Annotated in this window: 236 protein-coding genes, 11 tRNA genes, 1 other RNA gene, 1 pseudogene and 2 other annotated features (2 of these 251 cut by a window edge); of the genes and pseudogenes, 43 read left to right on the forward strand and 206 right to left on the reverse strand. The window is 41.4% G+C overall.

What is annotated here, in order from left to right; all coding sequences use genetic code 11:
* The 4 genes from pheT to femX form a co-directional block, all read right to left on the reverse strand.
* Window positions 1-951: the start of a phenylalanine--tRNA ligase subunit beta gene (gene pheT, locus WS08_RS05350; RefSeq protein WP_009496184.1), read on the reverse strand. It extends 1,464 nt beyond the left edge of the window; the window shows 951 of its 2,415 coding nt (coding positions 1-951); it begins with the start codon at window positions 949-951; its stop codon lies beyond the left edge, outside the window.
* A 6-nt stretch (window positions 952-957) separates the two neighbouring features.
* Entirely contained in the window at window positions 958-1,998 is a 1,041-nt protein-coding gene (gene pheS, locus WS08_RS05355; RefSeq protein ID WP_009496185.1) for a phenylalanine--tRNA ligase subunit alpha, read from the reverse strand.
* A gap of 303 nt (window positions 1,999-2,301) precedes the next feature.
* The gene (locus tag WS08_RS05360; protein WP_009496186.1) at window positions 2,302-2,649 is read right to left on the reverse strand and encodes a winged helix-turn-helix transcriptional regulator; all 348 of its coding nucleotides are present in this window, start codon (window positions 2,647-2,649) and stop codon (window positions 2,302-2,304) included.
* A 244-nt stretch (window positions 2,650-2,893) separates the two neighbouring features.
* Window positions 2,894-3,901 carry a UDP-N-acetylmuramoylpentapeptide-lysine N(6)-alanyltransferase gene (gene femX, locus WS08_RS05365; protein WP_009496187.1) on the reverse strand — a complete coding sequence of 336 codons (1,008 nt, stop codon included), beginning with the start codon at window positions 3,899-3,901 and terminating at the stop codon, window positions 2,894-2,896.
* Between the two features lie 92 nt (window positions 3,902-3,993).
* Here femX and WS08_RS05370 point away from each other — a divergent pair, with 92 nt between their 5' ends.
* Window positions 3,994-4,764, forward strand: coding sequence for a TrmH family RNA methyltransferase (locus tag WS08_RS05370; RefSeq protein ID WP_009496188.1), 771 nt, complete (start codon window positions 3,994-3,996; stop codon window positions 4,762-4,764).
* A gap of 36 nt (window positions 4,765-4,800) precedes the next feature.
* Window positions 4,801-5,289 carry an HD domain-containing protein gene (locus WS08_RS05375; RefSeq protein WP_009496189.1) on the forward strand — a complete coding sequence of 163 codons (489 nt, stop codon included), beginning with the start codon at window positions 4,801-4,803 and terminating at the stop codon, window positions 5,287-5,289.
* A gap of 110 nt (window positions 5,290-5,399) precedes the next feature.
* Here the strand turns inward: WS08_RS05375 and WS08_RS05380 are convergent.
* Window positions 5,400-5,472 (reverse strand) — tRNA-Lys (locus WS08_RS05380).
* Window positions 5,473-5,608: 136 nt separating this feature from the next.
* On the opposite strand from WS08_RS05380, the gene WS08_RS06935 reads away from it, so the two are divergent.
* Window positions 5,609-5,752 (forward strand): hypothetical protein, encoded by a 144-nt coding sequence (locus WS08_RS06935; RefSeq protein WP_157788565.1) that lies wholly within the window; start codon window positions 5,609-5,611, stop codon window positions 5,750-5,752.
* 58 nt (window positions 5,753-5,810) lie between these two features.
* Here the strand turns inward: WS08_RS06935 and prfB are convergent, their stop codons facing one another.
* From prfB to WS08_RS05430, 10 genes are all read right to left on the reverse strand, one after another.
* Entirely contained in the window at window positions 5,811-6,926 is a 1,116-nt protein-coding gene (gene prfB / locus WS08_RS05385; protein ID WP_038528538.1) for a peptide chain release factor 2, read from the reverse strand.
* Between the two features lie 140 nt (window positions 6,927-7,066).
* Window positions 7,067-9,433: a preprotein translocase subunit SecA gene (gene secA / locus WS08_RS05390; RefSeq protein WP_009496191.1), complete on the reverse strand. Its 2,367-nt coding sequence runs from the start codon at window positions 9,431-9,433 to the stop codon at window positions 7,067-7,069.
* A 447-nt stretch (window positions 9,434-9,880) separates the two neighbouring features.
* Window positions 9,881-11,374, reverse strand: coding sequence for a glutamate--tRNA ligase (gltX, locus tag WS08_RS05395; RefSeq protein WP_009496192.1), 1,494 nt, complete (start codon window positions 11,372-11,374; stop codon window positions 9,881-9,883).
* A gap of 65 nt (window positions 11,375-11,439) precedes the next feature.
* The gene (gene radA, locus WS08_RS05400; protein ID WP_009496193.1) at window positions 11,440-12,816 is read right to left on the reverse strand and encodes a DNA repair protein RadA; all 1,377 of its coding nucleotides are present in this window, start codon (window positions 12,814-12,816) and stop codon (window positions 11,440-11,442) included.
* A 15-nt stretch (window positions 12,817-12,831) separates the two neighbouring features.
* The gene (locus WS08_RS05405; RefSeq protein ID WP_009496194.1) at window positions 12,832-13,374 is read right to left on the reverse strand and encodes a dCTP deaminase/dUTPase family protein; all 543 of its coding nucleotides are present in this window, start codon (window positions 13,372-13,374) and stop codon (window positions 12,832-12,834) included.
* 92 nt (window positions 13,375-13,466) lie between these two features.
* Window positions 13,467-13,745, reverse strand: coding sequence for a GNAT family N-acetyltransferase (locus tag WS08_RS05410; RefSeq protein WP_009496195.1), 279 nt, complete (start codon window positions 13,743-13,745; stop codon window positions 13,467-13,469).
* A 1-nt stretch (window position 13,746) separates the two neighbouring features.
* Window positions 13,747-14,301 (reverse strand): NlpC/P60 family protein, encoded by a 555-nt coding sequence (locus WS08_RS05415; protein WP_009496196.1) that lies wholly within the window; start codon window positions 14,299-14,301, stop codon window positions 13,747-13,749.
* Window positions 14,302-14,378: 77 nt separating this feature from the next.
* Entirely contained in the window at window positions 14,379-15,149 is a 771-nt protein-coding gene (locus tag WS08_RS07005) for a COG3942 and LysM peptidoglycan-binding domain-containing protein (protein WP_051747850.1), read from the reverse strand.
* Between the two features lie 320 nt (window positions 15,150-15,469).
* On the reverse strand, window positions 15,470-17,623 hold the full coding sequence (locus tag WS08_RS05425; protein ID WP_009496198.1) for an ATP-dependent Clp protease ATP-binding subunit: 2,154 nt from the start codon (window positions 17,621-17,623) through the stop codon (window positions 15,470-15,472).
* Between the two features lie 244 nt (window positions 17,624-17,867).
* Complete coding sequence (locus WS08_RS05430) at window positions 17,868-18,860, reverse strand: alcohol dehydrogenase catalytic domain-containing protein (RefSeq protein WP_009496199.1); 993 nt, start codon at window positions 18,858-18,860, stop codon at window positions 17,868-17,870.
* A 228-nt stretch (window positions 18,861-19,088) separates the two neighbouring features.
* Here WS08_RS05430 and alsS point away from each other — a divergent pair, with 228 nt between their 5' ends.
* Window positions 19,089-20,774 (forward strand): acetolactate synthase AlsS, encoded by a 1,686-nt coding sequence (gene alsS / locus WS08_RS05435; protein ID WP_009496200.1) that lies wholly within the window; start codon window positions 19,089-19,091, stop codon window positions 20,772-20,774.
* A 47-nt stretch (window positions 20,775-20,821) separates the two neighbouring features.
* Window positions 20,822-21,532: an acetolactate decarboxylase gene (gene budA, locus WS08_RS05440; protein ID WP_009496201.1), complete on the forward strand. Its 711-nt coding sequence runs from the start codon at window positions 20,822-20,824 to the stop codon at window positions 21,530-21,532.
* A 146-nt stretch (window positions 21,533-21,678) separates the two neighbouring features.
* Here the strand turns inward: budA and WS08_RS05445 are convergent, their stop codons facing one another.
* From WS08_RS05445 to WS08_RS05465, 5 genes are all read right to left on the reverse strand, one after another.
* Window positions 21,679-22,158, reverse strand: a complete 480-nt coding sequence (locus WS08_RS05445) for a nucleoside 2-deoxyribosyltransferase (RefSeq protein ID WP_009496202.1) — start codon at window positions 22,156-22,158, stop codon at window positions 21,679-21,681.
* A gap of 40 nt (window positions 22,159-22,198) precedes the next feature.
* Window positions 22,199-22,738, reverse strand: coding sequence for a GNAT family N-acetyltransferase (locus WS08_RS05450; protein ID WP_158500890.1), 540 nt, complete (start codon window positions 22,736-22,738; stop codon window positions 22,199-22,201).
* A gap of 163 nt (window positions 22,739-22,901) precedes the next feature.
* A tRNA-Gln gene (locus tag WS08_RS05455) sits at window positions 22,902-22,973 on the reverse strand.
* A gap of 60 nt (window positions 22,974-23,033) precedes the next feature.
* A complete protein-coding gene (locus tag WS08_RS05460; RefSeq protein ID WP_009496204.1) occupies window positions 23,034-23,495 on the reverse strand; it encodes a MarR family winged helix-turn-helix transcriptional regulator in 462 nt (153 codons plus the stop codon).
* A 103-nt stretch (window positions 23,496-23,598) separates the two neighbouring features.
* On the reverse strand, window positions 23,599-24,039 hold the full coding sequence (locus WS08_RS05465) for a universal stress protein (protein WP_241761918.1): 441 nt from the start codon (window positions 24,037-24,039) through the stop codon (window positions 23,599-23,601).
* A 207-nt stretch (window positions 24,040-24,246) separates the two neighbouring features.
* On the opposite strand from WS08_RS05465, the gene rpmF reads away from it, so the two are divergent.
* The gene (rpmF, locus tag WS08_RS05470) at window positions 24,247-24,417 is read left to right on the forward strand and encodes a 50S ribosomal protein L32 (RefSeq protein ID WP_009496206.1); all 171 of its coding nucleotides are present in this window, start codon (window positions 24,247-24,249) and stop codon (window positions 24,415-24,417) included.
* 321 nt (window positions 24,418-24,738) lie between these two features.
* Here the strand turns inward: rpmF and WS08_RS05475 are convergent, their stop codons facing one another.
* From WS08_RS05475 to uvrA, 8 genes are all read right to left on the reverse strand, one after another.
* Window positions 24,739-25,881, reverse strand: coding sequence for a PTS sugar transporter subunit IIC (locus WS08_RS05475; RefSeq protein WP_009496207.1), 1,143 nt, complete (start codon window positions 25,879-25,881; stop codon window positions 24,739-24,741).
* Window positions 25,882-25,918: 37 nt separating this feature from the next.
* Complete coding sequence (locus WS08_RS05480) at window positions 25,919-26,914, reverse strand: D-2-hydroxyacid dehydrogenase (RefSeq protein ID WP_009496208.1); 996 nt, start codon at window positions 26,912-26,914, stop codon at window positions 25,919-25,921.
* Window positions 26,915-27,110: 196 nt separating this feature from the next.
* Window positions 27,111-27,716: an ATP-dependent Clp protease proteolytic subunit gene (locus tag WS08_RS05485; protein ID WP_009496210.1), complete on the reverse strand. Its 606-nt coding sequence runs from the start codon at window positions 27,714-27,716 to the stop codon at window positions 27,111-27,113.
* A gap of 40 nt (window positions 27,717-27,756) precedes the next feature.
* Complete coding sequence (locus WS08_RS05490; protein WP_009496211.1) at window positions 27,757-28,191, reverse strand: hypothetical protein; 435 nt, start codon at window positions 28,189-28,191, stop codon at window positions 27,757-27,759.
* An 84-nt stretch (window positions 28,192-28,275) separates the two neighbouring features.
* The gene (gene whiA / locus WS08_RS05495) at window positions 28,276-29,247 is read right to left on the reverse strand and encodes a DNA-binding protein WhiA (protein WP_009496212.1); all 972 of its coding nucleotides are present in this window, start codon (window positions 29,245-29,247) and stop codon (window positions 28,276-28,278) included.
* 14 nt (window positions 29,248-29,261) lie between these two features.
* Window positions 29,262-30,260, reverse strand: a complete 999-nt coding sequence (locus tag WS08_RS05500) for a gluconeogenesis factor YvcK family protein (RefSeq protein WP_009496213.1) — start codon at window positions 30,258-30,260, stop codon at window positions 29,262-29,264.
* 4 nt (window positions 30,261-30,264) lie between these two features.
* On the reverse strand, window positions 30,265-31,149 hold the full coding sequence (gene rapZ / locus WS08_RS05505) for an RNase adapter RapZ (protein WP_009764976.1): 885 nt from the start codon (window positions 31,147-31,149) through the stop codon (window positions 30,265-30,267).
* Window positions 31,150-32,654: 1,505 nt separating this feature from the next.
* Entirely contained in the window at window positions 32,655-35,498 is a 2,844-nt protein-coding gene (gene uvrA / locus WS08_RS05515) for an excinuclease ABC subunit UvrA (RefSeq protein WP_009764978.1), read from the reverse strand.
* Between the two features lie 177 nt (window positions 35,499-35,675).
* On the opposite strand from uvrA, the gene WS08_RS05520 reads away from it, so the two are divergent.
* Both WS08_RS05520 and WS08_RS05525 read left to right on the forward strand, forming a co-directional pair.
* On the forward strand, window positions 35,676-35,963 hold the full coding sequence (locus WS08_RS05520) for a hypothetical protein (RefSeq protein ID WP_009764979.1): 288 nt from the start codon (window positions 35,676-35,678) through the stop codon (window positions 35,961-35,963).
* A 211-nt stretch (window positions 35,964-36,174) separates the two neighbouring features.
* Window positions 36,175-37,554, forward strand: coding sequence for a gluconate:H+ symporter (locus tag WS08_RS05525; protein WP_009764980.1), 1,380 nt, complete (start codon window positions 36,175-36,177; stop codon window positions 37,552-37,554).
* Window positions 37,555-38,190: 636 nt separating this feature from the next.
* Here WS08_RS05525 and WS08_RS05530 read toward each other — a convergent pair.
* From WS08_RS05530 to WS08_RS05565, 8 genes are all read right to left on the reverse strand, one after another.
* Window positions 38,191-38,673, reverse strand: coding sequence for a hypothetical protein (locus WS08_RS05530; RefSeq protein ID WP_009764981.1), 483 nt, complete (start codon window positions 38,671-38,673; stop codon window positions 38,191-38,193).
* A gap of 69 nt (window positions 38,674-38,742) precedes the next feature.
* Window positions 38,743-42,396, reverse strand: a complete 3,654-nt coding sequence (locus WS08_RS05535; protein WP_038566694.1) for an ATP-binding protein — start codon at window positions 42,394-42,396, stop codon at window positions 38,743-38,745.
* Between the two features lie 146 nt (window positions 42,397-42,542).
* On the reverse strand, window positions 42,543-42,935 hold the full coding sequence (gene rpsI, locus WS08_RS05540; protein WP_009764983.1) for a 30S ribosomal protein S9: 393 nt from the start codon (window positions 42,933-42,935) through the stop codon (window positions 42,543-42,545).
* A gap of 25 nt (window positions 42,936-42,960) precedes the next feature.
* Window positions 42,961-43,404 (reverse strand): 50S ribosomal protein L13, encoded by a 444-nt coding sequence (gene rplM / locus WS08_RS05545; protein WP_009764984.1) that lies wholly within the window; start codon window positions 43,402-43,404, stop codon window positions 42,961-42,963.
* Between the two features lie 162 nt (window positions 43,405-43,566).
* Window positions 43,567-44,316: a tRNA pseudouridine(38-40) synthase TruA gene (truA, locus tag WS08_RS05550; protein WP_009764985.1), complete on the reverse strand. Its 750-nt coding sequence runs from the start codon at window positions 44,314-44,316 to the stop codon at window positions 43,567-43,569.
* 15 nt (window positions 44,317-44,331) lie between these two features.
* Window positions 44,332-45,129 (reverse strand): energy-coupling factor transporter transmembrane component T family protein, encoded by a 798-nt coding sequence (locus WS08_RS05555; RefSeq protein ID WP_009764986.1) that lies wholly within the window; start codon window positions 45,127-45,129, stop codon window positions 44,332-44,334.
* A complete protein-coding gene (locus WS08_RS05560) occupies window positions 45,122-45,985 on the reverse strand; it encodes an energy-coupling factor transporter ATPase (protein ID WP_009764987.1) in 864 nt (287 codons plus the stop codon). Before WS08_RS05560 ends, WS08_RS05555 begins: the two co-directional genes overlap by 8 nt.
* Complete coding sequence (locus WS08_RS05565; protein WP_009764988.1) at window positions 45,961-46,803, reverse strand: energy-coupling factor ABC transporter ATP-binding protein; 843 nt, start codon at window positions 46,801-46,803, stop codon at window positions 45,961-45,963. Before WS08_RS05565 ends, WS08_RS05560 begins: the two co-directional genes overlap by 25 nt.
* Before the next feature lie 138 nt (window positions 46,804-46,941).
* On the opposite strand from WS08_RS05565, the gene WS08_RS05570 reads away from it, so the two are divergent.
* Together WS08_RS05570 and WS08_RS05575 are read left to right on the forward strand one after the other, a co-directional pair.
* Complete coding sequence (locus WS08_RS05570; RefSeq protein ID WP_009764989.1) at window positions 46,942-47,961, forward strand: acyltransferase family protein; 1,020 nt, start codon at window positions 46,942-46,944, stop codon at window positions 47,959-47,961.
* Window positions 47,954-48,556 (forward strand): TrmH family RNA methyltransferase, encoded by a 603-nt coding sequence (locus WS08_RS05575; RefSeq protein WP_009764990.1) that lies wholly within the window; start codon window positions 47,954-47,956, stop codon window positions 48,554-48,556. Before WS08_RS05570 ends, WS08_RS05575 begins: the two co-directional genes overlap by 8 nt.
* A gap of 107 nt (window positions 48,557-48,663) precedes the next feature.
* Here the strand turns inward: WS08_RS05575 and WS08_RS05580 are convergent, their stop codons facing one another.
* From WS08_RS05580 to WS08_RS05595, 4 genes are all read right to left on the reverse strand, one after another.
* The gene (locus tag WS08_RS05580) at window positions 48,664-50,346 is read right to left on the reverse strand and encodes an NAD(P)/FAD-dependent oxidoreductase (protein WP_009764991.1); all 1,683 of its coding nucleotides are present in this window, start codon (window positions 50,344-50,346) and stop codon (window positions 48,664-48,666) included.
* Between the two features lie 235 nt (window positions 50,347-50,581).
* Window positions 50,582-51,532 carry a metal ABC transporter solute-binding protein, Zn/Mn family gene (locus WS08_RS05585; RefSeq protein WP_009764992.1) on the reverse strand — a complete coding sequence of 317 codons (951 nt, stop codon included), beginning with the start codon at window positions 51,530-51,532 and terminating at the stop codon, window positions 50,582-50,584.
* Window positions 51,525-52,379, reverse strand: coding sequence for a metal ABC transporter permease (locus tag WS08_RS05590; RefSeq protein ID WP_009764993.1), 855 nt, complete (start codon window positions 52,377-52,379; stop codon window positions 51,525-51,527). The genes WS08_RS05585 and WS08_RS05590 overlap by 8 nt, the downstream gene beginning before the upstream one ends.
* Window positions 52,379-53,116: a metal ABC transporter ATP-binding protein gene (locus tag WS08_RS05595; RefSeq protein WP_009764994.1), complete on the reverse strand. Its 738-nt coding sequence runs from the start codon at window positions 53,114-53,116 to the stop codon at window positions 52,379-52,381. The genes WS08_RS05590 and WS08_RS05595 overlap by 1 nt, the downstream gene beginning before the upstream one ends.
* A 361-nt stretch (window positions 53,117-53,477) precedes the next feature.
* Here WS08_RS05595 and WS08_RS05600 point away from each other — a divergent pair, with 361 nt between their 5' ends.
* Window positions 53,478-53,975 carry a cupin domain-containing protein gene (locus WS08_RS05600; RefSeq protein ID WP_009764995.1) on the forward strand — a complete coding sequence of 166 codons (498 nt, stop codon included), beginning with the start codon at window positions 53,478-53,480 and terminating at the stop codon, window positions 53,973-53,975.
* Window positions 53,976-54,072: 97 nt separating this feature from the next.
* Here the strand turns inward: WS08_RS05600 and msrB are convergent, their stop codons facing one another.
* The 15 genes from msrB to WS08_RS05670 form a co-directional block, all read right to left on the reverse strand.
* Entirely contained in the window at window positions 54,073-54,516 is a 444-nt protein-coding gene (msrB, locus tag WS08_RS05605; RefSeq protein WP_009764996.1) for a peptide-methionine (R)-S-oxide reductase MsrB, read from the reverse strand.
* Between the two features lie 130 nt (window positions 54,517-54,646).
* On the reverse strand, window positions 54,647-55,015 hold the full coding sequence (rplL, locus tag WS08_RS05610; RefSeq protein ID WP_009764997.1) for a 50S ribosomal protein L7/L12: 369 nt from the start codon (window positions 55,013-55,015) through the stop codon (window positions 54,647-54,649).
* An 86-nt stretch (window positions 55,016-55,101) separates the two neighbouring features.
* A complete protein-coding gene (gene rplJ, locus WS08_RS05615) occupies window positions 55,102-55,608 on the reverse strand; it encodes a 50S ribosomal protein L10 (protein ID WP_009764998.1) in 507 nt (168 codons plus the stop codon).
* A 28-nt stretch (window positions 55,609-55,636) separates the two neighbouring features.
* Window positions 55,637-55,764: a sequence feature (ribosomal protein L10 leader region), on the reverse strand.
* A gap of 57 nt (window positions 55,765-55,821) precedes the next feature.
* On the reverse strand, window positions 55,822-56,517 hold the full coding sequence (gene rplA / locus WS08_RS05620) for a 50S ribosomal protein L1 (protein ID WP_009764999.1): 696 nt from the start codon (window positions 56,515-56,517) through the stop codon (window positions 55,822-55,824).
* Between the two features lie 103 nt (window positions 56,518-56,620).
* Window positions 56,621-57,046 carry a 50S ribosomal protein L11 gene (gene rplK / locus WS08_RS05625; protein WP_009765000.1) on the reverse strand — a complete coding sequence of 142 codons (426 nt, stop codon included), beginning with the start codon at window positions 57,044-57,046 and terminating at the stop codon, window positions 56,621-56,623.
* A gap of 129 nt (window positions 57,047-57,175) precedes the next feature.
* On the reverse strand, window positions 57,176-57,742 hold the full coding sequence (nusG, locus tag WS08_RS05630; RefSeq protein ID WP_009765001.1) for a transcription termination/antitermination protein NusG: 567 nt from the start codon (window positions 57,740-57,742) through the stop codon (window positions 57,176-57,178).
* Window positions 57,743-57,857: 115 nt separating this feature from the next.
* Complete coding sequence (gene secE / locus WS08_RS05635; protein ID WP_418080420.1) at window positions 57,858-58,019, reverse strand: preprotein translocase subunit SecE; 162 nt, start codon at window positions 58,017-58,019, stop codon at window positions 57,858-57,860.
* Between the two features lie 26 nt (window positions 58,020-58,045).
* Window positions 58,046-58,195, reverse strand: coding sequence for a 50S ribosomal protein L33 (gene rpmG, locus WS08_RS06845; protein ID WP_009765003.1), 150 nt, complete (start codon window positions 58,193-58,195; stop codon window positions 58,046-58,048).
* A 66-nt stretch (window positions 58,196-58,261) separates the two neighbouring features.
* A complete protein-coding gene (locus tag WS08_RS05640) occupies window positions 58,262-58,795 on the reverse strand; it encodes an RNA polymerase sigma factor (RefSeq protein ID WP_009765004.1) in 534 nt (177 codons plus the stop codon).
* A 109-nt stretch (window positions 58,796-58,904) separates the two neighbouring features.
* Complete coding sequence (gene rlmB / locus WS08_RS05645; RefSeq protein WP_009765005.1) at window positions 58,905-59,792, reverse strand: 23S rRNA (guanosine(2251)-2'-O)-methyltransferase RlmB; 888 nt, start codon at window positions 59,790-59,792, stop codon at window positions 58,905-58,907.
* A complete protein-coding gene (locus WS08_RS05650; protein WP_009765006.1) occupies window positions 59,779-60,204 on the reverse strand; it encodes a Mini-ribonuclease 3 in 426 nt (141 codons plus the stop codon). Before WS08_RS05650 ends, rlmB begins: the two co-directional genes overlap by 14 nt.
* Window positions 60,205-60,213: 9 nt before the next feature.
* The gene (gene cysS, locus WS08_RS05655) at window positions 60,214-61,635 is read right to left on the reverse strand and encodes a cysteine--tRNA ligase (protein WP_009765007.1); all 1,422 of its coding nucleotides are present in this window, start codon (window positions 61,633-61,635) and stop codon (window positions 60,214-60,216) included.
* A gap of 150 nt (window positions 61,636-61,785) precedes the next feature.
* Entirely contained in the window at window positions 61,786-62,187 is a 402-nt protein-coding gene (locus tag WS08_RS05660; RefSeq protein WP_009765008.1) for a VOC family protein, read from the reverse strand.
* Between the two features lie 165 nt (window positions 62,188-62,352).
* Window positions 62,353-63,177 carry an ammonia-dependent NAD(+) synthetase gene (gene nadE, locus WS08_RS05665; protein WP_009765009.1) on the reverse strand — a complete coding sequence of 275 codons (825 nt, stop codon included), beginning with the start codon at window positions 63,175-63,177 and terminating at the stop codon, window positions 62,353-62,355.
* Between the two features lie 2 nt (window positions 63,178-63,179).
* The gene (locus WS08_RS05670; RefSeq protein WP_009765010.1) at window positions 63,180-64,685 is read right to left on the reverse strand and encodes a nicotinate phosphoribosyltransferase; all 1,506 of its coding nucleotides are present in this window, start codon (window positions 64,683-64,685) and stop codon (window positions 63,180-63,182) included.
* 166 nt (window positions 64,686-64,851) lie between these two features.
* Window positions 64,852-65,119, forward strand: a binding site (T-box leader).
* Window positions 65,120-65,189: 70 nt separating this feature from the next.
* Here WS08_RS05670 and WS08_RS05675 point away from each other — a divergent pair.
* Genes WS08_RS05675 through WS08_RS05685 form a run of 3 tightly spaced genes read left to right on the forward strand, consistent with a single transcriptional unit; the run spans window position 65,190 to window position 67,810 of the window.
* Window positions 65,190-66,050 (forward strand): MetQ/NlpA family ABC transporter substrate-binding protein, encoded by an 861-nt coding sequence (locus WS08_RS05675; protein ID WP_009765011.1) that lies wholly within the window; start codon window positions 65,190-65,192, stop codon window positions 66,048-66,050.
* Window positions 66,051-66,059: 9 nt separating this feature from the next.
* Window positions 66,060-67,112: a methionine ABC transporter ATP-binding protein gene (locus WS08_RS05680; protein WP_038528561.1), complete on the forward strand. Its 1,053-nt coding sequence runs from the start codon at window positions 66,060-66,062 to the stop codon at window positions 67,110-67,112.
* Window positions 67,112-67,810, forward strand: a complete 699-nt coding sequence (locus WS08_RS05685) for a methionine ABC transporter permease (RefSeq protein ID WP_009765013.1) — start codon at window positions 67,112-67,114, stop codon at window positions 67,808-67,810. Before WS08_RS05680 ends, WS08_RS05685 begins: the two co-directional genes overlap by 1 nt.
* A gap of 371 nt (window positions 67,811-68,181) precedes the next feature.
* Here the strand turns inward: WS08_RS05685 and rplQ are convergent, their stop codons facing one another.
* From rplQ to rpsJ, 28 genes are all read right to left on the reverse strand, one after another.
* Window positions 68,182-68,568, reverse strand: a complete 387-nt coding sequence (gene rplQ, locus WS08_RS05690; protein WP_009765014.1) for a 50S ribosomal protein L17 — start codon at window positions 68,566-68,568, stop codon at window positions 68,182-68,184.
* Window positions 68,569-68,608: 40 nt separating this feature from the next.
* Window positions 68,609-69,553, reverse strand: a complete 945-nt coding sequence (locus WS08_RS05695) for a DNA-directed RNA polymerase subunit alpha (RefSeq protein ID WP_009765015.1) — start codon at window positions 69,551-69,553, stop codon at window positions 68,609-68,611.
* 48 nt (window positions 69,554-69,601) lie between these two features.
* Complete coding sequence (rpsK, locus tag WS08_RS05700) at window positions 69,602-69,988, reverse strand: 30S ribosomal protein S11 (RefSeq protein WP_009765016.1); 387 nt, start codon at window positions 69,986-69,988, stop codon at window positions 69,602-69,604.
* Between the two features lie 31 nt (window positions 69,989-70,019).
* Window positions 70,020-70,385 carry a 30S ribosomal protein S13 gene (gene rpsM / locus WS08_RS05705; protein WP_009765017.1) on the reverse strand — a complete coding sequence of 122 codons (366 nt, stop codon included), beginning with the start codon at window positions 70,383-70,385 and terminating at the stop codon, window positions 70,020-70,022.
* A 41-nt stretch (window positions 70,386-70,426) separates the two neighbouring features.
* On the reverse strand, window positions 70,427-70,546 hold the full coding sequence (gene rpmJ / locus WS08_RS05710) for a 50S ribosomal protein L36 (protein WP_009765018.1): 120 nt from the start codon (window positions 70,544-70,546) through the stop codon (window positions 70,427-70,429).
* Between the two features lie 33 nt (window positions 70,547-70,579).
* Complete coding sequence (gene infA, locus WS08_RS05715) at window positions 70,580-70,798, reverse strand: translation initiation factor IF-1 (RefSeq protein ID WP_009765019.1); 219 nt, start codon at window positions 70,796-70,798, stop codon at window positions 70,580-70,582.
* A gap of 91 nt (window positions 70,799-70,889) precedes the next feature.
* The gene (locus WS08_RS05720) at window positions 70,890-71,456 is read right to left on the reverse strand and encodes an adenylate kinase (RefSeq protein ID WP_009765020.1); all 567 of its coding nucleotides are present in this window, start codon (window positions 71,454-71,456) and stop codon (window positions 70,890-70,892) included.
* Window positions 71,453-72,760: a preprotein translocase subunit SecY gene (gene secY / locus WS08_RS05725; protein WP_038528569.1), complete on the reverse strand. Its 1,308-nt coding sequence runs from the start codon at window positions 72,758-72,760 to the stop codon at window positions 71,453-71,455. Before secY ends, WS08_RS05720 begins: the two co-directional genes overlap by 4 nt.
* Window positions 72,760-73,194, reverse strand: coding sequence for a 50S ribosomal protein L15 (gene rplO / locus WS08_RS05730; RefSeq protein WP_009765022.1), 435 nt, complete (start codon window positions 73,192-73,194; stop codon window positions 72,760-72,762). Before rplO ends, secY begins: the two co-directional genes overlap by 1 nt.
* A gap of 34 nt (window positions 73,195-73,228) precedes the next feature.
* On the reverse strand, window positions 73,229-73,414 hold the full coding sequence (gene rpmD, locus WS08_RS05735; RefSeq protein WP_009765023.1) for a 50S ribosomal protein L30: 186 nt from the start codon (window positions 73,412-73,414) through the stop codon (window positions 73,229-73,231).
* Window positions 73,415-73,425: 11 nt separating this feature from the next.
* Entirely contained in the window at window positions 73,426-73,929 is a 504-nt protein-coding gene (gene rpsE, locus WS08_RS05740; RefSeq protein ID WP_009765024.1) for a 30S ribosomal protein S5, read from the reverse strand.
* 18 nt (window positions 73,930-73,947) lie between these two features.
* On the reverse strand, window positions 73,948-74,304 hold the full coding sequence (gene rplR, locus WS08_RS05745; protein ID WP_009765025.1) for a 50S ribosomal protein L18: 357 nt from the start codon (window positions 74,302-74,304) through the stop codon (window positions 73,948-73,950).
* A gap of 90 nt (window positions 74,305-74,394) precedes the next feature.
* On the reverse strand, window positions 74,395-74,931 hold the full coding sequence (gene rplF, locus WS08_RS05750) for a 50S ribosomal protein L6 (RefSeq protein WP_009765026.1): 537 nt from the start codon (window positions 74,929-74,931) through the stop codon (window positions 74,395-74,397).
* 30 nt (window positions 74,932-74,961) lie between these two features.
* The gene (gene rpsH / locus WS08_RS05755) at window positions 74,962-75,360 is read right to left on the reverse strand and encodes a 30S ribosomal protein S8 (RefSeq protein WP_009765027.1); all 399 of its coding nucleotides are present in this window, start codon (window positions 75,358-75,360) and stop codon (window positions 74,962-74,964) included.
* A gap of 42 nt (window positions 75,361-75,402) precedes the next feature.
* Window positions 75,403-75,945: a 50S ribosomal protein L5 gene (gene rplE, locus WS08_RS05760; RefSeq protein WP_009765028.1), complete on the reverse strand. Its 543-nt coding sequence runs from the start codon at window positions 75,943-75,945 to the stop codon at window positions 75,403-75,405.
* 29 nt (window positions 75,946-75,974) lie between these two features.
* Complete coding sequence (rplX, locus tag WS08_RS05765) at window positions 75,975-76,283, reverse strand: 50S ribosomal protein L24 (RefSeq protein ID WP_009765029.1); 309 nt, start codon at window positions 76,281-76,283, stop codon at window positions 75,975-75,977.
* Between the two features lie 33 nt (window positions 76,284-76,316).
* Complete coding sequence (gene rplN / locus WS08_RS05770) at window positions 76,317-76,685, reverse strand: 50S ribosomal protein L14 (protein WP_009765030.1); 369 nt, start codon at window positions 76,683-76,685, stop codon at window positions 76,317-76,319.
* 44 nt (window positions 76,686-76,729) lie between these two features.
* Entirely contained in the window at window positions 76,730-76,996 is a 267-nt protein-coding gene (gene rpsQ / locus WS08_RS05775) for a 30S ribosomal protein S17 (protein WP_009765031.1), read from the reverse strand.
* Window positions 76,997-77,015: 19 nt separating this feature from the next.
* The gene (gene rpmC / locus WS08_RS05780; RefSeq protein ID WP_009765032.1) at window positions 77,016-77,222 is read right to left on the reverse strand and encodes a 50S ribosomal protein L29; all 207 of its coding nucleotides are present in this window, start codon (window positions 77,220-77,222) and stop codon (window positions 77,016-77,018) included.
* Window positions 77,222-77,641 carry a 50S ribosomal protein L16 gene (gene rplP / locus WS08_RS05785; RefSeq protein ID WP_009765033.1) on the reverse strand — a complete coding sequence of 140 codons (420 nt, stop codon included), beginning with the start codon at window positions 77,639-77,641 and terminating at the stop codon, window positions 77,222-77,224. The genes rpmC and rplP overlap by 1 nt, the downstream gene beginning before the upstream one ends.
* Window position 77,642: 1 nt before the next feature.
* Window positions 77,643-78,311: a 30S ribosomal protein S3 gene (rpsC, locus tag WS08_RS05790; protein WP_009765034.1), complete on the reverse strand. Its 669-nt coding sequence runs from the start codon at window positions 78,309-78,311 to the stop codon at window positions 77,643-77,645.
* Window positions 78,312-78,324: 13 nt separating this feature from the next.
* The gene (gene rplV / locus WS08_RS05795; protein ID WP_009765035.1) at window positions 78,325-78,672 is read right to left on the reverse strand and encodes a 50S ribosomal protein L22; all 348 of its coding nucleotides are present in this window, start codon (window positions 78,670-78,672) and stop codon (window positions 78,325-78,327) included.
* Window positions 78,673-78,689: 17 nt separating this feature from the next.
* A complete protein-coding gene (gene rpsS / locus WS08_RS05800) occupies window positions 78,690-78,971 on the reverse strand; it encodes a 30S ribosomal protein S19 (RefSeq protein ID WP_009765036.1) in 282 nt (93 codons plus the stop codon).
* Between the two features lie 53 nt (window positions 78,972-79,024).
* The gene (gene rplB / locus WS08_RS05805; protein WP_009765037.1) at window positions 79,025-79,858 is read right to left on the reverse strand and encodes a 50S ribosomal protein L2; all 834 of its coding nucleotides are present in this window, start codon (window positions 79,856-79,858) and stop codon (window positions 79,025-79,027) included.
* Window positions 79,859-79,885: 27 nt separating this feature from the next.
* Window positions 79,886-80,173, reverse strand: coding sequence for a 50S ribosomal protein L23 (gene rplW / locus WS08_RS05810; protein WP_009765038.1), 288 nt, complete (start codon window positions 80,171-80,173; stop codon window positions 79,886-79,888).
* The gene (gene rplD, locus WS08_RS05815; RefSeq protein WP_009765039.1) at window positions 80,173-80,796 is read right to left on the reverse strand and encodes a 50S ribosomal protein L4; all 624 of its coding nucleotides are present in this window, start codon (window positions 80,794-80,796) and stop codon (window positions 80,173-80,175) included. The genes rplW and rplD overlap by 1 nt, the downstream gene beginning before the upstream one ends.
* A 24-nt stretch (window positions 80,797-80,820) precedes the next feature.
* Complete coding sequence (gene rplC / locus WS08_RS05820; protein ID WP_009765040.1) at window positions 80,821-81,447, reverse strand: 50S ribosomal protein L3; 627 nt, start codon at window positions 81,445-81,447, stop codon at window positions 80,821-80,823.
* A 92-nt stretch (window positions 81,448-81,539) separates the two neighbouring features.
* Complete coding sequence (rpsJ, locus tag WS08_RS05825) at window positions 81,540-81,848, reverse strand: 30S ribosomal protein S10 (protein WP_009765041.1); 309 nt, start codon at window positions 81,846-81,848, stop codon at window positions 81,540-81,542.
* Window positions 81,849-82,331: 483 nt separating this feature from the next.
* On the opposite strand from rpsJ, the gene WS08_RS05830 reads away from it, so the two are divergent.
* Window positions 82,332-83,273, forward strand: a complete 942-nt coding sequence (locus WS08_RS05830; RefSeq protein WP_009765042.1) for a polyprenyl synthetase family protein — start codon at window positions 82,332-82,334, stop codon at window positions 83,271-83,273.
* Window positions 83,274-83,340: 67 nt separating this feature from the next.
* Here the strand turns inward: WS08_RS05830 and tsaD are convergent, their stop codons facing one another.
* From tsaD to WS08_RS05915, 18 genes are all read right to left on the reverse strand, one after another.
* Window positions 83,341-84,375 (reverse strand): tRNA (adenosine(37)-N6)-threonylcarbamoyltransferase complex transferase subunit TsaD, encoded by a 1,035-nt coding sequence (gene tsaD / locus WS08_RS05835; protein ID WP_009765043.1) that lies wholly within the window; start codon window positions 84,373-84,375, stop codon window positions 83,341-83,343.
* On the reverse strand, window positions 84,365-84,817 hold the full coding sequence (gene rimI / locus WS08_RS05840) for a ribosomal protein S18-alanine N-acetyltransferase (RefSeq protein WP_038528584.1): 453 nt from the start codon (window positions 84,815-84,817) through the stop codon (window positions 84,365-84,367). The genes tsaD and rimI overlap by 11 nt, the downstream gene beginning before the upstream one ends.
* On the reverse strand, window positions 84,814-85,389 hold the full coding sequence (locus WS08_RS05845) for a GNAT family N-acetyltransferase (protein ID WP_009765045.1): 576 nt from the start codon (window positions 85,387-85,389) through the stop codon (window positions 84,814-84,816). Before WS08_RS05845 ends, rimI begins: the two co-directional genes overlap by 4 nt.
* On the reverse strand, window positions 85,373-86,098 hold the full coding sequence (gene tsaB / locus WS08_RS05850) for a tRNA (adenosine(37)-N6)-threonylcarbamoyltransferase complex dimerization subunit type 1 TsaB (RefSeq protein WP_009765046.1): 726 nt from the start codon (window positions 86,096-86,098) through the stop codon (window positions 85,373-85,375). The genes WS08_RS05845 and tsaB overlap by 17 nt, the downstream gene beginning before the upstream one ends.
* A gap of 156 nt (window positions 86,099-86,254) precedes the next feature.
* The gene (gene galE / locus WS08_RS05855) at window positions 86,255-87,244 is read right to left on the reverse strand and encodes a UDP-glucose 4-epimerase GalE (protein WP_009765047.1); all 990 of its coding nucleotides are present in this window, start codon (window positions 87,242-87,244) and stop codon (window positions 86,255-86,257) included.
* A gap of 13 nt (window positions 87,245-87,257) precedes the next feature.
* On the reverse strand, window positions 87,258-88,016 hold the full coding sequence (locus tag WS08_RS05860) for an acyl-[acyl-carrier-protein] thioesterase (protein ID WP_009765048.1): 759 nt from the start codon (window positions 88,014-88,016) through the stop codon (window positions 87,258-87,260).
* Window positions 88,009-88,881 (reverse strand): 16S rRNA (cytidine(1402)-2'-O)-methyltransferase, encoded by an 873-nt coding sequence (gene rsmI / locus WS08_RS05865; RefSeq protein WP_009765049.1) that lies wholly within the window; start codon window positions 88,879-88,881, stop codon window positions 88,009-88,011. Before rsmI ends, WS08_RS05860 begins: the two co-directional genes overlap by 8 nt.
* A gap of 13 nt (window positions 88,882-88,894) precedes the next feature.
* Window positions 88,895-89,893: a DNA polymerase III subunit delta' gene (gene holB / locus WS08_RS05870; RefSeq protein ID WP_009765050.1), complete on the reverse strand. Its 999-nt coding sequence runs from the start codon at window positions 89,891-89,893 to the stop codon at window positions 88,895-88,897.
* Between the two features lie 36 nt (window positions 89,894-89,929).
* On the reverse strand, window positions 89,930-90,259 hold the full coding sequence (locus WS08_RS05875) for a cyclic-di-AMP receptor (protein ID WP_009765051.1): 330 nt from the start codon (window positions 90,257-90,259) through the stop codon (window positions 89,930-89,932).
* Window positions 90,260-90,263: 4 nt separating this feature from the next.
* Window positions 90,264-90,914 (reverse strand): dTMP kinase, encoded by a 651-nt coding sequence (gene tmk / locus WS08_RS05880; RefSeq protein WP_009765052.1) that lies wholly within the window; start codon window positions 90,912-90,914, stop codon window positions 90,264-90,266.
* A 185-nt stretch (window positions 90,915-91,099) separates the two neighbouring features.
* Window positions 91,100-91,357 carry a YaaL family protein gene (locus WS08_RS05885; protein WP_009765053.1) on the reverse strand — a complete coding sequence of 86 codons (258 nt, stop codon included), beginning with the start codon at window positions 91,355-91,357 and terminating at the stop codon, window positions 91,100-91,102.
* A 4-nt stretch (window positions 91,358-91,361) separates the two neighbouring features.
* Window positions 91,362-91,961, reverse strand: coding sequence for a recombination mediator RecR (recR, locus tag WS08_RS05890; RefSeq protein ID WP_009765054.1), 600 nt, complete (start codon window positions 91,959-91,961; stop codon window positions 91,362-91,364).
* 31 nt (window positions 91,962-91,992) lie between these two features.
* Window positions 91,993-92,304: a YbaB/EbfC family nucleoid-associated protein gene (locus WS08_RS05895; protein WP_009765055.1), complete on the reverse strand. Its 312-nt coding sequence runs from the start codon at window positions 92,302-92,304 to the stop codon at window positions 91,993-91,995.
* Window positions 92,305-92,384: 80 nt separating this feature from the next.
* Window positions 92,385-94,118: a DNA polymerase III subunit gamma/tau gene (dnaX, locus tag WS08_RS05900; RefSeq protein ID WP_038566701.1), complete on the reverse strand. Its 1,734-nt coding sequence runs from the start codon at window positions 94,116-94,118 to the stop codon at window positions 92,385-92,387.
* Between the two features lie 118 nt (window positions 94,119-94,236).
* An RNA gene (ffs, locus tag WS08_RS06850) (signal recognition particle sRNA small type) lies at window positions 94,237-94,322 on the reverse strand.
* A gap of 5 nt (window positions 94,323-94,327) precedes the next feature.
* Window positions 94,328-94,855 carry a nucleoside deaminase gene (locus tag WS08_RS05905; RefSeq protein WP_009765057.1) on the reverse strand — a complete coding sequence of 176 codons (528 nt, stop codon included), beginning with the start codon at window positions 94,853-94,855 and terminating at the stop codon, window positions 94,328-94,330.
* Window positions 94,848-95,453, reverse strand: a complete 606-nt coding sequence (locus WS08_RS05910; RefSeq protein ID WP_009765058.1) for a class I SAM-dependent methyltransferase — start codon at window positions 95,451-95,453, stop codon at window positions 94,848-94,850. The genes WS08_RS05905 and WS08_RS05910 overlap by 8 nt, the downstream gene beginning before the upstream one ends.
* A 127-nt stretch (window positions 95,454-95,580) precedes the next feature.
* Window positions 95,581-96,501, reverse strand: a complete 921-nt coding sequence (locus WS08_RS05915) for an alpha/beta hydrolase (protein ID WP_009765059.1) — start codon at window positions 96,499-96,501, stop codon at window positions 95,581-95,583.
* A 181-nt stretch (window positions 96,502-96,682) separates the two neighbouring features.
* Here WS08_RS05915 and WS08_RS05920 point away from each other — a divergent pair, with 181 nt between their 5' ends.
* The gene (locus WS08_RS05920; protein ID WP_038528593.1) at window positions 96,683-98,476 is read left to right on the forward strand and encodes a M3 family oligoendopeptidase; all 1,794 of its coding nucleotides are present in this window, start codon (window positions 96,683-96,685) and stop codon (window positions 98,474-98,476) included.
* A 215-nt stretch (window positions 98,477-98,691) separates the two neighbouring features.
* Here WS08_RS05920 and WS08_RS05925 read toward each other — a convergent pair whose 3' ends face one another.
* The 38 genes and pseudogenes from WS08_RS05925 to rbsK all read right to left on the reverse strand — a co-directional run bounded on the left by WS08_RS05925 (window position 98,692) and on the right by rbsK (window position 138,887).
* A complete protein-coding gene (locus tag WS08_RS05925) occupies window positions 98,692-99,285 on the reverse strand; it encodes a hypothetical protein (protein WP_038566704.1) in 594 nt (197 codons plus the stop codon).
* Window positions 99,286-99,691: 406 nt separating this feature from the next.
* On the reverse strand, window positions 99,692-100,522 hold the full coding sequence (locus WS08_RS05930; RefSeq protein ID WP_009765062.1) for a hypothetical protein: 831 nt from the start codon (window positions 100,520-100,522) through the stop codon (window positions 99,692-99,694).
* 15 nt (window positions 100,523-100,537) lie between these two features.
* Window positions 100,538-100,939, reverse strand: coding sequence for a helix-turn-helix domain-containing protein (locus WS08_RS05935; protein WP_009765063.1), 402 nt, complete (start codon window positions 100,937-100,939; stop codon window positions 100,538-100,540).
* A gap of 111 nt (window positions 100,940-101,050) precedes the next feature.
* The gene (locus WS08_RS05940; RefSeq protein ID WP_009765064.1) at window positions 101,051-101,902 is read right to left on the reverse strand and encodes a methyltransferase domain-containing protein; all 852 of its coding nucleotides are present in this window, start codon (window positions 101,900-101,902) and stop codon (window positions 101,051-101,053) included.
* Window positions 101,903-101,988: 86 nt separating this feature from the next.
* Complete coding sequence (locus tag WS08_RS05945) at window positions 101,989-103,173, reverse strand: iron-containing alcohol dehydrogenase (protein ID WP_009765065.1); 1,185 nt, start codon at window positions 103,171-103,173, stop codon at window positions 101,989-101,991.
* Window positions 103,174-103,325: 152 nt separating this feature from the next.
* Window positions 103,326-106,988, reverse strand: a complete 3,663-nt coding sequence (gene rpoC, locus WS08_RS05950) for a DNA-directed RNA polymerase subunit beta' (protein WP_009765066.1) — start codon at window positions 106,986-106,988, stop codon at window positions 103,326-103,328.
* A 137-nt stretch (window positions 106,989-107,125) separates the two neighbouring features.
* A complete protein-coding gene (gene rpoB, locus WS08_RS05955) occupies window positions 107,126-110,734 on the reverse strand; it encodes a DNA-directed RNA polymerase subunit beta (RefSeq protein ID WP_009765067.1) in 3,609 nt (1,202 codons plus the stop codon).
* A 260-nt stretch (window positions 110,735-110,994) separates the two neighbouring features.
* Window positions 110,995-113,471: pseudogene (locus WS08_RS05960) on the reverse strand (ATP-dependent Clp protease ATP-binding subunit).
* Between the two features lie 2 nt (window positions 113,472-113,473).
* Window positions 113,474-113,947: a CtsR family transcriptional regulator gene (locus WS08_RS05965; RefSeq protein ID WP_009765069.1), complete on the reverse strand. Its 474-nt coding sequence runs from the start codon at window positions 113,945-113,947 to the stop codon at window positions 113,474-113,476.
* A 122-nt stretch (window positions 113,948-114,069) separates the two neighbouring features.
* A tRNA-Arg gene (locus tag WS08_RS05970) sits at window positions 114,070-114,143 on the reverse strand.
* A gap of 40 nt (window positions 114,144-114,183) precedes the next feature.
* A tRNA-Thr gene (locus WS08_RS05975) sits at window positions 114,184-114,256 on the reverse strand.
* Window positions 114,257-114,259: 3 nt separating this feature from the next.
* Window positions 114,260-114,341: transfer RNA gene (locus tag WS08_RS05980), tRNA-Leu, on the reverse strand.
* Window positions 114,342-114,568: 227 nt separating this feature from the next.
* Complete coding sequence (gene serS, locus WS08_RS05985) at window positions 114,569-115,852, reverse strand: serine--tRNA ligase (protein WP_009765070.1); 1,284 nt, start codon at window positions 115,850-115,852, stop codon at window positions 114,569-114,571.
* Window positions 115,853-115,864: 12 nt separating this feature from the next.
* Window positions 115,865-116,506, reverse strand: a complete 642-nt coding sequence (locus tag WS08_RS05990; protein WP_009765071.1) for a deoxynucleoside kinase — start codon at window positions 116,504-116,506, stop codon at window positions 115,865-115,867.
* An 80-nt stretch (window positions 116,507-116,586) separates the two neighbouring features.
* The gene (locus tag WS08_RS05995) at window positions 116,587-117,357 is read right to left on the reverse strand and encodes a M15 family metallopeptidase (RefSeq protein WP_009765072.1); all 771 of its coding nucleotides are present in this window, start codon (window positions 117,355-117,357) and stop codon (window positions 116,587-116,589) included.
* 11 nt (window positions 117,358-117,368) lie between these two features.
* Complete coding sequence (locus WS08_RS06000; RefSeq protein ID WP_009765073.1) at window positions 117,369-118,589, reverse strand: D-alanyl-D-alanine carboxypeptidase family protein; 1,221 nt, start codon at window positions 118,587-118,589, stop codon at window positions 117,369-117,371.
* 104 nt (window positions 118,590-118,693) lie between these two features.
* Window positions 118,694-119,113 carry a F0F1 ATP synthase subunit epsilon gene (locus WS08_RS06005; RefSeq protein WP_009765074.1) on the reverse strand — a complete coding sequence of 140 codons (420 nt, stop codon included), beginning with the start codon at window positions 119,111-119,113 and terminating at the stop codon, window positions 118,694-118,696.
* A 17-nt stretch (window positions 119,114-119,130) separates the two neighbouring features.
* Window positions 119,131-120,531: a F0F1 ATP synthase subunit beta gene (gene atpD / locus WS08_RS06010; protein WP_009765075.1), complete on the reverse strand. Its 1,401-nt coding sequence runs from the start codon at window positions 120,529-120,531 to the stop codon at window positions 119,131-119,133.
* A gap of 36 nt (window positions 120,532-120,567) precedes the next feature.
* Complete coding sequence (locus WS08_RS06015) at window positions 120,568-121,452, reverse strand: F0F1 ATP synthase subunit gamma (RefSeq protein ID WP_009765076.1); 885 nt, start codon at window positions 121,450-121,452, stop codon at window positions 120,568-120,570.
* Window positions 121,453-121,467: 15 nt separating this feature from the next.
* The gene (gene atpA, locus WS08_RS06020; RefSeq protein WP_009765077.1) at window positions 121,468-122,979 is read right to left on the reverse strand and encodes a F0F1 ATP synthase subunit alpha; all 1,512 of its coding nucleotides are present in this window, start codon (window positions 122,977-122,979) and stop codon (window positions 121,468-121,470) included.
* A gap of 43 nt (window positions 122,980-123,022) precedes the next feature.
* A complete protein-coding gene (atpH, locus tag WS08_RS06025; RefSeq protein ID WP_009765078.1) occupies window positions 123,023-123,568 on the reverse strand; it encodes an ATP synthase F1 subunit delta in 546 nt (181 codons plus the stop codon).
* On the reverse strand, window positions 123,555-124,085 hold the full coding sequence (atpF, locus tag WS08_RS06030) for a F0F1 ATP synthase subunit B (RefSeq protein ID WP_009765079.1): 531 nt from the start codon (window positions 124,083-124,085) through the stop codon (window positions 123,555-123,557). Before atpF ends, atpH begins: the two co-directional genes overlap by 14 nt.
* A gap of 22 nt (window positions 124,086-124,107) precedes the next feature.
* Entirely contained in the window at window positions 124,108-124,332 is a 225-nt protein-coding gene (atpE, locus tag WS08_RS06035; RefSeq protein WP_009765080.1) for a F0F1 ATP synthase subunit C, read from the reverse strand.
* A gap of 35 nt (window positions 124,333-124,367) precedes the next feature.
* Window positions 124,368-125,075 (reverse strand): F0F1 ATP synthase subunit A, encoded by a 708-nt coding sequence (gene atpB / locus WS08_RS06040; protein WP_009765081.1) that lies wholly within the window; start codon window positions 125,073-125,075, stop codon window positions 124,368-124,370.
* 323 nt (window positions 125,076-125,398) lie between these two features.
* On the reverse strand, window positions 125,399-126,697 hold the full coding sequence (locus tag WS08_RS06045; RefSeq protein WP_009765082.1) for a solute carrier family 23 protein: 1,299 nt from the start codon (window positions 126,695-126,697) through the stop codon (window positions 125,399-125,401).
* A gap of 204 nt (window positions 126,698-126,901) precedes the next feature.
* On the reverse strand, window positions 126,902-127,312 hold the full coding sequence (locus tag WS08_RS06050; RefSeq protein WP_009765083.1) for a pyridoxamine 5'-phosphate oxidase family protein: 411 nt from the start codon (window positions 127,310-127,312) through the stop codon (window positions 126,902-126,904).
* 184 nt (window positions 127,313-127,496) lie between these two features.
* Window positions 127,497-128,126, reverse strand: a complete 630-nt coding sequence (upp, locus tag WS08_RS06055; RefSeq protein ID WP_009765084.1) for a uracil phosphoribosyltransferase — start codon at window positions 128,124-128,126, stop codon at window positions 127,497-127,499.
* 26 nt (window positions 128,127-128,152) lie between these two features.
* Window positions 128,153-129,403, reverse strand: a complete 1,251-nt coding sequence (glyA, locus tag WS08_RS06060) for a serine hydroxymethyltransferase (protein ID WP_009765085.1) — start codon at window positions 129,401-129,403, stop codon at window positions 128,153-128,155.
* 70 nt (window positions 129,404-129,473) lie between these two features.
* The gene (locus tag WS08_RS06065; protein ID WP_009765086.1) at window positions 129,474-130,490 is read right to left on the reverse strand and encodes an L-threonylcarbamoyladenylate synthase; all 1,017 of its coding nucleotides are present in this window, start codon (window positions 130,488-130,490) and stop codon (window positions 129,474-129,476) included.
* A gap of 4 nt (window positions 130,491-130,494) precedes the next feature.
* Complete coding sequence (prmC, locus tag WS08_RS06070) at window positions 130,495-131,370, reverse strand: peptide chain release factor N(5)-glutamine methyltransferase (RefSeq protein WP_038528603.1); 876 nt, start codon at window positions 131,368-131,370, stop codon at window positions 130,495-130,497.
* A gap of 5 nt (window positions 131,371-131,375) precedes the next feature.
* Window positions 131,376-132,458 carry a peptide chain release factor 1 gene (prfA, locus tag WS08_RS06075; RefSeq protein WP_009765088.1) on the reverse strand — a complete coding sequence of 361 codons (1,083 nt, stop codon included), beginning with the start codon at window positions 132,456-132,458 and terminating at the stop codon, window positions 131,376-131,378.
* 37 nt (window positions 132,459-132,495) lie between these two features.
* The gene (locus WS08_RS06080; protein WP_009765089.1) at window positions 132,496-133,092 is read right to left on the reverse strand and encodes a thymidine kinase; all 597 of its coding nucleotides are present in this window, start codon (window positions 133,090-133,092) and stop codon (window positions 132,496-132,498) included.
* Between the two features lie 157 nt (window positions 133,093-133,249).
* Window positions 133,250-133,957 carry a type 1 glutamine amidotransferase gene (locus WS08_RS06085; RefSeq protein ID WP_009765090.1) on the reverse strand — a complete coding sequence of 236 codons (708 nt, stop codon included), beginning with the start codon at window positions 133,955-133,957 and terminating at the stop codon, window positions 133,250-133,252.
* A 4-nt stretch (window positions 133,958-133,961) separates the two neighbouring features.
* Complete coding sequence (locus tag WS08_RS06090; protein ID WP_009765091.1) at window positions 133,962-135,314, reverse strand: Mur ligase family protein; 1,353 nt, start codon at window positions 135,312-135,314, stop codon at window positions 133,962-133,964.
* Between the two features lie 104 nt (window positions 135,315-135,418).
* A complete protein-coding gene (manA, locus tag WS08_RS06095; protein ID WP_009765092.1) occupies window positions 135,419-136,384 on the reverse strand; it encodes a mannose-6-phosphate isomerase, class I in 966 nt (321 codons plus the stop codon).
* 28 nt (window positions 136,385-136,412) lie between these two features.
* Window positions 136,413-137,135, reverse strand: coding sequence for a MucBP domain-containing protein (locus WS08_RS06100; protein ID WP_009765093.1), 723 nt, complete (start codon window positions 137,133-137,135; stop codon window positions 136,413-136,415).
* A 130-nt stretch (window positions 137,136-137,265) separates the two neighbouring features.
* Complete coding sequence (gene rpiA / locus WS08_RS06105) at window positions 137,266-137,955, reverse strand: ribose-5-phosphate isomerase RpiA (protein WP_009765094.1); 690 nt, start codon at window positions 137,953-137,955, stop codon at window positions 137,266-137,268.
* Entirely contained in the window at window positions 137,955-138,887 is a 933-nt protein-coding gene (rbsK, locus tag WS08_RS06110; RefSeq protein WP_009765095.1) for a ribokinase, read from the reverse strand. The genes rpiA and rbsK overlap by 1 nt, the downstream gene beginning before the upstream one ends.
* 292 nt (window positions 138,888-139,179) lie before the next feature.
* Between rbsK and WS08_RS06115 the strand changes: the two genes are divergently transcribed.
* The 4 genes from WS08_RS06115 to WS08_RS06130 all read left to right on the forward strand — a co-directional run bounded on the left by WS08_RS06115 (window position 139,180) and on the right by WS08_RS06130 (window position 142,926).
* Window positions 139,180-140,406 carry a NupC/NupG family nucleoside CNT transporter gene (locus WS08_RS06115; RefSeq protein WP_009765096.1) on the forward strand — a complete coding sequence of 409 codons (1,227 nt, stop codon included), beginning with the start codon at window positions 139,180-139,182 and terminating at the stop codon, window positions 140,404-140,406.
* A gap of 30 nt (window positions 140,407-140,436) precedes the next feature.
* Window positions 140,437-141,351: a ribonucleoside hydrolase RihC gene (rihC, locus tag WS08_RS06120; RefSeq protein ID WP_009765097.1), complete on the forward strand. Its 915-nt coding sequence runs from the start codon at window positions 140,437-140,439 to the stop codon at window positions 141,349-141,351.
* An 18-nt stretch (window positions 141,352-141,369) separates the two neighbouring features.
* On the forward strand, window positions 141,370-142,314 hold the full coding sequence (locus WS08_RS06125) for a nucleoside hydrolase (protein ID WP_009765098.1): 945 nt from the start codon (window positions 141,370-141,372) through the stop codon (window positions 142,312-142,314).
* A 423-nt stretch (window positions 142,315-142,737) separates the two neighbouring features.
* Window positions 142,738-142,926: a hypothetical protein gene (locus WS08_RS06130; protein WP_009765100.1), complete on the forward strand. Its 189-nt coding sequence runs from the start codon at window positions 142,738-142,740 to the stop codon at window positions 142,924-142,926.
* 141 nt (window positions 142,927-143,067) lie between these two features.
* On the opposite strand, the gene WS08_RS06135 is transcribed toward WS08_RS06130, so the two are convergent.
* The 5 genes from WS08_RS06135 to WS08_RS06155 form a co-directional block, all read right to left on the reverse strand.
* A complete protein-coding gene (locus WS08_RS06135; protein ID WP_009765101.1) occupies window positions 143,068-144,252 on the reverse strand; it encodes an LPXTG cell wall anchor domain-containing protein in 1,185 nt (394 codons plus the stop codon).
* 148 nt (window positions 144,253-144,400) lie between these two features.
* The gene (locus tag WS08_RS06140; RefSeq protein ID WP_009765102.1) at window positions 144,401-146,182 is read right to left on the reverse strand and encodes an ABC transporter ATP-binding protein; all 1,782 of its coding nucleotides are present in this window, start codon (window positions 146,180-146,182) and stop codon (window positions 144,401-144,403) included.
* Entirely contained in the window at window positions 146,182-147,903 is a 1,722-nt protein-coding gene (locus WS08_RS06145) for an ABC transporter ATP-binding protein (RefSeq protein WP_038566708.1), read from the reverse strand. The genes WS08_RS06140 and WS08_RS06145 overlap by 1 nt, the downstream gene beginning before the upstream one ends.
* 107 nt (window positions 147,904-148,010) lie before the next feature.
* Entirely contained in the window at window positions 148,011-149,294 is a 1,284-nt protein-coding gene (gene hflX, locus WS08_RS06150; RefSeq protein WP_009765104.1) for a GTPase HflX, read from the reverse strand.
* 18 nt (window positions 149,295-149,312) lie between these two features.
* Window positions 149,313-149,987, reverse strand: a complete 675-nt coding sequence (locus tag WS08_RS06155; RefSeq protein WP_009765105.1) for a histidine phosphatase family protein — start codon at window positions 149,985-149,987, stop codon at window positions 149,313-149,315.
* Window positions 149,988-150,173: 186 nt separating this feature from the next.
* On the opposite strand from WS08_RS06155, the gene WS08_RS06160 reads away from it, so the two are divergent.
* Window positions 150,174-150,245 (forward strand) — tRNA-Glu (locus tag WS08_RS06160).
* Between the two features lie 24 nt (window positions 150,246-150,269).
* Window positions 150,270-150,341: transfer RNA gene (locus WS08_RS06165), tRNA-Glu, on the forward strand.
* Window positions 150,342-150,387: 46 nt separating this feature from the next.
* Here WS08_RS06165 and WS08_RS06170 read toward each other — a convergent pair.
* Both WS08_RS06170 and WS08_RS06175 read right to left on the reverse strand, forming a co-directional pair.
* Window positions 150,388-150,966, reverse strand: a complete 579-nt coding sequence (locus WS08_RS06170) for a uracil-DNA glycosylase family protein (protein ID WP_009765106.1) — start codon at window positions 150,964-150,966, stop codon at window positions 150,388-150,390.
* A gap of 95 nt (window positions 150,967-151,061) precedes the next feature.
* Window positions 151,062-152,417, reverse strand: coding sequence for a gluconate:H+ symporter (locus WS08_RS06175; protein ID WP_009765107.1), 1,356 nt, complete (start codon window positions 152,415-152,417; stop codon window positions 151,062-151,064).
* A 209-nt stretch (window positions 152,418-152,626) separates the two neighbouring features.
* Here WS08_RS06175 and WS08_RS06180 point away from each other — a divergent pair, with 209 nt between their 5' ends.
* Window positions 152,627-153,454, forward strand: a complete 828-nt coding sequence (locus tag WS08_RS06180; protein WP_038528617.1) for an exodeoxyribonuclease III — start codon at window positions 152,627-152,629, stop codon at window positions 153,452-153,454.
* A 130-nt stretch (window positions 153,455-153,584) separates the two neighbouring features.
* Here the strand turns inward: WS08_RS06180 and adhE are convergent, their stop codons facing one another.
* Complete coding sequence (gene adhE / locus WS08_RS06185) at window positions 153,585-156,263, reverse strand: bifunctional acetaldehyde-CoA/alcohol dehydrogenase (RefSeq protein WP_009765109.1); 2,679 nt, start codon at window positions 156,261-156,263, stop codon at window positions 153,585-153,587.
* Window positions 156,264-156,751: 488 nt separating this feature from the next.
* Between adhE and arcA the strand changes: the two genes are divergently transcribed.
* From arcA to arcC, 4 genes are all read left to right on the forward strand, one after another.
* Entirely contained in the window at window positions 156,752-157,987 is a 1,236-nt protein-coding gene (gene arcA / locus WS08_RS06190) for an arginine deiminase (RefSeq protein ID WP_009765110.1), read from the forward strand.
* A gap of 42 nt (window positions 157,988-158,029) precedes the next feature.
* Window positions 158,030-159,112 (forward strand): ornithine carbamoyltransferase, encoded by a 1,083-nt coding sequence (gene argF / locus WS08_RS06195; RefSeq protein WP_009765111.1) that lies wholly within the window; start codon window positions 158,030-158,032, stop codon window positions 159,110-159,112.
* Window positions 159,113-159,185: 73 nt separating this feature from the next.
* A complete protein-coding gene (locus WS08_RS06200) occupies window positions 159,186-160,634 on the forward strand; it encodes an APC family permease (protein ID WP_009765112.1) in 1,449 nt (482 codons plus the stop codon).
* Between the two features lie 17 nt (window positions 160,635-160,651).
* Window positions 160,652-161,587 carry a carbamate kinase gene (gene arcC, locus WS08_RS06205; protein ID WP_009765113.1) on the forward strand — a complete coding sequence of 312 codons (936 nt, stop codon included), beginning with the start codon at window positions 160,652-160,654 and terminating at the stop codon, window positions 161,585-161,587.
* A 164-nt stretch (window positions 161,588-161,751) separates the two neighbouring features.
* On the opposite strand, the gene WS08_RS06210 is transcribed toward arcC, so the two are convergent.
* The 8 genes from WS08_RS06210 to WS08_RS06245 all read right to left on the reverse strand — a co-directional run bounded on the left by WS08_RS06210 (window position 161,752) and on the right by WS08_RS06245 (window position 170,421).
* Window positions 161,752-163,644: a M13 family metallopeptidase gene (locus WS08_RS06210; RefSeq protein WP_009765114.1), complete on the reverse strand. Its 1,893-nt coding sequence runs from the start codon at window positions 163,642-163,644 to the stop codon at window positions 161,752-161,754.
* 99 nt (window positions 163,645-163,743) lie between these two features.
* Complete coding sequence (locus tag WS08_RS06215; protein ID WP_009765115.1) at window positions 163,744-164,460, reverse strand: DUF4811 domain-containing protein; 717 nt, start codon at window positions 164,458-164,460, stop codon at window positions 163,744-163,746.
* Between the two features lie 181 nt (window positions 164,461-164,641).
* Window positions 164,642-164,980: a hypothetical protein gene (locus WS08_RS06220; protein ID WP_009765116.1), complete on the reverse strand. Its 339-nt coding sequence runs from the start codon at window positions 164,978-164,980 to the stop codon at window positions 164,642-164,644.
* A 140-nt stretch (window positions 164,981-165,120) separates the two neighbouring features.
* Window positions 165,121-167,571 (reverse strand): phosphoketolase family protein, encoded by a 2,451-nt coding sequence (locus WS08_RS06225; RefSeq protein ID WP_009765117.1) that lies wholly within the window; start codon window positions 167,569-167,571, stop codon window positions 165,121-165,123.
* A 154-nt stretch (window positions 167,572-167,725) separates the two neighbouring features.
* A complete protein-coding gene (locus WS08_RS06230) occupies window positions 167,726-168,457 on the reverse strand; it encodes a GntR family transcriptional regulator (RefSeq protein WP_009765118.1) in 732 nt (243 codons plus the stop codon).
* A gap of 86 nt (window positions 168,458-168,543) precedes the next feature.
* The gene (locus tag WS08_RS06235) at window positions 168,544-169,200 is read right to left on the reverse strand and encodes an HD domain-containing protein (protein WP_009765119.1); all 657 of its coding nucleotides are present in this window, start codon (window positions 169,198-169,200) and stop codon (window positions 168,544-168,546) included.
* 10 nt (window positions 169,201-169,210) lie between these two features.
* Entirely contained in the window at window positions 169,211-169,924 is a 714-nt protein-coding gene (locus WS08_RS06795) for a hypothetical protein (protein ID WP_009765120.1), read from the reverse strand.
* Window positions 169,921-170,421 carry an aminoacyl-tRNA deacylase gene (locus WS08_RS06245; RefSeq protein WP_009765121.1) on the reverse strand — a complete coding sequence of 167 codons (501 nt, stop codon included), beginning with the start codon at window positions 170,419-170,421 and terminating at the stop codon, window positions 169,921-169,923. The genes WS08_RS06795 and WS08_RS06245 overlap by 4 nt, the downstream gene beginning before the upstream one ends.
* A gap of 214 nt (window positions 170,422-170,635) precedes the next feature.
* Between WS08_RS06245 and WS08_RS06250 the strand changes: the two genes are divergently transcribed.
* Window positions 170,636-171,271 (forward strand): hypothetical protein, encoded by a 636-nt coding sequence (locus WS08_RS06250; protein ID WP_009765122.1) that lies wholly within the window; start codon window positions 170,636-170,638, stop codon window positions 171,269-171,271.
* A 285-nt stretch (window positions 171,272-171,556) separates the two neighbouring features.
* Window positions 171,557-171,802: a hypothetical protein gene (locus WS08_RS06260; RefSeq protein ID WP_009765124.1), complete on the forward strand. Its 246-nt coding sequence runs from the start codon at window positions 171,557-171,559 to the stop codon at window positions 171,800-171,802.
* Between the two features lie 75 nt (window positions 171,803-171,877).
* Here WS08_RS06260 and WS08_RS06265 read toward each other — a convergent pair whose 3' ends face one another.
* From WS08_RS06265 to WS08_RS06305, 9 genes are all read right to left on the reverse strand, one after another.
* Window positions 171,878-173,509 carry an ABC-F family ATP-binding cassette domain-containing protein gene (locus tag WS08_RS06265; RefSeq protein ID WP_009765125.1) on the reverse strand — a complete coding sequence of 544 codons (1,632 nt, stop codon included), beginning with the start codon at window positions 173,507-173,509 and terminating at the stop codon, window positions 171,878-171,880.
* A gap of 132 nt (window positions 173,510-173,641) precedes the next feature.
* On the reverse strand, window positions 173,642-174,436 hold the full coding sequence (locus WS08_RS06270) for a metal ABC transporter permease (protein WP_009765126.1): 795 nt from the start codon (window positions 174,434-174,436) through the stop codon (window positions 173,642-173,644).
* On the reverse strand, window positions 174,429-175,118 hold the full coding sequence (locus WS08_RS06275) for a metal ABC transporter ATP-binding protein (RefSeq protein ID WP_009765127.1): 690 nt from the start codon (window positions 175,116-175,118) through the stop codon (window positions 174,429-174,431). The genes WS08_RS06270 and WS08_RS06275 overlap by 8 nt, the downstream gene beginning before the upstream one ends.
* 2 nt (window positions 175,119-175,120) lie before the next feature.
* Window positions 175,121-176,023 carry a metal ABC transporter solute-binding protein, Zn/Mn family gene (locus WS08_RS06280; protein ID WP_009765128.1) on the reverse strand — a complete coding sequence of 301 codons (903 nt, stop codon included), beginning with the start codon at window positions 176,021-176,023 and terminating at the stop codon, window positions 175,121-175,123.
* On the reverse strand, window positions 176,013-176,483 hold the full coding sequence (locus WS08_RS06285) for a MarR family winged helix-turn-helix transcriptional regulator (RefSeq protein ID WP_009765129.1): 471 nt from the start codon (window positions 176,481-176,483) through the stop codon (window positions 176,013-176,015). Before WS08_RS06285 ends, WS08_RS06280 begins: the two co-directional genes overlap by 11 nt.
* Before the next feature lie 50 nt (window positions 176,484-176,533).
* Window positions 176,534-176,983: a SprT family protein gene (locus tag WS08_RS06290; protein ID WP_009765130.1), complete on the reverse strand. Its 450-nt coding sequence runs from the start codon at window positions 176,981-176,983 to the stop codon at window positions 176,534-176,536.
* Window positions 176,970-177,692, reverse strand: a complete 723-nt coding sequence (locus WS08_RS06295; protein ID WP_009765131.1) for a DUF975 family protein — start codon at window positions 177,690-177,692, stop codon at window positions 176,970-176,972. The genes WS08_RS06290 and WS08_RS06295 overlap by 14 nt, the downstream gene beginning before the upstream one ends.
* Before the next feature lie 104 nt (window positions 177,693-177,796).
* A tRNA-Gln gene (locus WS08_RS06300) sits at window positions 177,797-177,868 on the reverse strand.
* 8 nt (window positions 177,869-177,876) lie between these two features.
* Window positions 177,877-177,959: transfer RNA gene (locus WS08_RS06305), tRNA-Tyr, on the reverse strand.
* A 323-nt stretch (window positions 177,960-178,282) separates the two neighbouring features.
* Between WS08_RS06305 and WS08_RS06310 the strand changes: the two genes are divergently transcribed.
* A complete protein-coding gene (locus WS08_RS06310) occupies window positions 178,283-178,498 on the forward strand; it encodes a hypothetical protein (RefSeq protein WP_009765132.1) in 216 nt (71 codons plus the stop codon).
* Window positions 178,499-178,630: 132 nt separating this feature from the next.
* Here WS08_RS06310 and WS08_RS06315 read toward each other — a convergent pair.
* From WS08_RS06315 to WS08_RS06325, 3 genes are all read right to left on the reverse strand, one after another.
* Window positions 178,631-178,702: transfer RNA gene (locus WS08_RS06315), tRNA-Gln, on the reverse strand.
* Window positions 178,703-178,706: 4 nt separating this feature from the next.
* A tRNA-Tyr gene (locus WS08_RS06320) sits at window positions 178,707-178,792 on the reverse strand.
* A 75-nt stretch (window positions 178,793-178,867) separates the two neighbouring features.
* Window positions 178,868-179,668: a metallophosphoesterase gene (locus tag WS08_RS06325; protein ID WP_009765133.1), complete on the reverse strand. Its 801-nt coding sequence runs from the start codon at window positions 179,666-179,668 to the stop codon at window positions 178,868-178,870.
* Window positions 179,669-179,841: 173 nt separating this feature from the next.
* Between WS08_RS06325 and WS08_RS06330 the strand changes: the two genes are divergently transcribed.
* Window positions 179,842-181,329: a peptide MFS transporter gene (locus WS08_RS06330; RefSeq protein WP_009765134.1), complete on the forward strand. Its 1,488-nt coding sequence runs from the start codon at window positions 179,842-179,844 to the stop codon at window positions 181,327-181,329.
* Between the two features lie 88 nt (window positions 181,330-181,417).
* On the opposite strand, the gene WS08_RS06335 is transcribed toward WS08_RS06330, so the two are convergent.
* The 15 genes from WS08_RS06335 to menB all read right to left on the reverse strand — a co-directional run bounded on the left by WS08_RS06335 (window position 181,418) and on the right by menB (window position 194,888).
* A complete protein-coding gene (locus tag WS08_RS06335; RefSeq protein WP_009765135.1) occupies window positions 181,418-182,281 on the reverse strand; it encodes a DUF975 family protein in 864 nt (287 codons plus the stop codon).
* Window positions 182,282-182,325: 44 nt separating this feature from the next.
* On the reverse strand, window positions 182,326-183,414 hold the full coding sequence (locus WS08_RS06340) for a sensor histidine kinase (RefSeq protein WP_009765136.1): 1,089 nt from the start codon (window positions 183,412-183,414) through the stop codon (window positions 182,326-182,328).
* A 39-nt stretch (window positions 183,415-183,453) separates the two neighbouring features.
* On the reverse strand, window positions 183,454-184,143 hold the full coding sequence (locus tag WS08_RS06345; protein WP_009765137.1) for a response regulator transcription factor: 690 nt from the start codon (window positions 184,141-184,143) through the stop codon (window positions 183,454-183,456).
* A 32-nt stretch (window positions 184,144-184,175) separates the two neighbouring features.
* A complete protein-coding gene (locus tag WS08_RS06350; protein ID WP_009765138.1) occupies window positions 184,176-184,898 on the reverse strand; it encodes a DUF1129 family protein in 723 nt (240 codons plus the stop codon).
* A 26-nt stretch (window positions 184,899-184,924) separates the two neighbouring features.
* Window positions 184,925-186,025 (reverse strand): redox-regulated ATPase YchF, encoded by a 1,101-nt coding sequence (gene ychF / locus WS08_RS06355; protein ID WP_009765139.1) that lies wholly within the window; start codon window positions 186,023-186,025, stop codon window positions 184,925-184,927.
* Between the two features lie 17 nt (window positions 186,026-186,042).
* The gene (locus WS08_RS06360; protein ID WP_009765140.1) at window positions 186,043-186,240 is read right to left on the reverse strand and encodes a DUF951 domain-containing protein; all 198 of its coding nucleotides are present in this window, start codon (window positions 186,238-186,240) and stop codon (window positions 186,043-186,045) included.
* Window positions 186,241-186,251: 11 nt separating this feature from the next.
* Window positions 186,252-187,172, reverse strand: coding sequence for a ParB/RepB/Spo0J family partition protein (locus WS08_RS06365; RefSeq protein WP_009765141.1), 921 nt, complete (start codon window positions 187,170-187,172; stop codon window positions 186,252-186,254).
* A complete protein-coding gene (locus WS08_RS06370; protein ID WP_009765142.1) occupies window positions 187,162-187,929 on the reverse strand; it encodes a ParA family protein in 768 nt (255 codons plus the stop codon). The genes WS08_RS06365 and WS08_RS06370 overlap by 11 nt, the downstream gene beginning before the upstream one ends.
* 13 nt (window positions 187,930-187,942) lie before the next feature.
* A complete protein-coding gene (rsmG, locus tag WS08_RS06375; RefSeq protein ID WP_009765143.1) occupies window positions 187,943-188,662 on the reverse strand; it encodes a 16S rRNA (guanine(527)-N(7))-methyltransferase RsmG in 720 nt (239 codons plus the stop codon).
* Between the two features lie 115 nt (window positions 188,663-188,777).
* Complete coding sequence (gene mutY / locus WS08_RS06380) at window positions 188,778-189,890, reverse strand: A/G-specific adenine glycosylase (RefSeq protein ID WP_009765144.1); 1,113 nt, start codon at window positions 189,888-189,890, stop codon at window positions 188,778-188,780.
* A 214-nt stretch (window positions 189,891-190,104) separates the two neighbouring features.
* Window positions 190,105-190,314: a hypothetical protein gene (locus WS08_RS06880; protein ID WP_144242038.1), complete on the reverse strand. Its 210-nt coding sequence runs from the start codon at window positions 190,312-190,314 to the stop codon at window positions 190,105-190,107.
* 207 nt (window positions 190,315-190,521) lie between these two features.
* A complete protein-coding gene (locus WS08_RS06385; protein ID WP_009765145.1) occupies window positions 190,522-191,763 on the reverse strand; it encodes a sensor histidine kinase in 1,242 nt (413 codons plus the stop codon).
* Window positions 191,764-191,765: 2 nt separating this feature from the next.
* Complete coding sequence (locus WS08_RS06390; protein ID WP_009765146.1) at window positions 191,766-192,458, reverse strand: response regulator transcription factor; 693 nt, start codon at window positions 192,456-192,458, stop codon at window positions 191,766-191,768.
* 102 nt (window positions 192,459-192,560) lie between these two features.
* A complete protein-coding gene (menE, locus tag WS08_RS06395; RefSeq protein ID WP_009765147.1) occupies window positions 192,561-193,994 on the reverse strand; it encodes an o-succinylbenzoate--CoA ligase in 1,434 nt (477 codons plus the stop codon).
* Between the two features lie 72 nt (window positions 193,995-194,066).
* Window positions 194,067-194,888, reverse strand: coding sequence for a 1,4-dihydroxy-2-naphthoyl-CoA synthase (menB, locus tag WS08_RS06400; RefSeq protein WP_009765148.1), 822 nt, complete (start codon window positions 194,886-194,888; stop codon window positions 194,067-194,069).
* 146 nt (window positions 194,889-195,034) lie between these two features.
* Here menB and WS08_RS06405 point away from each other — a divergent pair, with 146 nt between their 5' ends.
* A complete protein-coding gene (locus WS08_RS06405) occupies window positions 195,035-195,421 on the forward strand; it encodes a PaaI family thioesterase (protein ID WP_009765149.1) in 387 nt (128 codons plus the stop codon).
* Between the two features lie 14 nt (window positions 195,422-195,435).
* Window positions 195,436-195,993 (forward strand): cysteine hydrolase family protein, encoded by a 558-nt coding sequence (locus tag WS08_RS06410; protein ID WP_009765150.1) that lies wholly within the window; start codon window positions 195,436-195,438, stop codon window positions 195,991-195,993.
* Between the two features lie 71 nt (window positions 195,994-196,064).
* On the opposite strand, the gene WS08_RS06415 is transcribed toward WS08_RS06410, so the two are convergent.
* From WS08_RS06415 to WS08_RS06430, 4 genes are all read right to left on the reverse strand, one after another.
* The gene (locus WS08_RS06415) at window positions 196,065-196,739 is read right to left on the reverse strand and encodes a hypothetical protein (protein WP_144242039.1); all 675 of its coding nucleotides are present in this window, start codon (window positions 196,737-196,739) and stop codon (window positions 196,065-196,067) included.
* Between the two features lie 272 nt (window positions 196,740-197,011).
* Window positions 197,012-197,335, reverse strand: a complete 324-nt coding sequence (locus WS08_RS06420) for a YdbC family protein (RefSeq protein WP_009765152.1) — start codon at window positions 197,333-197,335, stop codon at window positions 197,012-197,014.
* A 17-nt stretch (window positions 197,336-197,352) separates the two neighbouring features.
* Window positions 197,353-198,342, reverse strand: coding sequence for an asparaginase (locus WS08_RS06425; RefSeq protein ID WP_009765153.1), 990 nt, complete (start codon window positions 198,340-198,342; stop codon window positions 197,353-197,355).
* Between the two features lie 128 nt (window positions 198,343-198,470).
* Window positions 198,471-199,892, reverse strand: coding sequence for an APC family permease (locus tag WS08_RS06430; protein WP_009765154.1), 1,422 nt, complete (start codon window positions 199,890-199,892; stop codon window positions 198,471-198,473).
* Between the two features lie 384 nt (window positions 199,893-200,276).
* On the opposite strand from WS08_RS06430, the gene WS08_RS06435 reads away from it, so the two are divergent.
* A complete protein-coding gene (locus WS08_RS06435) occupies window positions 200,277-201,842 on the forward strand; it encodes a glycosyltransferase family protein (protein WP_038528636.1) in 1,566 nt (521 codons plus the stop codon).
* Between the two features lie 2 nt (window positions 201,843-201,844).
* Window positions 201,845-202,738: an NADP-dependent oxidoreductase gene (locus WS08_RS06440; protein WP_038528639.1), complete on the forward strand. Its 894-nt coding sequence runs from the start codon at window positions 201,845-201,847 to the stop codon at window positions 202,736-202,738.
* 79 nt (window positions 202,739-202,817) lie between these two features.
* Here WS08_RS06440 and WS08_RS06445 read toward each other — a convergent pair whose 3' ends face one another.
* From WS08_RS06445 to WS08_RS06800, 4 genes are all read right to left on the reverse strand, one after another.
* Window positions 202,818-203,546 (reverse strand): hypothetical protein, encoded by a 729-nt coding sequence (locus WS08_RS06445; protein WP_009765157.1) that lies wholly within the window; start codon window positions 203,544-203,546, stop codon window positions 202,818-202,820.
* A 101-nt stretch (window positions 203,547-203,647) separates the two neighbouring features.
* Entirely contained in the window at window positions 203,648-204,358 is a 711-nt protein-coding gene (locus WS08_RS06450) for an MIP/aquaporin family protein (RefSeq protein WP_009765158.1), read from the reverse strand.
* Between the two features lie 81 nt (window positions 204,359-204,439).
* Window positions 204,440-204,778, reverse strand: coding sequence for a hypothetical protein (locus tag WS08_RS06455; protein WP_009765159.1), 339 nt, complete (start codon window positions 204,776-204,778; stop codon window positions 204,440-204,442).
* 102 nt (window positions 204,779-204,880) lie between these two features.
* Window positions 204,881-205,399, reverse strand: coding sequence for a helix-turn-helix domain-containing protein (locus tag WS08_RS06800; protein ID WP_009765160.1), 519 nt, complete (start codon window positions 205,397-205,399; stop codon window positions 204,881-204,883).
* 174 nt (window positions 205,400-205,573) lie between these two features.
* On the opposite strand from WS08_RS06800, the gene WS08_RS06465 reads away from it, so the two are divergent.
* The 6 genes from WS08_RS06465 to WS08_RS06490 all read left to right on the forward strand — a co-directional run bounded on the left by WS08_RS06465 (window position 205,574) and on the right by WS08_RS06490 (window position 209,874).
* Window positions 205,574-205,825, forward strand: coding sequence for a hypothetical protein (locus WS08_RS06465; protein ID WP_009765161.1), 252 nt, complete (start codon window positions 205,574-205,576; stop codon window positions 205,823-205,825).
* Between the two features lie 93 nt (window positions 205,826-205,918).
* Window positions 205,919-206,503, forward strand: coding sequence for a hypothetical protein (locus WS08_RS06470; RefSeq protein WP_009765162.1), 585 nt, complete (start codon window positions 205,919-205,921; stop codon window positions 206,501-206,503).
* A 34-nt stretch (window positions 206,504-206,537) separates the two neighbouring features.
* The gene (locus WS08_RS06475) at window positions 206,538-206,765 is read left to right on the forward strand and encodes a hypothetical protein (protein ID WP_038528646.1); all 228 of its coding nucleotides are present in this window, start codon (window positions 206,538-206,540) and stop codon (window positions 206,763-206,765) included.
* A gap of 20 nt (window positions 206,766-206,785) precedes the next feature.
* Complete coding sequence (locus tag WS08_RS06480) at window positions 206,786-207,004, forward strand: hypothetical protein (protein WP_009765163.1); 219 nt, start codon at window positions 206,786-206,788, stop codon at window positions 207,002-207,004.
* A gap of 384 nt (window positions 207,005-207,388) precedes the next feature.
* Window positions 207,389-208,048: an NAD(P)H-hydrate epimerase gene (locus WS08_RS06485; RefSeq protein WP_009765164.1), complete on the forward strand. Its 660-nt coding sequence runs from the start codon at window positions 207,389-207,391 to the stop codon at window positions 208,046-208,048.
* A gap of 8 nt (window positions 208,049-208,056) precedes the next feature.
* Complete coding sequence (locus tag WS08_RS06490; protein WP_009765165.1) at window positions 208,057-209,874, forward strand: FAD/NAD(P)-binding protein; 1,818 nt, start codon at window positions 208,057-208,059, stop codon at window positions 209,872-209,874.
* Window positions 209,875-209,931: 57 nt separating this feature from the next.
* Here the strand turns inward: WS08_RS06490 and WS08_RS06495 are convergent, their stop codons facing one another.
* The 6 genes from WS08_RS06495 to treR form a co-directional block, all read right to left on the reverse strand.
* On the reverse strand, window positions 209,932-210,330 hold the full coding sequence (locus tag WS08_RS06495) for a hypothetical protein (RefSeq protein ID WP_009765166.1): 399 nt from the start codon (window positions 210,328-210,330) through the stop codon (window positions 209,932-209,934).
* A gap of 137 nt (window positions 210,331-210,467) precedes the next feature.
* Window positions 210,468-211,139, reverse strand: coding sequence for a beta-phosphoglucomutase (gene pgmB / locus WS08_RS06500; protein ID WP_009765167.1), 672 nt, complete (start codon window positions 211,137-211,139; stop codon window positions 210,468-210,470).
* 5 nt (window positions 211,140-211,144) lie between these two features.
* Window positions 211,145-213,490: a glycoside hydrolase family 65 protein gene (locus WS08_RS06505; RefSeq protein WP_009765168.1), complete on the reverse strand. Its 2,346-nt coding sequence runs from the start codon at window positions 213,488-213,490 to the stop codon at window positions 211,145-211,147.
* A gap of 48 nt (window positions 213,491-213,538) precedes the next feature.
* The gene (locus tag WS08_RS06510) at window positions 213,539-215,041 is read right to left on the reverse strand and encodes a PTS transporter subunit EIIC (protein WP_009765169.1); all 1,503 of its coding nucleotides are present in this window, start codon (window positions 215,039-215,041) and stop codon (window positions 213,539-213,541) included.
* Between the two features lie 16 nt (window positions 215,042-215,057).
* The gene (locus tag WS08_RS06515; protein ID WP_009765170.1) at window positions 215,058-215,543 is read right to left on the reverse strand and encodes a PTS sugar transporter subunit IIA; all 486 of its coding nucleotides are present in this window, start codon (window positions 215,541-215,543) and stop codon (window positions 215,058-215,060) included.
* Window positions 215,544-215,556: 13 nt separating this feature from the next.
* Window positions 215,557-216,270, reverse strand: a complete 714-nt coding sequence (gene treR / locus WS08_RS06520; RefSeq protein ID WP_009765171.1) for a trehalose operon repressor — start codon at window positions 216,268-216,270, stop codon at window positions 215,557-215,559.
* 375 nt (window positions 216,271-216,645) lie between these two features.
* Here treR and WS08_RS07015 point away from each other — a divergent pair, with 375 nt between their 5' ends.
* On the forward strand, window positions 216,646-216,819 hold the full coding sequence (locus tag WS08_RS07015; protein WP_009765172.1) for a helix-turn-helix domain-containing protein: 174 nt from the start codon (window positions 216,646-216,648) through the stop codon (window positions 216,817-216,819).
* Between the two features lie 96 nt (window positions 216,820-216,915).
* On the opposite strand, the gene WS08_RS06530 is transcribed toward WS08_RS07015, so the two are convergent.
* The 3 genes from WS08_RS06530 to WS08_RS06540 all read right to left on the reverse strand — a co-directional run bounded on the left by WS08_RS06530 (window position 216,916) and on the right by WS08_RS06540 (window position 223,007).
* A complete protein-coding gene (locus WS08_RS06530; protein WP_009765173.1) occupies window positions 216,916-219,711 on the reverse strand; it encodes a YhgE/Pip domain-containing protein in 2,796 nt (931 codons plus the stop codon).
* Window positions 219,708-220,163: an RrF2 family transcriptional regulator gene (locus WS08_RS06535; protein WP_009765174.1), complete on the reverse strand. Its 456-nt coding sequence runs from the start codon at window positions 220,161-220,163 to the stop codon at window positions 219,708-219,710. The genes WS08_RS06530 and WS08_RS06535 overlap by 4 nt, the downstream gene beginning before the upstream one ends.
* Before the next feature lie 210 nt (window positions 220,164-220,373).
* Window positions 220,374-223,007, reverse strand: coding sequence for a cation-translocating P-type ATPase (locus WS08_RS06540; protein ID WP_009765175.1), 2,634 nt, complete (start codon window positions 223,005-223,007; stop codon window positions 220,374-220,376).
* A 260-nt stretch (window positions 223,008-223,267) separates the two neighbouring features.
* Between WS08_RS06540 and WS08_RS06545 the strand changes: the two genes are divergently transcribed.
* Complete coding sequence (locus WS08_RS06545; RefSeq protein ID WP_009765176.1) at window positions 223,268-224,329, forward strand: tRNA dihydrouridine synthase; 1,062 nt, start codon at window positions 223,268-223,270, stop codon at window positions 224,327-224,329.
* Window positions 224,330-224,404: 75 nt separating this feature from the next.
* Here the strand turns inward: WS08_RS06545 and WS08_RS06550 are convergent, their stop codons facing one another.
* From WS08_RS06550 to WS08_RS06580, 7 genes are all read right to left on the reverse strand, one after another.
* Window positions 224,405-225,370, reverse strand: coding sequence for a helix-turn-helix domain-containing protein (locus tag WS08_RS06550; protein ID WP_009765177.1), 966 nt, complete (start codon window positions 225,368-225,370; stop codon window positions 224,405-224,407).
* A 173-nt stretch (window positions 225,371-225,543) separates the two neighbouring features.
* The gene (locus WS08_RS06555; RefSeq protein WP_009765178.1) at window positions 225,544-225,888 is read right to left on the reverse strand and encodes a hypothetical protein; all 345 of its coding nucleotides are present in this window, start codon (window positions 225,886-225,888) and stop codon (window positions 225,544-225,546) included.
* Between the two features lie 27 nt (window positions 225,889-225,915).
* A complete protein-coding gene (locus WS08_RS06560; protein WP_009765179.1) occupies window positions 225,916-226,797 on the reverse strand; it encodes a YihY/virulence factor BrkB family protein in 882 nt (293 codons plus the stop codon).
* Complete coding sequence (locus WS08_RS06565) at window positions 226,790-227,002, reverse strand: hypothetical protein (RefSeq protein ID WP_009765180.1); 213 nt, start codon at window positions 227,000-227,002, stop codon at window positions 226,790-226,792. Before WS08_RS06565 ends, WS08_RS06560 begins: the two co-directional genes overlap by 8 nt.
* 12 nt (window positions 227,003-227,014) lie before the next feature.
* Window positions 227,015-227,917, reverse strand: coding sequence for an alpha/beta hydrolase (locus tag WS08_RS06570; protein ID WP_009765181.1), 903 nt, complete (start codon window positions 227,915-227,917; stop codon window positions 227,015-227,017).
* Between the two features lie 138 nt (window positions 227,918-228,055).
* The gene (locus WS08_RS06575; RefSeq protein WP_009765182.1) at window positions 228,056-229,402 is read right to left on the reverse strand and encodes an amino acid permease; all 1,347 of its coding nucleotides are present in this window, start codon (window positions 229,400-229,402) and stop codon (window positions 228,056-228,058) included.
* 167 nt (window positions 229,403-229,569) lie between these two features.
* Window positions 229,570-230,686: the 3' portion of an AI-2E family transporter gene (locus WS08_RS06580; RefSeq protein ID WP_009765183.1), read on the reverse strand. It continues 8 nt past the right edge of the window; 1,117 of the gene's 1,125 nt are visible here — the last part of the coding sequence; its start codon lies off the right edge, out of view; the stop codon is at window positions 229,570-229,572.

Here is a 230,686-nt window from a genome sequence, read left to right on the forward strand (position 1 = left end):
AGATGCGATCACTAGGTCTCCTGCCGCTGTTTCACGGTCTTGACCATCTAGTGTTGTAATCTTTTCTCCAGCAACGGCTTCACGAACATGAAGCGTTGGTTCTGGCAAGTTTTGGTAATCAAAGGCATGCAAAGGTTGTCCGTATGTAAGCAACATCAAGTTAGTCACGTCGACAACGTTAGAGATTGGGCGAATTCCCATCTTCCACAAACGTTGTTGCAACCAAAGTGGTGAATCACCAACTGTTACATTCTTAACCACACGCACACCATACTTAGGTGCCAATGCAGCGTCCGCTGATACCTTAATCATGTCGGCCGCTGCTTCAGTTGTTTCAGTCAAATCAAATGTTGGTAGTGTTAGTTCTTCATCTAGAATCGCTGCAACTTCCCAAGCAGTTCCGTTCATTGACAACATGTCGGCACGGTTTGGTGTAATTCCCAATTCGATCACATGATCATCAAATCCAAGCACTTCTAAGGCGTTATCTCCAGCATTCAACTTTGCTGAATCTTCGTCTGAAAAGACCCAAATTCCTGCATCAAATGCCTTTGGTGATACCTTTTCTTCCAATCCCAATTCTTGCAACGCTGTCAACATACCATTAGACGGAACGCCACGTAGCTTTCCCTTCTTGATCTTGACACCATCAGCAATCACTGACTTGTGCTTTGCCAAAATAACGGTTTGACCAGCTGCCACATTAGGTGCACCTGTTACAACTTGAACCGGTTCGTCTTCACCAGCATCTAATTGTGTCACAACCAAGTGGTCTGAATCTTCGTGCGGTGCTACAGAAAGAACCTTTGCAATCACGATATTCTTCATATCACCTTGCAAATCAATTTGTTCTTCCACTTCTACCGCAGTACGTGAAATCTTTTCTGCCAATTCATTTACTGGCAATGAAATAGGCAAGTATTCTTTTAGCCAATCAACTGAAATATTCATTGATAATTACCCCTTTTGGTCAAATTGCGTTAGGAAACGAACATCATTCAAGTAGAAGTTACGGATGTCTTCAACACCATACTTAAGCATCGCAAAACGATCTGGTCCCATTCCGAACGCAAATCCACCGTAAACTTCAGGATCTACACCAGCCATACGTAGCACGTTTGGATGTACCATACCGGCTCCTAGCACTTCAATCCATTCGATGTCTTCAGGCTTTGTATCTGGTGTCACAGGTCCCCATGACACGTCAACTTCAACTGATGGTTCTGTAAATGGGAAATATGATGGACGCAAACGAATGTCGTGATCCGCACCAAATAGTTGGTGCGCAACCGCTAGCAAAGTCCCCTTCAAATCACCCATTGTAATGTGCTTATCAATGACAAGACCTTCAAATTGGTGGAATTGGTGTGAATGCGTTGCATCGTCTGTATCACGACGGTATACACGTCCAGGTGAAACCATCTTTAATGGTCCCTTAGCAAAGTCATGTGTTTCAAGCGCACGCGCTTGCACTGGTGATGTTTGTGTACGCATCAACAAATTCTCTGTAATGTAGAAAGTGTCTTGCATGTCACGAGCAGGGTGATCCTTAGGTAGGTTCATCATTTCAAAGTTGTACTTATCTTGTTCAACTTCAGGCCCTTCCATAACTTGGTAACCCATCCCCATGAATTGGTCTTCCAATTCTTCGATGATTTGTTGCAACACGTGTGGTTGCCCTTGTACAACAGGCTTACCTGGCAATGTCACATCCAATGTTTCATTCGCTAGCTTAGCGTTCAACGCTGCCGCTTCTAATGTTGATTGTGCTTGTGAAATTGCTTCTGTAAGTGTGTCACGTACTTCGTTAGCTAGTGCCCCAACGACTGGACGTTCTTCCGCAGTTAGATCCTTCATACCACGCAACACTTCTGTTAGTGGCCCCTTCTTACCTAGCCACTTCACACGGACATCATTCAATGCCTTTGTAATGTCTGTCTCTTCAATTTCTGCCAAAGCTTGCGCTTTTAATGCTTGTAAGTCTTCTTGTAAACTCATGTTAGGACTCCTTCTTGTAAAATAAAAAAAGCGCCCCTTCGATGCGAACATCGAAGGGACGTTGATTAACGTGGTACCACCCAAAATTTAGTCTTAATCTGCATTAAGACCCTTTGAAGTCAGTTAACGGTGACTATCCGGATACCCCTTATCAAGGTATCAGCTCCTGACTGAATGACAATTTATCCTCTGCATTGGGCTTCCACTTCCCCCAACTCGCTGGCCACGGTGTTAAATTGTCCGGTCATTCCTAGCTGTTACCCTTAATATTACTAAATTTAATGGCTATGACGCAAGCCTTTTCTAGTCTTCTTCAGGTAGATCTTGCCATTCATTTGACCAGTCATGAATTGATGCCATCATGGCGCGCATCGCTTCACCCTTTTCAGTCAATGTGTATTCAATCAACGCTGAATCTTCATATGTTAGACGGTTAATAATACCAGCCGCCTCTAATTCCTTTAAGCGTTCAACCAAGACACGGTCAGAACACTTTTCGACCATCTTAGCTAAATCCTTAAAACGCATTGTCCCATTGTTTAACAATGATTCAATAATCAATCCATTCCATTTCCGACCCAATAGGTCAAATGTCGCAATAAACTTACAACACAACTTTTCATTTACAGCGGGCATTTTTGCATCGGCCATGTTACATCCTCCATTACTTTCAATCGTAATTATGTTTAATTTTGTTAATAACCTTTCACAATTTTAGACTCATTATGATTTAATTACTAGCAAAATATTTCATTCTCACTAAATTTTTATTTTTTCACTTATTTTAGTATAGCGCTTTTTAGACCAAATTGCATTTTTCTTTTCAAACAATATACAAATTGTCATAAAAAAAGCGAGTACATCGATTTTTACAACCGAGTACTCGCAAATTTATTTACTTTACCAATTCAGCATAAACCGCATCATCCAATACAACATCAATCTCTCCGATGTATTCTAATGGGTCTGCTTTCACAAATGTATGCTTGAAAACATACAACGGATCGTTGGTCGTTGCTTCTTCAATACCACCCATATCGTACAAGGCAATATTTTCATCTAATGCCCATTGAATCATGGCAGATTGTACCGCGTATGGTGCATAGTAAACATTGCCATCCATTGAACCTGCATACATGTACCAAATCTTGTTTCCGTACTTAAAGGCGATTCCAGTAGATAGTAATTCACCTTCACGCTTAGCCATAAAGATACGCATTGTGTCTTCAGAGAAAGCAGCTTGCATACGTACAAAGTAATCCTTTGGACGATATGAAATTTCATGACGCTTAGCCATAATCTCATATGTTGTATAGAAAGCATCCAATGCTTCTTCATCATTGCCCCATGACACTTCAACCCCATCACGGAAAGGACGCTTTAGCTTACTCTTTGTCTTTGAAGGATACAAATCTAATGTTTCATTTGCATCTGGGAAATCATTTAGATTAATCACCATGTTCAAACGTGGTTGAATCGTTGCGTGCATCCCTGCATCAGCCACATTACGATTACGCATTGTGTAACCTGCGGCAATTAGCTCAGCATTCAATTCATCTGAAAAATCAATTTCTGGGTCCATACGTAGGACGTACGCATCATCCAAGACAGTTTTTGCTTCTGCAACCAAGCTGTTCAAAACGGCTACGTCAAATCCACCAGCGATAACTGGTCCTTTTGACGCATACGCAAACTTCTTACCAGCTGGTGTATCAGTTAGCAACATTGTCATCGCCCCAATAATTTCACCTGCCGCATTTTCAACAAACACTTCACGTGATTCCCAGTTATTTTTCACTTGTCCCCAAGCCAAATCTTGCGTTACACGCCCTTCTGACGTTGATTGCATAAACGTCGTGTAGCGTGATACTTCCGCAACGTTTTGACGATCTAAAATTGGCATTTTGACATCCTCTTTCTTTAACAGTCTCTCGATTATCTCTTTAACGTATTATAGCATATGCAACATGCCGTTTTTGGCGTATAATGCAATTTATGGAAACTATTAAATCAGCTCAAAATAGCCGAGTGAAAACATGGCAAAAGTTACAAACAAAGAAGGGTCGTCAAACGACTCAAACTTACCTACTCGATGGTTGGCACTTAGTGCAAGAAGCAATCGAAAACAATGGGCGCCTACGCGCTCTAATTGGTACAGCCGAACAATTGTCAGCACACGCTGATGATATTCCTCACGGAGTACCTGTTTTTGAAATCACTGCTGATATCGCTAAGAAGTTGTCTGACCTAGTTACACCGCAAGGTATCTTCGCTGAAGTATCATTGCCTACAAGCAACCGCGAACCACAATACATCCACGAAGGGGCTTGGTTGTTCCTAGACGGAATCCAAGATCCTGGTAACGTTGGAACAATGGTTCGTACTGCAGACGCAGCCGGATTCACTGGTGTTGTCTTTGGAGAAGGTTCAGTAGATCCTTACTCTCCTAAGGCTGTTCGTGCCATGCAAGGTAGCCAATTCCACCTAGAACTTGCAAGTGGAGATTTGGTTAACTGGACACGTACATTCCAAGATAACGGTTTGAACGTCTACGGTACTAAGTTAGACACAGATGCTGCGGACCTATTTGGTATGACACCTGAACAAAACTTCGCCCTAATCATGGGAAATGAAGGACAAGGGATGCAAGATGCTGTTGCTGAAGCAACAACACAAAACTTGTACATTCCATTGTCAGGTCATGCTGAATCATTGAACGTCGGTGTTGCAGCCGGTGTTGCAATGTTCGCTTTAAAGTCTCGTTAATTTTTACATGCTATACTGATTGTATGGAGGTGTTTTATGCAAAATTGGCAAAACGATCAAGCTTATCGTGAAATCGTCGATGAATTGCTTGAAAAACCAGCTGTCCAACAACTGAGTGATTATGTTCAACATCACCACTCAGACCGTTTGACGCATTCAATCAGTGTGTCTTATCGTAGTTATCGCATTGCAAAGCGTTTAGATTTAAACGCCACTGCAGTTGCCCGCGCCGGTATTTTGCATGATTTATTCTACTATGACTGGCGTGATACAAAGTTTGAATCAGGTACACATGCCTATGTTCATCCCCGTATTGCGTTACGTAACGCCGAAAAATTAACAACCCTTTCACCGATGGAAAAAGATATTATTATCAAACACATGTGGGGCGCAACGGCGGCCTTTCCAAAATATCGTGAAAGTTTATTAGTTGATATTGTCGATGATTACCTAGCCATCGTTGAATTCTTCACACCTGCAAAAAAACGCGTCAAAAAATTTCTACGTATAGCAAATAGCTATTAAAAATACCCCCGCTAATGCTACTGCATTAACGGGGGTTTTCTTTATCAATAAAACTGAACATAACATAAATAAACAAAAAAGCAGCTAGCCTAAGCTAGCTGCTTTAAGTATGTCTCCTCAGGGGCTCGAACCCTGGACCCAAGGATTAAAAGTCCCTTGCTCTACCAACTGAGCTAAGGAGACATCCGAAGTTAGTAAATAACTTACTTGATATATTATACAGTGTTTGTAAGAAAAATAAAGCGTTTTTCTTTGAATTTGCTTTTTCCATCTAAAACCGATATGCTCTTTGTAAAAGGGAAAACATGGGGATTTTGGGATGGTTGAAAACAAGCAAACACAGACAGATGAAAATAGTTTAGAAAATGCACGTTACCCATTTTGGGTTCGCGCAATTTGTATCGGTATGATTGCAATTATCTTATTTGGGATGATGGCTGGTCTACTCTATGTCATGATGTAAAGATGTAAAAAAGAGGTAGGAACTTGTTTTCAAGTTCCTACCTCTTTTATTTATATCTTTATTCTGGATTTTCAGTTGCTAATTTCCAACGTAAGTAAGCATCAATAAATGGGTCTAATTCCCCATCCATAACAGCTTGTGGATTACCAAATTCAAAGTTATTACGATGATCTTTTACCATACGGTATGGTTGGAAAACATATGATCGGATTTGTGAACCCCATCCATTTTCCATTTGGTCACCGGCAATTTGTGCACGCTCAGCAGCCTTCTTATCCATCTCACGTTGATACAACTTAGCACGCAACATGTTGTAAGCCGTATCCTTGTTTTGGAATTGAGAACGTTGTTGTTGTGATGCAACCACAATTCCCGTTGGAATGTGTGTCAAACGCACAGCGGATGATGTCTTGTTAATGTGTTGTCCACCGGCTCCAGAAGCACGGTAAACGTCCATCTTAACGTCTGCAGGGTTAATATCAACTTCAACAGAATCATCCAATTCTGGCATCACATCAATTGAGACAAACGATGTATGACGACGTCCCGCTGAGTCAAAGGGTGAAATACGCACAAAACGGTGCACTCCACGCTCTGAACGTAGATATCCATATGCATTGTGCCCAATAATCTTAATCGTGGCAGAATCAATACCAGCGACGTCACCAGCATGGTAATCCATTAATTCAACTTTAAAACCATGACGTTCTGCCCAACGCGTATACATACGTTGTAAGTTAGCACCCCAATCCGCAGATTCTGTTCCACCAGACCCAGGATGAATTTCCACGATTGCATTACTTTTATCGTAAGGTTCATTCAAAAGTTGGCTTAAACGATAAGCATCTAGGTCACTTTGTAATTGCGCTAAGGCCTCTTCCATCTCAGCTTGCATATCATCATCAGGTAATTCACTCAATAGCTCTAAAGCAGTTGAAACTTCATCAACTCCTTCCGTCAACTTCAAGTAATTATCACGACGTTCTTTTAAACTATTATTATCATCAATCACTGCTTGGGCAGTTTCATGATTGTTCCAGAAATCAGGAAAGCTCATTTCATTTTCATTGGCAGCGATAGCATCATTTAATGCATCCAAATCTAATGTCTTCCCAAAATTTTCAACATCTGTTGTAATTTCTAGTAATTGATTGCGCGCTTCGGCAATTTCCATACTGACAACCTCACATTTCATCGGCTTACGCCTAGCTATATAATTCTAATCATAGGCGACTTTTTTATCCTTGTCAATTCAACACAAAGGCAGTAAAAAAGCACTGTTGCGCGCAACAGTGCTTTTTATTTTAACTTAAATTAGTTACGAATGTTTTGGCGAATCTCTGACTTCAACACCAAACGTGTTGCATCGTATTCGATTTGCGCAATCATTTCTTCAAACATACGGAATCCTTCGTTTTGGTATTCAATCAAAGGATTCAATTGTCCGTATCCACGTAGTTGGATAGAATCACGTAATTGATTCATGTTTTCCATGTGTTCAGTCCAGTAGTTATCAACGACACGTAGAATCACAACTTGTGTAAATTGTAGCAATTGGTCATCATCATCAAGCAATTCACGCTTAGAAAGGTAGTTTTCCTTTGAACGCTTGTACAATTCATCCTTGATTTCTTGCACTGACTTGTTACGCAAGTCAGCCACATTGATACTGTCTTCTGCGACCAAAACACTCTTCGCAAATTCAGTCAATGCAACCAAATCCCATTCGCTTTCTTGACCAATTGTGTTGTTATCAACAACACGGTCAATTGTACGTTCGATCATTGGCAAGATAACATTTTCAAGGCTACCTTCTGCATCAATCACCTTATTACGGTCATTGTAGAATGTTGTACGTTGTTGTGACATCACGTCGTCGTATTGTAGGACGTTCTTACGTGAGTCGTAGTTGTTACCTTCAACACGCTTTTGGGCTGATTCAACTGAACGTGTGATCAAACCGTTACGGATAACAGCATCATCGTCTTCAAGATTCAAAGAATCCATCATGTTCTTGATACGTTCTCCACCGAAACGAATCATCAAGTCATCTTGTAGTGACAAGAAGAATTGTGAGTATCCAGCGTCACCTTGACGACCGGCACGTCCACGCAATTGGTTGTCAATACGACGTGATTCGTGACGTTCAGTTCCGATAACAGCCAATCCACCAAGGTCAGTAACCCCAGGGCCAAGCTTAATATCGGTACCACGACCAGCCATGTTGGTTGCGATTGTCACCGCACCCTTTTGACCAGCGTTGGCAATGATTTCCGCTTCACGAGCGTGGTTCTTCGCGTTCAAAACATTGTGCGCGATACCACGTTGGTCCAACATGCGTGACAATAATTCTGAACTTTCAACCGCAACAGTACCAATCAAGATTGGTTGTCCTGTTGCATGCAAACGTTCAACTAATTCAACCACCGCGTTAAATTTTTGTTCCAATGAAGGGTACAACAAATCTGGTTCGTCAATACGCGCAACTGGTACGTTAGTTGGGATTGTAATAACTTCCATGTTGTAAATTTCACGGAATTCTTCCGCTTCAGTTTGCGCTGTACCAGTCATACCTGACAACTTCTTGTAACGACGGAACAAGTTTTGGTATGTGATTGAGGCCATTGAACGGTTGTCTTCTTGAATATCAACCTTTTCTTTAGCTTCCAAAGCTTGGTGCAATCCGTCTGAGAAACGACGACCTTCTTGAATACGTCCTGAGAACGCATCAACAAGGACAACTTCACCTTCACGCACAACATAGTCCTTGTTGTTTGCCATCGTAAAGTTAGCACGCAATGCTTGGTCAATGTGGTGTGTTAGTGCAGTATTGTCTTGGTCGTACAAGTTTTCAAGTGAGAAGTATTCTTCCCCACGCTTGATACCTTCTTCAGTCATCAAAACAGACTTAGATTCTTGATCCACGATGTAATCTGTTTCTTCAACTAATGTCTTAACAAAGCGGTCTGCACGTACGTACAATTGCATGTTAACTTGTGAAGGTGCACCAGAAATAATCAATGGTGTACGCGCTTCGTCAATCAAGATTGAGTCAGTTTCGTCGACCAAAGCAAAGTTCAATGGACGTTGTACACGGTCTTCCTTACGTGAAACCATGTTATCACGCAAGTAGTCAAATCCAATTTCTGAGTTTGTTGAGTACGTAATGTCTGATGCGTAAGCCGCACGCTTTTCATAAGCTGACATTTCTGATGTGTTAATTCCCACAGTCAACCCAAGCCACTTGTACAGTTCTCCCATTTCTTCCCCGTCACGACGTGACAAGTATTCGTTAACTGTAACAACGTGGACACCTTCTTCAGACAAGGCGTTTAGATAAACAGCCATAGTGGCTGTCAAAGTCTTACCTTCACCGGTACGCATTTCAGCGATGTTTCCACCGTGAAGCACGGTTGATCCCATAATTTGTACGCGGAATGGGTAAAGTCCCAATACACGACGTGCTGCTTCACGTACGACTGCAAATGCTTCTGGTAAGATATCATCCAAAGTCTTCCCATCAGCAAGCAATTCCTTAAAGTAAGGTGTCTTTGCTTGCAACTCTTCATCTGATAATGTTGCCATTTGATCTGCGTATGATTCTACTCGGTCTGCTGTTTTTCCCAAACGACGCAGTGTTCCACGATCGCTTTCAATAATCTTTCGTAATGGATTAGCCATTTTCCACTTCCTTCTTAAATCCCCGACTTGGGTTTAGTATAGATAATATTTATTCTACCACAATTTATTTTGTAGGGACACTTTCATAAATTTAACATGCGTTTAATTTTTATGAAATATGTATTTCATGCGCTTATTTTTTATAGGCTTTATGGCAAAATCATACATCAAAGCAATCATTTCGAGTATGATAAGCCTCCTCTTTTGACCCTATTCTCTTTCAAATAATACCTGTCACTTGCCTATACAATCGCCTTCAGTTACTCCGGCCTGTGTCTATTCATGCCAAACACCCCTGCTCAAAACAATCCATGTGCATCATCAATGAACCTTTGATACTGATCGACAAACGCACGAGTCAGATAAACGGCAAAAAATTCTTTAAGATAGACATATTTCAGTCAATTAAAAAAGCCCATACATTTCTGCATGGGCTTTTTTATTTAATTACATGAAGTCACGAACGTTCTTCAATGTTTGTTCACGTCCCAATAGTTCAAGTAGTTCACCTAGGTTAGGTCCTTGTTCTTGACGTGTTGATGCAATACGTAGTGGGTTCCACAATGCACGGGCACGGATACCTGTTTCATTTTGGATTTCACGAATGGCACCCATAATAGCGTGGGCTGTAAACAATGGCATTGCTTCTAGCTTGTCCACGAATGTTTGCAATAGCATTGGCACTTCTTCCGCAGCCATCCATTCCTTTTCAGATTCAGTAATTTCAAGTGCGCTTGGCATCTTGAAGAAGACTGGTTCAATCAATGGCACAATTTGTGATGTGTATGACACACCATCCATGTACACGTTCATTACTGAACGCAACCATTGCATTGATTCCGCAGTCAATTCCTTTGGATCTACCAATTCAGACTTAACCAATTGTTGCATCATCTTATCAAAGACCATGTTTTGATCAGCTGTCTTAATCCATTGGTTGTTAATCCATTCCAACTTCTTGTTATCAAACTTAGCTGGTGACTTTGATAGACGTGCTTCATCAAACAACTTAACCAATTGTGGCTTAGTGAAGATTTCCTTTTCACCAACTGGTGACCATCCCAATAGCACAATGAAGTTCAACATTGCTTCTGGTAGGTAACCCAATTCGCGGTATTGTTCGATAAATTGCAAGATTGTTTCATCACGCTTTGACAACTTCTTACCAGTATCAGCGTTAATGATCAAAGTCATGTGACCAAAGATTGGTGCTTCCCAGTCAAAGGCTTCATAAATCATCAATTGCTTAGGTGTGTTTGACACGTGGTCGTCTCCACGTAGTACGTGTGAGATTTCCATCATGTGGTCATCCACAACAACCGCAAAGTTGTATGTTGGCATACCATCTGCCTTTTGGATAACCCAGTCACCACCAACAGTGTTGGCGTTGATTTCAACGTTTCCCTTAACCATATCATCCCAAGCGTAAACCTTTTCAGGTACACGGAAACGGACAACATATGGCAATCCTGCTGCTTCAGCTTCGGCTTGCTTTGCTGCAATTTCTTCTTCAGACATTCCTTCGTATTCGTAAACGTAGTGAGGCGCTTCCTTGGCTTCAATTTGCGCTTCACGTTCCGCTTCCAATTCTTCTGAAGACTTGTATGACTTGTAGGCCAATCCACGTTCTAGCAAGTCTTGTACCAATGGTTGGTAGATTGATAGACGTTCTGATTGACGGTATGGTCCGTATTCACCTGGATTTGCTGGTGATTCGTCCCAGTCCAAGCCCAACCATGCCAAGTTATCCAATTGTGAACGTTCACCGTCCGCAATGTTACGAGTTTGGTCAGTGTCTTCAATACGGATGATAAATTCACCCTTGTGATGACGCGCAAATAGCCAGTTAAATAGGGCTGTACGAGCGTTACCAATGTGTAGATGTCCAGTTGGTGATGGTGCGTAACGGACACGAATCTTCTTTTCTGTTTGTTCAGTCATGATTGACCCTCTCTTTAAATAAATCTGTACCTTTAAATATACATGTGTCAGACGTTGGTTTCAAGTTATCCATCAAGTCCTAAGCGTAACGCATCAGATAATGTTTTAACCCCAATGATTTCAATGCCTTCGACCTTGTTTTTAGCGTCCAAACCTGAGTACGGTACGAACACTCGCTTGAAGCCAAGCGTTTGCGCTTCCGCAATACGATCATGCAAACGTGGAACACGCCTGATTTCACCTGTTAGACCAATTTCACCCACAAAAGCATCACCCGGTCGTGTTCCTTTATCGCGATAACTAGATGCAATTGCCATTGCAATCGCAAGGTCAATCGCAGGTTCATCTAAGCGAACACCACCAGCAGCTCGCACATAGGCATCTTGATTTTGCAGTAATAGATTGGCGCGTTTCTCTAAGACAGCCATCAAAACGGACACACGATTACGATCAATTCCAGCTGAGGTACGCTGCGCATTACCAAAGACAGTAGGCGTTACCAAGGCTTGTAGTTCAACTAGCACTGGTCGTGTCCCTTCTAACGCAACAACAACGGCCGACCCACTCGCATCTTCTAGCCGTTCTTCTAAGAACATTTGAGAAGGATTCGCTACTTCAGCTAGTCCTTCATGTTCCATTTCAAAAACACCCAATTCATTGGTTGATCCAAAACGATTCTTAACCGCACGCAACAATCGGAAGCTACGTTGATTATCACCTTCAAAATACAAAACGGTGTCCACCATGTGTTCCAAAATCTTTGGTCCTGCAATGTTACCTTCCTTAGTAACATGGCCGACAATGAAGATTGTAACGCCATTGGTTTTCGCAATTTGTAAGAGTTCGGCGGTCGTTTCACGAATTTGTGCAACTGACCCAACACTTGATTGCACATCCGGTTCTTGCATCGTTTGAATTGAATCAATCACAACTAAGTCAGGCTTCAATTCATCAATCGCTTTTCGAATTTGGCTCATATCTGTTTCCGGATATAAGTAGAAATCCGCATCGCCTTGCACGCCAAGACGTTCAGCTCGCAACTTGATTTGTGATGCACTTTCTTCACCAGAAACATACAGCACTTTTTGGCCTGAATTAGCTAATGAACCAGAAACTTGTAAGAGTAGTGTAGATTTTCCAATTCCGGGATCACCACCAATTAAGACAAGTGATCCTGGAACGATGCCACCCCCTAATACGCGGTCAAATTCATTTGAATTTGAGGTCACACGCAAAGTTTCTTCTATATTAATGTCATCCAACTTTTCAAACTTCGCCACTTCACCAGCTAGGTTAACACGTGACTTACGGTCTGCTTTTTCAGGTTGTTGGACTTCTTCAACAAGTGTTCCCCATGCGCCACAACTGGGACAACGTCCCATATAGCGTTGTGAAATCGCACCACAGTTAGAACACGCAAATTGTGTTTTTACTTTTGCCATGTTCCCCTCACTTTTTTAGGCTTGGCCAGAACTACCGAATCCACCGACACGTTCAGTCTTCTTATCGTTCATATCATCATCAGTTACCAAGAATGGCATGAAGATTCCTTGCGCAATACGTTCACCCTTCTTAACCTTAACGTCTAAGATACCGAAGTTAGTCATTTGAATAAAAATTTCACCTTCGTTCTTTGGGTTATCCACGTAGTCGGCATCAATCACACCAATACCATTCGGCACAAGCAAGCGACGCTTCAATGGGTTTGATGAACGGTTTGCAATCATCAAAAATTCATTTTCAGGCATGTAAGCCTTAATTCCTGTTGGAATCAATACTGGCTTTAACGCTGTTTGGGCTTCATTCGCTTCAGTATCAATCAATGTACGGTTTTGACGCACTAACTTCATAGCATGCATCAATGGTCGCTTCCAAATTGATGGCACGACGAAGTCTTCCGCAGCTTCAAAATCATAACCAGCGGCTTGTTGTGTAGCACGTACTGGTAAGTTCAGTCCTGCATCTTGATACTTTTCTACAATCGCAAATTTTCTTGTCATCTTATTACTCCGCTTCATAAAAACTTTATTATTACTACTATTATAACAGGAAAAAAACGCTCGGTTTATCCCCGAACGTTTCCTTTTTTAATTTATTCAGTCACTTGTAGCGCTTGGTACGCAGGTGTCCGGGCAAAAATCTTTTCCGCAAATACACATGTTGGCTTTAACTTTACATCTGCTTCAATTGCTAACTGTACCACTTCTTCTAAAAGTGCATTCGCAATCCCTTGTCCACGGAGTGAACTGTGGACTACTGTATGCGTAATATCCCAAACAGTGCCATCTTCATTGGCTGGAAAGACGATTTTAGCCATAACCTCACCATCAATCACATAAGTAATCAAGCCTGGTTCATACGTAAATGTCATATTATTTACCTCGTGGCATAATTGTTCCGACAAAATCAGGTTGCCAAGTATCCGCTAGTTCCTTGACAGTTACTTCACCTGCCAATAAATCAACTGTTAGATAGCGTGATCCCCCTACGTAAACTCCTGCATTAATCACCAAATCGCCAGACTTCCAATACAAAACGTCCTTAGGCATGATATCTTGAATTTCAATCAACGTTACTTCTTTTAATTGACCTTCTAAATCCGTTGGAAAACCACGTCCCATTGATTGATTGTAGATATATTGAATCAATCCAGCGACGTCAAAACCTGTTTCTGGACGATTTCCTTGCATTTTGTACGGACGTCCAACGACTTCCGACATCACTTCTAATAAATCACGGTTACTGCGTGCAATAATCAAGTGCATTAGCTCTTGTTCAATATACGCTGCATTCCCACCTGGTTGAATCTGTGTAGACAAAATTTGTAAATTACGATCCCCTTGCGGTTCAGTAAACATAATTCGACTATCAACATTCCCAAAATCATCCATATGAATTGCAACACCTGGTTCAATACTAAATGGCATACCTTACTCCTTAAAAATTCTAAAAAAAGAAGGGTCCGTACAAGACGGAACCCTTCATTTTATTTATAAACTTAAGATTAACGGATGAAGACAACACCTGCAGTTTGTGCTGAATCACGGTTACCTGCATAGTTACCTTCGATTAGACCAAATGATGTTCCATCAGGGCTAACACTAGTTACAACCGCAACGTGTCCCAAGCCACCAGCACCTTGTTGTCCTGGTGCGAATACAGCAACTGCACCTACTGTAGGTGTTGAGCTAACTGTACGACCTGCTGCAGCGGCTGAAGCTGCCCAGTCAGCAGCATTTCCCCAGTTGTTACCAACCCATGGAGCTGCGGCCTTTGCAAAATAAGTACATTGCCCTTGTGGGTAAGTATTAACAGCTGAGTAATTTTGCGGTGCATCGTACTTCTTTGCAAAATCAGTGTTTTGTGACTTGTTAGTCTTTGCAGATGTTGACACTTCAGTTTGAACTGGAGCTTCAACTTGTGCTGGGGCAGCAGCTGGAGCTTCAACAGCAGCTTGTTCAGCTTGCTTTACTTCAACTTCTTCCTTAACTTCAGCAACAACTTCCTTTTGTTCTGCAGTCAACTTCAAGTCCTTAACAGCCTTACCAGTAACAACCAACTTGTCTCCGGCCCAGATCTTGTTAGCATCCTTGATGTTGTTTGAAGAAACCAAGTCTTCAACTGTTGCATCGTAATCGATAGCAAGTTGTGACAAAGTGTCACCTGACATGATTGTGATCTTAGTTGTGTCAGCTGATCCCAAAGCAGTTGACCCAGCCATCAAAACGGCGGCTCCAGCGGTGGCTAACAACATGTTCTTAACAGTAGTATTCATAAGATTAATTTCTCCAATAGATTTTTGCTTTTTTTTATTTGTTTTAATTTCTAACTTAAATTACAAGACTTAGTATATGCAATGCGTTTTTCAAGAAGATACCATAAGCATGTACGTTTATTTACGCTTATGTTACAGGAATGTCTCAAAAATCAAAGACGATTTCTTTAAGAAAGCCTGAAAACGGCTACACAACAAGGTTTACAGCTATTATTCATATGATTTGCATTATTTTTTCTTCCTATTAGAATGTTTCGCTGTAACTTTATATTTCACAAGAACAATAAAAAAACTGCCAGTTACCTGACAGTTCTTCTATATTATTCAGCTAAATCATGCGCTTCTTTTGCAATATCTGCTAATTCTGCATCTTTCTCAGCTTCCTTCTTATCATGTTTCATTAACTTCTCATCAGCTTTTTCCTTGTTAGGATCTGTTTCTGCAACAATCACAATTTCGTCATCACGTACTTCAGCACGTAAATCCTTAACATTTGGATTGTCTAGATAGAAGTCGGCAATTTGATCTTCTAATTGATCTTGGATAACACGACGTAGTGGACGTGCTCCCATTGCAGGATCATAACCTAGGTCAACTAGCTTACGCTTTGTTTGGTCTGTGATATCAATGTGCAATCCCTTCAACGCAATCGCATGGTTCATATCATTCAACATCAAGTCCACGATGTGTAGTAGGTTATCTTTACTCAATGGACTGAATTCAACAATTGCATCAAAACGGTTTAAGAATTCTGGCTTAAAGTATGGTGCCAAACGTGTCATCAAATCTGGTTGATCTTCATCTTCTGGATCAAAACCAGCTTGTCCTGCATTTGATGTCATGATGATAATCGTGTCCTTAAAGGAAACAACATGCCCTTGGGCGTCTGTTAAACGACCGTCGTCCAAAATTTGTAGGAACATATTCATAACATCTGGATGTGCCTTTTCAACCTCATCCAATAGGACAAGTGAGTAAGGATGACGACGAACTGCTTCCGTCAATTGTCCAGCCTCTTCATAACCAACGTATCCTGCTGGCGCACCAATCAACTTAGAAACGGAATGCTTCTCCATGTACTCAGACATGTCAAAACGAATCATATTTTCATCAGTTCCAAATAATTCCTTGGCTAGTTGCTTTGCTGTTTCAGTCTTTCCAACCCCAGTTGGTCCAGCAAACAAGAAACTTCCAATTGGACGACCAGACTTATTAAATCCGACACGGTTACGACGGATAGCACGTGCTACACGTTCAGTCGCTTCATCTTGCCCAATAACATGTGCGGCTAAGTCCTTATCCAAATTCTTAAGTTGTGTTTGTTCTGATTCTGCTAATTCACCAACTGGAATACCAGTCTTTTGTTCCACAACCTTTTCAATATCACGCTTTGTGACAGTTGTTGCAGCTTCATTTTGTGGCTTTTGGCTCTTAATTGATTCTAATTGAAGTGTTAATTGGTTAACCTGGTCCTTCCAATAAGTAGCCTTTTCAAAGTCTTCCTCATTGGCGGCTTCCATCTTCTTATTATCTGCTTCTTGAATCTTCTTTTCGATTTCCTTTGGGTCACCAATCTTCACAGATAGGTTCTTTACAGATCCGGCTTCGTCCATCAAGTCAATCGCCTTGTCTGGCAAGTAACGATCTGTAATGTAACGATTTGATAGATCAACAGCAGCTTCCAAGGCACCATCAGAATAAGTTACCTTATGGTATTCCGCATAACGAGGTGCCAAGCCCTTCAAAATCAAATTGGCTTCTTCGGTTGTTGGTTCATCCACCATAACTGGTTGGAAACGACGTGCAATCGCACCGTCCTTTTCAATTTGACGGTATTCGTTCAATGTTGTGGCTCCCAATAGTTGGAAATCACCACGTGCTAATGCTGGCTTCAAAATATTACCAGCATCCATTGAACCTTCACCTGTGCCACCAGCACCCATAATTTCATGGATTTCATCAATGAATAGAATAACATCCTTTCGTTGTGAAACTTCGTCCATTAACTTTTGCATACGCTCTTCAAATTCTCCACGTACACCAGTTCCTTGAACAAGTGACACAACGTCCAAACGAATCACTTCTTTATCTTGTAATTTAGCTGGTACTTTCGCATTCACAATCGCTTGTGCCAAACCTTCAACCACAGCCGTCTTACCGACCCCAGGTTCACCGATTAATACGGGATTGTTCTTGCTACGACGATTCAAAATTTCAATCGTTCGTTGAATTTCATCATCACGACCAATCACGGGATCAAAATTACCTCGACGAGCCTCCTCAGTCATGTTGATTCCATATTGATCTAATAGTCCTTGTTCTTGTTGCGGAACCTGTTGTTGGCTTCGCATTTGTTGTTGTCGCATTTGTGGTTGAGGTTGTTGACGAGACATTCGTTGTTGACGTGCAATGTCATCATTCATCATCCGAAAAATATCGTCAAAATCTGAAAATCCAAAATTGTCTTGTGCCATAATAACACCCTCCATATTCATTTTTAGTATTGTACTTGTTTGTTTAAAGTAAATCTTACTGGAATTTATTTTATATCCAATTCCATATATCTATATTAGCACTCTAATTGTTAGAGTGCAAGTTTTTAAGAAATATTTTTAATCGTACTGTAACATAAACGTTACACAAGAAATCCAAAAACGTTAAACCTTTTTTGACCAAACAACTTTAACCGTCCAAATAACTCATAAAGTTCGCTTAAAACTAATCGACCCGACGAATTACAGCCTTGCCATACGTCTCACTATTGTCCATATAAATAAAAACCTCTTCAATACTATTAATATCAGAAATAGCAAACACGTCTCCAACATATGGCGTAATAATATCAGCACCACTTAATTCAGCAGCTAGCGCCAATGCAGCACCTTGTGTCTCCATTAATAGTTCATTCGATGCTTTGACAAACATAAATTCCCAATCTAATGAAACAGACTTATTTTTTACTAAGCCAATATCCACAGGCCCATCAGGCGCAACAATCATCCCAATATGACCAAAAGGTGCGATTAATTCCGCAACCTTGGCAAAATGTCGATTTGGTTCATGTAATAGTGCGATATACGGAATATCTGTCCAACCATTTTCTTTTAGTTCTTGTAAGTAGTCTTCATAATGATTCACAACATAATCCGCACCATTCGCACGAACCATATTCTGACTTTCCACTGTAGATGCAGTTGCAATGACTTGCATCCCCATCCATTTTGCGAGTTGTGTCATGACACGACCAACTGCACCAGCGCCATTAACAATAAATAGTGTCTGCCCAGTAGCCGCACCTTCACGTGCGACTAATCCGAATTTATCAACCAACAATTCATAGGCTGTTAAAAAGGTTAACGGAATCGTCGCTGCTTCAACGTCTGTTAGATTTTGTGGCGCTAGCGCCATAATCTCTTCACGAACAAGTTGATAATTTGCTAAACTTCCCGGTCGTGCAATGTCTCCACTATAAAAAACACGATCCCCAGGTTGAAAGGCTTGTACTGATGCGCCTACTTGCGCAACAATCCCGACTGCATCAAATCCCAAAACCTTAGGTTTCTCAATAACGGTACGTTGCTTCCCATCAATTGGATTCAAGCCAGTTGCCTTAACTTGCACTAAGACATCATGCTCACCCAAAAGTGGTATAGGTGTCACCACCCTTTTAAATCCACCTTCAGGTTGTGCTTCAATCATTTCCATATCCATTCAACCACCTCCTTATTTATAGTAACTACTTACATCTACTATTCTAACAAACTATCGCCTGTCACAATTTATAATTCTTCAAATACGCACTTTCGTCTTTTTAAATATGTTAAATAAACTCATTTATTTATTATTTTTTAAAAATAATACTTCATTTTGTGGCGTTTAGGTGTACAATGTGTTTATTCGCTATATTAGTTAGTTAAAGAAACAAAGGAGTATTTACACATGTCTGATTCACAACAATACGGTGCTGACCTAATCGTCGACAGTCTTAACAACCACGGTGTTGATTTGGTTTTTGGAATTCCAGGAGCCAAGATTGACCGCCTATTCGAACGATTGGAACACCCAGAAGAAGGAACTGTTTCACCTGAACTAGTCGTTGTTCGTCATGAACAAAACGCGGCTTTCATGGCCCAAGGTTTTGCACGTATTACACGTAAGCCGGGTGCAATGATTGCGACTTCTGGACCAGGAGTTGGTAACCTTGTGACTGGTTTGATGACAGCTACCGCTGAAGGAGATCCTGTTTTGGCCATCGGTGGACAAGTACCTCGTAAGGACTTGTACCGCTTGACACACCAAAGCACTGACTCAGTTGCGATTTTCAAGCCTGTGACAAACTACTCTGTTGAAGTTCAAGACCCTGAAAACATTTCAGAAATCTTGGCTAACGCCTTTGTTGCTGCAACTGGACCAAAGCCCGGAGCGGCTTTCGTATCAATTCCACAAGACGTTGATGATGCTGTGATTACAGCTAAGCCATTACAAGTATTTAACGCACCTAAGATGGGTGCTGCCCACACCAACGATATCGCTTGGTTAGCAGAACAAGTAAAGGCTGCTAAGTTGCCAGTTATCCTTGTTGGACAACGTGGTTCAGATGATGACACAGTTGCTTCATTGCGTAGCTTGCTAGAACAAACAAACCTACCCGTTGTAGAAACATTCCAAGGGGCTGGAGTTATCTCACGTGAACTAGAACCTTCAACATTCTTTGGTCGTATTGGTTTGTTCCACAACCAACCAGGTGACCAATTGTTGGCTGAATCTGACTTGGTTATTACAGTTGGTTACGATGCCATCGAATACGAACCACGTAACTGGAATGCTAACAACGATCTAAAGATCGTGACAATCGATACTGCCTTTGCACAAATCGATAACCACTACGTACCTGAACGTCAACTTGTTGGAACAATCGCTGATACATTAGATTCATTGAAGTCAGTTATTGCTGGTTACGTCTTGGGTGATGAAGCTAAGGCAACTTTGGCTAAGACAAAGCAACAATTGCACGATTCTGATAACGAAACATACACACCTGCTGAAGCACATCTAAACCACCCATTGAGCATCGTTAAGGCGCTACAAGAACGTGTTACAGATGATATGACTGTGGCTTCTGACATTGGATCACACTACATCTGGATGGCACGTCACTTCAAGTCATTCGTCCCACGTCACTTCTTGATTTCAAATGGTATGCAAACACTTGGTGTTGGATTACCATGGGCGATGGTTGCGGCGATGGTTCGTCCAAATGCTAAGGCAATTTCTGTTTCTGGTGACGGTGGATTCTTCTTCTCAGGTCAAGAATTGGCCACTGCTGTTGAAATGAAGTTGAACACAGTTAGTTTGGTTTGGAATGACAATCACCGTTACGACATGGTTAAGTTCCAAGAAGAAAAGAAGTATGACGGAAAGTCAGCCGGAATCCAATTGGCCCCAATCGACATCGTTAAGTTTGCCGAATCAATGGGTGCTAAGGGATTACGTGTTGAAACACCTGATCAACTAGACGCTGTCTTGGATGAAGCATTCGCAACAGAAGGACCCGTTGTTATCGACATCCCCGTTGACTACTCACACAACCACGAATTAGCACAACTTGTTGCACAAGAAGGCTAACCCATTCACTTAGCCGCCTTCGGGTGGCTTTTTTTGGAGGTAAATACATGACAACTCTATATCAACACAGTACGCTTGGTGCTTTGATGGCCCGTCAATTCGCGGGTACAACCACAGCCGATGAATTACTAACACATGGAGATACTGGTATCGGAACGTTAGATGGCGTCGACGGCGAAGTCATCATCCTAGATGGTCAAATGTATCAAGCTGAGTCTAACGGTACTGTCAATCACATCACAGCCCTTAACGACACTAGTTTGCCATTTGCGACGGTTCATTTCGCCGGTGAAAGCGAAGCAATTACATTGCCTCACACTGACTTTGCAGGCTTAGCATCGTTAGCTGATAGCCACCATTTCCACAACAACTTCGCTGCATTACGTCTACATGGTGACTTTAGTCACGTACTTGTGCGTATTGCACCTAAGTCAGAAGCACCTTACCCCAGCTTAGCAACAGTTGCTGAAAACCAACCGACATTCACTGCTGAGAATATCACTGGTACTATTATTGGATATTACTCACCAGAGTTATATCAAGGTGCCGTTGCGGCTGGCTGGCATTTGCATTTCCTAAGCGACGACCATACATTTGGTGGACATCTCTTAGCGTTAACAGGGGATAACTTAACTGGAACATTAGAAGAGTTTGCTGATTTCCAATTACATTTACCCATTGATAACGCCAGCTTTAAAAACCATACATTAGACCTGGATGGTTTAAATGAAGGTATCGCCGCGGCAGAAGGCCACTAATCACGTGATTCTGTCACAACAAAAAGGATCAAGACTCTACACTAAGAGCCTTGATCCTTTTTTGTATATCGGCATACCATCAGGCACCCCTATAAATGAACGCATTAAAAAAGCAAGCCATCCCCAGACAGCTTGCTTTCTTATTTTTATAACATACCACCTAGCCACTTGTTAGTAGGCAAAGCATTGAAGTCAAGTGTTGCCAATTCTTCCAAACCAAAGTGTTCAGAAGTTAGGCCCTTATCTTCATTCAAGTTAACATATAGACCAGCACCACGAGCTGGCATCAAGTTCAATGATGTTCCGTCATAGACAATAACCGCTGGCTTTTGTGCCGCAGTCATGTAACCCAATTCCCAGACAGTCCCTGAATCCAAATCACTTTCGTTCAAAGATGCCACAATCACATCTGCATTATTCATGGCTTGTACGTCACTACTGAACGTTAGGTCTGCCCAACGTTCTGTTCCGTACGTTTCGCTTCCTTGGTGCGCTTGGGGTTCGAATCCATACGCAACTGTTGGATTAGCTTTAATCGCTTCTGCCACACGGTTTAATTGTTCTGATTGCACATCTGAAAACCAACCACCTGCAACATAAACACGTACTGTTCCTTGACTCATCATACATACCATCCTCAAATTATTTTAGGTCTCTATCATACACCTATTCTTGAGGCTTTGGGATAAAGTTTACCGTGAAGGTTCCCTGTGTAAAGACGTCCATTGTGGTCTGATACTCATCCGCTGTAATGCTTTCACCAGTTGTCAGCACTTCATAATCAATACCTTCTTCTTCAAAAAACAAATTCGCTGATTGAAAATTATTTTTTAAATAAAAATCGCGTCGACGTGCACGTTGCGTCGCATTTTCTGCTTGGTCATCCAACACCTCTAAATCCAAAAACACTTTACGCGTTGGGAACGTCTCTGATAACCATTGCAAGACTTGGCTCCCAAGCCCCTGACTACGTAATTGTGGATTAACAGCTAAGTAAAGCACATACACCTTATCATGATCAAAAATCAAATAAATCAGCCCCACAAAGGCATCCCCATCATAAAAGGCATGCATTTGAATGTCACGTCGTTTGGCCATCATCAACAGAAAACCAAATGGTTCACCATATGGAAAAGCCGCTTGATATAAACGCTTCAATTGCGGTAAATCTTTCTGCGTTGCCACAACCCTTTGACTTCTCATCATATCCTCTTTCTTATATATCCTCATCCAGCTAACATATGCATTGCTGACCCTTATCAGTCTTTTATTATAACGTATCCATAACCAGATTAAGTACGCTACAACGCCCTACAAAAACGTTCAACTGTAACAAAAAAGACACCACATAAATGTGATGTCTCCATGACTGGGTATACTGGATTCGAACCAGTGAATAACGGCACCAGAAGCCGTCGCCTTACCGCTTGGCCAATACCCAAAAATCAACTTAATCATCATACTATAAAGCACATATGATACGCAAGTGATTCACGCGGAACTAGTAGTCCCCATCAAGTTGACGTGCACGACCACGCGTCTTTGAAACAACCTTCTCATCAAAATGACGAATAAAGTCCAAAATGGCTTGTGCCTTTTCTTCACCAAATACTTCTACCCAACCATCGAAACGGTTTGTCACACGTTCTGTCACAATTTGTTCGATTTCGATCCCTAAGTCGGTTAGATGTAATAGCATACGTCGACGATCATTTTTATCTGCCTCTTGGTAGACATACCCCTTCTTCAAGAGCATTTTAATCTGACGTGACACAGCGGCTCGTGTCACATGACGATCTTCCACGATATCCGTTAGTGTAATACCATCTTTTTCTGAAATACCATGCATAATTAGGTATTGTTCAAAAGACAAACCATACTCATCGGCTGGTTCTGAAATAACCTCATCTAAATATTTCAGTGTAGATAGATAAGCATCAATATACTCACTTAGTAATTCCATGATTTCCCCCTAAACATGATTCATCAATGCCTTTAATGTTACACGATTACATATCTATTGTCAGCCTAAAACTATAAAGCATCCCCGAAACACCTGATACAGTTTAGCGAACAATCATCACAGAAATTGGTGCATTGTTGGCCACATAGCTTGATTGTGACCCAAAGTATGGCGCGCGGCCAATATTAGAATGTGACCCAATAATGACAAAATCAACGTCATATTGTGGAATAATATTTTTTACGATCACTGGTCCTGGCTCTCCCTCAGCTAGAATCATTTGAACATCTTTTACGCCCGCTTCTTCTGCAATCTCTTTATAACGTGCCAATGCACGTTCCACATCCGCATACGCTGCATGGGTCTTCTCTTTAGACATCGCATCAAAGACACTCATATCATCCCGTTCAAACACAGAGACAATAGATAGCTTTGCTTCATCTTCTAACGCTTGATGAATTGCGTTCACTAATGCCATTTGTCCCAACTTAGAATCGTTCACCGCTACCAAAACATGCTTAAATTGCTTCCCTGTCTTCATCATTCTTTCCTCCACTCCATATGTGTTTACACTGGCATTATGACCCCAATTACACCAATTGTAAACCCTTTCATTTTATTTTAACGATTTACTTGCTCCAAAACTTGACAAAAATAGACTTATCAAGTAAATTAGAAGAGTTGAAAAAATAATCGATTATTAAACACTGCCTTTCTTATAACACGGCGGTGTGATAAGGAGGATAGATCTATGGCAGTTCCTGCACGTAAGACTTCAAAGATGAAGAAGCGTATGCGTCGTGGAGGTCAAGGTGGACTTAAGACACCTGTACTTCACAAGAACGAAAACGGTGTTTACGTACGTAACCACCACGTGGCCGCTGACGGTTCATACAAGGGTAAGCAAGTTGTTTCTAAGTAAATAACTTAAAAAAGCATTAGTCATCTGACTAGTGCTTTTTTTGTGCCTTAAAACAGATTCTCGCCCATCAAATACAGAGATAGACCATTTATATTCCCACCCACATATAAAGCCTCATATGCCCTTATACACGCCTTATATCCCATACAAAGACCAAACAATACTTTCTCCGTGCATATCAATCAATATAAGCCCATTATATTTCGCTTATACAATCAAATCTACATGTATTGCCCACCACCACACCTTCCTTATCGCTGTATCCTTAGACAGTAAAAAAGCAGGACACTCAACATGAGTGTCCTGCTTTTATTGTTTATATTACATGTCTTGCTTGAAGTCTTCTGGTGAGTATAGGTGGAATACCTTTGTGCATAGGTAGTCAACCAAGAATCCAGCAGCAACTGGAATTACAAACCAAACCATCAAACCAGGTAGAACACCGATAACGTTGTTGATGAACAATGAGTCAGATCCTTGTGCCAACATTGATTGAATAGGTGAAACCATTCCAATCCAACCGAATCCGGCTGATGTTGGTGTTCCTTGTACATTTAGCAATGCAACTGGAATAGCGGCCAAAGCGGCTGTTCCTAGGAAGGCAGTAATCATGATTGGCTTCTTGAAGACAGCTGGCATCATTCCCTTCATCGCTCCAAGGAAGATCGCAATTGTTGTTCCCTTCTTGTTAACCTTAGCTGAGTTCAACAACAAGATAACTGTTGTTGCGACAACCCCAACTCCGGCAGCACCGGCACCAAGTCCAGCCAATGAAATTGCCAACGCAATTCCAACTGTTGAAACAGGTGTGATGATAATGAAGGCAAACGCCATTGCAATCAAGATTGCCATTGGCAATGGTTGTAGGTCAGTGAACAAACGAACAACATCTCCAATTGCAGTTGTGATTGCTCCCACGTAAGGGGCAATCAAACGACCAAGGAAGGCAACCCCTCCACCAATTAGCAATGGGCTGAAGATAATGGCTACGGCACCAAATCCACCCAAGTACTTAGAAACCAACCAGATAACCAACACACCGATTGCGGCAACGATCATCGCGTTAATCACGTCACCCGCTCCAGATGCTAGGTAAACTGTGCTTGGCGCCTTTGTTGCAACACCGGTAATTGGGTTAACAAAACCAGCATCAACAGTGGCCCACTTAATTGAACCAGATGCTGCTCCTGTTGCAATCGCCATAACTCCCACGTCAAGCGAACGCATGTTGAATTGCAAAGCAACCGCAACCCCAATCAAAACAGGAATGAATGATCCAAACAATACCAAGATAGCGTTCAAATCCATTGCCCATGTTTGTGCCATGAATGGCATCAAAACATACTTCAATACGGCGGCTGGTAGCACACCAATCAAAATTCCTTGTGCAGATCCTGAAAGAACCTTAAAGAAGAAATCTTTCACATTAAACTCATACGTACCATCAAAAACTTTACTCGTCATGCCTCTATAACCCCTAGTTTTCGTTAATTATTGATTCTTAGTATTCAACTGCAATCGCTGGTGTTTCACCATTGATGAAGTCAAGTGATGCGTCCATTGATTGTGTCACCATTTCTTGAACAGCCTTAGTTGTGTAGAAAGCTGTGTGTGGTGTAACCAACACGTTTTCACGTGCAATCAAATCTGCAATCTTAGCATCTGGGAATTCAGTGTCTGACCAGTCAGCATTGAATAGTCCAACTTCATGTTCGTAAACGTCCATTGCGAAGTCAGAAATCTTTCCTGAGTCCAAACCAGCAATAACATCGTCCAAGTCCATCAAGTTTCCACGTGATGCGTTAACCAAGACTACGCCATCCTTCATCTTAGCGATTGATTCAGCGTTGATCATGTGGTGGTTTTCAGGAACACCTGGTACATACAATGAGATAGCATCTGATTGTGCGTACAATTCGTCTAGTGAGTCAACGTACAATCCTTGTTCTGCAATTTCAGCATTTGGGAACTTGTCGTAAGCAACAACCTTTGCTCCAAATCCTTGCAAAATCTTGATTGCAACACGTCCGATGTTACCAGTTCCGATAACCCCAACAGTTTGCATACGCATTTCACGACCGATAGCTGGTGCCCAACGCAAGTCATGCTTAGCAACCTTGTTATCCAATTGCTTAGCGCGACGTAGCAAACGTGACAATTGAATCATTGAGTGTTCTGCAATCGCGTTTGGTGAGTAAACTGGCACGTTTGAAATGCTGAAGTCGAATTCACGAGCAGCATCGAAGTCGATGTTGTCAGTTCCAACGTTACGCAATGACATCTTGTTGATTCCCAATTCGTGCAATGCAGCCAAAGTTTCGCGTGTGTAATCCAATTGTTGGTACACGTTAACAGCGTCTGCTCCCTCAGCATACTTAGCTGTTTCAGGTGTCAACAATTCACTTGTGAAAGCAACTTCAACACCAGGGTGTGCAGCTTCCCATGCCTTCAAATCTGCTTCTTCATCAGCGCGAATTCCAAATGCAAAAATCTTCATAATATATTCCTCCGAATTGAGTTTTAATAACTTTTCTTAACATGTATTATTGTAAATCATTGCTTGTGAAATTGTCAACAAACAAATACGTATTTTGTGAAGTTTTTATCAGACTTTTCGAAATGTGGCTCTTTTTGCTTGATATGACCCGATTTTGGTAAGAAAAAAAGCCGACCTAAAAAGTCGACTTTGTTCATTATTTATTTTCAGTTTCACGATCCGCTGCATTAACCATAATTTTATCGGCTAATCCATACGCAACAGATTCTTCTGCATCTAGCCAGTAATCACGTTCAGTATCTTGTTCCAAACGTTCATATGGTTGACCAGTGTTATCTGCCAAGATTTGGTTCAACTTCTTACGTGTCTTCATGATTTCTTCAGCCGCAATCGCGATATCAGATTGTTGCCCTTGCGCACCACCAGAAGGTTGGTGAATCATGAATTGTGAGTTAGGTAAGATGAATCGCTTACCCTTGGCACCAGAAGACGCCAAAACAGACCCCATTGAGGCAGCCATTCCAATAACAATTGTTTGGACGTCAGACTTAATAAATTGCATTGTGTCGTAGATGGCCATCCCCGCAATCACTTCTCCACCTGGAGAGTTGATGTACATGTAGATGTCCTTGTCTGGATCTTGCGCATCCAAGAATAGCAATTGCGCAATGATTGATGTAGACATTTGTGAATCAATTGGTCCTGTGACCATCACAATACGGTCAATCAATAGACGTGAAAAAATATCGTATGAACGTTCACCACGTGATGATTGTTCAATAACATAAGGAATTGGTAACATGTTGAAACTCCCTTCAAACTCTTTAATTTAGTTCATTATATCATACTCCAAAAGCAGTACTGATAAGACCTTTAACTTTATCTGCCACAACCTCATTCCAAGCCACAAGCGCATATGAAGTTGCCCACATATCAGTGTCATCTAATTGCGCTGCATCGTCAAAGCCCAAGGTACAATAACGAGACTCATACTTTTCTGCCTCTTTGAAAAACATAACAATCTTACCAGCATCATTCATATAGGCTGGCATACCATACCATGTTTTACATTTCGTACCAGGAACCAGTTCTTCAACTAAGGCATGTATCTTAGCCGCAATCAACGCGGATTCCGCTGGCATTGCAGCAATGGCTTCCAATACATCTGCTTCTGGATTCTTTTTACTACGCTTATTCTCTTGTTCTTTTCGTAATTCAAGCGCACGTTCTTTCATCGCTTGCTTTTCAAATTCAGAAAAACCACTCTGATTCGTCATAGTCACTATTCTCCTATCATTATTGTAGAAACGTCATCACCTATGTCATTGCAAAGTTATCTCTTCAAGAGAAGATAGCGATATTTAACGCGGTTGATTTGGTTGGATACCCTTAGGCATTTGCCCAGTCGTTCGCATATCTTCTGCCATTTTGGTTAACTTACGCAAACGGTGATTCACACCAGACTTAGAAATCGCACCACTCGGAACATAATCTCCTAATTCTGATAAAGGTGCTTCACGATGCTTCAAACGGACAAACGCAATTTCGCGTAGCTTTTCAGGTAAACGATGCAAGCCAACTTCAGCGTCCAGATATTCAATATCATCGATTTGCTTTTGACTCGCGTTCACGGTTTTATCCATATTGGCATTTTCGGCATTAACTAAACGATTAACGGAATTACGCATATCACGCACAATGCGGACATCTTCTAATTTCAGCATTGCGCTCGTTGACCCAATGACCATCAACATATCGGCAATTTTTTCGGCTTCTTTTAGATACACAATATAACCCGAACGACGATCAACGACTTTCGCATTCAAATCATAACGATTCATCAATCGTTCCAATTGTTGCGCTTGTTCTTCATATAGTGAGTAAATCTCTAAATGATATCGACTTGTTTCAGGATTATTAACTGATCCAGCCGCTAAAAACGCCCCACGCAAATATGAACGTGCCATCCCATCATCGGCTAACCATTCATCAGGTGGTGTTGGTACCATGGCACCATCTTCAAGGATGTGTAGATCATCTAGCAAGCCATTGACCCCTTGCATGATGCGTACCACGTATAGGTTATTCTTTTGTAACTTCATTTGACGGCGGACACTAATTTCCGATGGCAAATCATAAAATTTTTGTAATAGCTTTAGGACACGACGCGCAGTTGCTGCATTTTCAGTTTGTACATTCAGTGTAAACTGCATGTTTTGCAAACCTAGTGATCCATTCATTCGTAACAACGCCGCCAATTCGGCACGCGCATTGTCCGGATTGCTAATATCCAACATGGTTAATTCTTTTTTCACATCACTTGCAAATGACATGGACTACCTCATTTCTAATCGTTCATCGCCTTTGCAATTTCCATGATTAAGCACGCAACTTTATCTTCATTATGAAAAGCACCATTCTCACGTAATTCCAATAAATCTGCAATCACCGGATTAGCCCCCTCAGCGCGAACAGCATCTGGATCAAAATCAACTTGTGTTGAGATTTCACTCCAACGATGCCAGTCCACGTAATCTTCAGGTACTTTCGTTGCGTTCATAATACATGTATCTACGATACGTTGACCTACGTGTTCATTGATTACACGCACGTGATCCGCTTCTGTATAATGATCCGTTTCACCTTTTTGCGTCATAATATTCGCTACATAAGTGATTTTGGCATTAGTTGCCTTCAATGCTTCACGCACATTCGGGACCATCACATTGGGCAAGACACTCGTATACAGACTCCCTGGTCCCAATACAATTTCATCCGCACCCAAAATCGCATCAATCACTTCTTGTGGTGCATGCGCTTCTGTATTGGCAGAATCCGCTTGCGGTGTGACCCAAATATTATCAATCACACCATGCGCTGCCGTAATTTCTGCTTCACCAGATAGAATTGCGCCATCACTAAACTTGGCGTGTAAGACTAATGGTTCATTTGCTACTGGATACACATGTCCTTGGACATTCATAAATTCGGCTAATTGTTGGACACCCAAGAAAATGTCTTGTTCCTTTTCTGCCATGGCCGCAATAATCAAATTACCCAACGCATGACCCGCCAACATTTCATCTTCTTTTTTAAAGCGATATTGGAAGACATCAATAATATTTTCCGGTACATCAGCTAAGACAGCCATTACGTTACGAATATCACCAGGCGGAATGGTATTCAAATAATCCCGTAGGGTTCCTGAAGAACCACCATCATCGGCCACCGTAATAATCGCAGTTAAATCTGCATCTAATTTCTTGAGTCCCTTCAGAACAATCGGTTGTCCTGAACCCCCACCAATAACAACAATGCGAGGGCGCGTTGTGTGTGTACTGTCCATAACATTACTTCCTCTTTCGACGTTCAATGTCGCGGTGATACTCATTCACCGTATAGTCCCCAGCTTTTAATTGTTCTGCCAAACGGTGCGCAAAGGCAACCGAACGGTGTTGACCACCTGTACATCCAAACGCAATCGATACATTGGACTTCCCTTCGGCCTTGTATCGTGGCAATAGCCATTCAATGGTTTGTTGTACTTGTTGGTAGTAATTTTGTGCATCGTCAATTTCCCACACATAATTTGACACGGGTGCATCTAATCCTGTTTGTGGACGTAATTCTTCTAGATAGTATGGATTGTTCAAGAAACGGACATCCATCACGATGTCAGCGTCTGCAGGTAATCCATATTTAAAGCCAAAACTCATCACTTGGACAGTGAATGACGTACGCTTATCGTCTTCAGTCCCATAACGTTCCATAATCACATTACGTAATTCTTTAGATGAGTATTCATCAGTACTAATCGTATGTGATGCTAACTTTTCAATATCAGCCAACAAACGACGTTCTTTGGCGATTCCGGCTAACACACCTTTGCTGCCACCCAGGGGATGTAAGCGACGTGTTTCTTTATAACGGGCAACCAATTCGTGATCTGATGCATCCAAAAATAAGATTTTCAAATCATAATCGTTCTGGCTTGTTGCACGCATTTCTGCAATCTCTTCTTTCAATTCTGTGAAGAAATTCCCTGCACGAGCATCAATCATAATCGCAGCTCGTTCAACAGTTTCATCATTTGAAATTAAGTTCCAAACTTTGGGCAACATCGCTGCAGGAATGTTTTGCGCTGTAAAGTATCCCATGTCTTCCAAAGCACCCATGGTGACAGTCTTTCCAGCTCCACTCATTCCAGTTACAATCAATAATTCTTTTTTTGCCATTGGTCTCCCCTTCCAGTATTTCATGATAGTTTATTATATCATCTTTGGCTTTACCTATCATTAAGCCGGGCGTTTCATTCTAAGGATTATCAATGATTGACTATGTTTTATTTTAACCATTACACGAAACCATAATTAATGTGAAAAACGCCTAATACATAGTTTACAAACCATGTATTAGGCGTTTAAATTACATTTTTTCTTCACGCTTTCTTTTTTCCTTCAGAACTCGATTCCGTCCACACTTTGTATATCTCAAAAACAATAAATCAATGATAAACAACAAAACGCTTGCGCCAATCAAAACTATCGCGAGATATATTGCACCATAAAACGAAATAACTATCGACACTGGAATACATGTAATTAAATTCGGGACAACGTCTCTTAGAGCGATTTGTGTATCTGTGTTTAGATTCTTAATCATGATAGTCCCCACCCATTGTTAACGTCCTCCTAAACTAGTGCCCCAGCATTCTCAAAAAACAGCCATATACAACTTCTATCGTCGCCTTCTTTAGGGTATACCAAAACATTCTCCAGATTGATGCTTCTGAGTCGCATCAGCAAAGATATTTCCTGAAATATTTAAGATTGTATCCCCAATTTTTTGTAACATAATTACCCTATTTGTTGTAACCACAAATAGCGTCTCATAGCGTTTTTAAAAAACAAAAAACACACCTTAATTTGTATATTACAACAAACTACTTAAAATTAAAACGCTTCAAATAATCTAGGCTTAATTTAAATCGTTTCATTGTCACATCATAAAAACATCTCCCAAAACCAAAGTGTACCAATTAATCCATCAAAAAATTACGCCATTGACAGTTCTTATTTTTTAGATTTATACTTAAGCCAATCAATAAAGCGTTAGGTAAGTTTTGGCCTTACCTAACGCGGATTAGTCTCTAGAAGAATCGGGCGCTATCACTTATCGTGATGGCGTTTTTCTTTTGCCCTAATGTTATAACGCTTATACACAGCGTAAAAACGTGTTACCTCCGGTAATGATAGCTGGCAATTCATGACACAATTGCGCTAACACTCGGATTAACATAGGCAAAGATAAAACACTTAAGAACCACAAGCATGCTGGTAAACTACGTACCAGCATGCTGCATATCTGACGGCCCACCCAATTCTCCTTTGAGTATTCTTAGAAACCATGCTTTTCCCTCCCCGTCTCTAGATAAATAGTTGGTGGAGATAAAGTTCATGATCTTCTAAACACTAATCATGCTTTGTTATTTGAGATACCAAAGCACGAAACTTAAAATACTGCCCATGCATTATTTTGAAAAGACATTAAATGTCTTTTCATGCCCAAAAATAAGTCAATATGCGTAACCCGCATAAAACTCAAAACATTCGCCACTTCTCTAATTAATTCGTTCCATATTCACAATGAATGAAGCGTATTCGTACAAAATGTAATCAGTGAATTAAAAAAGCAACAAGCTCTCGCTTGTTGCTTTTTGTGTTAATTCAGTTTTCAATGTTTATTGCGCTGAACGTGCTTGATCACGCGCCATGATTTCTTTTAGATATCGACCAGTGTAAGACTCTGGTGTTGCCGCAACCTTTTCAGGTGTTCCAGTCACCAAAACTTCTCCACCACCAGCACCACCTTCAGGTCCCATATCGATAATCCAATCAGATGTCTTAATCACATCTAGATTGTGTTCAATAACCAAGACCGTATTTCCACCATCTACCAGACGTTGTAGTACTTCTAGTAAACGTGCAATATCATCTGTGTGTAATCCTGTTGTTGGTTCATCTAAGATGTAGAAAGTCTTACCGGTTGAACGACGTTGTAATTCAGCGGCTAACTTCATACGTTGCGCTTCACCACCAGACAAAGTCGTAGCTGATTGACCAAGCTTAACGTATCCCAATCCCACATCATTAATCGTTTGTAGCTTACGACGAATCTTTGGAATAGACGCAAAGAATTCAACCGCTTCTTCCGCAGTCATATCCAAAACATCAGAAATATTCTTACCGCGGTACTTCACTTCTAGCGTTTCTGAATTGTAACGTGTCCCATGACATACTTCACAGTTCACATAGACATCAGGCAAGAAGTTCATTTCAATCTTTAGGACACCATCACCCTTACAGGCTTCACAACGTCCCCCCTTAGTATTGAAAGAAAAACGTCCCTTTGCATATCCACGTAATTTAGCTTCATTGGTATTCGCAAACAGTTCACGCATATCATCAAATACACCTGTATAAGTAGCTGGGTTAGAACGTGGTGTTCGCCCAATTGGACTTTGATTGATATCCACAATCTTATCAATGTGTTCAACCCCTGTTAAGGACTTGTACTTACCTGGCTTTTCAGAATTATTATTCAACTGTTGTTTCAATGCACGCTTCAAAATCGTGTTAACTAACGTTGACTTACCTGATCCAGATACACCTGTCACAGAAACGAATTCACCTAATGGGAAGTTCACATTAACCTTCTTCAGATTATTTTCTGCGGCCCCCTTCAACACAAGTTTCTCACCCTTCCCCTTACGACGTGTTTCTGGTACGGGAATTAGCTTAACGCCAGACATATATTGTCCTGTTAGTGAATCTGGATTCGCTTCAATTTCTTGTGGTGTTCCAACGGCCATGATTTGACCACCGTGCGCTCCTGCACCAGGTCCCACATCAATGATATAGTCCGCGGCTTGCATTGTATCTTCATCGTGTTCAACCACAATCAATGTATTGCCTAAATCACGCATTGCTTTCAATGATCCAATTAAACGGTCATTATCACGTTGATGCAATCCAATTGACGGCTCGTCCAAAACATACATCACACCAGACAAGTTTGACCCAATTTGTGTCGCTAAACGAATACGTTGTGATTCACCACCAGACAATGTACGCGCTGAACGTGACAAGGTTAGATAATCCAACCCCACATTCTTCAAGAACTTCAGACGATCTGTGATCTCTTTAATAATCGGACGCGCAATTGCTTCGTCTTGTTCACTGAATGTCAAAGCCTCCATAAAGATCAATTCTTCATCAACCGGCCATGATACCAATTCACCGATGTTACTTGTCCCCACCTTAACAGACAGTGCTGCTTTGTTTAGACGGTAACCATGACATGTTGAACAAGGTAATTCATCCATATATGCACGCATTTGTTCACGGGTAACATCTGATGTTGATTCACGGAAACGACGGTTGATGTTGGTAATGATTCCTTCAAACGTTGTTTCAACATCACGTACACCACCAAAATCATTTTCATAGTGGAAATGGAATTCCTTATCTGACCCATGTAGAATTTGATGCTTTTGGTCATCATTCAAATCTTCATAAGGTACATCCATAGGAATATCATTTTGTTCTGCAAATTGACGTAACAGCTCAGGATAATAGTTTGATGAAATTGGATTCCAAGGCGCAATCGCCCCTTGCGCCAATGTCTTGGTCGTATCTGGCACAATACGGTCCACATCAACTTCCATTGTTTCCCCTAAACCATCACAGATTTCACAGGCACCAATTGGTGAGTTAAATGAAAACAATTGTGGCTCTAGTTTTCCAACTGCGTAGTTTTTTAACGGTCCCACATAGTGATCGGTAAACGTCAAAGAGTCCCCACCCTTTAGTACATCTACCGTTACAATACCTTCGGCCATACGTAATGCTGATTCAAAGGCTTCAAACAAACGGGCACGTGAACTTTCTTTTAAGACAATACGATCCACGACCACCGCGATATCATGATACTTATTCTTATCAAGTTTAATGTCTTCAGATACTTCCAACATCTCACCATCAACCATGACACGAACAAACCCTTCTTGCTTGATACGGTCTAATGTTGTTGCATGTGACCCACGCTTATGTTGAATAATTGGCGCCAAGATTTGCATCCGAGCACCTTCTTCTAATTTTTCATAAACTGTGTTAATCATTTGATCAATTGTTGGCTTAACAATTGTCCCGTCAGCCGGCGCATCCGGCTTTCCCACACGAGCAAATAACAAACGGTAATAGTCATTAATTTCTGTAACTGTCCCTACTGTTGAACGTGGATTTTTTGAAGTCGTCTTTTGATCAATAGAAATTGCTGGACTCAGCCCTTCAATTGAATCAACATCCGGCTTTTCCATTTGTCCCAAAAATTGGCGTGCATATGCTGATAGACTCTCAACATAACGACGTTGACCTTCTGCGTATAGTGTATCAAACGCCAACGAGCTTTTCCCTGAACCCGATAAACCAGTCACAACAACAAATTTATTTTTCGGAATATCAACCGATACATTCTTTAAATTGTGTGCTCTGGCACCATGTACCGAAATTAAATCATTTGACATGCCTGCCTCCTTCATGAACCTTTTTTATATGTACCTATTATAAACTAGTTTACGATATTATGTTAGGTTTTAACTAACCCCGCCTTAAAATCAGTGTAAATGGCGCTATTATCATGGACGATATGACAAAATAACGTATAATAGAAAACAATACCACTGAATTAAGGGAGCATATACATGCGCAATATCGATTCAAAACCATGGTCGTTTCGTTGGATTATGCAACGACTAGGTTCAGCTATCTTATTGATTGGTGCAGTTACCGCAGCCGCAGTTGCATTAACGACATTAATCATCGCAGTTGAAGAGTTAATCTCTCTGATTGTGTTACAACGCACAATCAATACCTATACAAATGTCTATGGAAATGCCTTTCAAACAGTCCTATGGCACTATCTAATTGTGTTTATTATCGTTGCATTCTGGGCTGCGCTAGACACTTTCGTGCCTGAGTCTAAGGATTAAGGCCTACTATTTTTATTTCATAAGAAAAACTTAAACTTTCAATATGATAAAGCATTCACAAAGTAAACCCACCGTTCACGCACCGTGAGTGCTTTTTTTCACAAAGTCACCCCCTACGTTTGACTCATCTGGTCTCCACCCCTTCAGAACCCCACCTTTTTCGTATCATTAGGAGTATACTGATGAGGTTAGTTTTTACTGGAGGAAATATATGGAGTTTTTAATGTTAGCCATTGCAATCGCCCTTCTTTTGGTGCTGATTGTTAAATGCAAGTTGAACACATTCGTGTCACTTATTATCACGGCCTTTGTTTTGGCCTTGCTACTTGGAATGGACCCAATGACTATTCCTGGCGCCGTCCTAGGGGACCAAGGTGTCGGAAACATTTTGGGATCAAACTCAGTTATCTTCATCTTTGGTGGAATGATTGGTCGTTTGGTTGCGGATGCTGGTGGTTCATACCGTATCGCTCGTACATTGATTAACTGGTTCGGTCTAAAGCGCCTACAATGGGCCGTTTTGATTGCATCATTCATCATCGGAATCTCAATGATTTTCGGTGTTGGAATGGTTCTTTTGATTCCTATTGTCTTCGCCGTTGCGATTGAAGCTAAGGTGCCATTGCTATACCTAGGTATCTCAATGACTGCTGCGCTATCATCAGCACAAGGATTCTTGCCACCACAACCAGCCCCAACTGCTGTTGCCACAGCCTTGGGTGCTAACATCGGTTTGATGTTGATGCTTGGTTTGGTTGTTGCCATTATCACTGCCATTGTTGGTGGACCTTTGTTCACTAAGTTGGCTCAAAAGTATGCACCTGAAGCTTTCGTTATGAAGGAAGAATTGCCTGCTATTGGCCCTGTTGAAGATTACGATCTAGAAAAGACACCTTCTTTCTGGTTGTCAGTTTTGACATCAATCTTCCCATTGATCTTTATGATTATCGCGACTGTCTACAAGATGATTTACACTGGTGGTGTTACACCAGCTAACCCAACTATGACAGACTCAATCATTGAATTCATGGCTAACCCTGCGGTTGCGATGACTGTATCATTGATTTTCGCTATCTTCTCAATGGGAATTTGGCAAAAGCGTGACATGACACAAGTTGGTGCTTCAATGAACGAAGCAATCAACGCCGTTGCCGGAATCTTGTTGATTGTCGGTGGTGGTGGTGCCTTGCGTGGTGTCTTGGTTACTTCTGGTTTCTCAGATACTGTTGCACAAATGTTCCAAACAAACGGTGACATGTCACCTGTTATGTTGATCTTGTTCGCTTGGGTTGTTACTGCTCTATTGCGTGTTTCTGTTGGATCAGCCACTGTTGCTGGTATGACAGCTGCTGGTATCTTGACTTCAGTTGTTGCCGCACAAGCAAACCCATTGATCGCTGTTTTGGTTGCCTTGTCTATCGGAGCTGGATCATTGGTTGCTTCTCACGTTAACGATGCTGGATTCTGGATCTTCAAAGAATTCTTCGACATCTCAATCAAGCAAACATTCCAAATCTGGACTGTACTAGAAACTGTTATCTCAGTTACTGGTTTGATTGTTATTATCGGATTAGCAATGTTGTTAGTATAAACATATAAAAACTACACCATACGAAAAGCCCCCGGCATTTGCCGAGGGCTTTTTTCATTATCTCATTATCATACAGATGGTTAACTGATTCATAATCCCATGCCATAATACTTCGTAAAAGCATTACAGGCTTATCATATCGAATCAATTGGAAACCACCCTATCACACCAAATTATCTATTTAGATTCGTATAAGCATTACTCCACATGGAGTATTATCTCCTATAGAAATAGATATAACGAATGCGGCGTAAGAATCTACTTACATCCACATATATCATCCAACATTGTCCTTTAGACAGGTATTGCTTACAAGATATACCAACTACCATAAAGTCCCTCACAAATTTCTAAAACACTTGTGTAGGGGTATTTCCACGAGCTAGTTTACTTGATACATTCTAATTTGTCGAGTCAATTTATCAAATAACTCTTCATAACTAGATAACATTTCTTTCACCTCAATAGATTTTTCATAAAATAAAAACCACAATAACTAAAGCTTTAACGCCTCGTTATTGTGGTGCTGAATATTAATTTCAACGTTAGGATAATACACTCCTAATCGCAAACAGTTTGGAAATCAGCCCCGATATAGAATCTGATTGGATACAGAGTGCAAGCATCCTCAGAGGCCTATTTATCATATTGTAATACCTTGAATTCTTCCTTTATGCGATCAAATTGTCGACGAGCAGTTGTCCGATGTATGTTAAGCAACTTACAGTAATCATTCATTAGATATCCCGGCGTAGTTAAATATAACTTCATCAACTGATATAAAACATCTTCTTTGTCCAACGTAGACATGTACGTTTCAAACATAGAACGTAAATTACATTGCTCCCATTCATCAGACACCATCACCGGTAATTCTTCTGACACGTCTACATACTCTTGATCTCGCGTATTTTTACGTAGACGATCGATTAAACGCCATTTCAGAAACTTAAATAATAGTTTATTCTCCGTTAGTGAAACCTCTGGATTTTCATTATAAGCGTTAAAAATCAAAATTAACAATTCTTGTTTATAATCCTGATAGTCTTGATGATGTCGTGATACGTGAACCACTGATAATACACCACCTGCTAACTTCATAGCCTTTTCAATATTCACAAATAGCCTCCTAAAAGTTACGAGGGCTGATTTCTGTCTATTATCATACTGTATGATTCCTATATTTGTCTACCATGGTTCCACATATTCTTTTATCAACGTTCGTTTTCGATAATCTACTTGGTCTTGTTTTCTTTCTTTCCACATTAATACCAAATCAAAATAATCATCATTCTTATCCAATACGGGTATTTTAAGTAATTCTGTAATAAACTCAATATCTTGATCTATTAACGGTATCTGGCTTCCAGACCATGCCCACGACATCGGTGTTAATGGTATTTCCAACAAATGTTCCACGTCAATATTTTGCTGTAATAAGAATTCCCAATAGTACAGTCTTTCTTCTAACGGTAATGTATTAACATAGTATCCAAAAAATCCTACAACAGATTTTTTATTATTTTTATGGGCTTTAATAAATGATTCTATTGCATATTTATAGTCCGCTGTTGATACATCATTATTTTGAGAAAACATACTTTTATATTCATCAAAAAACATGAACTCTGTTACTGCTAGGTTTAACACATCAGCTATTAATTTTTGACCATTTTTATGTTGCCATATACGTTCAAACATTATGCTCATGCGATCAGACAGACGAAAATGTTCATTTAAATACGAAATACATACAAGCGCGAAATTCTCATCTAGATTTAATATTTCCGAGAATAATTCACCTTGATAATCAAAATGATTACTACTTAACCCTTTAAGATACAACTCTTCCAAAACTTCCAAATTATCTTTAAATTTACTTACTAATAAATTTTCATTCATTCTAGAATCTAAAAATTGTCCCGCCATTTGATTTTCATATGTTGCGAATATATTGGCTATTTTAGTGCCTTCCAATAATATGTCTGGATTAATTTCATCAAATAATAACAATGTACTAATCCGAGGGACGTCATATTTTCCTTGTTTTACTAAATTTAAATGGTCGCTAAATTCATTCATCATATCATCAGTAATTTCTGTACTTTCACAAGTATTCCAAAAATGCTGTCGCCAAATATCCCCTTCTTGTGTTTTGTTATTATGAATTATTTCCCACATCATTTTACGTGTTTTTATATTGAACTCTTGCAAAACCGTACATACATACTGTGTGTACGGTGCACCCGACTTAAAATACTCATTCATAATTTCATCTAGACATTCTATATCGGAAAGTTGAATAGTGATTTTTAAAGTAGTCACTAAAAAATCTTGTTGTTTTATATACTCTAATTTTTCCAATGACTTCGCTAACCTAAACAAACGTCCTATATCTACCATGTTATAGTTATTTATTTTAGGTCTAATAAGGTCTATTCCTTTTTCATAATCCCATTCTTGTTTATCAGATAACAATTCTAATACTACTAAGTATTTCTCTATTCCAGATATTTCATTAATTTTAAAATAATTCTGTACAGTAACATTTTTCTCAATACCTAATTTATTTAACCTTCTAAAAGCCATGTACGTCGAAAAACTTATATCAACGTTTTGAATATCAATATATTTTTTAATGCATTCAAAATCGAACTTTAATATTTCAACATTAAAATCTTCTCGACCGTACCAAGAATAGCTATATAAAAACTTAGTTATAATATTTTTATATCTATCATCTTGGTAAAAAATAGATAGATTTTGCCAAATAAAATTTCTTAACTCTTTTACTCCATCTGTAAGAGTTATATCCCATGATATGAATCTTACTGATTTTGTATCATTAAATTCTGTTATTGAATATGATATATTTAAGAATTCTTGCATTATTTGTATTACAACACGGTCGTGATTTTCTGATTTTCCAAAAAAATGTTTCCAAAATTCTTTTAAAAATTTCAATTCAATCTCGTAATCATTTTGATAAGAATCTTTTGTGGGTAAATACTCTTTTACGCCCATATACACATCCAAAATATAATCCGGTCTCTTCAACAATATTTGTGACAATAATCTTATCGCGTTGGGCATATATTCTAATCGCTTAAATCCGGCTAAAATTTTTATTTCTGAAATTTTAATATTGTGATTCTTTTTATCTCTTTCGAATATATCTTCTGTAACTTCCCGTTTTTCGACAGTACTAGACCATAAGTTACTACGTTCTCTAATCATACTTAGAGCTTTCAACTCATCGAAAACATAAAATGTTTCTAATAAGTAATTAGACAATTTTTCATCACTAACACGCCAAAGTTCCTTTACTTCTTTTTGTAAATACGTGAAATATTCTGAATCATTGAACATAGATAATTGTGTGTTTAATATCGTAATCAATCTTTCTGAGTCCGATACATAAAACATTTTTATCAATTCTGAAATTTTTATTAATTTTTTATCCAATAAAACATACTCAATGATGTAATCTTTAAATATTTGATCCGTAACATTTGGGATTCCTAAATAAATGTCTATCAACTCAAAATTTGTCAAACGTTGAAGGCTTTCTTCATATTCAAATTTTGTAATAGATAGATATTCCACTAACATATTAGCATTTTTATTATTTTCAATATTCACTTTACCAAAATATGATAAAACAAATAATGTTTTAATATCTATGATTGTTAACTCATTTTTTTCTAGCAAAGGATTAAAATGTGCCTTAAAAAGATCTGTGATTGTTTCTATATTTTTCAATTCACGTTTAGCCAATTTTGCCGCTAATACCGCAATTCTAGGATTTCCTTTTGCGATTTTTAATATGTCTTTTCGTACTCCGTCATTTTTGATGTCCATCGAGCGTTCCAGAATTTCATCAATTTTTATGTCGCTCACACCAGTCATTGAAATTTCTGCTTGTTGATCAAATCTTTGAAACTTTTTTCTAATGTTGTTCACTTCATATAACCTAGCTGTTCCAACAATTTTTACTCGTGGTCGTTGTTCTTGAAAAAAAGAAAGGATAGCATCTAAATTTTTTGTTTGATTTACATCGTCAAAAATGACCAGATATTGTTTTCTTTCATCAATTTGTACTCTTATATCATTATATAAAGGCAAGCCATTATTTTTTATAACAATCACTTCGTAGCCTATGGTCTCAAAATATTTAGCAATTTCTAATACTGTACGTGTTTTACCCACCCCTGGAGCACCCATAATTAACGTTGCCTGTTTCTCCATGATAATCTCTTTAATCTCTTCTAAAACGCTGTCAATAGGTATATACATGAGCTCCAAGGGAGCCATCAAATGGTTTTTATCATAATGTTCAATAAAACTAGATTGTGAAAAAATTTGATTCGAATCTACTTGAATATCTAAGTAATCTTTTGCAAGTCGCGGATACTTTTGATTTATATCCATTGCAATATCTCGTAATGTTAAGATTTGTAATGGAATATTCTCCGCACTTTTTTTCAATTTTTGATTATCCTCTACACTAATTCTATCTGCAGTTGAAACCAAAATAATTTGTTTAATTAAATCATTATCAATATTAACTTTATTCTTATTTAAAACGTCTGCTAAATCTGATTTCATTTTTGTGACAGACTTAGCACTTGTTCCGTACATTATTAATGTATACGTACCATCTTCGTGTGCAATATAGGAATCTGGAACGCCAATAATAGGTTTATTTGTACCATATTGTACTCCATATGACTTTAATTCGCTAAAATATTTCAATCCAAGATAGTCATCCATCATTTTTTGGAATATTCCACCTTCTAATACTTTCAGTCTATTCTCAATTTCCGTTATTATTGCCATCATCCTATCACCTCAATACACTTTATTTTCTATACACGCCATGTATGTTTAATTATAAAACAAAAACACCCAACCGCCTAAGCGATTGGGTGTTTTCATATTTGATAGTTGAATAACGTCCAACTCTCGATAACGAATAATCGTAAAGATTAACGCTTTGAGAATTGTGATGCCTTACGGGCCTTCTTTAGACCAGGCTTCTTACGTTCCTTCATACGTGCGTCACGAGTCAACAATCCTGCTGACTTCAAAGCTGCACGGAAGTCTGGGTCAACTTGCAAAAGGGCACGTGAGATACCGTGACGGATTGCACCTGATTGACCAGAGAAACCTCCACCATCAACGTTAACCAATACGTCGTATTGACCAAGTGTTTCAGTAACGTTGAATGGTTGAACCATAACCTCACGCAAGTTAGCGAAAGGAATGTATTGTTCAGCTGAACGACCGTTGATTGTAATCGCACCGTTACCAGGTACCAAACGTACACGAGCAACAGAGTTCTTACGACGACCAGTTCCGTAGTATTGTACAGTAGCCATAATAAACTATTCTCCTTTCGTTAAATTAGATAAGGTTGTTGATGTCCAACAACACTGGTTGTTGCGCTTCGTGGTTGTGTTCTGAACCAGCGAAGACATGCAACTTCAAACCTTGTTGGCGACCAAGAGATCCCTTTGGCAACATTCCGTGAACTGAAAGTTCAAGCAAACGTTGTGGGTTCTTTTCACGCAAGTCACCGGCCTTACGTTGCTTCAATCCACCAGGGTGGTTTGAGTGGTGGTAGTAAATCTTGTCAGATGCCTTGTTACCAGTCAAAGCGACCTTTTCAGCATTGATAATGATTACGTTGTCACCAGTGTCAACGTGGGGTGTGAAAGTTGGCTTGTTCTTACCGCGCAAGATTGATGCTGCTACAGTTGAGATACGTCCCAAAGGAACATCAGTCGCGTCAAGAATGTACCACTTGCGATCAATTTCACCGGCTTTTGCCATATAAGTTGTACGCATGGAAATTTCCTCCAATAATTTGTTTGTTTACTTTACCAAAAAATATAAATAGTCGTACCAGGACAATTCCCAAATTGTGGTTGGTAAACAATACCAGCTTTAATCTTACCGCGTATGTTGCGTGTCGTCAATGTAAAATCTGGATAAATTACCTAATTCAATTTAGTATCGAACTTCAACGAGATACAACCCTTGTGCGGGTGCGGTAAAGCGTGCTTCTTGTCGATCTTTAACCTCAAATAAACGTTTGATATCGTCTACCGGTCGTGAACCATGACCAATTTCCAACAACACACCGACCATGATACGGATCTGATTATATAGGAAACCATTACCTGAGAATTCAAACCAAATTTCATTCTCTTCCGGCTTCAAAATCATTTCCGCTGAGTACACAGTACGAACAGTTGTCTTTTGTTGGAATCCTGCAGCGACAAAGCTCAACCAGTCATGTTCACCCACATAATCACCGATCGCTTGTTGCATCAGGTCTGTATCTAAACGACGATTCCAGTGTCCTGTATAGTTACGCTTAAATGGGTCACGGAATTCCGTTGTTGAGAAACGGTAACGGTATGTCTTATCATGTGCGGCATATTGCGCATGGAATTCATCATCCACAATTTCAACATCCTTGATACCAATATCATATGGCAACATCGTTGATAGTCCCTTACGAACTGCCTCAGCTGGAATATTAAATGGTAAATCAAAATGGGCCACTTGTCCAATTGCATGAACACGCGCATCGGTACGCCCAGATCCTTGGACACGAATAGGTTCCGCTGGATTTTTAGCCATCTTATTAACGGCCGCTTCTAATTCTAATTGGACTGTTCGCTTTCCGGGTTGGACTTGCCAACCAAAAAAATCAGTTCCATCATAAGCAATCGTTGCTTTATATCGTGGCATTTCTTACTCCTAAATCTAAATAAATCGGGTTGCAAACAAAGCAATTCCAAATATAAAAAAGCCGGCATATGCTACGACGTCTTTATAACTTGATTCCAAGACACGGTAACGACTGCGGTCTTCGCTATCACGATAACCACGTGCTTCCATAGCATCCCCTAATTCAATGGCACGCTTAATGGCATTCACGAACAACGGAATCATCAACGGTACATATGATTTTGCTCGTTGGAATAAATTACCTTCGTTGAACTTAACACCACGTGCACGTTGGGCATTCATAATGTTTTCAGCTTCATCCATCAATGTTGGCACAAAACGTAACGCAATTGAAACCATCAATGCTAATTCTGCAACAGGCACATGTAGCTTCTTCAATGGCGCTAATAATGACTCCATTGCATTCGCAACCAATAGTGGCGGTGTTGTTAACGTTAGAATCGTTGAGAACATAATAATCAACATGAAACGCACAAACACAATCAAACTATTAATCACACCATCTTGTGTAATACGTACCCCCCCTAAGTCCACCCACACTGGTCCAGTTTGAATAAAGAATAATTGTAGCACCGTTGTCAAAAGCATCAATAAGGCGATTGGCCTCAGACCCTTTAAAAAGACCCCAAAACCTAGCCCGGTTAACGCAATTGATAAAAAGGTAAAGACCGTAGCCACAAGATAGCCCCAAGCATTATCTGCCATAAAAATAATAAAGATAAAACTAAAGCTCAAGACAAATTTCGTTCGTGGATCTAATTGATGCACCCATGAATTACCTGGTAAATAACGCCCAATAATTAACTTACCCATGTGCGCCTCCTTGTAACTCTTTTACCAATTCATCTGCCAAGGCATCCATGTCTAACACTTGGTTCAATTGAATCCCCTTCATCGCTAATGCATCCGCAAATTGTTGCGCAGCAGGAACATCTAATTGATGTTGTTGTAGCCAGTCACTGTCCGCAAAGATATCACTTGTTGGTCCTTCTTTTAGGACAGTCCCACCTTCAAAGACAATCACATGACTGGCATATTCAGCAACGAACTCCATTTGATGCGTAATCAAGACAACTGTCAGATTACGCTCCGCTTGGAGCCGCCCAAACAAGGCCATTAATTCTGTTTGTCCCGCTGGATCAAGACCAGCCGTTGGTTCATCTAAAATTAACAAGTCTGGTTGCATGGCTAGGATACCAGCGATTGCCACACGACGCATTTGTCCACCTGATAAATCAAAAGGGGTGCGTTCATCAAAGCGTTCATCCATTCCTACCGTACGCAATGCTTTTTGCGCCGCAATCTTAGCATCTGCTTCTGAGACACCATAATTCATTGGACCAAACATAACGTCTTGCAAAACAGTTTGTTCAAATAATTGCGCTTCTGGGAATTGAAATACCATCCCAATATGTTCACGCATATCATTAAGTACTTTTTTCTTCGTAGTTGCGGTAATCACATGTTCCCCAACAGTGACAGTTCCAAGTGTTGGTTGTGTTAGTCCGTCCAACATCTGAACCATCGTTGATTTCCCTGACCCCGTATGACCAATAACAGCTGTAAAGGCTTGTTCTGGGATATTCAAATTAACATCATGTAATCCTGACGTCGCAAATGGCGTTCCAGCTTGATACGTAAAACTTACTTCTTCGAAATTGATTGCCATAACCAGTCCGCCATCCCTTCTGTCGTCATATACGCTTCAGGTACTGTGATGCCACGCGCAACTAACTTTTCTTTTAATTGTTCTGCGAATGGGACGCTCAGTCCCAACTCACGTAATTTATGTGCATTCACGAAAATATCAGCTGGTTGTCCGATTTCACGAATCTGACCATCACTTAGTACGACCACCTTGTCAGCGTGTGAAGCTTCATCAATGTCATGCGTAATAGACAAGACAGTTAATTCATCACCCATAGCTGCCTTTAGTTCACGAACCAAGGCAATCATTTCAGTACGCCCTTGTGGGTCTAACATCGCCGTTGCTTCATCAAGAATTAGAATCTTGGGTTCAACTGCTAAAACAGATGCAATGGCAACACGTTGCTTTTGTCCACCTGATAGTCGCGCTGGTTCACGATCAGCAAATTCGCTCATGTGCACACGATCTAATACAGATGCAACACGTGGTAGCATTTCTTCTCGTGGCATATTACGGTTTTCTAATCCAAAAGCAACATCATCTTCCACCGTGGCACCAACGAATTGGTTATCTGGATTTTGAAAGACCATCCCCACTAAATCACGAATTGTCCAAACATTGTCGGCATCTACTAACACACCGTCAATTTTAATCGTTCCCTCTGTTGGTACTAATAAGTAATTCAACAATTTAGCAAACGTTGACTTACCTGACCCATTACGACCAATGATCGCAACCCATTCCCCTTGTTGGATGGTCAAATTGATATGTTCTAATGCTGGTTGATCCGCATTTTGATATGTAAACGAAATATCATTAACTTCAATTATGTTCGCCATGATTCTATGCCCTTTCGTGTAAACTTATTCTTACTATCATACCAAATATCACTTAAATTGGCTTGAATTATTCTACCGAACCCTAATCTTGCAATGCTATACTAGACTATTATGTCATTCAAATTTTAGGAGGTAATCATGGGACAACGTGTTACTTGGATTGATTTAGCCAAGGGACTGACCATCTTATTAGTTGTTTTAGGTCATGTCATCATTGGGCTATTCGATTCACACGTCTATTCAGGGACTTTGCAGTCTCAATTACTCGTTTGGGTCCAAGCCATTTATCTCTTTCACATGCCAGTATTTTTTGCCTTATCTGGTTATTTCTTCACGGCATGCCAATCACCTGCCGATTTTCTAACGCGCATTAAGAAACGTAGTATCAGTATCGGTATCCCTTATGTTGCTTTTAGCCTTATCCTCCTTATTATGTTCCAAATTGGGGGTAATGCTGTTCGGCTCTCAACAGATTGGAAAGCCTTATTTAATATTTGGCAACAACCGATTGGACCACTATGGTTCCTATATGTCTTATTCGGTGTGATTGTCGCGAACAGCGCCTTGTCATTAGTCGTTAAAGATATTCGTATTCATCTAGGGATTGCCCTAACGCTCGCTGTTATTGCTAATTTTTGGATTATCCCTATTTACGCCATGCAACGTATTTTGGTTTGGTCTCCCTTCTTCTTATTAGGTGCTTATTTTCGTAAATATCCCATCAAAGGAAGTTGGCAGCACTTTGGTATCCTAGCTGGTATTTATCTGACTTATCTCGTGATTTGGCAATTTACAAATCCAACGACTCGCGTCAGTTATAATGCACCTGGCCTAACTGGCTTACTCATGATTATTGCAGTCGTTCTCGCTTTTATGCTTTTCCCACAACTATCACAAAAAACACAATTAGGTGATCGTTTCAATGCCATCGGGCAACAATCATTAGGTATTTACTTATTACATGTACCGCTAGTCAGCGTCACACGTATTGTCCTATTCCACTTCGGATACCAGAACGTTCTCATCCACGTGATTATCGGCTTCATTGTCGGGTGGTTTGGTAGCTTACTGATTTTGAAATACATGCCGCTCATTGATTACGTTCTTTATCCACTTAATTTTATTCCCAAAAAGAAAAAGGTATCTATCCATGACTAAGATTGATTTATCTCGTTCTGCTGATTATCGTAATGTCACAGACTATTTCAAAGGTAAGCCTGATGATCAAATTAAAGAAGAACTGGCGGAAACGCGCGGCGATATGATTTCAATTATGCAGAACCTAAGCCATGACTTTAATAAGTCTTCTGCTGTTCGTAACAGCAATGCCTTTGGTATGCGTAAGCTGATCTTTTTAAATCCTGAGAATCCAGCGCTCCCCGACGCTAAAGAAGGTATCAAGAAGTGGGATCGTCGTGGTGCCTTGGGTACACAAAATTATGAAACCATTGAACATTACCGTGTCACTGACTACCAAGATGTATTTGATCAATTACATGCGGAAGGTTATACAATCTTTGCTGTTGATAATACACCTGGTTACGACCCCCAATCATTGTACGAAGTATCATTACCACAAAAGTCAGCCTTCTTATTCGGAGAAGAACAATTAGGTCTTGCGGATGATTTGATTGAAGCCAGCGATGCCATGATTTACATTCCTCAATACGGGAGCATTCGTTCAATCAATGTTAGTGTTGCTAATGGTGTTATCGCTGCATTTTACGCCAGCCAACACATGCCAACACACTAATCGATATATTTATCATAAAACACAAAAAGGGCCCACAGCAGACGCTGTGAGCCCTTTTATTATGTTGTCTAATCAGATAGGTTTCTGATTAACCAAGCATTTTGTTATTACTTGTGGTCGTGGTATTGTGAAGCACGCTTACCGTGCAAGATACCATTCGCAAAACGTTCTAGTGCAGGGATCAACCAGAAGTCGACACCTAGCACACGTCCTGAACCGTTCATAATCGCAAATGAAACAGCTGGCAACAAGAACAACATGATGTCACCTGATACACCACCAGCGATGATGAAGTACAAGCTTAGCAAGATTCCAACGAATCCAGCCATTGATGTGAACATTCCAAGAACAATCAACCAACCAATAATCAATGAGATGATTCCTAGTGGTGAACCGAATGCTGACAAGCTTTGTCCGATTGACATCCAAACCATACCTGTGATGAAACGTAGTGGTAATGCGAACAAGACGTTTGCACGACGTGAAGTCCATCCGAAGAATGGGTTACGGCCATCTGGTGTTTCGAAGAATTCGTCACGTAGGTAGTGACCTAGGTAGTACCAGCTCTTGATTTGCAAGAACCAGTAAACGTTAATCATGTGCTTGAACATGTTAGCGAAGAATCCAGATAGGTTGATTCCGTTCTTACCCATCTTAACATCACCAAGTTGTAGCCAAACGGCAACAGCATAGCGAGCACCGATTGAAACGGCGTAACCTTGGTAACGACCCTTGAATTCCTTACGTTCACCCTTACCAGTCAAGTCAAAGACAATGTTTGGTACGGCAGTCTTAGCGGCTGATTCTCCACCTTCAACTGTTTGTGGTGTCCATCCGGCACGTGGGTTTTCTGGATCTGCCAATTCTGGGTCTTGGTACGCAGCAGCGTCACCAATAGCGTAGACATCTTCTTCGCCTTGGACACGTGAGTACGCATCAACCATGAATCGTTGACCAGGTCCAAGTTCAAGTCCCCATTGTTGACCTTGATCCTTAGCCTTAACACCGGCTGTCCAAATCAAAGTTTCTGTTGGGATTTCTGAACCGTCCTTAAGTACGGCAGCATTTTCCTTAACTTCCACAACACCAGTTGACTTCATCACTTCAACACCATGTGCTGTAAAGTGAGCTTCAGCCTTGTCAGCCAACTTACGGTCAAGCATGTTCAAGATTGTTGGTGCAGCTTCCACCATCTTGATCTTGATTTCGCTTTCGTCCAAGTTGTTAGCCAATGCCAATTCATGACGTTGTTCCATCAATTCACCAGTCAATTCTGAACCAGTAAATCCTGAACCAACAACCACGATTTGCAACTTAGCTGCACGAGCAACTGGATCTAGTTCCAATGCACCTTCGCGGATAACCTTTTCGATGTGCGCACGCAAACGAACGGCTTCTTCGTATGACCACAATGTGTAACCATATTCGTAGACACCAGGTGTTCCGAATGTGTTAGTTGTTCCACCAGTAGCCAAAACCAACTTTTCATAAGGAACAGTTCCGTCAGTTGTTTCCACAACCTTCTTGTCCTTATCAATTGACTTAACTTCCGCTGTCATCAATTCCACATTCTTGTATGGGTGGAACAAAGTACGCAAGTCGTTTTGAACGTGCTTAGGTTCAACACGACCTGTCGCTACTTCGTGCAATTCAGTCATGTATGTCATGAATGAGTGCTTGTCGATCAAAATGATCTTGTGATCCGTACCCTTAAGCTTCTTAGCTAGATTACGCGCCGCAACGACACCGGAAAAACCGGCCCCGACGACAACAACATTCTTAGTTGTCATGTAAATTCTCCTTGTCCTTGTAAAACACAATAAATACTCATCTTCAATTTTAGTCCTGTACTTATACTTTGTAAACCAAAATAGCCTAATTCAATAAGAAACATGCGTATTTTTTGCGATTTCATTCGTTTTTTTAAATTATGTTGCGGATTTTCAGACATTTCTATTTATAGAAAAATAAAAAAACGAGCCTATCACGAATGATAGACTCATTTTAATCTGAATTCAGAAATGATTACTTTGTCTTACCCATCATACCATCATGCATGTGGTCAATGTTCCACTTCATCATAGCGTAGTAAGTATCTCCGTTTTCACCTTCCTTGGCCAATGAATCTGTAAAGACTGTTGAGTAAATTGGCAAACCAGTTTCCTTAACAACCTTTTCCATTGACTTAGGTGATACTGAACTTTCAACGAACAATGACTTAACTTCTGAGTCATCAATCTTTGACAAGACTTGCTTCATTTGTTCAGGTGTTCCTTGAGATTCAGTGTTAATTTCCCAGATAAATACTGGTGTAATTCCGTATGCCTTTGAGAAGTACTTGAAGGCACCTTCTGATGTAACCAAGACACGTTGTGCTTCAGGCACGTCGTTAAACTTTGCCTTTGCTTCTGTGTCCAACTTGTTCAATTCTGCAATGTACTTGTCGGCACGTTCTTGGTACGCATCAGCGTTCTTAGCATCCTTCTTCTTCAAGACTGATGTAATTTGTTCAACGTACTTAATTCCATTTTGAATATCAAGCCAAGCGTGTGGGTCTTCTTCGTTTTCCTTACCTTCACTTGTCAAGTGCATAGGCTCAACGTGTTCAGATGCTGAGAAAACTTCTTCTCCATCGCGCTTGTTTGCTGTTTCCATCAACTTAGTAAACCAACCGTTACCACCTGTTTCTAGGTTCAATCCGTTGTGGAAGATAACATCGGCTCCAGTTGTGGCACGAATGTCTTCTGGCTTTGGTTCGTATTCGTGTGGATCAGTTCCACGCGGTACCATGCTGTAAACATCTACATCATCACCACCAACTTGTTCAACCATGTCTTGCAAGATTGAGTTTGTTGTGACAACGCTAAACTTTTCATTCTTATTTGATTGTTGAACATCACGTCCATTAATAAACCAAACAACTCCCCCAATAAGTACGGCTAGTGCCGCAAAGGTAATTCCTAACTTCTTAAGCATTTTTTCCCCCTAGCTTTTGAATGAATCCTTGTTTTGGTGCAATGAAGAATGACACCATGAAAATAATTGCGGCTACCAACACAATAGCAGGCCCCGATGCCCAGTTATATGTGTATGAAAGGTATAGTCCAACTGTTGAGGCAACGGTTCCGAATCCGGCTGCCAAGAACAACATAGTTGATAGACTGTTTGTCCACAAGAAGGCCGTAGCTGCTGGTGTAATCAACATCGCTACGATCAAAATAATTCCAACTGTTTGTAGGGCTGTCACTGTTACCAATGTCAACACAATCATCAAACCGTATTGGATAATGTATGTCTTCAAACCGTAAACACGCGCAAATGTTTCGTCGAATGATGTAATTTGCAATTCCTTAAAGAATACAACCACGAACAAGATAACAATTGCCATGATGATAACTGATGTAATCAAGTCAGCATCTGATACGGCCAAAACGTTACCAAACAAAATGTGGTGCAAGTTAGTTGAAGATTCGGCCATTGAAATCAAAATGAATCCCAAAGCAAAGAATGCTGAGAACACGATTCCAATCGCTGTATCGTTCTTCAACTTACTGTGTGAAGACACAAAACCGATTAGCAAGGCTGCAATCACACCGAAAGTCGCTGCTCCCCATAGCAGGTTAATTCCAAGCATGTAAGCAACCGCAACTCCAGGAAGCACTGAGTGAGAAATCGCATCTCCCATCAATGACATTCCACGAAGAATGATAAAGCTTCCGATAACCCCAGACATGATCCCCACCATGATTGAAGCCATCAAGGCACTTTGCAAAAAGTTATATTGTCCTAAAGCGACAATAAAGTCTTGAATACTAGCAAACATTAAGCTTCCTCCTTGTTATCAAACAACACAGCACCTAGGTCTGCAGAGAAGGCCTTTTGAATGTTTTGTTGCGTGTAAACATCTTCAACTGGTCCAGAAGCCACAACACCGTGGTTCATAATAACCAAGTTGTCAAAGTAGTTCGCAACCTTGTTCAAGTCGTGGTGCACAACGATAATCGTCTTACCTTCGTCACGCCACTTCTTCAAGATGTTCATAATTTCTGCTTCTGATGTCATATCGATTCCTACGAAAGGTTCATCCAAAATGACAACTTCAGCTTGTTGTACAATCGCACGTGCTACGAAGACACGTTGCAATTGTCCACCTGACAAACCACCAATTTGACGGTTCTTAAATTCTTCCAGCTTGACTTGCTTCAATGCATCCATTGCCAAGTCTTTTTCTGCCTGCGCAGGGCTTTTGAATAATCCTAACTTACCGTATGTACCGGTTAGAACCAACTCAAAAACACTGATCGGGAATGTTAAGTCCAAGTCTGCACGTTGTTCAACGTACGCAATCTTTTGGCGTTCCTTTGATACAGGTTGACCGTCTAACGCTACCGTTCCACCTTGCTTGCGAATCAACTCAAGAACAGCCTTGATCATTGTTGATTTTCCAGCTCCGTTGGGTCCAATAATACCCGTGATTTTAGCCGGTTCGAAGTCGACCGACAAGTTTTCAAATACAGGGGTCGCCGTGTAACCGACTGTTAAGTTCTTTACCTCTAACATTTGAGCCTCCATTACTATTTTTTTCGACACGAGAAAAATTCTTTTCATCTTCGCCTTAACCAGATTAACAGGTTTTACTTGGATAAACAACTATTTTCACCACATAATAAACTTTATTTATTTCAAGTATCATCAAAAAAAAGACAGACTTAAATTAAACTCTCACTACAATTTAATGTAAGCGCTTTTACTGGTATTAAGGCTTTTTATAAGCATGCATATATAATCGAAGGCTTTCATTGTATATATGTATCAGGCCAACTTCTCTTCCTATATAATATACAGTCCTTGCATACTTATACAAAAACACAATCATTTATCTCTGGTACAATATAAGAATAACTATTAAGGAGTCTATATTATGCATGAAGCAAGTCAATGGATTACTGATCTACAATTAGAACCTCATCCTGAAGGTGGGTATTACAAACGTACTGAATCTAATCCACAGATGGTAACGACGCCACAAGGCGAACGTCCTTTACATACATCAATCCTATTTTTATTGGATACAAAGAGTCCTTCACATTTCCATCGATTAAAATCAGATGAGATGTGGTTTTATCATGCTGGTGCACCATTAACTGTTCACTGCATCTTCCCAGACGGTCATTATGAAGCGATTCAAATCGGACCTGATATCCATAATGGACAACGCTTATCATTTTCAGTTCCTGCTGGGACTATTTTTGGTTCAACAGTGGAACATGATTATGCACTTGTCAGCTGTGTGGTGACACCCGGATTTGATTTTGCTGACTTTGAATTATTCACGCAAGCACAATTAAAGGCAGATTATCCAACTCATCATGATATCATCGAACGATTAGCGTACGAAAGTCTACCAACTGATATCTAATTTTCTATCACAAATTAAAAAGTCACTGATTATCTAACAATCAGTGACTTTTTTCTATTTCAATTTTGTCTATCTAGTAACAATTCATCTCATAACGTTAGTTAAATAGCGCTGCATACTTCCCATATCCTTCTGCTTCCAGTTCTGTAACAGGTACAAAACGTAATGCAGCTGAATTAATACAATAACGTAGTCCGCCACGATCAACTGGACCATCAGTAAATACATGTCCTAGATGTGAATCAGCTTGTTGTGAACGCACTTCCACACGTGGACGAAGTAATGTATGATCCGCAACTTCTTGAATTTCATGTGCATCAATAGGTTGTGTGAAGGCCGGCCATCCACATCCAGCATCATATTTATCTGTTGAACTAAACAATGGTGTCCCATCTACCACGTCAACATAAATACCTTCTTTGTAAAAATCATCGTAAACACCAGTAAATGGATGTTCTGTAGCACTTTCTTGTGTCACAGCATATTCCTCTGGTGTTAAACGTGCTCGTAATGCAGCTTGTTCTTCAGGTGTCTTTGTCATATTTAAATCCCCCCTTATGTGTTCATAATACTAACGCAAACAATCAAAAAGTTCAAGGCAACAAAAAAAGACCAACTCGAATGAGTCGGTCTTTTTTCTGAAAGATATTGAAATCTTCTAGAGGGCGAAATTACTTAACAGTAACAACGGCTCCAGCTTCTTCCAACTTAGCCTTCAATTCGTTAGCATCGTCTTCTGACAATCCTTCCTTAACCATTGATGGTGCACCATCAACAAGGTCCTTGGCATCCTTCAATCCCAAACCAGTTGCTTCACGAACTGCCTTGATAACCTTAACCTTAGCGGCTCCACCAGAAGTCAATTCAACATCGAATTCTGACTTAGCAGCTTCAGCAGCTCCACCAGCGGCACCAGCAGCTGCAACAGGAGCAGCGGCTGAAACACCAAATTCTTCTTCAATAGCTGAAACCAAGTCAGCCAAATCCATGATAGTTGCTTCCTTCAATGAAGCGATGATTGTATCCTTATCAAAAGCCATGATAATTCCTCCATAATTTTATGTCATTAGACATTGTTTTTATTTATATAGTTGGGACAAGTCCCGGGTAAGTCAGAACGTTGAGCTTACGCTTCAACAGTTTCTTCCTTAGCGTCCTTAACTGCGTTAACAGCGTAAGCAACGTTACGAACAGGTGCTTGCAATGTTGACAACAACATTGATAGCAATCCGTCGCGGTCTGGCAATGCAGCGTACTTGTTGATATCTTCAACAGACGCAACGTTACCATCGACAACACCACCCTTGATTTCCAAGGCTTCGATCTTGTCAGCAAACTTCTTCAAAATACGTGAAGGTGCGATTGCGTCTTCCTTAGAAAATGCAACGGCTGAAGGTCCAGCAAACACGTCATTCAATTCAGCCAAATCTGCAGCAGCAGCGGCACGAGTCAAAATCTTGTTCTTGATAACCTTAAGTTCAACGCCTTCTTCACGCAAAGCAGAACGCAATTCGTTTGATTGTTCAACAGTCAAACCACGTACGTCCACAACAACTGAAGATGCAGCTTCCTTAAACTTAGCAGCTACTTCTTCAACTTTTTGTGCTTTAACAGCAATACTTGCTTCACTCATGTGATTCATTCCTCCTGTTTAGAATTTTTGATTCTAACCAAAACCCCCGGTAGACAAAAGTCACCGGGGGTCAAAAGTCGCTTGCGCGTTTTTCACTTCCTCGGCGGGATTTATGTCTTACGACACCTGCGTCTTAGGTAGAATCGATATATTACAATTGATAATTATATCAGCTTCTCGAGGAAGCGTCAACCACCAAACAAGAACTGTCTATTACAACAATCCTGATGGGTCTAGGTTGATTGAAGGTCCGAATGTTGAGGCGATTGATACGTGTTGTACGTATGCACCCTTAACAGCGGCTGGACGAGCCTTAACAATAACATCGGCCAAAGCCTTGATGTTTCCTGCAAGCTTGTCTGATTCGAATGAAGCCTTACCAACTGGTACAGCAACGTTTCCGTCACGGTCAGTACGGTAAGTAACTTGACCTGACTTAGCATCGGCAACAGCCTTAGCAACGTCAAATGTAACTGTTCCAGTCTTAGGGTTAGGCATCAATCCCTTAGGTCCAAGTGCACGTCCAACACGTCCAACTTGAGCCATCATGTCAGGTGTTGCGATAGCAACGTCAAAGTCCAACCATCCATCAGAGATGCGTTGTACCAAATCAGCAGCACCAACTACGTCGGCACCAGCTGCTTCGGCTTCCTTTGCCTTATCACCTTGAGCGAACACAACAACAGTTTGATCCTTACCAGTTCCGTTTGGCAAAACTAGTGCCCCACGCAATTGTTGATCAGCTTGACGTGTGTCAACGTTCAAGTTGAATGCAATTTCAACTGTTGAGTCGAAGTTTGCAAATTCAATTTCTTTAACTAGTGTAGCAGCTTCTTCGATAGTGTATAGCTTGTCAGCATCTACCTTTTCAGCGGCTGCTAAATACTTCTTACCATATTTCTTAGCCATGGTTGCTATTCCTCCTTGCAAATGCGGTCAAACGGTCGTCCAGACCTTCCGCTTGATCATGCTTAGTTTCCTACGCGATCCGTACAAACACCGGTTTTATGAATTAACCTTCAACAGTGAATCCCATTGAACGTGCTGTACCTTCAATCATGCGCATAGCTGCTTCTACGTCAGCTGCGTTTAGATCTTGCATCTTAGTTTCTGCAATTTCGCGAACTTGAGCTGCAGTAACTGTTGCGACCTTCTTCGTGTTAGGTTCTCCTGAACCCTTTTCAACCTTAGCTGCCTTCTTTAGCAAAACTGCTGCTGGAGGCGTCTTAGTGATGAATTCGAATGAACGATCTTCATATACAGTAATAACTACAGGGATCAACATACCGTCTTGATCAGCAGTACGTGCGTTAAATTCCTTTGCGAACCCCATGATGTTAACACCAGCTTGACCCAATGCAGGTCCAACTGGAGGTGCAGGTGTAGCCTTACCGGCTGGAATCTGCAACTTAACAATACTTGAAACTTTCTTAGCCACGATTGTTTCCTCCTTCGTGTTTGTGGTATAAATGGCGAGTTTCGATTTCCGCCTCCCACATATGCTTGTCACCAAACATACTTGACAATAATAACAAAACCCCTGCCGTTTGGCAAGGGTTTAATTAAATTAATCGATTGTTTGTACTTCTGAGAATGGCATTTCAGTTGGTGTTTCACGTCCCAAGAAGTTAACCAAAACAGTTACTTCTTGCTTTTCAGTGTTGATGTTTGTAATTGCACCTTCCATACCAGCGAATGAACCAGAAACGATGTTCACGATGTCGCCAACTTCAGCGTTCAATTGTTCAACAACTTGACGTTCAGTCATGTTCATACGTGACAACATTTCGTCAACTTCTTCAGGCAACAATGAGTTAGGCTTTGAACCACCACCGTGTGATCCCAAGAATCCTGTAACTCCTGGTGTGTTACGGACAACATACCAAGCTTCATCAGTCATTACCATTTCAACAAGAACGTAACCAGGGAAGTCATTTTCCATAACAACCTTTGTTTCATCCCCTTCGCGAACAGTCACTTCTTGTTCAGGAACAACAACACGGAAGATAAAGTCTGTCATCCCCATTGTTTCAATACGTGATTCCAAGTTTGCCTTCACCTTGTTTTCGTAACCTGAGTAAGTGTGAATAACAAACCATTCATTTTGAAGTGTTTCTGCGCCTGATTGTGCCATGATATCAGTCTCCTTGTATCTATTAATTCTGCCTATTTTTTGGTAAATAAAAACCCTCACACTAACCGAGAGGGCTTTACTTGCTTTTCTATAATCTGATTATAACGTAACCAGCTTACTTCGACAAGAACATTAGTCCTTGTTCAAAGATCCAGTCAACTGTTCCCAACAAAATAGCGAAAAATCCACTTGTTACAAGAACAATTGCTGTGTTGCGAACATTTTGGTTAAATGTTGGCCAAGTCACACGCTTCATTTCTGCTACTACACTTGCCATAAATTTCATCCCGAAAATCTCCCTTTTTACACTGTCTCGCGATGTGTCGTATGCTTATCGCAAGTTCGGCAATACTTCTTTACTTCTAAGCGAACGGCGCGATCAAGCTTCTTTGCAACCGTATAGTTTCGTGAACCACATTCACTACAGGCCAAAGCCACTTTTTTTCCTGCCATTTCGATTACCTCTGTTTTTTAAATATAGTCACATTTTATCATGAATACAAAAAAAAAAATACCTTTTTATCCACGAGTCCATTTTTCACAGTAATAACGAATCTCTTTTAAGGTTAAATAACACCAAGATTTTGATTTACTTAGCTGGTCCGCACATTCTTTAACCGAATAACCTTTCGCTCGTAATACTAATAAACGATATTGGTCAGGTAATAATTGTGTGCCCATCTCTTCACAAAACAAATGCAGTTGTAAGTCTGGTTCACTTAAGACGGACATATCCGTATTTATTGTTCCTAATTCCAATGCTTCTTTGGTAATCATGGCTCGCTTTTCTTCCTGACGCCACAAAGTCGCCGGATGATGAAATAACGCCTGTTGATAATAACTCGTTAAGATACCCCAGTTTAAATACGATATCCGTTGTAAGCAATTAAATAAGACAATCCTTGCTTCATGTTGCCAATCAATCGTAGCCGTTCGCATAGATTGTTGCTTATAACCTCGCCAAATCAGCCCGGAATAACGCACCACGATTTCCTCAAAGGCCACTTCATCCCCTGCTTTTGCTGCTATCAATAATTCTGTATCCTTGTGCATAATCTTCGCCTCCTAAACTATGGGTACATAGTCATAGACGTTTCAAAATCGATTTATGTCACAAAAAAAGTACATCAATTTTCATGATGTACTTTTCTAAGCTTTTACTTTATAGCGGGTTACGTGAGTTAAACCCTTGGTAAATCAACAAACTAGCCGCAACAGAGGCATTCAAACTTTGCACATGCCCAACCATTGGGATTGTTAGCGTTTCATCCATCGCCTTCTTTAGCAATGGTGAAATTCCCTTACCTTCATTTCCGATAACCAAAGCAGTTGCGCCCTTAGCATCCCATTGACGGTAATCCTTACCATTCATATCTGTTCCGTAAACCCATAGGCCACGCTTCTTCAATTCAGTAACCGTTTGGACCAAGTTCGTTACACGTGTCACTGGCACGTGTTCGATTGCTCCCGTAGATGTCTTTGCCACAACAGATGTTAGTTGTACCGCACGGCGCTTTGGAATAATAATTCCGTGGACACCTGCTGCATCAGCTGTACGCAAAATTGAACCCAAGTTATGTGGATCTTCAATAGAATCCAAAATCAAGAAAAATGGTTCTTCATTCTTTTCAGCTGCCTTCGCAAACAAGTCATCCAATTCAGCGTATGCATATGCTGCAATAGACATCACAACACCTTGGTGATTAGCACCATTGGCTAATTCATCAAGCTTTCCTTTAGGCGCGTCTTGCACAATCAAGCCACGCTTTTTGGCTAGTGCAATAATTTCGTTACGTGTCTTGTCTGCCAACCCAGCTTGCAACCAAACCTTGTTGATTTGTGTTTCACCCTTTAGCGCTTCTGTTGACGCGTGAATTCCAAAAATAAATTCAGCATCATCTGGAATTTGCACTTCAGGACGTTCAGTCTCTGGACGTGCCTTTTTCGCCGGACGATCATCACGACGCTTAGCTGACTTATTAGGCTTGTCGCCCTTTACCGGCTTAGCTGACTTTGTCGGCTTCATTGCCTTTTTGTTATTTTGTACCATTTTCTCTTGTCCGTCCACTTTCTACTTGTTCAAAGACCCAAGTCACCACTTCATCTAATCGTTCAATTTGACGACTCGCATATAGATAACCGATTAATGCTTCAAATCCCGTTGAAATACGGTATGTGACCACATCAGTATTCTTAGCCTTTGTATGTGAATTTGCATTACGCCCACGCTTAAAGTAAGACTCTTCAGCGTCTGTTAACAAACTGTCTTCTTCCATTAAACGGTACAACGCTGCATGCGCTTTGGCTGACACATATTGCTTCGCTTCACGTTGCAATTTATGTGGCTTCTTAATACCTAATGCTAATAAGTGTTGACGTACATAAAATTCATACACAGCATCCCCAAAAAACGCCAGATCTAGTCCAGTCATTTGTTGGTAATCTACTTTTTCATCTAACATATTTATTCCTTAATCTTGCGTAGCTCGACGCCAGCGCGTTCCTTGTGGTGTATCTTCCAATAGAATATTTTGCGCTGCCAATTCTTCACGAATTTCGTCTGAACGGGCAAAGTCGCGTGCAGCACGAGCTGCATCACGTTCATCAATTAATGATTGAATCGCATCATCTTCTAATGCCTCTTGGGCCAAATCATCAACACCAAAGACATCCATTAATTTCGCCAATGTATCTAAGATCAATTGTACATCATTGTTCAATACGACATTTTCTTGTGCACTTGTATTAGCCAATTCAACTAGATCATACACAGCAGCCAATGCATTTTGAACATTGAAGTCATCATCCATAGCTTCATTAAAGGCAGCAACAATGGTTGCAACGGCAGCGACAGTTTCACCACTAATACCTTCTTGTGCGTCCGCTAGACGGAATTCCAAGTTACGGTATCCAGTACGGATACGGTTAAGGTTATTCGTTGCTTGTTCCAAGTTTGCCGTTGAAAAGGCAATTGGACGACGGTATTGTGTACTTGCCATAAAGAAACGCAATGCTAATGGATCATGCAATTCGGCTAGTAAGTCATGAACCGTTGTAAAGTTACCTAATGACTTAGACATCTTTTCTTGTTCATCCCCAACAGTCACAAAACCATTATGCAACCACTTGTGCACAAAAGTCTCACCTGAACGTGCTTCTGATTGTGCAATTTCATTTGTATGGTGTGGGAAAGCCAAGTCAATTCCACCACCATGAATATCAATGTTGTTACCAAGATACTTAGTAGCCATTACAGAACATTCAATGTGCCAACCTGGACGTCCAGCTCCCCATGGTGAATCCCATGAAATAGCATTGTCGTTAGCCGCTGATTTCCAAACTGCAAAGTCCATTGGATCTTCTTTACGCGCTTGTTCTTCATCATCTAAACGTCCAGCCGCATTATGCGCCATTTCATCTAGATTTTGATGTGCTAAGTGGGCGTAGTCTGGGAACTTACGGGCACGGAAGTAGACATCACCTTCAACTTCATAGGCATATTCTTTAGCCAACAAGTCTTCGACGAAGGTAATAATTTCTGGAATGTTGTCAGTCGCACGTGGTTGCACAGTCGCTGGCTTCACATTCAATGCAGCTGTATCTTCAAAATACGCTGCAATATAACGGTCGGCCAATTCAGGTACCGTGATACCTTCTTCAGCCGCTGCTTTAATCATCTTATCATCCACGTCAGTAAAGTTAGAAATATAGCGGACATCAAAGCCACGGTATTCTAAGTAACGACGGATTGTGTCAAAGGCAATAGCAGAACGGGCATTACCAATATGAATGTAGTTATACACTGTAGGACCACAGACATACATATTAATCACTCCTGGGGTCACAGGTTCAAACGTTTCTTTTTCTAACGATAATGTATTAAATACTTTCATAGTCGATAGTTCTCCTTACCTCTTATTCTCATACTTTTTGGTCTGTATAAGTCGATTAAATGTTTCCCTTCAAGCATACTTAAATACAGGGTTAACTGTCAATCAAAGCCATCAAAAAAACGACCTCAAAATGAGATCGTTTCGTCTTTTTTACGCCCAAACTAATTGCCAAGTTACACCAAATTTATCAACGATCCATGCCACCTTACGGAAATTAGCAACAGGTTCAGGACCCATCATCACATTTCCGTTTTCAGATAAGGCATCGAACGCTTGATCAAATTCTGTTTCAGTTTCAAAATCGACATAAAGGGATACGCCCCAACTCAATTCAGGCGCCTGCTCTGTGTCCATATCCATAAAGTAAATGATTTCACCCTGTAGTGATAATTCACCATTTAATACTTTTCCAGTCATATGTTCTGGTGTGTAAGGCATCCCCGCAGGAATACGCTCAATTCGGTTAATTTTAGTATCCGTAAATACCTCAGTGTAAAAATTCATGGCTGGTTCAGCTGTTTCTGGCATTGTTAAAAAAGCATGTAATGTCATGTATTTTCTCCGTTATCCCATATAGTAGTTACATATATATAATAACGTTTGAACCTTCAGAAACATTAAAAAACATATAATCAGGTGTATTTTATTCACATATTAAAAAAGACACATCGGATATATGTCCGGTGTGTCTTTTTTGTTTCATTAACGAAAGGCTTATTAGCGCCACCATTCATCAAAAACAGTAACCGGTCCTCGACGCTTGTGCATCGTTTTGGCATACCAGTTTTCTATTTTAGTAGCGATGTCTGATGCAACGACTTTCCCCTCAAGATAATCATCTAAATCATCATATGTGACACCCAAAGCCACTTCATCTGGCAAAGATGGACGATCTTCTTCAAGATCTGCGGTTGGGACCTTTTCATATAGATGAACAGGTGCGCCTAATAGTTCTAACATCTTACGTCCTTGACGCTTAGTTAGACGATACAATGGTGTGATATCAGCAGCACCATCCCCAAACTTCGTGTAAAAACCTGTAATCGCTTCTGCCGCATGATCTGTCCCAATTACAACACCACCAACTTCACCCGCAACCGCGAATTGTGAAATCATACGTTGGCGTGCTTTAATATTACCCTTATTAAAGTCAGAAACGGTCATACCTGCATCTGTCAATTGTTTAACAGATGCTTCTGTTGCGGCTTGGATATTCACATGAATAGTTTCATCCGCTCCTTGCCAAGCAATCGCATCTAGCGCATCTTGCTCGTCTGTTTGGGCATTATAAGGTAAACGCATCGCAATAAACTTGTATGTTTGATCACCTGTTTCTGCACGTAATTCTTCAACCGCTGTTTGCGCCATCTTACCAGCTAAAGTTGAATCTTGACCACCTGAAATACCTAAAACGTAAACTTTAAGCCCTGTTGCATTTAGGTAATCCTTTAACAAATCTACAGACCGACGGTACTCAACCAATGGATCAATATTGGCTTTTGCGCCTAAAGCTGCAATAATCTCTGCTTGTTTAGTTGTCATAGCTACTCTCCATCCACATCTTTTGGTAATGCTTCTTCTGTAACTGCAATACGCTTAACAAAGTCTTGGACTTCTTCAATCAAGTTCATCTTGTTTTGCCAAGCCTTCTTAGACAAATCCACAGGATATTCTTGTGGATTCAAATCACGACGGTATTCAGCCCACAATGCTTGTAAATTATCTTGTGAGTATTTACGAATTGTAGCTAGATCTGGTGATTCGTAAATCACTTCACCATCAACAATAACGTCATGCAATAAGGGACGAGCGGTGTAATCTTTAATCGTCTTATTCAAATAAGGATAATTTGGATTAAACATGTAGACACCGTCAGGATTGTCCTTTGGATTTTCATCCCAAAGGGCAATGTAGTCCCCTTCCGACTTTCCATCTGCATTAGATGTAATACGCCAGACTTGCTTTTTACCAGGCGTTGAAATCTTCGCAGCTGTTCCTGAAATTTTGATGGTATCAACCATCTTACCGCGTTCGTTCTCAATTGAAACAACCTTATATACGCCACCTAATGCTGGTTGGTCATAGGCCGTAATCAATTTTGTTCCAATTCCCCAAACATCAATCTTGGCATCTTGACGCTTTAGACTAGTAATTGTTTCTTCGTCTAAGTCATTTGATGCATAGATTTTAGCTTCTGGGAATCCTGCTTCATCAAGCATTTTGCGAACACCCTTTGATAGGTACGCCATATCTCCAGAATCAATTCGGACCCCTAAGAAGTTAATCTTATCACCAAATTCACGTGCAACCTTAATCGCTGCTGGGACCCCAGAACGTAATGTATCGTAGGTATCTACTAAGAAGACACAATCACGATGGCTTTCGGCGTATGCCTTAAATGCTTCATAATCACTACGGTAAATTTGTACCAAACTATGCGCATGAGTACCAGCAATCGGAATACCGAATAACTTACCAGCACGAACATTTGATGTGGCGTCAAATCCACCAATGTACGCAGCGCGTGTCCCCCACAAAGCAGCATCTAATTCTTGCGCACGTCGTGTTCCAAACTCCATTAGCGCTTGATCTCCAACCACACTACGAATACGTGAGGCCTTTGTAGCAATCAGTGTTTGGTAGTTAACAATATTCAATAAAGCTGTTTCAATTAATTGTGCATCAAAAACAGGCCCTTCTACTTGTAGAATGGGTTCGTTATTAAAAACGGGTTCTCCTTCACGCGGTGCACGTACTGTACCTCGGAAGCGCCATTCTGCTAGATAATCAATAAATGCTTCACTATAGTTTCCCGTTTCACGTAGATAAGCAATATCTGTATCTGAAAAATGTAGCCCACGTAAATATTCAATGATTCGTTCTAAACCAGCAAAAATAGCATATCCATTTTCAAATGGTAATTTACGGAAGTACATTTCATATACCGCGTGGCGATCATGAATACCTTGATCAAAATACGTTTGCATCATTGATAGTTGATAGGCATCCGTGTGTAATGCTAAGCTATCGTCCGCGAAATTTAATTCCATGACGTTTCTCCAATTTCCCTATGGTTACTTTGTTTTAATAAACCTATTTTACCATAATTCGCACGAGTTGCTTAGGCTGGCAAGTTTCAACCTGTGAAAAAATATTTTTCACTTACTATTTGACAATCAATTTCAAACCCGTTATTATTACTGACAAGCAATAAATAAAAACAAAGTGATCAGGAAAGTAATTAGTTACTATTCACCCCAGAGAGACAACGTTGGTGCGAGTTGTTGTGAAATAGCCTAATGAAAATGACCTGTGATTGGCGTTAATGAACAGCAAGTCTGTAAGTTAACGACGGATTGGTCTCCGTTATCCAGACACACGAATCGGCATAGCACCATTTCGCTCCCTGCCTGCTCGTTGCAAGATCTTTTTGGGTAACCAGAAGATGAACTAGAATGGTAACACGAGGTGACTCGTTTCTATTGTGTCTTTCGCAGCTGCGACACATAGAAACGGGTCTTTTTTTGTACCAAAAACACTTAAGGAGCGAGTATATGAACACTAAATTAAAAATTGCAGGAACTGCTTTAGCAACATTTGCCCTAACTGTTACAGGAATGGGCTTACTAACAACTGAACGTCCTAACAATGGGACAAGTAATCAAGCTGAAGGTCAAACCGTGACCGTTGGTTTAGTTGGAACGTCTGACAAAGAGCTTTGGGATTCAGTCGCTAAGACAGCCAAAGATAAGTACAACATCACTTTAAAGACCAAGACATTCACTGATTATAATCAACCAAATAAGGCTGTTGCCGATGGATCAATTGATTTGAACGCTTTCCAACACAATGATTTCTTGAAGAACTGGAATGAATCTAATGGTGATCAATTAGTTGGTATTGGGGATACTGCTATCTCACCTATTCGCCTATATTCAGATTCACTAAAAGACATTGCGGACATCTCTGATGGTGATACAATCGTTGTTCCAAATGACCCCACCAATGAAGCCCGTGCCTTACAATTGTTAGCTGGTGCAAAGTTAATTGAAATTAAAGACGTCGCTATGCCTACAGTCAAAGACATCACTAAGAATGATAAAAACTTGAAGGTTAAGGCGGTTGCGGCTGATCAAACAGCAACTAATTTGAAGTCAGGTAATGTCACGGCAGCCGTTATTAATTCTAACTATGCCGCAGAAGCCAACATTGATGAGAATACAGCAATCTTCGTTGAACCATTAACAAAGGCCTCAAAGCCATGGATTAATATTATCGCCGCTAAAAAAGATAAGCAAAATGATGAAACATACGCAAATGTTGTGAAAGCCTACCAAACAGAAGAAACAAAGCAATTCTTCAAGGATAACTGGGGTGACTCACAAATTACTGCTTGGGACCTAGATCTAAAATAAGGAGTCGCTATGCCGATTATTGAATTAAAAAATATTAACGTTACATTTAAACAAGCCGACAAGGATATCATTGCTGTTCGCGATGAAACACTAACTGTTGACGCTGGGGATATCTACGGTATCGTCGGTTACTCTGGAGCCGGGAAGTCTACTTTGGTTCGTAATATCAATCTCCTACAACGCCCCACCAGTGGTGAAGTGATTATTAATGGACAAGATCTAACGAGCCTGTCTGCGAAAGAATTACGTAATCAACGTAAAAAGATTGGTATGATTTTCCAACACTTTAATCTTCTAGATGAAATTACTGTCTTTGAAAACATTCTACAACCATTAAAGCATGCGTCTCTAACGACCGCCGAGAAGAAGGCCAAGGTAACCGAGTTACTAGAACTAGTCGGTCTAACAGACCGTGCAACTAACTACCCTTCAGAATTATCTGGTGGTCAAAAGCAACGTGTCGCAATTGCCCGTGCGCTTGTGAACGACCCAGATATTCTATTATCTGACGAAGCAACATCTGCACTAGACCCCCGTACAACGAATCAAATTCTAAAATTGTTGAAGAAGGTGAATCAAACCCTTGGGGTCACAATTATTTTGATTACCCATGAAATGCAAGTGGTTAAGGAAATTGCCAATAAAGTTGCCGTAATGGAAAATGGTCATATCATTGAACGTGGTTCACTATTAGAAATCTTTACTAATCCACAAAAGCCATTAACAAAGGACTTCATCAATACTGCTACAAACTTAGATGCAGCATTAGAAAATGTGCAAGCCTTGTTAGAAACAAAGCCGCTAACAGCTAACGAAAAGTTGATTCAAATCCAATACGTTGGAAACGATACGGCTCAACCATTGTTAGCAACAATCTACGCTGACTATGGCGTAACACCTAACATTCTATACTCAAACATGGAAATCTTGACGCAAACCCCTGTTGGGTTAGCCATTGCCGTCTTTAACGGCCCAGATGATACAGCCATCAACAATGCCTTACAACACTTCCGTGAACAAGGTGTTGGCATTAAAATCTTAACTGAAGGAGGACGTGCCTAATGCTTAATTGGATTCAAGTAAACTTACCTAATGTCTATAATCTGGGTTGGACCGGCGATGGTGCCTGGGGTACTTCCATTTTTGAAACACTATATATGACTTGTGGATCTGCTATTTTTGGTGGACTCCTAGGCCTAGCCTTTGGAATCGGCTTAGTCCTAACAGAACAAAATGGTATCTTACCTAATCAAGTCGCGTTCCAAATTCTTGATAAATTTGTTTCAATCGGCCGTGCAATTCCATTTATTATCATGGTGGTTATTTTCTCACCATTAACGCAATTTATTGTTGGTACAACGATTGGGCCGACTGCTGCATTAGTACCATTAGCCTTAGGTGTTTTCCCCTTCTTTGCACGACAAGTACAAGTCGCTTTGTTGGGCGTTTCAGCTGGTAAGGTTGAAGCTGCTCGCTCATACGGCGCAACGAATTGGGATATCATCACATCGGTTTACCTACGTGAAGGTTTGTCTGAATTGATTCGTGTTTCAACTGTTACCCTGATCAGTCTTGTTGGTCTAACAACAATGGCTGGTGCAATTGGGGCTGGTGGTCTAGGGACTACTGCTATCGTAACTGGATACCAACGTTTCCAACCCGATGTTATGTGGACAGCTACCATCATTGTTCTACTACTGATTCTATTGATTCAATTCACTGGTGATGCATTAGCTAAGCTAAGCCGTCACGGTCAATAATTAATTCCTGTAAATCAAAAAAGCGTCCAGAGTCTATTAGATTCTGGACGCTTTTAATATGCATGGGTATCTATTCTTAGTACATATACTACATCAGCAGGCCACCAATCACTTGTTGTATATTCTGCCCCATCATGTACCGCGTCATAAGTATTGTCGTTATACCCTGTGAATACAATTAAAAAAGGGACAAGATCTAATGACCTTGTCCCTTTTGTTATCGATATATCCAAGTATACAAAAAAACCTCACACGCTAAGAGATGCGACACAAGTGTCATTCAACCTAGACTTGGCAATGCCATCATCATAACGGTTTATACCTCAAAGCATGAGAGATTTGATTGTTAATGTAAAGTAGTTACTTTAGAATTAGTCAACCAATTGCAAAAGAACCATAGGAGCAGCGTCTCCACGACGTTGGTCCATCTTTAGAATACGAGTGTAACCACCCGCACGACCCTCAAAGCGTGGTGCAACTTCGTTAAACAAGTATTGCACAGCATTTTGAATCTTAACGTTTTCTTCATCAGAAACGTTTACGTCCGCAACTACGTTACGTAGGAAAGCAGCAGCCTTACGGCGTGAAGCCAAATCTCCATGCTTACCCAAAGTAATCATCTTATCAGCAGTACGGCGAACTTCCTTCGCACGTGCTTCTGTAGTTTGGATTGAACCATTGATCAACAATTGTGTTGTCAAGTCGCGCAACAAAGCCTTACGTTGTGCGCTAGAACGTCCTAACTTACGGTATCCCATGAGTGTATTCTCCTTTACTTGGATTTCTATCTATTTAGAATTAGTCTTCCTTACGGAAACCTAATCCAAGTGCTGTTAGCTTATCTTGAATTTCGTCTAATGACTTACGTCCAAGGTTACGCACATTCATCATTTGGTTTTCTGAGCGATCAGTCAACTCTTGAATCGTGTTAATTCCAGCACGCTTTAGACAATTGTATGAGCGAACTGAAAGATCCAATTCTTCAATTGGAACTTCCGCATGCTTGCTCGTTGTCGTTTCTTCCTTGTCTAACATAACTTGTGTTTCCACCGCACGTTCTGACAATTCAACAAATGGGTTCAAGTGGTCTGACAAGATACGTGCTGCCAATGAGATTGCCTCAGTAACAGTTAGTGATCCATCAGTCCATACGTCCATTGTCAACTTATCAAAGTCGTTACGTTGACCAACACGAGTTTCTTCGACTTGGTAGTTAACGCGTTCGATAGGGGTGTAGATTGAATCAATTGCAAGAACTCCGATTGGCATATTAGAATGCAATTCTTTGTTCTGATCTCCTGAAACATACCCACGTCCACGTTCCGCTGTAAGCGTCATGTGCAACGTTGCCCCTGCCGCAACAGTCGCGATGTGCAAATCCTTGTTCAAGATTTCAACATCAGCATCACCGATGATGTCACCGGCTGTAACCATTGCTGGACCATTTACGTTAACTTCGAGTGTTTTTGCATCATCACTATCAATACGCATTGCAACCTTTTTAAGGTTAAGGATGATTTGCGTCACATCTTCAACAACGCCTTCGACGGTTGAAAATTCGTGCAAAACTCCATCAATTTGTACTGAGTTGATTGCAGCCCCTGGTAATGAAGACAACAAAACACGGCGTAGGGAATTCCCTAGAGTAGTTCCATAACCACGTTCAAGCGGTTCAACCACAAACTTACCGTAGTTACCATCATCTTCAACCAAAGTGATCTTTGGGTTTTCGAATTCAAGCATACTGTTTGTCCCCTTTCAAAGCGTTTTGTGAACTAGTTGTAGTAACAATTAGACACGACGACGCTTTGGTGGGCGACATCCGTTGTGTGGTACTGGAGTAACGTCCTTAATTGAAGTTACTTCCAAACCAGCAGCGGCCAAGGCACGGATAGCTGCTTCACGTCCTGAACCAGGACCCTTAACAGTAACTGCCACAGTCTTCATTCCGTTTTCCATCGCTCCCTTAGTAGCGGCTTCGGCGGCCATTTGCGCAGCAAATGGAGTTGACTTACGGCTTCCCTTGAAACCAAGAGAACCAGCTGAAGACCAAGCAACAGCATTACCTTGAACGTCTGTGATCATAACGATCGTGTTGTTGAATGTTGCGTGGATGTGAACTACACCTGATTCAATATTCTTCTTTACACGACGCTTACGAGTATTACGACCTGCCATAATCAAGTAATCTCCTTTCTTTAAAAATTAATTACTTCTTCTTACCTGCAATTGCAACAGCTGGGCCCTTTCGAGTACGAGCATTGTTCTTCGTGTTTTGACCACGAACAGGCAAGCCCTTACGATGACGGATACCACGGTATGAAGCCATTTCTTGCAAGTTTTTAATGTTCATTGAGATTTCGCGACGCAAGTCACCTTCCACCTTAATTCCGTCTACGACGGCACGGATGGCGTCTTCTTGGTCGGGAGTCAAGTCTCGAACACGAACATCTTCTGAAACACCAACTTCACTCAAAATGTTTTGAGCAGTAGTGCTACCGATTCCATATACATATGTCAATGCGATCACGATACGCTTATCGCGAGGCAAATCAACACCAGCAATACGAGCCATTACGATTACCTCCTATAAATTTTATATATTCTTAGGAAAAATTACTTTCCTTGACGTTGCTTGTGCTTTGGGTTTGCTGAGCAAATCACCATAACACGACCGTTACGCTTGATAGTCTTACAACTATCGCACATAGGCTTAACAGATGGACGAACCTTCATGATATTTACCTCCCCTTGGGTTTTTTAACTTGACTATTTAATGTAGCGGTATGTGATACGGCCCTTAGTCAAGTCGTATGGCGACATTTCTACCGTTACGCGATCACCAGGCAAGATACGAATGAAATTCTTACGAATCTTTCCTGATACGTGAGCTAAAATTGTCGCTCCGTTTTCCAATTCAACGGTAAACATGGCATTTGGTAATGTTTCTTTAACAATACCAGAAATTTCAATAACATCTTTGGCCACGTTGTTGCCTCCTTAGTGTGACATTGGAGAACGTAACAAGTCATTATACCAGACAATAATTATTTAGACAACAATTATTGTAAGGGACTCATTACGCATCCAAATTATCAAGTACCTTTTCTACATCGGCAAACACTAGGCTAAGTTCACGTGTTCCGTCGATTTCATGCAAAACATTCTTGTCTGCATAGTAATCAGCGATAGGTTGTGTCAACTTTCCGTTAACATCCAAACGATTCTGAATTACTTCAGGTGTATCGTCTGCACGTCCACGGGCCATCATACGATCAACCAACACGTCGTTATCAGCTGTGAAATAAAGAACTCCATCAATTGAGCGGTCGTTCTTTGCCAACATAGTTTGCAGTGCCTCAGCTTGGTCAATGTTACGTGGGTACCCATCTAGAATAAATCCAGCTTGAGTATCAGGTTGAGCTAAACGCTCTTCCACAATACCATTCGTAACTGAATCGGGAACTAGGTTACCTGAGTCCATGTAAGACTTAGCTTCTAATCCCAATTCTGTTTCGTTTGCCATTGCTTCACGGAACATATCACCTGTACTGATGTGCGGCAAGTTGTATGCTTCCACAATCTTTGCAGCCTGAGTACCTTTTCCTACGCCTGGTAATCCCAGGAGAATGATATTCTTGCTCATTTTGCTTCGACTCCTTCTTGAATAAATCCAACATACTGTCGCTTCATCATCAATCCTTCAAGCTGGCGAATCAAGTCAATTGCGACACCAATAACGATCAAAATTGACGTTCCTGACATTGCAAGGTTACTGTCCAACCCGAAGAAATAAGCGGCTAGGATTGGGGCCAAAGCGACAAATCCTAGGAATAGTGATCCGACTGATGAAAGACGCAAAAGAAGGCTTGAAAGCCATTCTTCTGTTGCCTTACCCGGACGGACACCTACAATGTAACTACCTTGCTTTTGTAGATTCTCTGCAATCTTTTCAGGATTAATCTGAACGAATGCATAGAAGAACGTAAACATGATAATCAATGAGGTATACAATAACCCACCTTGCAAAGTTTGCATGTCTAGGAATTGCATCACTGTTGAATACCAACTAGCGTCACCAACACGTGGTGCAAACAATTGTAGAATTGTTTGCGGCGTCACAATAAGTGAAGACGCGAAGATAACGGGGATCACACCAGCAACGTTAACTTTCAAAGGTAAGTAAGACGTGCTTCCTGAACCCTTTGATTGTCGTGTATATTGCATTGGAATCTTGCGGATAGCTTGGTTAAACCAAGTAACAAAGCTAATCACAACAATAAAGACAATTGCCAATCCCAACATGAAGGCCCAACCACGCGCTTGGTCAGGGCTTGCAATAACATGTTCCTTAAATAGTCGGTAAACATCTGCAGGGAATCGAGAAATGATTCCTGCAAAAATTAGCATTGAGACCCCTTGACCAAGACCACGATCAGTAATCATATCACCCAACCAAACAGCAAACATAGTTCCTGCAGTTAGAATGAATCCGATTAAGATGTAAGTCTTGGCATCTGGTGTTGTCACCAGATTAACCTGACTCAATTGATTAAATCCTGCCGTGATACCAATAGATTGGACAAACGCCAGAATAATAGTCAAATAGCGGGTCACTTGGTTCAACTTACGTCGACCAACTTCACCTTGTTTTGACCATTCAACAAATCGTGGCACAATATCCATTTGTAGGAGCTGTACCACGATCTGTGCTGTAACGTATGGTGAAACACCCATTGCGAACAATGAGTAATTTGTTAATCCACCACCGCTAAACATATTCAAAATGCTGCCGAGCCCAGAATTTGCAACGTCGCTGAGTGCCATAGTGTTAATACCAGGAATGGTAATATGAGCACCTAGTCGGTAAACAATCAGTATCAATAAGGTAAAGAGCAACTTATTACGGATGTCTTTTTCCTTAAGTGAGTTGAGCACGGTTTTTAGCATTAGATCACCTCTGTCTTACCACCAGCAGCTTCGATAGCCGTAACTGCAGTAGCTGAGAACTTGTGTGCCTTAACAGTCAATGACTTAGTCAATTCACCGTTAGCCAAGATCTTAATGCCGCTCAATTCGTTCTTAACGATTCCAGCTTCTACCAACAATGCTGGTGTAACTTCTGAACCGTTATCGAATTGATTCAACACGTCAAGGTTTACTACAGCGTATTCCTTGCGGTTGATGTTAGTAAATCCACGCTTTGGGATACGACGGAACAAAGGCATTTGTCCCCCTTCAAATCCCATACGTACCTTACCACGAGCCTTTTGACCTTTTTGACCACGTCCAGCAGTCTTACCATTACCTGATGATTCACCACGTCCGACACGGTTGCGGACCTTACGTGAACCTTCAGCTACTTGGAGTTCATTAAGCTTCATTAGGTTGTACCTCCTTCAGAGCAATCTGTTCAGCTTATTTAACTACTTCAACAGTAATCAAATGAGCAATCTTAAATAGTGCACCACGCGTTGCAGCGTTATCAGGCAATACGGCTGATGAGTTCACTTTGTTCAAACCAAGTGACTTAACAATCGCACGTTGATTTGGCTTACGGTGAGCAGCACTCTTAACAAGTGTAACCTTTACTTGATCGGTCATTTTCTGCCTCCTTAATCTGCCAAGTGCTCAAGTGAGACTTGACGCAACTCAGCAACTTCTTCAGCACTCTTCAATGATTCGATTGCTTCAAAAGTTGCGCGTACAACGTTAATTGGTGTTGCTGAACCTAGTGACTTTGCAGTCACGTCGGCAACTCCAGCCAATTCCAATACGGCACGAGCAGCACCACCGGCTGCCACTCCAGAACCTTCAGCGGCTGGCTTCAATAGAATTCGGCCACCGTCGAAGACACCCAAAGTAGAGTGAGGAAGGGTCGTACCAACAGTTGGAACAGAGATAATGTTACGCTTTGCGTCTTCAATCGCCTTACGGATTGCTTCAGGCACTTCTTGCGCCTTACCAGTTCCGAAACCAACGTGTCCATTGCGGTCACCGACAACTACCAAAGCTGCGAAACGTAGACGACGTCCACCCTTAACAACTTTTGTAACACGGTTAATACCAACAACGTTTTCTTCTAGTTCGCCTAGCGTTTTTGGATCGATATAAGCCATTTTAATTTCCTCCTTCCCTTAGAACTTCAAACCAGCTTCACGAGCAGCTTCAGCCAAGGCTTGTACACGTCCGTGGTATAGGTAACCACCACGGTCAAATACTACAACTTCGATGTTTGCGGCCTTAGCGCGCTCTGCGATCAAAGCTCCAACCTTAGAAGCTTGCTCAGTCTTTGGAGCAGTCTCAACTGACTTGTCCAAAGTTGAGGCACTAGCAAGCGTCACACCCGCTACGTCATCAATTAATTGAGCGTAGATGTTCTTGTTAGAACGGTAAACGTTCAAGCGTGGGCGCTCTGCAGTACCAGAAATCTTACCACGAACTCGAGTGTGTCGGTGTTGACGCACTTTATTCTTGTCTGACTTCGTAATCATTGTTCGTAACCTCGTTTTCAAATAAATTGAAAGATATACGGATAAGTAAATCGGGAACGTTGCTTGTCCCGCCTAAACCAAAGGTTTAGATTACTTACCAGTCTTACCTTCCTTACGTGCAACGTGTTCGTTTTCGTAACGAATACCCTTACCCTTATAAGGTTCAGGTGGACGTACGGCGCGGATTTCAGCAGCCAAGTCTCCGACTAGTTGCTTGTTAATTCCTTCAACGACAACAGTCAATGTGTCAGGAACTTCCACTGTCAAGCCTTCACGGGCCTCAAAGTTAACTGGGTGTGAGTAACCAACACTCAATACAAGGTCTGAACCTTGCATTGCGGCACGGTAACCAACACCGACAAGCTTCAAAGTCTTCTTGAAACCTGTTGAGACACCCTCAACCATGTTTGCAACATTGGCGCGAGTTGTTCCGTGAAGTGCCTTAATACGACCTTCGTCTGATGGACGTGTGAAAGTAACTTCTGTACCTTCAACGTTAAATCCAATTTCAGGCGCGATTTCGCGTGAAAGAGTTCCCTTAGGACCCTTAACAGTAACTACGTTACCTTCACGTGAGATCTCAACGCCAGCTGGCAAAGTCAAAACTTTGTTACCAATACGACTCATGTGTAGACACCTCCTATATTAGTTTTTATATTACCAAACGTAAGCTAATACTTCGCCACCAATACCCTTGGCGCGAGCTTCTTTGTCGGTGATAACACCTTCTGAAGTTGAAATGATAGCAGTTCCCAATCCGTTCAATACCTTAGGCACAGCATCTGACTTTACGTATGAACGCAATCCTGGCTTTGAAATACGCTTCAAACCAGTGATAACACGTTCCTTGTCAGAACCGTACTTAAGGAAAACACGGATGACACCTTGCTTGTCATCTTCAATGTATTCAACGTCACGAACATAGCCTTCGTTCTTCAAAATTTCAGCGATGTCCATCTTGATCTTTGATGCAGGTACTAGAACTGAATCGTGACGAACCATGTTGGCGTTACGAATACGAGTCAAAAAGTCTGCAATTGGGTCAGTCATTGACATTGGTTTTCCTCCTATAATTAATTGCTTTTAATCAGTAAAAGATTACTTAGCGAAAGGCATACCCAATTGAGTAAGCAATTCACGACCTTCTTCGTCAGTGTTGGCAGTCGTCACAATGACGATGTCCAAACCACGAACACGGTTAACGTTATCGTAATCGATTTCTGGGAAAATTAGTTGTTCACGGATTCCTAACGTGTAGTTTCCACGACCATCAAAGGCCTTTGGTGAAACTCCACGGAAGTCACGAACACGTGGCAATGAAATGTTAACCAACTTGTCTAAGAAGTCGTACATACGTTCACCACGCAAAGTAACCTTAGTACCGATTGCCATACCTTCACGCAAACGGAAGCCAGCGATTGACTTCTTAGCGCGAGTGATAACTGGCTTTTGACCAGCAATCAATTCAAGTTCAGCAACAGCTTCATCCAAGTTCTTTGAGTTAGAAACAGCGTCACCAACACCCATGTTCAAAACGATCTTTTCGATCTTAGGTGCTTGCATGATTGATGAGTAGTTAAACTTTTCAATCAACGCAGGTGTCACTTCGCTAACGTATTGTTCCTTTAAGCGATTTGCCATGATAATGATTTCCTCCTTTCACCTAAAAATTATGCCAAAGTCTTTCCAGACTTCTTTGCGTAACGTACCTTCTTACCATCTTCAACCTTGTAACCAATCTTTGTTGGTTCGTTAGTAGAAGGGTCAAGCAATTGTACGTTTGAAACGTGGATAGGAGCTTCTAGCTCAATAATTCCACCTTGTGGGTATTGGTTATTTGGCTTTTGGTGCTTCTTAATCTTGTTCACACCTTCCACTACAACACGGTCTTGAGTCTTCAACGTCTTTGTTACAACGCCTTCCTTACCCTTGTCCTTGCCGGCGATAACCATTACCTTGTCACCAGTCTTCACAAACATGCGAGGCTTCCTCCTTGATTTAATGATGGTAGATTACAATACTTCAGGTGCCAATGACACAATACGCATGTAATCACTGTCACGCAATTCACGCGCAACAGGTCCGAAAATACGAGTACCAACAGGGCTCTTGTCATCTTTAACGATAACTGCAGCGTTTTCGTCAAACTTGATGTATGAACCGTCAGTACGGTGAACTCCTGAAACAGTACGAACGATAACGGCCTTAACGACGTCACCCTTCTTTACAGTACCACCAGGGATAGCTTGCTTAACAGTTGCGACGATCATGTCACCGATTCCGGCGAACTTACGTCCTGATCCACCCAAAACCTTAATAGTTAAGATTTCACGTGCACCTGAATTGTCAGCAACCTTTAAACGACTCTCTTGTTGAATCACGATTTTGTCCTCCTTCCGTTATTGGTAAGATTCGAGATTAACGATTAGATAATAACAGCCTTCTCGACGATTTCTACCAAACGGAAGCGCTTTGTAGCTGATGTTGGACGCGTCTCCATGATGCGTACAATATCACCTTGCTTAGCTTCGTTGTTCTCGTCGTGAGCCTTAAACTTCTTCGTGTACTTAACACGCTTACCATATACAGGGTGGTTCTTGTAAGTTTCGATGGCAACAGTGATTGTCTTTTCCATCTTATCTGACACTACGCGCCCTTGGTAAACTTTACGTGCGTTACGATTTTCAGTCATATCGGTCTCCTCTCCTAGTCTACTTGTTTAGTTCGTCTTGACGAATAGCAGTCTTAATACGTGCGATTTGCTTACGTACTTCAGCCAATCGTGCAGTGTTTTCAAGTTGACCAGTTGCTAGTTGGAAGCGTAGGTTAAACAATTCTTCCTTGTAGCTCTTTTCCTTGGCAACCAATTCAGCAGTACTTAGACCCTTGATTTCGTTTTTTAGATCCTTGATCTTCATTATTCACCCTCCATTTGGCGAGTCACGATTTTAGTTCGGACTGGCAACTTGTTAGATGCAAGACGCAAGGCTTCGCGGGCGACTTCTTCTGAAACTCCACCAACTTCGAACATAACAGTTCCACGCTTGACAGGTGCAACCCATCCTTCTGGAGAACCCTTACCGTTACCCATACGTACACCAACACCCTTAGAAGTGTATGACAAGTGTGGGTAAATCTTAATCCAAACTTGACCACCACGCTTCATGTGACGTGTCATGGCAATACGAGCAGCTTCGATTTGACGATTAGTAATCCAGTGTGAACTCGTGGCTTGTAGTCCGAATTCACCGAAAGATACCTCGCGTCCACCCTTCGCTTCGCCGCGCATGCGACCACGATGTGGACGACGGTACTTTACACGCTTTGGTACTAGCATGTTACTCGCCTCCTTGCTTCTTAACTGACTTCTTTTCTGGCAAAACATCACCACGGTAAATCCAAGTTTTAACACCTAGTTGACCGAAAGTAGTTGTTGCTTCGTCCCATGAATAGTCGATGTCTGCACGCAATGTGTGCAAAGGCACCGTTCCTTCAGTATATTGTTCAATACGAGCAATATCTGCACCATTCAAACGACCAGAAACTTGAACCTTGATACCCTTGGCACCTGAACGCATTGCACGTTGCATTGCACCACGCATAGCGCGACGGAAAGCAACACGGCGTTCAAGATCACCAGCGATTTGTGAACCAACTAGCTTGGCTTCCAAATCAGGCTTCTTAATCTCAATGATGTTGATGTGAACACGTTCACCCTTGGCAACCATCTTTGAAAGTTGGTTACGCAATGCATCAACTTCTGATCCACCCTTACCAATAACCATACCTGGCTTTGCAGTGTGGATTGAGATGTTTACACGGTTAGCAGTACGTTCAATTTCAATACGTGAAACTGATGCATCTGCCAACTTAGTCTCGATATACTTACGCAACTTTGTATCTTCTAAAAGATTAGCTGCGAAGTCCTTCTTGTCTGCGTACCACTTGGCATCCCAGTCGCGGATGACACCGACACGAAAACCGGTTGGGTTAATCTTTTGACCCATGACTCAATCCTCCTTACTTTTCTGTTACCACAATAGTAATGTGGCTTGTACGCTTGTTGATTGCTGAAGCTGATCCCTTCGCACGAGGACGGAAACGCTTTAGCGTTGGTCCTTCGTTAGCAAAAGCTTCTGCAATTACTAGATCTTCACGATCTAGTGAGAAGTTGTTCTCAGCGTTAGCAACAGCTGAGTTCAACACCTTATATACATCTACTGAAGAGTGGTTTGGCAAGAATTCTAAAATTGCAAATGCCTCTGCCACTGACTTCCCACGAACTTGGTCAAGCACAAGGCGGACCTTACGTGGTGCGACACGAACAGTGTTTGCTGTGGCGCGTGCTGACGTGATTTGTTCAGCCATTGTATTGTCCTCCTCTATTACTTACGCTTTGTCTTCTTATCGTCTGCTGCGTGTCCACGGAATGTACGCGTAGGAACGAATTCACCCAACTTGTGTCCAACCATATCTTCTTGGACCAAAACTGGAACGTGCTTACGTCCATCATAAACAGCAAAAGTCAATCCGATAAAGCTAGGAAAAATTGTTGAACGACGTGACCATGTCTTGATAACGGCTTGCTTTTCTGAAGCGTTAGCGGCTTCAACCTTCTTCAACAAGCTAGCGTCAGCAAAAGGTCCCTTTTTCAAGCTACGACTCATGATTGAGTCCTCCTCTCGATTGCTATACTATACTAAGTCGATTTCGACTTAGATTACTTACCCTTACGACCACGAACGATAAACTTGCTTGAGCGAGCATTAACGTTACGAGTCTTCTTACCGGCAGTCTTCTTACCCCATGGTGACAATGGTGAAGGACGTCCGATAGGAGCCTTACCTTCTCCACCACCGTGTGGGTGATCGTTAGGGTTCATTACTGATCCACGAACTGTTGGACGCTTACCACGCCAACGGTTACGACCAGCCTTACCCCAGTTGATCAATGAGTGTTGTTCGTTTCCGACAACACCAATAGTTGCACGGCAAGTTGCCAAGATCATACGTACTTCACCAGATTGTAGGCGAACAAGTACGTACTTTCCTTCCTTACCCAAAACTTGGGCTGACGCTCCAGCTGAACGTACCAATTGTCCACCCTTACCAGGCTTCAATTCGATGTTGTGGATTTGCGTTCCGTCAGGAATGTTTGACAAAGGCATTGCGTTTCCGACCTTGATGTCGGCTTCAGGACCTGATTCGATAACAGTGTTAACTTCTAGTCCCTTAGGCGCCAAGATGTAAGCCTTAACTCCGTCAGTGTAGTGAAGAAGCGCAATGTTAGCAGTACGGTTTGGATCGTATTCGATCGCGATAACCTTAGCTGTAACATCATCCTTGTTACGCTTAAAGTCGATAACACGGTATTGGCGCTTGTGTCCACCACCACGGTGACGAACAGTCATGTGACCGTAGGCGTTACGTCCACCAGTACTTGACTTTGAATCTAGCAAAGTCTTTTCTGGGGTTGTCTTTGTGATTTCAGAAAAATCTGAACCAGTCATATTACGACGACCGTTTGTGGTTGGTTTGAATTTCTTGATAGCCACGCTAATTTCCTCCTAATTTATTTTTTATTATTGTTCGTTGAATAGTTGGATATCCTTTGAAGCAGCTGACAACTTAACAATTGCCTTCTTACGCTTCTTAGTGTATCCTGCGTAGCGTCCTTGACGCTTTAGCTTACCACGTACGTTTGCAGTATTGATCTTTTCGATTTTAACTTCGAAAATTTCTTCAATAGCGCGCTTGATTTGTGGCTTAGTAGCGCGAACATCAACTTCAAACGTGTAAGTCTTGCTGTCCAAGACTGACATTGTTTGTTCAGTGATGATCGGGCGCAAAATGATATCGCGTGCGTCCATTATGCCAAGACCTCCTCAACCTGTGCCAAAGCTGATTGTACAACAACCAACTTATCGTTGTTGATTACGTCAAGAACGTTAACACCCTTAGCAGTCATTACAGTCACGTTGTTCAAGTTACGTGCTGCCAAAGCTGCGTTTGTGTTGTTATCGTCCAAGACAACCAACGTCTTTTCGTTTACGTTCAAGTTGTCCAAAACCTTGATGAATTCCTTAGTCTTAGGTGCGTCGAATGTCAATGCATCAACAACAACCAAAGCTGAATCCAAAACCTTTTGTGACAATACTGACTTCAAAGCCAAACGGTAAGCCTTCTTAGGCATCTTGTAGGCATATGAACGTGGAGTAGGTCCAAAGACAATTCCACCACCACGCCATTGTGGAGAACGGATTGATCCTTGACGAGCACGTCCAGTACCCTTTTGACGCCATGGCTTACGCCCACCACCACGAACAGCTGAGCGGTTCTTAACGGCGTGTGTACCTTGACGCATTGATGCACGTTGCATCAAAACTGCGTCTGTAATGACATCGTTGTTTGGTTCGATTGCGAAAATTGCGTCATTCAACTCAATTTCACCAGCATTTGAACCATCTTGCTTAAACATAGCAATCTTAGTCATGTTTAATTCCTCCTTTCGACCTTATTACTTAGCTTTTACTGAATTCTTAACAGTAACTAGTGACTTGTTGGCTCCAGGAACGTTTCCCTTAACCAAGATCACGTTGTTTTCAACATCAACGCGAACAACTTGCAAGTTTTGAACAGTACGCTTGTGGTTTCCCATACGTCCTGGCAACTTCTTACCCTTGAACACGCGGTTGATAACAGCACCCATTGAACCAGGTCGACGGTGGTAACGTGATCCGTGAGACATAGGCCCACGTGATTGTCCGTCCTTCTTGATGTTTCCTTGGAAACCATGACCCTTTGTGATTCCAGTAACGTCAACAGCTTCACCAGCGGCGAAGATATCAACCTTAACTTCATCCCCAACGTTAAATTCACCTTCAGCGTTACGAATCTCACGAATGTAGCGCTTAGGGGTCGTGTTTGCCTTAGCGGCGTGACCTTGCTCAGGCTTGTTGCTCAAAACAGCACGCTTATCGTCGAAACCTAGTTGAATTGCTTCGTAACCATCGTTTTCCATAGACTTAACTTGGAAAACAACGTTTGGCGTAGCTTCAATTACAGTAACTGGAATAAGTTCACCGTTCTCAGTAAATACCTGAGTCATGCCGACTTTGCGGCCTAAGATACCCTTAGTTGTCATGACTAATCTCCTTTAAATTATAGATATAACATCTTTATCTTTTGGTCAGTTAAATGCGTAACCAGGCAAGTTGTTAATATTTAAAGTTCAAATTACAACTTGATTTCGATATTAACACCACTTGGTAGTTCAAGCTTTGACAAAGCATCAACTGTCTTAGCAGTAGGGTTCAAAATGTCGATCAAACGCTTGTGTGTGCGCATTTCGAATTGTTCACGTGAATCCTTGTGCTTGTGTGGTGAACGCAAAATCGTGTACAAAGTACGTTCCGTTGGCAACGGAATAGGTCCTGAGATTTCAGCACCTGTACGCTTTGCCGTTTCAACAATCTTTTCTGCTGATGCGTCCAAGATTTCGTGCTCGTAAGCCTTCAAACGGATACGAATCTTCTTACTTGCCATGATAATTCTCCCTTCGTCCATATTGGAATATGCAACTAACTCCGTGAAAGTTACCGACGCACCGTTCGAGGCACCATGCTGGGACCCCGTGGCAATGCTGCCGGGTGTGTCGCAACCTCTCACATCAAAGCTTTTCATTATTACGCTCTTTAACGAGGCTTTTCGCCCCCTGAAATAACGTACTTGACTATAATACTAGATAAAACTATCAATAACAAGGGTTTTTGCATTATTTTTTCATTTATTTTTTTGGCGCCGCTTTCATAGATTTCCCCGAAAAGAACAGCAATATTACCTACCCCTTTTATATAGTAGAAAGTTGTTAAAAAATGGTTCATTTCGTAAATTTAACCTGACTTTTAGTACGGAATAGTTTACACTAAGTATCATAAAATACCTTGTTTAAAAGTAAACAAAGAAGGGAATCGCGCCATGGCGACGACAAGTCATAAACTACATTCAATATGGGACGACCTTCCCACAATGCAAAAGGACTTAACTTCCGTTAGTCAAGTAATCGAAGAAAACCTAGAGGTTAGTAACGCAGATGTACAAGCTGCACTGATTAACATGATGACAGGGAGCGGTAAATTCTTGCGCCCTGCCTTAACCTTGTTAGCAGGTCAATTCGCACCACATAACCATAAAAACTTAATCGCCTTAGCGGCTAGTGTTGAAATCCTACACTCTGCATCATTAATTCATGATGACATTATCGATGATTCTCCACTACGTCGACACCAAGCATCTATGCAAGCACAATTTGGTAAAGACATTGCCGTTTATGCCGGAGATGTTCTATTCGCTAAAACTTTCAACTTATTAGCTTGGCATATTCAAGATATCAGCACGAGCCGTATGGCAACTGGTTATCTAACTGATCTACTAGAAGGTGAATTAGAACAACGCTCTAACTACTATCGATTAGATATGTCTTTAGATGACTACCTATCACAAATCGCTGGTAAGACTGCTAGCTTGTTTGAACTAGCAATTCGCCTTGGTACATCTACTTGGGAAGAAACGCCTGCCAATGTTGAACAACATCTAACAACATTTGCGTACAATTTAGGCATGGCCTTCCAAATCGCGGATGATATCTTAGATTACGAAAACGACAGTAATACACTTGGTAAGCCAACATTAAATGACTTGCGTGAAGGAATCTATTCTGCCCCCCTACTATTGGCCTTGCAAAAGAATCCTGAACTAGCTAACATCTTAAACAAGCGTTTTGATATGACAGATGATGAAGCACAAAGCATCGCTGATTACGTTCTATCATCAGGCGCTTTAGATGAAGCGAAAGAGTTAGCACTTGATTACGCTAATCGAGCAGATGATATGATCGACTTATTACCTGATTGCGAAAGCAAAGATATCTTGATGGACTTACAAACAAAATTAATTGCGCGTCAGGACTAATAGTCACGACGAACAAAATAAAAAGCCTACTCAGTACTGAGTAGGCTTTTTTGTATCATCATAATTGTTAAAATTCTTCTTCATCTAAGTAAGGGAATTCTAATCCAGGATTTGCATTCAAGCGCCAATCACCACGTACATCATGACGATAGGCAATATCTCCAGCTGCACCAATCATTGCTGCATTATCTCCAGCTAATGATAAAGGCACGGGAATATACGTTGTTTCCGGGAATTCTACCATCATATCTGATAATTCAGCACGCAAACCTTTGTTAGCGGCTACTCCACCAGCAACAATAAAACTCTTCACCGGATATTCTTGCAAGGCACGACGTGTCTTAGTCACTAGCACTTCAACTACGGCTGCTTGGAAACTCGTTGCAAGATTAACTTCATCCACTTCTTCGCCACGTTGTTCTGCATTATGCAGTAAGTTGATAACTGCACTCTTCAGACCTGAAAATGAGAAGTCAAAATTATCTTCCTTCACCATAGCACGGGGTAGATTGTACGTATCTTGCCCTTGATGCGCCATTTCATCCAAGATTTTTCCTGATGGGTATGGTAAGCCCATTACACGACCAACCTTATCGTACGCTTCACCAGCGGCATCGTCACGTGTATCACCAATTACGACGTAATCAAATTCTTCACGCATTAAGACCAATTCTGTATGTCCACCTGAAACCATCAAAGCTAAGGCTGGATACACAATCGGCTCAACGAAGTTAGCTGCACTGATGTGCCCAGCTAAATGAATCACTGGCACCAATGGTAACCTATGTGCCCAAGCAATTGTTTTTGCTGCGGTAACACCAATTAACAACGCCCCAACCAAACCAGGTCCCTGCGTCACTGCAATCGCTGTTAAATCATCATATGTTAATCCAGCGTCACTTAAGGCCGCATCTGCCAAGATAGTCACTTGTTCAATATGGTGACGACTTGCCACTTCCGGAACAATACCACCAAAACGTTGATGACTCTTAATTTGTGTCGCTGTTGCTAAACTCACAATTTCGACACCATTTTTAATGATCGCAACACTTGTTTCATCCGCACTTGATTCAAATGCCATGATTAATCGTTCAGTTGTCATGTAATTCCTTTCCTGTCGTCCGATATTCCATCATCACCGCATCTTCTACTGGGTGATTGTAATATCCTTTACGGACATAATAGCTTGTAAAGCCAATTTTTTCATATAATTTTTGTGCTGCTACATTACTAGAACGCACTTCTAACAAAGCACGTGTGTCCAGCGGGAATCGCGTTAACCACGTCATCAACAGTTGACTACCATATCCTTGCCCTTGTCGCTCTTTAACAATGGCTACGTGACTGATCGACAACTCATCCCCAATCAAAGTACCACTCGCAAACCCCATTGGTTCATCATCAATCAACATGATGAGATAATCGGTCCACTTATTCGCTAAATCCGTTTCAAAGGCTGGTACTGTCCAAGGACTAGGGTCAAAAGATGCATCTGCGATTTGATAAACTTCTTCAACACTAATTGGTCGTCGGTAAGTAATCATACATAATCACCTTGGTATTGGTTGGATACATACACCATTTGATGTGCATCATCGTTTTCACCATAGTAATCCGGTAATTCATTTACCTTTTCAAATCCCAATCGACGGTAAAAGCGTTGTGCATCTTCATCGGCTGCACGCACTTCCAAGTAAATTTGTTCAAAACCTTCTTGTTGGGCCCACATCATCATGTAAGTCATCAAGAAAGTTCCAACCGCACGACCTTGCCAATGCGGCGCAATCGTTATACTTGTGACGTGTACTTGATTATCCTGAGTAGACAACGCAATACCTAAATATCCAACTAATGAATTCGTTTCAGGTTGTCGTAAAATCATGTATTGACGATCAAGGTTATTTTGCAAATCATCACGGAAAACGTCCGCAGTCCAAGCTAACGGTTCTCCATAAACAATTTGTTCTAATGCCGCTAAATCATCTACGTCTTCAAAATCGGCTGACATCATCAAAAAAGAAAAGCCATTCACTTCAATTTCTTGTGTTGTATCGATTTCTTCATACACAACACTTTGACGGCGGGCATCTAACCAGCGCTTAAACGCGTTCCACATAACCCACCTCTTCTTCTGGATGAGCACGCGCCCAATCCGCTTCTGCCTGTGATAGACGATGATAATTTGGCACGAATTGATGAATGTCATCCATTTCAGTGATTACAGTCGCTTGTTGGGCCAGCACCAAACTATTCGCCGCATGTGGCAAAGTATCTTCCGCCACTTTAGCATCAGGATAAGCCACTAAGATACGGTCATTAAAGCGCTCTAAGTCACCTACAAACATTAATTGACGACCATTAAACGCCGCAAGCTTTTCTAATAACGCCGTAATATTCGTGTGTTGGTCTGCTAGATGGGCAACCAATTGTCCATCTACCCATTCATACGCAGCTGCATATAGATTATCATTGCGTGCATCCATCACTGGCACAATAATCGTGTCTTCGTTTTTCACATTCGCAGCCAACAAGCCCAAACTAGAAATACCGACTAACTCTAATCCTAATGTATAGGCCAATGTTTTCGCAGTCGTTACCCCAATACGCAATCCAGTATATGATCCTGGCCCTGCGCTAACGACAACACGTTCAAGGTCACCAGCTACCCAACCAGCGTCACTTACCAATTGGTCAATGGCTGGTAGTAATTGTTCTGATTGATTCCGACTAATATTTGTTTCGATTTGCGCGATTACGTGATCCGCATCAAACAACGCAACACTCAAAGGTTGGTTACTTGTATCAAATGCAATTGTTTTGGTCATTGGTCGGCACTCCTTATGAATTTCTTATCTTTCTATTTTAATGCTTTTACCTGCAGAAAAAAAGGGACATCCCCATTTTCACGCACTTATCTGCTTATTTTTAGGCCATCTGTACCAAATTAAAAAAACCGAAAGCAAAATGCTTTCGGTTTCTAATTATCCTTCGTAGCCATGCGGGTGCTTTTGCATCCAAGTCCAAGCTGTTTGAATAATATCTTCGACGTTTTCGTATTGTGGTTGCCAATGCAACAACTCACGCGCTTTATCTGATGACGCAACTAATGAATCAGGATCTCCTGCACGACGCGGTCCCACTTCAGCTGGAATTTCAACCCCTGTTGCGACACGAGCTGCTTCAACCATTTCCTTAACTGAGTAACCAGAAGCAGATCCCAAATTGAAAGCTTCAGATGGCTTACCTTCAGCCAAGTAGTCCAATGCTTTAATATGCGCATCTGCCAAATCCATTACATGCACATAGTCACGTACATTGAAGCCATCTGGTGTCTTGTAATCATCACCAAACATCATAATTTTTTCGCGTTGACCTAAGGCTGCTTCCAAAATAATTGGTACTAAGTGCGTTTCAACTGGATGATCTTCACCAATTGAACCATCGGCTTTCGCACCCGCAACATTGAAGTAACGCAATGCTACCCACTTCATACCGTAAGCTTTTTCTGCCCATTGAATCATGTGTTCCATTTGTAACTTTGATTCCCCATATGGGTTAATTGGCTTTTGTGGTGTTGTTTCTGTAATCAATGCATCTTCAGGTTCCCCGTAAGTTGCCGCTGTTGAAGAAAAGACAATGTCTTTTACGTCATGTTCAATCATGACTTCTAGCAATGCAATCATACCACCAGTATTATTATCAAAATACTTCAATGGATCAGTCATTGATTCAGGCACAATTGAAGACGCTGCAAAATGTACAACTTGATCAATATCTTCACGATCAAAAACTTCAGATAACGCTGCCTTATCACGAATATCAACTTCATAAAACGGTACATCTGCTGGTACTGATTCACGGTGCCCAGTCAACAGGTTATCCACAACGACAACCTTACGACCTGCGTCCAACATAGCGTCAACCATGTGCGAACCAATATATCCTGCACCACCTAGAATTAATGTTGTCATTATCAGCTCTCCTTTACATCTTAAATGAGGGTACGTCAGTTTCCTTTTGCCACACGATATTAGCCTGTGCACCAACCGTATCCCCTGTACAAATTTGATGTTTCGTTACCAACTCATCTTTTTGGTAGCGAGACACAACAGTATCACGAACACCAATCTCGTGTTCAAAACGAACAACCATAGACACTGGACGATGGTTCGCCAAGAAATCGACACCTAATGCATCTGTCGTCCATTCATAATAGTGTGAATTATTAACATGTAAGTTTGTATCAATGTCGTTATAACGCACTGCATATTCAGTAACGTGATCCCAATCATCACCTTCAGCCCACATATCATTATTCGCTAAGCGTTTTACACGTTTAACCGCCTTAGGCTCTAAGACCTCAATGAAATCATCTGGAATTCGCGTTAATTTACGGCTAACCATATCTAATAAGGCAAATAACATTTTGATTTCAACCATAACATCATCATCTTTAATCACTTGGAAATGACGAATACTGAAAAAGCTATTTGCTTCTTCAACCCAAGTTTTAACCGTAACCGTATCGTGGACACGAGGCATTTCATGAATGTCGAGTGAACTTTCTAAAATGATCCACCCTAATCCTCGACTGTGCACCTCTTCCTCACCAATATGTAAGCTCGCTGCTTGTTGTGTTGATGCTTCTAGTGAGATATTAATCAACATTGGTAATGTCACGTGTTGTTTAACGTCTGCTTCATAATATTGAATTGTATGCTCTGTCGTAAATGTTTTAGCCATTATTAAACTCCGTATATAGACGTTGTCGGTCCAGATCACGTGCTTTAGCTACTTGCTTAACCGCTGCAGTTGTCTTCATCCCCTCATCAACCAATGCTTGTACCGCTTCCAATGGAGACAATTCGGCTAACGGGTCGTCATTTTGGGCTGAGACCACTTCACTGTTACCCGCTGTCATCACAACAAATTCACCACGAACTTCTTGTGTTTGTGCCCATTCCGCAACTTCAGCAGCCGTTCCACGGATAAATTCTTCATAACGTTTCGTTAATTCACGCGCTAAGACAACTTGGCGATCCGGTCCAAATACTTTCACGATATTTTGTAATGTTTTAACCAAACGGTGTGGCGCTTCGTAAAACAACATCGTTTCTTGATGCGTTAGCAATGTTGTTAACGCTTCTTGTTGTTCAGAATTCTTACGGGGTAAGAAACCATAGAAAGTAAATGGTTGTGGCACTAATCCACTTGCTACCAATGCCGTAATTCCGGCAGAGGCACCTGGCAATGGCACAACTGGTACATCCGCAGCTAAAGCGGCAGCCACTAATTCTTGACCAGGATCAGAAATCGAAGGCATCCCCGCATCTGATACTTGCGCGACGTTAATTCCTTGTGTCAATCGTTCAACTAATTCTGGAATTCGGACTTCTTTATTATGTTCATGAAATGAAATTTGACGCGTTTCAATTTCAAATTGGTTTAATAATTGTTGTGTGTGGCGTGTATCTTCCGCTGCAATCAAATCAACATCTTTCAATGTATCAATCGCACGAACGGTCATATCACCCAAATTACCAATCGGTGTTGGAACCAAGAACAAGGTTCCAACTTCATGTTTGGCATAACTCTTTTGTTGTTGCATGTATTCTCACCTACTATTTCGTCAAGATAAATTGCGCTTCTAAGACAAGTGCTTCCATCACGGTCTGAAAATTAACGTTCAATTGGCGACGTTGTCTTGCCGTTGTCATTTTATCCAAGATTGCCATCACAGCTGTCATTGGTGCCGTTTGTGTAATGTCTACAAAGTTCACGTCATAGTTAGACATCAATTGACGCATCATCTGATCACGCCACGCTTGCGCAAACATATCTAACAGCGTGCTTTGTTGATCTGGTGTTTTCGCCAAAGCCATCAAACGCATTTGAATAACACTAATGGCACTCGTTTTCTGTTGCAATAATTCCATCACCAATTCTGTGACGGCGCCTTGTGCCTCAGAGAACCAGTTATCCACCATCCATTCTTCTGCTTCTTGAATACTATCCGTCAATTGGCAGACAAGCTTGATTTGTTCTGGCTTGTAACCTAAGGCTAACAAACTTTTCTCAAAATGAGCTGTATCACCAGAATTAAATTCAATCACTTGTGTACGTGAAATGATGGTTGGTAACATCTGACTACGATGTTCTGCCAACAAAATGGCCGTTTGTGGGCCAGCTGGTTCTTCCATGAATTTCAGCAAACCGTTCGCCGCACTGGTTGTCATCGTATCAGCACCCACAATAATGAATACCTTTTGATTACTTTCAACGGCTTTCTTTGAAAACTCATCTTTTAATGCACGAATTTGGTCAATCTTTAAAGACTTACCTTCGGGTCGCACGATTAGGACGTCAGGATGTTCACCATTCGCAATCCGCACACAATTAATGCATGTCCCGTCAGGGTCACCATCTGTCGTCGGATGTTCACACAGTAGACGCATAGCCAACCAAGTTGCGACTTCTAATTGTCCACGTCCCGCTGGGCCAGCAAACAAAAAGGCGTGCGCTAACTGGTTATGCGTAATTGCATTCTTAAACTGCGCGACTAACTGTGGTTGTTGCGCACGCGCAGTGTTCATCACTACCGAACTTGCATTTTCTGCCATTTAGCTACCTCCTTATATCTGACCTAAATTACAGGGTTAGAAACGATGGAATTGTTCAACGTCTTGTACAAAGACCGTTGCACCACCAATTTGTACATTCAACGGTTCAGTTCCAACTGATTCCATCACAGTCCCTGGATTCATCGCTGGTGTCATCATTTGTGTACGTGTCTTCGCAGTTGTATCAATCAACGCTAATGCATCGTCTAATTGTTCATCTTCCACACCCATGATAAATGTTGTGTTTCCAGCACGTAAAAAACTTCCTGTTGAAGCAAGGCGTGTTGCTCGAAAACCTGCCTTAACAAGGGCTTTTGTTAATACATTGGCATCTTGATCTTGCACAATCGCTGTAATCATCTTCATCGTATTAATCCTCCTGTGTGGCTAAAATATTTTGCATGGCAACCCATGTCGCTTCAATAACATCGTCTAAAGGTTGCGATGCATCGACAACATGGAAACGTTGTGGGTTAGCTGCAACCAATTCACGGTATGCAGCTGTGACACGTTCATGGAATGTAATCGTTTCAACATCCAAACGATTTACTTCATCTTGACGAGTACTTTGAATACGCGCCAAACCAACTGCCGGATCTAAATCTAGATAAATTGTCGCAGCAGGCATTAAACCATTAATCGCGTAGTCATTAATATCTTCGACCGTTTTAACACCTAACTCACGCCCACCACCTTGGTAAGCGATTGAACTATCCACATAACGATCAGTTAAAACAACTTTATTGTCAGCCAAAGCTGGCTTAATTGTTTCTATTACGTGTTGACGGCGTGCCGCCGCAATTAATAGTGTTTCAGTCATTGGGTCCATCGTTGGTAATTCAGGACTCAAAACTAAATCACGAATTGCTTCCGCAACTTGATTGTCCTTACCACCTGGTTCACGCGTCACTAATAGTCGCTCCCCCAGTAGTGTTTCCATACGATTAACTAGTGCTTTAAGCACTGATGTCTTTCCAGCACCATCGGGTCCTTCAAGTGAAATAAATAATCCCGCTGTCATGTCTGTACTCCCTATCTTCGTTCTAATTAACCTTTATTATACCAAATTATAGACCCGATATTCGGTCCTTTCTTAAATCATAAGGTGTTCAATCCCCTATTTAATACGATATCGCCTCTCCAAATTGAATACATAATATAAAAAAAGAGACACTTGAATTAGATTCAAGTGTCTCTTTTCAATTATTACTTTTCTGGTCGTTCAAACGCTGTTGCCCAACGGCCTCGCATATTACGACCACGAGCAGCACGTAACAAAAAGAAATATGTTTGTTTAGCTCGCGCTGTTTCTGCCAATACCTTACGGGTATCCACATTACTTTCAAACATAGCATCTTGTGTTAAACGCGCTTTTTCGTAATCATATTTCGCATCATGAATAATATCTACTAATTGTTCATCATACGCCTTTGAATCTAACTTATGTCGACGAAATAATCCCATATATCTACAACTCCGTTCTTCCCTCAACTGCCTTAATTAATGTAATCTCATCTGCGTAGTCGATATCACTTCCAACTGATAGTCCTGTCGCTAGACGTGAAACCTTAATCCCTGCTGGCTTCAACAATCGTGACAAATACATTGCGGTTGCTTCCCCTTCAGCATTTGCATTTGTCGCAACAATCACTTCTTGAATTTCTTCGTGTCGTTGCAAACGCGTCACTAATGAATCAATGTTGATGTCATCCGGTCCAATACCGGCCAATGGTGACAAAACACCATGTAGCACATGGTACAGACCTCGATATTCACCCGCATTTTCAATAGCCATCAAGTCTTTCACATCCGCAATGACTAATACAGTTGTTTGGTCTCGCGTTGTATCAGTACAAATCAAACATGGATCCGCTTCTGTTAAGTTCCCACAGATAGAACAGAAACGAAGATCACGCTTCGCTGAAATCAACGCTTGCGCAAAACCAGTCACATCCTCTTCTGGCATGTTAATGACATGAAAAGCAAGCCGAGTGGCTGTCTTAATCCCAATTCCAGGCAATTTAGTAAAACTATCAATCAACTTCGCAATCGGTTCTGGATATTGCATGTCATTCCTGCTTTCTTAAATCAAATCGAGCTTAGAAGCCCATTCCTTGTGGTGCAAACTTTCCCATACGCTTTTGTGTATCAGCTTCAACTTGCGCCAATGCATCGTTCACAGCCATCACAACCATGTCTGACAATTCTTCTGGATCGTTAGGATCAATAACGTCAGCCTTGATTTGTAGGTCCAACAATTGACGGTCACCATTAAACTTTGCGATAACCATGTCTTCTGGTGCCTTACCAACGTATTCTGATTCTGCAATCGCTGATTGTTCATCTTGCATTTGTGATTGCATCTTCTTCATTTGCTTCATCATTTGTTGCATGTTTTGTCCACCGAACATAATAGGGCCTCTTTTCTTTTTCTCTGTTTTTATTAGTTTATAGCTTATTCGTTAAATTGAACCAAAATAACATCGTTATCTTAGTCTTCTTGTGTTTCAACCATCTCTGATCCAAACAAGTTGATTGCTTCATCAACAGCTGGATGCGCCTGATTTTCAGTAGGTTCTTCGGGCATCCCCGCATCTACTACTTCATTCAATTGCACTTGTTCATTTTGGTCAGCTGCTTGTGGTGCTGATGCAGCCGGGGCAGCTTGACGTTGTGCTAGGAATTCCGCACGTAACGTTGGCCAATTATCAGCTGTAATGAAGATTAATTGACGTTCTGTATCTGACTCCGTCAAAATACGTAATTGTTGCGTCACCGTATTCACTAGTTCTGCATTCTTCATCGCATTCATTCGAATGACGTCAAAATCAAACGCAACTACCAATCCATTTGGTGATGCAGCAATTGGTTTAGCAACATTCAGCATCGCTTGTTGTGACACTGGCAACATGTTTGTCACGTCACCCCAAATAGAAATGACACGATTTAAATCACCACGAGTTGCAGATTGAAGCACCTTAAACACTGATTGCTTATCATCAGATACTGCTGCTTTCGCCACCGGTTGTGCCGGTTGTGCCGGTTGTGCCGGTTGTGCCGGTTGTGCCGGTTGTGCCGGTTGTGCCGGTTGTGCCGGTTGTGCCACCACATTCTGAACGGGTTCTGCTGCAACGTCAACTGTTTGAACAACCTGTTTTGGTTGGCTCAATTTAACAGTCAACACTTCTAAGTAGATACTTGGACGATTTGTATAACGCAATTGTTGTTGCGTATCGTTCAACACATCAATCATGTTGTACCAAACTTGCGGCTTTTCTGACTTGGCCATTTCCTGGAAGTTTTCATCCGGAACCAGCGTAATCAAATCTGGCGCTTCTGTATACAACAAGAGGTCACGTGCATAACTAATCAAATCTTCAATAAAGCGTTGTGCATCTTTCCCCGCAGCCAGAACATCACTTAGCTTACCTAACGCTGCTTGTGTATCATGTGCGACAACTGCTTGTAGGTATTCACCTAACAATGTTTGCGTAACTGATCCAGTAACCAACAAAGCATTGTCCAATGTAATTGAACCATCCCCGAATGATAAGACTTGATCTAGAATACTCAATGCGTCACGCATTCCACCATCAGCTGCATTCGCAATGACACGTAGGGCACTTTCATCATACGCATTACCACGCGCATTTAGAATATGAACCATACGGTCGTAAGATGCCTTTGCATCAATACGCTTAAAGTCAAAACGTTGCGTACGAGAAATGATTGTGGCAGGAATCTTTTGTGGTTCCGTCGTTGCCAAAATAAAGATTACATTTGCTGGTGGTTCTTCCAATGTTTTCAATAAGGCATTAAAGGCCCCTGTTGATAACATGTGAACCTCATCAATAATGTAAACCTTATACTTTGCTTGTGTAGGTGCGTAATTCACATCCTCACGAATTTCACGAATTTCATCAACCCCGTTGTTTGAGGCCGCATCCAATTCAACTACATCACCTAATGTACCAGCATCAGCTGCTAAACAAATTTCACATGTACCATCCGGTTCACCATGATCCGGATGCAAACAATTAACTGCTTTAGCAAAAATTTTGGCTGCTGATGTTTTCCCAGTTCCACGCGGTCCATTAAAGAGATATGCGTGGGTAATTTGTCCACTCTCAATGGTGTTTTTTAATGTCTTCGTGACGACTTCTTGTCCAATTAAATCACTGAACTTTTGTGGTCGCCATGTCCGATATAATGCTTGATACGCCATTGCACCATCGTCCCCTTTCATCTGCTCATGTTGTTATGCTCTTTGTCTATCATACCAGATTTTCGCGAAAAAAAGTCGCCCAGATTAATAAAAATCGGGCGACTCCATTAAATATCAATAAGGTGTGAAGCACAATATACGGTCTCCTTAGTGCTGCTGCCTTCCGACCCTGACACGGTTCGAAGTGCATACTTGCCTCACAAAAGATATTATACCATGTTTTCCATTTCTTTGTCAGCATCTTTTCGCGCTTGCTTTTCAAGTTTCTTGCGCGCACGAATCGCTTTGAAGAATGTTTTTAGTTGCTCGCTAGCACGTTCTTCTTGTACGCCAGCATGTACTTCCACTTGATGATTCAATCGTTCGTCTTCAAGCAGATGATACATTGAACACACACCACCAGCCTTTGGATCAACTGCACCAAAGTAGACATCTGTAATACGAGTTTGTTGAATCAAACCAGCACACATAATACAAGGTTCCAACGTGACAAACAATTGTGCGTCTGGTAGACGCCATGAGCCTAATGATTGGTTTGCTTCTTGAATCGCAATAAATTCCGCATGTAGCGTCGCATCTTGCTGGGTTTCACGAAGATTATGACCACGGCCAACAATAACCCCTTCATTCACAACTACTGCACCAATAGGGACTTCACCTAACGCTTCTGCTTTTTCGGCTTCAGCAAAGGCAGCGTCCATAAAGGTCGCAATTTGTTCATCTGTCAGCTTAGGCATGACGAACACTTTCTAGAATGTAGTATCCCTTATCCTTAGCAATCGTTTGAGCATTACCGAAAGTTTCATCCATCAAGGCCTTAGCAGACGGTGCTCCTTGCTTCTTTTGTAGCACAACCGTTAGTGTTCCCATTGGTTCTAAATGATCGTATGCTTCACTAATCATACGTGTCACAACATCCTTACCGGCACGTACTGGTGGGTTTACTAAAATAGCCGCAAATGTACCTTCGACATTACTGTATACATCTGATTGTACAACTGTAATGCGGTCAGCGACTTTATTAGCCTTAGCATTCTTTTCAATCAAAGCTGCGGCACGTTCGTTAATTTCAGCGGCTACAAATTCACGGTCTGGCAATGTCTTTGCCAAACTAATTGCAACAGGACCATAACCAGCCCCAAGATCCAAAATCTTTCCTGCTGGTAATTCAGTATCAAATGCTTCTAGCATTGCACGTGTTCCGTAATCCACCGTATGCTTTGAAAACACACCCGCATCAGTTGTGAATCCTAGGTCATGTCCTAATAATGTAAAGCGCCAGCTCTTTTCATCATGCGCACCAGTTGGCGCTTGTGTGTAATAATGTTCAGTCATATATTTGCCTCTTTATCCGTATAATCGTTACCTATTATTTTAGGCTATTTGTGGACATTTTGAAAGGCATAGAAAAAACAGCTAACGACGATGTATCCCGTGGTTAGCTGTTAATTTGATATTTTAATTAAACGTACTTGGCCAAGAAGTCAGAAACGGTCTTCACATATGTTTCTTCGTCCTTCTCGTAGGCTTCCATATGATCGGCACCTGGTACAACTAGTTTTTCTTTTGGTCCTTTAGTTGCATCATAGACTTTATGGACCATACTTGTTGGTACGAACAAATCTTCTGCGCCATGAATGAACAACATTGGACGCGTATTATTTTCTAGTGACTTTTCTGGACGTACATCATTGTATGAATACCCGGCCAACAGTTGTGAGTAAATTGATAGAACACTTGAGAAAGGTTCTAAGATCCAAGATGGCAACTTATACATTTGACCACCCTTCCAACTCAATTCCTCACGTAAATCATTGTAACCACAGTCTTCAATAAATGCCTTAACTTGTGATGGTGGATTCATCCCCGCCAACAACATCGTCGTTGCTGCACCTAATGATGTTCCGTACACCACAATTTCCGTATCTTCACCATGTTCTGCAATTAATTGATTAATCCAAGCAAGATAGTCTTTCGCTTCAAGGTAACCATAACCGATGTATGTACCCTCTGATTTCCCGGCCGCACGATTATCGGCAGACAAGACATTATATCCTTGGCTATGCATCAATTCTGAATAAGGAACTACTGTCCGACGATCAACAGAAAAACCGTGAATGACAATCGCAATTTTCTTTGAAGGCTTCTCAGCTTTGACATACTCCCCTTTTAAAGTTAGTCCGTCTGCTGTTTCAAGCGTTACGTCTTCTTTAGGAAGTGCTTGCCAACGTGTTTGTTGCTCATATAATGCTTCACCAGGTTCTCGAACACCAGTATCAACAAAGTCCTTTTCTGAGCGAACTTGCGCAACATAAAACAAATAACCACTAATCACTGTGGTCAGTACAAATAATACGATGGCAAAGCCAATCAAAATCTTCATGAGTCATCTTCTTTCTACATTAAACCAAGATTTCATTTTATCAAAAATGTTATATCTTATATTATTTACTATATTTCAAATTAAAGCAACATTTTTGTATACGCCCTATACTATTATTGTGACGTTATTTTCAAATGTATGATACACTGTTACACAATAACTTAGATTGGAGACTTATCAAATGGCTTATTCTCAAAACTGGAATCTTGAAACCATTTACGCCGGCGGCGTTGAAGGACAAGCATTTCAAACAACACTTAATACGGTTGAAGCTGATTTAAACACTTTTGCGCACGATTTCAAACCAACAACTGATATCACAACATTGGTTGATTACTCACTTCGCCTACAAGCACTAGATAGTACTCTTCGTACGTTGAACGTCTTTTTAAACGCATTAACTTCAGCGGATTACACAAATCCTAAGTTCCGACCATTTCAAAGTCGTTTAGATAATCTAGCCGTTAGCTATCAAAACAGCTTAGATGCCTACAGCCGTGTATTGGCTGAGCTAGACGACCAAACGTTTATCCAATTCCAAACACACGCGGATATTGCGCCCATTGCTTTCTATGTCGCTGAATTGCGTCAAAGCGCTGGTCGTATGTTGGCACCAGAAACTGAACAATTAGTTAACCAATTACAATTAGACGGTCTGACTGCTTGGTCAAGTCACTACGATACCATTTCTGCGACCTTGGAAATGCCATTCACAAACGAAACCGGTGACACTCAAAATATTTCTGCAGGACAAGCATTAAATCTGCTTGATAGCTACCCTGATAATGCTGGTCGTGCTGCATTAATGGATGGTTATGAATCAATGTGGGGAAAGGCTGATAGTTTAACCGCTGATACGTTGAATCATTTAGCTGGTTCACGTCTAACAAGCCAAGAAGCCCATGGTTACACTGACTTCTTAGAAGAACCCTTAGAATTAAACCGTATGTCACGTCAAACACTAGATACCATGTGGCAAGTCGTTGATGACAACAAAGCTATGTTCACGGACTTTTTTACCCGTAAAGCACAACTACTTGGTTTAGATGGGATTGGTTGGCAAGATCAAGTCGCCCCACTAACAAAGGTTGGTAACTTTGAACCAACAACACAAAGCTATGATGAAGTCGCTAACTTCATTGTCAAAAACTTTGGTCAATACTCACCTAAGATGGCAACCTTTGCCCAATCTGCCTTTGATCAAAACTGGATTGAAGCCGAAGACCGTCCTGGTAAACAACCCGGTGGTTGGATGGATTCATTGCCTGATAATGCCGAATCACGTATTTTCATGACCTTTACCGGATCTGTTAATGATGCCTCAACATTAGCCCATGAATTAGGTCACGCCTTTCACTCTAGTGTCTTAACTGATTTACCAGTTTGGCGTGATGCTTATGCCATGAACATCGCTGAAACAGCATCAACTTTCGCCGAGTTATTAATTGCGGATGCGAATATCGCAGCGGCACAAAGCGACGCGGAAAAGGTTGTCTTACTAGATGCCAAAATGACGAACCCTGTCTCAATGTTTATGAATATCCGTGCACGTTACCTGTTTGAAAAAGCGTTTTACACTGAACGTGCCGAAGGTTATGTACCTGCTGCTCGCCTAAATGAATTGATGGCCGCCGCACAAGCTGAAGCATTCAATGGTCTCTTAACGAAAGACCATCCCCACTTCTGGTCATCAAAGCTTCATTTCTACATTGATAGCGTTCCATTCTACAACTTCCCCTACACATTCGGTTACCTATTTAGTGCCGGGGTATACGCATGGGTTCAAACACAAGACAATTTTGAAGATGCCTACATCGCCCTATTACGTGACTCAGCCCACATGACAATTGAAGACCTTGCGCAAAAGCACCTAGGTGTTGATTTAACACAGCCTGACTTTTGGCAAGCCGGTGCTGATTTGATTAAAACGGATATTCAGGACTTCATCCGTCTTTCAGACCAATTTGTCGATTAATCCGACAAAACAAGTAATCCTAAACAGCCCATGTAAATGAGGTAGCGTAAATATTTGGCTAGTTCAGGCTGATGTAATAAATTAGCTATAAGCGTCAGCAGAAGCAACATCAGTAGTGCCTGCCGAATTCGCCGTTCTAATTTTGAACGTTGTTTCATGATTTATCCTTTCTAATATAAAAAAGCCCTGCACAAAAAGTGCAGGGCTTTTCTATTCTATTGCCAAGCAACATTAGCGATAGAAACCTTTGATCCAACATTTAGATAAGTTAAGTCAAAACGAATCCCACTTTTAATGTGGTGAATATTCGCTCCTAGTGCCACACATGCAGCACCAATTAAACGTCCAGGAATAAAGTAGCCACTTAAGCCAATGCCTGTATCAACCAAAGATTGCACATGGTCTTGGTTAAGCCAGACACGAACTCCCCACCAGTAAAATTTGACTTGTGTCTTCCCAAAACGACGAACAAAACGATTACTTTGCATGGTCATTCCACCATCATCAGCCACAAGTAGGCGACTACCTGTTGTGGTTAGCTGATTCAATTGCTTGTTCATGTTCGTCACACTGTCATTTACTCGTGCGGCTTCAAAAGTAGAACACTTCTGAAGTAGCAGTTTTTGATTCACACAAAAGCGATTATCTTGAATACTAATCGCCTCCTCAACACGGTCTTCTAGGGTGATCCCAGATGTACTTTGTTGCGTGATATTCGTGTGATCTCCCACTTGATTGGCACTTACTCCTACCCCGCTTAACGTTAAACCGACTAATCCTACCAAAACCATACGTTGCATCATTTGCATCACGTATCCCCCTTTTAATCTATTGTCGAATCTTCTCGACATGATAAGGGCGCATTGTCATATCACTTTGTCCAAAATTAAAAATTACAATGTGAAAAAATAGTGTGTTATCAATGTCTAATTACTAATCAAAATAATGACTCGATCAATTTGAGCGAAAATGGGACAAAATAATAGACATCTGCACGATAGGTGATGATTTGCCAAAATTTCCTGCTATTGCTAATTTGGCTCGTTAGTGACTATATCAAGGAAATATCTCAATGCCCATAACAGCTATATAACAAAAAACGGGCTAAATATCAGATTTATGACCCCTTCATTATTTACGGTACCCTGTTAACTGATAGCAATGCACGCAACACTGGATTACAAAAAAACAGCCTTTACCAATAAGCAAAGACTGTTAACGGGCAAGATAAATTTTTTCATCAATCAAATCAAACGATGTTAAAGCATCATTTAGTTCAGTCAAATCAGTTAATTGCGCTTCCTGCCAAAACTCACGTGAATTTGTTGCACCGTGTTTTTCACCAATGACTAATAGTTTTGCTTTAGGTGCGTTCACCCGAACCCAATTTAAAACCTGCATATCGATATCATCTGTATCCGGTGCCCATGACATTAAAATCACATCACTTGCTTGACCATATTTGTTTAACGCGTCTAACGCATCCATGTTTAATACGTCAGTTACTGGCATAATATGGTCGCCTGGTTGTTTCTCCCAAGATTGGTCATCAGTTGCAACCAACTCACGCGCTGGGTTAAGCGCACGTAATCCAGCACTTAGATAACCTTGCCCCGCCATAATTTCTAAAACGGATGCCTGGCCAATGTATGCATCTAATTGGTGCATGAACACCTCATTTGGATAATGATACATGTCAAAGGTTGTCATTAAGACATCACGTAATTCACTGAGCGTTTCATCTAACATCTCAAGTGGCTCGATTAATTCTTGCCAGTATTGATTACCGGCTGCCATATCAGTTGGAAACTGTTGCAAGACATGTTGTTGTAACAGTTCGATATCATTTTCTGTAATGGTTAAATCGTCAATTTTGGGCGGCAAAAAACCTGCATTAATCTGACTAATAACCGCTTGCGCTGTTTTGATTTTTATCTGAATATGAGGGACTTGCGAATAATGCGAAAAAAAATCAGCCAACGTCTGCACGTAGGCAAGATTCGTTAGCTGACGTCCAGTCCCAAATTGAATTGGTTTAACTGTCATAATATTCCTTTTAAGTTAGAAAAGATTTTCTTGATGATTAATCTTCACGTCTTCGTCCGGAACCTTGTTAACAGGGTTCAAGTAGGCGTTAACGTGTTGGAAAATATCAAAACGTTGTTGGTCCGTTAGTGGCTTTCCATTAAAGTCGATTTCTTTTCCTGACAAAAACAACAATGATAAGTCTGTTTTTTCAGAGCTGGCGCGTCCAACCAAGAAGTCCATTGACACACTAAAAAAATCAGCTAACTTGCAAACTTCAATATAAGAAGGTGAGCGATCCCCACGTTCCCAATTTCCGATTTGTGCTGCTGTGTTTGGTTTCTGCCCGGGATCTAATTGCTTGTTCATTTCATCCGCGAGATTTTCTAATGTGATACTTCGGCCTTTACGCAATTCACGTAATCGATCTGGAAACATATCTTCTACCTGCTCACTATCTGGACAATACTAAAAATAGATACTTACAGACTATTTTACCCAATCTACCACGATAATACTAGACTTAAAGCACTAAAAACTATCAAATCGTTACTTTTGTGTCGCAATAAGTACCACTACGTCAACTGTAATGGCTGTTAAGGGTTGTGTTTCAGCGGCTGCTTGCGCTTCAGGACGAGCACCCCAATGCAAAGGCGTCATGTGCAACAATGATTGATAATCATCTGCCGGAATCTGCCATGTGTACGTTACAGGGACCATTTCGGCATCTGGATAGTATTCATAAAAACGATCTACGACTTGTTGGTTATCGTATGTGTGCTTACTTGAGCCAACTGGATACAACATTTCACGTAATTCACGTAAATATCCCGCTGCAGGGACAACCTTAACGATCTTTCCACCAGGCTTTACGACACGCTTGAATTCTTCATACGCACTTGGTGAGAAGAATTCAACCACTGCATCAAAGGCACCCGCATTAAACGGTAAATGTGCCAAATCAGCAACCATAAACAACGCATCTGTTTCTAATTGCGTTGCTAGGTTAACCCCTGCCTTTGAAATATCAAAGCCAATCCCAACATCATTGTATTGGCGTTGATGCAACAATTTCGCAAAAGGCGTTCCTTCACCAGTTCCAACGTCTAACATTGTTTGTGCTTCAGCTGGTAATGCTGCTGCAACTGCATCAACAATGCCATCAAACAAACCATCTTGTAAGACACGACGACGATCCGTCAACATATCATCATCGTATTCTGTATTTACAGCGTGATTCAGAACATTTAGGCTTCCCTTTTTATTCACATCAATACTGTGGTTATTTTCACACACCAAACTATGCCCATCCACGGCCGTAAAAGGTTCATGACAAGTTGGACATTGAAACATATGTAGATTATCCGTTACGAATTGTGTGCCACGTTCAATTTTTTTCATATTCATCTCACTTTAATTTCGCCATTAAAAAAACCTTCTCATGACAAGAAGGCTTTAGTTATCTTTAATTATAAGGTTTGTACGTATTAAGTCAAATGAACAGGTTCCATGGCGGCACGATACAAATTTTCAACCATTTGGGCATCCATTGGTACATACGCTGCACTCAGATTTCCATTTTCAACCGCAGCCTGAGCCATTTCTTTGAAGTGTACATCAGATGTAATCCCAACTTCAGGTAAAGTTGCTGGAATATTCATTTGCTTAATCCATTCCGCTGTCTTCGCAATTCCTTGCAAGGCGACATCGTGTTCATCTGCTCCAACAACGCCCCATACTTGCTCAGCATAGCGGGCAAATTTAGCCTGTGTCGTTGTATTTAACGCCATCTTCATCCAATGCGGTGTTAAGATTCCTAATCCGACCGCATGTGTGATGTCATAATAAGCAGATACTTCGTGTTCGATTGGATGTACCGTCCATTCGTCATCCTTACCAGTACCGACAAGTCCATTCAATGCTTGCGTTGAGCCCCACATCAAATTGGCACGGGCATCATAATTCTTTGGTTCCGCAACCGCGATTGGTCCCCACTTAATCACTGATCGTAACATACCTTCAATCATGCCATCTTGAACATCAGTTGCTCGGGCATTATCAAAATATTGTTCCAACAGATGAGACATAATATCCATCGCTCCAGCGGACGTTTGGTACGCTGATACAGAATAGGTCAAGCTTGGGTCTTCAAACGACACAGCAGGCGTATTTGGCCCAAATGTCGCGAGTTTTTGTTGCGTTTCTGGATTCGAAATCACAGAACCTTCATTCATTTCAGTACCAGTGGCTGCTAATGTCAAAATATCCACAACCGGTACTTGATCAATTTCAAAACGTAATTCTGAATCCAAGACCAAGTCCCATGCATCACCAACATAATATTTGGCTGATGCAATCACCTTACTTGCATCAATCACAGAACCACCACCCACAGCTAAAATGACGTCAACGTCTTCCGCTTGTGCCAAGGCTTGTCCCTTACGAACTGAGTCAATCTTGGGATTTGGTTCCACACCAGCTAATTCAGTCACATCAAAGTCTACCAATTGCGCCATAATTTGGTCATAGACGCCACTTGCCTTGATTGATGCTCCACCATAAACAAATAACACACGCTTTCCAAATGGCGCCAATGTTTCAGCTAATTCATGCCAAAAGCGTCCTTCACCAAAACGAATTTCGGTTTGATTCCCATACGTAAACTCATTCATGTCAGAGTTCTCCTTATTTCTATTTAATGTTTACAGTTTAAAACCGGAATATCAAAGCATACTTAAAATAAGTAATGTAACAACACTTTCTCATAAACAAAAAAAGAGCCACTCCCTAAATAGTGGCTCTTTCGTAATCTTTAAACCTAAGCTTAGTCGATTACTTCTTGTTCTAGGTTCATTGTGTTTTCGATATCAGCGATAGATGGTACCTTAGTCGCGTCTTCATTGTTCACAACTGGTGCCCCAACCACTTCAGGTTGTACGGCTTGGTATTGCTTCATACCAGTTCCAGCAGGGATCAACTTACCGATAATAACATTTTCCTTCAAACCTACCAATGGGTCGTTCTTTCCACGAATAGCGGCGTCTGTAAGAACACGCGTTGTTTCTTGGAAGGAAGCGGCAGACAAGAATGAGTTTGTTTCCAATGAGGCCTTAGTAATACCTAGCAAGACTGGACGAGCAGTCGCTGGCAACTTACCTTCAATCAAAGGCTTTTCGTTGGCAGTACGGAATTCCGCAATGTCCATCAAAGTACCTGGCAACAAGTCAGTCTCACCTGGATCCATGACACGAACCTTACGAATCATTTGACGAGCCATAACTTCGATGTGCTTGTCAGAGATTTCCACACCTTGCATACGGTAAACCATTTGCACTTGGTCAACCAAGTAGTTTTCAGTAGCAAGTGTGTCACGAACTTCGATCATTTCCTTAGGATCAGCTGAACCTTCGTTCAACGTTTCACCACGGTGGATCATGTCCCCTTCAGCAACACGCATACGTGCAGCCATAGGTAGTGTATAAGTACGTGTATCAGTTTCACCTTCGATGGTTACTTCCTTAGTACGTTCTGCTGGGTTTTCTTCGATAGACTTAACTTCACCGGTAACCTCAGTAATCATCGCACGACCCTTAGGGTTACGTGCTTCAAAGATTTCTTGGACACGAGGAAGACCTTGCGTGATGTCGTTTCCGGCAACTCCACCCGTGTGGAAAGTACGCATTGTCAATTGTGTTCCAGGTTCTCCGATTGATTGAGCAGCGATAGTTCCCGCAGCTTCACCAACTTCAACGATATCTCCCGTAGCCATGTTACGACCGTAGTCAAGTACACAGACTCCGTGTTCAGTGTTACAAGTGAAGGCTGAACGAATGTTCACTGATGTGATTCCAGCTTCAATGATTGCCTTAGCTTCTGCTTCTTCAATCATTTGGTTGTGGGCCACGATCACTTCACCAGTTTCAGGGTGAACAACAGTCTTTTGGGCGAAACGTCCCAAGATACGGTCGTAAAGTGGTTCAATCACTTCGTTACCGTTCATGATAGCCGCTACATCCAATCCACGATCAGTACCACAATCGTGTTCACGGATGATAACGTCTTGCGCAACGTCAACCAAACGACGAGTCATGTAACCTGAGTCGGCAGTCTTCAAGGCCGTGTCGGTCATACCCTTACGAGCCCCGTGGGTTGAGAAGAACATTTCCAAAACAGAAAGTCCTTCACGGAAGTTGGCGATGATTGGCAATTCCATGATTTGTCCGTTAGGAGCGGCCATCAATCCACGCATTCCCGCAAGTTGTGAGAAGTTAGAGATGTTACCACGAGCTCCTGAGTCTGACATCATGAAGATGTTGTTGTCCACTTCGAAGTGGGCAATAAGCTTTTCAGTAATGTCGTCCTTAGCACGGTTCCAGATTTCAATAACGCGTTCATAACGTTCGTCATCTGTAATCAAACCACGACGGAATTGCTTTGTCACTGTAGCAACCTTTTCATGGGCTGCTTCAATGATTGCTGGCTTTTCCTTCAATTCAGTAACGTCGGCAACCCCAACAGTCAAACCTGACTTAGTTGAGTCTGCATAACCAAGGTCCTTCATACGGTCCAATAGCAATGACGTTTCTGTAACCTTGTAGATCTTGTAGACTTCAGCAATGATGTCTGACAAGTAACCCTTCTTGAATGGTGGCAAGATAGTTGTATCTGCCAAGTATGCCTTCACGTCTGTTCCTGGTTCTAGGAAGAAACGGTCGTCAATACCCTTCAAGTTGGCTTCTGTAGGTTCGTTCAAGTATGGGAAGTCAGTAGGCAAGATGTCGTTAAACAACAACTTACCAACACTTGTTACCATGATGCGTGAACGTTGTTCATCGGTAAATGGCTTGTCTGCTGGGAATGATGATGTTTGAACCCCAACACGTGTGTGCCAGTGAACATAACCATTTTGCAAAGCAGTACGGGCTTCGTTGATGTCCTTAAAGATCATCCCTTCACCTTCACGTCCTGCTTCTTCAGTAGTCAAGTAGTAGTTACCGATAACCATGTCTTGTGATGGTGCCACGATAGGCTTACCATCCTTAGGTGCCAAGATGTGACCAGCGGCAAGCATTAGCAAACGAGCTTCAGCTTGGGCTTCATCTGACAAAGGCACGTGAATGGCCATTTGGTCTCCGTCGAAGTCGGCGTTGTACGCTTCAGTAACCAATGGGTGCAAACGCATTGCCTTACCTGAAACCAACACTGGTTCGAACGCTTGGATTCCAAGACGGTGCAAAGTTGGGGCACGGTTCAATAGAACTGGGTGTTCCTTGATTACGTCTTCCAACACGTCCATCACTTCATCATCACGACGGTCAATCTTACGCTTAGCGGCACGGATGTTTCCGGCCATTTCGCGTTCAACCAATTCCTTCATGATGAATGGACGGAACAATTCAACGGCCATTGGCACAGGCAATCCCATTTGGTTCATCTTCAAGAATGGACCAACGTCGATAACTGAACGTCCAGAGTAGTCAACACGCTTTCCAAGCAAGTTTTGACGGAAACGTCCTTGCTTACCCTTCAACATGTGTGACAATGACTTCAACGGACGGTTACCAGGACCAGTAACAGGACGTCCACGACGACCGTTATCGACCAAAGCATCGACCGCTTCTTGCAACATACGCTTTTCGTTTTGCACGATGATACCTGGGGCATTCAATTCTAGCAAACGCTTCAAACGGTTGTTACGGTTAATTACACGACGGTACAAGTCGTTCAAGTCAGAAGTGGCAAAACGTCCACCTTCAAGTTGTACCATCGGACGTAAGTCAGGTGGGATAACTGGAATAACATCCATAACCATCCATTCAGGCTTGTTACCTGACTTAACGAACGCTTCGATAATGTCCAAACGACGAACGGCACGAATACGCTTTTGACCAGTTGCTTCACGCAATTCAGCCTTCAATTGAGTAACTTCACCTTCAAGATCAACATTGGCTAGCAATGCCTTGATGGCTTCCGCACCCATACCAGCCTTGAAGCCAGTACCGTATTGTTGCTTGTGTTCGCGGTATTCACGTTCTGACAACAATTGCTTTTCAACAAGTGGTGTATCACCGGCATCAGTAACCACGTATGACGCGAAGTAGATAATCTCTTCTAGTGAACGTGGTGACATGTCCAAGACAAGACCCATACGTGATGGGATTCCCTTGAAGTACCAGATGTGTGAAACTGGAGCAGCCAATTCAATGTGCCCCATACGTTCGCGACGTACCTTTGCAGTTGTTACTTCAACACCACATCGGTCACAGACGATTCCCTTGTAACGAATACGCTTGTACTTTCCACAAGCACATTCGTAATCCTTGGTTGGTCCAAAGATTCGTTCATCAAACAATCCATCCTTTTCAGGCTTTAGTGTTCGATAATTGATGGTTTCGGGCTTCTTAACTTCACCATGTGACCAGCTGCGAATCTTGTTTGGACTTGCCAAACCGATTTGCATGCTTTCAAATTTATTGACATCAATCATTGGTTTACCCCTTTCATATGTTCATCGCACATCATCGACGTGTCTACTCGGGCTAAACCTGCAATGACTAAGTAACCGTAATTAATCAGTCATCACAGGTCTAGCCAAGAGCTAGACCGTACGATGCTTAAATTTTATTAATCTTCGCGGACATCGCTGATTTGGATAACGTCGTCGGCTACTTTTCCTTCGTCTTCACGATTGAACTTTTCGTCAACGGCCTTATCAACTGGGTTGGTAGCCTTATCTAGGTTAACAACTTCGTTTTCCATTTCATCGTCCATATCACGCAATTCGATTTCTTCAGAATTTGCGTCCAGAACCTTCATGTCCAAACCAAGAGCTTGCAATTCCTTAACCAAGACACGGAATGATTCCGGAACACCTGGCTTAGGAATTTGTTCACCCTTGATGATTGCTTCGTATGTCTTAACACGTCCAACAACGTCGTCGGACTTGTAAGTCAAGATTTCTTGCAATGTGTGAGCAGCCCCGTACGCTTCAAGGGCCCAAACTTCCATTTCCCCGAAACGCTGTCCACCGAATTGAGCTTTACCACCCAATGGTTGTTGCGTAACAAGTGAGTAAGGTCCGATTGAACGTGCGTGGATCTTGTCTTCCGCCATGTGGGCTAGCTTCATGTAGTGCATGATACCAACCGCAACACGCTTGTCAAAGGCTTCACCAGTACGACCGTCGTAAAGAACACTCTTACCGTCAGCTGGCAAACCAGCTTCCTTGATAGCATCCCAGATATCTGAGTCACGAGCCCCGTCAAAGACAGGAGAAGCAACGTGGATACCCAATTCGCGAGCAGCCATACCCAAGTGCAATTCAAGCACTTGTCCGATATTCATACGAGAAGGCACACCCATGGGTGAAAGCATGATATCAACAGGTGTTCCATCTGGCATGTACGGCATGTCTTCAGAAGGTACGATAACTGAAACCGTACCTTTGTTCCCGTGACGTCCCGCCATCTTATCACCAACTTGAATCTTACGACGTTGCGCGATGTATACACGCACCATCATGTTCACACCAGGTGCCAATTCATCACCGTTTTCACGAGTGAAGATACGAACGTCTTGTACGACACCACCACCACCGTGAGGTACCTTCAATGAAGTATCGCGAACTTCGCGAGCCTTTTCACCGAAGATGGCGTGCAACAAGCGTTCTTCAGCTGATAGTTCAGTAACTCCCTTAGGTGTTACCTTACCAACCAAAATGTCGCCATCATCAACTTCAGCACCAACGCGGATGATTCCACGGTCGTCCAAATTCTTCAATTGTTCTTCCCCAGTGTTAGGGATTTCACGTGTGAATTCTTCAGGGCCAAGCTTTGTGTCACGAGCTTCTGATTCGTATTCTTCAATGTGAATTGACGTGTACACGTCATCACGAATCAAACGTTCGTTAATGATGATGGCATCTTCAAAGTTATATCCTTGCCAAGTCATGAAGGCAATCAATGGGTTTTGTCCCAAGGCCAATTCACCTTGTTCCATTGATGGTCCGTCAGCCAAGACGTCATCGATATCAACAATGTCGCCAACCTTAACGATTGGACGTTGGTTGTAGTTCTTACCAGCGTTTGAACGACGGAACTTCATTAGCTTGTACTTGTCCAATGAACCATCGTCACGACGAACGCGGATTTCACGTCCATCAACGTATTCAACTGTTCCAGCAAACTTGGCGATGATAGCAACCCCAGCGTCGTGGGCGGCCTTGTATTCGATACCCGTACCAATCAATGGTGAGTGTGGGTCGATCAAAGGAACCGCTTGACGTTGCATGTTGGCTCCCATCAAAGCACGGTTTGAGTCGTCGTTTTCCAAGAAAGGAATAGCCGCAGTGGCTACGGCAACGATTTGCTTAGGTGAAACGTCCATGTAGTCAACTTGGTCGATAGGAACTTCGATGTTATCGTGTCCCTTACGAGCCAAAACAGTTTCTGTTGTAAATGATCCATCATCATCCAAGACAGAGTTACCTTGCGCTACGACAAAGTTATCTTCTTCGTCGGCCATCAAGTAGTCAGTCTTTTCTGTAACCTTGTGTGTGTCCCATGAGACACGACGGTAAGGTGTTTCGATGAATCCGTAACGGTTAACACGCGCGTATGTGGCCAATGAATTGATCAACCCGATGTTAGGTCCTTCAGGTGTTTCAATAGGGTCCATACGACCATAGTGAGTATAGTGCACGTCTCGGACTTCATATCCGGCACGGTCACGTGTCAAACCACCAGGTCCAAGCGCTGACAAACGACGCTTATTTGTCAATTCACCCAATGGGTTCGTTTGGTCCATGAATTGTGACAATTGTGATGATCCGAAGAATTCCTTCACAGCCGCAACAACTGGACGAATGTTAATCAATTGTTGTGGTGTAACAGTATCTGGATCTTGAATTGACATACGTTCGCGAACCACACGTTCCATACGGCTCAAACCAATACGGAATGTGTTTTGCAACAATTCACCAACACGACGAACACGACGGTTCCCCAAGTGGTCGATGTCATCAGTTTGACCGATGTTCAATTGTAGGTTCAAGAAGTAGTTCATTCCAGCAATAATGTCAGCTGTCTTGATTGTACGAACAGATTCGTCGAATTGTCCGTTACCAATCATAGGTACTACTGCTTCAGGATCTGATGGGTCTTGTACAAGAATACGTTGCAAAACAACAGGTTCTGTAACAATCGCATCTTCTGATGGCATGTGTGTTTCAGTCTTAAAGTCATCACGATCAAGGAATGGTGCCAAGACACTCATAACCTTCTTGTCGATCAATGTACCCTTTTCGAACAACACTTCTCCTGTTTCAGGATCAGCCAAAGTTTCACCCAAAGTCATACCCATCAAACGTGTCTTCAATGACAACTTCTTGTTGATCTTGTAACGACCAACTGGTGCCAAATCGTAACGACGTGGGTCGAAGAATCGAGCTGTCAACAATGAACGAGCTGATTCTGCTGTCTTAGGTTCTCCTGGACGCAAACGGTCGTAGATGTCCTTCAAGGCTTCTTCAACACGTGTGTCGTTGATGTCCTTGTGAACGTCCTTATCCAACGTCAACCCTAGTGAGTCGTAGTTTGATCCCAAGATTTCCAAGATTTCAGTGTCTGAACCGAAACCAAGGGCACGAACCAATTCAGTCATTGGCAACTTACGTGTACGGTCAATACGCACGTAGTCCAATCCCTTAGCATCTGTTTCAAATTCCATCCAAGCACCACGGCTAGGAATGAAAGTTGTTCCAAATACAGGACGTCCGTTCTTATCTGCTTCTTCGTTGTAGTACACACCAGGTGAACGTACAAGTTGTGAAACGATAACACGTTCCGCACCGTTGATGATGAACGTTCCTTGTTCTGTCATCAATGGGAAATCACCAAAGAAAACATCTTGAGACTTAATCTCACCAGTTTCCTTATTTGTTAGACGCAACGTAACGTGCAATGGTGCTGAATAATTCGCATCATGGTCACGTGCTTCTTCTACTGTGTACTTAGGCTCCATAAGCTTATAGTCCACAAATTCCAATGACAACTTATCTTGGAAATCTTCGATTGGCAAAATGTCTGTAAACATTTCACGCAATCCTTCATCCAAGAACCAGTTGTATGAATCCGTTTGGATTTCAATCAAGTTTGGCAAATCAAGGACTTCCTTAATTCGCGCGTAACTACGACGAACACGGTGTTTACCGTATTTAACTAGTGTTCCTACCAAGTCTTCCACCTCGCTTCATATTTGCCAATCGCACATTACAATTTCTTTACAATTTGGTTACATTTCATAAAAAAACTGGTTTTTAAGTACAAAAAAGACAAAAGCATCCCTTGTTGAAAAAATGCTTCTGTCTTTGATATATAGGTATTTAGGGACAATATTTCCTAGCAACCATTTTTTTGCACAATTAAACGTATACACAATTATACGCAAAAAGCATACAAATTTCAAGTCCCCACGGCCCCATTTACATAATGTACTTATACAGTAACTGGCACCTTTTTTACTTCTTTCGTGGTCAAAGTAATCTTACCTTGCTTCGCGCCAACGACCACTTGCTTATCGGGTGTTAGTTCACCTGATAATAACGCTTCAGCTAATTTATCTTCAACTTGCGTTTGTAGCGCACGACGAATTGGACGCGCACCATATTCTGGATCGAAGCCAGCTTCCGCAACAACGTCAATCGCTGCTGGTGTTAACTTCGCTTGAATATCACGTTCAGCCAAGCGATTAATGACATCTTGTGCCATCAACTTAACGATATCGTGCAATTCAACCTTAGTTAATGAACGGAAGACAACACTTTCGTCCAAACGATTAATAAATTCAGGACGGAATGATTCCTTCAACGTCTCTTGGACCAAGGCCTTCATCGCATTGTAATCATCTGCCTTAGACGTTGAACCAAATCCAACCTTCTTTTCATCACGCAAACGAGTTGCACCCAAATTAGACGTCATGATAATGATCGTGTTTCGGAAATCAACCTTACGTCCCTTTGCGTCCGTTAGGTAACCATCATCAAACACTTGCAACATCAAATTGTAGATATCAGGATGCGCTTTTTCAGCTTCATCCAACAATAGCACTGAATATGGTTGACGACGCACCTGTTCTGTCAATTGGCCACCTTCATCATAACCAACATAACCTGGCGCAGAACCAACCAAACGACTCGCTGTATGCGCTTCACGATATTCAGACATATCCACACGAATCATATTGTCTTCTGAACCAAAGACAGTCGCTGCCAAGCTTTCGCCAATTCAGTCTTACCTGTTCCTGTTGGGCCTAAGAACATAAATGTTCCAATCGGACGATTGGGATGCTTCAGTCCTGAACGGCTACGACGAATAGCACGAGCAACAGCAGAAACTGCCTCATCTTGACCAATCACGCGCTTATGCAAATCTTCTTCCAAGTTCAACAAACGCGTTTGTTCATCGGTTGCCATTTCAGCCAACGGAATACCTGTTTGCTCAGCTAGTAATGTCGTAATATCAGTATCATCAACGGTCATCGCATAGACCGGCTCTAGTTCCGCATGAACTTGTTCATATGCATCTAACGCTGCACGTTGTGCCATTTCAGCATGGCGTAACGTTGCCGCTGCTTCAAAGTCCAATGCCGCAATCGCGGTTTCTTTCTCAACTTGCAATTGTCGTAATGCATCTTGCAACTTGGCATGTTCAGTTGGTTCACCAACACCCGCAATACGCACCTTCGCCGCTGCTTCATCCATCAAATCAATTGCCTTATCTGGCAAGAAACGATCTGTAATGTAACGCGCAGACAACTTAACTGCAGATTCTACCGCTTGATCAGTAATCGCCACTTGGTGGAACAATTCATAACGCGGCTTTAGCCCCATCAAAATCTCCATCGCTTCATCTTGTGTTGGTTCTTCAACCATCACTTTAGCAAAACGACGTTCTAATGCCGCATCGGCTTCAATGTACTTTTGGTATTCATCTAAGGTCGTAGCCCCAATTGTTTGCAATTCTCCACGCGCCAAAGCTGGCTTCAAAATATTTGCTGCATCAATCGCACCTTCGGCACCACCTGCACCAATCAACGTGTGCAATTCATCAATAAACAAAATAACATCTTGTTCTTGTTGAATTTCATCAACAATCTTCTTCAAACGATCTTCAAATTCTCCACGGAATTTTGTCCCAGCAATCAAAGAACCCATATCCAACATCATCAAACGCTTATGCGCTAAATCATGTGGTACATTCCCAGCGACAATCCGTTGTGCTAGACCTTCCGCAATCGCAGTCTTACCAACACCAGGTTCACCCACTAGAACGGGGTTATTCTTTGAACGACGCGCCAAAATTTGAATCGCACGTTGCACTTCCGCATCACGTCCAATAACCGGATCCATCTTTTGATCCTTAGCTTGTTGCGTTAAGTCCTTCGCCAATGAATCTAATAAAGGCGTCCCTTCAACGGGTTCCTTGGCACGACGACGCTTATCTGATTTCTTGTTTCCTTTTGTTTGTGGATCAAAACCAGTCTTTTGGACAATCGCATGACGCAAATCGTTCAAATCCACTTCTAATGCAGCCAAAATACGTGATGCCAAAATTGTTTCATCACTAATCATTGCCAACAAAATATGTTCTGTTCCAATTTGCTTTTGGTCAGCCAATTGTGCTTGTTCTGCAGCTTGATCAAGAATCGTTTGGACCTTTGGTGAATAGGGTAAGTAAGTCCCATTCATCTCACGCGCTAAATTACCATAACCGGTAAATTGCTCAATTTCTTCACGTACAGCTGCTTCATTAACAAAGAATTGTGCTAAAACTTTCCCAGCAATCCCCATACGTTCCAATACCAATGCCAACAAGACGTGTTCTGTCCCGACCGCTTGATGTTGGAATCTTTTTGCTTGTTCTTGCGCTAAGGCTAATACATTTTTAGCGCTATCTGTGTATTGTTTTTCCATACTTAATCACGCTCACTTTCAAATTTCAATCGATGTAGTAATCGGTGTAACAGGCGCGCTCTCAGACGATTCTCGGCAGTGAATCCCGTCACCGCTAAGGCGTCTTTATCAAACATCGTACGCATCAATTCAGCTTCATGCTCTGTCAGAAGTTGATCCCGAACTAAACACGCCAAAATCGCTTCCGATTGTTGAATCGTTACAACAGGACCAATTTGATCAATCAAAGCATCTAATTGTTCAGCTTCTCGTCTTAGGTGTACACGTTCAATTCGCACAAACCCACGACCACCACGTTTTGACACAACAACATACCCATTTTCCAAAGAAAAACGACTGCGCATCACATAATTAATCTGTGATGGTACCACATCAAATCGTTCAGCCAAAGCTGAGCGATTCAATTCTATTTGATCACTTTCCGCTAACAAAGCCTTTAAATAGGCTTCGATTTGATCTGACATATTATTCGTCATATCGGTCCCTCCTACTTTAATTGTCAAAATTATACGTCATCGACTTCTTAAATGTCAACAATAGTCAAGGTTATAAAACGGGACAAAAAAACGACCAAGTAAACTTGATCGTTTTTTAAGAATGCACCTAGCAGGAGTCGAACCTGCAACCTTCTGATTCGTAGTCAGACACTCTATCCAATTGCGCTATAGGTGCATATTATTAATTTTTTTAATTTGAGAGATATACTCCCAAATGCCGACTACTGGATTCGAACCAGCGACCCCTTCATTACTAGTGAAGTGCTCTGCCAGCTGAGCTAAGTCGGCAAATGCGGATGACAGGAATCGAACCTGCACGCCCGAAGGCACTGGAACCTAAATCCAGCGCGTCTGCCAGTTCCGCCACATCCGCATACGCTTTTGTTTCAATCACTTGAAACAACTTTTATATCATATCAAGCTCAGCAACCTTTGTCAACGTTTCTTTCGAAAGTTTTTAAAAGTTTTTCGAACCGTCATCTCTTAGGTGTTACCCCTTGACGACTTAAACTATATTACATGATAGATTCGCATAACGCAACCCTTTTTCCATAAAAAAAAGCAATTATCTGAAATAATTGCTTTTTTGATCATATTTGATTAGATTTCGTCTTCTGGAACAATCTTTTCTGCCCCAAAGTACGGTACCAACGCTGTTGGAATCGTTACAGTACCATCTTCATTTTGGTAGTTTTCCAAAATAGCAGCAACTGTACGACCGACCGCAAGACCAGAACCGTTCAATGTGTGTGCAAATTGCAACTTACCTTCTTCGTCACGGTATTGAATACGTGCACGACGAGCTTGGAAGTTTTCTGTGTTTGAAACAGAAGAAATTTCACGATACAAACTTTGTTCTGGCATCCATACTTCTAAGTCATATGTCTTAGCGGCTGAGAATCCCATGTCCCCTGTTGACAATGTCAACACGTGGTATGGCAATTCAAGCTTTTGTAGAATGTTTTCCGCATCTGCAACCATTTGTTCCAAAGCATCGTATGATTCGTCTGCCTTCGCAAACTTAACCATTTCTACCTTATTGAATTGGTGCATACGAATCAAACCACGTGTATCACGTCCAGCTGAACCAGCTTCTTGACGGAATGATGGTGAAACAGCTGTCAAAGAGATTGGCAACTTAGCTGCATCAAGAATCTCTTCACGGTAATAGTTTGTCAATGGCACTTCCGCAGTAGGGATCAATGTCAAACCTTCATCACCCTTCAAACGGTAAGCATCATCTTCAAACTTAGGATATTGCCCAGTTCCGTACATAGCAGCGTCCTTAACCATGTATGGTGTGATAACTTCTTTATATCCTTCTTGTTGGTGTTGATCCAACATGAAGTTGTAAACGGCACGTTCTAGGCGAGCACCTTGTCCCATGTAGTAGACAAAACGTGCACCAGATACCTTTGCACCACGTTCCCAATCCAAAATACCAAGGTCTTCACCAATTTCATAGTGCGCCTTTGGTTGGAAGGCGAATTCACGAGGTTGTCCAACTTCACGTTCAACACGGTTCGCTTCTTCATCCGCCCCAACTGGAATACCTGGGTTTGGCAAGTTAGGCAAAAGCAACATGCGTCCTTCAATAGCTGATTCAAGTTCTGTCACTTGTTCATCTAATTCGCGAATCTCAGCTGATACAGCTTGCATTTCTGCAATTGTTTCAGTGGCATCTTCTTTATTACGCTTCTTTTGACCAATTTCGTCTGAAACAGTATTACGACGTGCCTTCAATTCTTCAACACGAACCAATAGATCACGACGCTTAGCATCGTCAGCCAAAATCGCATCAATCGTTGCGCCATCTACACCACGAGTTGCCAAACGTTCCTTAACTTCTTCGGCGTTACTACGCATCAACTTAATATCAATCATATGTGTACACTCCTAACGTAGGTTTAATTTTTCTAATTCAGTGTCAATAATTGCCAAGACAGCATCACGTGCTGCTGGGTCTTCAACGAAGTCGTAATCATCCCCATTGATTTGCAATTTAGGTGAACGATCATAAGCAGCAAACCAATCCGTGTAACGTTGGTTTAGTTCCTTATAGTATTCAAACAAACTCGCATCGTTATCCAATTGTTCAAAATCACGACCACGCTTTTTAATACGTTCTAACATCTTGTCAAAACTAACAGAAATATGAATCAACAAATCAGGATCTTTTTGTTCATCAGATGATTCAATCTTTTCCATCATGTTGTTCAAAAGATCAGCATAAATTTCTGCTTCTGTTTGCGTAGCACGTTCTAGGTCTGCATTTAATTGAAATAGCAAACGATCTTCATAAATTGAACGATCAATAATGTTCAATGGTTGTACACGCGCTTCTTTAATATTTTCCAAACGCTTATTCAAGAAGTAATTCTGCAACAAAAATCCATAGCGTTGTGGATCTTCATAAAATAATGGCAAAATCGGGTTATCATCTACCGATTCGTAAAAGGCATCACTTCCTAAATGTTCAGCCAACATCGTCGTTAGACTTGTTTTTCCTGCCCCAATCGTTCCAGACAACACTATCATCGATTATTCCTACTTTCCATAATTCTTATATCGCTTATTTTAGCAAAAAAAGCGGTACCTGTCAGATTTACACGTACTTATTACTTATTTTGATTCATTAAATCCCAATATTGTTCAAGTGTTAGGTTGTTCTTAGCCATATATTGCGCATTTTCAACACCAACATAACGGAAGTGCCAACTTTCATAAGCGATTCCTGTACTTTCACGACCCTCAGCAGTCTTAGGGTAACGCAAAACAAATCCATAATCCGGCGCATGTTTAATTAACCATTGTTGGGCTTTCGTTTCATCTGCTTCAGGATTCAAAGCATGGTGCACGTCCCAATATTCATTCGCCATGATATCTACACCTAAACCAGTATGATGTTCACTGGCGCCAGGTGTTTGAATATATTCTAACGTCTTTTCCATGGCCTCGTCTTCACTATCACCTTGCGCCAAGTATTGCGCCACTTGTGTATCAATCACGGTTTGTTGATACGCAATCGAACGATACGCCGACACAATCGTTACAGGGTATCCTGCTTCAGTCGCTGCATTTACAAAATCAGTTAGTGATTGTTTCATCAACGCATTATAAGTCACACCTTGCATCTCAGCCTTCTCAAAATCGATTTCCGCTTTTAACGGATGCTTCTTGTTGACCAAAACCAAAGCTGGATTGTCAGTTGTTGCATCTGCTGGCAATCCGTCTTTCGACTTACTTGCGTTATTTTTTGTTGTCACATTAGATTCGGCCTTATTCGTTTCCACTGGAACATTTTTAGGCGTTACTGCTTGTTGATAAAACCAGAATCCACCCAAAACAATTAACGCACTTCCAATTACAATACCGACATTTTTACGCATATCCTTCTCCTCTACCCGAAGATTGATCGCCACGTACGAACAAACCAGTTCGCCGGCTCAACATCTTCGTCTGTCATAACCTTCACTGTACCAACACCAGGTAGATAATTGTCAGATTTCGTACTAAATTGCCATTTAGCTGAACCAATTGTTTCTCCTGCTTTATAGGGCACTTCTGATGTTAACTTTACATCATCAAACTTAGGCATATCTTCTTGCACACCAAGCAAGAATGATTGTTTCTTAGCTAAACTAACTGACGCTTGCCCTGCAGCAGCTTGATTATCTTTCACATCCGACACAGTCGTCCCTCTATCTAGGGTTTCAGCTTTCAATTGCGCAGATGCTTGATGCCACATATTTTTAGATGTTGTAAATACTTCTGTTTCACTATCTGCTGGACGCGCATTCAAAACAACAGATAGCACAGGCACACCATGAATACTTGTTTTAGCAACTAAGTTTTTCCCATATTCTAAAATGGTCCCAGTCTTCATCCCCAAAACTTTAAATTCCTTGTCTTTCAACAATTCATTTGTATTCTCAAGTTTAACGTATCCGCCCTTCCCATCCGGGAATTGTTCCGTGATTTTACCATTGAACGTCAACATATGCGGATAATCCTGCATAATACGTCCCGCAATAATGGCTACTTCACGAGCAGATAATCGATTCATATCATCTTCATGATATGTATCAGTTTGAAAAGGACCTAGCGCACCAACTGGTAATCCACTAGCTGATGACCAGTTTGCATCCGGAATTCCCCAACTGGCTAATTTTTCATTTGCCATTTCATTAAACTTTTCTTGGTCACCGGCAATTAAGTCAGCCAAAACTAATGACGCACTATTACTTGAAGGTAGTAACGTTGCATTCATCAAATCTTCTAATGTGTATTCACCATCGACATACAATGGCACCGTCGCAACTGACATATCATGACTGTATTCAGCTAACTTTGGCTTAATTTTAATTTTTTGATCCCAAGACAATTTCCCTTCAGCGACCGCTTCTTCAATAAAGTAAGCAACCACTAATTTGGATACTGACCCTAACGGCAAACGCTCATCCCCGTTCTTTTCAGCAACAATGCGTCCTGTATTCAAATCCACTAACAACGCTGCTGTTGAACTCGTCTCAGGTGTAAACACTGCAGCTGACGCCGATGTTGACCCTAATACCATCACCATCGCCATTAACACCATCACAGCTTGTTTCAATCGTCTCATATTCGTTCTCCATTCGAAAATCTAGTCGCTTTTCATTATACGCCCTTACACCAGGTTACGCGACCGCAACAAAAAAAGCCGACCAAATAGTCGACTCAATTTGTTTATTTTCCAGTTGCAGCGTGGATACGGTTAACCGCACGCGATAGCGCTGCTTCGGCACGTTCAGATTCACGCTTGTTTTGTGCTTCGCGCAAGTGACGTTCAGCACGTTCACGAGCAGCAGTTGCACGAGCCACGTCAATCGTATCGGCACGTTCAGCGGCATCAGCCACAATGGTTAATAGATTGTTTGAGAACTCAGCAAAACCACCATTAACCGCAATCAATTTTTCGAAACCTTCAGTTTGGTTTTCAATCTTAACCTCACTGATACGAAGAGCTGAAATAAACGGTGTGTGATTGGCCATGACACCCGTTTCACCACTTACTGTGTGTAAAACGACCATCGTTGCATCTGCATGAGTAAAGACATCGCCATCAGGCGTTACGACATCAACCGCAAAGGTGTGCTTCTCTAACATCGGCGACCTCCTTTAGGTTAACCCATAAGCTTTTCAGCTTTTTGGGCCACTTGTTCAATCGCTCCAACATTTCGGAACGCTTCTTCAGGGTATTGGTCAAATTCACCATCAAGGATAGCCTTGAAACTGCGAACTGTTTCCGCAACTGGCACATATTCTCCTTGGACACCAGTAAAGGTTTCCGCAACAGAGAATGGTTGTGACAAGAAGAATTGGATACGACGGGCACGGTTAACAATTGTCTTTTCTTCATCAGACAATTCGTCCATACCAAGAATTGAAATAATGTCTTGCAATTCACGGTAACGTTGCAAAGTACGTTGTACTTCTGACGCTACATCGTAATGCATTTGACCAACAATTTCAGGCGTCAACGCTGTTGACGTAGAAGCCAATGGATCCACCGCTGGGTAGATTCCTTGTTGTGTCAAAGAACGTTCCAAGTTAGTTGTCGCATCCAAGTGCGCGAATGTTGTTGCAGGCGCTGGGTCAGTATAGTCATCGGCAGGCACGTAAACGGCTTGGATTGACGTAATTGATCCATTCTTAGTTGACGTAATACGTTCTTGCAATTGTCCCATTTCAGTAGCCAATGTTGGTTGGTATCCAACGGCTGATGGAATACGACCTAGCAAGGCTGACACTTCAGATCCAGCTTGTGTGAATCGGAAAATGTTGTCAATGAACAACAAAACGTCTTGATGGTTCACATCACGGAAGTATTCCGCAATTGTCAAACCAGTCAAAGCCACACGCATACGCGCTCCAGGAGGCTCATTCATTTGTCCGTAGACCATGGCAGTTTGCGCCAATACGCCTGAGTCCTTCATTTCGTGGTACATGTCGTTACCTTCACGTGTACGTTCTCCGACACCAGTGAAGACAGAAATACCATTGTGACCTTGTGCAATATTGTGGATCAATTCTTGGATCAAAACAGTCTTACCAACTCCGGCTCCACCGAACAATCCAATCTTTCCACCACGGATATAAGGTGCCAACAAGTCGATAACCTTAATCCCTGTTTCCAAAACTTCAACTGAAGTTGTTAATTCATCATATGCAGGTGCTGAACGGTGGATTGGCATACGCTTTGCATCAGCTGCAAAAGCTTCACCATTATCCACTGGATCACCCAAGACATTCAACACACGACCAAGTGTTGCTTCTCCAACAGGCACTTCAATCGGTGCCCCTGAATCAGTTACTTGCATCCCACGTTGTAGTCCGTCGGTAGAGTCCATCGCAATTGTACGTACAACTCCATCACCAAGTTCAATCGATACTTCGACCGTCAACTGTTGGCCATCACCAAGATCAACAAGCAAAGCATTGTTGATAGCTGGCATTGGTGTTCCAGTCGGAAAGGCCACATCGACAACCGGTCCAATGACTTGAACAATTTGTCCGTTACTCATTGTGCTTCCTTTCTCTGTCTCATGGGGGAAGCTGCACTACTTTTCAAGTGCAGCCATTCCACCCGTAATTTCTGTAATTTCAGTCGTGATCGCACTTTGACGTGCACGATTGAATTGCAATTCTAACTTATCAATAACTTCTTTGGCATTATCAGAAGCCGCAGACATTGAATTAACAGAAGCAGCGTGTTCCGCTGTCTTCGCGTCCAAGATTGCCCCGTAAATGAGACTTTGCGCATATTGCGGCAAAACCACATTCAAAATTTGTTCCGGTGAAGGTTCAAATTCATATTCTGGTTGAATCCCTGATTCAGGGTCTGTTGCTTCCATACCTTCTGTATTAACAGGTAAGAATTGTTCAATCGTTACTTCATTTGAAACACGTGATACGAAATGTTGGTAAGCAACTTGCAACTCGTCAAAGACTTCGTTGTTATACATTGCAGTTACCATCTTAACGATATCGCGTACTTCATTAAAGACGGGCACGTCCGGCACCTCACGATATTCATACGCCACATTAAAGCCACGCTTCTTAAAGAAGTCAGCGCCATTACCACCAACCGCTAAAATAACAATTTGATCACGGTTTAGGTTGCGAGCTTCGATGTCCGCCAAAACCGCCTTAAGGAGAGTAGAGTTATATCCACCCACCAAACCACGGTCAGACGTAATCACCAAATAACCAACTTCTTTAACTTCACGTTGTTCTAAAAGCGTATCTCCAACATTTGACAACTTAGCTTGCGCCAAATGCGCAACCACATTATGCAAATGTTGTGAGTAGGTTTTATACCCTTGCCCTGAACGTTGAATCTTACCCAATTTTGCCGTTGAGACCATTTGCATGGCACTCGTAATTTGGCGGGTATTTTTCGTTGAGCTGATACGGTGTTGAATTTCTTGTAAAGAAGCTCCCATGTTCGCCCTCCTACTTTAGACTTGGCTGCCTGTAAAAGTTGACTTAAATTCAGACATTGCATTGTCCATCAAGTCAGTATCTGGCAAGTCCTTTGTTTGCAAAATAGTTTGCAACAAGTCTGTGTGTGATGCATGCATGGCACTAATCAATTCATCTTGGAAACGTGCAATATCTTCAATTGCAACATCATCAATGAATCCGTGAGTTAGCGCGTACAATACCATAACTTGGTCTTCAACAGCCATTGGTGAATGCAATGGTTGCTTCAACAATTCAACTGTACGACGTCCACGAGCAAGCTTAGCTTGTGTGGCTTCGTCCAAGTCAGAACCGAATTGTGCAAATGATTCCAATTCACGGTATGAAGCCAAGTCTAGACGCAATGTTCCAGAAACCTTCTTCATCGCCTTAATTTGCGCGTCTCCACCAACACGAGAAACAGATGTTCCCGCATCAATGGCTGGACGAACACCAGCATAGAACATATCTGCATCTAAGAAGATTTGTCCGTCGGTAATTGAAATAACGTTTGTAGGGATATACGCTGAAACGTCACCCGCTTGTGTTTCAATAACAGGCAAAGCAGTCATTGATCCACCACCCAATTCGTCAGACAAACGCGCAGCGCGTTCCAACAAACGTGAGTGCAAGTAGAAGACGTCACCAGGGTAAGCTTCACGACCTGGCGGACGACGCAAGATCAATGACAGCTCACGATAAGCAGTTGCTTGCTTTGACAAGTCATCATAAACAACCAAAACATGCTTTCCGTTATACATGAATTCTTCACCCATGGCTGCCCCAACATATGGCGCTAGGTAAAGCAATGGTGCTGGTTCTGAAGGTCCAGCTGTAATAACGATCGTGTAATCCAACGCACCAAGTCGACGCAAAGTTTCAACTTGTGTACGAACTGTTGAGTCCTTTTGACCAATCGCAACGTAAATCGCGATAACATCTTGTCCCTTTTGGTTCAAGATTGTGTCAATAGCAACAGAAGTCTTACCTGTCTTACGGTCTCCGATAATCAATTCACGTTGACCTCGACCAATTGGAACCAAAGCGTCAATCGCCTTAAATCCAGTTTGTAGAGGTTCTGAAACTGACTTACGTTCCATAACACCAGGTGCCTTTGTTTCTACTGGACGAGTCTTCGTTGTGTTGATTGGTCCCAATCCATCGATTGGTTGTCCCAATGCGTTCACAACACGTCCAATCATTTCCTCACCAACAGGCACTTCCATGACACGTCCAGTACGCGTAACCGCGTCACCTTCATGAATATCATCATAACGACCAAGAATAATGATACCAACATCATTTGATTCAAGGTTTTGTGCCATTCCGTAAACACCACTTGCAAAAGTTACTAGTTCGCCAGAAAGAACATTTTCCAATCCGTCAACACGGGCAATACCGTCACCAACGTAAGTCACTGTTCCAGTTTCTTGAACGTCCAAGTCTTCTTTGTAGTTAGCTAATTGTTCTTTGATGAGAGAACTGATTTCTTCAGCTTTAATGCTCATATCAATCCTTCCTCGTACTTTCACTCTTTTAATATGTTACACATTAACCAACAATGTGTTGACGAACTTGTGCTAATTTCTTAGCAATTGAGCCGTCCATTGTCACGTTATTTGCTTGTACAATAACCCCACCAATAATGGCTGGGTCAATCTTTTCTACTAAGACAATTTCGTTTGCGTTAAATTGTTTTTTCAACTTTAAAGTTAGACGCTCACGTTGTGCATCGTCTAATGCAACGACAGTCGTCACTTCAGCAGTTACTCGCCCTTGATCAGCGTCAACAAGCTTACGATAAGCATCGACAATCAATGGCAAATCACCAATGCGACCATTCTCAAATACCAATGCCAACAAACGGGCTCCCAAAGGAGTCATATTTGCTGAAACAGTTGCCATAATTTCTTCTTTAACAGCAGCTGGTACTTGTGGTGATTGCAAAGCACGCATTGTCACTTCATCAGATGATAAAGCCGCGACACGCACTTGTAATTCCTCTAAAGTCACACTATCTGCGTTATCCGCGTGTGATAGCTCAAACAAAGCAACAGCATAGCGTTTTGCCGTTGTTACTTTATTATTGCTGACCATTTGCTTGCGCTCCTAACCCATCAATATATGCATCGATCAATGCTTTTTGTTCTTGAATATCAAGTTCTTTTTGCATCATCTTTTGCGCAATTGTGATAGAAAGTTCTGCGACATCATTCTTAGCAGCATTCAATGCCTCTTGGCGATCTTGCGCAATTTGCGTAGCTGCTTGTTCTTTAACATCTTGTGCCTTTGTTTGTGCATCGGCAACAATTTGTTCCATTTGTGCGGTTCCTGCTGCTTTAGCATCCGCGATGATGCGATTAGCATCATTACGCGCAGCAACCAAGGCTGCTTGGCGTTCTTGTTGCAAAGCTTGAGCTTCAATACGTGCTTCTTGCGCAGAATCCAAGTCGTGGGCGACACGCTTTGCACGTTCGTCCATCATCTTGGTAACTGGGCCCCAAGCATATTTCTTAACTAGTAGCATCAAAAATGCAAACGCTACTAATAGATACAACATGTTCCCCAAAGCCAACCCATCACCAGTACCTAACAGGCTAAATTGATTCCACATTTAGTTGGCCTCCATTATATGCTTACTTGTTCAACAACATGAACGCAATCGCAATCGTAATGATTGGCACGGCTTCAACCAAGGCAACCCCGATAAACATGTTTGAACGTAGCTTTCCTTCCAATTCAGGTTGGCGAGCCATTCCTTCCAACATCTTTGAGATAACGATTCCGTTACCGATTCCACCACCAATCGCAGCCCCCGCTGCGGCCAAACCTACACCGATCATTGCAATACTACCTGTCATGAGTATTCCTCCATTTTTTAATAACTAATTTCTATTTATGCTTCCATCTTTTCAGCGATATACACTGTTGTAAGTGTCACAAAGACATACGCTTGAATTGCACCAATAAACATTGAGAATCCGACCCAAATAATGGTCATGAACATCCCTGGCACAATTGTAAACAATCCTGCAGAACTGGCAAATTCCCAGAGTAACGCAAGTAACATTTCTCCGGCAAAAATATTACCAAACAAACGCAATCCCAGCGTCATAAAACTGGTAAACTGATCAATCAAATTGATTGGCAACAAAGCTGGATATGGACTTAGGTAGACATTTTTGATGTATCCCTTAAATCCGAGTGTGCGAACACTCAAGAAATGTGCCAATCCGATTGAAATCAAAGCCAGCGTAAACGCAACTAGTGGATCAGCTGTTGCACTCTTTAAATACGTAACGTCGTTATAACCGACGTGTAGGAACAAACCAATTTGGTTTGATACAAACACGAACATGAACAACATAAACGCATAAAACTTCAACTGGTTTCCCGTCTTGTTTGGTAACGATCCTTCAACAATACCATTTGTAAATTCAATGATCATTTCCAAAGCATTTTGTTTCTTTGTTGGCTGCATCGTCACCTTACGTGACATCCAGACAAGAACAAAGAAAATTACTGCCATGGCAAACGTAATTGAAATTACAGCTGGCCAATCAAAGATCAGTCCCGCAATACTAAATGATGCGGTCTCTTCCACAGAACTTCACCTCCTTAATTTTTTAAATCAGCGAGCGCGCATGAAATTAGCGTGTTCTTCTCGGCTAATACCCCCTTATATTAGCCCCTTTCTTTCGTAAATTCAACGCTTAAAATTATGATTTTTTTCTATCACGTTAAAAAACGCGATATATCAGCCTTTGAAAGCGCATGATTTCACAAAGTTTTTTGTATTTTTTTCACAAACTCATTTTAAAAACCGCTATAAAGCTTGCCATTGCTAATAATAAGTGAGTGTTTGCGCTTACACAATAACGAAAAAAAAGAGCTCACATTTTGTGAACTCTTTTATCATCTTTATTTTTAAAACGTTTCAGCTTTCAATTGCTTCTCTGAAACTGATTCTTGAGGCAAAATTAGATTCAATACAATCGCCATCACTGTCGCAATCGCAACCCCTGAGAATTGCACAACACTGTCTCCAGTACCGATTTGCAAGTAGGCGTTTCCGATTCCAATAACCATAACTGGTGAGGCAATCATCAAGTTACGCTTGTGGTCAAAATTAACCTTGTTTTCAATCAAAATACGTAATCCTGATACCGCGATAACCCCAAACAACAAGAATGAGATTCCACCAGACACAGCGCCAGGAATTGTTTGAATCAACGCTGATAGCTTACCAACAAATGAGAATCCAATCGCAAAGACCGCTGCTCCAATTAGCACGTAAACTGAGTGAACCTTCGTAATCGCCATAACACCAATGTTTTCACCGTATGATGTTACCGCAGGACCACCAACTAACCCAGCAAAGATTGAGGCCGCCCCGTCACCAGCAAGTGTACGTTGTAGTCCAGGATCACGGAAGTAATCACGCTTTGTTAAGTCATCCAAGACCATCAAATGTCCTAGGTGTTCTGTCATTGTTACCAAGGCCAATGGTGCCATAACAATGATGGCATTCCAATATAGCTTTGGTTGATAATCAACAAACGGAATTTCAAAATCAGGCAAGGCAAACCAAGAAGCATTCGCAACAGGTTGCAAGTCAACTAGACCAAATGCCATGGCAGCTAGGTAACCGACAACAATTCCAAGCAAAATCGGAATCAATCCTAGGAAACCACCCAAGAACATATTGAAGACAATCGCTGCTCCTAATGTAATCATCGCTACGGTGAAGACACGCCAGTCATATTGACCGTCCAATAATGTTGCAGATGAAGCCGCAGCACCTGACAATGACAATCCAATCACCAAGATGATTGGTCCCACCACGATTGGTGGCAAAATCTTATGAATCCATGCTGTTCCAATCAAGGCAACCAAGACCGCAACAATCATGTACACCAACCCAACCGAAATAACTCCGGCTGCAACCCCTGGGTATCCAGTTGTTTGCATCAAGGCCAGCATTGGGATAATAAAGGCAAAACTTGATCCCATGTATGCAGGAATCTTACCTTGTGTAATCCAAATATGTAATAGTGTTCCAACTCCTGAACTGAACAAAGCAATTCCAGGATTTAAACCAACTAGCAACGGTACCAAAACCGTTGCTCCAAACATTGAAAATAGGTGTTGCATTGAAAGTCCAACCCATTGGAATAGACCTGGCTTTTCATTTACATCCAAAACGACGTCGCGATGTTGTTCCATGATATATCTCCTTCATATTGGCGCGCATCTCTATCTTCAAAAAAAGACTGATGCAAATATTTGCATCAGTCTTTTACTTCAATAGCCCCACACCTAAAGTGTGCGGTATTAACGTTCAACTTTTCAATCTCACAGGATTGAATTAAAGATGCGTTTCGCTTGTTAAATTATATCGCTATCCGTTTTACTAATCAAGTAAAAAAATTAAAACGTTATAACTTCGGGTGCTTCAATGAATGATTCAAGTAAAATAGAATTTACTTTAATTTCTAAAATGACTTCATCTTCTGGATGCGGGTGTCCATGGTGCCAACCAGGATTGTCAGCAAATAATGGTGCAATCGCTGCCCATTCCTTTTCTGATACTTGCGCAGTTGCTTGATTGGTTGAGATTCGCTTACCACCAGTACCTGGGAACGTTGTAAACGCAACATGCTCGTTTTCCAAAATCTCAGCTTCTTTAACAGAATCTGGTTTTGTCACCACATAAAACATTTCTGGTTCTGCCGCATCATGTCCAAATCCAACGATTCTAACAGATGGATGCTCCCCAGCTACTGTTGCCAAACTCATTAATTGCTTTGCTTCTGAAACATATTCCAAATAATTAGCCATATCATACTACCTTCCTGTTACCGTATTTTGAGATTAGTTTAACACACTTGACGCTAAGTAAACCCATTATAATTTTACTAAAATCGTAAATAGATTCAAAAGAATACTAACACGGTTACAAGTTAGCCCGTTAAGCTCCTTTTTGAGGGTATAAAAAAAACACCCTAAGGTGCTTTTTTAAGGATTAGTGAGTTCCGTACAAACGGTCTCCAGCATCCCCTAGACCTGGAACGATGTAACCAGCTTCATTCAAGCCATCGTCCAAACCAGCCGTATAAATATCAACGTCTGGGTGAGCCTTTTGCACAGCGGCAACACCTTCAGGTGCAGCAACAACTGTGATCAACTTAATCTTCTTTGCGCCACGCTTCTTCAAAGCATCGATCGCCATGTCAGCTGATCCACCCGTTGCAAGCATTGGGTCAACCATCAACACTTCACGTTGGTCGATGTCTTCTGGCAACTTCAAGAAGTATTCTACAGGTTCTAGTGTTTCTTCATCACGGTACATACCGATGTGACCAATACGGGCCGCAGGGATAAGCTTCATGATTCCGTCCACCATTCCTAGACCGGCACGTAGAATTGGCACAATAGCCAACTTCTTTCCTGCCAAAGTCTTTTGTGTTGTCCAAGCAACCGGTGTTTCCACATCAATATCTGCCATTGGTAGGTCACGTGTTACTTCGTAGGCCATCAATGACGCGATTTCGTCAACGACTTCACGGAATTCTTTAGTTCCGACTTCCTTATTACGGATAATCGTTAACTTGTGTTGAATTAGTGGATGTTCAAATACTGTTAGTTTGCTCATAACGTAGCTCCAATCTAAATAATTAATTATTTGGCGTGCTCGATTTCACTCAATGGAAAACGATCCGTCAATGCACGGACTTTTTTAGCAACCCCTTGCAGAATGGCTTCATCTTCTGGATGCGCTAGAGCTTCCAAGACAAGTTCAGCGACTTGCGCTGATTCTGCTTCTTTAAAGCCACGGGTTGTAATGGCTGGTGTTCCGATACGGATACCTGATGTCACAAACGGACTACGTGGTTCCTTTGGAATCGCTTCTTTGTTGGTTGTGATTTGCACACTATCCAACAGATTTTGCGCTTCCTTTCCAGTCAAACCAGTTGGTGTTAAGTCCAAGTTGAACAAATGGTTATCTGTTCCACCTGAAATCACACGAACAAGGTCTGATTGTTGGAAAACATCGACCATTGCTTTCGCATTTGCCACGATTTGCGCACCATACTCTTTAAAGTCTGGTTGCATATCTTCATAGAAGGCAGCTGCTTTACCAGCAATGATGTGTTCCAAAGGACCACCTTGTGTACCAGGGAAGATAGCTGAATTTAACTTCTTACCTAATTCTTCCTTAGCCAAGATCATCCCACCACGTGGACCACGCAATGTTTTGTGTGTCGTCGTTGTCACAACGTCAGCATATGGTACTGGTGATGGATGCACACCTGCGGCAATCAAACCAGCAATGTGCGCCATATCAATCATCAAGTAGGCATCAACTGAATCCGCAATTTCACGCAAACGCGCGAAATCAATAAAACGTGAGTAGGCTGAAGCTCCCGCCACAATTAGCTTTGGCTTGAATTCATTTGCCAAAGATTGAATTTGATCATAATCTAACAATTCTTCGTCATTCAAACCATAATCATGGAAGTTATATAGCTTACCTGAAAAATTAACGGGTGAACCGTGAGTCAAGTGACCCCCGGCATTCAAATCCATCCCTAATACATCGTCCCCCGGTTCCAACAATGCTGCGTAAACCGCCGCATTGGCTTGTGAACCTGAATGAGGTTGAACGTTTGCATATTCTGCACCAAACAATTCCTTAGCACGATCAATTGCTAATTGTTCAATTTGATCAATAAACTCTGTTCCACCATAGTAACGCTTACCAGGGTATCCTTCCGCATACTTGTTCGTTAGGATACTTCCTTGTGCTGCACGTACACCGGCAGATGCAATGTTTTCTGAAGCAATCAACTCAATGTTGTGCTCTTGGCGATCGGCTTCGCGGTCAACCGCTTGCCATAGTTCTGGATCATATTCTCGATAATTTGTCATAGTGGTACACCTCCGTGAAATTTTATATCATACCCACTGTTTAAGCTTACTCAATTGTACTCAGATGAACCTAATCTGTCCATAGTTCTGTTGCACGATGTCCACCAGATGCTTTCAATAAACGGTTATTATACGCCGCATGAATGGAATCTCGGGGGAAATCAGCAACAAAAATTGTTTGAATTTCTGCGCGACCATCAAAATGACGTAATCCAGCAAACAATTGTGCCATCGCACTGTTCACGTCGTCACCTAATGACCATGCATCCGATACTGACAAATCAGTTATCACAGAAGAGGGCATCATCAATCCCACTTCACTTGGGTGCGTTGCAACCCAAGCCAAGACATCAGACCATTCATCTACCGCAACCATAAATACATCCTTATCAGGTGCATAATGACGGTATTTCATCCCCGGCGCCTTAGGTGCAGCTGATGCATCTTTCATCGTCACCTCTGAAATCACATCAACACCTAACACATCCGCCAATTCTTCTGGCGTAATTTTACCTGGACGCAAAACCGTTGGTTGTTCCGTTGAAAGATCAATAATCGTTGATTCAACCCCGATCATCGTTGCACCATCATCTACCACCCCTGCAATTTTTCCTTGCAAGTCATGGTACACGTGTGCAGCCAAAGTTGGTGATGGTCGACCAGAAGTATTGGCTGACGGCCCAACTAACGGTACACCTGCATCACGAATCAATTGACGCGTCACATCATTATCCGGCATACGAATCGCAACTGTATCTAGGCCACCCGTCACCGTTTCAGACAATGCATCCGGCTTAACAGGCAAAATCATCGTCAAAGGACCTGGCCAGAAAGTAGCCATCAAAGTATCTGCCCATGCATTTGTTAGTGCAAAGTCAGTGACTTGAGCAATATCCGCGACGTGCACAATCAGCGGGTTATCGGACGGGCGTCCTTTAGCCGCATATACTTGTTGCACTGCTTGCTCGTTAAAAGCATTTGCTCCTAATCCATAGACTGTTTCACTCGGAAATGACACCAGTTGACCGGCTTGAATAGCTGATACGGCTGCTGAAAGTTCTGATGATGTCCAAATCTGTGTTTCCATCATATTATGCCTCCCGTTGCACACGAATCATGCGATCATGGCCACTCATATCTTGCTTCAGAGTCACGGTCACATTTGGTAAGGTTTCAAACAAGGCAACCAATGCAGGTCCTTGTTGATAACCAATTTCAAAAAATGCTTGTCCTGTTGGTTTCAAATAACGCAACAAATCTTGCGCCATTTGCTTATATAAAGCTAATCCTTCATCATCTGCGAATAACGCTAAATGAGGTTCAAAACCAATGACTGACGTATCCATTTGTGCTTCTTCACTTTCAGCAATATAAGGTGGATTACTAACAATCACATCATATTGACCTTCAATAGAAGCAAACAAATCACTTTCAACAAAACGAACACCTGCATCAAACTTATCAGCATTGCTCTTCGCAACAGCTAATGCATCTGATGAGATATCGCTAGCAGTTACCTGCCAATCAGGACGTTCCACTGCTAATGTGGTCGCAATTGCACTTGATCCTGTTCCAATATCCAATACATCTAAGGTTGACTTAGCTTGTGTGCTTAAAATCCACTCCACTAACTCTTCTGTTTCTTGACGCGGAATTAGGACACGACTATCCACATTAAATTCACGACCATAAAAAGCCGCATGCCCCAAAGCGTATTGTACCGGACGGCCACCCTTGATAGCATTAATTGCCATCTTGAAGCGCAACAATAGTTCATCTTCTAAAATGGTATTCGCATTATTAGAAAGTTGACTATAATTCCAATCCAAAATACCCGTCAATAGGTAATCGATTTGGGCTAGGCGTTCTTCTTTATCATGAACATAAGGTTCTAATTGATAGTCACCCCAGTTACGAACAGATTCAATTGTTTCTTGCGGCTCTAGTCCACCATAAGAATCAAACATAAGCATTACCCTTGCTTCAAGGCTTCAAGCTTTGCTGTTTGATCGGCAATCACCAAAGCATCAATTACGTCGTTCAATTCACCGTTCATAACACGGTCCAACTTGTTCAAGGTCAAACCGATACGGTGATCAGTAACACGGTTTTGTGGGTAGTTGTAAGTACGGATACGTTCTGAACGATCCCCACTACCAACGGCCGTCTTACGTTGTTCCGCATATTCAGCTTCGTTTTGTGAGGCATAGTGATCATACACACGTGCCTTCATGATTTCCATCGCCTTCAAACGGTTTTGTTGTTGTGAACGTTGGTCTTGCATTGCCACAACAATACCAGTTGGCAAGTGAGTCATACGTACGGCTGATGACGTCTTGTTAACGTGTTGTCCCCCGGCCCCTGAGGCACGGTAAACATCGACACGCAAATCCTTGTCTTCAATTTCAATATCAACATCTTCGTATTCAGGCATAACCCCAACCGTCGCTGTTGACGTGTGAACACGTCCAGCTGATTCAGTTTCAGGCACACGTTGCACACGGTGAGCACCGTTTTCAAACTTCAACTTTGAATACACGTTATCTCCGGTAATCATCAAAACGATTTCCTTGTATCCACCAATTTCAGTCTTGTTTTCATCAATAACTTCAACGTTCCAGTTTTGACGTTCTGCAAAACGGGCGTACATGTCGTACAAGTTAGCAGCAAACAAAGCACCTTCGTCTCCACCAGCAGCTCCGTGGATTTCCATGATGATGTTCTTGTCATCGTTAGGGTCCTTAGGTAGCAATAGCACCTTTAGCTTTTCTTCCAAGGCGTCCTTAGTTGCACGTAGCTCCTTAAGTTCTTCCTTAGTCATTTCTTCCATTTCAGCATCCAAATCTTCGTTCAACAATTCCTTGTTGGCGTCGATTTCTTCGATGGTTGCTTGGTAGTTACGGAATGCTTCTACTGTTTCACGAAGTTGCCCTTCTTCTTTTGATAGGGCCATAAAGCGCTTTGTGTCCGCAATAATTGTTGGATCAGAAATCATTTCGCTGATTTCGTCATAACGATCCACCACGGCTTGCACACGTTCAAAAATTTCATTCATGGTGTTGTATCCTTCTTTATTTATAGTAGTTTGTTAATTATTTCTTGCCGAAACGTTCAGTCAATGCAGTCATGTCTGGTGCATTATAATGACGACGACAAACTGGTAAGTATGATTCATCCCCACCAATTTGGACTTGTGCCCCTTCATAGACAGGTTGTCCATCGGCGACACGCAAGTTCATTGTTGCCTTACGACCACAGAATGAACATAGCGTCTTCATTTCCTCAATCTTGTCAGCGTAAATCAACAACGCTTCTGACCCAGCAAATAGGTGGTTAAAGGCATCGTTCTTTAGTCCAAATGCCAAAACCGGAATGTTCAATTCATCCACAACTTTAGTTAATTGCAGCACTTGTTCTGGTGCCATAAATTGTGCTTCATCAATCAAAACAGCAGCAACATCATCTTCACTATTGATTAGTTCAAACAAGTTATCAGCGTCTGAAATCGCACGAGCTGGGCGGTTCAAACCAATACGTGATGCAATCGTACCAATTTCAGTACGGTCATCCAGCGCACTAGTTAGCAACAAAACATGACGACCCTGTGTTTCATAGTTATGGGCGACTTTTAGAATTTCAATACTCTTTCCACTGGCCATTGCCCCGTGTCTAAAAAATAGTTGTGCCATGTGATGTACCCCTCTCAATTCGGCTAAACGCCGTTTTAGTCCTGCTTACCAGTATAACGAAATTTAGGTCATAAAAAAAGCATCTAAGCAAATTGATTGCATAATAAAAAAGACAAGATAAGAACGACTCATTGCCGTTAATATCTCGTCCCATTTATTAATAAAATTCAGGTTCTACTTCAGCGATTTGGCTATGCCAATCAACATCTGGATAACGACGGTTCAACATCTTCTCCAAAACGCGCAAAGTTAGATTCCCATTACGAGCAAAGATTGGTCCGTGGAAATATGTTCCATAGACATTGCGGTAAACAAGTCCTTCACCACCATCTTCACCATTGTTTCCTTGGCCTTGCTTCAACTTCCCAAGTGGACGTTGCTTATCATCCAAGAAAGTACGCCCTTGATGATTTTCAAAACCATGATAGATATCACCATTAGTTGGGTCTTCAATAATCACATCCCCAATGAAACGGCTATCTGTTTGATTCAATGTGTAGTGACCCATGGCCTTAATTCCTTCAACACGTGTTCCATCTGCCAAAATAAAGTAATCACCTAGCAATTGGAATCCACCACAGACTCCCAACAAAGGTCCATCAGCTTCGATGTACGCCTTGATGTCTTCAGCCTTACTTGGCAAGTCTTCTGAAACGATTTGTTGTTCGTAATCTTGACCACCACCAAACAACACAAAGTCATATGCTTTCGCATCAAACTTGTCACCTAGTGAGATAATTTCGGTCTCCATTTCAACGCCTAATTGCTTTGCATAGTAAGCCAAAGAAACAGCATTTCCATAGTCACCATAGGTATTCATCAAGTCACCGTAAAGATGCGCAATATTTAACTTATATTCAGCCATTCGCTTACGCCTCCTCTTCTGACTTAATGTATCCTGCTTGCTTCATTTCTTCACGCAATTGTAGCATCGCTGTGTACGTAGCTGCCACATAAACGTGTTCTGTTGGCATTTCTTTAATAGCGCCAATCACATCTTTAATGTTTGGATAAATTGGTTGATCACCAAAACCAGCCATCTTTAGACGAACATACATGTCCTTGTATCGTTCACCACCAGTCGCCACAGCTTTAATACCTGTGTCATGTAGTGATTCAAAATCAGCGTCCCAAATCCAACTTGTATCAATTCCATCCGCATAATTAGCGTTCAAAAGCGCCATCAATGAGAAGTCCTGATCATCCGTCTTCATCATATCAATCACTTGATTTGCCCCAACCGGGTTCTTAATCAAAACAATTGTCACAATCTTATCAGCCACTTGGATTGTTTCTTGGCGACCAAAAATTTGTGCATTCGATGTAAAGGCATGTTGAATTTGTGGTACTTCAACACCCATAAAACGTCCAACCGCATAAGCAGCTAACGCATTATAGATGTTGTACATCCCACCAATTTCAATCTTAAATGGTTGGTTATCAATTTCAAAGGTTGAAGATTGTGGTGTCATTTCAATCAACTTTGTAACAGCGTAATCAAGTTCTGGACGCTTAAAGTCGTCCGTCTTACTAAAGTAGTATCCTTGGTTTCCGTATGTCATAAAGTGATAATGTAGCACTGAATGATCAGTCGGTGACAACACACCATCCGTGTTACTTGGCGCACGCATTTCACCCGTTGCAGGTTCATGGTTAAATCCATAGTAGACCTTTGGATTAGGTAGTTCTTCACGCAAAAAGACTGGTGAATCTGCATTAGCAATCACCGTTGCTTCTGGGAATAAACGAATTCCCTTTAGAATCTTTTCGTAAGTCGTGTAAATTTCACCATAACGGTCCATTTGGTCACGGAAGATATTTGTCAAAACAAAAGCCATCGGCTTCAATTGACGAGATACTTCTTCAATGTTTGCTTCGTCAACTTCCAACAAGGCAATTGGACGCGCATTCTTGTCCTTAGGCTTAGCCGTCAACATTGTTCCGGTAATCCCTTGCATCATGTTTGACCCAGATGGATTTGTAATCACGTCAGGATACATTTCACGCAAAACACGTGTCGTCAATGCTGTTGTAAGCGTCTTACCATTTGTTCCAGTAATTAGGATAACATCGTAGTTCTCTGCTAGATCCGTCATTACTTGTGGATCTACTTTCATCGCCAATTTCCCAGGCAATGAAGATCCCCCACGCTTCAATACATCATGTAACACAAAGTAGGCGCTTCGTCCTACAGCTGTTGCCAGCGAACTTCGTAAAGTCATATCTATCTCCTATTACGCCATGTCCGCCATGACTTTTTCAAAATACAATCCATTTAAACATACCACAATGGTCTGGATTATAACGCTTGTGGATTAACTTTATATTAAATTGATGCTTTCCCTGGTGTTGACGCAATCATTGTGACATCCCCAGTAAATCGCCAGTTTGAAACATCACTAGGCAAAATAAAGGTTATCCCACGTTTCAAATCATACGTTTGACCGTCTACCACCAGTTGACCCTCACCTTGAATCACCGTAACGATTGTATAAGGCGCAGCTTTCAACATCTCTGCATTTCCATGTACATGCCATTTTACGATATTAAAGGCTTCTGCTTCAACTAGATTCGTGACATCAATGTTCTCGGATGTCTTCGTTTCGATATCGGGGTGTTCAGCAACAAACGGAATCGTCATGACTGCTTGTGCGTCTTCACGATGTAATTCGCGTAATTCACCAGTTTTAGCATCACGACGATCAAAGTCGTAAACACGATATGTTGTGTCAGATGATTCTTGAACTTCCAATACCATAACACCGGCACCTAGGGCATGCAATGTTCCTGCAGGAACATAGAAAACATCCCCAGCCTTAACATCAATGGTGCGCAACAATTCATCCCAGCGACCTGCATCAACAAGGGCTGCAAATTCTTCAGGTGTTTGCGCATTGTGTCCAAAGAAAATATGGGCATTAGGTTCTGCATTCAATACATACCAAGCTTCGGTTTTACCCAGTTCATGGGCATGGATTGCTGCATATTCATCATCTGGATGAACTTGCACAGACAAGTTCTGTTGGGCATCTAAAATTTTAACTAACAACGGGAACGAACGGTTCACATCGTCATTTTCGAACAAAGTCGGTTGACTTTGCCAAAGTTGGGCGAGATTCTGTCCTTTGAAACGACCATTATTAACGACCGTCAGGCCATGATCATGACCTGACGCCACCCAGGCTTCACCTGTGTGGTCACTTGGTAATTCAAAATCAAATTGCTCATGTAGGCGTGTTCCACCCCACATCTTGTCTTGTAAAACAGCATCTAAAATCAACGGTTCCATCATCACGTCACCTCGCCTAAATATAATTGTTTTAATCCAACTTTAAATAAATTTTTGATACCCAACCTAAATCAACAATGTGATACCATTCAATCCCCCCAGAATCGTGGGCAATTTCATCGGTTGTCACGCGCAAACCATGCACTGCACGCCCGCTCTCACGACCGTACGGCGCATCATATACCGTTACATCTTTAGTTGGTACATAATCAATGGTTGCTTGTTGCTTAACATGCACTCGGTCCAACAACTCTAATTGCGTTGTCGGTCGTTGTGTCATGTCAGGTGCAGTAGTTGATTGTGGCTTGTGCCCCAATCGCATTGTCTCGAAATTAAATGGTACCCAACGCGTGTCCGCAATTTGATACCAGAAATGACCATCGCGAGTCGCAACTCGCTCGACTACTTTAACAACAGTGCCTTGCCAGATTGGCGTTGCTAAAGTTTCTTGGGTCAAGTCAGTATATGTTGGCACTTCATCCAAAAAGGTTAAGTACCTATCTTCCAACGTCTCAGTTTCCATATAACTATTACGTCGGTAATAAAATGTCACTACCCGGTCTTCCATACTAAAAATACCAGTTGGTGTCCCATCACCTTTCACAAATTGATAACCTTCAAGTTCTAAAGGTTCAATTGCAAAAGCGTCCCCGACGGCGCCTTCCACGATACGGTGTGGCGCAATTGATAGCTTGGTATTCACATCTTTGGCGTACACCCATATTGGTGTCCCTTGTAATCGCACATCTACCATAACGATATTTCCTTCCCCACATTGTTTTGTACTCTTATTGTACCAATTAACCTTAAGTTTAGCCCGTACCTTTATCAGCTTTTAAACATTAAAAAAACGACCTATCTAATGAAAGGTCGTTTTAATTTGATTAACGTTCGATGATTTCCATCTCTTCGCCACCAATAATTAACATGTCACAGATTTCTAAGAAGAGTCCGTGTTCAACGACACCAGTCATTGCCTTCAATTCAGTTCCCAAAGCCAAAACATCTGTTCCGGCTGGTAATTGTACATCAATAATGTAGTTTTCTGAATCTGTTGCCAACTTTTCGTTTGCTTCTGTCATACGGAATTGTGGTTGCAATCCCTTATCAGCTAAGAAGTTGAATACTTGTTGGCTACCAAACTTAACCACTTCAATTGGCAACAAGAATGAACCCAATTCAGTGTGGTACTTTGATGAATCAACGATCCAGATGTTCTTATCTGACATCATTGCGACAACCTTTTCAAACAACAAAGCGGCTCCACCACCCTTGATACCGTTCAAGGCTGGGTCAACTTCGTCAGCACCGTCAACAGTTACGTCAACATGCTTTACTTCATCAATATCAAGAACCTTAATTCCCAATGAAGTTGCCAAGTCTGCTGTACGGAATGAAGTTGAAACGGCTTCAATTTGAAGACCTTCGTTCTTCACACGTTCGGCCAAAGCACGAACGAAGTGTGCGGCTGTACTTCCTGTACCCAAACCAATAACAGCGTTGTTTGGCATCAATGAGGCTGCCTTTTGAGCTGCCTTTTGCTTTTGTGCATCTAATACTTCTAAGTTAGTCATTATGCTTGCTCCTTCAATCCATCTTCAATTTCTTGCTTGAACGGAATAGCTGGAATTGCACCCGGACGTGAAACAACTAAGCTACTTGCAAAGCTGGCACGACGGATAACATTTTCAACGTCTGAGAAGTCTGGTTGCAAGATAGTTGCAACACTACCAATAAATGTGTCCCCAGCAGCTGTTGTGTCCACAGCCTTAACCTTGAAACTAGGTACAACACCGTCAGCACCATTAATATGGTAGAAAGATCCATCTGAACCCAAAGTAACCATCAATTGCTTGATACCTAATTCGTTTTCAAAACGCTTCATGCTTTCTGCCAATTCAGCTGCATCAGTTGTTGCTTCTGCTTCTAACAAAGCAGCTGCTTCTGTTTCGTTAGGAATCAACAAATCAGTTTGTGCTAGCAATTCTGAATCAACGTGGTTTGTAACTGGTGCTGGGTTCAACAAAGTCATTGCCCCGTTTTCATGTGCAATCTTAAATCCTGCCAAGATTGCTTCTTGTGGTACTTCAAGTTGTGCCACAACGATATCAGCATCCAACAAAACATCACGAGCTGCTTCAACATCAGCAACAGTCAATGCTTGGTTAGCACCACCGTATACCAAGATAGTGTTGTGACCATCTTCTTCCAACATAATGTAGGCAGTTCCAGTCGCCATATCCTTCTTGATTGAAATATTGCGTGTGTCCACACCTTCTTCATTAAGTAGGTCGATGTAGCTTTGACCACGACCGTCGTCTCCAACAGATCCAACAAAGGCAACTTCAGCGCCTTGACGAGCAGCCGCAACGGCTTGGTTAGCACCCTTACCACCAAAGTTAGTGCTTTGGTCAATCATTCCTAGGGTTTCACCTTGACGAGGCAAACGCGCCATCTTTTGGATAACATCAATATTCAAACTTCCGATAACAACGACTTTATTCATAACTCACTCCTTAGTTAGTGGGGCACAATTTACTATATTTACTTTATATTCTACCAAATTTTCGGTCACACACCAGCTTTTATGTTAAAAAATGTAACCGTTTTTATTTTGGGTTCTTAAATAGTGTACCACTATTGTAAAACGTTTTACTTTAAATTAATTTTACAGTTATATTTCATTATTAAGTTTAATTTCAGAAAAGGGGTACACAAGCTCTAAATGTTTGTTATAATCGCAATGTAAACGTTTTAATTTTATAATTCTATTGAAAGTATTTGTGAGGTAATACTTGATGTTATTTATGATTGTTAATTTTTTGAGTATCTTTGTCTTCTTAGGCATTGCATATTTGTTCTCTGACAACCGCAAGGGAATTCACTGGCGTTCAGTGATTACTGTTGTGGCTATCCAACTTGCATTGGCTTGGTTCTTCATGCGTTTCAGCATTGGACAAGAAATCGTGCAAGGAGCCGCTGAAGGATTTAAGTGGTTGGTTGACGTTTCTAACGCTGGTATCGCATTCGCGTTGCCAGACTGGTTGCAACCAACAACTGGATTCCCGAACTTCGTTACTAGTGCCCTACTACCAATGTTGATGATTGTTCCATTCTTCGACTTGCTTAACTACTTTGGTATCCTACCATTCGTTATCAAGTGGATTGGACGTGGATTGTCAGCTGTTACTGGACAACCTAAGTTCGAAGCATTCTTCTCTGTTGAAATGATGTTCTTGGGAAACACTGAAGTTTTGGCTGTTTCTAAGACACAATTGAACGCGATGAGTGCTCGTCGTAACTACACACTAGCTTTGATGTCAATGAGCTGTGTGACTGCATCAGTTATCGGAGCCTACACAACAATGGTTCCTGGTAAGTACGTTATGGCTGCTATCCCATTGAACATTTTGGGTGCTATTGTTATTTCATCAATGCTTAACCCTGTCGATGTTCCTGAAGAAGAAGATACAATCGTATCAATTCACGGTGATGAAGATCACCGCGAACCTGTCTTCTCATTCATCGGTGACTCAATCTTGGGTGCCGGTCGTTTGATCTTGATCATCACTGCATCAGTTATTGGATTCGTTGCCTTGGCCGCTTTGGTTGACGCCCTATTCAGTTTGACTGGTTTGGAATGGTTGAAGCTACAAAACATCTTCGGAGTTGTTTTGTTCCCATTGACTTGGTTGCTTGGATTTAACGTTTCTGAAGCGTTCGAAATTGCGCAATTGATGGGAATGAAGTTGGTTACTAACGAATTCGTTGTTATGGGAGAAATCTCAAAGAACATCATGGCCGGTACTGGTTTGTTCGCTAACGAACACGCCAAGGCTGTTGTAACTGTATTCCTTACAAGTTTTGCCAACTTCAGTACAATCGGAATGATCCTTGGTGCCTTCAAGAGCTTGGTATCTAAGGAAAAGTCTGACTATATCGCTAACCGCGTTATGAACTTGCTAATCGCTGGTATCTTAGTTTCACTTCTATCTGCTGCGATTGCAGGATTGTTCGTTTGGTAAACAACGCTTAATTTAATTAGGAGATAACTCATGGTTAAAGCTGTAATTTTAGATATGGATCCTGGTGTTGATGACGCTGCTGCTATCGCGGTTGCCTTAAACAACCCTGCTCTAGATGTTCGTTTGATTACTACTGTCGCTGGAAATGTTAGTGTTGAAAAGACAACTAACAACGCGCTTAAGTTAGTAGATTTCTTTGGTAAAGACACACCTGTTGCTGCTGGTGCTAAAGCACCATTGAAGCGCGAATTTAAGGATGCGTCATATATTCACGGTGAATCTGGTATGCCTGGTTATGATTTCCCAGAAGCACACAGTCAACCATTACAGATTGATGCTGTTGAGGCTATCCACAACGAACTCCACGCTGCGGATGCCCCTATGACAATTATTGCAACTGGTGCATATACAAATATCGCACTATTACTACAAAAGTACCCTGAAGACGGTGCCCTAATTAAGGAACTTATCCTAATGGGTGGATCTATCTCTGGGGGAAACGTCAGTTCAGTCGCAGAATTTAATGTCTTCACTGACCCTGACGCTGCAAAGGTTGTCTTCGAAAGCGGTCTACCAATCGTTATGATTGGCCTAGATGTTACATTAAACGCTTTGATTACAACTGAAACAACAGAAGCACTTCGCACGCTTGGTCGAGCTGGTGAAATGCTTTACGGAATCATCACTGCTTACGGTGACGTGCACGAAGGTGGTAAGCCTATGCACGACGTTAACACAATCCTTTACGCAGTTAACCCTGACCTGATTACAACTCGCCCAGAAGCGATTGATGTTATCACTGAAGGACCTGCTATTGGGGCAACTGTTGCCGATACACAACACCGTTGGCACGAAGATGATTTCCACAATGCTGAAGTTGGTATCGATATCGATGCCGCCAACTTTAACACATGGTTCCTTGAGCAAGTTAGCTTGATGAATTAATTTTTCAGGAGAAACACTATGGCAAAGAAGAAAATGATTTTGGATTTGGACACAGGTATTGACGACGTATTGGCTATCGCCTATGCGCTTGCTACACCTGATGCTGATCTAATTGGTATTGTTAGTTCATACGGAAACACTTTGGTTGATATCTCAGCCGAAAACAGCTTGAAGATGCTTGAAAAGTTTGAAGCAACTGATGTTCCCGTATTCATCGGACACAGTCACTCATCAGATACTGAAGACTTTGAAACAATGGAAATCTCAAAGCAAATTCACGGACAACGTGGACTTGGTAAGGTAGAACTTCCTACTGCAAAGCGTCCTGTTGAATCACAACACGGTGTTGATTTCATTATCGAAGCTGCTCACAAGTACGCTGACGATTTGATTATCGTACCAACTGGTCCTCTTACTAACTTGGCTGACGCTATGCAAAAGGACCCAGAAATTGCTGACTTGATTGGTAACATCACAATCATGGGTGGTGCTTTGACAATTCCAGGAAATGTTACAGCCTACACTGAAGCAAACATCAACCAAGACCCTAAGGCAGCCGATTACGTATTCCGTAACGCTAAGATGATGGTCATGGTTGGTTTGGACGTAACAATGAAGACATTGTTGACTAAGAAGGAAACACAACAATGGCGTGACCTTGGTACAGATAAGGCTACTGTGATGGCAGATATCTTTGATTTCTACATCGACGCCTACCGCGACCTTGGTATCGACGAACGTGGAGCTGCTTTGCATGACCCACTAGCTGTTGGTGTGGCTGTTGACCCAGCTTTGGTGTCACTATTCCCAATCAACATGATGGTTTCACACGAAGACGGTCGTACGATCGGAGATCCAAAGCGTCTTCTAGATCCTGTTAAGAACAACTACGCCGCTATCGATGTAGATGAAGACTTCTACCTAGAACGCTTCATGAACTACATGGAAAACGTGCTTAAGTAATTCAGAAAAACACTAGTCATTTGGCTAGTGTTTTTCTTTTTGTCCAAAATGAGTAACGTGCTACAATGTTAGTAAGGACTCATTATGAAAGATACATTTATAAAACATTATTGGTATTATGCTTCTTTAATCGGTAGCACGTTATTATTGGCTCTCTACTTTAGTCCCATCCAGTCACAATGGATCGTTATCGTCTTAATGTTTCCCACGTGGCAGTCTGGCTATATTACATTGAGCGCCAAAGATATAATCAAATCAATCAGCTACAAACCCGTCTTAATACACTTTCTAAGCGTGAGTTGAACCACCTCGCAGTATTAATGCAGTTACCTGTCGTAACACTCACAGACCTTAAAAATACACGTTTAAGACATACACAAATCAAACACTTACAACAACTTTTACACATGGAGGATTAATACAATGTTCACTAAGATTATCTGGTTTTCTTTAATTACTGTCATCTTCCTAGGAACGATTTCAATGGCATTCATCTTCCCTGAAGCCTGGGCAAAATGGACATTCGGAGGTCTAGCCTTTGTAGAATTGATTGTCTTCTACTTACTAGACCTTTTACGTAAATCAAGCCCTTTAGAAGAACACGCTAAGTAGCAACACCCCCAACAAAAAACAACGTATCTAAAGCCAGAAAACGCCCTAGATACGTTGTTTTTTTGTGCCCTTCAAATCTCCAGATACTGATTTACGCGAATAAAAAAAGCCATCGGCTTTATGCCAATGACTTCCTAAATATTATCCACGCTTCTTAAATCCGAATCCCCAAACAGTCAATCCAGCCAATAGGGCTCCAATTACTGAAACAAATGACTTAGCATCTGAACCAGTTTCTGGCAAAGTTTCTGTTTGTGTACGTTGTTCAGTTGCCTTTGGCGCCACTACTCCAGCCTTTGGTGCAACTGCATTTGTGTCTTCCTTAGCTTCAGGCTTTGTGTCTTCCTTGGCTTCAGGCTTTGTGTCTTCCTTGGCTTCAGGCTTTGTGTCTTCCTTAGCTTCAGGCTTTGTATCTTCCTTAGCTTCAGGCTTTGTGTCTTCCTTAGCTTCAGGCTTTGTGTCTTCCTTAGCTTCAGGCTTTGTATCTTCCTTGGCTTCAGGCTTTGTGTCTTCCTTGGCTTCAGGCTTTGTGTCTTCCTTAGCTTCAGGCTTTGTGTCTTCCTTAGCTTCAGGCTTTGTGTCTTCCTTGGCTTCAGGCTTTGTATCTTCCTTATCTTCAGGCTTTGTATCTTCCTTATCTTCAGGCTTTGTATCTTCCTTATCTTCAGGCTTTGTATCTTCTTCAGTAACAAATCCTAATACTTCGAAAAACTTGTTATCAAATTCTTCGTCCGTAATATCACCGTTTTCTAACGCTTCCAACAAGGCTTGAATGTCTTCAACGGTTGGTTGAACTTCTTCCAAGTACGCAGTTAATTGATCCAATAGTTCAGCTGCTTCTTCAGATTCTCCATTTTCTTCAATGAATTCTAGCAATTCTGCTTGTAGATCTACTACATCATTAAAATATGCATCCAAAAATTCTTGAACATCTACTTCATCTTCTTCTAGCAATGAATCTGCCAACTCTTGCAACGCTTCAAATCGAGAATTCATTTCATCGATTTCTGCATCGTAAGCTTCGTCAAACTCTTCTTCATCTTCTACTTCTTCTTCGTTGTCGACTTCTTCTTCATCTTCTACTTCTTCTTCGTCGTCGATTTCTTCTTCATCTTCTACTTCTTCGTCGTCGTCGATTTCTTCTTCGTCCATATCTGCTTCAGCTGGTGCCGCAAATACAAGTGTATTCTTAGCTTCAACTTCTTCAATGGCAGCAACTACGGCAGCCTTGTTATCAACTGACTTAGTTTCATCTGCATTTACTGTATCAACAGCTCCCAATCCCATCAACGCGGCTGAGGCCAACAAAACGTTCTTCATAATCATTACGCATATTCTCCCAATTTTTCACTATATAATATTGATAATTTCAGTATAGCTAAAAATTAAGGAATTCTCAACATTTAAATCAATTAAAAGTGCGTTTAATACAATAAAAAAACGGCCGAAGCCGTTTTTATATGATATTCATTTGTTATTCAAACACCATTTGATTGTGGTACAACTCTGCATAGAATCCGTCAAGTGCTAATAATTCAGCATGACTTCCTTCTTCAATGACATTACCATCACGCAAAACAACAATCTTGTCTGCGCCTAAGATCGTCTTCAAACGATGTGCGATAACGAAACTTGTTCGCCCACTAATCACATTATCCATCGCTTTTTGAATACGAGCTTCTGTCACAGTATCCACGTTAGATGTCGCTTCATCCAAAATCAACAAATCTGGATTCGTCAAAATTGTACGTGCAATTGACAATAACTGCTTTTGTCCAGTTGAAAATACTGAATTTTCATCACTTACTTCAGTGTTGTAACCATCGGGCAAAGTCATAATAAAGTCATGAATATTAGCTTGCTTCGCTGCATTTTCAACGGCTTCATCAGTCGCATCAAATTCACCAAAGGCAATATTTTCACGTACAGTTCCACTAAAGATTACTGATTCTTGGAGTACGATTCCAACATGATCACGCAAACTCTTCAAATCCATATCTCGAACATCCACACCATCGAATGTAACTGCCCCACTATCAACGTCATAGAAGCGGTTCAATAGATTCATAACGGTTGTTTTTCCAGATCCAGTTGGTCCAACCAAGGCAACCATTTGCCCCTTTTGAACGGTTACATCAATTCCATGTAAAATTTCATTACCTTCATTATAACTAAAGTGAACATCGTTCAATGAAACTTCACGTTCAATACCTGTCAATTGACGTCCATTTTCTGGATTAACTTCTTCGTCTTGATCCATAATTTCTTCAATACGCTTCGCACCAGTCACAGCTAATTGCAACATGTTGTATGTTGCCGTAATTTGCGTAATTGGTTGGTAGTATTGTTGTGAGAAATTAACGAACATCACGATTAATCCCAATGCTACGGCACGGTCCAAACGTCCGTCCAAGGCTAAGTATCCCCCAAAGAAGATAACAATCGCCGTATTCATCAAGCTCATCCCCATCATCAAAGGATATAGAATACCTGACCAAACTTGCCCCTTGAAAGTCGCATTTCGAACCTTTTCATTGTGTTCTTCAAATTGACCAACAGTCTTTTCTTGTAGTCCATTTGTGATAATAACTTGTTCTCCGTTAATTTGTTCATTAACGAATCCATTCAATTCTCCAACTTCAGCTTGTTGTAGGTTCACAAACTTTTCAGCCTTACGGATAATCAAAACAGCTAGTAACAAAGCAACTGGCGTAGATGCAATCGTGACCCAAGCCATTTCAGTACTTTGACTGAACATCATCCACAAGACACCAATCATCAAAGCAAGTTGTGAGAACAATTGGAAAATAGCTTCGTTCATTGCATTGTAGATGTTATCAATATCGGATGTAAAACGAGACAACACGTCTCCGTCACGATGTGAATCAAAGTACTTAATTGTCATGCGTTGTAACTTCCCAAACAAGCCCTTACGCATGTCACCAACAGCCTTAGAAGACACAATTGCTTGCGCAAATGATGTAATCAACAATCCCAATGCCATCAATACAACAAACATCACAAACATCCAGATTGCATGGTGCACCTTATCTGGCGATGCTTGTGCGGCCGTAGCTGGGTTTAAAGCTAACATCATGTAATCCGCAATTTCTTGAATTGCCTTACCCATGTAAACAGGTGCTTTAACTTGGAAGTATGTTGCTAATGCCATGAACACAAACATAACCAACATACCAAACTTATAACGCTTAAAATAATGCGCAAAGAACTTTGCGGCTTGCCATAAACTTGCCATTAGTCAACTACCTCCTGTGCTTTTTGTGTTGCATAAATTTCACGGTAGATTGGTGATGTCTCAAGCAATTCAGCATGAGTTCCTTCACCAACTAATTGCCCTTCATCCATAACAAAGATACGGTCTGCATTAATTACAGATGAAATCTTTTCGGCAATAACGAAGGTTGTTGTTTCTTTCAACTCTGTATCCAAGGCTTCTTGGACCTTCTTTTCAGACTTCGCATCCAAAGCAGATGTTGAATCGTCCAAAATCAAAATGGCAGGATTACCAATCACACCTCGTGTAATTGATAGACGTTGCTTTTGCCCACCAGAGAAGTTAGCTGAACGTTCTTCAACCGCATGTTCATACGTATCTTCGTACTTTTCTACGAATTCTGCTGCTTGTGCGATACGTGCTGCACGCTTCATGTCATCCGTTGTGGCATCAGCTTTCCCATGACGCAAATTATCTGAAATCTTTCCAGAGAACAATGTTGCACGTTGTAACACAAATGAGACTGCGCGACGTAATGATCCTTCATTAACATGCTTTAAGTTCTCATCCCCAACTTTAACCACCCCTTCAGTTGGATCGTACAAACGAGGAATTAGTTGTGCCAATGTTGATTTACCTGATCCAGTCGCACCAACAATTCCAACCATCTCTCCAGATTCAACCTTGAAAGAAACGTGCTTCAAAACTGGTGTTTCATCACCAGGATATGAAAAACTAACGTCATCAAATTTAACAACACCTGTTAGGTTCTCTTCTGGCGCGTCTGCATCGAATGTCAAATCAGGCTTTGTATCCATAACTTCCTTAACACGACCAGCAGATACAAGTCCACGTGCCGCGAATGTCATCATGAATCCACCCATTACGATAGACATCATAATTTGCATCAAGTAATTAACAAAGGAAGTTAATGCACCAAGCATCGTTGGATCTGATACCACATTAGATGCAACAAACCAAACTGAAACGGCAATTGCCAATTCCCCAACCAACATAAATGCTGGCATTAGAATCGCAAACAGGTACCCAATTTTAATATTGATATCTGTCAAATCGTCCGCAACTTCATTGAAGTTGTCTTCTTCACGTGATTCTTGATTAAATGACTTCACCACCCGGACACCTTGCAAGTTTTGCTTGGCCAATCCGTTTGTTTTATCAATGTATGTTTGAATTGATCCGAAGTACTTTCCCATTGGGGTAAATACCATCATTGAGATTCCTACAATCAAAACAATCATCACCAAAATTACCCACCACAATTGTGGCAATGTAATCAAGGCAAGAACAAGTGCCCCAACAAACAACATTGGAATACGTAGCACCGTCTGGAACAAAGACATAACCATTGTTTGAATTTGTTGCACGTCGTTTGTCATACGCACGACTAGGTTTCCAGCTGAGAATTGTTCAATGTTCCCAAATGAGAAACTTTGAATTTTCTTGTATTCATCTGAACGAATATCTGCCGCTACTCCCATCGCAATACGCGCAGAAAACACGGTACTAATCGCACCTGCTACCAAACCAACTAAGGCGATAGCAATTAATTGTCCACCCAAGGGATACATTTGGCTCATCTTATCTTCGGCAATTGCTTGAATCACTTGTTGCAATAGCTTTGGTTGCCATAGACTCGCAATAGCCGCAATTGTAACTGTTACAAAGGCCCAAAATGCATCAACTTTGTAATTTTTTACATATGAAAATATGAATTTCATGTTTTTCCTCCCATTTCTCCAATCTTGCTAGTATACCATTCAATCAAACCTGTTAGGTTAAATCGAACTTAAAAGCGTTTATGTTGCCATAAACGCTTTTTTGTCTACTATTCAATAATGTATTTTCCGTAACGCGCAACTTGAGTTGGCGTTAGCGTTACGCTTAATTTTGTACCTTCTTCAGTATATTCTGTTTCATGTACGGTAGCGTCATCATTCAACGCCGCAACGACTTGTCCATCCGCAAATGGAATCATCAATTCCTTTTGAACATGATCAGAAAAGATTTCAGCACGTACCATTTCAATCAAGGTATCCAATGATTCGTCAGACTTAGCAGACATAATCAATTCATCTTCTTGACGTTCCGGATAAGCTTGGTCTTCAATACGATCTGCCTTATTAAAAGCAATAACCATTGGCACATCACGTACCCCAATTTCTTGTAAGGTCTTCATAGTTGTTTCCATCATTGCTTTGTAGTCAGGATCTGAGTAATCAACAACTTGAATCAACAAGTCTGCTTGTGCTGCTTCTGCCAAAGTCGCCTTAAAGGCTGCAACTAGACCGTGCGGTAATTTAGACACGAAACCAACCGTGTCAGACAATAGGAAACTTTGCTTATCTGGTAAGTTAATCTTACGAACGGCTGTTTCCAAAGTCGCAAACAACATATCTGCTTGGAACACTGTCTTTTCTTGATTTTCTCCGAAGCGCTTCACTAGACCGTTCATGATTGTTGACTTACCCGCATTTGTATATCCAACTAATGCGACTGTCTTAATTTCTTCTTTTTCACGGTGAGCACGACGTGTTTGGTCATCAGCTTCAATGTTTGCTAATTCCTTACGTAATTCTGAAATTTGGTGTTCAATGTGACGACGATTCAATTCTAGTTTTGTTTCACCCGCACCACGACTGGTAAAGCTTCCGCCACCACCACCTGTTTGTTGGTCCATTCGAACATTCATTGATGTTCGTAGACGTGGTAGTTGATATTGCAATTGCGCAATCGCGACTTGCAACTTCGCAACCTTTGTCTTGGCACGTGTCGCAAAAATATCTAAGATTAATGCGGTACGGTCCATCATTGAGACACCTGTACCAGCCTCCAAGTTACGGATTTGTGATGGTGACAATTCATCGTTTGTCACAACCATTTCTGCATCAAGTGCCTTAACTAGTTCACCTAATTCTTCAACCTTACCTTTTCCGAAGTAAGTTCCACCATGGGGACGTTCCATTTTTTGTGTTAATGTACCGACCACTTCCATGTTGTTCGCATCTGCTAAGTTCGCCAATTCTTCCATTTGATAGGTAAAATCAACATCAACACGTTCTAGTCCAGCCAAAATTACTTTTCGACGTGGGTTTTGTTCATTTTCAATCATTCATTTCTCATTTCCGCCTTACCAAACGGTTGTTACATCGTTGTAGGCCTTTACTTTAATTTCTTCTTCACTAATTTCCCAAAGGGCAATTCCACCGTTATTCACAGCATCCTTGGCTAGGGCTTCATTTTCAAAACGGGCAGCCATGTTACGAATCAACGTCCCGTGGGCCACGACCAAAATATTGTCACCATCTTGATGATTTTCTGCAATGTACTTCAAACCATTATCGAAACGGTGCCAAAACATTTCTGCGTTTTCAGCATCATGATATGGATCTGTTTCGTGGAAAGCATCCATCATACCATTCATCCCCAGCGCTAAGGCAAGTTCACCATATGTTTCTGATGTTTCATCTAAGTTCAATTCACCAGAAATTTGCTTCGCAACTTCACTTCCCAACAATCCTTCGTAAATACCAAAGAATACTTCACGGAAGTTATCCAGCTTTTGTGGTTCCTTCAGGTCACCACTCGCAACATTACGAGATAGAATGCCTTTTGCTGTGTTGTTTGCACGTGTTAAATCAGATGAATATGCATGAGCAAATTTGACATTACGTAGACGTTCCCCTGCCGCAAACGCATCCGCAATTCCACTTTCAGTCAATGGCGCATCACTCCACCCTTGCATGCGTCCATACTTATTCAGATATGTTTGTCCGTGACGTACAATGTATAAATTAAATGCCATAATTTGCTCCCATTCTTTTATGCCAACATGTATTAAATTGCTTCTATACATTATAACATTCTCATTCTTTAAAGTCGCAGCCTTTACCTGCCTTATTTTCAACAAACCTGTTGACACAGCCCAGTTTAATAGATATAGTTAATATCGGTTGTTGCATAAATCAACAATTACCTCATGATGAAGTTTGGCCCAATGGTCAAGTGGTTAAGACGTCGCGTTCTCAGCGCGGAATCCAGGGTTCGATTCCCTGTTGGGCTATTGCTCAAAAGTTAAATTCATCATGGCCCAATGGTCAAGTGGTTAAGACGTCGCGTTCTCAGCGCGGAATCCAGGGTTCGATTCCCTGTTGGGCTATACTTATCAAAAAAGCTGATATCTTAATTGATATCAGCTTTTTTGTTTATTTATCCGTCTGCAATACCCGTTGTACCTCTGTCTGCAATGCTGGAATCACATCTGTTTCAAACCATGGATTTTGTGACAACCAAATATTATTACGTGGTGAGGGATGGACTAGCGGAAAGTAGGTTGGTAAAAAGTCCTTATATTGGCGAACATTGTCCGTAATTTTAACACTGGCCTTCTCATCTAAATAATAATGTTGTGCGTATGCACCAATTAAAATTGTCAGTTTAATATTTGGCATCATCTGTAACATCTTTGGATGCCATTTCTCAGCAACGATTTTACGTGGTGGTAAATCACCTGATTTCCCTTTGCCCGGAAAATAGAAATCCATTGGTAGTACCGCAATATCACCGGAATCGTAAAAGATAGCATCATCAATACCTAACCATGAACGTAGACGATCACCTGATGCATCTCGCCACATCACATTTTGTTCTTGTGTTTTTAGACCAGGTGCTTGTCCAATAATTAAAATCTTAGCCGTCTTTGGAATCGCAAACAGAGGTTTCCAGCCTTTTTCTGTAAATATCTGGTTTTCTGGAGCTGATGCAATTTCGTCTCTAATCGTCATTATTCTCTCCTATCCAAAACATCTGTATGATTGCCTTCAGTATACTAAAAAAGATGACCCTATGAAAATATATAGGGTCATCTTTTTAATTGTTATTAGACAAACATGCTCAAGATCAATACGATAATCAATCCAACAACAGAAATAACTGTTTCCAATACTGTCCAAATCTTCAAAGTTTGCTTCACATCCAAGTCAAAGTATTCCTTGAACATCCAGAATCCAGCATCGTTCACGTGTGAAGCAGCCAATGATCCGGCTCCAATGACAAGAACCATCAATGCTGGGTTAATTCCAGCTCCGGCCATCAATGGACCAACCAATCCGGCAGCGGTCAAAGCAGCAACTGTCGCTGATCCTAGCGCAACACGCAAGATAACTGTGATAATCCATGCTAGCAACAATGGTGAGATTGTTGATCCTTGGAACATCAAAGCAACTTGGTCAGCAATTCCACCATCAATCAAGATTTGCTTAAAGGCAGCACCACCACCAATAATCAATAGCAACATCGCGATTGAACGAACAGATTCTTCAACTGAAGTACTAATTTCAGCAGCTGACTTTTGTTGGTGCCATCCCATTGCCCACAATGCGAATAGCAATGAAATAATCATGGCTCCCACAGGGCTACCAATCATCGTTACAAATGAATCGAATCCTTGTGGATCAGTAAATGGCTTACCATTGTTGTTTACCATTGTGTAGATAGTTGTGACACCCATCAACAAAACAGGGAACAAACTTGTCAAAAGTGATAGCCCAAATGAAGGTGTCTTTGCTAGATCAAATTCCTTGATTTCACCAAATGAACTTAGTTCACGCTTAATCGTAAATGCTTCTGGCGCATACTTTTGAGCCAACTTAGTAAATAGTGGCCCCGCAACAATCGCTGCTGGAATCGCAACAATCAAACCGTAGAACAAAACTTCACCAGTGTTTGCACCCAACGCTGTTGCAATCGCTGTTGGCGCAGGATGAGGTGGCAAGAATCCGTGTGTTACAGACAATGCGGCAGCCATTGGAATTCCCAAGTATAGCAATGGCACACCGACTTCAAGCGCAATAACGAAGATAATTGGAATCAAGATAACCATTCCAACTTCGAAGAACAACGCAATTCCCAAGATGAAGGCAGCAACCATAACAGCTAGTTGAATACGCTTCTTCCCAAACTTTTCAATCAACGTGTGGGCAATACGGTATGCTCCACCGGCATCAGATACCAATCGTCCCAAGATGGCTCCAAAACCAAACACAATGGCCAACTCACCCAGTGAGCCCCCAATACCTTGTGAAATAGAATGTGGAATTTGTGCAAAATCCATTCCCAATCCTAGTCCTACCATCACGGCAGTAAAAATTAATGAGATAAATGTATTTAGCTTAACCTTCACAATAAGGAAAAGTAAAAACAAGATTCCCAAAAACAGTGTAATCATAGATTGCATGACTTTCTCTCCTATATATCTTTTTTGTATGTAAATTAGTGTAAAGGTTTTACTCACTTTTTGCAAGCGCTTTCAGTTTTTATTTTATGTTTTCTTTAATTATGGCGTATTTCACAAGCCGATACCCTCATTTCACAATCTATTTTTTTGCAATTACCGGTTAAAAACAGGTACAATACACTTACTACATGCGTCAGAAAGGATTCCTCATGCAATTTATTTCATGGAATATCGATAGTTTAAATGCTGCCATTCAACATAAGTCACCTCGTGGTGAAATGACTTGGTCTACCCTAGTCGAAATCGCCGCGATGGCACCAGATGTCTTGGCTATTCAAGAAACAAAGTCACCCATTACTGGTATGACTGGCCCACAAGAAAAAGTCATTAAAGAATTATTCCCTGACTACCACATCTACCAAAACACAAGTACTGAACGTAAGGGTTACTCAGGAACAATGATGTTATCAAAGACTGAACCACTTAACATCACAACACCTAGTATCGATGCACCAGAAGGCATGGATACTGAAGGTCGCATCCTAACACTAGAATTCGAAAACGCTTTTGTTTCGACTGTCTACACACCTAACTCTGGGCGTGAACTAGCACGTTTAGAAGATCGCCAAGGCTGGGATGCAAAATACCAAGCTTATATTGAAAGTTTAGATGCCATTAAGCCCGTTATTTTTTCTGGGGACATGAATGTCGCGCATGAAAGCATTGACTTGAAAAACCCTAAGGCAAATCGTCGCTCTGCTGGCTTTACAGATGAAGAACGTGCTGGCTTTACATCACTATTAAGTGCCGGCTTTGTGGATACATTCCGTTTCCAACACCCCGACACGATTGAAGCTTACTCATGGTGGGCACAAATGTCTAAAACATCAAAAATCAACAACACTGGTTGGCGTATTGACTACTATCTAGTATCACAACGCCTAGCTGATAATATTGATGAAACAAGCATTTTAAATACTGGTGATCGCCAAGATCATGCCCCTGTGACACTTTCATTGAAAGATTTCACACTGTAAAAAACATCTCATTCAAGCCACCTACATGTGTTTGTAGATGGCTTTTTTGTTGCATGCATCGCCCTATCTTTTGGATATATAAAAAAGCCACCCGTTTAAGGGTGGCTTTTCGTTTAACTTATTTTTAGCCTTAGAATTGGTTTTCTAACAAGCTACGGATGTCTGACAAGTATGGTTGACGTGGGTTCGCCGTTGTTGTTTGGTCATCGTAAACCAAGTCCAACAAACCATCTAGTTGTGCATCGAAGTCTTGCTTTGTGACACCATTACCTGACAATGTCACATCAATATCCAAGTTATCTGTTAATGTCTTAATCTTAGCTAACAATGCATCTACTAACGCAGCATCATCTTTACCAGTCAATCCAATGTAACGTGCGATATCAGCGTAATCCTTTTGTGCTGTGTATGTCTCGTAACGAGGGAATGGTGTACGCTTTACATTTCCACTCACAGCATTGAACTTAATCACTTCTGGCATGGCAATTGAAATTGATAGTCCGTGTGGCAAATCAAAAGCTCCACCAGTCTTGTGTGCCAAGGCATGGTTAATACCTAAGAAGGCATTCGCAAATGACATACCTGCCAATGTTGATGCATAGTGCATGTTGGCACGAGCTGATTGTCCTTCCTTAGAAGGATGGCTTGCATCGTACTTGTATGATGTCTCAAGGTTTTCAAAGATTAACTTAATAGCTTGCAAGGCCCATGGACGAGTGAAATCAGATGCCATTACTGAAACATATGATTCAAGCGCGTGAGACAAAGCATCCATTCCTGAGTAAGCAACTGTACGCTTAGGTACAGTCATCACGAATTCAGGGTCAACAATGGCTACATGTGGTGTCAATTCGTAGTCAGCCAATGGGTACTTAACATGTGTTGCGTCATCTGTAATAACCGCAAATGGTGTTACTTCTGATCCCGTTCCAGATGTTGTTGGAATGGCAACCATTTGCGTTAATGTTTGCGTTTCAAATGTCACAATACGCTTACGAATGTCGATAAACTTTTGTTGCAACTTACCAAACAATTCTGCCAATTGCGCTTCGTCATCCAATACACCTTCATGGTTTTGGGCGTATTCATATAGGTAACGTCCAATCTTACCAGCATCAAGTGCAGAACCTCCACCAAGCAAGATAACAGTGTCCGGTTGGAAATCACGCATTTGCTTAGCAATATCAACCGCTTGGCTAATCATTGGATCAGGTTGTACCGTTCCGTAGATGCTTGTCTTAACTGGGCTTTGACGCAAAGCTAATTGTTCGGCGACCTTTTCAACGAATCCAAATTGTACCATTCCTGGGTCAGCCACGATAAAGGCACGTTCTACACCAGGCATGTCTTGCAAGTATGAAATGGCGTTTGATTCGTAATAAATTTCCTTTGGCAAGCGAATCCATTGCGGACGGTTACGACGTTGGGCAACTGTCTTAACATTCAAAAGATCGTTTGTTGATAGATTGTGTGACAATGAATTCTTCCCCCATGATCCCGTTCCAAGCGTCAATGATGGACGCATGGCATCGTTATAGATATCTCCAACTCCACCTAGTGCATCGGGTTGGTTAACCAAAATACGTGAAGCACCAATAGCATCTGCATATTCCTTCACAAATGGGTCGTCTTGTGCCCCAATTTGAATTGCTGCATTGTGTCCTGCTCCTTGGTAATCCAACAAAGCTTGCACAATTTCAACACCTTCTTCACGTGAACCTGCCTTATATACTGACAAAAGCGGGCTCAACTTTTCTGAAGACAAAGCTTCACCGATGTTCTTCTTATCTAGTTCAAACAAGATAACATCCTTATCAGCTGGCATTTTAACATCTGCATTTTCAGCAATTGTACGTCCTGGCATTCCAGCAATCGGACCAGTTACACCAAAGCCTTCAGCATTTGCCTTAAACACATAGTCAGCCAACTTCTTGTGTTCCTTCTTTGGTAACAAGTAAGCACCTTGTGCTTGCATTTGCGCCATAAATTCATCGTAGACTTCTTCAGCGATAACAACTGAATTTTCAGTGGCACAAATCATACCATTATCAAAACGCTTAGATAGTAGTAAATCTTCAACCGCACGATTTACATTAGCTGTGGCATCAACGTATACCGCACCGTTTCCAGCTCCAACTCCCATTGATGGGTTTCCTGAACGAAGCGCTGCGTTAACCATTCCAGGACCACCAGTTGCTAAGATTGAGGCAATATCTTGGTTCGTAATCAAAGCATTTGTTGCTTCCATAGAAGGCTTTTCAATCCATTGAATGAAGTGCTTAGGTGCTCCAGCTGCAAGCGCTGCTTCGTAAACGATTTGCGCCGCATGTGCTGATGACTTTTGTGCTTGTGGGTGGAAAGCGAAGATAATCGCATTACGTGTCTTAGCTGTCATCATTGACTTAAAGATTGTCGTTGATGTTGGATTTGTCGTTGGCACGATTCCTGCCAAAATCCCAAGTGGTGCTGCTAATTGAACAGAACCAGTTACCTTGTCTTCTCCAATAACCCCAACTGTCTTATCATGCTTGATTGCGTTGTATACAGATTCAGATGCGAACTTGTTCTTTGTGTCCTTATCTTCAACCACACCACGACCAGTTTCATCGTGTGCTTCGTGTGCTAACAATAATGAATTTTCAGCTCCGGCCAATGCCATTGCTTCTACAATACGATCAACTTGTTCTTGTGTGTAATTTTGGAATTCAAGTAATGCTTCCTTTGCATTCGCAACCAACTTTTCTGTCATTGCAACTGCTGCAGCTGTCTTTTCTTCTTGTGTCATATCTTGCTTTTTATCTGTGCTCATGTTTTTAATCCCCTTTATTTAACGTTTCCCTTACTTCTCTACACACTTAGTATAACACTTCACAAAGTCGTGTCAACAGACTTTGAGAATAAAATCACATAATCATTCTTAACGCACTCTCATCAGCATGTAAGGTTATTTGTCACGTTTTGTGATTTAAATCACAACGTGTTTTTGTTAAAAAATTAGCAGAAAATATTTTCATTTGTTTTTTCGTATCCAATAATTTAAAACAAAAAACCGCTCAAACCCTTGATATAAAGGAATTCTTATTCATTATATGAATTTTAATGCATTTAAACTGATTTAAATTCTACTAATTAGCATTAAATCGATTTACCATTTTTAAAACAGCCCTTTTCTTTTTTTCGTCGTTGTATTATGATTTATGTGTACTCAGAAAGCGCTTTCAACGAGTAGTAACTTACGACATATTCATCGAGTTTGAATGTGTTTTCACAACTGTTTAGACGAATAGGAGATTTATGATGATTGATAATCCAGCAATTCAAGTGAATTCCGAAATTGGGAAGTTGAAGTCAGTTTTGTTACACCGTCCCGGAGCCGAAATCGAAAACATTACGCCTGATACAATGGAACGTCTATTGTTTGATGACATTCCATATCTAAAGATCGCGCAAGAGGAACACGATTTCTTCGCCAAGACATTGCAAGATAACGGTGTTGAAACCGTCTATATTGAACAATTGTTAGAAGACGTCTTACAAGACGAGGCAGTCCGTAACGAGTTCTTAACACGTTACCTAAATGAGCACTACTACACTGGTGCCGCTATGCGTGACATCCGCGACTACTTAAACTCATTAGATCTACACACAATGGTCGCAACTATTTACGCCGGTATCCGTCGTGAATTGGTTGACCTAAAAGAACCTAACTTGCATGACGTATCTGGTTCTGATGCACAAAACCCATTCTTGATTGACCCACTACCAAATGCGTACTTCACACGTGATCCACAAGCCATGATGGGAAATGGTTTGACGATTAACCGTATGACATTCGCCGCACGTCGTCCTGAGTCATTGATTACTGAATTCGTTATGAAGCATCACCCACGTTTCGCCGGCAAGGTCGATATTTGGTTGGACCGTAATACTGATTCACGTATTGAAGGTGGAGACGAATTGGTCTTGAACGACCACACATTGGCAATCGGTGTATCAGAGCGTACATCAAGTCGTGCCATTCAAGCGTTGGCTGAAGAAATGTTCAAGAATCCTGACAGCAAGTTCGATACTGTTGTGGCAATTGAAATTCCACACAACCACGCAATGATGCATTTGGACACAGTGTTCACGATGGTTAACCACGATCAATTCACAGTCTTCCCTGGAATTATGGATGAAGACGGAAAGATGAACATTCAAATCTTGCGTCCGGACAAGGACGGAAACGTCACTTTGCACCCACGTACAAACTTGAAGAAGACATTGATGGAAGTTCTTGATTTGCCAGAACTTGACCTTATTGAAACTGGTGGTGGTGACCCTATCGTTGCCCCACGTGAACAATGGAATGATGGATCAAACAATTTGGCAATCGCACCTGGTGAAATTGTCACATACGACCGTAACTACATCTCTATCAAGTTGATGGAAGAACACGGTATCAAGGTTCACCAAATCAAGTCTAGTGAACTAGCCCGCGGTCGTGGTGGTGGTCGTTGTATGAGTCAACCAATCTGGCGTGACAACATCTAACCCACTACAAACACTTATTACAGACATTAAAGGAGCATAACAATGGTTGAATTAGCACAATTACAAACAATGCAAGGTCGTTCATTCTTGAAGGAAATCGACTACACACCCGCAGAAATGCACGCATTAGTTGACCTTTCGATTGAATTGAAGGCCGAATTGGAAGCTCAAAAGTCTGGTGGGCCAGTTGTTACGAAGTACTTGCATGACAAGAGCATCATCTTGCTATTTGCCAAGACATCTACACGTACACGTTTGTCATTCGAAATTGGTGGTGATGAATTAGGAGCCAACACAGTTTACATTGACCCAACATCAAGTCAATTTGGTAAGAAAGAATCTGTTGCTGACTCTGCTCGCGTCTTCGCTGGTATGGCCGATGGTATTGAATACCGTGGATTCGCACAATCAGACATGGAATTAATGGCTAAGTATGCCGTTGATACTGAAGGTCGCCACAAGCCCGTTTGGAACGGTTTGACTGATGAATGGCACCCAACACAAATGATTGCCGACTTCATGACTGTAAAGGAAAACTTTGGTCACTTAGGAAATGATTTGACTTTGGCTTTCGTTGGAGATGGACGTAACAACGTCGCTAACTCATTGCTAGTTGCTGGATCAATGTTGGGTGTTAACGTACACATCGTTGCCCCTGCTGACCTACAACCAACAGAAGAAGTTCAAGCGATCGCCAACAAGTACGCTGCTGAAACTGGTGCAAAGCCAATGATTACAGCTGATTTGGACGCTGGTGTTGCTGACGCTAACGTTATCTACAATGACGTATTCGTAAGTATGGGAGAAGACAATTGGGAAGAACGTTTGAACCAATTGATGCCTTACCAAGTAAACATGGCATTGCTAAAGAAGTCTAAGCACTTTGACAACGGTTTGATTACAATGAACTGTTTGCCAGCGTTCCACGACTTGAACACAACAGTTGCGGAAGACGTACACGAAAAGTACCCTAACCTAGTTGGTACTGATGGTATTGAAATCACTAACGATGTTTTCGAAGGACCACAAGCACGTCACTTCCAAGAAGCGGAAAACCGCAAGCACTCAATTAAGGCCATCATGGTCGCAACTTTGGGTGACTTGTCTCTATATCCAAAGCAATAAGCCTTAAATTTGTTGCAAAAAATGAATTGTGACATTGTGTTGCAATTCATTTTTATTTTACGGAGAGAGTATTATGGAAAAAGCAGAGGTTAAGAAACTAGGCCTCGTGGCCTTAATTAGTGGAATTGTTACGAGTTCATTAGGGTCCGGAGTCTTCAACGTATCATCTACACTGGCACAAGGTAGTACCGTCGGTGTCTCAATTTTAGCTTGGTTATTCGTGATGGTGGGAATTGGATCCCTTGCGTGGGTCTTCGCAACACTATCAAACTTATTCCCAAAGCTTACCGGTGTCACTGACTATGCATTAGAAGGTAGCGGTAAAATCGCTGCCGTTGCATCCGGTTTTGCCTACTTTGTCAGTGGATTTTGTGGAAACCTAGCCTTCTTATTGATGTTAGGTCAAGCAATTAGTTATTTCTCAATTTACATTCCCGCGCTAGCGCCTTTAGCCGATGGAAGTAGCTTGGTTACAATTATATTTGTATCCGCTTTTTCATGGATTTTGACATGGTTCGTGATTAAGTACGGTGTTGAAAACATGGTGAATTTCAACACCATCATCACCTTCTTCAAAGTTGGTTCATTAGTTGCCTTCATGTTGTTTGGAATTATTTTCTTCCAAGCTGGTCTATTTACAGCCCACTTCTGGGAATCATTTACCAACAACATGGGAAATCTTTCATTCGGTCAAATGACTGGTGAAAGTTTCTACAATCAATTCAGTACCGGAATCCTATCAATGATTTTCTTGTTCGTTGGTATCGAAAGTGCGTCAATGATGGGAGATCGTGCGCAAAAGAAATCAGATGTTGCGAAGGCAACAATGATTGCGACATTTATCTTGTTCTTTATGTACTTCGTGATTACTTTGTTGCCATTTGGTATGTTGCCACAACAAGAATTAGCTAACATTCAAGAACCGGCCCTAGTTTTCGTCGTACAACAAACAGTTGGTCCAATTGGTGGAGCTTTGATGAGTTTGGCTTTGATTATCGCCCTAGTTGGTGCCTTGATTAGCTGGTTCCTACTACCAGTTGAACCATTGCAACGACTATCATCACAAAACATCTTCCCTAAGTGGATGGGTAAAACTAATGAAATTGGCGCCCCTGTCAATAGTTTGATTTTTACCCAAGTATTGATGCAGTTACTGATTTTCACTTTGTTCTTTACAGAGTCAGCCTACATTTTCGCTTTGAGCTTATGTACGGTCGCAATCGTTATCAGTTACTTCTTCGTCGGTTTGTTCCAACTTCAAGTTGGAATTAAGCGCAAGAGCACTGCTTTGATTATCCCAGGTTTGATTGTTGTCTTATTTGAAATCATTGCGGTGGCTGTTTCAGGTATTCAATACCTAGCACTATGTTCATTAATCTTGGTAATGGGATTCATCTTCTATGTACAACATCAAGGAATTCCTAACATCAAACGTGGTGAATGGATCACTATCGGTATCACAACTGTTGCTGCCATCTTCACAATTATTGCCCTAATCAACGGGACAATTACATTGAGTTAAATTGAAAGGATATTATTATGCAAAAACGTGTTATTTTCGCTCTTGGCGGTAACGCCATTCTAACTAACGATGCCTCAGCAGCAGCCCAACAAGCTGCTTTGAAAGCAACGGCTAAGAAGCTTGCTAATTATGTCCAAACACATGATGGTACACAGCTTGTTATCACGCATGGAAATGGTCCACAAGTTGGAAACTTGATGTTACAACAAACGGCTAACCCATCTGAAAAGAACCCAGCAATGCCACTTGATACAGTTGGGGCAATGACGCAAGGTGAAATTGGTTACTGGCTTGCTAATGCTTTAAACGACGAACTTCCCAACAATAACGTCGCTGCATTGTTCACGCGAACACTAGTAGACAAGAACAACCCTGCATTCCAACACCCAACTAAGCCTATCGGTCAATTCTACAACCAAGAAGAAGTCGCAGCCCTACAAGCTGAACATCCTGAATGGCAATTCGTAGAAGATGCTGGACGTGGTTTCCGTCGCGTTGTCCCATCACCAGAACCAATCGGTATCGTAGAAGCATCTGCAGTGGAAGCATTAGCTAACGCTGGTGAAATTCTAATTGCCGGTGGTGGTGGTGGTGTCCCAGTTATCCGCGAAAACAACCAATATGTTGGTGTTGAAGCGGTTATCGATAAGGACTTTACGTCTGCTAAACTTGCTGAAGTTGTTGAGGCTGACGAATTGATTATCTTAACAGCGATTGATCAAGCCATGATTAACTTCGGTAAAGAGGACCAACAAGCGCTTGGTACTGTTTCAGTAAACGAAATGAAGCGTCACGTGGACGACAATCAATTCGCTGCTGGTTCAATGAAGCCAAAGATTCTTGCCTTACTATCATTCGTTGAACGTACAGGTAAGCCCGCTATCATGACTAGTCTTGATAACGTCGGTGATTACGAAGATAATGGCCGTGCAACCATTATCGTTCCCGATTAATATTGATTTAACTTCCCAATCTACATTCTAAACTCCAGAAAAATAGAATAGATATGAAACATGCCATGCAGTCCCCTAGCTGTATGGCATGTTTTTTGTCAAAAATAATGTAGTAACCAAAAAAGCGTACCGAAATTAATCGGTACGCTTTTTCTATTATCTGATTACCAAATCATAACGCGATCTTCAGGTGCTCGATACATACCATCTGATGGTTGTACATCATATGTTGTGTAGAATTCACCAAAGTTAGACATTGTGACATTGGTACGTAACTTAGCAGGCGCGTGCACATCTGAAGCAACCAATAGTTGCATGTATTCAGGACGTGCCTTCATACGCCAAATCTTAGCCCAGTTGTCAAAGAACGCCACTAAATCAGCATCTGCTTCACGTTCTGTGGCTTCAAGCGCGGCTGCAACACCACCCAAATCAGCGACATTTTCGGAAACAGTTAACTTACCATTTACTTTTGCGCTATAGGCATCAAGACCATCAAATTGGGCCACAACTTGATCAGTCTTCGTCTTAAATGCAGCATAGTCTTCGTCTGTCCACCAATTGTTCAAACTTCCGTATTCATCAAATGATGCACCGTTCGTATCAAAGGCATGAGAAATCTCGTGTGCGATAACTGTTCCAATTCCACCATAATTCGCTGATGCTGATTGCTCTAAGCTATAAAATGGTGCTTGTAGAATGGCAGCTGGGAACACAATTTGATTTTGTTGTGGATTGTAATACGCGTTCACTTGATGCGCAGACATATGCCATTCTGTGCGATCAACCGGTTGATGCCATTTTGACCAGTGATACGCAATGTCTTGTTGACGGAAACGATTAGCAACACTAAACAATGTGTCGTCATCTTGAATCACTTTATCATAATAACGAACAGGTAATTTATCAGGGTATCCGATATGTGCTGAAATCACACCAAGCTTCACTTGTGCTTTTTCACGTGTTTCCGGTGCCAACCAGTCAATATTATCTAAACGATTCTTATACACATCAATCATCACAGCGACTTGTTTTTCAACATCTGCCTTAGCTTCTGGTGAGAAATATTTATCAGCATACCAAAGCCCTAACGCTTGATTATAAGGTCCTGAGGCTAAGTAATAGGCTGCTTTCTCTTGGCTAATAGCTTCTGGTGTTCCTGACAAATGGCGTCCGTACGCACCACTTAACACGCGAATTTCGTTTGATAGATATGATGTAAAGCTGTTAACCACACCTAAAATCAATGTGGCTTTTAACAATGGCCATGCTTCTTCAGAATAAAACTCAGCTGCATGTTGCCAAAAACGTTCTTCTGGTACCACAACCATATCGGGCTTTTCACCAATTAATTGCATCATAATAGCATCTAATGGCATACCAGGTACAAGTTTTGTAAAGTCATCCCATGCATATGGATGGTACAACTTGGCATATTCAGCCCCTTCTTCATTACTTAACACGTACTTTGCAATGCGTGCATCATAGGCCAATACCTTATCTAAGATATCTTTAATTTCTGCATCTGCAAATCCAAATGCCATCAACAACGCCTCTTGCGATTCACGCCACTTCGCTAACAAATCAGCGGCTTGTGGGTGATCTGGCTCATAGTATGTTGTATCTGGCAAGATTGTTCCCAATGCATCAGCCCACAACACATTTAATTGTGCATTTTTAAAGTCAGGCGCAACACCAAATGGTAATGCATTTGGTAATCCAGCTTCTTCTAAATCAGCCATTTGATTCGCAAAATCTTCCCATGATGCCATTGCCTTATACTTCTCAATCAATGGCAAAATAGGCGCAACGCCAGTTTTATCACGTTGGTCCCAATCGCTTGTTAAATGGTGGTATTTCACAAAATTGTTCAATAATGTTTCTGTCGGTACGTCCTGGCCAGCTTGCCAATCCGCCGTCGTATTTAACATCAACTCTTCAATTTCATCAGCTAAATCACTAAAGCCACCCGTACGTGGCTTGTCAGATGGAATCACAGCTGTTTCAGCCCATTCTGCATTGATTGCATCATAAAAATCATCTTGTTTACGTATCATAGCGTCCCCCATTTATACATTTATTAGCTACTAGTTTACCATGTTGAACTCAAACCAATCAAAAAAGCGTAGCTATTAAATAACTACGCTTTTTAAAGACTACTTATCCCATTCAGCTAATTGCTTCTTAATATCATCATTCAAGCGTTCTTTAGCCTTCTTTGATTCACTGTCAGCAATTTTATTCTTCAACGTTTCTTGTGCCTTCTTATCGTCTGCAAACTTCTTGTCCTTCTTAGTTGCTGATTCGAATGCATCCTTCATTTCTTTTTCTAGCGACTTCTTATTCTTGTCTTCACTTTCAGTCGCTGTCTTTAGAAGTTGATCATATTGATCAGTTGTGATTACTTTCCATTCTTTAGGAAGCGTCATCACATAATCTGTACCCTTAGCAATTTCGTGTGGTTCACCCCAACGCATAAATTGCTCAAATACATTCGTAACTTGATAATTGTTAACACTTGTCTTCAACGTCGCAGGTGTTCCCTCTTTCAAAGTCATCGTTGTGTTTCCAACTAATGTTTGGAATGTCTTACCGTCTGTCATGTATGTGTAACGAACACCACCATCAACCTTTTTAGTTGTGATGAAATCGTAGTCTCCTACATGCCCTGCTGGTTGAATTTTATCTGTCTTTGTTGCTTGTACTTCTTGCATAAACAAATGCTTTGATTGCGCATTTGCTAGACCGTATCCATTTCCAATTACTAGAACAATTCCAATAACAAATGGTACCCAAGAAATTTTGCGGTGATGCACAAATTGCATCAAGGTATATAGTAATAGGGCGAATCCTAATACAAGTAAAATAATCATGAGTTTTTCCTCAACTTTCTATTCCGTTATTATACCATATCGCTTTTTTGCCTCGTCACAGTTGATATTCATCATCAAGCCGCGTCATGCAAAACACTGTCTATTTCATTTAGATATGGTGGATATAACCAGGTCGGATTCGCACCGACACACCTCTTATATCAGGCTGATTATTAGTTCTTTAGTTTCCTAGTGACGCCACTGTCAAACCACCAAAGATGATCGCCAATACAGTGAACAACACACTTACAAGCATCACAATAAACATAAACAAACCAGCACGGTTCCAAGTTTCTTGCACGGCCTTAAATGTCGCAACGTCTGTGTAGTTACCATTCTTCCAGGCCCATTCGTTTCCCTTAGCTCCAATAACAAACATCCACACGATGTTGAAAATAGGAATTAGCATCAAGAAAACCAAATATGACTTATTTCCAATTCCCCAAAGGATACTGTACATAAAGGCTCCCCAGTTCCAACCCTTAACTTCTTCTGGTACAACATTCATTTCATTTTGCATCATAATCTCCCATCTACTCAATACATACAATTTAAGTTACTTATATATCATAACACATGACATTTTCACATAAAAACAAAAAAACGACCTACTCTAATGAGTAAGTCGTTCTTTTTATCACACTTTATTTAATCAAAAGATTAAACAAGTGGTGACCACTTCCAGTCAGTGAATTCTTCAATGTCACGACCTTCGTTACGAGTAACGTCGAAGTGCTTAGCCAAGATGTCATCCATCTCCTTCAAGAAGACAGCAGCCTTAGCTTCGTCAACTGTTCCGTTCGCAACAAGCGTAGAAACGGCGTCCTTAGCTTGGTTGAAACGATCCAATTCTGAGTATACACGCATGTCGTAAGTAGTTGTGATGTCACCATCTTCACGGTATCCGTGAGGGCGCAATCCCAAGTGTCCACGTTGGTAGAAGAATGATTCGATCAAACCTTCGTAACCGTGGAATCCGAAGACAACAGGTGTTCCTGATTCACCGAAGTAAGCAGCGAATTCTTCGTCTGACAACTTACGGTCATCGTTCATTGGTCCGTTCTTAGCTTGCAAACGCATCAATTCAACAACGTTCACGTAACGCATTGCAACTTCAGGGAAGGCAGCGTTAACCAAGTGCAAAGCAGCCAAAGTTTCGATTGTTGGTTCTACACCAGCAGATGCGAAGACGATGTCAGCCTTACCTTGTGGAGCAGTAGATGCCCATTCGATTGTTGCCAATCCTTCTTCTGCCAAGACAGCAGCTTCATCAGCTGAGAACCATTGTTGACGTGGTTGCTTTGAGGCAACAACGTGGTTAACAACGTTACGTTCTGAGAAGGCACGGTTGAATACAGCCAACAATGAGTTTCCATCGGCTGGCAAGTATTGGCGGATGAAGTCAGACTTCTTTTCAGCCAAGTGTGTCAACATACCTGGGTCTTGGTGAGTGTAACCGTTGTGGTCTTGTTGGAATACAGTTGAAGTTGAGATCAAGTTCAACGCTGGGTAATCGTTACGCCATGATTGTTCTGAGGCGTGACGCAACCACTTGAAGTGTTGAGTGATCATTGAGTCAACTACACGTAGGAATGATTCGTATGATGCGAATACACCAACACGACCAGTCAATGTGTAAGCTTCCAACCAACCTTCAGCTTGGTGTTCTGAAAGTTGTGAATCAATGATACGACCTTCAGGTCCAACCTTTTGGTCGTTAGGGAACTTAGTTTCTTCCATCCATTGACGAGTAGTTACATCAAACATGTCCCATAGACGGTTTGACATAGTTTCGTCAGGTCCGAAGATACGGAATGAAGTAGGGTTCATCTTTGCAACTTCAGCAAAGAATCCTGACAATACGTTCATGTCCATGTTGCGCTTTGAGTCAGCTAATTCAGTACCACGGTTTTCCGCAGTAATTTCGTTAGTGTATTGACGCCAGTCTGGCAAGTCCAAGTTCTTTGATGATTGACCCTTAGGTGCTCCACCGTTAGCAATTGGGTTTGCTGCCATACGCTTGTCACCCTTAGGTGCAAGTTCTGCAAGTTCTGCCTTCAATGAACCATCAGCATTGAACAATTCTTCAGGCTTGTATGAAGCCATCCATTCTTCGAATTGTGGCAATGTTGACATGTCACCTTGTGACAATGACAAAGGAACTTGGTGCGCACGGAATGAGTCTTCGATTGGGTTTCCGGCTGCGTCGAAACGAGGTCCACCCCAACCCTTTGGCAAACGTGCAATCACAACAGGCCATGCAGCGATTTCACCATCTTCGTAACGACCGTTTTCACGGGCGTCCTTTTGGATGGCCTTAATGTCTTCGATAGCTTGGTCAAAGACTTGTGCTGACATTTCGTGGTAAGCCATGTAGTCGTGGATGTCATCGTTTTCGATGAAACGAGGTGACCATCCCAAACCTTCGAAGAACTTTGAGATTTCTTCGTCTGACATACGTGAGAAGATAGTTGGGTTTGAAATCTTGAATCCGTTCAAGTCCAAGATTGGCAAAACGGCACCATCGTTCTTAGGGTTCAAGAACTTGTTTGAGTTCCAAGCAGTCATTGATGGACCAGTTTCGTTTTCACCGTCACCAACGACAGCAAAAGCGATTTGTTCTGGGTTATCCAACACAGCACCGATGGCGTGTGATAGTGAGTAACCCAATTCTCCACCTTCGTGCAATGAACCAGGAGTTTGTGCAGTCATGTGTGATCCGATTCCACCAGGGAATGAGAAACGCTTGAACAACAATGACATACCCTTAACGTCTTGTGTGATTTCAGGGTAGTTGTCAGTGTAAGTTCCGTCAAGGTATGAGTTCGTAACCATAACTTGTCCACCGTGACCAGGTCCACCGATGTAGAACATGTCTAGATCGTACTTGTTGATCAAACGGTTAGCGTGAGCGTATAGGAAAGTTTGTCCTGAGATAGTTCCCCAGTGACCGATAGGCTTAACCTTAACGTCTTCTTCAGTGATTGGTGTGTTAGTCACTGAGTACAATGGGTTGCTCTTCAAAAAGATCATACCTGCTGAAAGGTAGTTGGTTGCACGCCACCAGGCGTCAACTTTTTCAAGGTATTCCTTTGAATCAAAATTAGTCATTTTGATGAATCTCCTTTGTATAAGAAAGTGATAGTGAATTAAACACTGGGGCAGACGAGAGAGTCTCCCCAGCTAACAAGTCAATCATAACAGATAATGAAAATGTGTTCAAGAAAAAGACTCGAATTGGAGCGGTCCAATTCTTAAAGAGGCCTTAATCCCCGTCCAGACTATCAAAACTATTAAACTCCATGTACTTATAGTGAACACGCATTTGAGCCATTTCAAACGGCGTCCCGTCGTCTAGGAAATAGATACCTGCCATAACTCCAACCGGTTCAACCGGCTTTAACGCTAGCAATTCTTGGTCTGCCGCATCTGATGGTTCTGCGGTAACTGTTAGGAATGATTTCGTAACTGATTTTTTTGTCGCATTTTGTGTGTATTGGAACAAAGAATGCTTCACGTCATCAGCTGTCAAATCTGGCAATAATTTAACTGGGATAATCGCATGCTCAATCATAAATGCCGTCCCTTGCAAGACACGCAGACGTTTCATCCGATAAACGCGCTCCCCTTTTTCTAAGAAAAGATCCTGACAAATTTCGTCATCGGCGGTCATCGTCTCAAATTCCAACACTTTAATCGCTGGCGCTTCGCCATTATGACGATAGGCATCTGAAACCCCTAGATTCTGTCCAGCTGATTGGAACATCGGTTGTTTCTTCAGATACAACGGATTAACGAATGTACCAGAACCACGTTTCTTAAAAATAATGCCTTGTTGCGCTAAAACATTTAAGGCGCGTTTGATTGAACTACGTGAAACATCGTAAGCAACAGCCAACGAACGTTCATCTGGTAGTTTTAATGTCGGAAATTCTTGTGCATGGATACGCTTCTTCAAATCTGCGACCACACGCATATAAATCACTTCAGTTTCCATTGATGTTGCTCCCGTGTTTTTGTATGGTCTTCATCATAGCACAAAAGTGGTCCAACCAAAACAACTGGTTGGACCACTTTTGAATTTTAATAATCTTTATTATGCCATTCAGCTAAATATTGCTCAATAAAAGCTCGCATTGCTGCATCCCTTTTCGCACCAATTCGCTTACCTTCAGCCGTGTTCAAACTTGCCGGCAACAGCAACAATTTCTCATAAAAATGATTAATAATCGTTTCACCTTCATCACTACGATAATCTGCTTTAGTCTTCAATTCACGTGGCGGCATCGCCGGATCATAAATCACATGTCCTCGTGGAATACCATATTGCATGGTCCGGACGACACCAGTTAGTCCCATCGCCTCTAGTCGATCTGCATCTTGAACGATATGCCCTTCGAGAGGTAATGGTTCTGGGTTCCCAAAGCGTTCTTTACTCCAAGACATATTATCAATAATCAAGAAAATAGCTGCTTGATCCTCAGTAGAAATATCTAAATCTTGTAACTTATCGACAACAATTTGTTTCGCTGCCGCTTGATCATCTACTAATTTTTCATCATACGTATCATGCAAAATAATAGCCGCCAAAGTCACAAATTCATCTGCATCAGGCTCTGTTGCTAAAATGTGTTGCGCCAATTTGATTGCGCGATGAACATGATCATCCCCATGACCAGTTGCATCCGTTTCTTGCAAACCCTCCATAAACTGCATCAAGGCTACTAAACGTTCTTCCATGTCGCACTCCTTATCGTGTAATTCCCCAAACAATAATATACATCACCAGACTAATCGTTATCAGCCCTAGCATCCCCAACACTAATGGATAGCCAATTATTAGCCATACTGTCTCGGCCGAAATCTGAAATAACCACAAACCTAATGTCAAAATTGTCAACACAAGCACATATTGTGGCATACCATTCCAGACACCATGCCAATCAGATCGACTCAATTTCAATCCTAATATCAAATTGGTCAAAAGTACCAATAAAATGGGTAATTGCCACCAACTATCCCGCGTAAATAAGGTTGTTTCTTGATACATAAACACATTAGGCCACAACCACTTGGTTAGACCAAAACCAACAGCTGTAATCCCAAACATTGGCGCTAAGCCAATCATTAAATTACCCATCTGTTGGTAAAAACTATCTGGTCGCCATGCATGTGATACATACCCTCTTGTTCGATAACCGTCATCAGTCGTTTTTCCACGCTGAAATAACTGTATCTTATCGATATCATGTCGAAAAATAAAGGCCATGATGGCATGAGATAATTCATGAACTACCACGCCAGGCGCTGCCATATAATCCACAACACGTTCACCAAAACGCCGACCAATTAACGTATTAATTTGTTGTGTAATTGCTGAAATAACTAACGCAGCTAATAAAAATGCACCACCTAAGCTAAATAAGACCGTTAGCCATAAAGGCCACAACGTTTGCCATGTCATTGGATATCCTCTGATTGGATGTCTACAAATTCAGCTTCAACAAATGTTGCCAAGGCTTGCGCATCAATCTTAATTGAGCGTCCTAATTCTCCGGCAGAAACCACAATTGTCCCCGCTTCTTTAGCGGCATTATCAAAGTAAATCGGGAATTTTTTAGTTTGCCAAATCCCCACCGGATTATTCGCACCATGCACATAACCTGTTGTTGCCACTAACTCTTTCGCCGGCAACATATGTACCTTCTTGTTACCTGAGACAACGGCCAATTTCTTTTCAGATAAATGTCCTTCTACCGGCACAATGCCCACTAAAGGACCTGTAACATTTCCAGACAAGGCCAATGTTTTATAGATATCAGCTTCAGAAATCCCATGTTCAGCTAATTCTTCTTCACGTCTATCCATGCCACCAGAAAAAACAATTGATTCATACGGAATCTTAGCCTTATCTAAAATTTGTTCAACAAGTATTTTCTTTACTTTCACTTTTTTTGCCATGGATGGTTACCTCATTTCTCTAGTATTTATCATTTTACCTGAATATCCATCATTTTAAAAACACGGTCTCTTAAATTGATTTATCTAAAATGAAAACTTTCATTTTTTAAAATTTCGACAAAAATGAAGCATGTACCCTAAAATCTGATTTGCTATATTAGTGTCACTCCCGGGATGTTGCTGTTATTTCATTTGTTTGTTTAAAGGAGCATACATGCGTAAAAAAGGACTATATCTACTAACTATCCTGTCCGCTTCAACTCTTATACCGCTTACTGCACCCATTGCACTAGCGGATACACACACATCGACTCATGAATCTGCACAAAATGTACAACCAGTATGTTTAGCTCACTTTGACCATCTCGTCTCTGTTCACAATAATCAATACGTTTTAGCAACTAACAACGATGCACATATTTCACAAAATACTTATACACAATTAGAAAAGGCTGTGACGACAGCTAATCAAACGATTGCAGCACATCATTTCACTATTGATCCAGAAACCAAAGAAATGTACACAGAACATTTGCGTGTGCCACGTGCAGCCAACAGTCGTTACACGTACAAAAATTTTTGGTGGGGAACCCGTTACTATTTCCGTAGCAATCAAGCAGTTGACCAATTAGTACATGAACTTCAAAGCCACGGTAGCGATCTGAGTATCGGTGGTCTTGTTGGGAGTATTATAGCTTCTCGTGGCATCGCTGCTGTGGGAGCCCTCAGCAGTGTCTACTTCCAACGAGTTGCCAATAATCTAAATTATTACAATGCTCGTCATCGTAAAAATCAAATCTATATGGACTGGAATTATTCCGGTCAGTACTCAATGCACATTCTACGTTAAAGGAGCCACCACATGACAATCAACATTTTTATATTAATATTCCTAGCGGGATTGGTGTTTCTTTCTGCTAAAACCGACAATTCATTTAATAGACTATGTCGCCCTTTTCAAACTAAATTACTCATACTGATTGGTATCGGTGGATTCATGCTCGATCTTTTCCAAGGCACACCGTTCTGTGCCGTAATTGCACTGATTATAGTTCTTATAGATGTTGTCTACTCAATACATCAAAAACGTTCTATCTCTAAATAGTCATTACAGTGTTCAAACAGGAGGAAAGGTATGTTACTCGGATTTTTCCCAATTATTTGGTTAGTTCTATTACTCCCTTTACTAGGCCGCAGAAACTTCCCATTCAGCGGATTTCTTAACCGCTATAAAAATCAAACCTTCATCGTTATCGGTTTGTTAGCATTGATCAACGGACTAGCCTGCGATGTTCCTTTTAAGTATGCCTGGACATCATTAGCGGTTATATTAGTTGGTCTTGTGCATTGGACTCGCGAAAAAGGACGACTATCAAAATGAAGTCATAAAATTTATAGACACAAAAAAGACCAACTGAGGTTAGCCTCGGTTGGTCTTTTCGTTTGTATTTAATGATTACAAAACAATGCCTTGCTTTTCCATTGCTTCGATAACTCCTGGGTTAGCCATGAATTCTTCGAAGTTTGTGTCTGCACGTTCGATAACACCTTCGTTACCAAGAACCACAATGTGGTCCGCAATTGTTTGTGCGAATGTACGGTCGTGTGATGTAAAGGCGATTCCACCCTTGTAATCAATCAAACCATCATTCAAAGCAGTGATTGATTCCAAGTCCAAGTGGTTAGTTGGGTCATCCAATACCAACACGTTTGGCTTCGTCAACATCAACTTTGAGAACATAACACGGACCTTTTCTCCTCCAGACAACACGTCCAAAGTCTTTTCCGCATCTTCTCCCTTAAACAACATACGTCCCAACAATCCACGCAAGAATGTGTTGTCGTCTTCATCCTTACCGGCGAAGTCACGCAAGAAGTCCAAAATTGGCATTTCTGGCTTAGGGAAGTTTTGTCCCATGTCCTTGGCCAAGTAATCGTGTGAAGTTGTTACACCCCAAACAACTGACCCTTCATCTGGTTCAGTAACCCCAGCCAAAATATCCATCATTACCGTTGCGGCAACGTCGTTTTCGGCCATGATCAAAGTCTTTTCATTTGGTGCCAAAGTGAAGCTAACGTTATCTAGCAACTTCACACCATCAACTGTCTTAGAAACGTTTTCGACACGAACCATGTCGTTTCCAATTTCACGTGTAGTTGTGAAGTTGATGTATGGGTACTTACGTGTTGAAGGTTGGATGTCATCCAAAGTGATTTTTTCCAATTGCTTCTTACGTGCAGTCGCTTGCTTAGACTTTGAGGCGTTCGCTGAGAAACGAGCCACGAATTCTTGCAATTGCTTGATTTGTTCTTCCTTCTTGGCGTTTTGTTGCCCTTGCAAACGTGAAGCCAATTCTGAAGATTCCTTCCAGAAGTCGTAGTTTCCAACGAATTCTGTGATCTTTCCGTAGTCCACGTCCAAAGTCATTGTTGAAACGGCGTTCAAGAAGTGACGGTCGTGGGAAACAACAAGGACAATGTTTTCATAGTCAGCCAAGAAATCTTCCAACCATGCGATTGTCTTTGAATCCAAACCGTTAGTTGGTTCGTCCAAGATCAAGATGTCAGGGTTACCAAACAAAGCTTGTGCCAACAAGGCCTTAACCTTTGTTGTTTCAGGCAAATCACCCATCAATGCGCTTTGTTGTTCAGATGAGATTCCCAATCCTTGCAACAATTGTGCAGCATCAGCTTCAGCAGTCCAACCGTTCATGTCGTCAAACTTAGCTGACAATTCTCCGGCACGAACACCATCTTCGTCGTTAAAGTCTGGCTTAGCGTAAATCGCATCCATTTCAGCCTTAACATCGAACAATTCCTTGTATCCACGCATAACAGTTTCCATAACTGTCAAATCGTCGAAGGCAAAGTGATCTTGTACCAATGATGACATACGTTCGTTGGCACCCATTGAAATTGATCCAGTAGTTGGTTGAATCTTACCTTCCAAAACCTTCAAGAAAGTAGACTTTCCAGCTCCGTTGGCTCCGATGATTCCGTAAGTGTTACCAGGGGTAAACTTTAAATTAACGTCTTCGTACAACTTTTTTCCAGTAAATACGACTGACACATTTGACACAGTTAACATATTTTTAGTACTTCCTTTTAATTTTCTCTATATTCATTCCATTCTATCAGAAACAAGTAGGCTTGTCGCCTTATCCAGGGTAGATAAAAAGACCACCCAAGGGTGGTCTTTCAAATTTCAGTCTAAAACATCTTACTTTATTTGTTTTTGGGCAAAAGCCAAAGTCACAAAGTAGATTGCGGCTTCGATAATCGCAATGAAGAACGAAACGGGTAAGTTTGTCCAAAACGACAATACCAACGCAGACCAAACACCAATTAGCGCAAATAAAATAGCGTAAATTAACATTTGTGTCACAGTACGCCCAATGCGCATCGCTGAACTCGCTGGCAAAGTCATCAAAATAAAGATCAACAATGATCCGACAATTTGTGATGAAACAGCAACTGTCGTGGCCATCAAGACCAAAAAGATAACTTCAATGGCGACGATGTTTTTCAAACTAAAGCGTGCAGTTTGGTAATCAAAGGCAAAATGACGTAGTTGGCGGAAAAGCACTAAGCCCACAATCAATACACCACCCGCTAAGAGTACCACTTGAATAATATTTTGCTCACTGATACTAAAAATAGATCCAAACAAAATACTTGTCGCAGCACTCGCATTTTTCTGCGATAGTGCTAAGAAAGCAATCCCTAACCCAATCGCCACCGCACTCACTGCTGAAATCAATGATTCTGAGCGTTTTTCTTGCATCCCCAGTTCACCAATCGTCGTCGCCGCAAGAATGGTAAAAATCAACATTCCCCATAGTGGTGACCAACCCATAAATAAACCAAAAGCAGCTCCAGCAAAACCAATTTCACTCAATGTGTGCGCCAAGAATGATAAATGACGAGCAACTACAAACACACCAACAAAACCACTCACCACTGCAATTAGCGTTCCAACTAAGAAGGCATTCTGCATAAATGGATAACTAAACATCTGTTTGCCTCCCGATTTCTAACTTATGAACATCTAGTTGTGAAACAGGACCGAATTCACCACCATTTGGACCTAACAACAAATAATCATCTGCATATTGTTGGATAATGTCTAGATCATGACTGATCATCACAATACTCAAATCATGATGGTCACGATAATGACGAACCACATCCATCAATTCGAATTTAGCCACATTATCTAGATTAGCGGTTGCTTCATCTAGTACCAACACATCTGGATTAGCTAGCAGCGCTTGGGCCAAATAGGCGCGTTGACGTTCACCACCTGAGGCTAAATCAATCCGTTGCTTGCTCAAGGCTGTTAAATTGGTATCTTCTAAAATGTGGGCCAAATGATTGTTTTCAGCCTTCGTCATCCAAGGACGCCAACCACGATCGTTACTTAGCGCAACGAAGTCCGCAATTTGTAATGGAAAGTTTTGTGCATCGGGACGTTCTTGTGGCACATAACGAACAACATTGTCAGGGGTTCCCCACGTTAATGTTCCCGCTGTTAAGGATTGTTGCCCTAACAATGCACGAATTAAGGTTGTCTTTCCAGTTCCATTATCACCAATGATTGCCAAAACACGTTTGCTCTTCAATTCAAAATCAACATTTTGATACAGCCAACGGTCCCCAAAGGCAATCCCAACACCTTCTCCTTTTACAACACCCATTATTACTTCACCTCTTTTTGTAACGCTTCTAATTGTGCGTATTGCCAGTCAATATAGTTCATATCAGATGGCTTTGTTTCAGACACTTTCACGACTGGCACGTTAGCTTCTTTAGCAGTCTTCACAGCTTGGTCGACTAATTGACTCGTTGCTTGTGTATTTTGAATCACAACAACTGCCTTGTGTTGACGCGCAGCATCTTCCCAAGCCGTAATAGCGGCGGGAGTTGGATCTTGTCCTTCTTCAACTGCGTAGGCAAATTCCGGCACTAATACCTCAGCGCCCATCGACTTCAACCATGGGTCAAAGATTGGTTCTGTCGTTAAGACAGCCTTCCCCTTTAATGCATGGGCCAATTCATCACGTAAGGCATGCACACCCTTCATCTTGGCAACGTACTTTTCAGCATTCGCTTCAAATGTACGACGCTCGTCTGGTGCAATTTCACTATATGCCGCAACTAATTCTTTCGTTAGTTTTTCTACCAAATCTGGTTCATACCAAAAATGTTCATTATCTCCAGCTTTATAATGATACAAATCACTGACACTAATCGCGTTGGCTTTCGGGTTCGCCTTAGCAAACTTTTCACTCCAAGCATCTAGTCCACCACCGTTTGAAATAATGACATCTGCTGCATCGTATTGCTTCGCCGTATTCGGTGTTGGTTCAAAATCATGCGGATCGACATCTGGATTTGCAATCACACTTGTCACTGTCCCAGCATCACCTAAGACAGCTTCTGCGATGTCCCCATAACTATTCAAACTCGCAACCACGGTCAATTTATCATTTGTTTGGGTTGTTTTATTTTGTTGTAGGCCTTGGTAAATGACCAAGCCAATTAATCCAATAACCAAAATACCCGGTATCCATAATAGAAACTTTGAACGATTATTTTGCATGCGTTTCTCCCCCATTTAAACGATCCATCATTGCTGTCAAAAAGTCTGAGATAACTACTTGTTGCGCATCATCAAACTCTGCTAGAACAGCATCATATTCTGCTAAAGTATCCCGATGCTCTTGTGCATGAGCTGATGCTAAGCTAATTCCCCGAGTTGTTAAAGACCAACGGTTAACACGCAAATCATGTACATCTGGCACTTGCGCCACCATTGGCTCTTCATCATTTTGTAAGACCTTCATTGCCTTTGTAATAGCCGCTGCAGTTACCTGCAATGCTTGCGCTAATTCAGTATTTGTTTGTGGTCCTTTTTGTGCCAACAACATCAAGACATGGCCTTGTGTTGCCGTCACCCCGGCCTCCGAGCGATCACAGATAAGAATTTCACGTTGATTTTCCGCTAGTATGCGTACATAGTTTAGAAAATCATCAATTTGTTTTGCTGATTCTGTTGCCATACAAAAAACTCCTTTACCAGTTAATTAACCAGTAAAGGATATCACATTGTTTATTCTTTGACAAGCGCAACTTCACGTAAACGTCCTTTACATTTTCCACACACATACTTATGGATATTTACGCGGCGTTGCCGTTCCATTCGATGCCCATTTGGACATTCATACGTATGATTAACTCGCCGCTTAGATGTTGTTGGCGCATAACGTGCCCCTTCAACCTGGGCCAATAATGTTTTAAACGCTTGGTCTTTATGTTGGTAGGGTAAGCCATTCACATGTAAATGATAGTGAACCAATTCATGTCGGATAACCCCAATTAAATTCGTTTCATCAAATTCGGTTAACATCAACGGATTGATTTCAATATCATGTGTCCGCAATAAATATCGACCACCCGTTGTTCGTAATCGTGTATTAAAGCGCGCAACATGTTTGAATGGCTGATTAAATTCATCTGCCGAAATACGTTCAACTAATCTCTGAAGCTCAGTTGGCGTCATATTTCTTTTGTTCTGCCACACGCAAACCTAGATAGAATTCTGCCATCGCTGCTGTGTAGTATGGTCGAGAATACAAAGAAGAAATACGCATCGTTAGCATATCCAAAATAAACCAACCGATAAAACTTAATTGTAATAGGAACAATTCCATTTTATGTCCACGCATCATACGTGCAGATTCCTTTAGATATGCAGTCGCTGACTTAATGCCACGACCCGCTGCAACATCTTCAGCGTATAAATAAGTTGCCTGTGAATACGCATATTGCTTGATGATCCCCGGCACAATCAATAGCAATGTCCACAATGTAATAAAGAACATACGTACCGCAACCAAGACGACACTATCAATCAACACATCTTTACGCCAAAAACGTACACTAGCACGGTATTGCTTTTCAGGTGGCTTATTTGTGGCACGCCATTGCACAAATCCCCAGACTGATCCAATCATAAAGACACCCATAACAATATCAATCAAGAATTGCATACCTAACAATCCTAGTAACATTGATTGTACTTGTCCCATTGTCGCAGTAATTTGGCCAGAGGCCACTTCACGCGCCCACGTTGTACGACCATTATTGTTAACTAACATCCCTAGCACTAATTCTAAGATTAGCGCAATAAAGACTAAGTTAAACGCAATCGGAAAGGCCTTCCCACGTACAAATTCACGTGCCCTTTTTTTAATTTGATTCGTTTGCATTATTATCATACTCCCTCTAGTTATCGTACCTTTTATGGTATCAAACAATCATCTGAAAACAAAATAAAAAGCCGGCAAGCGTAATCGCTCACCGACTTTTTTAGCTGGGATAGCTGGATTCGAACCAGCGATGCACGGTACCAAAAACCGATGCCTTACCACTTGGCCATATCCCAATGTTAAATGGGGGCTATAGGATTCGAACCTATGAACCCGAAGGAATGGATTTACAGTCCACCGCGTTTAACCAGACTTCGCTAAACCCCCTCAAATCAACTTATTTATAATACCAAGCGTACAAATTGATTGCAACCCTTTTTGTCAAAAATTCTCTAAAAAAAGTAAATTACTTGTATTTTTATATTTTATTCGCCTTTATTCCCTAATCCGGTGCATATTTACATGTAAATCTAGCATGTAAAGTACTCGTTACGTCCATGTAAAGAGGTAGGTGCCCCGTGTAACCGACAAATTAAGTATAGTAATAAACATACTGATTGAAACAAGAAAAGCAATTTCACTAAAATTGTATCACGCTCAATGAATGCTCTAAAAAACATTCATGCCATTCAGATCATGGGGGATCGTTTATGTGGTTTCAAATTATCATCAAAACCTTTGTAAGTACGATCGTCTTAACGCGTGTCATTCAACACGTATTTCCACAAATGACATTACATTGTTATGAAGAAAAAATACTCTTTTCCCTGATTATTTTTGTGTTAGGTTGGTTCTTCTATTTGCTTAACGGGAAAAAACAAAACTTGTCTAAAACAGAAGAACTCCCCAATCGTAATCATGACTAAAATCCCATCTTAAAATCTTTATCTCGTCCATGAGATAAGGATTTTTATTTACCCTGTGACTGCCAAACAGCATCATCCATCTTTTTAAACAACAAAAAAGCCGATAGACAGATGTCTATCGACTTTCATTAGCTGGGATAGCTGGATTCGAACCAGCGATGCACGGTACCAAAAACCGATGCCTTACCACTTGGCCATATCCCAATTATGGTGGGGGCTATAGGATTCGAACCTATGAACCCGAAGGAATGGATTTACAGTCCACCGCGTTTGACCAGACTTCGCTAAACCCCCATAATTTAAGGCGTTGGGCACTTGATGCGCCTCAACAAAGTAATACTATACAGACTTTTAACCAAAGTGTCAACGTTATTTCGAAAAAATGTACATTTTTTCTTCAATTGCAGTCATTAAGTCGATATTTAGCCACTCTTGATGCCTTTTTTTAATCCCCAAAGCAACATTTACATACGGAACATCGTCATAATAACGAATCGGCGGGTTCACATGTTGGTGGCCAAAGACAACCGCACGCACATTCTTCTGGGCTTGTAACAATTCGCCAACGCGCTTTGATCCCATCATTGCATTCACTAATTGCAGTCTCAAATCCTCACTTACGTGTAAATCGTCTTTAATAGGTACAAAGTGCGTCGCAAAGATAACTTCTTTCTGATCTGCTTGGGCTTGTTGCAACAACTTCGCCATTTCATCTAAGCCTTTGTCTGTACGTGCTAAATCACTCTCGTTTTGTGGAATGACACGGTCAAAATAAAGCCCATTATGAAAAGCCCAGCCAGCCTCTTCAGAGACCGTAGGCGACAAACTATAATCATACCAACCATTATGACCAATAAGACGAATATTAGAATTTGGTAAGTCTACATATCGTTTGTGCAAATAATGTGGATACGTCTCTTCTAATTCAGCTGCACTAACATTGCGCCCCATATCATGATTACCTGCCACAAAAAAGACCTGCACATTGTCATGCCGATCACTAATCTCCTGAACAAGCTGTTGCGTTCGCGTGAAATCGTTGTAAGTATCCCCTACCAACACTAATACGTCTAAATCATGACGTTTAATGACTGATATCAGCACATTTACAGCTGTTTCATCATCAATTTTATTAATATCAAAATGTAAGTCGCTAATAAAACCTAACATCGTGTAGCCTTCTTTCTTATAAAATAGATGAAAAATGTCATATTTTCTATCAAATACACTTAAAATGAACTTGCCCTTTAAGAACGCGTGTTATAGAATTATTACTATTATCTAATCATAATATCATAAATCGCTAACGTACAATTAGCGTTGGAAATCGGGAGAACACAATTATGAGCACATCAACGAACCCGGCTGACAAAGAACCGCAGAAACAACGGTCATTTTTTGGTCAACCATACGGCCTAAAGACACTATTCCAAACAGAACTGTGGGAACGCTTCAGTTACTACGGAATGCGTGCCATCTTGCTTTACTACATTTGGGACCTAATCGCTAGCGGACAACTTGATATTGACCGCGCAACCGCAGCATCAATTATGGCGATTTACGCGTCATTAGTTTACCTATCAAGTGTTATCGGTGGATTTATCGCCGACCGTTTGTTAGGTGAATACAAGACTGTCTTCGGTGGTGGTTTGCTAATCATGGCCGGTCACATTTTCTTGGCATTGCCTGGTGGTGCATTTACACTATTTGCATCAATGGGACTAATCATCTTAGGAACTGGGCTATTGAAGCCGAACGTTTCTTCAATGGTTGGAACACTATACCAAGGAAATGACTTGCGTCGTGACTCTGGATTTTCAATTTTCGTTTTCGGAATTAACCTAGGTTCATTCATCGCCCCACTAACTGTTGGTTGGACACAACAAAACTTCGGGTTCCACGCTGCCTTCTCATTGGCCGCAGTTGGAATGTTGTTCGGATTGATCCAACTACACCGTGGTAAGAAGGATATTCCTGCTGAATCATACTACGCGCCAGACCCAATTCAACCTGAAGAAGTTCGTCCATTGGTATCTAAGTTAGTTATCGGTGCTGTCGTCTTCGTTCTTGTCTTGATCTTGATGTTCTTGATGGGTTGGACTTCTATTGAAGCTTTCATTAATCTACTTACGATTATTGCCTTGCTTCTACCTATCTCATACTTCGTTACAATGAGTACAAGCCCTAAGGTCACACCTGAAGAACGTTCACGTGTGTGGGCCTACATTCCACTCTTCATCGCTGCCATTCTTTTCTGGGCGATTGAAGAACAAGGATCAATCGTTTTGGCAACATTTGCAGCGGACCGTGTTAACTACGCTGGTATGCCTGGTTTCGTTTCACCTGCTATGTTCCAATCATTGAACCCATTGTTCATTATGTTGTACACACCATTCTTTGCTTGGATGTGGACAAAGTGGGGAAAGAACCAACCTTCTGCCCCACTTAAGTTCGCAGCTGGACTAATGTTTGCTGGAGCATCATTCCTATTGATGTCTCTACCTGGAACATTGTTTGGAACTGATGTTCAAGTATCACCATGGTGGCTAGTTGGTTCATGGGCCCTAGTTATTATTGGTGAAATGTTGATTTCACCTGTTGGATTGTCAATCACCTCACGTTTGGCACCTAAGGCCTTCATGTCACAAATGATGTCACTATGGTTCTTGGCTAGCGCCGCTGGTTCTGCCTTGAACGCACAATTAGTCCGTCTATACAATCCAGCCAACGAAGTTTCATACTTCTTCTACTTTGGAATGACATCAATCGCAATTGGTATCTTATTGGTATTCATGGTACCTCGTATCAAGCGTTTGATGGTTGGTTTGTAAGATTAACAATCACAATTAAAAACGCCTCTAGCGTATGCTAGAGGCGTTTTTTTGTCGCTTATAAATGATACATCTGTTTCCCCTAAGATTACTTAGGTTCTAGTACATCAACTTCTACTTCAGTAGTAATTGTAACGACTTCGATTTCTTCAGTTGTTCCGTACTTTTCACCAACAATTTGTTCGTAGAACGCAACATTTGCCATTGTCATGTATGGTGCAACAAATAAGAATCCAATTCCTAATGTCACAAGACCCAATAGTCCCCAACCAATGAATGTCAAAAATAGCCATACCCAACGCCAGAAGACATTCCATGTCATCAATGTCCAAGTTGTACGAATAATTGTCTTAAGACGTTCCCACATAGTCATACGTGAAAAATCAACATCATTAAATGCCGTTGTATCCATATCTCCAAAAATAGCATCAGAGAACACATAATCTACTAATCCTAATTTGATGCTAACCCAGATAACTAATACAAGCCAAGCAACGAACATCACACCTGCAATGATTAGTCCGGCAAAGGCAAATCCATCTAGCAATGCTCCCATCAAAATAGCTGGGATAAATAGCCCAAACAAAGAACCGAAACCTAACAATGTAAAGATTACCGCGAAGATTAGATAATCAACTCCCATCGCTAGACGATTACGCCAAACTGTAAACAAGGCAAACCATGACCAACTCTTCGCATATTCACGCGCTTGAAGTGGTTGACGTTCTTGTAATGACATCAATGTGCTGGCATATGGGAAAAATCCCAACATCAAGAACCCAGACACAACCGCACCAATACCCGCAACATATTCGTTACCAGTCATGTTTAATACAAACATAAGCACCGCTGGCAATGTCAAAATCTTCAAGATTGAGAAAAAATTACCAGTCAACGCTTCTAGCGCACGCGCTTTAACTTGACGATTAATTGCATATACATCTTTCTTCATTCCTTACTCCTCCATACTCCCTAAGTGTTAACGTTTTTATTTTACTACACATCTAAGATGTCGTCTTCAGTTAATAATGGCAAACGCACAATGAAACTCGTCATTTCATCTGTTGATTCAACATCCACTGTTCCATTATGTGCGTCAATAACACTCTGGACGATCGCTAAACCAAGTCCAGTTCCACCGGTTCCCAGATTTCGTGAACTTTCCACACGATAGAAACGGTCAAACAAACGGGCAACTGCTTCATCCGGAATTTTCACACCATTATTAGTGACACGCACTTCAACCATTCGCGCTACTTCATCTACTTTTGCAGATAAGCGGATAAAAGTTGCGCCATCCCCATACTTCAAGGCATTACTAATCAGATTCATAAATACACGCGCTAAACGATCAGAATCTCCCACCATTTCAATGCGATTAGGTCCTGTTAATGTAGAAATGACCATTCCACGTTCTTTAGCTTCCAATTCATAAGACGCCGCTAACTGTTGTAGCATGGCATCCAAATCCATTGGTGCCCAACGTAATTTAAAATCTACTTGTTGCACCTGCGTATAATCGAATAAATCTTCAACCAACGACTTCATTTGCTCAGCCTTTTGATAAGCTGTCTTAGCATATGTTTTCGCTTGTTTACTATCAATCATCATGTCATCAGGGACAATCAAACCCAAGTATCCCAAAATTGATGTTAAGGGCGTACGTAAATCATGCGACACATTGGTAATCATTTCATCCTTTGAACGTTCAATCTCACGTTGCTCTTGCATGGCTTGTTGCGCACGCACAAACAATCGTTCAACACTCCGTGCCATTGGATCTAAATCACGACCCCAACGCGCTGCAGGAATCACATGATGCCCATCAACGTCTGAGACATCGTGTTCTAATTGTTGTACCAATTGCGTCAAAAATGACAACATCATTTGATCATAGAAATGCAGCACCGTAAATACCCAGCCTACCAGTCCAATCAAACCGATGAGTACCCACAACCAGGCGGTCATCGTGATACCAACCGCACCTAATAGACTCGCAAGTCCATAACCGCTAAGCACAAAAAATAGGGCCGAAACCATACTTTTCATGCCAAACAACAGCCAACTCAAAGCTTTAGGTTTCATGCCCTACTCCTTATCTATCTTATACACTGTAATCATGAATTACAGAACTTCAATCTTGTAACCAACACCCCAAACCGTTTGCACGACTTGGTTACCGCCAGTTGCTTCTTCTAACTTATCACGCAAATGTGACACGTGAACCATGACTGTCTTAGCTGACACCACTGATTCTTGTTGCCAAACACGTTCAAAGATATCATCAGCACTAAACACACGGTTTGGATGCGAGGCCAACAAGTACAAAATACCAAATTCTAAGGCCGTTAAGTTAATGTCCACACCTTCTGATGTTTTCACTTCATGACTGTCCTTATTAATGGTGATTGGGCCTACGTCCAATACTTCTGGTGTATCTTGTTGAATCACATTTTGAGAACGACGTAGTAATGCTTTAATACGCGCCATCACTTCTAATGGATTGAAAGGCTTTGTAACGTAATCGTCCGCCCCAGTAATCAATCCTTGAATCTTATCCATTGCCCCAGACTTTGCTGACAACATCAAAATTGGCACTCCATTGTCTTTACGGATTTCTTTAACGACTTCCGTTCCATTCATTTCAGGCATCATAATGTCCAAAACAACTAACCCGACATCAGGATTTGTACGTAATTTCTTCAAAGCATCTTTCCCATCACCAGCAGTGATTGGGTCATAACCTTCATTCTTTACGTAAATTTCTAGTAATTCAGCAATCTCTTGGTCATCATCAACAATCAAAATTTTCATTGCGTTCTCCTCTCAACCTACTCGTGTGGCTTTTAGCGACGGCGTTGGCTTCCTCCCAAGAATCCACCTTGAATTCCTGTAGCTTGACGCCAGCGACGGAATCCAAAATATGTCAACGCAGCCAAAGCAAGGTAAATCCAACCATCTAGGATTGGGTTAAATGTACGTGGAATGAAAGCAAAACTCATGTAACAGATGAACCATGCTCCAAACAAAACAATTGTCGCTGCCAAGCGGAACCACATACTACGTTGTGAGCCATCTTGACGTGGCGCAACGATCATTGACCATGCTCCAAAGAACAAACCACCTGAAACGGCTGTTAGAACCAATGCAGTCAATCCAAATGATCCAACGTTTTGTTGATTTGATTCCAACATTTGTTGACCACTGAACAACAACATCAATCCAAACATTCCAGTGAACATTCCGAAGAATACCAAGGCATTATCAACAACGATTGGCCAGAAGCCATATGAGGCATAACCACGTTCAGGCGCGTTTTCTTGCGCTTTCTTTGTTTCCAAACCTAGGGCTTGTTGTGGTGTTCCAAAAATTTGACGGGCTGTTTGTCCAGTCTTTTGACCAGCCAACAATTCGCTTTGTACTTGTGCCACTAAACCACTGTTACGTTGCGCTTCAGTTGCTTGGCTTTGTACGTCCCACATAAATTCTTGGTTACGATTTGATAGACCCGCTGCCGCGAAATCTTCACGTGTTTGTAGCGGGTAACTTGCTTGTGTTGTTTCTTCCATGTTTTTTCCCCTTAAATCCTACTCGATTAAACGTTGAACAAGAACTCCATGATGTCCCCGTCTTGTACCACGTATTCCTTACCTTCTGAGCGGCGCTTTCCAGCTTCCTTAACAGCCTTCATTGAACCAAATTCGTCCAAATCAGCAAAGGCAACTGTTTCTGCACGGATGAATCCACGTTCAAAGTCAGAGTGAATAACTCCGGCTGTTTGTGGTGCCTTCATACCTGCACGGAAAGTCCATGCACGTGTTTCCTTACCACCAGCAGTGAAGTAAGTACGTAGATCCAACAAGTGGTAAGCTGAACGGATCAAACGGTTCAATCCAGGTTCAGTAATTCCTTGCAATTCCATGAATTCAGCCTTATCTTCATCATCCATTTCAGCAATTTCTTCTTCAGCACGTGCTGAGATACCAATTACTTGTGCGTTTTCAGCCGCAGCGTATTCCGCAATTTGTTGGTAGTATGAACCAGCTTCTGGGTCAGCCATGTCATCTTCTGCCACGTTAGCAACATACAAAACAGGCTTTGAAGTCAACAAGAACAATCCTTGCACAACGGCTTGGTCGTCTTCGTTAAATTCTAGTGAACGAACTGGCTTTCCAGCTTCAAGCGCAGGCTTGATTTCGCTCAAAACGGCAAATTCAGCAACAGATGCCTTATCACCCTTCTTAGCTAGCTTTTCAACCTTTGAAATACGCTTATCAACTGCTTCAAGGTCAGCCAAAATCAATTCTGTGTTAATTGTTTCGATGTCATCCAATGGATCAACAGTTCCTGAAACGTGTGTGATGTCATCGTCATCAAAAGCACGTACCACGTGCACAATAGCGTTTACTTGACGGATGTTTTCTAGGAACTTGTTTCCTAGTCCTTCACCCTTTGAAGCACCCTTAACGATTCCCGCGATATCTGTAAATTCAAATGTTGTTGGTACCAACTTCTCAGCAGGTACTAATTCTTGAATACGGGCCAAACGATCATCTGGCACTTCAACCATTCCAACGTTTGGTTCGATTGTTGCGAATGGGTAGTTAGCCATTTCGGCTCCAGCCTTAGTAATCGCGTTAAATAGTGTTGACTTACCAACGTTTGGTAATCCAACAATCCCAGCAGTCAATGCCATATTGTCGTCCTCTTTTTCTATTCATTTGCATCAGCGTTAGCTGCTTGCAAGACTTTTTTAAATCGCTTGTTAAAATCATGTCGCGTCATCATCAACGTGTGATGACAATTTTGACATTCAATTTTCATATCCGCCCCAATGCGTGTAATCAACCATGCATTTTCACCACATGGGTGCGGCTTCTTCATTTCTACAATATCACCTAAGTCATACATGGGGGTTCCTCTTACATGTTATCTAATGACAAATCCAAGACGTCAAAAATACGTGCCAAGTCATCATCTGACAAGTATGAAATTTCGATTTTTCCGGCCCCACGTTGGTTACGTGTGACGTTAACCTTAGTTCCAAACTTATCTTCCAACATGTTTTGCGTTGCAGTTAGGTAAGCTGATGGCACAGCCGTTGGCTTTGCTTCATCACCTTGTTCATTCAACTTATTAACTAATTGTTCCAATTGGCGAACAGTTAGCCCTTCGTCAATAACACGCTTTGCAACACCAGGAATACGACGCTTATTGCGTAGACCTAGTAATGTACGAGCTTGTCCCATTGACAAAGATCCATCATTGACCAAATCCTTCACGACGTCAGGCAATGTTAGCAAACGCAATAAGTTCGCAACAGCTGAACGTGCTTTCCCTAGACGCTTCGCAACTTCTGCTTGCGTTAAGTTCATCACATCCATCATGTCACGGTACGCTTGCGCTTCTTCCAACGGTGTTAAATCTTCACGTTGCAAGTTTTCCAAAATAGCGGCTTGCATCATTTGTTGATCATCAAGATCACGAATAATCGCAGGGACCACTGTTTGGTCAGCTAATTTAGACGCACGCCAACGACGTTCTCCAGCCAAAATTTCAAATTTCTTTGAATCTTCAGTAGGGCGAACGATAATCGGTTGTAGCACACCGTTTTCTGTAATTGATGCTGCCAAATCAGCCAAAGCTGTTTCGTCGAAAATACGACGTGGTTGGAATGGGTTTGTGACGATTTGTCCCAAACTCAATTCAATAACTGCTTCACCTTCAGCTGCAACAGGTGCGACTTCTTGGACTTCGATTGATGATGTATCAACATTTTGTTCACCAAACAATGCATCCAGTCCACCAACTGTACCTAAGCCAGACTTCTTCTTATTCACCATGGGCCGCTAAGACCTCCTTCGCCAAGTTCAAGTACACTTCTGCACCCTTTGACTTTGGATCGTAATCAATAATGGCCATTCCATGTGATGGTGCTTCAGACAGACGCACATTACGTGGAATAGTTGTCTTGTATACTTCACTCCCAAAGTAATCACGGACATTGTTAACAACTTCTGTTGATAGATTTGTACGTCCATCAACCATTGTTAGCAAAACACCTTCAACTTCCAAATCAGGGTTAAAGTGTTGCTTCACCAACTTCATGTTGTTCATCAATTGTCCCAAACCTTCAAGCGCATAGTATTCAGCTTGAACAGGGATCAAAATGGCATCCGCTGCTGAGAATGTGTTGATTGTCACCAAACCAAGTGAAGGTGGATTGTCAATCAAGATGTAGTCATATTCGCCATCAATCGCTGAGATTGCATTCTTCAAACGCAATTCACGAGCCATAACAGGCGCAAGTTCTAGTTCCGCACCGGCCAAACGAATTGTGGCTGGTACAATATCTAGTCCTTCGTGTGACGTTGGAATGATTGTGTTCTTGATTGGTTCATTTTGAACCAACACATCATAAACGTCCTTTTCGATTGATGACTTGTGCACACCAGATCCTGATGTCGCATTTCCTTGTGCATCAGTATCGATGATCAAGACTTTTTTACCTAGGCTCGCCAATGACGCTCCCAAATTAACAGTGGTTGTTGTCTTACCAACACCACCTTTTTGATTTGCTAATGCAATAACGTGTCCCATTTTATTCCCCTTCCTACAACGGCTTACGAACTGGATCGCCCGGCTTACGTGGATACTTCTTTGGTGTTGGCTTAACTTTGTTAATCACAATAACTGCACGTGGATCACCATTAGGTAGTGTCACGTCAATTTGTTCACCAATTTTTCCACCAAGCGTCGTAATCGCCTTATTCGCTTCTTGAAGTTCTTCGTCAGCTTGACTTCCCTTCATCGCTAACAATGCACCACCGACTTCAACAAGTGGCAATGTCAATTCACCCAAAATGTTCAAACGGGCTAAGGCACGAGCCGTCGCAACGTCAAACGTTTCACGGAACGCACTACTCTTTTGTCCAAATTCTTCGGCACGAGCGTGTGTCACTGTCACATTTTCCAATTCCAATTCACCAACTAAGTCAGCCAAGAACTTAATTCGCTTGTTCAACGCGTCGATAATCGTAATGTTTAGGTTTGGGAAAGCAATTTTCAATGGAATTGACGGGAATCCCGCTCCGGCTCCAACATCGACCATCTTCAATGGCTCTGTTTGTAATGCTGGGTAAGCGAAAGCAAGCGTCAATGAATCATAGAAATGCTTCAAATAGACATCATCGCGATCCGTGATAGCCGTCAAATTCATATGTTCATTAACCGCTACTAGACGTTCGTAATATTTTTCATATTGCATGATTTGTGTGTCTGTTAAAACGACACCATGTTCGCGTAATGCCGCCGCAAATTCTTGAGGATTCATATCATTTCTCCATACTGGTTCCAATAATAAAAGAATACCCTAAAATGCCTATAAATTCAACTCTTAGACCGATTGAATCGAGTGCACTTCACACGGGTTTATACGGCTTTCTGGCTTAGTTGTCCGTTAACATTTTTTGCCAAATTTTTTCTTGGATTTTTGGTTGCGGATCCGCCATCAAATCGTCCATTTTTCGCCAATCACCACGCAACAAATCCTGAGTCTCGTTTAAACGGCCTGTCAAAATAGTGACTGTCCACTTTTGATGCGTGTAAATATGCGTAACTGGCTTTCCTGCAACAGCTGTTAATGTCACTTCGACACCATAATCCTGCAAAATACGCTTTTGCGTTGCAGCAATCATTTCATCGACCGTCCATTTAGCATCTGTATCACCGATAAATTCATTCACGTTATACAATGGCATCGTCCAAAAATTCGCTAGTAAGCCTGTTTCTGGTCGTTGTTCCCACAAATAACCATCCGGCGTCTCAATTGATACAGCAAAATACGTAATCGGCTTCGCTTTTTTTGCCTTGGTCTTCACTGGATAAAAATCTTCTGTTCCATCCGCGTACGCCGCATTAAATGCTTTGACTGGTGACTTTTCAGAATCGTAATTTTTAGCTGACATGAAAGATGATCCTAAATCCATAATCGCTTGATTAAAATCACCTGGGCGAACTGGATCAATCAACTCATTCCCTAAATCAAAGAACAAATTTCGTGTCTTGGGTTGCGCAATATCTGCGTCAATTTTGAAAAGACGCGCATACACCCGAAAGGCATTTCCATCAATCGCGGCAACAGGTTCTTTAAAGGCAATACTTGCCACAGCTGCTGCAGTGTACGGCCCAATGCCTTTAAGATCTAACAAATCTTTCATGTTATCTGGCCAAATCCCAGCATGATCGTTCATAATCTGTTGCGCGGCTTTTTGCATATTACGAACACGTGAGTAATACCCCAATCCTTCCCATGCTTTTAGAATTGATTGTTCTGGGGCTTCAGCTAAATCTTTTACCGTCGGAAACATTGTCATAAATCGTTCGTAGTAAGGAATAACTGTATTAACTTGTGTTTGTTGCAACATAATTTCTGATACCCAAACATGGTATGGTTCTTGATCTTTGCGCCAAGGTAATTGGTCACGACCTTCTGTGTCGTACCACGCTAACAACGTTTCTCTAAACGCTTTAATTGTGTCTTCTGACCACATTTCAATCATCTTTTAAAACTCACTTTCATGTGTCACTATGTATTTTCATTTATTTTTTTAATGTCTCTATAAACATAACACTTCCAGCCATTCTATGCCCGTATTTGTCAATTTTCTTCTCCAACAAAAAACACTGTACACGGGACGGCAAATGCCCGTATACAGTGTCTCTCACTTTAGTTATGTGTCATGATTCCCATACCATGAATCGTCAAGATATTGCTTATCTAAAGAAATGTGTGACCTTCATCGATAACTCATGACACCAAGTTGATACATCAACATTAGATTGGTATAGAATCAACAACATCTCAAAAAACAAAATCCCAGTTAAGAATATTGCGATTCTCTTTAATCGTTCCACTTGATATCGCTCACGCCACTTTGGATCATGTCGCCGTGCACGTAAAAATTCGTACGTATGATATGCCATGTTTTACTCCCATATTCAAAAGTTCAATGACATTCTACCACTAGGAAACACCTCTATTTGTTCTCAAATTCTCATAAAAACCCGTCGTTTTTTAAATTAACCAAAGAAAAACGTATGAACCATTGTTCTTATCCTAAATTAAAAGACGACGGCGAAATCCATTATGGCGCCATCGTCTTTTCGGTCATGATTAATCTATGAAAATCATTATTTCACGGTACGTTTCTTTTGTGCGCGTGGCAACATAATCGTAAATGTCACCCCGTGCGGATCCGTATCACTAATTGCGATCGTCCCATGATGTCCTTGCACAACCCATTTTGCAATCGATAGTCCAAGTCCATGCCCACCTGTCGAGCGTGAACGTGCCTTATCAATACGATAGAACCGATCAAACAATCGCTTCTTTTGTTCATCTGTAACACCTTTACCAGTATCAGAAACCGTCAATTTAATCATATCCTTCTTCTGCTCACCAGTAACCGTCACAGCTGCCCCTTCACCGGCATATTTTTGCGCATTATCAATTAAGATCACGAATAACTGACGGATACGTTGCGCATCCCCCGTCAAAATCAATTCATCCGGCATGTCGATGGTTAGTGTCTGTTCTTTGCTATCTGCATTCAACTTGTACACATCCCCAACTTCACGCGCAACTTCGGTCACGTTAATATCATCAAATCGGAACATTGGTACACTTGCATCAGATTGCGCAAGTGTCAACAAATCAGACGTCAAATGGTTCAAATGACGTACCTCAGTCAAGGAATTAGCGATGTTTTCAACTTGATCCATCACCGTGTCGTTTGGATGTTCCAACATACGTTCCAAGTTGTTTTGAATAATCGTCATCGGGGTTTTGAATTCATGCGCTGCATCAGCGATAAATGTTTTTTGTTGCCTAGACGCGCGTAATACTGGACGCATATTAGCACGGGTTAACGCCATCGCCATCAGCAACAGTGCAATTTCAGATAATCCAAATATCCATAACAAACGGTACGAAATTTTTTCCAACAAATCGTATTGCGCCGTCACATTCAAATACGCTAATTGATTATCGTGGGCTTTAAAGAAATACCAATATCCTCGGTACTTCTTCATTTCCACAACATCTTCTTTTAACATCAACGTGCTTTTCAATTCATCGGTGTAATCCATCGTTTGCGCTGGCTCAAGATTATCATTTGATTGGCTTTCAACAAATGTTTTTTCAACTCGACGTTCAGCCGGCTTATACATCACTTGCTTAAATTGCGCGACCGCAAAAAAACTAATCAACGCAAACACCAACGTAAAACCAACAACCATTAAGATGGTCATCTTTTCACGTTGACTCAGTGACTCTCTTAGTTTTTGAAGTGGTCGTGGGAGACGTAAATTCTCATAATTTTGTGCGACATATGGCACATATTCTGGCGTTTGTGGCGCTTTACGTTCAGCCATCTTTAATCCGCCTGTGCAGTCAATGAATAACCAACATTACGCAATGTCTTGATGTTAATTTCTGCATCAGCGTTACGTAGGTTCTTACGTAGATTACTCATGTACACTTCCACAACAGTCAATGATGTATCAGAGTCAAATCCCCACAAACGATCAAAAATTTGGTCCTTCGTTACGATTTGGCCCATGTGTTGCATCAAGTAAACAAGCAAACCAAATTCACGACCTTGTAGATTTACCTCTTTACCATCAATCAATACTTTGTGTTGTTCAACATACACTTGTACGTTCCCAACTTCCAATGCACCAGCTTGCCCTAGTACACCTGTATGACGTAGCAATGTCTTTAGACGAGCAAGCAATTCTTCTTTATAGAAAGGCTTCGTGATGTATTCATCGGCCCCCATATCGAATCCTTGCATCTTATCGGCCAATTCACCCTTCGCCGTCAACATCAAAATAGGCAAATTAGGGAAGGCTTCCTTGGCTTTACGCAAAATTGTAAAACCATCTTGTCCTGGCAACATAACATCTAGGATAACGGCATCATAAACACCAGATTCAATTTCATACCAACCTTCGTCACCATCATGAACTTGTGTAATGCTTCCTAGTTCGTTGATTGTTTCACTGATTGTGTCGTTCAATGCAAAATCATCTTCCACAATTAACAACTTCACTGTCTCTTTTGCCATTTCCCTACCCCTTTACATGTTCATTTCATTTTCTATATTTATACAATAGCATAATTCCTGAACCTTAAAATCCGCTATTATTTCGACGTGAACCTTAAATATTTAAGGTTCAGACAATTCTTGTTGTAAGACAAAGCGTTGAATTTTACCGCTCGCTGTTCGTGGCCATGCTTGGTCATAAATTATAAACGCCTTTGGCACTTTGTAGTGAGCTAATCGTTCTCTACCGAATTTACGCAATGCTTCTGCATCAAATACCGCGTGGTCTGCGACATGCACAAACGCAACAGGCACAGCGCCCCAACGTTCATCACTTTGCCCAACGACGACCATATCCGTAATGTCAGGGTACCCTTGGTACGCATCTTCTATTTCAGAAGGAAAAACATTTTCCCCACCTGAAGAAATCATGTCACCTTCACGCCCAATAATCGTAATGAATCCTTCTGCATCAATTTTCGCTTGATCACCTGTATCAAACCAGCCATCCACAAACGATGCTGCATATTTCGCGTCATCATTTAAATACCCGACTGTTAATGTCGGTGACTTTATTTGGAGACGACCTATTCCTTGCATATCTTGTTCTTGTATCCGTACTTCAACTGGCTTTTCTGCACGACCAACTGTTCCTAATTTGTGTACCGCATCTTCAGCCGACAACATCAAAATCTGAGAAGCCGTTTCTGTCATCCCATATGTTTGGGTGATATGGGCATTTACCTCATCCCCGGCCAATAAATCTGCTTTGGTAACAGGTCCACCGCCTAAAATGAAATGTCTGAACTGATTTGGATAATGCCCTGTTTTAGCCCCTAACATCCCCTTCAACATCATAGGTACGACTGAGATGATTGTGCCAGTTCCGCGATCAATATCTGCATTCAATTCTTCCGGATCATAATGATCATAGAAACGAACCGCTAACCCCAATACTAATGAACGCATCACAATTGAAAACCCACTAATATGAAAGAGCGGCACCACTGTTAGCCAAGTATCCTCTGCAGTTAATGCAAAGTTTTTTGCCGTTGCTTGTGCTGATGCCCAATGATTACCGAACGTCTGTTCCACACCTTTTGGCCGGCCAGTTGTCCCTGAGGTAAACATAATACTTGTCACATCAGCCATCGCAAAATCTTCAACCGCTTGATATGCAACCGGCATGACATCTAGTACCTTTGCAAAGGTCAACTGTTGGACGTTTTGCAACACATGCCCAAAATCGTCATCTTGAATGACTTGCGAAATTTCCGCATGCATCACTTGATACTGTAATTCATCTGCAGATAAACGACGATTTAATAACACAATTTGTCGTCCTAATTGTTGTAACGCCAGCACCATCGTATAACCAGTCAAGGTATTAGGCGTAATCAATGCGACTCGTGGATTGTTGTCCAAAACATTGGCCAGTTTTCCCGCTAATGTATGGACACTTTCTGCCACTTCAGCAAATGTTAACGTTGTTGTGCCATCACTCACCGCGACATGATCCGGTCTTGTTTCTGCTTGATATGTTAACCAATTTTGCATGAGCATCTCCTTTCCACCAATTAAAAAATGGCGTTGAACCTAAGGTTCCCCGCCACTTAATTAATCATTTGCTTATGGGAACTTAGGGAATTGATCAAAATCAGGTTCCCGCTTTTCCAAAAAGGCGTTACGCCCTTCTTTACCTTCATCAGTTGTATAGAACAACATTGTCGCGTCTCCAGCCAATTGTTGTAGACCAGCCACACCATCAGTGTCCGCATTCATCGCAGCCTTGATGAAACGCAATGCCGTTGGTGACTTCTTCAACATTGTTTCAGCCCATTCTAGGGTTGCTGTTTCAACGTCAGCCAATGGTACAACACGGTTAATCCATCCCATATCCATTGCTTCTTCTGCTGTGTAGAATTCATTCAAGAACCAAACTTCCTTGGCACGCTTGTGTCCAACGACACGTGCTAGGTAAGCTGATCCATAACCAGCATCAAATGATCCAACCATTGGTCCTGTTTGACCGAACTTCGCGTTATCAGCCGCAACTGTTAGGTCACAGACCAATTGCAAGATGTTTCCACCACCAACTGACCATCCACGGACCATGGCAATAACTGGCTTTGGAATCACACGAATCAAACGTTGTAGATCCAACACGTTCAAACGTGCAATTTCGTCTGGCCCAACGTAACCACCGTTCCCACGAACTGATTGGTCACCACCTGATGAGAAAGCTTCGTCGCCGGCTCCAGTTAAGATAATCACACCAATTGAGGCGTCATCACGACTGTAGCTAAAGGCGTCAATCATTTCCGCAACCGTTACGGGTGTAAAAGCATTACGCTTTTCTGGTCGGTTCATTGTGATCTTGGCAATCTTACCTGTACGTTCAAATAAGATTTCTGAATATTCTTTAATCGATGTCCATTCAACTGTTTCCATGCGTTTATCTCCTTACATTCACAGCGCTAATTTCATGTTAGTGCTTTTATCTTAACATTTTCCATCCTTTTGTGCTTTTGTTCGCTAACTTTTTTAGGGTAAAATAGAGAAAATAACTAAAATCAGACTCAGAAAGAGAGAACTTTATGACTGTTGCTAAGTTTTTGCATCTTAATGCTGAAATTTTAACCGCTGAATTAGTCACGGTTACATTACCTATTACTGCACAAACCAAACAGCCATACGGCGTTGTCCATGGCGGAATTAACGCCCTTATTGCGGAAGAAGCTGCTAGCCTAGGGGCCAACGAAGCCTTAAAAGCAGCTGGCCGTTTAGACGAAGTTGCTGTTGGTGTGGATATTCAAACACATCATTTAGCCAGCGTAACACAAGGGGTCCTAGAAGGTCGTGCCACACCGATTAAAATTGGTGGGCGTATTCAAACCTGGCAAGTCACCATTCGTGAAATGATTACCGATACTGAAACTGCCTTCTCAACAGTGACACTTACAAGCATGTCACGTCCAAAATAAGGAGACAATCATCTATGGAAGCTCTACTGATTATTGACTACACGAACGATTTTGTCGCAACTGATGGCGCTTTGACTTGTGGTGAACCTGGCCAAGCCATTGCCAACCGCATCGTTGAACTGGCTAATGAACATTTAGCCGCTGGTAACGCGGTGATTCTTCCAACCGATTTACATGAAGAAAACGATCCACTTCATCCAGAAACGGCCCTTTTCCCACCACACAATTTGGCAGATACATGGGGCCGCGAATTTTACGGACCATTAGCGGATTGGGTACGTGACCATCAAGATGATGCCAACGTTTATGTCTACCCTAAGAATCGATACAGTAGTTTCGCTAATACAAATCTAGATAATTACCTACGTAGCCGTCGTATTACATCACTTCATTTGACTGGTGTATGTACCGATATTTGTGTCTTACACACAGCCACTGATGGTTACAATTTAGACTATGACCTAACCGTCCATGCCGATGCTGTCGCTAGTTTTTCACCTAGTGGTCATGATTGGGCCTTACAACATTTCCAAAACAGCATGGGAGCGACTGTCACCTCTCGTGACGTCTAATCCTTTTAAATTGATATCAGTAGTTGTTTCTTACGTAGAAACAACTACTTTTTTTATGCCCTTCATGGACCTTATTTAAAATCGATGATTAACCCTTCGCGCCCTTCAGGCAAACGGTATGTCTGCAAAACACCTACTTCATCCGCACAATCACACCATACTTCCCAATCCCATGCCTTAGTAAGTGTTTGTTGGGTGAATTCATGCCGTGCTAACCATCCCCAAGCTAATAGATCGTTCGCAAAAACAGGCGGTCCAAATAATAAGACTGGTTTAACCTGTGCTTTTAACAAATCATGCACACGTTGTAACATAGCTCGGCGTACAAGCCGGGTGTCCTTCACGACGATAATTCCTACGACATATTGTCCCATGTCCATCACTTGAATTTGAATATTCGCATTGATGATGCGACGCCATAATTTGATTGTTTCATGTTGGACTAATAGCCCGACGCCACGGTGTGCAGTCGGCGTCAACATTTGCGTTGCCCAGCCTAATTGCCATGTCTGGCTGGTATTACACAGTACTTGGTGGATTAATAAGGCAGGATTATCACGATACAAACGACTAATACCATCATCAGCTAAGACCACATTATAGACCGTGTCTGGTGTCCCCGACTGTACAGATTGTTCAGCCGATAAAATAAGAATAGCATCGACGGCCATTATTCTTGCCTGCTGCACAAATTCTGTTATATTTCGCATTTTCTGCACATGGTTCATCACAATCATTCGCATCATCTTGCCTCCCTTTACATAAGTTATGGGCTAATATTAGCGAATCGCCGACCGTTACACAAGTGCCTATATCAGTGGATTTTATGCAGGTTTCCATTACTTATTTCATCGTTAATCTACTTAACAAGTTCAAAGCTCGTGACACCAACATTCTTACCTCGCATCATCATTACGCCACCCTGTTAATCATCTACCCTACGTCCTAAAATAAAATATTTGAAAAATAAGCAAAATAAAAAACCCGATCCTAAAATCGAGTTTTTTAACGAACTTATTTACATATCACCAAGTTTAGACCAAGCAGGTGCTTCGTTTTCTGAAGGCATTTCTTCTTCAAAAACAGGCTCTGGTATGGCATTCATTTGCCCTGTTTGTTCTGCGTTTAAAACATCTTGCAGAACAGCTGACAGTTTCACAATTTCATCGTGATTTAGCGTTAGGCCTTTCCCCATCTTTTTGTGATCAGGTGACCAAGTGCGTAAATCAAATTTAGGTTGATTATCACCCCATTGGACAAAGTTCAATTGAAGTTCCCAACCACTTTTACTAGTTGAAAGCGTCCCAAACTCTTGTAGAATATCAAACTTCAAATCTGCCATAACGCTACCCCTTTCATTTACACAAAATTCAAATCGTGAGCGATTGGTGTTTGCATCAACACTCGAACCTTATCTAAGTCACGTGTGTCCGCTAAGACCCACATTAATTTAGCAACGGCCGCTTCTGTGTTCATGTCCCCAACAGTAATCCCACCAGCATCCGCGACTTTCTTACCAACTTCGTACAAGTTGATATCTTGTCCTTCTTCCAGAATCTGCGTTGTAATGATAACTGGAATACCACGTGCAGTTAACTTTTCAATGGCTGGAATTAGATTACGACGTTCAAATGGCAAACCACCATTTCCAAAACTTTCGATAATAACACCATGCGCTGTATCACCTAAGTAATCAAAGATTTCAACCGGCATCCCGGGGAATGCTTTCAAGACAAAGACATTCGTGTCGATGGCCAATTCGCTCATCACAATCTTATCATTTTCACGTGGTTCATATAACATCTTAAATTGTCCATCGGCGACGCTCGCAAGGTATGGATAATTGATACTCTCAAATGCACCGTAACTCTTACTCTTGGTCTTCACAGCACGTGTTCCTGCCATGACCAGACCATTAAATACTAAGTACACACCACGCAAGTCTGCTTGACTCGCAACAGTTAATGCATCGTGTAGATTGCGAATCGCATCTGTTTCAATCATTTCTAATGGCACTTGTGACCCAGTGATGACGATTGGCTTGCTGACATTGTTCAACAAGTAAGCCAAACCCGCTGCCGTGTAGGCCATGGTATCTGTTCCATGTGTGATAATAAAGGCATCATAATCATCAATATGATGTTGAATACGTTCAGCCATTGTTAACCAATCTTCTGGTTGCATGTTTGAAGAATCTTTATTCATCACCGTTTCAATTGACAAATTAATGCCTGGTCGTGGTTCAAAATACGTCATCAACTTTTCATCAGGCATACCTGGTGCTAAACCATTATCTGTTTCTTGTGAGGCAATCGTGCCCCCAGTCGTTAGAATTAGAATTTCTTGCATCGTCGTACTCCTCACCGTCCCCTATCAATTGTGTTTATTATCGCACATCCGGCCATGTTTGTGGTGTGAAATCTGAACAAAAAGAAAACACCAACAAAGAATGTTAGTGTTTTCGTTTATTTTATAGATTAATCTTTGTTTTGTGCGCTATGTTTCATCCCATAAGCGAAGTAGAAGATTGCTCCCAAGCTAATCCAACCTGCTGTCAACAACATTGACTTAGGGCTCAAGCTGACAAACAATCCCAAACAGCACAATACTGAAATCGCTGGCAAGATTGGGTATAGCGGCACCTTGTATCCTGAGTGATCAATATCCTTACGCTTACGTAAGAATAAGATACCCAATGATGCAGATCCAAAGGCAACCAATGTTCCCGCAGAAACCAAGTTAGCCAACAATTCAACTGGCATAGCAGAAGATAGCACAATCGCAATAACTGTCAAAACCAATGTTGCAGTTAGTGGCAATCCCTTACCATCCAAGTTGGCAATAAACTTTGGCAGTAGTCCATCACGTGCGAATGAGTACAACAAACGTGACCCACCAATCATGAAGGCAATAATTCCTGTAAACATTCCAACCAAGGCCACAACAGACAAGATGTTAGCTGTAAAGTAGTGACCAGCTTGACGCAAAGCCCATGCAGCAGGTTCGGCATTACCAGCGTAGTCTTGGTATGGGAACATTCCTGTCAAAACAGCCGCAACGGCAACGAACAACAATGTTGCCACTACCAAAGTTCCAATGATGGCCTTTGGCATTGTCTTTTGTGCATCAACGGTTTCAGCTGAGTTTGAGGCAATTGTGTCAAAACCAATGTAAGCAAAGAACACTTGTGAGGCACCATGGAAGATACCTTGCATTCCACCAAATTGCGTTCCAACTTCATGTGCCGGAATAAATGGTACCCAGTTAGATACTTGAATAGCAGTTGCTCCAACAACGATGAATAGTAAGATAACCCCAACCTTCATGATAACCAAGGCGTTTTCAACAATCGCAACACCCTTCATACCACGAACGATCAACATACATGTTCCAATCAACGCAATGGCACTTAGCAAGTCAACATATTGACCATTTGCTAAGTTAAATGAACCACTTAAGGCTGTTGGCATATCTACACCTAAACCACCAATAAATCCTTGGAAGTAAGCAGACCAACCTGATGCCAGCAAGGCTAGCGCGATAACATATTCTGATAGCACGATCCAACCGATCAACCAACCAACAAATTCACCAAAAATAACGTTAGACCATGAATAAATTGATCCAGCAAACGGCATTGCTGACGCAAATTCTGAGTATGCTAATGCTGATAACCCAGCTACCACAGCTGCGATAATAAATGAAATCACAACGGCTGGTCCAGCGTAATCGGCGGCTACAATTCCAGGAATCGTAAAGATTCCAGCCCCAACCACGGCCCCAACTCCCATTGCGATTAAATCTTTTGTGCGCAGCGTCGGAATCAATTGTTGATCCTTGTCCTCATAATTCGAAGGACTCGCTTGTCGGCGCATATTCTGCCAAACAGTTCCTGCCATAAATAAACTCCTATTCTATACCTAAATTTTTTTATTTAAATCGACCAATGCAGGCTTTCGCCATCATTCATTAGAGAATGATTAGAATTTTATCATTAAAACGGACCCGGCGCAAGGAAAGTTGCCCCATTCTCATCTATATAGGTAAAATATTTTCTTTTTAGGTTATATTCCGATAAACTTATAAGTAATAAGTTCACAGATGCAGGAGTTTTTCTATGTTACATTACGCTAAGTTACGTGCCGCATTATCAAGCGAATCGGCACGTGCTTTTTATATCATTGCATGCTTTGCTGGCGTACTATTATTACCGCAAATCATGATGCAAAGCCCCATTATCGGTAGATGCTTTATTCCACTTTAATCGTTTCTACGATACTGCGATGCAAATTGAACATGGGACATTCAATTATTTTCAAACCATGTATGGTTTTAACGGTAGTGGCCGCATTATCAACGCCGTCTATGGTCCAATTTTTGCCTATCTAGTAGGTGCACTTTTACTTATTTGCCAGAGTTGGTTCGTCTTCGAACTGGTATCTAGTTTCTTAGTTGTTTTTGTAGCTGGGATTGGGATTCGCTACTTAGCACGCGCCATGAATCTATCATTTACAGGGCAAATCGTCGCAGCGATGCTTTACATGACTATGCCGCTAACAAACCAATGGATGCTGAATCAATCTTTCACAGCAATTGGGGCTGCTGTCATTCCGTTCGTTCTAATCTATGGTGTTTACTTTTATACTCGCAAAGATAATTACCCTTGGATTAATTTGAGTATTGCCTTAGCCATACTGACGCAAATTCATTTCTTAAGTGCCTTAATCGCTTGTTTTGGTTTATTATGTTTCTTCATTGGTGCGCAAATCCGATCAACTGATACCTTGCGTACACTTTTTTGGCCCCTTATTCGGGCCATGGCGTTATTTGGTCTATTAATCAGTAATCTAGTCATTACTTTGATTGACGTTAATGCCTCTAACGAACTAAAGGCCCCTTTTATTCCAAGTAACATTATGGATAAAACGATGCACTTTAGTTGGGGCGCTTCTTCATTACGACAATACGGATTGGTTGGTATGGTCCTAATTGTGACTGTTCTAGTTGGACTGATTCTATACTATCGTCAATTCAAGGGATACCAACGAGACTTTGCCACCATTGGTTTAATCTTCTTGGTCTTGTCTTCTAGTCTAATTCCTTGGGATACACTACGTCATTTCTTCCCAACAATTGTGAACACACTACAGTTCCCATCGCGTTTAGCCGTGATTAGTAACATTATTTTAGCTATCTTAGCCGGATATTTCTTAACACAACTATTAGATAATATCCCTAATCAACGTCTAACACATCTGTTCATCATCAGCGGTATTGTATGCTTTAATCTTGCGTCAGTGTATGTGTCTGAAGTTCATTCAGCTTACTATTTCAAACAAGATCGTGTTATGAAACATCGTTCATATATGGTTGATCGCGGACAATTGTCGCCACAAGAAGAACGTGTTGCATGGACTGGTCAAGATTTGACTAGCGCAATGAATATGATTCAAAAGCAAACGCCTGATTATCTACCGGTCTCTAACTTGAGCCCCACAGATGATGCCTATCTACTATATCGTCAGGATATATTATTGAACGACCTGCATCCACAGATGAAAACATCACCCGAATTAACCCTCACTTGGAACTCAGATAAAGCAAAACAAAATGTCTTGGTGCCAACTATCGTGTATTCTCATTCTAAAGTCACACATAATGGGCAAGTGATTGAAAATCCTACAACGTCAAAGGTGGGGGCACTAATTATTGATGCACCGGCTGGAAAGAATACGATTACCAACCACTACGAACCAAACCGTGTCTTTTGGCCTGTTATTTATTTGAACATCTTTACTTGGATTGGCGCACTTATCGCGCTTGGTTGGCCTCGTCACCAGAAAGGATAAATATGTTAGCTATTCAATTGTCCGCATTCGGCACACCTGATGTGTTAAAAACAGCCGAAGTACCTGTCCCTGAATTAACACCCTCGCAAGTTTTAGTGCAAAATCACGCTGTCGCAATCGATCCTTATGACGTCAAATTTGTTGCCGGACTAATGGGTGATAAGCCATTACCACTCATTCCCGGTTCAAGTGTCGTTGGTGAAATTGTCGCTGTTGGTGACAAAGTTACTGACTTTGAAATTGGCGACCGTGTCGCGGCGACACGTTACTTAAAAGGTTATGCATCATTTGTACCCGTGCATCAAAAGAACTTAGCTAAAGTACCTGACAATCTATCTGATGAAGTAGCTGTGGCCGCTGTTTTAGGCGCAGCCACTGGTTTTGAAATGATAACAAGCGTTCTAGATGTACAAGCAAATCAAAACATTCTAATCACTGGTGCAGCTGGAGCCGTTGGAACCACTGCAGCTCAAATCGCTAAATTACGTGGCGCCAATGTTTATGCCTTAGTTCGTCCAAACCAAATGGAGCGTATGGCAGAATTAAACGTCTCTGTGGTAACAGATGATAATGTACCCGATATTATTTTTGACGGTGTTCTAAACACTATCAATGATAATGACTTAGCTCAGCAATTAATCCAACGTTTATCACCACAAGGTCAGTTCATTTCTCTAACGCCACTGCCTGAAGACATCACAGCAAGCGACAATGTCTCTGAAGTCTTTGCAAGTGGTACTGGTAATCATCTCTCTGCGCTCTTTACACATATGAGTGATGGCGACATCACGATTAATATCGCAGATGTTATGCCTTTTAACGAAAAAAATCTGCAGGCCGCTCACCGTATTATGCTTGAGGATCATCCCCAAGGTAAATTAGTGTTAACGTTTTAAGCAGTGAAATAAGATATGAAAAAAGCTCATTCATAATTGAATGAGCTTTTTTCATATTGTACCATTGAACAACTTTAATTTATTTTTCAATTGATTCAATGTATTCAGAGTCAGATTCAAATATTGCTTCGATTAACCTATCAAATTTTGATAAATCCGTAATAGTTAATCTCGCCATTAGGACAGATTTTTTAAAATCTTCTATCGTTTTTTCATCAGGAACAGCAACCATATTCTTTGTAATAGTATCCAAATTTTTTATCTTTAAAGACCTATTTGGATCAAATTCGATTGTATGCGCCATATCTTTAGATGCTAATGCTACATTATATTTATACGCAGACTTTACAACGAGGAAATATAATTCATTTGTCCCAGATGGACGGACTACCAATACATCTCCCGGTTTTACTGATAAGAAACGCACAAAATATCCAGTATATAAACCTAATGCACGCGAACTTAAGCCTGGATAATGTTGTTCAATTTTTGGGTATATGATATCTTTCTTTTTCTGAACAGAATATGTTGTAAATTCTGACAAGTCACCAATTGCAGGCCATCCAATAGCAACTATGTTATCTGCTATAAATTCCTCAATACGCTGCTCACCATTTGGACTTGATCCTAATTGTAAATATTTTTTATTAATAGCATCTTCTACGTCACGTTGTATATTCGCTAATAAATCAACTACTGATGTTCGCCCTGTTATTTTCCAAAACAATACCGTTCCTAATATCGCAATACCAATGAGAATTACACCACTGATTACATCACTTACTATACTTGAAATTATACTCTCCATTTCATATCCCTTTCTAAGACATGTATGTCACACACAAGATCCATACGTAGTTAAAAGACCGCTTAATCAATTGATTAAGCGGTCTTTTAATTTGCTTTAAATTAAGCTTCTTCTGAACCAAGGAACTTAGCAGTGAATGCAGCCAATGCTCCACCAACCATAGGACCAACAAGGTATACACCCATTTGACCCATAGCCTTAGCGTTACCCAAGAATGCTTCGAACAAAGCTGGGGCGAATGAACGTGCTGGGTTCAATGAAGCTCCAGTCAACGCACCACCAACGATGATCAATCCGGCTAGTGTCAATGCGATAACTAGTCCAGTTGCAACTCCGGCACCAAACTTCTTTGAAGTAACCATCAAGATGATCAAAACCAAGACGAATGTCAAAACAGCTTCGATAATTCCGGCGCTCAATGCACTAATTTGTACAACACCGTCGTTAGGGTAAGTTGTTGATCCAAGTTGAACTTGTGCCCACATGTCTCCCTTAACACCCATTGAGAACCAGATTCCCAAGATCATTGCTGAACCAGCCAATGCTCCCAACAATTGTGCTCCAACGTAACCAACGAAGTCTGACCAACCCATACGCTTGTTAATGGCCATAGCCAATGATACTGCTGGGTTCAAGTGTGCACCTGAAATTCCACCAAGTGCGTATGCTGCTGCAACGATTGCGAATGCAAATGCTAGCGCAACTGGCAAGATTCCACCTTGTCCTCCTGCAAATACAACGGCACCTGTACCCATTGCAACCAATAGCAAAGTTCCTAAGAATTCTGCCAAATATACCTTTAACTTATCCATGTTTGTTCTCCAATTCATTTCTTTAAAAACATATAGCTTATTATATAACATCCAATAATTAATGGAACTTAAATTTTAAAATTAACGACCAATAATTTTACGTGATGCAGCATCTAATGCAAACCAGACATCAGAAGCATTTTCTTTAAATTGTGCAATAAAGCTACCAAACTTTTCATTTGGTGTTGCCTTACCTTCTAACTCACTGTCCATCCCAACAACCCACAATTCAGTAAACGTTTCGTCCCAACGAATTGTGAAGTAGGCACCGTCAGCACGGTCATCAATGATATCTTGGAAACCATTACGCAATGCTTCCTTAATCACGTCTTCTTCAGTGACTTCAAACCCACGCGCTTGCATCAATACAACACGGTCACGTACGTCACTCATGTTTTCTGGAATCATATGTTCATCCATAGTAGTTCTCCTCCTCTTAATATCAGAATAACGTCACTCATTGTACCATAGTCCAAAAATACATTTGTTATTCTCTATTTTCTTTTTTTGATAATTAAATGTTTAGAAGTAGCGATCTGAAATCACGAACGCTACGGCATACGAACCCATCGTAATTAGCCATGTCACAACACAAATAATGTTAATCCAAACATAGTATCGATTAGATCTCTTGTTTTTCCACATCACTAACCAAGGTGCAATCAAATCCACAATCGGAATAAATGCACAGATAACTGTCAAAACTAATAACAACGCACTATCATCGAATGGCGTTTGCGCTTTAATTTTAGCGTAGTCTTGTTTGATATTTTCTTCTAAGCTATGTGTTGCACCATCCCCACTGTTGCTATGTATCTCATTTGATTCACTGTCATCATCGCCAACTTTATCCATCAACTGATCAATTGTTACCCCGTAAAGTTGACACATATCTTTAACTTTAGATATGTCTGGCATTTGTGAATTATTTTCCCATTTTGAAATTGATTGTCGTGATACATGAATGGCATCTGCTACATCATTTTGTGACAGATTGGCTGCATTACGACTCTCTTTTAACGCTTGTCCTAGGTCGGGCATTTGTTAGTCCCCTTTATCTCATAATAATCATAAATGATAGCACGAATCATTGGTATAGAGCAAATGTAAAGCATACTTTACATCGATGTAAAGTGGTTAGTTCCCCATAAATTCTCACAATCATGTACAGTTATAAGTGTAGTGATAGTGAAACTAAAAAGGGAGTTCAATACAATGAACAAAAAAATGAAATTAGCAACAATTGCTTGCGTATCTACTTTATTAATTAGTGTCGCACCTGTAGGGGTCGCACCTACCACAGCACATGCTGCTGAAAAAACACAAATTGCCACAGGCCTACCCGCATACATGAGTGACTGGAGTGTTTCAACTTCAGAAGATGGTCCACAATTATCAATGGCTCCATTCAAAATGTGGGGAACTAATTTATGGGTCAAGGCCTGGATGTGGTCTAAGATCAAATAATTTACGGATTCATACAGTATATATAACGTGACACACAATTAGGGGATTATGTGCCACGGATTGTTTTAGGGAAAAGTTAGAGGAGCTTTGAACATGGGAACCCAATTTAATTCATTAGTCGGTTGTGGCTTATTCACAAAAAACGATGCAGACGAGTCTGTCTCATCTCGTAAGTTAACAATATCTGACAAATTATTAAAGCAAGCAAATAAAGTGATTACTTTCAACGGCCGTCATTTTGTTATCAATACAGAATTAGCGAAAACATTGCCTAAAAATGCACTAGCTATTATTCGTGAAAAAGTACGTCGTACAAACTTGTACATTGAAGATGTACTTGATGTACAAGATCAAAATATCAACATTCAAACACCCGGTGGCGCAACAATTCCATTGTGTTGTACAGAAAATGCAAATGGTGCGCATGACTATACCGCTAATATTTCTTGGTATCACATTCGTTTTACCTTGAATCCAGAAAAAATCAAACAAGGATTAGGATCAACCCTACGTGTTGCGGGCCTACCTTTGACAAAGCAAACATTAAAAGTTGCGTGCTACCGCTCACACACTAATTTACGTGCTATTCATCATGACATCTGGTTCGATTACGATATCCTCAACGAAGAAGTTTGTTGTAACAGTGGTGTTGACTTAGCCCACATGTATGCACATTAATTGGATAAGGACATTCATTTAGAAAGGAGCCAATATGGAATGGCGTATTTTAGCTAAAACACTCTTACCACAATGGTTATCGTTATGGCTTATTCAACGTTTGACGTTGGGTGTACAAGACAAAATCATGTTTTACATCGTCGTTGGGTTGATTTCAACTACGACACTTACATTAGTAATTCATTACATGTCATACAAAGCACGCCATACTGAGGCTCACCAACATTCTAAATTAGAACACTGTTCCTGTTTTGCGGATTAGCATAGAAAGGTGTCCATACAATGAAAAATCCATTAATTTGGCCTGCCGCTAAATTAGCATTTAATAATACCTCAATCGCTTTAGGCTGGTCATTCTTAATATTTCTCGTAGCATCACTATTTTTTCCAAATGTCATGATGATGGTTCAAAAATCTAATGTGTTTTTGATAATATTCTTCATTGCCTCTTTTACAGGTGATTTTTCTCGCGCCTATCGTAAAGCAAAAAACGAAGCATAGAGGTGCCAATGTCTAAACATTCCATATGGTCAGCCTGCACATTAGCATTTTGGCAAACTATTCTTAGTATCGGCTGGCTAATTTCATTAGCTTTAGCTATCTCGTTAGCACGTGGTAATTCAATTGGTTACTTCATCAATGATTATGGAAAACTTTTTCTATACATTGAAATCGGTCTCTTTATCATTGCGTCGACCTATAATTATCAGTTTTCGAAACAAAATCATACTTAAAAAAATTCTTTTATACCCAAAACACGTATCCATTGTCGCGATACGTGTTTTTATTTATCCATTGATATATTGATGTCCTATCAGGTTATTATTGAGCCACCTTGCAAGAACGCCTATAATAGAAATAATGAACATATCAAAGGAGCTTATCATGGTCGAAGCAATCACAGCACAAGAGATGCAACTATTAGAACGTTACACAATCGATGAAATTGGGGTCTCACCATTAGTCTTAATGGAACGTACCGCTATGTCAGTCATCGAAGTCTTAGGTGCGGGTGATTTTGACCTGAGCAATGTCCTTGTTCTATGTGGACTAGGAAATAACGGTGGCGATGGAATTGCCATTGCACGTCTTCTAATTCAAAAAGGCATTAATGTTGATTTGTTAATCCTTGGTGACGAAAAGCGTGCTTCACCACGTACACTAAATCAACTAAACATCGCACGTAACTATGGTATTGAAGTAAAGCAACGCGCTAGCGACTTCCGTAGCTACACAGCCATCGTAGACGCCTTGTTTGGAATTGGCTTGTCAAAGCCTGTTCCTGCAAAGCTAGGTGATGTGATCAAGCGTATTAACTCAGCTAACGTACCAGTTGTCTCTGTTGATACACCATCAGGATTAGATGCCACAACTGGAGAAATCTTGGGATCATCAATCCGCGCAGCCGCAACGGTTACGTTTGGTTACGCAAAAACTGGACTCCTAAAAAATGAAGGTTTGAAGCGTGCCGGAAACATCTACGTTAAAGATATCGGAGTTTACAAGTACCCTGACTTCGACGCTGAACAAGCTTCAGCAGAATAGGAGAATCCATGCAGATTGCACTTATTGGCGCCGGACCGCGCAATCTGATTCTTACCGAGCGTTTGATTACTTATGCAAATCAATCAATTATGCCAGTAACCATCACCTTGTTCGATCCATTTCCAATTGGAGGCCGCGTTTGGTCCCCTGAACAAAACCCAACATTCATCGCAAATACCATTGCGTCCCACGCAACTTTATTTTCAGATGATACAATTCCATCAGTATATGGTGGCCTACGTGGACCTAATTGGTTTGACTGGCTACAAACTGATGCAAAGGCGTTTATTCAAGACCAAAACTATACACACGCCGCATCCTTTTTGGAAACAATCGATACAATTACACCCAACACTTACCCTGCACGCGCATTATTTGGTGCGTACAGTGCCTGGGCTTTTCAACAAATCAAAGCTCATGCAAAGACACATGTTAACGTGGAACACCGTCGTATTTCGGTTTCCGCTCTAAACACAACAAACACTGTCTTTGAATTGACATTAGATAATGGCGAACTGTTTTCTGCCGACAAAGTTGTGTTAACGCCTGGCCAATTACCTAATGCGCCAACAGCCGAAGAAATCAATTTCGCAACAGCAGCTGAAACCAATCAACTAATTTACCTACCAGTTGGTCATCCTGGCGAAGCCGCATTAGAAGAGTTACCAGCTAAAGCCCCCGTTATCATGCGTGGTCTTGGTTTGAGTTTCTTCGACTATATGGCTGCCTTAACAATTGGTCGTGGCGGTAAATTCATTCGTCAAGAATCTGGGGCATTAACTTACGAAGCTTCTGGACAAGAACCTCATATTATTGCTGGTTCTCGTCGTGGCCAATTGGCGCATGCACGTGGTGTAAACCAAAAAACAGCCCACGTTAGTTATGAACCAAAGATTTTTACCACTGCACGTCTAACAGAAACCGTACCTGCATCATTCGATACTTTTTTCCGCTTAATTAAAGCCGAAATGCAATTAGTCTATTACACTAACCTATTACGTGAACAACCTGATATTTATTCCGGTAATCATGCCAATTTCTTACAAACACTAATTGATAGCCCTGATGTAGAACAAGCGGTCAAAGATTTCGATTTCCCGGTAGAATATCGCTATGATTGGGACCATGTATTCCCACATACAACTTCATCTGACGCACTGCAGATGTCACAACTACTTCAGTTAGACATCATGGATGCGAAGCAAGGAAATGCCTTTGGCCCTTATTCTGCATCGTATGAAGTTGTCAAAGACCTTCGTGCATTGATCCGTAAGTATCTAGCTAATGGTATTTTTGATGGGACAAATTACGAAGCATTTCTAACCGAATTTGGACCCTTCAATAATACCGTTGCAGTTGGTCCGCCGCTTGAACGTATTGAACAATTAGACGCTTTAATTCAGGCTGAAGTTATGACGATTACCGGTCCAGAGTTAAAAGTTTCAGTTCAAGACAATCAATACCTGGCACAAGATAGTACTGGCGAACATTGGCAAGCACAAGCTTTGGTAGAGGCTCGCTTACCCACAACGAATCTCAATAAAGTCATTGATCCATTAATGTCTCAATTACGTGAAACACATGCCGTTCAAGAATATACTATGTCTCGTGAAGATGGCTCAACTTACCAAATTCCGGCCACAGATGTAAATATTCAAACGCTTCAAGTCCAAACACCAACTGGACAATTGGATAATTTCTTTATTTGGGGATTACCAACTGAAGGAAAGCGTTGGTTTACTACCTTCTTACCCCGACCAGATGATGGCGATTTAAATATGCGTGATGCTGAAACGATTGCACAAACCATGTTTCAAAATAGCTAAATTGTGATAACAAAATAAAAGGTGATGTTACGTTATGCGTAACATCACCTTTTTTAATTAGTCATCATTTGATTCTTTTTCATGCTCGGCCAATTGCGTTTCAACTAGTTTAGCACCTAACATCATCATTACCGCAACAAACGCTGCAACAGCGCCAGTCACGATGAATGTCGTGTAGTCACAGTAACTCCCATCAAAAAATGATGAGATACTCAAACCAACCCATACAATAACAAATGGAATAACAAAACGTTGCACACTAGTACGAGTGAATTTTTCCAATAACATCCATGTCACATACATTCCAATCAACATAATCACAAAGGACATGTTATACCATACTTCCCGACCCGTTATAATGTTTGATACCAACGTAACAATGAATACTCCTACCACCAGAGCTACCAAATTCTGTTGGAATGGTAACAATGACGCCCACTTCTTCTTAATCATCATTTTAAAATCCCCCTAAGATTTAACATGATTATTTCATACCCTCATATGTCTACTATCTTAACACATACCAAAAGGGAAGAATGGTTAACATCCTTCCCTTTTAATTAAATTTAGTCTTCAGACACAAAGCTTTCTTCTTACTTAGGCCAGTTAGCCTTAATATTTGCAAGTGTCACATCTTTGGTTGAAGCAAATAGAATATCTGCATCACTTAGGGCATCTGCATCCCCAATTCCCACGGACATTTCACCCGCACCATTAATTGATTGAATCCCAGCGCCAGAATCTTCCAATCCAATTACTTCTTCAGGTGCTAAGTTCAATACGTCCGCAGCTGCTTTAAAAATGGCTGGATCTGGCTTTCCTGCCGCAACAGATGCTGGATCAACAATCGCTTCAAAGTAATCTGAGATACCCAACCGATCGACGATAAAACCAGCATTCTTTGATGCCGACGCAATACTCATCTTGTACCCTGCCGCTTTTAATTCAGCCAAGAATTCACGCATGCCTGGTAAGGCATCATCAGGCGTTAATTCTGAAATCAAATTACGGTAGTTATCATTCTTCTTAGTCGCCAACGCTTCTCGGGCTGCCAAATCATATTCATCAGCCATACCACCCGTCGTTAGAATCAAATCCAAAGAACCCATACGGTCAATTCCTTTTAGATTTTCAGCTAATTCTGGTGTCCATGTTGTCCCAACTTCTTCTGCAATTTGACGCCAGGCAATTGAATGGAATTTGGCTGTATCAGCCAAAACACCATCCATATCAAATGCGAATCCTTTAATATTTTCAAATGTCATAGCGCTTATCCTTTAGTAAAAGTCTGTGCCGTATTCGCAGCCAATGAAACTGGTTGTCCATATACTTCAACATCCAATGGTGCATCAGCCATTACAGTCACTGCTTCAGGTGTCATTTCAAACGTCAACATTGTGCCACGGTACTTTTGCGTAAAGGCTAGACGATGCCAAGACGTTGGTAGATTTGGTGCAATTGAGACCAATCCATCACGTAACATTACCCCACCAAATTCATTTTGAATGACTTCTAATGTTTCACCCATAACACCAATGTGAACACCTTCTGCAGTGGTTCCACCTTGAATGTCATAGTAGTCAGAACCAATCGCAGTTGTTAGGTAATCTAGGGCTTCATCCATATTATTCAAAGTCACATCAATTCCAGCAAATACCGGACGTGAAGTTGTTGAACCGTGGACTGTACGCGCTAGATAATAATCCTTATTCAAGGCCAACCAATTCTCTGGTAAGTCGTAACCAAGTTGCGCAACAAGCTTGGCCATATGACGATTACCTAAGTTGTAAATGGTCATTAGCGTGTCTGCTTGCTTGGCGACTTGGTAATCATCTGGTGACAATCCTTCTGCCTTCAACAAACGATCGATACGGTGAATGTCGCCGTACTTCGCTTCATATGCTGCAAAATCTACCGCTTCTAAATCAAAGTAACCCGCATATTGCGCAATGATTCCTTCAGGACTAATTTCTAACGCTAATCCCTTAGAAACATTCTTGGCTAGGTTTAGCCAATCTGAACCAAAGTCTGTTTCATGTGCAACTGATTCAAACATTTCTGTTTGCGTTTCAGCTAATTCAAGCAACCAGTTCAATGACCATGTCAGCATCAAATTCGTGTAGGCATTATCCTTAATCCCACCGGCTTCTGTACCTGGGTATGCTTCATGATATTCGTCAGGTCCCATAACTCCAGCAATGTGGTAACGTCCATCTGCATCTTCTTCAGCCTTGTTCAACCAGAACTTTGTTGTTTCCAACAACAATTCCAGACCACCTTCACGTAGTAATGATGTATCACCTGTGATTTGTGTGTAGACCCAAATGTTGTAAGCAATGGTCAATGACACGTGACGTTGTAGGCGAGAATTGTCTGGTTCCCATTCATTGTTAACGGTGTTCAAATGGATGAACTGTGATTGTTCATCTCCGTACATCCCTGATTGCCATGGGAACATCGCCCCAGCTTCACCGTCTAAAATAGCATTCTTCTTCGCCGCATCAATACGCTTGATTCGGTAACGCAAGATATCGCGTGCTGTTTCTGGATCATTCGCAGCATAATATGGCACCACAAAGATTTCATCCCAGAAGATGTGTCCACGATATCCTTCACCTGTTAACCCACGTGACCCAACGGATGCATCTAAATCCTTATTGGCCTCATGTTGCGCCGCTTGACGAATATGGAAGATATTCATACGAATCATCAATTGCATGTCAGGATCGTCAGAGTCTAATTGAATGTCCGCCGTTTCCCAAACTTCTTGCCAGTATGCTGTACTACTTTCAATTACCTTATCAACACTATGTGTAGCCAAAGCTGCTTGAACAAATACTAGTGGTTCTGACAATTCATAACTTGTACCAATTGCAATTAACTTATCAATTTGTACCGTTTGATTTGTTTGTAGTGTAACTTCACCCGTTGACACTTGCATGTCTGCCGGACCTTCAACATTTTGGAATGTCATCACATCACTAGTTGTTTCAGCACCAACGACAATATCAATATCAGTACTACGTGTCTTAGCAGTTAAAATATCACCAGCAATTTCAGTTACATTGAATTCACGTGAATCAAATGCACGGTAACGTGCAACGTTTTGATTCAAAAGAGTTCCATCAATGATACTTTCTACTTGCAATTGTGCTGAAAAATCAGCTGTAATCGCCAGTTGAATTCCTAGCATGTGGTATTGCTTAGGGTCGACCGCTTTCACTGTACGTAAAGTCAATTGACCTTGTGGCACGGCTACGGTTAGTTCTTCGGTGAACAAACCGTTTTGGAAATCAACCCCGGCTTCACGATGTGTAATCGTGTCATGGTTAATGACGACTGGTTGGTCATCCAAAGTTAATTTAAATAGCTGTGGATTTGGCAGATTGACCATATCTTCGTTCACAACATCTTTGTTCGCAACTTCTGTTCGTGTTTGATTAAAGACACCTGCAACATATAGTCCGGGATAGTTGTGTTCATCAAATGATTGAAATACTGATGCACCACGCCAACCAACATATCCATTTCCCAATGTCAAAAGTGATTCTTGTCCGTAGGCACGTTTTTCCGTTTCTAACCCGTTATACATTAAACGCCATGCTTTTTCTGCCATCCTTAGCTCCTTTATTTAGTCATGTTTATACAATATTGTTTTATTTAATTACTTTTCAACTGCATCCTTGAAGACGTTCTTCTTAGCCACATCTTCCTTCACAACACCGTCATTCTTAAATCCAAAGAAGTAAGTCAATGTAAATGAAATGATCATTGTTACTGCAGTTGCTAGCCAGAAGACCATAAAGTTGTTTGGATTGTCCGCAGGTGAAGCAAAGTTAGGGAATCCAATCAATGATCCTGAGAAACCGTACATGTGTAGGTCTAGCAAACCAGCTAGCCCTGCCCCAAAGGCGGCCCCAATAGATGATGTGATAAATACACGACCGTACTTCAAGTTAACTCCGTACATTGCAGGTTCGGTAACACCAGCAAATGCAGACAAAGCACCTGAACCAGCTAATGCCTTAAGTGCAGCATTCTTAGCCTTAAAGAAGACAGCCAATGCTCCGGCACCTTGCGCCAACATAGTAAATGAAACAATCATGTTAATGTTTGATTGCCCAGTTTCGGCAATTTGTTGTGTCAAAATTGGAATAACCATCCAGTGCAAACCGAAGATAACCAAAACTTGGTAAAGTCCACCAATAATGAAACTTGCAATTGCCAAGTTCAAGTTAATCAACCCTGTAATCAATGCAGCGATTCCAGATGAAACGATAGAAATAACGGGTCCAACACCAATCAAAACGATTGATCCAACAATGAACAATGTGAACATTGGTTGTAGAATTGGACGCAAAGCAAGTGGCAAGTGGTTCTTAAAGAAATTCCCTACTGGGCGAGCCAACCAGGCCGCAAAGATGATTGGGAAAATTGTGTAAGCGTAGTTCGGAATGTTAATTGACAATCCCATATATGTGGCATTTAGCGGAACACCGAACAAAGTCCCTAAGATTTCGGGTTTTACAATTGTGTCTCCAGCAATATGTGGTGTCGTTAATGCCTGGACCGCTGGGTGAATCATAAATCCACCAATCGCGGCCACAACATATGGATCAGACTTCAATTGCTTAGCGGCTGAGAAACCAACTAACACAGGCAAGAAGTAGAACGGTGCCATCGCCATTGAAGACAAGATAACGTACGTATCTGACCCTGAATCAATCCAATTTAACAAAGTTGGTTCTGACATCAATGTCAAAAGTCCGTTGATCATACCACCAGCAGCCAACAATCCGATAATTGGAATCATTGATCCCGTAATCGTTCCAACCAAAGCTTGGAACATACCACCAATTGAATGTGGCTTCTTGTCGCCTGTCTTTTCAGGTTCTTCATCTGGTGACAAACCTAATTGTTCTGCCAATTCTTCATACACATCCGCTACAGCTTGTCCGATAACAACTTGGTATTGACCAAGTTGTTCGTTATAAACTGCCCCGGCTACACCATCAAGTGCTTCAATCTTTTCTGTTTGCGCCTTTGATGGATCCTTCAAATAAAAACGTAAACGTGTTACACAATGAATCGCATTATCAACGTTGTCTTTTCCACCAACGTTTTCAATAATTTCTGCTACTAATGCAGAGTAATCTTTCTTTGCCATATCGTTTCCCCTTTGCCTAATTGGCAGTTGCTTCCCCAACAATCGCACCTGCAGTAACGTCACCCGTTGTTACATTTAGTGCCGCTAACTTGTCTGCAGTATTTGTAATAACAATCATCGTTGTTGTTGGTAATCCCGCTGCTGTAATTTGATCCCAATCTACATTTGCTACGGCTTCTCCAGCTTCAACAACATCACCTTCTTTGACCATCATTTCAAAAGGTGCACCATCCAAACTCACAGTATCAATTCCCATATGCATCAAGATTTCTAATCCGTCTGCTCGCTTAAATCCAAGTGCGTGTCCTTGTACCATTGTGACTTCACCAGATACTGGTGAAACCACTCGGGCACTAGTTGGTTCAATCGCAAAACCATCACCCATTAACTTTCCTGAAAAAACAGGATCTGGTACAACCGTCAAATCAATCACGGTTCCATTTACTGGTGCGTATAACTTATCATCCACAACAACATCTTTCTTTTTCCCAAATCCAAACATGTTTTGCCTCCTATTAATTGCGACGACGTGAAAATTCTACGTTACTAAAACGGTCTGCGCGATGTCTTGACTCAGTGAACGACAGTAAGCGGTTATCCGTCAAATGTGTTTCACTTCGTATCACAACCACAGGTGAACCAATTGCCACTCCTAGACCTTTATGATCTTGTTGATTGGCTGGTTCAATGGTCATGTGCTTAATCGCGTAATCTATTTGGAGCCCTAAGTCATGTTCAAAATAATTGAAAATTGACTCAGCAGCGGCTTCGCGTGGTAAATGATCTACAACAGCTTGATTGATGTAGTCATAATCAATAACTGTCGCTTCACCGCCAACATTACGGCGACGAATTAACTTGGTACTCATAAGGTCTGAATCAATTGCTGATTCAATTCTCAGATTTTCTGGTACTTCGTGATTTTCTTCTAAAAACAAAACATCATTTGTAGACGTGATGTTTCCTTCTACCATAACTTCTCGATAACTCTTTAATTGAGACATGGGAATGGCTACACGTTGTCGGTCTAAAACAATTGTTCCTTTACCTTTCAAACGTTGGACATAACCATCGTGAGCTAAGTTCACCATAGCTTTCCGAACCGTTTCACGTGAAACATTGTATTTCATAACTAACTTCGTATCGCTAGGTAAAAACTCCCCCGACGTATACTTTCCGCTTTTAATATCATCTAACATATCGCGATAAATGTTTTGATATTTATCCATCCCAAATCTCCCTTCAACGTTGTATCTATATTATAACTATCCTTTGTAAGCGATTACAACGGCTTGTGAAACCGTTTTCCCGAACGATGACTAGGCAGGTTTCAATAAAAAGCATCAGACTAGCCTTTCCAGCCTAAGCAGGTTTTTTAGACTTTTTATTAAATTATTTTTATGCCGTAAAAATAATTTGATTTTACTGTTTTTTGTGTAAAATATTTTAAAAAGTATTGTGATATTTCACTTTTTAGACATCATTCCTACTAAGCAGAAAGGATATTCATTATGAATCACACTAAATTACTACGTTCCTTACAAAAATCATTACTACCCAAATCGCCGCACGGGATGTCTCAGACATCTCACTTTGATAAAAATATGCGCTATTTCCGGCTACAATCACAATTACGAAAGAAAGAGTTAGCTGCGTTGTTGAATGTTGATACGTCGACGATTTCCAACTATGAACGCGGGCGACGCCGACCTAACTTTGACACCCTCATCCAACTGTCTGATATATTTGATGTCACCATAGATGAATTATTACGCTAAAAAAGCCCATACAGAGAATCCTCTGTATGGGCTTTTCGTATTTATAATGGCTATACGCATACGCTTAACAATGCGTCATAACTGTATTATTTTGAATTACTTTTCAGTTGAATCTGTTCCTTCAAAACGGTAACGCTTTGACTTTTGAATCGCAAAGTATGCCCATGACATCAATGAGAATGCCACGAAAATCAAGAACATAACGGTTACGGGATGTACAACTGATAATCCTGTTGACAATGATCCACGCAATGCATCAACTGCATACGTCATTGGCAAGTAAGTGTGTAGCCATTGGAAGAATCCTGAACTCAATTGAATTGGGTAAGTTCCCCCAGAACCTGATAGTTGTAGCACCAATAGAATCAATGAGATAAATGTTCCAATCTTACCAAGTGAGGCGGTAAAGAAGAACACAATACTCATGTCCATTATGGCCATTACAATCAATGTTACCAAGAACGCAACTGGATTAACTGGTGTAAGTCCAATCAAGGCAACTGAAACCAATGTTGTAATAATCGCTCCGACAAATACCAATACGAATGGAATCGTGTACTTACTCAACCACCATGCTAGTCCTGTCTTTGGATATGCTGATGGTTCTGTTAAGTTCATTGTGGCCATCAACGTAATCATTCCAACGAATACATAGATAGAAATCATGTATGGCGCCATTCCAGTTCCGTTGTTCTTAACTTCGGTACGGTCTGAGTGCGTTTCCTTGATTGGTGACGCAAACATATCTAGGTTTTTCTTGTCATCACGAACTTGCTTCACCTTGTCAGCACCTTCATGTAACTTTGATCCTAATTCATCAGATCCGTCATTCGCCTTCACAAGCCCTACAGACAATTGTCCGGCTCCGTCAGCTAATTGTCCTGAACCATCGCTAAGTTGTCCTACAGCTGATTGTAGGCGTCCTGAGTTAGCGTTTAGTTGGTTCAATCCACTATTCAATTGGTTAATTCCACCTACAGCTTGGTTTGCACCGTCTTGTAGTTGTCCATTCTTGCTTTGTAGTGTTTGCAATCCACCAACCAATTGTTGTGTTCCACCTGTTAAGGCACCACTATTGGCTTGTAGTTGGTTCAATCCACCAGCTAATGTTTGACTACCTGCATTCAACTTACCACTGTTTGCTTGTAGTTGGTTCAATCCACCAGCTAATGTTTGACCACCTGCATTCAGCTTACCACTGTTTGCTTGTAGTTGGTTCAATCCACCAGCCAATGTTTGACCACCTTCATTCAACTTACCACTGTTTGCTTGTAGTTGGTTCAATCCACCAGCTACTTGCTTTGCACCACTGTTTAATTCGTCATTCTTGTCAGTTAATTGACCAAGTCCCGCATTCACAGCGCTAGCACCTGGTGCTAACTTTGCACTAGCATCTTGTGTCTTTTGTACATAACCAGTCATTCCTGCATATAATTGGTCATATCCATCTGCTAATCCACCTAATTGACCCGCTTTTTCTGCTTGCGTCTTCAATGCAGCTTGTAGAGTTTCTAGATTTTTCTTTGACTCTGTCACACTATCCATCAAGGTAGCGCGATCCTTAGCTGATAGGTCAGGGGATTGTAGCAATCCACCTAATGTTTGAATTTGTGTAGCTAATCCTTCCATACTTGCAAGGATTTGTTGTTGTTCAGGTGTTGAGCCTTCGCTCATTGACTTTAATTGGGCAACTTGTTTCTTATATTCATCCATTCCCGCAGTCAATTTCGTAACATCATCACTATGCAATGATTCATTTAATTGTGTCAATCCATCAGCAACTTGCTTACTTCCAGCCTTAGCTTCTGATACACCAGCTGTGTATTGATCAATTCCTGATACTAACTTCGGAGAGTTCGCAGCTAATTGATTAACACCATTCGTGTAATCACTAATCCCTGATGCCAATCCTGGTGCTCCAGCGGCAGCCTTCTTAACACCATTTGTGTAATCATTAATTCCGGATACCAATCCTGGTGCTCCAGCGGCGGCCTTGTCAACACCATTTGTATACTCATTAATTCCTGATACTAACCCTGGTGCTCCAGCGGCGATTTGATTAACTCCGCCTGTATACTTGTTCAATCCAGCCAATAGGTCTGGTGCCTTCGTTGCGGCTTGGTCAACTCCACCTGTGTATTGGGCAATACCAGATTGTAGTTGTGATCCCCCATCAGCTAACTTTTGTGAACCAGCTGCGGCAGTTCCAACACCATTTGTATATGTGCCAAGCCCTGTTGAGAATTCACCAAGTCCATTATTTAACTTAGTTGCACCTTCATCAAGCTTGCCGCTTCCATCCTTAAGTTGTCCCAATCCATCAGATAGCGTGTCGGCACCATCCCCAGCTTGTTGCAAACCAACTCCAGCCTTCTTGAATTGGCTCAACACAGTTTGTGCATACGTGTGTGTTACCTTTTCTTGTACTTGAGCCTTGATACGACCTGCAGCAATTTCAGAGAACTTTGAGGCTGTAAAGTTGTGACCAGCACTTGTTTCATAAGTTAAGTTCATTGGCTTAGGATTCTTATCCATCACTGTCAATGAATCAGATGAGAAGTCTTCTGGAATAGTGATGGCCATGTAGTACTTACCAGCATCTAGTCCTTCACTTGCTTCTTCAGCGCTCATGATATTAAAGTCCATATCATCGCTTGTTTCCAAAGTCTTTGTTAGTTCTTCACCAATATTAACTTGCTTACCTTCTTTTTCGGCAGGCTTGTCGTGGTTAACAACGGCAACAGGAAAACTATCCATGCGTTCATATGTATCCCACATTGACTTCAAGAAAATTGTTGAATAAATTGATGGGATTAACATAACCACAATCAAAGTAATCATCAACAAACGATTCTTTTTTACCTTACCTAGTTCTTCTTTTAGCATGCTCATGGCTGCCTCACTTTCTTCATTACGTCCCCGTCTACATCTAGAATGTTAGACAACTTAAATGTTGATAACTTCTCACAATAGGCTTGTTCTGCATCATTAAAGATTTGAACAATGTCTGCTTCCTTCTCCCGAATATAATGCTTGTCACTCACAAAACGATCTGCAATGTGCTTTGGACGATACATCGTCTCACGACCTTCGATCGCATAATACACATCAAGCAACGTTAATTCTTCTAGTGCTTTGTTGATGAAAAAACCCCCATTTTTTCCAGCACCAGAACTGATGATATTGGCATGTACTAATTGACCTAATATTTTTTTGATGTAGCTTTGCGATGTTCCTAGCTTCTCCACAATCTCCGCACTATTCATACGACGATCACGTGTTTTCTCTGCTGCTAGTAATAACACAATACAAATTGCTTCCTCAAAACTTTGTTTCAGTTGCATAGTCTGCCTCCTCATCTTTTATGCTGTTTAACATTTTACATTTAAAGACAATGAATGTCCACATTAAATCTACACAAATTTCACAAACATTGAAAATACAGTGTTATAGGCATTTGTGGACATAAAAAAAGTGAAAGTGCTAGTCCTAAGACGACATCTTTCACTCTTTTATATTCATATGTTAATAAGTCAATTCATCATCTTTACGAATTAAACACGGAAGAATGATGGTTGAATTTGCTTCCATACTTCTAGCACAACCGTTGGAATCAATGACAAGATTGCCACAACAACCCAGTGCATAATTGACAATTGTGTCAAACCAAATAGTCCAGCAGTTAGTGGAATCAAGGCAATGACCAATGTAATAACCGTTGCCAATAACGCCATGTTAACCAATGTTGGATTATCTGAGTACTTATTTGTAAACAATGACTTCTCCGAACGAATATTGAATACGTGGAAGATTGATGTCAATGACAAGACGATAAAGGCCATTGTTTGACCAATTTCGGCTGATGGCAACATACCACCAAGTGTCATATCACGACCAACCCAGATAGCTAGCAAGGTTACAATCATGAACAAGATTGCGTTCAATCCAATTTGCTTACCCAATCCATCCGCGAACAACTTTTCATCCTTGTCCATTGGTGGTTGGTTCATAACATTCGTTAACATTGGTTCACGACTCAAGGCAAACCCTGGAAGTCCGTCAGATACCAAGTTGATGAACAACAAGTGCACTGGCAACAATGGTGATCCCCATCCTAGCAACATTGCAATGATGATTACCAAGATTTCAGACATGTTCGCACTCAACAAGAAGTTGATTGTCTTACGAACCTTCACGTAAACACCACGACCTTCAGATACCGCATCCACAATTGTGGCGAAGTTATCGTCTGTCAAAATAATGTCTGAAGCGCCACGCGCCACGTCTGTTCCAGTTTCACCCATTGAGATACCAACATCCGCCGCCTTCAAAGCAGGGGCGTCGTTAACTCCGTCTCCGGTCATCGCAATGATTGCACCATTACGTTGCCATGACTTAACGATACGAATCTTGTCTGTTGGTGTCACACGAGCATACACCGCGTATTCCTTAACACGTTCGTCCAATTGATCATCTGACAATTCAGCCAATTCGGCCCCAGTCATTCCCTTGTCACCGTCACGCATGATACCGATTTCTCGGGCAATTGCACTGGCAGTTTCCAAATGGTCACCGGTAATCATCACTGTCTTAATTCCTGCGGCAGCTGCCTTAGCAACGGCTGGTGCAGATTCTGGACGTGGTGGATCGATAATTCCAATCAAACCGATCAATGATAGGTGTTGTTCATAGAATTCAGCTGTTGGTTCCGCTGGCATCTCATCAAAGTGCTTTGCAGTAATCGTCAAAACACGTAATGCGTCTTGTCCAAATCCCTTGTTAATTTCTAAGGCACGTTCCTTGTCACCATTTTCAACCATTGGCAACAACACGTCAAAGGCACCCTTTGTAATCGCAACGAATCCACCATCTGGATCTTGGTGAACAGTAGTCATACGCTTCTTTGTTGAGTTAAATGGAATTTGGTCCACAACTGGCCATTCCTTCAACAATTCAGTACGTGGCTTAACAGGTTGCATGGCACGAACAATCGCAACTTCAGTTGGCAAACCATCATATACAGTCTCACCTTCAACTTCACGTACATCAACATTTGTAGAAATCGCAGCAATAGACAATACGTTTTCTGCAGATGCATCCATACCATTATCAAGGTATGTTAGATGGTTGTTTTCGTTTGCCCATACTTCACGAACAGTCATCTTGTTTTGTGTTAGTGTTCCCGTCTTGTCAGACGCAATAACACTTGTCGTTCCCAATGTTTCAACAGCTGGTAGACGACGGATGATGGCATGTTTCTTCGCCATACGTTGCACACCCAGTGCCAACGTCATGGTCACAATAACGGCCAATGTTTCAGGCACCACGGCAACAGCCAATGAAATAGCTGTTAGGAAGATGTGCATCAAGTCCATTCCTTGGTATAGTCCCAATGCCATCACAAATGCCGCTGAAATAACGGCGATAATTGAGATGTTCTTTCCCAGTTGTACCAATCGTTGTTGCAATGGTGTTAATGGTGTCTTAGCTTCACTGTTCAACAGACCAGCAATGATTCCCATTTCTGATTGCATTCCCACGCCTGTAACAACGGCACGAGCATGTCCATTAACAATGGTTGTACCACGGTAAACCATGTTGGCACGTTCACCCAAATCAACATCCCCTGACAATACAACATCAGCGTTCTTAGTTGCGGGCACACTTTCCCCAGTCAAAGGTGATTCTTCGGCTTGTAATTCAGCAGAATCAATCAAACGCGCATCAGCGGCGATTGAACTTCCGTTATCAATCAACAGAATGTCCCCAACCACGATGTCATCGCCATCGATAAATTCAGGCTTACCATTACGTAATACCTTCACTTTTGACTTGTTCAACCCTTGTAAGGCAGCCAAAGAACTCTCGGCTTTACCTTCTTGTACAATTGAAAGCGTTGAGTTGATGATCACAATCCCGATAATCAACATACTTTCAAAGTAATTCCCAGTATTCTCCATGTAGGCAGTGATAAATGAAATCACAGCCGCAACCAACAAAATGATTGTTGCGACGTCATTCAAACTTATCAAAATCTTGCGTGCTAGCGATGGCTTTGCGGGTTCTACGAACGTATTTGCGCCGTATTCTTTACGATGCATTTCGACTTGTTGCGCGTCCAAACCTGTTTCTGGGTCAACTTTATAGTCAACCAGAACATCGTTGAGCGGCTTTTGATATTCTTTCAATGTTTCGTCCTCCCTATTCAGTCACGTTAACTTTACTCCTATATATTAATAAACCAACCTTAAAACGAGCCTTATTACACCGTTTCAATAGCCAAATCATATATAAATGAAAGGTTTCCTGACATGAGCCAAAACACTTTGTTCCTATATATAGGCCTCGTATTTGACATTTATTTTTAAGTCTTTATATTAGTAAGTACCCCAGTTTGTTGTGGTAGATCGAACCACACTAACCTATACAATCCCGAAAGGATATTCCCATGGTTCAAGCAAAATCTGCTTATTGGCAAAATATTGTTGATGCAGCACAAAACCATCCCGAAGTTGAAGGCATTGAAACATTGCCTTTCTTCACCCTAGCACCAATGGAAGCTGTTACTGATACAGTATTCCGTCGTGTTGTGGCACAAGCCGCCGCACCAGAAGCATTCTACACTGAGTTTACAAACGCACGTAGTATGTCACACCCTAAGGCTAAGTTCACTGTTCAAGGACGTCTTTGTTTTGTCCCTGAAGAACATTCAATTCCAATCGCTCAACTTTGGGGCGATCGTCCAATCGACTTCGAACTTGGAGTCGCTGATTTGAAAGAACGTGGATTTGAAGCTGTTGATATCAACATGGGTTGCCCAGACTCAACTGTTATCAAAAACGGTGGTGGTTCAGATTTGATTCGTAACCCTGAAAAGGCTGCGGAATTAATTCAAGCTGCTAAGCTAGCCGGTCTACCTGTTTCTGTTAAGACACGTCTTGGATTCAATAAGATTGATACATTCCGCGAATGGCTTCCATTCCTATTGAAGCAAGATGTTCAAGTATTGACTGTTCACCTACGTACACGTAAGGAAATGTCAAAGGTTGAAGCCCATTACGAATACATCGATGAAATCCTTGCGATGCGTGATGAAATTTCACCAAACACATTGATTCAATTCAATGGAGACATTAAAGACCGTGCACAAGGTTTGGCACTAGCCAAGGAACACCCTGGTATCGACGGAATCATGATTGGTCGTGGTGTCTTTGAAGATCCATATACATTTGAAGATACACCAACAGAACACACGCTTGAAGAATCATTAGCTTTGCTACGTCTACAATTAGACTTGCACGATGAATTCGATAAGGAATTTGGTCCTACTAACTTCCAAAAGCTAAAGCGCTTCTTCAAGATTTATGTTCGTGGTTTCTCATACGCGTCAGATTTGCGTGTTGCGTTGATGGAAACTAAGACAACAGATGATGCCCGCGATATTTTGGCTGAATTTGATGAACAATGGCAAGAACGTGTAAAGGCCGAAGCTGAAAACACACCTAGCTAAGCGTTTATCACTTAAAGAATATATAAAAAGACCCTGACACCATTGTATAAATGGTGTCAGGGTCTTTTTTAACCACTATTTCTTTTCGGATGATTTTTTCTCTAATTTATCAAAATCATCTTTATTATCTTGTTCTTCGTCATCACTCTCCATATGTCCAGGAAACACCGCCGAACTAATTTCACTTCCTAAATGAATTCGGTTATTTAATTTTTGGCTTTCGTAGTCCCATCCTTTTGAATTCCATCCTGTCTCGAAATACTCACGAATTTTTTCTACATTAAGCCTACGTATCTGACTAATTACACTTCCTAAATGAATTTGGTTGTTTAATTTTTGGCTTTCATCTTTCAATTCTTTGGAACCCCATCCTGTCTCGAAATACTCACGAACGGTATCTGCATTATGCTTACTCATCTGACTAATCACAGCACCTGGAACAATGCGCGCCTCTTTGACATAACTACCCTTATGATATGCCATAACATACGGATCCTTGATACCAGGGTTCATTCCAGTCGCCAAGGTTAATTTTGTCCATTCTGTTCCCATGTCATCATCTGCGAACCACTCTGTCCAGTACCCATCATTTGTTTTATTAAACGGCTTAACATACTTTTCACTGGGTAACTTAGCGTATCCTGTTTTATATTGTAAGAATGGATTCACACGATCAATTGTGTCAATCCCCTTCACGTATCCCACACCAAGTGTGATCAATCCAATTACCACAATTGATATGATTGTGCTCAAGAAAATCGTTGTTTTCTTATAACGTCCCTTCAACTTCACATCATTATCAATCGCTTGTGCGACGTTTTCTTGCTTCCTGACCATTTCTTCATGTCCCCCAAATAATAAGTGTTCGAAAGATACATCGAATAAATCACTGATACTTTTCAAGACATCCAGACTCGGATAATTCTTTCCAGTTTCCCACGTAGAGACGGTTTGCCGACTAACATGTAACGCATCAGCAAGGTCTTGTTGCGTCATCCCTTTGTCTTTTCGTAATTGCTTCATATCTTGATCAAAACTCATATCTTTACCCTACCTACCTTATCTGAAGATTCGTCTATAATACTAGCAAGCATCGCTGGCATTTGTCACGCAAGCTAGACTAGCATTCACTGTAATGTACATCCCATGCATGTTTTGAACATCACTATAAACAAAAGAGACCTAGATTTCACACGGAAATCTAAGTCTCTTTTTTATCTAAAGAACTTCTTTAACAACAATTCATTTCCTAATCGTTGTGACATTAACTGTGGATTAAGTCTTAAAATTTCAGAATACAAAAATTGTACTTCTGAATTTGCCTCACCACGAAGTATAACTGGCGACATTGTCTGTACAAAAACTAAATTACTTTTCAGATAATAATCTTTACTATCTACTAAAGCATGTTTGTATTCACGCAATTTTTGGCGTTCAAAATCCGTTAAGTTTAATTGTTCGACATCTTCATTTAGAATATCATCAACAATATTCACTAAATAATGAATAACCTTCTTCGGAAATAATCGATTAATAAGGGGAAGCAATTTTCGTTTCATCAGACCCTCCCGTCTACATATCTATTCCTAAACCGTCACAGAATCTTTTTTAGCGTCTTTCTCTGTCTGGAAAGTTTCAAACCAGGCAATAAAGACTTGTCCCATGACAATAATCGTGGCGACCAAATTGAAGTAAATCAACAACGCCAACAATGATCCTAATGAACGATAGAAATCAACATTACGCATCGCAAATTGTGCATAGAGTCCGAATCCTGCATTTAGTAAACTCAAGCCTAATGCCGCGATACCTGAACCAAAAATCACTGACTTCCAGCGAATCTTTACGGCAGGTAAAGCATAGTTGAAAATCGTTAAAATAATCCAAACAAGTACCAGTGCATAAATCCATGTTTGTTGGGCAAATGTCTGAATCCATCCGTCAACATGAGGCAAGTTCTTCATAATTGCAGGGAACAAACTACTGAACAGACCAATAATTACGGCGGCCACAAGGAATCCCATAAACCATAAGAAACTCATGACACGTGTAATCAATCCATTTTCAGCTTGTTCACGCCCGTAAATGTCATTGAAGATTTTACGGAATGTTGAAAGAATTCCACTTGCTGTCCAAATCACCACAATAACTGAAAATGATAGAACACTCACACTTCCTTTTAAGACAGAATCAACGATAGGAATTAACACATCTCCGATTGTATCTGGTAGTTGTTGGCTGATAAAGGCATTCATTTCAGTAACATTGATCCCAACAAATCCTAAAATAACCCCAATACTCATGATTAATGGGACTAGTGACACAATTGTATAATATGCAACCGTGGGCGCAACCATCCCGACTTGGGCTCGGTCCACAAACGTTAAAAATTGCGGGAAGTGCGACCATGTTGCAAACTTTTCCCATTTGGCTTGAATGGGAGCCAACCATGCTTTTACTTTATCCATGGCTGGCCTGCTTATATGCTTGGACATAATTCCAATAGCTCACAACAGCGGATACAAGATCAAATCCCGGTAAGAAAATAATATAAACCGTAATTGATAGTGGGGTGCTTGGTCGTAATAAAATTAAAAACAACGCATCAACAATCAATGAGAACATTAATTGTCGTGGTGTGGCGTGAAAAATAGATTGTTTTAACGCTAACATCAGTACTCCTAATTATTGGTTTAATTCTTGCGCCAAGAAGTCAGCTTTCACCGCTGTCCATTCTGGCGTCATGTAATTGGCCGGTCCATGGACACCACCATCAATCAAATGATATGGTGTCTTATCTTCACCTAATACGGCACGAGCACTAGTCATCATATTAACCGTTTGGTGATATGGAACGACTGGATCAGCTGTTCCAGCAAAACCAAGAATCGCTGGCATCCCCGCTGCAAAATAAGTTGCTGGGTTATATGCTTCAACGAGTTCAGGGACATCCTTAGGTGCGCGTTCACCAAACAATTGTCCTTGGAATGAAATCGCTGTACCAGTTTCAGGGAACTTAGATGTAATGCCTTCTTCAGCAAATTGCTTCTCAAATTGGTCAAATTCATATGGACCATACAACGCAATGACAGCATCGACTTTTTCTGACTCTTCACGATAAGCCCCGAAAGTCTTATCCATCATTTCGTCAACATTAGCAGTCGCAGCAACCGTCACAGCCAGTTGCGCACCAGAAGATTCTCCAACAAGTGCAACACGTGACATGTCTAATTGATATTCAGCAGCATTTGCACGTAAGAAACGAATGGCTGCTTTAACTTCATGAATTTGTGTCGGATAAGGCGCTTGCCACAACATTGAATAGTTTGGGCTTACGACTGCGTATCCATGTTCACGAAGCAACTTCAATGACGCATCTAACTTCATTGAGCTCTTTTCCCCACGGTATAAACCACCACCATAGATATCAATAATGACCGGATATGGACCCTCACCAGTGTTAGGTAGATAAATATCCATCCCATGGCGCTCCCCATCCATATAAGGTACATCAAGCCACTTACGTGTAATTCCCTCTGTTTTTGCTGGAATATGCGTATATTTTAGGTCAATAAATCGTTCTGTCATATTCAAGTTCCCCCATCTACTTAATATAATTCTAGTGTAAAACATGCGCATTAAAATTACCATGTATAAAGCATTCACCGGCATCGTATATAAAAAGAACCTATTGGTAATTACCAATAGGTTCTTCATGATCTTTAATTACTTACTGGCATAACGACGGCTCAATAGGGCCATCACTACGAACCAGATAATCGCAAAGATTGTTGTAACTTGTGTTGCTGGTGTGAATAGTAATACCAAGAAGACCATTCCCATAAATCCTAGTGTTAGGTAATCAGAGAAAGGTGCCAATGGCATCAAGAACTTCTTTTCACCATTCTTAAAGTCATCTGTACGACGGTACTTTACGTGAGCGAATACCAATGTTGCGTAGATACCAATAAAGGCAGCTGATGCAACTGATGTAATCACTTCAAAGGCTTCTGAAGGGAACAAGAAGTTAATTACGGCAGCTAATCCAATCAACAATGTTGATGCAACTAGAGCGTTCATTGGCAAGGCACGCTTGTTCAAACGACCAAAGCGGCTCTTGCTTTCACCTTGACTAGTCAAAGCAAACAACATACGTCCTGTTGTAAAGATAGCACTGTTCAAAGCTGAAGCAGCAGCTGTCAAAACAACGAAGTTGATGATTCCAGCAGCGGCTGTGATTCCAATACCGGCAAAGACTTGCACGAATGGAGATTCGTTAGCGTTGTAGTTCATCCATGGTTGGATACTCATAATCGCAATCAATGATCCAATGTAGAAGATCAAGATACGAATAATAATTGAGTTAATCGCCTTTGGAATAACGTAGTCAGGGTCCTTTGATTCGGCAGCTGTCATTCCCACGAATTCAATTCCCAAGAAGGCAAAGAATACCATTTGGAAAGCTGACAAGATACCTGAACCGTTATTAGCGAAGAAGCCATGTGTCCATAGGTTAGATAGGCTTGTAACACCGGCTGATGTTTCAGCACGTGTTGCAATCATAATTGCCCCAGTTGCGATCATGGCCAAGATAGCCACAATCTTAATCATTGAGAACCAGAATTCCGTTTCTCCAAATGCGCCAACTGCAAAAATGTTAATTGAGAACAAGACCGCTAGGAAGACAATTGCCCAAATCCAACCTGGGATGTCTGGGAACCAATACTTCATGTAAGCACTAATCGCCGTTACTTCGGCCATCGCGATTGTGATCCAACCTAACCAGTAGGTCCAACCAATAACAAATCCTGTACGCTTTCCTAGGTACTTTTCGATAAAGGCCACAAAAGTAGGCTTATCTGGATCTGTTAGTAATAGTTCTCCTAATGCTCGCATCATCCAGAACATAAATAGTCCTGTAATGATGTAAACAAGCAAAATAGCTGGTCCGGCTGTACTAATTGAACGTCCAGCTCCTAAGAACAATCCTGTTCCGATTGTACCCCCAAGAGCGATCATCTCAACGTGACGTGCGCTTAGGCCTCGTTCCAACTTTGTTTCTTCACCATTCATTGTATGTAATACCTCTTTTTCAAAAATGTATTTAATCGTTTTAAATCAATTAAATTAAGCACATAGTAAACTCATTATATCTTAATTACCAAGTTCCTAACCTTTGAGATGTTAGAAAACTTAACAAAATAAAAGGAGATAACGCATGTCATCTCCTTGATATACCACTACTTTGTAATTGATTCTTCAGCCTTAGACTGACGGTCAACCTTCCACACTTCTGCGATGTAGACAACAATCGTACGTACGACTGCATACAAAGGTACTGCCAAAATCATTCCTGGAATCCCAGCAATGTTTCCAGCCGCCAACAAAATAACCAAAATAGTCAACGGGTGGATGCTTAGCGTTGATCCAATAATACGTGGGTACAAAATATTACTGTCAATTTGTTGCACAATCAAAACCACGATTGTAATTGAAACAGCTTCCATTGGACCTTGCATCAATCCGATAAACAAGGCCGGGATGTATCCGATATATGGTCCCACGTAAGGAATCATATTGGTAATTCCAGCAATTACACCCAACAATAGCGCGTAACGTTGTCCAATTACCATGTATCCAATGGTTGTAAATACTCCAACGAATAACATTTCTAATGCTTGCCCACTAATGTAGCGAGACAATGTCTTGTTCAGACGACCAAGTAATTCTGCCACATCTCCACTGAAACGCTTAGGCATAACACGTTGTGCAAACGGTACAAACTTCTTACCGTCAGCCAACATGTAAATGGTCATAACTGGGATTGTAATCGCCGCAATCGTCACAGACGTTACTGTCCCCAGCACACTACCGAAACCAGATGCGGTTCCCATCACAACTGTTTCACCGTACTTTTCGATTGTCTGTTGTAACTTAGACATATCAATTGCTTGAACGTAGTCACGGAACCAAGTTTCACGACTTAGGCTATCAAACCACATTTGTGTCTTATGCACATATTGCGGCACACTAGCTAGCAAACGAGAGACTTGTTCTGCCAACGTTGGAATAAATGACCCCACCGCGAAAACAATAATGCCTAAGAATAATAGCATCACGATTGTAATACTAATTCCACGTGGAACTTTGTACTTCCCTAGCGGAACCTTACAGATTAATTCCACAATTGGATTCATTAAGTAGTACAAAAATCCTGAAATAAGTAGTGGGACGAATACCCCACCAATAAATTGCCCCATTGGCGTTAAGATAAACCCTAATTGTGACAATACCCAAAATAGAGTCGCAATCGCTAAGATTTCTAATGTCCAATAAAAGGTCTTAGAATGTGTTACA

It is taken from the genome of Weissella tructae, assembly GCF_000732905.1.
GTDB classification, from domain to species: domain Bacteria; phylum Bacillota; class Bacilli; order Lactobacillales; family Lactobacillaceae; genus Weissella; species Weissella tructae.

Bases quoted from the DNA above. Each gene is read 5' to 3' on its own strand.
- pheS (WP_009496185.1), bottom strand. From the start codon at position 1,998: ATGAGTTTACAAGAAGACTTACAAGCATTAAAAGCGCAAGCTTTGGCA.
- WS08_RS05360 (WP_009496186.1), bottom strand. From the start codon at position 2,649: ATGGCCGATGCAAAAATGCCCGCTGTAAATGAAAAGTTGTGTTGTAAG.
- femX (WP_009496187.1), bottom strand. From the start codon at position 3,901: ATGCCAATTTTAGATCGTCAAAACGTTGCGGAAGTATCACGCTACACG.
- WS08_RS05370 (WP_009496188.1), top strand. From the start codon at position 3,994: ATGGAAACTATTAAATCAGCTCAAAATAGCCGAGTGAAAACATGGCAA.
- WS08_RS05375 (WP_009496189.1), top strand. From the start codon at position 4,801: ATGCAAAATTGGCAAAACGATCAAGCTTATCGTGAAATCGTCGATGAA.
- WS08_RS06935 (WP_157788565.1), top strand. From the start codon at position 5,609: ATGGTTGAAAACAAGCAAACACAGACAGATGAAAATAGTTTAGAAAAT.
- prfB (WP_038528538.1), bottom strand. From the start codon at position 6,926: ATGGAAATTGCCGAAGCGCGCAATCAATTACTAGAAATTACAACAGAT.
- secA (WP_009496191.1), bottom strand. From the start codon at position 9,433: ATGGCTAATCCATTACGAAAGATTATTGAAAGCGATCGTGGAACACTG.
- gltX (WP_009496192.1), bottom strand. From the start codon at position 11,374: ATGACTGAACAAACAGAAAAGAAGATTCGTGTCCGTTACGCACCATCA.
- radA (WP_009496193.1), bottom strand. From the start codon at position 12,816: ATGGCAAAAGTAAAAACACAATTTGCGTGTTCTAACTGTGGTGCGATT.
- WS08_RS05405 (WP_009496194.1), bottom strand. From the start codon at position 13,374: ATGACAAGAAAATTTGCGATTGTAGAAAAGTATCAAGATGCAGGACTG.
- WS08_RS05410 (WP_009496195.1), bottom strand. From the start codon at position 13,745: ATGACATTTACGTATGAACCAGGCTTGATTACTTATGTGATTGATGGT.
- WS08_RS05415 (WP_009496196.1), bottom strand. From the start codon at position 14,301: ATGCCATTTAGTATTGAACCAGGTGTTGCAATTCATATGGATGATTTT.
- WS08_RS07005 (WP_051747850.1), bottom strand. From the start codon at position 15,149: ATGAATACTACTGTTAAGAACATGTTGTTAGCCACCGCTGGAGCCGCC.
- WS08_RS05425 (WP_009496198.1), bottom strand. From the start codon at position 17,623: ATGGCACAAGACAATTTTGGATTTTCAGATTTTGACGATATTTTTCGG.
- WS08_RS05430 (WP_009496199.1), bottom strand. From the start codon at position 18,860: ATGGATATGGAAATGATTGAAGCACAACCTGAAGGTGGATTTAAAAGG.
- alsS (WP_009496200.1), top strand. From the start codon at position 19,089: ATGTCTGATTCACAACAATACGGTGCTGACCTAATCGTCGACAGTCTT.
- budA (WP_009496201.1), top strand. From the start codon at position 20,822: ATGACAACTCTATATCAACACAGTACGCTTGGTGCTTTGATGGCCCGT.
- WS08_RS05445 (WP_009496202.1), bottom strand. From the start codon at position 22,158: ATGATGAGTCAAGGAACAGTACGTGTTTATGTTGCAGGTGGTTGGTTT.
- WS08_RS05450 (WP_158500890.1), bottom strand. From the start codon at position 22,738: ATGATGAGAAGTCAAAGGGTTGTGGCAACGCAGAAAGATTTACCGCAA.
- WS08_RS05460 (WP_009496204.1), bottom strand. From the start codon at position 23,495: ATGGAATTACTAAGTGAGTATATTGATGCTTATCTATCTACACTGAAA.
- WS08_RS05465 (WP_241761918.1), bottom strand. From the start codon at position 24,039: ATGATGAAGACAGGGAAGCAATTTAAGCATGTTTTGGTAGCGGTGAAC.
- rpmF (WP_009496206.1), top strand. From the start codon at position 24,247: ATGGCAGTTCCTGCACGTAAGACTTCAAAGATGAAGAAGCGTATGCGT.
- WS08_RS05475 (WP_009496207.1), bottom strand. From the start codon at position 25,881: ATGACGAGTAAAGTTTTTGATGGTACGTATGAGTTTAATGTGAAAGAT.
- WS08_RS05480 (WP_009496208.1), bottom strand. From the start codon at position 26,914: ATGAAGATTTTTGCATTTGGAATTCGCGCTGATGAAGAAGCAGATTTG.
- WS08_RS05485 (WP_009496210.1), bottom strand. From the start codon at position 27,716: ATGTTACCAATTCCTTATGTTATTGAACAATCATCACGTGGTGAACGT.
- WS08_RS05490 (WP_009496211.1), bottom strand. From the start codon at position 28,191: ATGACGAATCAGAGTGGTTTTTCTGAATTTGAAAAGCAAGCGATGAAA.
- whiA (WP_009496212.1), bottom strand. From the start codon at position 29,247: ATGTCATTTGCAAGTGATGTGAAAAAAGAATTAACCATGTTGGATATT.
- WS08_RS05500 (WP_009496213.1), bottom strand. From the start codon at position 30,260: ATGGACAGTACACACACAACGCGCCCTCGCATTGTTGTTATTGGTGGG.
- rapZ (WP_009764976.1), bottom strand. From the start codon at position 31,149: ATGGCAAAAAAAGAATTATTGATTGTAACTGGAATGAGTGGAGCTGGA.
- uvrA (WP_009764978.1), bottom strand. From the start codon at position 35,498: ATGTCAAATGATTTAATTTCGGTACATGGTGCCAGAGCACACAATTTA.
- WS08_RS05520 (WP_009764979.1), top strand. From the start codon at position 35,676: ATGCGCAATATCGATTCAAAACCATGGTCGTTTCGTTGGATTATGCAA.
- WS08_RS05525 (WP_009764980.1), top strand. From the start codon at position 36,175: ATGGAGTTTTTAATGTTAGCCATTGCAATCGCCCTTCTTTTGGTGCTG.
- WS08_RS05535 (WP_038566694.1), bottom strand. From the start codon at position 42,396: ATGATGGCAATAATAACGGAAATTGAGAATAGACTGAAAGTATTAGAA.
- rpsI (WP_009764983.1), bottom strand. From the start codon at position 42,935: ATGGCTACTGTACAATACTACGGAACTGGTCGTCGTAAGAACTCTGTT.
- rplM (WP_009764984.1), bottom strand. From the start codon at position 43,404: ATGCGTACAACTTATATGGCAAAAGCCGGTGAAATTGATCGCAAGTGG.
- truA (WP_009764985.1), bottom strand. From the start codon at position 44,316: ATGCCACGATATAAAGCAACGATTGCTTATGATGGAACTGATTTTTTT.
- WS08_RS05555 (WP_009764986.1), bottom strand. From the start codon at position 45,129: ATGGGTAAGTTAATTATTGGGCGTTATTTACCAGGTAATTCATGGGTG.
- WS08_RS05560 (WP_009764987.1), bottom strand. From the start codon at position 45,985: ATGGCAATCAATTTCGAAGAAGTAAGTTTTACGTATCAAGCTGGAACG.
- WS08_RS05565 (WP_009764988.1), bottom strand. From the start codon at position 46,803: ATGGCGAACATAATTGAAGTTAATGATATTTCGTTTACATATCAAAAT.
- WS08_RS05570 (WP_009764989.1), top strand. From the start codon at position 46,942: ATGGGACAACGTGTTACTTGGATTGATTTAGCCAAGGGACTGACCATC.
- WS08_RS05575 (WP_009764990.1), top strand. From the start codon at position 47,954: ATGACTAAGATTGATTTATCTCGTTCTGCTGATTATCGTAATGTCACA.
- WS08_RS05580 (WP_009764991.1), bottom strand. From the start codon at position 50,346: ATGACAACTAAGAATGTTGTTGTCGTCGGGGCCGGTTTTTCCGGTGTC.
- WS08_RS05585 (WP_009764992.1), bottom strand. From the start codon at position 51,532: ATGCTTAAGAAGTTAGGAATTACCTTTGCGGCACTAGCCGTACTTATT.
- WS08_RS05590 (WP_009764993.1), bottom strand. From the start codon at position 52,379: ATGTTTGCTAGTATTCAAGACTTTATTGTCGCTTTAGGACAATATAAC.
- WS08_RS05595 (WP_009764994.1), bottom strand. From the start codon at position 53,116: ATGTTAGAGGTAAAGAACTTAACAGTCGGTTACACGGCGACCCCTGTA.
- WS08_RS05600 (WP_009764995.1), top strand. From the start codon at position 53,478: ATGCATGAAGCAAGTCAATGGATTACTGATCTACAATTAGAACCTCAT.
- msrB (WP_009764996.1), bottom strand. From the start codon at position 54,516: ATGACAAAGACACCTGAAGAACAAGCTGCATTACGAGCACGTTTAACA.
- rplL (WP_009764997.1), bottom strand. From the start codon at position 55,015: ATGGCTTTTGATAAGGATACAATCATCGCTTCATTGAAGGAAGCAACT.
- rplJ (WP_009764998.1), bottom strand. From the start codon at position 55,608: ATGAGTGAAGCAAGTATTGCTGTTAAAGCACAAAAAGTTGAAGAAGTA.
- rplA (WP_009764999.1), bottom strand. From the start codon at position 56,517: ATGGCTAAGAAATATGGTAAGAAGTATTTAGCAGCCGCTGAAAAGGTA.
- nusG (WP_009765001.1), bottom strand. From the start codon at position 57,742: ATGGCACAATCAGGCGCAGAAACACTTCAAAATGAATGGTTTGTTATT.
- secE (WP_418080420.1), bottom strand. From the start codon at position 58,019: ATGGCAAGTGTAGTAGCAGAAATGAAGCGTGTGACTTGGCCAACATTT.
- rpmG (WP_009765003.1), bottom strand. From the start codon at position 58,195: ATGGCAGGAAAAAAAGTGGCTTTGGCCTGTAGTGAATGTGGTTCACGA.
- WS08_RS05640 (WP_009765004.1), bottom strand. From the start codon at position 58,795: ATGCACAAGGATACAGAATTATTGATAGCAGCAAAAGCAGGGGATGAA.
- rlmB (WP_009765005.1), bottom strand. From the start codon at position 59,792: ATGGTACAAAATAACAAAAAGGCAATGAAGCCGACAAAGTCAGCTAAG.
- WS08_RS05650 (WP_009765006.1), bottom strand. From the start codon at position 60,204: ATGTTAGATGAAAAAGTAGATTACCAACAAATGACTGGACTAGATCTG.
- cysS (WP_009765007.1), bottom strand. From the start codon at position 61,635: ATGAAAGTATTTAATACATTATCGTTAGAAAAAGAAACGTTTGAACCT.
- WS08_RS05660 (WP_009765008.1), bottom strand. From the start codon at position 62,187: ATGACATTACATGCTTTTTTAACAATGCCAGAAACAGCTGAACCAGCC.
- nadE (WP_009765009.1), bottom strand. From the start codon at position 63,177: ATGACAACTAAACAAGCAGAGATTATTGCAGCTTTAGGCGCAAAAGCC.
- WS08_RS05670 (WP_009765010.1), bottom strand. From the start codon at position 64,685: ATGGAATTAAATTTCGCGGACGATAGCTTAGCATTACACACGGATGCC.
- WS08_RS05675 (WP_009765011.1), top strand. From the start codon at position 65,190: ATGAACACTAAATTAAAAATTGCAGGAACTGCTTTAGCAACATTTGCC.
- WS08_RS05680 (WP_038528561.1), top strand. From the start codon at position 66,060: ATGCCGATTATTGAATTAAAAAATATTAACGTTACATTTAAACAAGCC.
- WS08_RS05685 (WP_009765013.1), top strand. From the start codon at position 67,112: ATGCTTAATTGGATTCAAGTAAACTTACCTAATGTCTATAATCTGGGT.
- rplQ (WP_009765014.1), bottom strand. From the start codon at position 68,568: ATGGGATACCGTAAGTTAGGACGTTCTAGCGCACAACGTAAGGCTTTG.
- WS08_RS05695 (WP_009765015.1), bottom strand. From the start codon at position 69,553: ATGCTTGAATTCGAAAACCCAAAGATCACTTTGGTTGAAGATGATGGT.
- rpsK (WP_009765016.1), bottom strand. From the start codon at position 69,988: ATGGCAGGTCGTAATACTCGTAAGCGTCGTGTAAAGAAGAATATTGAA.
- rpsM (WP_009765017.1), bottom strand. From the start codon at position 70,385: ATGGCTCGTATTGCTGGTGTTGATTTGCCTCGCGATAAGCGTATCGTG.
- rpmJ (WP_009765018.1), bottom strand. From the start codon at position 70,546: ATGAAGGTTCGTCCATCTGTTAAGCCTATGTGCGATAGTTGTAAGACT.
- WS08_RS05720 (WP_009765020.1), bottom strand. From the start codon at position 71,456: ATGAGCAAGAATATCATTCTCCTGGGATTACCAGGCGTAGGAAAAGGT.
- secY (WP_038528569.1), bottom strand. From the start codon at position 72,760: ATGCTAAAAACCGTGCTCAACTCACTTAAGGAAAAAGACATCCGTAAT.
- rplO (WP_009765022.1), bottom strand. From the start codon at position 73,194: ATGAAGCTTAATGAACTCCAAGTAGCTGAAGGTTCACGTAAGGTCCGC.
- rpmD (WP_009765023.1), bottom strand. From the start codon at position 73,414: ATGACCGATCAAGTAAAGGTTACACTTGTTAAGAGTGCTGCTCACCGT.
- rpsE (WP_009765024.1), bottom strand. From the start codon at position 73,929: ATGGCTTATATCGATCCAAAAACGCTAGGCGAACTAGAAGAAAACGTT.
- rplR (WP_009765025.1), bottom strand. From the start codon at position 74,304: ATGATTACGAAGTCAGACAAGAATAAAGTGCGTCAACACCGACACACT.
- rplF (WP_009765026.1), bottom strand. From the start codon at position 74,931: ATGAGTCGTATTGGTAACAAAGTTTTGACTTTGCCAGCTGGCGTTGAG.
- rpsH (WP_009765027.1), bottom strand. From the start codon at position 75,360: ATGTCAATGACTGACCCAATTGCAGACTTTTTGACTCGTATTCGTAAC.
- rplE (WP_009765028.1), bottom strand. From the start codon at position 75,945: ATGGCAAATCGCTTAAAGGAACAATACGTTAGCGAAGTGACACCTGCG.
- rplX (WP_009765029.1), bottom strand. From the start codon at position 76,283: ATGTTTGTGAAGACTGGTGACAAGGTAATGGTTATCGCCGGCAAGGAC.
- rpsQ (WP_009765031.1), bottom strand. From the start codon at position 76,996: ATGACTGAAAATCGTAACGCACGTAAAGTTTACCAAGGGCGCGTAGTG.
- rpmC (WP_009765032.1), bottom strand. From the start codon at position 77,222: ATGAAGATCAAGGATCTAAAAAACGAAATCAAGGGTCTAAGTACTGCT.
- rplP (WP_009765033.1), bottom strand. From the start codon at position 77,641: ATGCTAGTACCAAAGCGTGTAAAGTACCGTCGTCCACATCGTGGTCGC.
- rpsC (WP_009765034.1), bottom strand. From the start codon at position 78,311: ATGGGTCAAAAGATTAACCCAACCGGTTTTCGTGTCGGTGTCATCCGC.
- rplV (WP_009765035.1), bottom strand. From the start codon at position 78,672: ATGGCTGAACAAATCACGTCAGCACGCGCCACAGCAAACACTGTTCGT.
- rpsS (WP_009765036.1), bottom strand. From the start codon at position 78,971: ATGAGTCGTAGCTTGAAAAAGGGACCTTTTGCTGACGCTAGCTTGTTG.
- rplW (WP_009765038.1), bottom strand. From the start codon at position 80,173: ATGGACGCACGCGATATCATTTTGCGCCCGATCATCACTGAACAAACA.
- rplD (WP_009765039.1), bottom strand. From the start codon at position 80,796: ATGACTAAGATTGCTATGTTTAAGCAAGATGGTTCAAATGCTGGTGAA.
- rplC (WP_009765040.1), bottom strand. From the start codon at position 81,447: ATGACAACTAAGGGTATCTTAGGCCGCAAAGTCGGCATGACTCAGGTA.
- rpsJ (WP_009765041.1), bottom strand. From the start codon at position 81,848: ATGGCAAGTAAGAAGATTCGTATCCGTTTGAAGGCTTACGAGCACGAA.
- WS08_RS05830 (WP_009765042.1), top strand. From the start codon at position 82,332: ATGCAAAAGGACTTAACTTCCGTTAGTCAAGTAATCGAAGAAAACCTA.
- tsaD (WP_009765043.1), bottom strand. From the start codon at position 84,375: ATGACAACTGAACGATTAATCATGGCATTTGAATCAAGTGCGGATGAA.
- rimI (WP_038528584.1), bottom strand. From the start codon at position 84,817: ATGATTACTTACCGACGACCAATTAGTGTTGAAGAAGTTTATCAAATC.
- WS08_RS05845 (WP_009765045.1), bottom strand. From the start codon at position 85,389: ATGTGGAACGCGTTTAAGCGCTGGTTAGATGCCCGCCGTCAAAGTGTT.
- tsaB (WP_009765046.1), bottom strand. From the start codon at position 86,098: ATGACCAAAACAATTGCATTTGATACAAGTAACCAACCTTTGAGTGTT.
- galE (WP_009765047.1), bottom strand. From the start codon at position 87,244: ATGACAACATTAATTCTAGGTGGTGCAGGATATATTGGTTCGCACATG.
- WS08_RS05860 (WP_009765048.1), bottom strand. From the start codon at position 88,016: ATGGCTAAAACATTTACGACAGAGCATACAATTCAATATTATGAAGCA.
- rsmI (WP_009765049.1), bottom strand. From the start codon at position 88,881: ATGCAACAACAAAAGAGTTATGCCAAACATGAAGTTGGAACCTTGTTC.
- holB (WP_009765050.1), bottom strand. From the start codon at position 89,893: ATGGCAGAAAATGCAAGTTCGGTAGTGATGAACACTGCGCGTGCGCAA.
- WS08_RS05875 (WP_009765051.1), bottom strand. From the start codon at position 90,259: ATGAAGATGATTACAGCGATTGTGCAAGATCAAGATGCCAATGTATTA.
- tmk (WP_009765052.1), bottom strand. From the start codon at position 90,914: ATGACAGCGGGATTATTTATTTCACTTGAAGGACCCGATGGTGCTGGA.
- WS08_RS05885 (WP_009765053.1), bottom strand. From the start codon at position 91,357: ATGGGATTATTTCGTCGACATAAGTTAGATTCAAAGGCGTATGATGAA.
- recR (WP_009765054.1), bottom strand. From the start codon at position 91,961: ATGCAATATCCAGAACCGATTGCGAAGTTGATTGATAGTTTTACTAAA.
- WS08_RS05895 (WP_009765055.1), bottom strand. From the start codon at position 92,304: ATGTTCGGTGGACAAAACATGCAACAAATGATGAAGCAAATGAAGAAG.
- dnaX (WP_038566701.1), bottom strand. From the start codon at position 94,118: ATGGCGTATCAAGCATTATATCGGACATGGCGACCACAAAAGTTCAGT.
- WS08_RS05905 (WP_009765057.1), bottom strand. From the start codon at position 94,855: ATGCCTAAGCTGACAGATGAACAAATTGCGACCTTTATGGACGCTGCC.
- WS08_RS05910 (WP_009765058.1), bottom strand. From the start codon at position 95,453: ATGACTGAACATTATTACACACAAGCGCCAACTGGTGCGCATGATGAA.
- WS08_RS05915 (WP_009765059.1), bottom strand. From the start codon at position 96,501: ATGAAGATTTTGATTGGCTTTGCCATCGTATTATTTGTACTGACCACA.
- WS08_RS05920 (WP_038528593.1), top strand. From the start codon at position 96,683: ATGGCTTATTCTCAAAACTGGAATCTTGAAACCATTTACGCCGGCGGC.
- WS08_RS05925 (WP_038566704.1), bottom strand. From the start codon at position 99,285: ATGCAAATGATGCAACGTATGGTTTTGGTAGGATTAGTCGGTTTAACG.
- WS08_RS05930 (WP_009765062.1), bottom strand. From the start codon at position 100,522: ATGACAGTTAAACCAATTCAATTTGGGACTGGACGTCAGCTAACGAAT.
- WS08_RS05935 (WP_009765063.1), bottom strand. From the start codon at position 100,939: ATGTTTCCAGATCGATTACGTGAATTGCGTAAAGGCCGAAGTATCACA.
- WS08_RS05940 (WP_009765064.1), bottom strand. From the start codon at position 101,902: ATGAAAAAAATTGAACGTGGCACACAATTCGTAACGGATAATCTACAT.
- WS08_RS05945 (WP_009765065.1), bottom strand. From the start codon at position 103,173: ATGAATGAGTTTACGTATGGGAATCAAACCGAAATTCGTTTTGGTGAA.
- rpoC (WP_009765066.1), bottom strand. From the start codon at position 106,988: ATGATTGATGTCAATAAATTTGAAAGCATGCAAATCGGTTTGGCAAGT.
- WS08_RS05965 (WP_009765069.1), bottom strand. From the start codon at position 113,947: ATGACGAATAATATGTCAGATCAAATCGAAGCCTATTTAAAGGCTTTG.
- serS (WP_009765070.1), bottom strand. From the start codon at position 115,852: ATGATTGATATTAAGTTGATGCGTAGTAACGCCGAAGAAGTTAAGGAA.
- WS08_RS05990 (WP_009765071.1), bottom strand. From the start codon at position 116,506: ATGATAGTGTTGTCTGGAACGATTGGGGCAGGAAAAACAAGTCTAACG.
- WS08_RS05995 (WP_009765072.1), bottom strand. From the start codon at position 117,357: ATGCGTAAAAATGTCGGTATTGTAATTGGAAGTGCGTTAATTGTTTTG.
- WS08_RS06000 (WP_009765073.1), bottom strand. From the start codon at position 118,589: ATGAGACGATTGAAACAAGCTGTGATGGTGTTAATGGCGATGGTGATG.
- WS08_RS06005 (WP_009765074.1), bottom strand. From the start codon at position 119,113: ATGTTAGAGAAGCACACCTTTGCGGTTGATGTCGTAACGCCTGATGGC.
- atpD (WP_009765075.1), bottom strand. From the start codon at position 120,531: ATGAGTAACGGACAAATTGTTCAAGTCATTGGACCGGTTGTCGATGTG.
- WS08_RS06015 (WP_009765076.1), bottom strand. From the start codon at position 121,452: ATGGGAGCTTCTTTACAAGAAATTCAACACCGTATCAGCTCAACGAAA.
- atpA (WP_009765077.1), bottom strand. From the start codon at position 122,979: ATGAGCATTAAAGCTGAAGAAATCAGTTCTCTCATCAAAGAACAATTA.
- atpH (WP_009765078.1), bottom strand. From the start codon at position 123,568: ATGGTCAGCAATAATAAAGTAACAACGGCAAAACGCTATGCTGTTGCT.
- atpF (WP_009765079.1), bottom strand. From the start codon at position 124,085: ATGTGGAATCAATTTAGCCTGTTAGGTACTGGTGATGGGTTGGCTTTG.
- atpE (WP_009765080.1), bottom strand. From the start codon at position 124,332: ATGACAGGTAGTATTGCAATGATCGGTGTAGGTTTGGCCGCAGCGGGG.
- WS08_RS06045 (WP_009765082.1), bottom strand. From the start codon at position 126,697: ATGGAACAACATCGCGACGTCGTTTTGGATGTAAATGAAAAGCCAGGT.
- WS08_RS06050 (WP_009765083.1), bottom strand. From the start codon at position 127,312: ATGGCTAATTATTTGGAATATGTTTCAGAAGCAAAGCAATTAATGAGT.
- upp (WP_009765084.1), bottom strand. From the start codon at position 128,126: ATGAGCAAACTAACAGTATTTGAACATCCACTAATTCAACACAAGTTA.
- glyA (WP_009765085.1), bottom strand. From the start codon at position 129,403: ATGACAAATTATCGAGAATATGATCCAGAACTATGGCAAGCGGTTGAC.
- WS08_RS06065 (WP_009765086.1), bottom strand. From the start codon at position 130,490: ATGGAAACACAGATTTGGACATCATCAGAACTTTCAGCAGCCGTATCA.
- prmC (WP_038528603.1), bottom strand. From the start codon at position 131,370: ATGTTTGATTCTTATGGTGGACTAGAGCCGCAAGAAACAATTGAATCT.
- prfA (WP_009765088.1), bottom strand. From the start codon at position 132,458: ATGAATGAAATTTTTGAACGTGTGCAAGCCGTGGTGGATCGTTATGAC.
- WS08_RS06080 (WP_009765089.1), bottom strand. From the start codon at position 133,092: ATGGCACAACTATTTTTTAGACACGGGGCAATGGCCAGTGGAAAGAGT.
- WS08_RS06085 (WP_009765090.1), bottom strand. From the start codon at position 133,957: ATGGCTGAATATAAGTTAAATATTGCGCATCTTTACGGTGACTTGATG.
- WS08_RS06090 (WP_009765091.1), bottom strand. From the start codon at position 135,314: ATGACTTTACGAAGTTCGCTGGCAACAGCTGTAGGACGAAGCGCCTAC.
- manA (WP_009765092.1), bottom strand. From the start codon at position 136,384: ATGATGGAACCGTTGATTTTAGATGCTGTTTTACAAGACAAGATGTGG.
- WS08_RS06100 (WP_009765093.1), bottom strand. From the start codon at position 137,135: ATGGTAGATGTGCGATTACAAGGGACACCAATATGGGTGTACGCCAAA.
- rpiA (WP_009765094.1), bottom strand. From the start codon at position 137,955: ATGACTAACTTAGAAGTATTAGATGCACAAAAGCAAAAGGCAGCTCAA.
- rbsK (WP_009765095.1), bottom strand. From the start codon at position 138,887: ATGAATAAAGTCGTTGTTATCGGAAGTTTGAATATTGATGTTATCCAA.
- WS08_RS06115 (WP_009765096.1), top strand. From the start codon at position 139,180: ATGTTATTTATGATTGTTAATTTTTTGAGTATCTTTGTCTTCTTAGGC.
- rihC (WP_009765097.1), top strand. From the start codon at position 140,437: ATGGTTAAAGCTGTAATTTTAGATATGGATCCTGGTGTTGATGACGCT.
- WS08_RS06125 (WP_009765098.1), top strand. From the start codon at position 141,370: ATGGCAAAGAAGAAAATGATTTTGGATTTGGACACAGGTATTGACGAC.
- WS08_RS06130 (WP_009765100.1), top strand. From the start codon at position 142,738: ATGTTCACTAAGATTATCTGGTTTTCTTTAATTACTGTCATCTTCCTA.
- WS08_RS06135 (WP_009765101.1), bottom strand. From the start codon at position 144,252: ATGATTATGAAGAACGTTTTGTTGGCCTCAGCCGCGTTGATGGGATTG.
- WS08_RS06140 (WP_009765102.1), bottom strand. From the start codon at position 146,182: ATGGCAAGTTTATGGCAAGCCGCAAAGTTCTTTGCGCATTATTTTAAG.
- WS08_RS06145 (WP_038566708.1), bottom strand. From the start codon at position 147,903: ATGAAATTCATATTTTCATATGTAAAAAATTACAAAGTTGATGCATTT.
- hflX (WP_009765104.1), bottom strand. From the start codon at position 149,294: ATGATTGAAAATGAACAAAACCCACGTCGAAAAGTAATTTTGGCTGGA.
- WS08_RS06155 (WP_009765105.1), bottom strand. From the start codon at position 149,987: ATGGCATTTAATTTATACATTGTACGTCACGGACAAACATATCTGAAT.
- WS08_RS06170 (WP_009765106.1), bottom strand. From the start codon at position 150,966: ATGACGATTAGAGACGAAATTGCATCAGCTCCAGAAAACCAGATATTT.
- WS08_RS06175 (WP_009765107.1), bottom strand. From the start codon at position 152,417: ATGCAATCTATGATTACACTGTTTTTGGGAATCTTGTTTTTACTTTTC.
- WS08_RS06180 (WP_038528617.1), top strand. From the start codon at position 152,627: ATGCAATTTATTTCATGGAATATCGATAGTTTAAATGCTGCCATTCAA.
- adhE (WP_009765109.1), bottom strand. From the start codon at position 156,263: ATGAGCACAGATAAAAAGCAAGATATGACACAAGAAGAAAAGACAGCT.
- arcA (WP_009765110.1), top strand. From the start codon at position 156,752: ATGATTGATAATCCAGCAATTCAAGTGAATTCCGAAATTGGGAAGTTG.
- argF (WP_009765111.1), top strand. From the start codon at position 158,030: ATGGTTGAATTAGCACAATTACAAACAATGCAAGGTCGTTCATTCTTG.
- WS08_RS06200 (WP_009765112.1), top strand. From the start codon at position 159,186: ATGGAAAAAGCAGAGGTTAAGAAACTAGGCCTCGTGGCCTTAATTAGT.
- arcC (WP_009765113.1), top strand. From the start codon at position 160,652: ATGCAAAAACGTGTTATTTTCGCTCTTGGCGGTAACGCCATTCTAACT.
- WS08_RS06210 (WP_009765114.1), bottom strand. From the start codon at position 163,644: ATGATACGTAAACAAGATGATTTTTATGATGCAATCAATGCAGAATGG.
- WS08_RS06215 (WP_009765115.1), bottom strand. From the start codon at position 164,460: ATGATTATTTTACTTGTATTAGGATTCGCCCTATTACTATATACCTTG.
- WS08_RS06220 (WP_009765116.1), bottom strand. From the start codon at position 164,980: ATGCAAAATGAAATGAATGTTGTACCAGAAGAAGTTAAGGGTTGGAAC.
- WS08_RS06225 (WP_009765117.1), bottom strand. From the start codon at position 167,571: ATGACTAATTTTGATTCAAAGGAATACCTTGAAAAAGTTGACGCCTGG.
- WS08_RS06230 (WP_009765118.1), bottom strand. From the start codon at position 168,457: ATGGAAACTGAAGTGATTTATATGCGTGTGGTCGCAGATTTGAAGAAG.
- WS08_RS06235 (WP_009765119.1), bottom strand. From the start codon at position 169,200: ATGGAAGAACGTTTAGTAGCCTTGATGCAGTTTATGGAGGGTTTGCAA.
- WS08_RS06795 (WP_009765120.1), bottom strand. From the start codon at position 169,924: ATGACATGGCAAACGTTGTGGCCTTTATGGCTAACGGTCTTATTTAGC.
- WS08_RS06245 (WP_009765121.1), bottom strand. From the start codon at position 170,421: ATGGCAAAAAAAGTGAAAGTAAAGAAAATACTTGTTGAACAAATTTTA.
- WS08_RS06250 (WP_009765122.1), top strand. From the start codon at position 170,636: ATGCGTAAAAAAGGACTATATCTACTAACTATCCTGTCCGCTTCAACT.
- WS08_RS06260 (WP_009765124.1), top strand. From the start codon at position 171,557: ATGTTACTCGGATTTTTCCCAATTATTTGGTTAGTTCTATTACTCCCT.
- WS08_RS06265 (WP_009765125.1), bottom strand. From the start codon at position 173,509: ATGTTAACTGTGTCAAATGTGTCAGTCGTATTTACTGGAAAAAAGTTG.
- WS08_RS06270 (WP_009765126.1), bottom strand. From the start codon at position 174,436: ATGTTTAGTTATCCATTTATGCAGAATGCCTTCTTAGTTGGAACGCTA.
- WS08_RS06275 (WP_009765127.1), bottom strand. From the start codon at position 175,118: ATGGGTGTTGTAAAAGGAGAAGGTGTTGGGATTGCCTTTGGGGACCGT.
- WS08_RS06280 (WP_009765128.1), bottom strand. From the start codon at position 176,023: ATGCAAAATAATCGTTCAAAGTTTCTATTATGGATACCGGGTATTTTG.
- WS08_RS06285 (WP_009765129.1), bottom strand. From the start codon at position 176,483: ATGGCAACAGAATCAGCAAAACAAATTGATGATTTTCTAAACTATGTA.
- WS08_RS06290 (WP_009765130.1), bottom strand. From the start codon at position 176,983: ATGACGCCAACTGAGCTTCAGAGATTAGTTGAACGTATTTCGGCAGAT.
- WS08_RS06295 (WP_009765131.1), bottom strand. From the start codon at position 177,692: ATGCAAACGAATCAAATTAAAAAAAGGGCACGTGAATTTGTACGTGGG.
- WS08_RS06310 (WP_009765132.1), top strand. From the start codon at position 178,283: ATGTGGTTTCAAATTATCATCAAAACCTTTGTAAGTACGATCGTCTTA.
- WS08_RS06325 (WP_009765133.1), bottom strand. From the start codon at position 179,668: ATGTTAGGTTTTATTAGCGACTTACATTTTGATATTAATAAAATTGAT.
- WS08_RS06330 (WP_009765134.1), top strand. From the start codon at position 179,842: ATGAGCACATCAACGAACCCGGCTGACAAAGAACCGCAGAAACAACGG.
- WS08_RS06335 (WP_009765135.1), bottom strand. From the start codon at position 182,281: ATGAAGAAAGATGTATATGCAATTAATCGTCAAGTTAAAGCGCGTGCG.
- WS08_RS06340 (WP_009765136.1), bottom strand. From the start codon at position 183,414: ATGAAACCTAAAGCTTTGAGTTGGCTGTTGTTTGGCATGAAAAGTATG.
- WS08_RS06345 (WP_009765137.1), bottom strand. From the start codon at position 184,143: ATGAAAATTTTGATTGTTGATGATGACCAAGAGATTGCTGAATTACTA.
- WS08_RS06350 (WP_009765138.1), bottom strand. From the start codon at position 184,898: ATGGAAGAAACAACACAAGCAAGTTACCCGCTACAAACACGTGAAGAT.
- ychF (WP_009765139.1), bottom strand. From the start codon at position 186,025: ATGGCATTGACTGCTGGGATTGTTGGATTACCAAACGTTGGTAAGTCA.
- WS08_RS06360 (WP_009765140.1), bottom strand. From the start codon at position 186,240: ATGTATGACTTAGGTGATATTGTAGAAATGAAGAAGCCGCACCCATGT.
- WS08_RS06365 (WP_009765141.1), bottom strand. From the start codon at position 187,172: ATGGTGAATAAGAAGAAGTCTGGCTTAGGTACAGTTGGTGGACTGGAT.
- WS08_RS06370 (WP_009765142.1), bottom strand. From the start codon at position 187,929: ATGGGACACGTTATTGCATTAGCAAATCAAAAAGGTGGTGTTGGTAAG.
- rsmG (WP_009765143.1), bottom strand. From the start codon at position 188,662: ATGAATCCTCAAGAATTTGCGGCGGCATTACGCGAACATGGTGTCGTT.
- mutY (WP_009765144.1), bottom strand. From the start codon at position 189,890: ATGATTGAAATGTGGTCAGAAGACACAATTAAAGCGTTTAGAGAAACG.
- WS08_RS06880 (WP_144242038.1), bottom strand. From the start codon at position 190,314: ATGGCATATCATACGTACGAATTTTTACGTGCACGGCGACATGATCCA.
- WS08_RS06385 (WP_009765145.1), bottom strand. From the start codon at position 191,763: ATGGCTGAACGTAAAGCGCCACAAACGCCAGAATATGTGCCATATGTC.
- WS08_RS06390 (WP_009765146.1), bottom strand. From the start codon at position 192,458: ATGGCAAAAGAGACAGTGAAGTTGTTAATTGTGGAAGATGATTTTGCA.
- menE (WP_009765147.1), bottom strand. From the start codon at position 193,994: ATGCAAAATTGGTTAACATATCAAGCAGAAACAAGACCGGATCATGTC.
- menB (WP_009765148.1), bottom strand. From the start codon at position 194,888: ATGGAAACAGTTGAATGGACATCGATTAAAGAATATTCAGAAATCTTA.
- WS08_RS06405 (WP_009765149.1), top strand. From the start codon at position 195,035: ATGACTGTTGCTAAGTTTTTGCATCTTAATGCTGAAATTTTAACCGCT.
- WS08_RS06410 (WP_009765150.1), top strand. From the start codon at position 195,436: ATGGAAGCTCTACTGATTATTGACTACACGAACGATTTTGTCGCAACT.
- WS08_RS06415 (WP_144242039.1), bottom strand. From the start codon at position 196,739: ATGATGCGAATGATTGTGATGAACCATGTGCAGAAAATGCGAAATATA.
- WS08_RS06420 (WP_009765152.1), bottom strand. From the start codon at position 197,335: ATGGCAGATTTGAAGTTTGATATTCTACAAGAGTTTGGGACGCTTTCA.
- WS08_RS06425 (WP_009765153.1), bottom strand. From the start codon at position 198,342: ATGCAAGAAATTCTAATTCTAACGACTGGGGGCACGATTGCCTCACAA.
- WS08_RS06430 (WP_009765154.1), bottom strand. From the start codon at position 199,892: ATGGCAGGAACTGTTTGGCAGAATATGCGCCGACAAGCGAGTCCTTCG.
- WS08_RS06435 (WP_038528636.1), top strand. From the start codon at position 200,277: ATGCAAATTGAACATGGGACATTCAATTATTTTCAAACCATGTATGGT.
- WS08_RS06440 (WP_038528639.1), top strand. From the start codon at position 201,845: ATGTTAGCTATTCAATTGTCCGCATTCGGCACACCTGATGTGTTAAAA.
- WS08_RS06445 (WP_009765157.1), bottom strand. From the start codon at position 203,546: ATGGAGAGTATAATTTCAAGTATAGTAAGTGATGTAATCAGTGGTGTA.
- WS08_RS06450 (WP_009765158.1), bottom strand. From the start codon at position 204,358: ATGGATAAGTTAAAGGTATATTTGGCAGAATTCTTAGGAACTTTGCTA.
- WS08_RS06455 (WP_009765159.1), bottom strand. From the start codon at position 204,778: ATGGATGAACATATGATTCCAGAAAACATGAGTGACGTACGTGACCGT.
- WS08_RS06800 (WP_009765160.1), bottom strand. From the start codon at position 205,399: ATGCCCGACCTAGGACAAGCGTTAAAAGAGAGTCGTAATGCAGCCAAT.
- WS08_RS06465 (WP_009765161.1), top strand. From the start codon at position 205,574: ATGAACAAAAAAATGAAATTAGCAACAATTGCTTGCGTATCTACTTTA.
- WS08_RS06470 (WP_009765162.1), top strand. From the start codon at position 205,919: ATGGGAACCCAATTTAATTCATTAGTCGGTTGTGGCTTATTCACAAAA.
- WS08_RS06475 (WP_038528646.1), top strand. From the start codon at position 206,538: ATGGAATGGCGTATTTTAGCTAAAACACTCTTACCACAATGGTTATCG.
- WS08_RS06480 (WP_009765163.1), top strand. From the start codon at position 206,786: ATGAAAAATCCATTAATTTGGCCTGCCGCTAAATTAGCATTTAATAAT.
- WS08_RS06485 (WP_009765164.1), top strand. From the start codon at position 207,389: ATGGTCGAAGCAATCACAGCACAAGAGATGCAACTATTAGAACGTTAC.
- WS08_RS06490 (WP_009765165.1), top strand. From the start codon at position 208,057: ATGCAGATTGCACTTATTGGCGCCGGACCGCGCAATCTGATTCTTACC.
- WS08_RS06495 (WP_009765166.1), bottom strand. From the start codon at position 210,330: ATGATGATTAAGAAGAAGTGGGCGTCATTGTTACCATTCCAACAGAAT.
- pgmB (WP_009765167.1), bottom strand. From the start codon at position 211,139: ATGACATTTGAAAATATTAAAGGATTCGCATTTGATATGGATGGTGTT.
- WS08_RS06505 (WP_009765168.1), bottom strand. From the start codon at position 213,490: ATGGCAGAAAAAGCATGGCGTTTAATGTATAACGGGTTAGAAACGGAA.
- WS08_RS06510 (WP_009765169.1), bottom strand. From the start codon at position 215,041: ATGGCAAAGAAAGATTACTCTGCATTAGTAGCAGAAATTATTGAAAAC.
- WS08_RS06515 (WP_009765170.1), bottom strand. From the start codon at position 215,543: ATGTTTGGATTTGGGAAAAAGAAAGATGTTGTTGTGGATGATAAGTTA.
- treR (WP_009765171.1), bottom strand. From the start codon at position 216,270: ATGGATAAATATCAAAACATTTATCGCGATATGTTAGATGATATTAAA.
- WS08_RS07015 (WP_009765172.1), top strand. From the start codon at position 216,646: ATGCGCTATTTCCGGCTACAATCACAATTACGAAAGAAAGAGTTAGCT.
- WS08_RS06530 (WP_009765173.1), bottom strand. From the start codon at position 219,711: ATGAGCATGCTAAAAGAAGAACTAGGTAAGGTAAAAAAGAATCGTTTG.
- WS08_RS06535 (WP_009765174.1), bottom strand. From the start codon at position 220,163: ATGCAACTGAAACAAAGTTTTGAGGAAGCAATTTGTATTGTGTTATTA.
- WS08_RS06545 (WP_009765176.1), top strand. From the start codon at position 223,268: ATGGTTCAAGCAAAATCTGCTTATTGGCAAAATATTGTTGATGCAGCA.
- WS08_RS06550 (WP_009765177.1), bottom strand. From the start codon at position 225,370: ATGAGTTTTGATCAAGATATGAAGCAATTACGAAAAGACAAAGGGATG.
- WS08_RS06555 (WP_009765178.1), bottom strand. From the start codon at position 225,888: ATGAAACGAAAATTGCTTCCCCTTATTAATCGATTATTTCCGAAGAAG.
- WS08_RS06560 (WP_009765179.1), bottom strand. From the start codon at position 226,797: ATGGATAAAGTAAAAGCATGGTTGGCTCCCATTCAAGCCAAATGGGAA.
- WS08_RS06565 (WP_009765180.1), bottom strand. From the start codon at position 227,002: ATGTTAGCGTTAAAACAATCTATTTTTCACGCCACACCACGACAATTA.
- WS08_RS06570 (WP_009765181.1), bottom strand. From the start codon at position 227,917: ATGACAGAACGATTTATTGACCTAAAATATACGCATATTCCAGCAAAA.
- WS08_RS06575 (WP_009765182.1), bottom strand. From the start codon at position 229,402: ATGAATGGTGAAGAAACAAAGTTGGAACGAGGCCTAAGCGCACGTCAC.